This window comes from Pseudomonas sp. 1176_21 (genome assembly GCF_052850635.1).
In genome coordinates, this window is sequence record NZ_VXCV01000005.1 from 281,035 (window position 1) to 454,209 (window position 173,175).

Annotated in this window: 150 protein-coding genes, 2 tRNA genes, 2 pseudogenes and 2 riboswitches (1 of these 156 only partly in view); of the genes and pseudogenes, 84 read left to right on the top strand and 70 right to left on the bottom strand. The window is 65.3% G+C overall.

From position 1 onward, the window contains the following. The 4 genes from FW760_RS14605 to ahcY all read right to left on the bottom strand — a co-directional run. A protein-coding gene (locus tag FW760_RS14605) for a DEAD/DEAH box helicase (RefSeq protein WP_043863616.1) crosses the window boundary here: on the bottom strand, positions 1 to 1,200 show its 5' portion. The gene continues 693 nt to the left of window position 1, outside the view; the window shows 1,200 of its 1,893 coding nt (coding positions 1-1,200); its start codon is at positions 1,198 to 1,200; its stop codon lies beyond the left edge, outside the window. 222 nt (positions 1,201 to 1,422) lie between these two features. Beyond that, positions 1,423 to 2,208, bottom strand: a complete 786-nt coding sequence (locus FW760_RS14610; protein ID WP_043863615.1) for a substrate-binding periplasmic protein — start codon at positions 2,206 to 2,208, stop codon at positions 1,423 to 1,425. Between the two features lie 138 nt (positions 2,209 to 2,346). Further along, a complete protein-coding gene (gene metF, locus FW760_RS14615) occupies positions 2,347 to 3,192 on the bottom strand; it encodes a methylenetetrahydrofolate reductase [NAD(P)H] (protein WP_043863614.1) in 846 nt (281 codons plus the stop codon). A gap of 96 nt (positions 3,193 to 3,288) precedes the next feature. Then, positions 3,289 to 4,698, bottom strand: a complete 1,410-nt coding sequence (gene ahcY, locus FW760_RS14620) for an adenosylhomocysteinase (protein ID WP_054915763.1) — start codon at positions 4,696 to 4,698, stop codon at positions 3,289 to 3,291. A 21-nt stretch (positions 4,699 to 4,719) separates the two neighbouring features. Continuing rightward, a riboswitch (S-adenosyl-L-homocysteine riboswitch) is annotated at positions 4,720 to 4,825 on the bottom strand. 183 nt (positions 4,826 to 5,008) lie between these two features. Here ahcY and FW760_RS14625 point away from each other — a divergent pair. Then, positions 5,009 to 5,407 (top strand): acyl-CoA thioesterase, encoded by a 399-nt coding sequence (locus tag FW760_RS14625; protein WP_043863612.1) that lies wholly within the window; start codon positions 5,009 to 5,011, stop codon positions 5,405 to 5,407. An 18-nt stretch (positions 5,408 to 5,425) separates the two neighbouring features. Here FW760_RS14625 and FW760_RS14630 read toward each other — a convergent pair whose 3' ends face one another. Both FW760_RS14630 and FW760_RS14635 read right to left on the bottom strand, forming a co-directional pair. Then, on the bottom strand, positions 5,426 to 6,721 hold the full coding sequence (locus FW760_RS14630) for a cation:dicarboxylate symporter family transporter (protein WP_178083059.1): 1,296 nt from the start codon (positions 6,719 to 6,721) through the stop codon (positions 5,426 to 5,428). A gap of 45 nt (positions 6,722 to 6,766) precedes the next feature. Further along, the gene (locus tag FW760_RS14635; RefSeq protein WP_116052532.1) at positions 6,767 to 7,180 is read right to left on the bottom strand and encodes a VOC family protein; all 414 of its coding nucleotides are present in this window, start codon (positions 7,178 to 7,180) and stop codon (positions 6,767 to 6,769) included. Between the two features lie 92 nt (positions 7,181 to 7,272). On the opposite strand from FW760_RS14635, the gene FW760_RS14640 reads away from it, so the two are divergent. Next, positions 7,273 to 8,154: a LysR family transcriptional regulator gene (locus tag FW760_RS14640; protein WP_054915762.1), complete on the top strand. Its 882-nt coding sequence runs from the start codon at positions 7,273 to 7,275 to the stop codon at positions 8,152 to 8,154. Here the strand turns inward: FW760_RS14640 and FW760_RS14645 are convergent. Next, the gene (locus FW760_RS14645; protein ID WP_446443841.1) at positions 8,138 to 9,373 is read right to left on the bottom strand and encodes a cation:proton antiporter; all 1,236 of its coding nucleotides are present in this window, start codon (positions 9,371 to 9,373) and stop codon (positions 8,138 to 8,140) included. The genes FW760_RS14640 and FW760_RS14645 overlap by 17 nt on opposite strands. Before the next feature lie 170 nt (positions 9,374 to 9,543). Here FW760_RS14645 and FW760_RS14650 point away from each other — a divergent pair, with 170 nt between their 5' ends. Continuing rightward, positions 9,544 to 10,377, top strand: coding sequence for a DMT family transporter (locus FW760_RS14650; RefSeq protein ID WP_104573011.1), 834 nt, complete (start codon positions 9,544 to 9,546; stop codon positions 10,375 to 10,377). Positions 10,378 to 10,400: 23 nt separating this feature from the next. Next, entirely contained in the window at positions 10,401 to 10,787 is a 387-nt protein-coding gene (locus FW760_RS14655) for an MAPEG family protein (protein WP_054915760.1), read from the top strand. A gap of 1 nt (position 10,788) precedes the next feature. Here the strand turns inward: FW760_RS14655 and mltA are convergent, their stop codons facing one another. Beyond that, a complete protein-coding gene (mltA, locus tag FW760_RS14660; RefSeq protein ID WP_054915759.1) occupies positions 10,789 to 11,946 on the bottom strand; it encodes a murein transglycosylase A in 1,158 nt (385 codons plus the stop codon). A 131-nt stretch (positions 11,947 to 12,077) separates the two neighbouring features. Between mltA and FW760_RS14665 the strand changes: the two genes are divergently transcribed. Next, positions 12,078 to 12,521 (top strand): c-type cytochrome, encoded by a 444-nt coding sequence (locus FW760_RS14665; RefSeq protein WP_173925103.1) that lies wholly within the window; start codon positions 12,078 to 12,080, stop codon positions 12,519 to 12,521. A 98-nt stretch (positions 12,522 to 12,619) separates the two neighbouring features. On the opposite strand, the gene FW760_RS14670 is transcribed toward FW760_RS14665, so the two are convergent. From FW760_RS14670 to FW760_RS14685, 4 genes are all read right to left on the bottom strand, one after another. Continuing rightward, a complete protein-coding gene (locus tag FW760_RS14670) occupies positions 12,620 to 13,015 on the bottom strand; it encodes a DUF1090 domain-containing protein (protein ID WP_043863604.1) in 396 nt (131 codons plus the stop codon). A 59-nt stretch (positions 13,016 to 13,074) separates the two neighbouring features. Next, positions 13,075 to 14,727, bottom strand: a complete 1,653-nt coding sequence (gene ligB, locus FW760_RS14675; RefSeq protein ID WP_116052534.1) for an NAD-dependent DNA ligase LigB — start codon at positions 14,725 to 14,727, stop codon at positions 13,075 to 13,077. A gap of 112 nt (positions 14,728 to 14,839) precedes the next feature. Then, complete coding sequence (gene metK / locus FW760_RS14680) at positions 14,840 to 16,030, bottom strand: methionine adenosyltransferase (protein ID WP_043863602.1); 1,191 nt, start codon at positions 16,028 to 16,030, stop codon at positions 14,840 to 14,842. Between the two features lie 19 nt (positions 16,031 to 16,049). Further along, complete coding sequence (locus FW760_RS14685; protein WP_043863601.1) at positions 16,050 to 17,045, bottom strand: ArsR/SmtB family transcription factor; 996 nt, start codon at positions 17,043 to 17,045, stop codon at positions 16,050 to 16,052. A 257-nt stretch (positions 17,046 to 17,302) separates the two neighbouring features. Here FW760_RS14685 and tkt point away from each other — a divergent pair, with 257 nt between their 5' ends. The 9 genes and pseudogenes from tkt (at position 17,303) to FW760_RS14730 (ending at position 26,737) form a co-directional block, all read left to right on the top strand. Beyond that, positions 17,303 to 19,300, top strand: coding sequence for a transketolase (gene tkt / locus FW760_RS14690; RefSeq protein ID WP_116052537.1), 1,998 nt, complete (start codon positions 17,303 to 17,305; stop codon positions 19,298 to 19,300). 150 nt (positions 19,301 to 19,450) lie between these two features. Next, on the top strand, positions 19,451 to 20,518 hold the full coding sequence (gene epd / locus FW760_RS14695) for an erythrose-4-phosphate dehydrogenase (RefSeq protein WP_043863599.1): 1,068 nt from the start codon (positions 19,451 to 19,453) through the stop codon (positions 20,516 to 20,518). A gap of 12 nt (positions 20,519 to 20,530) precedes the next feature. Next, positions 20,531 to 21,694 (top strand): phosphoglycerate kinase, encoded by a 1,164-nt coding sequence (locus FW760_RS14700; protein ID WP_043863598.1) that lies wholly within the window; start codon positions 20,531 to 20,533, stop codon positions 21,692 to 21,694. A gap of 32 nt (positions 21,695 to 21,726) precedes the next feature. Continuing rightward, on the top strand, positions 21,727 to 21,945 hold the full coding sequence (locus tag FW760_RS14705; RefSeq protein ID WP_043863597.1) for a hypothetical protein: 219 nt from the start codon (positions 21,727 to 21,729) through the stop codon (positions 21,943 to 21,945). 51 nt (positions 21,946 to 21,996) lie between these two features. Continuing rightward, the gene (locus FW760_RS14710) at positions 21,997 to 22,323 is read left to right on the top strand and encodes an MliC family protein (protein WP_043863596.1); all 327 of its coding nucleotides are present in this window, start codon (positions 21,997 to 21,999) and stop codon (positions 22,321 to 22,323) included. 100 nt (positions 22,324 to 22,423) lie between these two features. Then, positions 22,424 to 23,488, top strand: coding sequence for a class II fructose-bisphosphate aldolase (fba, locus tag FW760_RS14715; protein WP_043863595.1), 1,065 nt, complete (start codon positions 22,424 to 22,426; stop codon positions 23,486 to 23,488). A gap of 264 nt (positions 23,489 to 23,752) precedes the next feature. Next, positions 23,753 to 25,861 (top strand): annotated as a pseudogene (locus FW760_RS14720) (putative bifunctional diguanylate cyclase/phosphodiesterase); the annotation flags it as partial. Positions 25,862 to 25,922: 61 nt separating this feature from the next. Then, on the top strand, positions 25,923 to 26,423 hold the full coding sequence (locus tag FW760_RS14725; protein WP_043863594.1) for a YgjP-like metallopeptidase domain-containing protein: 501 nt from the start codon (positions 25,923 to 25,925) through the stop codon (positions 26,421 to 26,423). Positions 26,424 to 26,440: 17 nt separating this feature from the next. Further along, positions 26,441 to 26,737, top strand: a complete 297-nt coding sequence (locus FW760_RS14730; protein WP_043863593.1) for a winged helix-turn-helix domain-containing protein — start codon at positions 26,441 to 26,443, stop codon at positions 26,735 to 26,737. A 67-nt stretch (positions 26,738 to 26,804) separates the two neighbouring features. Here the strand turns inward: FW760_RS14730 and FW760_RS14735 are convergent, their stop codons facing one another. Next, complete coding sequence (locus FW760_RS14735) at positions 26,805 to 27,257, bottom strand: GNAT family N-acetyltransferase (protein ID WP_043863592.1); 453 nt, start codon at positions 27,255 to 27,257, stop codon at positions 26,805 to 26,807. Between the two features lie 242 nt (positions 27,258 to 27,499). On the opposite strand from FW760_RS14735, the gene FW760_RS14740 reads away from it, so the two are divergent. Further along, entirely contained in the window at positions 27,500 to 28,237 is a 738-nt protein-coding gene (locus FW760_RS14740) for a substrate-binding periplasmic protein (protein ID WP_043863591.1), read from the top strand. Here FW760_RS14740 and yccS read toward each other — a convergent pair whose 3' ends face one another. The 8 genes from yccS to putA all read right to left on the bottom strand — a co-directional run bounded on the left by yccS (position 28,238) and on the right by putA (position 43,589). Beyond that, the gene (gene yccS / locus FW760_RS14745; protein ID WP_104573209.1) at positions 28,238 to 30,418 is read right to left on the bottom strand and encodes a YccS family putative transporter; all 2,181 of its coding nucleotides are present in this window, start codon (positions 30,416 to 30,418) and stop codon (positions 28,238 to 28,240) included. Between the two features lie 121 nt (positions 30,419 to 30,539). Next, entirely contained in the window at positions 30,540 to 31,721 is a 1,182-nt protein-coding gene (locus tag FW760_RS14750; protein ID WP_043863590.1) for an NAD(P)/FAD-dependent oxidoreductase, read from the bottom strand. A gap of 121 nt (positions 31,722 to 31,842) precedes the next feature. Continuing rightward, the gene (gene dbpA / locus FW760_RS14755) at positions 31,843 to 33,180 is read right to left on the bottom strand and encodes an ATP-dependent RNA helicase DbpA (RefSeq protein ID WP_229589801.1); all 1,338 of its coding nucleotides are present in this window, start codon (positions 33,178 to 33,180) and stop codon (positions 31,843 to 31,845) included. Positions 33,181 to 33,285: 105 nt separating this feature from the next. Beyond that, positions 33,286 to 34,713 carry a multidrug transporter subunit MdtD gene (mdtD, locus tag FW760_RS14760; protein ID WP_043863589.1) on the bottom strand — a complete coding sequence of 476 codons (1,428 nt, stop codon included), beginning with the start codon at positions 34,711 to 34,713 and terminating at the stop codon, positions 33,286 to 33,288. Positions 34,714 to 34,823: 110 nt separating this feature from the next. Then, the gene (locus FW760_RS14765) at positions 34,824 to 36,155 is read right to left on the bottom strand and encodes a TldD/PmbA family protein (RefSeq protein WP_446443842.1); all 1,332 of its coding nucleotides are present in this window, start codon (positions 36,153 to 36,155) and stop codon (positions 34,824 to 34,826) included. Continuing rightward, positions 36,155 to 37,597, bottom strand: a complete 1,443-nt coding sequence (locus FW760_RS14770) for a TldD/PmbA family protein (RefSeq protein ID WP_116052543.1) — start codon at positions 37,595 to 37,597, stop codon at positions 36,155 to 36,157. Before FW760_RS14770 ends, FW760_RS14765 begins: the two co-directional genes overlap by 1 nt. Before the next feature lie 31 nt (positions 37,598 to 37,628). Beyond that, positions 37,629 to 39,431, bottom strand: a complete 1,803-nt coding sequence (locus FW760_RS14775) for an acyl-CoA dehydrogenase (protein ID WP_116052546.1) — start codon at positions 39,429 to 39,431, stop codon at positions 37,629 to 37,631. 204 nt (positions 39,432 to 39,635) lie between these two features. Beyond that, positions 39,636 to 43,589: a trifunctional transcriptional regulator/proline dehydrogenase/L-glutamate gamma-semialdehyde dehydrogenase gene (gene putA, locus FW760_RS14780; RefSeq protein ID WP_116052549.1), complete on the bottom strand. Its 3,954-nt coding sequence runs from the start codon at positions 43,587 to 43,589 to the stop codon at positions 39,636 to 39,638. A gap of 351 nt (positions 43,590 to 43,940) precedes the next feature. On the opposite strand from putA, the gene putP reads away from it, so the two are divergent. The 9 genes from putP to FW760_RS14825 all read left to right on the top strand — a co-directional run bounded on the left by putP (position 43,941) and on the right by FW760_RS14825 (position 54,785). Then, complete coding sequence (gene putP / locus FW760_RS14785; protein ID WP_116052552.1) at positions 43,941 to 45,425, top strand: sodium/proline symporter PutP; 1,485 nt, start codon at positions 43,941 to 43,943, stop codon at positions 45,423 to 45,425. Positions 45,426 to 45,553: 128 nt separating this feature from the next. Beyond that, positions 45,554 to 46,390: a 23S rRNA (adenine(2030)-N(6))-methyltransferase RlmJ gene (locus FW760_RS14790; protein WP_043863583.1), complete on the top strand. Its 837-nt coding sequence runs from the start codon at positions 45,554 to 45,556 to the stop codon at positions 46,388 to 46,390. Positions 46,391 to 46,601: 211 nt separating this feature from the next. After that, the gene (locus tag FW760_RS14795; RefSeq protein WP_043863582.1) at positions 46,602 to 48,359 is read left to right on the top strand and encodes a carbamoyltransferase family protein; all 1,758 of its coding nucleotides are present in this window, start codon (positions 46,602 to 46,604) and stop codon (positions 48,357 to 48,359) included. Next, the gene (locus tag FW760_RS14800) at positions 48,343 to 49,473 is read left to right on the top strand and encodes a glycosyltransferase (protein WP_116052555.1); all 1,131 of its coding nucleotides are present in this window, start codon (positions 48,343 to 48,345) and stop codon (positions 49,471 to 49,473) included. The genes FW760_RS14795 and FW760_RS14800 overlap by 17 nt, the downstream gene beginning before the upstream one ends. Then, complete coding sequence (locus FW760_RS14805; RefSeq protein ID WP_100632913.1) at positions 49,473 to 50,369, top strand: antimicrobial resistance protein Mig-14; 897 nt, start codon at positions 49,473 to 49,475, stop codon at positions 50,367 to 50,369. Before FW760_RS14800 ends, FW760_RS14805 begins: the two co-directional genes overlap by 1 nt. Beyond that, on the top strand, positions 50,366 to 51,775 hold the full coding sequence (locus FW760_RS14810) for a PIG-L family deacetylase (RefSeq protein ID WP_116052558.1): 1,410 nt from the start codon (positions 50,366 to 50,368) through the stop codon (positions 51,773 to 51,775). The genes FW760_RS14805 and FW760_RS14810 overlap by 4 nt, the downstream gene beginning before the upstream one ends. A 49-nt stretch (positions 51,776 to 51,824) precedes the next feature. Then, on the top strand, positions 51,825 to 52,781 hold the full coding sequence (locus FW760_RS14815; protein ID WP_116052560.1) for a glycosyltransferase: 957 nt from the start codon (positions 51,825 to 51,827) through the stop codon (positions 52,779 to 52,781). 69 nt (positions 52,782 to 52,850) lie between these two features. After that, complete coding sequence (locus FW760_RS14820; protein ID WP_116055278.1) at positions 52,851 to 53,624, top strand: glycosyltransferase family 2 protein; 774 nt, start codon at positions 52,851 to 52,853, stop codon at positions 53,622 to 53,624. 48 nt (positions 53,625 to 53,672) lie between these two features. Then, positions 53,673 to 54,785, top strand: coding sequence for a glycosyltransferase (locus tag FW760_RS14825; protein WP_116052563.1), 1,113 nt, complete (start codon positions 53,673 to 53,675; stop codon positions 54,783 to 54,785). Here the strand turns inward: FW760_RS14825 and FW760_RS14830 are convergent. Beyond that, positions 54,771 to 55,376 (bottom strand): lipopolysaccharide kinase InaA family protein, encoded by a 606-nt coding sequence (locus tag FW760_RS14830; RefSeq protein WP_116052566.1) that lies wholly within the window; start codon positions 55,374 to 55,376, stop codon positions 54,771 to 54,773. The two genes, FW760_RS14825 and FW760_RS14830, sit on opposite strands and share 15 nt — an antisense overlap. Before the next feature lie 100 nt (positions 55,377 to 55,476). Between FW760_RS14830 and FW760_RS14835 the strand changes: the two genes are divergently transcribed. The 3 genes from FW760_RS14835 to hldE all read left to right on the top strand — a co-directional run bounded on the left by FW760_RS14835 (position 55,477) and on the right by hldE (position 60,020). Beyond that, positions 55,477 to 56,652, top strand: a complete 1,176-nt coding sequence (locus FW760_RS14835) for an O-antigen ligase family protein (RefSeq protein WP_178083060.1) — start codon at positions 55,477 to 55,479, stop codon at positions 56,650 to 56,652. Positions 56,653 to 56,667: 15 nt separating this feature from the next. Then, positions 56,668 to 58,476 (top strand): lipid A export permease/ATP-binding protein MsbA, encoded by a 1,809-nt coding sequence (gene msbA, locus FW760_RS14840; protein WP_058541611.1) that lies wholly within the window; start codon positions 56,668 to 56,670, stop codon positions 58,474 to 58,476. 122 nt (positions 58,477 to 58,598) lie between these two features. Beyond that, positions 58,599 to 60,020, top strand: a complete 1,422-nt coding sequence (hldE, locus tag FW760_RS14845; protein WP_058541610.1) for a bifunctional D-glycero-beta-D-manno-heptose-7-phosphate kinase/D-glycero-beta-D-manno-heptose 1-phosphate adenylyltransferase HldE — start codon at positions 58,599 to 58,601, stop codon at positions 60,018 to 60,020. A 36-nt stretch (positions 60,021 to 60,056) separates the two neighbouring features. On the opposite strand, the gene FW760_RS14850 is transcribed toward hldE, so the two are convergent. The 4 genes from FW760_RS14850 to FW760_RS14865 all read right to left on the bottom strand — a co-directional run bounded on the left by FW760_RS14850 (position 60,057) and on the right by FW760_RS14865 (position 63,436). Beyond that, positions 60,057 to 61,010 carry a hypothetical protein gene (locus FW760_RS14850; protein WP_043863572.1) on the bottom strand — a complete coding sequence of 318 codons (954 nt, stop codon included), beginning with the start codon at positions 61,008 to 61,010 and terminating at the stop codon, positions 60,057 to 60,059. 40 nt (positions 61,011 to 61,050) lie between these two features. Next, positions 61,051 to 61,863: an aldo/keto reductase gene (locus FW760_RS14855; RefSeq protein WP_116052569.1), complete on the bottom strand. Its 813-nt coding sequence runs from the start codon at positions 61,861 to 61,863 to the stop codon at positions 61,051 to 61,053. Beyond that, positions 61,860 to 63,035 carry an NAD(P)/FAD-dependent oxidoreductase gene (locus tag FW760_RS14860; RefSeq protein ID WP_078479863.1) on the bottom strand — a complete coding sequence of 392 codons (1,176 nt, stop codon included), beginning with the start codon at positions 63,033 to 63,035 and terminating at the stop codon, positions 61,860 to 61,862. The genes FW760_RS14855 and FW760_RS14860 overlap by 4 nt, the downstream gene beginning before the upstream one ends. Before the next feature lie 68 nt (positions 63,036 to 63,103). Continuing rightward, entirely contained in the window at positions 63,104 to 63,436 is a 333-nt protein-coding gene (locus FW760_RS14865; RefSeq protein ID WP_043863569.1) for a DMT family transporter, read from the bottom strand. An 85-nt stretch (positions 63,437 to 63,521) separates the two neighbouring features. Here FW760_RS14865 and FW760_RS14870 point away from each other — a divergent pair, with 85 nt between their 5' ends. After that, positions 63,522 to 64,412 (top strand): LysR family transcriptional regulator, encoded by an 891-nt coding sequence (locus tag FW760_RS14870; protein ID WP_043863568.1) that lies wholly within the window; start codon positions 63,522 to 63,524, stop codon positions 64,410 to 64,412. A gap of 14 nt (positions 64,413 to 64,426) precedes the next feature. After that, on the top strand, positions 64,427 to 65,701 hold the full coding sequence (waaA, locus tag FW760_RS14875) for a lipid IV(A) 3-deoxy-D-manno-octulosonic acid transferase (protein WP_116052572.1): 1,275 nt from the start codon (positions 64,427 to 64,429) through the stop codon (positions 65,699 to 65,701). A gap of 78 nt (positions 65,702 to 65,779) precedes the next feature. Here waaA and FW760_RS14880 read toward each other — a convergent pair whose 3' ends face one another. Beyond that, a complete protein-coding gene (locus FW760_RS14880) occupies positions 65,780 to 67,210 on the bottom strand; it encodes a TolC family outer membrane protein (protein ID WP_043863566.1) in 1,431 nt (476 codons plus the stop codon). Between the two features lie 142 nt (positions 67,211 to 67,352). Continuing rightward, positions 67,353 to 67,458: riboswitch (TPP riboswitch) on the top strand. A gap of 146 nt (positions 67,459 to 67,604) precedes the next feature. On the opposite strand from FW760_RS14880, the gene thiC reads away from it, so the two are divergent. Both thiC and cytX read left to right on the top strand, forming a co-directional pair. Then, positions 67,605 to 69,485, top strand: a complete 1,881-nt coding sequence (gene thiC / locus FW760_RS14885; protein WP_088514714.1) for a phosphomethylpyrimidine synthase ThiC — start codon at positions 67,605 to 67,607, stop codon at positions 69,483 to 69,485. A gap of 129 nt (positions 69,486 to 69,614) precedes the next feature. Then, complete coding sequence (gene cytX / locus FW760_RS14890; protein ID WP_116052574.1) at positions 69,615 to 70,898, top strand: putative hydroxymethylpyrimidine transporter CytX; 1,284 nt, start codon at positions 69,615 to 69,617, stop codon at positions 70,896 to 70,898. Here the strand turns inward: cytX and FW760_RS14895 are convergent. After that, positions 70,867 to 71,613 (bottom strand): RsiV family protein, encoded by a 747-nt coding sequence (locus FW760_RS14895; RefSeq protein WP_043863563.1) that lies wholly within the window; start codon positions 71,611 to 71,613, stop codon positions 70,867 to 70,869. The genes cytX and FW760_RS14895 overlap by 32 nt on opposite strands. A gap of 182 nt (positions 71,614 to 71,795) precedes the next feature. Here FW760_RS14895 and FW760_RS14900 point away from each other — a divergent pair, with 182 nt between their 5' ends. From FW760_RS14900 to FW760_RS14940, 9 genes are all read left to right on the top strand, one after another. Next, on the top strand, positions 71,796 to 72,413 hold the full coding sequence (locus FW760_RS14900; RefSeq protein WP_043863562.1) for an NUDIX domain-containing protein: 618 nt from the start codon (positions 71,796 to 71,798) through the stop codon (positions 72,411 to 72,413). After that, a complete protein-coding gene (locus FW760_RS14905; protein WP_043863561.1) occupies positions 72,404 to 72,856 on the top strand; it encodes a DUF1249 domain-containing protein in 453 nt (150 codons plus the stop codon). The genes FW760_RS14900 and FW760_RS14905 overlap by 10 nt, the downstream gene beginning before the upstream one ends. Before the next feature lie 85 nt (positions 72,857 to 72,941). Next, positions 72,942 to 73,757, top strand: coding sequence for a 3',5'-cyclic-AMP phosphodiesterase (gene cpdA / locus FW760_RS14910; protein ID WP_043863560.1), 816 nt, complete (start codon positions 72,942 to 72,944; stop codon positions 73,755 to 73,757). Between the two features lie 147 nt (positions 73,758 to 73,904). After that, the gene (locus tag FW760_RS14915) at positions 73,905 to 74,513 is read left to right on the top strand and encodes a YqiA/YcfP family alpha/beta fold hydrolase (RefSeq protein ID WP_043863559.1); all 609 of its coding nucleotides are present in this window, start codon (positions 73,905 to 73,907) and stop codon (positions 74,511 to 74,513) included. 36 nt (positions 74,514 to 74,549) lie between these two features. Beyond that, positions 74,550 to 76,454 (top strand): DNA topoisomerase IV subunit B, encoded by a 1,905-nt coding sequence (gene parE, locus FW760_RS14920; RefSeq protein ID WP_043863558.1) that lies wholly within the window; start codon positions 74,550 to 74,552, stop codon positions 76,452 to 76,454. Then, positions 76,451 to 77,437, top strand: a complete 987-nt coding sequence (locus tag FW760_RS14925) for an esterase-like activity of phytase family protein (RefSeq protein ID WP_116052577.1) — start codon at positions 76,451 to 76,453, stop codon at positions 77,435 to 77,437. Before parE ends, FW760_RS14925 begins: the two co-directional genes overlap by 4 nt. Continuing rightward, positions 77,434 to 77,952, top strand: coding sequence for a retropepsin-like aspartic protease family protein (locus FW760_RS14930; RefSeq protein ID WP_043863556.1), 519 nt, complete (start codon positions 77,434 to 77,436; stop codon positions 77,950 to 77,952). Before FW760_RS14925 ends, FW760_RS14930 begins: the two co-directional genes overlap by 4 nt. 10 nt (positions 77,953 to 77,962) lie before the next feature. Beyond that, the gene (parC, locus tag FW760_RS14935; protein WP_043863555.1) at positions 77,963 to 80,227 is read left to right on the top strand and encodes a DNA topoisomerase IV subunit A; all 2,265 of its coding nucleotides are present in this window, start codon (positions 77,963 to 77,965) and stop codon (positions 80,225 to 80,227) included. Between the two features lie 172 nt (positions 80,228 to 80,399). Beyond that, the gene (locus tag FW760_RS14940) at positions 80,400 to 81,110 is read left to right on the top strand and encodes a PqiC family protein (RefSeq protein ID WP_043863554.1); all 711 of its coding nucleotides are present in this window, start codon (positions 80,400 to 80,402) and stop codon (positions 81,108 to 81,110) included. Between the two features lie 69 nt (positions 81,111 to 81,179). Here FW760_RS14940 and FW760_RS14945 read toward each other — a convergent pair whose 3' ends face one another. Beyond that, complete coding sequence (locus FW760_RS14945) at positions 81,180 to 82,673, bottom strand: HAMP domain-containing protein (protein WP_116052580.1); 1,494 nt, start codon at positions 82,671 to 82,673, stop codon at positions 81,180 to 81,182. Between the two features lie 135 nt (positions 82,674 to 82,808). On the opposite strand from FW760_RS14945, the gene serB reads away from it, so the two are divergent. Next, positions 82,809 to 84,023, top strand: a complete 1,215-nt coding sequence (gene serB / locus FW760_RS14950; RefSeq protein ID WP_043863552.1) for a phosphoserine phosphatase SerB — start codon at positions 82,809 to 82,811, stop codon at positions 84,021 to 84,023. Between the two features lie 153 nt (positions 84,024 to 84,176). Here the strand turns inward: serB and asd are convergent, their stop codons facing one another. The 3 genes from asd to FW760_RS14965 are packed head-to-tail and all read right to left on the bottom strand — an operon-like array spanning position 84,177 to position 87,426. After that, positions 84,177 to 85,043, bottom strand: coding sequence for an archaetidylserine decarboxylase (gene asd, locus FW760_RS14955; protein ID WP_043863551.1), 867 nt, complete (start codon positions 85,041 to 85,043; stop codon positions 84,177 to 84,179). A gap of 9 nt (positions 85,044 to 85,052) precedes the next feature. Next, complete coding sequence (locus FW760_RS14960; protein ID WP_043863550.1) at positions 85,053 to 85,859, bottom strand: rhodanese-like domain-containing protein; 807 nt, start codon at positions 85,857 to 85,859, stop codon at positions 85,053 to 85,055. Between the two features lie 46 nt (positions 85,860 to 85,905). Then, the gene (locus FW760_RS14965; protein WP_315406042.1) at positions 85,906 to 87,426 is read right to left on the bottom strand and encodes an HDOD domain-containing protein; all 1,521 of its coding nucleotides are present in this window, start codon (positions 87,424 to 87,426) and stop codon (positions 85,906 to 85,908) included. Between the two features lie 148 nt (positions 87,427 to 87,574). Between FW760_RS14965 and motA the strand changes: the two genes are divergently transcribed. Continuing rightward, on the top strand, positions 87,575 to 88,426 hold the full coding sequence (gene motA, locus FW760_RS14970) for a flagellar motor stator protein MotA (protein WP_043863548.1): 852 nt from the start codon (positions 87,575 to 87,577) through the stop codon (positions 88,424 to 88,426). Between the two features lie 3 nt (positions 88,427 to 88,429). Then, entirely contained in the window at positions 88,430 to 89,446 is a 1,017-nt protein-coding gene (motB, locus tag FW760_RS14975; RefSeq protein WP_043863547.1) for a flagellar motor protein MotB, read from the top strand. A 67-nt stretch (positions 89,447 to 89,513) separates the two neighbouring features. On the opposite strand, the gene FW760_RS14980 is transcribed toward motB, so the two are convergent. Further along, complete coding sequence (locus tag FW760_RS14980; RefSeq protein ID WP_054916177.1) at positions 89,514 to 89,993, bottom strand: toll/interleukin-1 receptor domain-containing protein; 480 nt, start codon at positions 89,991 to 89,993, stop codon at positions 89,514 to 89,516. A gap of 681 nt (positions 89,994 to 90,674) precedes the next feature. On the opposite strand from FW760_RS14980, the gene FW760_RS14985 reads away from it, so the two are divergent. Beyond that, positions 90,675 to 90,962, top strand: a complete 288-nt coding sequence (locus FW760_RS14985; protein ID WP_058541598.1) for a DUF3077 domain-containing protein — start codon at positions 90,675 to 90,677, stop codon at positions 90,960 to 90,962. Between the two features lie 3 nt (positions 90,963 to 90,965). Here FW760_RS14985 and rsgA read toward each other — a convergent pair whose 3' ends face one another. Next, a complete protein-coding gene (gene rsgA, locus FW760_RS14990) occupies positions 90,966 to 91,997 on the bottom strand; it encodes a small ribosomal subunit biogenesis GTPase RsgA (protein WP_116052582.1) in 1,032 nt (343 codons plus the stop codon). Positions 91,998 to 92,097: 100 nt separating this feature from the next. On the opposite strand from rsgA, the gene orn reads away from it, so the two are divergent. Next, positions 92,098 to 92,640, top strand: coding sequence for an oligoribonuclease (gene orn / locus FW760_RS14995; protein WP_043863543.1), 543 nt, complete (start codon positions 92,098 to 92,100; stop codon positions 92,638 to 92,640). 90 nt (positions 92,641 to 92,730) lie between these two features. Continuing rightward, positions 92,731 to 93,345, top strand: coding sequence for a trimeric intracellular cation channel family protein (locus FW760_RS15000; protein ID WP_173925102.1), 615 nt, complete (start codon positions 92,731 to 92,733; stop codon positions 93,343 to 93,345). Between the two features lie 106 nt (positions 93,346 to 93,451). Here the strand turns inward: FW760_RS15000 and queG are convergent, their stop codons facing one another. Further along, a complete protein-coding gene (gene queG / locus FW760_RS15005) occupies positions 93,452 to 94,519 on the bottom strand; it encodes a tRNA epoxyqueuosine(34) reductase QueG (RefSeq protein WP_043863541.1) in 1,068 nt (355 codons plus the stop codon). A gap of 64 nt (positions 94,520 to 94,583) precedes the next feature. Between queG and FW760_RS15010 the strand changes: the two genes are divergently transcribed. The 12 genes from FW760_RS15010 to FW760_RS15065 all read left to right on the top strand — a co-directional run bounded on the left by FW760_RS15010 (position 94,584) and on the right by FW760_RS15065 (position 108,956). Then, a complete protein-coding gene (locus FW760_RS15010; RefSeq protein WP_116052585.1) occupies positions 94,584 to 95,444 on the top strand; it encodes an NAD(P)H-hydrate dehydratase in 861 nt (286 codons plus the stop codon). After that, positions 95,432 to 95,902, top strand: a complete 471-nt coding sequence (gene tsaE / locus FW760_RS15015) for a tRNA (adenosine(37)-N6)-threonylcarbamoyltransferase complex ATPase subunit type 1 TsaE (protein ID WP_116052588.1) — start codon at positions 95,432 to 95,434, stop codon at positions 95,900 to 95,902. Before FW760_RS15010 ends, tsaE begins: the two co-directional genes overlap by 13 nt. A 3-nt stretch (positions 95,903 to 95,905) precedes the next feature. After that, entirely contained in the window at positions 95,906 to 97,330 is a 1,425-nt protein-coding gene (locus tag FW760_RS15020; RefSeq protein ID WP_196932996.1) for an N-acetylmuramoyl-L-alanine amidase, read from the top strand. Next, entirely contained in the window at positions 97,327 to 99,234 is a 1,908-nt protein-coding gene (gene mutL / locus FW760_RS15025; protein WP_446443843.1) for a DNA mismatch repair endonuclease MutL, read from the top strand. The genes FW760_RS15020 and mutL overlap by 4 nt, the downstream gene beginning before the upstream one ends. A gap of 1 nt (position 99,235) precedes the next feature. After that, positions 99,236 to 100,210 carry a tRNA (adenosine(37)-N6)-dimethylallyltransferase MiaA gene (gene miaA, locus FW760_RS15030; RefSeq protein ID WP_043863536.1) on the top strand — a complete coding sequence of 325 codons (975 nt, stop codon included), beginning with the start codon at positions 99,236 to 99,238 and terminating at the stop codon, positions 100,208 to 100,210. 95 nt (positions 100,211 to 100,305) lie between these two features. Next, positions 100,306 to 100,566, top strand: a complete 261-nt coding sequence (gene hfq, locus FW760_RS15035) for an RNA chaperone Hfq (RefSeq protein WP_043863535.1) — start codon at positions 100,306 to 100,308, stop codon at positions 100,564 to 100,566. A gap of 12 nt (positions 100,567 to 100,578) precedes the next feature. After that, complete coding sequence (gene hflX / locus FW760_RS15040) at positions 100,579 to 101,910, top strand: ribosome rescue GTPase HflX (RefSeq protein WP_043863534.1); 1,332 nt, start codon at positions 100,579 to 100,581, stop codon at positions 101,908 to 101,910. A gap of 66 nt (positions 101,911 to 101,976) precedes the next feature. Continuing rightward, a complete protein-coding gene (gene hflK / locus FW760_RS15045) occupies positions 101,977 to 103,143 on the top strand; it encodes an FtsH protease activity modulator HflK (RefSeq protein ID WP_043863533.1) in 1,167 nt (388 codons plus the stop codon). After that, a complete protein-coding gene (hflC, locus tag FW760_RS15050) occupies positions 103,143 to 104,012 on the top strand; it encodes a protease modulator HflC (protein WP_043863532.1) in 870 nt (289 codons plus the stop codon). The genes hflK and hflC overlap by 1 nt, the downstream gene beginning before the upstream one ends. A gap of 278 nt (positions 104,013 to 104,290) precedes the next feature. Continuing rightward, positions 104,291 to 105,478 carry an ATP phosphoribosyltransferase regulatory subunit gene (locus FW760_RS15055; RefSeq protein ID WP_043863531.1) on the top strand — a complete coding sequence of 396 codons (1,188 nt, stop codon included), beginning with the start codon at positions 104,291 to 104,293 and terminating at the stop codon, positions 105,476 to 105,478. Between the two features lie 54 nt (positions 105,479 to 105,532). Further along, the gene (locus tag FW760_RS15060; protein ID WP_043863530.1) at positions 105,533 to 106,822 is read left to right on the top strand and encodes an adenylosuccinate synthase; all 1,290 of its coding nucleotides are present in this window, start codon (positions 105,533 to 105,535) and stop codon (positions 106,820 to 106,822) included. Positions 106,823 to 107,021: 199 nt separating this feature from the next. Continuing rightward, positions 107,022 to 108,956, top strand: a complete 1,935-nt coding sequence (locus tag FW760_RS15065) for a methyl-accepting chemotaxis protein (protein ID WP_043863529.1) — start codon at positions 107,022 to 107,024, stop codon at positions 108,954 to 108,956. Between the two features lie 87 nt (positions 108,957 to 109,043). Here the strand turns inward: FW760_RS15065 and FW760_RS15070 are convergent, their stop codons facing one another. From FW760_RS15070 to FW760_RS15085, 4 genes are all read right to left on the bottom strand, one after another. Next, positions 109,044 to 110,609 carry an ABC transporter permease gene (locus FW760_RS15070; protein ID WP_116052593.1) on the bottom strand — a complete coding sequence of 522 codons (1,566 nt, stop codon included), beginning with the start codon at positions 110,607 to 110,609 and terminating at the stop codon, positions 109,044 to 109,046. Beyond that, positions 110,609 to 111,622 (bottom strand): extracellular solute-binding protein, encoded by a 1,014-nt coding sequence (locus FW760_RS15075; protein WP_116052596.1) that lies wholly within the window; start codon positions 111,620 to 111,622, stop codon positions 110,609 to 110,611. The genes FW760_RS15070 and FW760_RS15075 overlap by 1 nt, the downstream gene beginning before the upstream one ends. 222 nt (positions 111,623 to 111,844) lie before the next feature. Continuing rightward, positions 111,845 to 111,931: transfer RNA gene (locus FW760_RS15080), tRNA-Leu, on the bottom strand. An 83-nt stretch (positions 111,932 to 112,014) separates the two neighbouring features. Further along, a tRNA-Leu gene (locus tag FW760_RS15085) sits at positions 112,015 to 112,101 on the bottom strand. A gap of 264 nt (positions 112,102 to 112,365) precedes the next feature. On the opposite strand from FW760_RS15085, the gene rnr reads away from it, so the two are divergent. The 11 genes from rnr (at position 112,366) to azu (ending at position 126,308) form a co-directional block, all read left to right on the top strand. Continuing rightward, on the top strand, positions 112,366 to 115,005 hold the full coding sequence (gene rnr / locus FW760_RS15090; protein ID WP_058541588.1) for a ribonuclease R: 2,640 nt from the start codon (positions 112,366 to 112,368) through the stop codon (positions 115,003 to 115,005). After that, positions 115,002 to 115,754, top strand: coding sequence for a 23S rRNA (guanosine(2251)-2'-O)-methyltransferase RlmB (gene rlmB, locus FW760_RS15095; RefSeq protein ID WP_043863525.1), 753 nt, complete (start codon positions 115,002 to 115,004; stop codon positions 115,752 to 115,754). The genes rnr and rlmB overlap by 4 nt, the downstream gene beginning before the upstream one ends. 265 nt (positions 115,755 to 116,019) lie before the next feature. Next, positions 116,020 to 116,445: a 30S ribosomal protein S6 gene (rpsF, locus tag FW760_RS15100; RefSeq protein WP_043863524.1), complete on the top strand. Its 426-nt coding sequence runs from the start codon at positions 116,020 to 116,022 to the stop codon at positions 116,443 to 116,445. A 28-nt stretch (positions 116,446 to 116,473) separates the two neighbouring features. Beyond that, the gene (rpsR, locus tag FW760_RS15105) at positions 116,474 to 116,704 is read left to right on the top strand and encodes a 30S ribosomal protein S18 (RefSeq protein ID WP_003171373.1); all 231 of its coding nucleotides are present in this window, start codon (positions 116,474 to 116,476) and stop codon (positions 116,702 to 116,704) included. A 36-nt stretch (positions 116,705 to 116,740) separates the two neighbouring features. Then, positions 116,741 to 117,631: a hypothetical protein gene (locus tag FW760_RS15110; protein WP_446443844.1), complete on the top strand. Its 891-nt coding sequence runs from the start codon at positions 116,741 to 116,743 to the stop codon at positions 117,629 to 117,631. A 21-nt stretch (positions 117,632 to 117,652) separates the two neighbouring features. Next, positions 117,653 to 118,099 (top strand): 50S ribosomal protein L9, encoded by a 447-nt coding sequence (rplI, locus tag FW760_RS15115; protein WP_043863522.1) that lies wholly within the window; start codon positions 117,653 to 117,655, stop codon positions 118,097 to 118,099. Positions 118,100 to 118,209: 110 nt separating this feature from the next. After that, a complete protein-coding gene (gene dnaB / locus FW760_RS15120; protein ID WP_043863521.1) occupies positions 118,210 to 119,607 on the top strand; it encodes a replicative DNA helicase in 1,398 nt (465 codons plus the stop codon). Positions 119,608 to 119,708: 101 nt separating this feature from the next. After that, positions 119,709 to 122,012 carry a YgiQ family radical SAM protein gene (locus tag FW760_RS15125; RefSeq protein WP_043863520.1) on the top strand — a complete coding sequence of 768 codons (2,304 nt, stop codon included), beginning with the start codon at positions 119,709 to 119,711 and terminating at the stop codon, positions 122,010 to 122,012. Positions 122,013 to 122,192: 180 nt separating this feature from the next. Beyond that, a complete protein-coding gene (locus tag FW760_RS15130) occupies positions 122,193 to 124,664 on the top strand; it encodes a circularly permuted type 2 ATP-grasp protein (RefSeq protein ID WP_196932994.1) in 2,472 nt (823 codons plus the stop codon). Continuing rightward, positions 124,664 to 125,566, top strand: coding sequence for a transglutaminase family protein (locus FW760_RS15135; protein ID WP_058541585.1), 903 nt, complete (start codon positions 124,664 to 124,666; stop codon positions 125,564 to 125,566). Before FW760_RS15130 ends, FW760_RS15135 begins: the two co-directional genes overlap by 1 nt. Before the next feature lie 295 nt (positions 125,567 to 125,861). After that, positions 125,862 to 126,308, top strand: a complete 447-nt coding sequence (gene azu, locus FW760_RS15140; RefSeq protein WP_043863517.1) for an azurin — start codon at positions 125,862 to 125,864, stop codon at positions 126,306 to 126,308. 101 nt (positions 126,309 to 126,409) lie between these two features. Here azu and nadE read toward each other — a convergent pair whose 3' ends face one another. Continuing rightward, the gene (gene nadE / locus FW760_RS15145; RefSeq protein ID WP_043863516.1) at positions 126,410 to 127,237 is read right to left on the bottom strand and encodes an ammonia-dependent NAD(+) synthetase; all 828 of its coding nucleotides are present in this window, start codon (positions 127,235 to 127,237) and stop codon (positions 126,410 to 126,412) included. A 3-nt stretch (positions 127,238 to 127,240) separates the two neighbouring features. After that, positions 127,241 to 128,443 carry a nicotinate phosphoribosyltransferase gene (pncB, locus tag FW760_RS15150; RefSeq protein WP_043863515.1) on the bottom strand — a complete coding sequence of 401 codons (1,203 nt, stop codon included), beginning with the start codon at positions 128,441 to 128,443 and terminating at the stop codon, positions 127,241 to 127,243. Positions 128,444 to 128,901: 458 nt separating this feature from the next. Here pncB and FW760_RS15155 point away from each other — a divergent pair, with 458 nt between their 5' ends. The 6 genes from FW760_RS15155 (at position 128,902) to FW760_RS15180 (ending at position 135,554) form a co-directional block, all read left to right on the top strand. Continuing rightward, positions 128,902 to 130,038, top strand: a complete 1,137-nt coding sequence (locus tag FW760_RS15155) for a branched-chain amino acid ABC transporter substrate-binding protein (RefSeq protein ID WP_043863514.1) — start codon at positions 128,902 to 128,904, stop codon at positions 130,036 to 130,038. A 162-nt stretch (positions 130,039 to 130,200) separates the two neighbouring features. Beyond that, positions 130,201 to 131,115, top strand: a complete 915-nt coding sequence (locus tag FW760_RS15160) for an ABC transporter permease subunit (RefSeq protein WP_043863513.1) — start codon at positions 130,201 to 130,203, stop codon at positions 131,113 to 131,115. 2 nt (positions 131,116 to 131,117) lie between these two features. Continuing rightward, positions 131,118 to 132,401, top strand: a complete 1,284-nt coding sequence (gene livM / locus FW760_RS15165) for a high-affinity branched-chain amino acid ABC transporter permease LivM (protein ID WP_043863512.1) — start codon at positions 131,118 to 131,120, stop codon at positions 132,399 to 132,401. Beyond that, a complete protein-coding gene (locus tag FW760_RS15170; protein WP_446443845.1) occupies positions 132,398 to 133,273 on the top strand; it encodes an ATP-binding cassette domain-containing protein in 876 nt (291 codons plus the stop codon). Before livM ends, FW760_RS15170 begins: the two co-directional genes overlap by 4 nt. Then, positions 133,270 to 133,986: an ABC transporter ATP-binding protein gene (locus FW760_RS15175; protein ID WP_043863511.1), complete on the top strand. Its 717-nt coding sequence runs from the start codon at positions 133,270 to 133,272 to the stop codon at positions 133,984 to 133,986. Before FW760_RS15170 ends, FW760_RS15175 begins: the two co-directional genes overlap by 4 nt. 803 nt (positions 133,987 to 134,789) lie before the next feature. Further along, a complete protein-coding gene (locus tag FW760_RS15180) occupies positions 134,790 to 135,554 on the top strand; it encodes an SDR family oxidoreductase (protein ID WP_043863510.1) in 765 nt (254 codons plus the stop codon). 66 nt (positions 135,555 to 135,620) lie between these two features. Here the strand turns inward: FW760_RS15180 and FW760_RS15185 are convergent, their stop codons facing one another. From FW760_RS15185 to FW760_RS15195, 3 genes and pseudogenes are all read right to left on the bottom strand, one after another. Then, the gene (locus FW760_RS15185; RefSeq protein ID WP_054916168.1) at positions 135,621 to 136,730 is read right to left on the bottom strand and encodes an AGE family epimerase/isomerase; all 1,110 of its coding nucleotides are present in this window, start codon (positions 136,728 to 136,730) and stop codon (positions 135,621 to 135,623) included. 90 nt (positions 136,731 to 136,820) lie between these two features. Beyond that, on the bottom strand, positions 136,821 to 137,453 hold the full coding sequence (locus FW760_RS15190) for a TetR family transcriptional regulator (RefSeq protein ID WP_043863508.1): 633 nt from the start codon (positions 137,451 to 137,453) through the stop codon (positions 136,821 to 136,823). A gap of 112 nt (positions 137,454 to 137,565) precedes the next feature. Continuing rightward, positions 137,566 to 137,841 (bottom strand): annotated as a pseudogene (locus FW760_RS15195) (phage infection protein); the annotation flags it as partial. Positions 137,842 to 138,018: 177 nt separating this feature from the next. On the opposite strand from FW760_RS15195, the gene FW760_RS15200 reads away from it, so the two are divergent. After that, entirely contained in the window at positions 138,019 to 140,091 is a 2,073-nt protein-coding gene (locus FW760_RS15200) for an AsmA family protein (protein WP_058541582.1), read from the top strand. Between the two features lie 85 nt (positions 140,092 to 140,176). Here FW760_RS15200 and FW760_RS15205 read toward each other — a convergent pair whose 3' ends face one another. Together FW760_RS15205 and osmE are read right to left on the bottom strand one after the other, a co-directional pair. Then, positions 140,177 to 140,707: a ferritin-like domain-containing protein gene (locus FW760_RS15205; protein WP_043863506.1), complete on the bottom strand. Its 531-nt coding sequence runs from the start codon at positions 140,705 to 140,707 to the stop codon at positions 140,177 to 140,179. A gap of 85 nt (positions 140,708 to 140,792) precedes the next feature. Next, entirely contained in the window at positions 140,793 to 141,137 is a 345-nt protein-coding gene (gene osmE / locus FW760_RS15210; protein ID WP_043863505.1) for an osmotically-inducible lipoprotein OsmE, read from the bottom strand. Positions 141,138 to 141,271: 134 nt separating this feature from the next. Here osmE and FW760_RS15215 point away from each other — a divergent pair, with 134 nt between their 5' ends. Beyond that, positions 141,272 to 142,162, top strand: a complete 891-nt coding sequence (locus FW760_RS15215; RefSeq protein WP_446443846.1) for an esterase/lipase family protein — start codon at positions 141,272 to 141,274, stop codon at positions 142,160 to 142,162. Here the strand turns inward: FW760_RS15215 and FW760_RS15220 are convergent. After that, complete coding sequence (locus FW760_RS15220) at positions 142,122 to 143,033, bottom strand: DMT family transporter (RefSeq protein ID WP_088514148.1); 912 nt, start codon at positions 143,031 to 143,033, stop codon at positions 142,122 to 142,124. The genes FW760_RS15215 and FW760_RS15220 overlap by 41 nt on opposite strands. 113 nt (positions 143,034 to 143,146) lie before the next feature. Between FW760_RS15220 and FW760_RS15225 the strand changes: the two genes are divergently transcribed. Beyond that, positions 143,147 to 143,932, top strand: a complete 786-nt coding sequence (locus FW760_RS15225; RefSeq protein ID WP_043863502.1) for an AraC family transcriptional regulator — start codon at positions 143,147 to 143,149, stop codon at positions 143,930 to 143,932. A 75-nt stretch (positions 143,933 to 144,007) separates the two neighbouring features. Continuing rightward, the gene (locus tag FW760_RS15230; protein ID WP_043863501.1) at positions 144,008 to 144,292 is read left to right on the top strand and encodes a PsiF family protein; all 285 of its coding nucleotides are present in this window, start codon (positions 144,008 to 144,010) and stop codon (positions 144,290 to 144,292) included. 14 nt (positions 144,293 to 144,306) lie between these two features. Here FW760_RS15230 and FW760_RS15235 read toward each other — a convergent pair whose 3' ends face one another. Together FW760_RS15235 and FW760_RS15240 are read right to left on the bottom strand one after the other, a co-directional pair. After that, positions 144,307 to 145,251, bottom strand: a complete 945-nt coding sequence (locus FW760_RS15235) for a hypothetical protein (protein WP_275730168.1) — start codon at positions 145,249 to 145,251, stop codon at positions 144,307 to 144,309. Next, positions 145,244 to 145,795, bottom strand: coding sequence for a hypothetical protein (locus FW760_RS15240; RefSeq protein ID WP_116052605.1), 552 nt, complete (start codon positions 145,793 to 145,795; stop codon positions 145,244 to 145,246). Before FW760_RS15240 ends, FW760_RS15235 begins: the two co-directional genes overlap by 8 nt. Before the next feature lie 166 nt (positions 145,796 to 145,961). Between FW760_RS15240 and FW760_RS15245 the strand changes: the two genes are divergently transcribed. Further along, positions 145,962 to 146,969 carry an AI-2E family transporter gene (locus tag FW760_RS15245; protein ID WP_054916161.1) on the top strand — a complete coding sequence of 336 codons (1,008 nt, stop codon included), beginning with the start codon at positions 145,962 to 145,964 and terminating at the stop codon, positions 146,967 to 146,969. 44 nt (positions 146,970 to 147,013) lie between these two features. Here FW760_RS15245 and FW760_RS15250 read toward each other — a convergent pair whose 3' ends face one another. The 3 genes from FW760_RS15250 to FW760_RS15260 are packed head-to-tail and all read right to left on the bottom strand — an operon-like array spanning position 147,014 to position 150,156. Then, a complete protein-coding gene (locus FW760_RS15250; RefSeq protein WP_116052608.1) occupies positions 147,014 to 147,952 on the bottom strand; it encodes a hypothetical protein in 939 nt (312 codons plus the stop codon). Continuing rightward, a complete protein-coding gene (locus FW760_RS15255; protein WP_043863496.1) occupies positions 147,949 to 148,863 on the bottom strand; it encodes a hypothetical protein in 915 nt (304 codons plus the stop codon). The genes FW760_RS15250 and FW760_RS15255 overlap by 4 nt, the downstream gene beginning before the upstream one ends. 27 nt (positions 148,864 to 148,890) lie before the next feature. Continuing rightward, complete coding sequence (locus FW760_RS15260) at positions 148,891 to 150,156, bottom strand: Hsp70 family protein (protein ID WP_043863495.1); 1,266 nt, start codon at positions 150,154 to 150,156, stop codon at positions 148,891 to 148,893. Positions 150,157 to 150,322: 166 nt separating this feature from the next. On the opposite strand from FW760_RS15260, the gene cbpA reads away from it, so the two are divergent. Together cbpA and FW760_RS15270 are read left to right on the top strand one after the other, a co-directional pair. Continuing rightward, a complete protein-coding gene (gene cbpA, locus FW760_RS15265; protein WP_043863494.1) occupies positions 150,323 to 151,285 on the top strand; it encodes a curved DNA-binding protein in 963 nt (320 codons plus the stop codon). A 2-nt stretch (positions 151,286 to 151,287) separates the two neighbouring features. After that, positions 151,288 to 151,593, top strand: a complete 306-nt coding sequence (locus FW760_RS15270; RefSeq protein WP_043863493.1) for a chaperone modulator CbpM — start codon at positions 151,288 to 151,290, stop codon at positions 151,591 to 151,593. A 99-nt stretch (positions 151,594 to 151,692) separates the two neighbouring features. On the opposite strand, the gene FW760_RS15275 is transcribed toward FW760_RS15270, so the two are convergent. The 6 genes from FW760_RS15275 to urtA all read right to left on the bottom strand — a co-directional run bounded on the left by FW760_RS15275 (position 151,693) and on the right by urtA (position 157,880). After that, entirely contained in the window at positions 151,693 to 152,214 is a 522-nt protein-coding gene (locus tag FW760_RS15275) for a GNAT family N-acetyltransferase (RefSeq protein ID WP_058541576.1), read from the bottom strand. 32 nt (positions 152,215 to 152,246) lie between these two features. Further along, the gene (gene urtE / locus FW760_RS15280) at positions 152,247 to 152,945 is read right to left on the bottom strand and encodes an urea ABC transporter ATP-binding subunit UrtE (protein WP_043863491.1); all 699 of its coding nucleotides are present in this window, start codon (positions 152,943 to 152,945) and stop codon (positions 152,247 to 152,249) included. A gap of 103 nt (positions 152,946 to 153,048) precedes the next feature. After that, entirely contained in the window at positions 153,049 to 153,909 is an 861-nt protein-coding gene (urtD, locus tag FW760_RS15285; protein ID WP_167400197.1) for an urea ABC transporter ATP-binding protein UrtD, read from the bottom strand. Further along, positions 153,906 to 154,985 carry an urea ABC transporter permease subunit UrtC gene (gene urtC / locus FW760_RS15290; RefSeq protein WP_043863489.1) on the bottom strand — a complete coding sequence of 360 codons (1,080 nt, stop codon included), beginning with the start codon at positions 154,983 to 154,985 and terminating at the stop codon, positions 153,906 to 153,908. Before urtC ends, urtD begins: the two co-directional genes overlap by 4 nt. Continuing rightward, positions 154,985 to 156,487 carry an urea ABC transporter permease subunit UrtB gene (urtB, locus tag FW760_RS15295; protein WP_043863488.1) on the bottom strand — a complete coding sequence of 501 codons (1,503 nt, stop codon included), beginning with the start codon at positions 156,485 to 156,487 and terminating at the stop codon, positions 154,985 to 154,987. Before urtB ends, urtC begins: the two co-directional genes overlap by 1 nt. 127 nt (positions 156,488 to 156,614) lie before the next feature. Then, complete coding sequence (gene urtA, locus FW760_RS15300) at positions 156,615 to 157,880, bottom strand: urea ABC transporter substrate-binding protein (protein ID WP_043863487.1); 1,266 nt, start codon at positions 157,878 to 157,880, stop codon at positions 156,615 to 156,617. Positions 157,881 to 158,127: 247 nt separating this feature from the next. Between urtA and FW760_RS15305 the strand changes: the two genes are divergently transcribed. After that, complete coding sequence (locus FW760_RS15305) at positions 158,128 to 158,658, top strand: hypothetical protein (protein ID WP_043863486.1); 531 nt, start codon at positions 158,128 to 158,130, stop codon at positions 158,656 to 158,658. On the opposite strand, the gene cycA is transcribed toward FW760_RS15305, so the two are convergent. The 12 genes from cycA to FW760_RS15365 form a co-directional block, all read right to left on the bottom strand. Next, complete coding sequence (cycA, locus tag FW760_RS15310) at positions 158,649 to 160,070, bottom strand: D-serine/D-alanine/glycine transporter (protein ID WP_054916158.1); 1,422 nt, start codon at positions 160,068 to 160,070, stop codon at positions 158,649 to 158,651. The two genes, FW760_RS15305 and cycA, sit on opposite strands and share 10 nt — an antisense overlap. Before the next feature lie 178 nt (positions 160,071 to 160,248). Then, positions 160,249 to 161,262: a FecCD family ABC transporter permease gene (locus FW760_RS15315; protein WP_043863484.1), complete on the bottom strand. Its 1,014-nt coding sequence runs from the start codon at positions 161,260 to 161,262 to the stop codon at positions 160,249 to 160,251. Beyond that, a complete protein-coding gene (locus FW760_RS15320; RefSeq protein WP_078479887.1) occupies positions 161,259 to 162,203 on the bottom strand; it encodes an ABC transporter substrate-binding protein in 945 nt (314 codons plus the stop codon). The genes FW760_RS15315 and FW760_RS15320 overlap by 4 nt, the downstream gene beginning before the upstream one ends. After that, entirely contained in the window at positions 162,200 to 162,988 is a 789-nt protein-coding gene (locus tag FW760_RS15325; protein WP_043863482.1) for an ABC transporter ATP-binding protein, read from the bottom strand. The genes FW760_RS15320 and FW760_RS15325 overlap by 4 nt, the downstream gene beginning before the upstream one ends. A 97-nt stretch (positions 162,989 to 163,085) precedes the next feature. Next, positions 163,086 to 165,224: a TonB-dependent receptor gene (locus tag FW760_RS15330; protein ID WP_088514156.1), complete on the bottom strand. Its 2,139-nt coding sequence runs from the start codon at positions 165,222 to 165,224 to the stop codon at positions 163,086 to 163,088. 198 nt (positions 165,225 to 165,422) lie between these two features. After that, a complete protein-coding gene (locus FW760_RS15335; protein WP_043863480.1) occupies positions 165,423 to 167,483 on the bottom strand; it encodes a TonB-dependent copper receptor in 2,061 nt (686 codons plus the stop codon). 82 nt (positions 167,484 to 167,565) lie between these two features. Then, positions 167,566 to 167,982: a DUF2946 domain-containing protein gene (locus FW760_RS15340; RefSeq protein WP_054916154.1), complete on the bottom strand. Its 417-nt coding sequence runs from the start codon at positions 167,980 to 167,982 to the stop codon at positions 167,566 to 167,568. Between the two features lie 20 nt (positions 167,983 to 168,002). Next, a complete protein-coding gene (locus FW760_RS15345) occupies positions 168,003 to 168,473 on the bottom strand; it encodes a copper chaperone PCu(A)C (RefSeq protein WP_043863478.1) in 471 nt (156 codons plus the stop codon). 47 nt (positions 168,474 to 168,520) lie between these two features. Continuing rightward, positions 168,521 to 168,907, bottom strand: a complete 387-nt coding sequence (locus FW760_RS15350; protein WP_116052611.1) for a DUF2946 domain-containing protein — start codon at positions 168,905 to 168,907, stop codon at positions 168,521 to 168,523. Between the two features lie 175 nt (positions 168,908 to 169,082). Further along, complete coding sequence (locus tag FW760_RS15355; protein ID WP_058541570.1) at positions 169,083 to 169,796, bottom strand: cobalt-precorrin-6A reductase; 714 nt, start codon at positions 169,794 to 169,796, stop codon at positions 169,083 to 169,085. Then, positions 169,793 to 170,887: a cobalt-precorrin-5B (C(1))-methyltransferase gene (locus FW760_RS15360; protein WP_116052614.1), complete on the bottom strand. Its 1,095-nt coding sequence runs from the start codon at positions 170,885 to 170,887 to the stop codon at positions 169,793 to 169,795. Before FW760_RS15360 ends, FW760_RS15355 begins: the two co-directional genes overlap by 4 nt. After that, on the bottom strand, positions 170,880 to 172,091 hold the full coding sequence (locus FW760_RS15365; RefSeq protein ID WP_043863474.1) for a bifunctional cobalt-precorrin-7 (C(5))-methyltransferase/cobalt-precorrin-6B (C(15))-methyltransferase: 1,212 nt from the start codon (positions 172,089 to 172,091) through the stop codon (positions 170,880 to 170,882). The genes FW760_RS15360 and FW760_RS15365 overlap by 8 nt, the downstream gene beginning before the upstream one ends. A gap of 101 nt (positions 172,092 to 172,192) precedes the next feature. On the opposite strand from FW760_RS15365, the gene cobG reads away from it, so the two are divergent. After that, positions 172,193 to 173,175 (top strand): precorrin-3B synthase (gene cobG / locus FW760_RS15370; RefSeq protein WP_446443847.1); only part of this gene is annotated, 983 nt, incomplete at its 3' end.

A 173,175-nucleotide genomic window follows, 5' to 3' on the forward strand; every position in this document is an offset into this window, starting at 1 on the left:
CGGGTTCATCTGCGGACGTTCACGGGCTTCGGGTTTTTCGGCTTCGACCGTCGAGGCATCGAAGCCCATCAGGTCGCCGTCCTGGATTTTCTGGCGGGTGACGCGCTCGATGCTCTTGAGCAGCTTCTCTTCGTCCGGCGCCACCAGCGAGATGGCCTCGCCGGAACGGCCCGCACGGCCGGTACGGCCGATACGGTGCACGTAGTCTTCCTCGACGTTGGGCAGCTCGAAGTTGACCACGTGGGGCAACTGGTCGATGTCCAGGCCGCGGGCGGCGATGTCGGTGGCGACCATGATGCGCACGGTGCCGGCCTTGAAGTCGGCCAGGGCCTTGGTGCGCGCGTTCTGGCTCTTGTTGCCGTGAATCGCCGCGGCAGTCAGGCCGTGCTTCTCGAGGTACTCGGCCAGACGGTTGGCGCCGTGCTTGGTACGTGTGAAGACCAGCACCTGCTCCCAGGCACCCTGGGTAATCAGGTGGGCCAGCAGGGCACGCTTGTGGCTGGCGGGCAGGCGGTACACACGCTGCTCGATACGCTCGACCGTGGTGTTGGGCGGCGTGACCTCGATGCGCTCGGGGTTGTGCAGCAGCTTGTCGGCCAGGTTGGTGATGTCTTTTGAGAAGGTCGCCGAGAACAGCAGGTTCTGGCGCTTGGCAGGCAAGCGTGCGAGGACCTTCTTCACGTCATGGATGAAGCCCATGTCGAGCATGCGGTCGGCTTCGTCGAGCACCAGGATCTCAACGTGGCTCAGGTCGACGCTGCCCTGGCCGGCGAGGTCCAGCAGACGGCCGGGGCAGGCCACCAGCACGTCGACGCCGCGGGACATGGCCTGCACCTGCGGGTTCATGCCGACACCGCCGAAGATGCAGGCGCTGACGAACTTGAGGTCGCGGGCGTAGATCTTGAAGCTGTCGTGGACCTGGGCGGCGAGTTCGCGGGTGGGGGTCAGCACCAGTACCCGCGGCTGGCGTGGGCCATGGCGCTGGGACTTGTCGGGGTGGCCACCTGGAAACAGGCGTTCGAGAATCGGCAGTGCAAAGCCACCGGTTTTACCAGTACCTGTCTGCGCCGCGACCATCAGGTCGCGACCTTGCAACACGGCGGGAATGGCCCGCTGTTGCACCGGCGTAGGCTGGGTATAGCCCGCTGCCTCGATAGCGCGGACTAGAGCCTCGGAGAGACCGAGGGAAGCAAAGGACATGAGTAATCCTGTTCTAGTGGGGGCTAAGCCCTATGGGAAGTTCGTGCCTGGCGCGACGGGCATCAGGTGATGCTATCGCGTCCGGTCCTGCTGGGCCTTCAATGCGCATCCGGGGGGCGGCGGGCGGGCTCTGGGCGCGCTGTCCTGCCGATCGGGATGCCTTTTGCAAGGCCGAGCGTCCGGGCGTAAGCCTGGCGGGGTTGGCGGAGTATAACAGAGCAATCAGTGCGTGCTGCGTTCCTGCTGCTCAACGGTTTGCGGAATATTCACCTCGGCGCCTGCGTAGCGTGCGTTCAGCTCGGCATAGGCCGGCTCCTGCTTGAAGCGGCGCAGCTCGGCGGCGAAGCGTTGCGCCAGCAGGTCCATGCCGGCATTGCGACGTACTGCCAGGAACTGGGGCTGGCGGTCGATCACCAGCCCCAGTTCGCTGACCTGTTGCTCCAGGCCCAGGCTCTTGATCACATGCCGGCCAACCCGGCGATCGGTGACCAGCAGGTCGATGCGCCCCAGTTGCAGCTTGCCCAGGTTGGCTTCCAGGGTAGGTGCCGGCTCGCGCTTGAAGTCGGGTGAATCGGCAAACGCCGGGCCGTAGGTATAGCCGGGCGCGGTGCCCACGGTCAGCCCCTTGAGGTCTTCCAGGTGCCTGATGGCGTGGGGCCGGGCGTTGGCCTGGAACAGCACGAACTCCACGTGCGACAGCGGTTCGCTGGGGTAGAACAGCTGGGCGTCGCGCTGCTCGGTCTTGAAGATGTCGAGCACGCCATCGGCCAGCCCCTGTTCGACCATCGCCAGGCAGCGCTTCCATGGCAGGAACTGCCATTGCACCTCGATGCCCAGGCGCTTGAACACCTCGGCGGTGACCTCGTAGTCGATGCCCTTGGCCTCTCCGTTTTCCTGGTACACATAGGGCGGCCAGGGGTCGGTGACGATGCGCAGCCTCTCGCCATGAGCCAGGGTACTCAGGCAGGCGAGGAACAGGGCGGCGAACAGTCGGTAAAGATCGGGCATGGCTGGAGAGTACGATGGCTGCTCGAGAATGGCCAGCCTGGCTCGGCCAGCAGCTCAGCCAGGTGCGCAGGCCTGGAGGCGGGCGTCGACAAAAAAGGGCCTTGGCGTGTGCCAGAGCCCTTGTCGTCGGTGCAGCAGTCAGCGTGGCAGCTTGAGGTTGTTCCACACTGCCAGGCTGGGTTCGGCCTGGTTCAGGGTATAGAAGTGCAGCCCCGGTGCGCCGCCTTGCAGCAGTTTTTCGCACATTTCGGTGATGACCTGTTCGCCAAAGGCCTGGATGCTTTGCACATCGTCGCCATAGGCTTCCAGCTGCTTGCGGACCCAGCGCGGGATCTCGGCGCCGCACGCATCGGAGAAGCGCGCCAGCTTGCTGTAGTTGGTGATCGGCATGATGCCGGGTACCACCGGGATGTCCACGCCCAGCTTCTGCACGCGCTCGACGAAGTGGAAGTAGCAGTCGGCGTTGAAGAAGTACTGGGTGATGGCGCTGTCGGCGCCGGCCTTGGCCTTGCGCACGAAATTGATCAGGTCGTCTTCGAAGTGACGGGCCTGGGGGTGCATTTCCGGGTAGGCGGCCACTTCGATGTGAAAGTGATCACCGCTTTCCTGGCGAATGAATTCGACCAGCTCGTTGGCGTAGCGCAGCTCGCCACTGGCCATGCCCATGCCCGACGGCAGGTCGCCGCGCAGGGCCACGATACGCTTGATGCCGGCGGCCTTGTACTGGGCCAGCAGGCTGCGCAGGTCGTCCTTGCTGTCGCCCACGCACGACAGGTGCGGCGCGGCCGGTACCTTCACTTCGCTTTCCAGCTGCAGCACGGTGTTGAGCGTGCGGTCGCGGGTCGAGCCACCGGCACCATAGGTGCAGGAGAAGAAGTCCGGGTTGTAGCTGGCCAGGGTGCGAGCCGTGGCGAGCAGTTTTTCATGTCCAGCGTCGGTCTTGGTCGGGAAGAACTCGAAGCTGTAACGGCGTTCCTGAGACATGGCGAAATCCTGGTAAACCGATCGTGCTGGCCAGCCGTGAGGCTGGCCACAGAAAAAAGCCGGTGACGCTGTGGCAGCGTCACCGGCTTTGGCCCATCAGTAGCGGTAGGCGTCTGGTTTGAACGGGCCTTCAACAGTCACGCCGATGTAGTCGGCCTGCTGTTTGGTCAGTTGGGTTACCACGCCGCCGAAACCGCGGACCATTTCCAGGGCCACTTCTTCGTCGAGTTTTTTCGGCAGTACTTCAACGGTCAGGCGCTCGGCTTTCTGGGCCGGCGACAGGTCGGCGTACTTCTGGCCGAACAGGAAGATCTGTGCCAGTACCTGGTTGGCGAACGAACCGTCCATGATGCGGCTCGGGTGGCCAGTGGCGTTGCCCAGGTTCACCAGGCGGCCTTCGGCCAGCAGGATCAGGTAGTCGTCGTTCTGCGCGTCGAAATCGCCAGGGCCGGTACGGTGGATCTTGTGAACCTGTGGCTTGACCTCTTCCCATGCCCAGTTCTTGCGCATGAAGGCGGTGTCGATTTCGTTGTCGAAGTGACCGATGTTGCATACCACGGCGCGCTTTTTCAGGGCCTTGAGCATGTTGGCATCGCACACGTTGACGTTACCGGTGGTGGTCACGATCAGGTCGATCTTGCCCAGCAGGGCCTTGTCGACGCTGGCTTCGGTGCCGTTGTTGATACCGTCGATGAACGGCGAAACCAGCTCGAAGCCGTCCATGCAGGCTTGCATGGCGCAGATCGGGTCGACTTCCGAGACCTTGACGATCATGCCTTCCTGACGCAGCGACTGGGCCGAACCCTTGCCCACGTCACCGTAGCCGATCACCAGCGCCTGCTTGCCCGACAGCAGGTGGTCGGTGCCGCGCTTGATGGCGTCGTTGAGGCTGTGACGGCAGCCGTACTTGTTGTCGTTCTTGCTCTTGGTGACCGAGTCGTTGACGTTGATCGCCGGGATCTTCAGCTCGCCCTTGGCCAGCATGTCGAGCAGACGGTGCACACCGGTGGTGGTCTCTTCGGTCACGCCGTGAACGCGGTCCAGTACCTGCGGGTACTTCTTGTGCAGCAGCTCGGTGAGGTCGCCGCCGTCGTCGAGGATCATGTTGGCATCCCATGGCGCGCCATCCTTGAGGATGGTCTGCTCCAGGCACCACTCGTATTCCTGCTCGGTCTCGCCCTTCCAGGCGAACACCGGGATGCCGGCGGCGGCAATGGAGGCAGCGGCCTGATCCTGGGTGGAGAAGATGTTGCACGACGACCAGCGCACTTCGGCACCCAGCGCGACCAGGGTCTCGATCAGCACGGCGGTCTGGATGGTCATGTGGATGCAGCCGAGGATTTTTGCACCCTTGAGCGGCTGTTCAGCGGCGTACTTGCGGCGCAGACCCATCAGGGCCGGCATTTCGGACTCGGCGATGATGGTTTCGCGGCGGCCCCAGGCAGCCAGGGACATGTCGGCGACTTTGTAGTCGGTAAAATCTGCAGGCGTGTTTACAGCGCTCATCAAGAGCCTCCATTCGTAGTGTGCGAATGGGCGCCGTTGTGCGTTTAGTGCCCGTGCGGGGAACCCCGTGCAGGCAACGCCCCATCCGAGCCTGACAGGAGAACCTGCTGCAGCGCCCCTCGGACAGGTGGCGGGAACGGCATCGAGTGGTGATGACCGTCTGTGAAGCGTTGGCGATTATAGCTGCGCCCGCGCATCGGCCCAAGGCTTTCTGTCAATTAATCGAGACGATAGTCGATGTTCAATGGAGGCCGCCGGCAGGCTCTGCCATCATTGTCGGCATCGATTGGCAAGACGGTCAGGAGTACGCATGAACTTTCACACCCGCAAATGGGTAAAACCCGAAGACCTCAACCCCAACGGCACCCTGTTCGGTGGCAGCCTGTTGCGCTGGATCGACGAAGAGGCGGCGATCTACGCGATCGTGCAACTGGGCAACCAGCGTGTGGTGACCAAGTACATCTCGGAGATCAACTTCGTCAGCGCCTCGCGCCAGGGCGACATCATCGAGCTGGGCATCACCGCCACGGAATTCGGCCGCACCTCCATCACCCTCAAATGCGAAGTGCGCAACAAGATCACCCGCAAGAGCATCCTCACCGTCGACAAGATGGTCTTCGTCAACCTGGGTGAGGACGGCTTGCCGGCACCCCATGGGCGTACCGAGATCAAGTTCATCAAGGATCAGTTCGATACCTCGGTGGAATGACGGCGGTAGCTGCACAGTTCAAGCTTCAAGCTTCAAGTCGGGGGCAGCGGGGCTGGCGGGGGCGGTTTGGCCAGGTGCCTTGAGCTGGCCCTCCCAGCGTGCGATCACCAGTGGCGCCAGTGCGTTACCCAGCACGTTGAGTGCAGTGACCGGCATGTCCATCAGCCGATACACCCCGGCGATGATCGCCACGCCCTCGACCGGCAGCCCTGCCGCGGTCAGCGTGGCGGTGAGGATGATGAACATGAAGCCCGGCACCCCCGCCGCACCCTTGGAGGTCAGCACCATGATCAGCACCAGCATCGCCTGGTCAGCCAGGCCCAGGTCGATGCCATAGGCCTGGGCGATGAACAGCGTGCCAAGCGCTGCGAACAGCGACGCGCCATCGAGGTTGAATGAATACCCCAACGGAATGACCATGCTGGTGATCGGGCGTGGCGCGCCGTAGCGCTCCATCTTCTCGATCAGTTGCGGCATCACCGTGGCCGAGGCGGCGCTGCTGTAGGCCAGCAGCAACTCGCTGCGTATCTCGCGCAACAGGTGGAAGAACCGCACCCCCGCCAGCCTGGCCACCGCCCCCAGCACGCACAGCGCAAACAGCAGCACCGCGACGTAGGTAATGCCGATCAGCTTGGCCAGTGGCAGCAGTGCGCTCAGGCCGAAGCTGGCAACGGTGACGCCGATCAGCCCGAAGATGCCGATGGGTGAGTAGTGCATCACCAGGTGGGTGACCTTGAACATGGTGTCCGATACGCCCTGCATCACGCTGATCAACGGTGCCTTCTGCTGCTGGGGCAGCATCGACAGGGCGCAGCCGAACAGGATGGCGAAGAACAGCACCGACAGCAGCTTGCCCTCGGCCATGGCCAGCACGATGTTGTCCGGCACGATGGCCACCAGGGTGCGCCCCAGGTTCTGCGTTTCGGTGCTGGATGCCAGCGTGGTGACCGGTGCCTGCAGCGTGCTGCTGAAGTCCGCGCCGGCGCCGGGCTGGAACACGTTGCCGACCACCAGCCCGAACAGGATCGCGATGCTGGTGATGGTGAAGAAGTACACGAACGTCTTCATCCCGACCCGGCCCAGGGCGCGCGTGCTGCCGGCGCCGGCGATGCCGACGGTCATGCAGGCGAACACCAGCGGTACCACGATCATCTTCATCAGCTTGATGAACAGGTCGCCGGCCGGCTGCAGCAGGTTGTCGATGAACCAGACCTTGTGCTCGGGGAACTGGTTGAGAAGGATGCCGACGATCACGCCGGCGACCAGGCCGATAATGATGCGCGTGACCAGGCTGGAAGGTGTGCGAATGCCCATGGGGTGCCCCTTGTTGTTGTGGTTGTGGGGAGTGCGAAGGGTGCGTTACTGCGCGAACAGGCCGGCGAAATCCTTGAAGCCCTTGACCTCGATCGGATTGCCGCTGGGGTCGAGGAAGAACATCGTGCGTTGTTCGCCCGGCTCGCCCACAAAGCGCACCACCGGTGGGATCTCGAATGCCAGGCCGCGCCGGGTGAGGCGCACGGCCAGGGTCATCCACTCGTCCAGTGGCAGTACCACGCCGATATGCGGCATCAGTACCTTGTGCTCGCCAACCTGCCCGGTACGGGTGGTGGCGAACGGCGTGCCCAGGTGCAACGAGAGCTGGTTGCCGAAGAAGTCGAAGTCGACCCAGGTCGCGGTGCTGCGCCCTTCGGTGCAGCCCAGAACATCTCGATAAAAAGTACGCGCCTGTTCCAGGTCGCAAACGTGGTATGCAGCGTGAAAGGGTCTGTTCATGGCGTATCCCCCGTGTGGTTGAGCGTTGAGGGTAAGTAGGCCGTGTGACGGGGTAAAACGGCTTTGCCTTGCTCTGAGCGAAAGAAAAACTTATGGATGTGCGCTTTCTGAAAAGCCTGGTGGCAGTGGTGGAAACCGGCTCGATTGCCGCGGCCGCGCGTCGCGAGAACCGCACGGCAGCGGCGATCAGCCAGCGCGTGCAGGCGCTGGAACGCACACTGGGCTGCACCTTGCTGCTGCGTACTGCGCATGCCATCCGCCCCTCGGACCAGTGCCTGCTGCTGTTGCCCAGAATCCAGGCGATCATCGAGCAGGCGCGTGAACTGCAGCACGACCTGAGCCAGGACGGATTGACGGGGGACGTCAGGGTGGGCGCGGTGTCGACGGCGTTGACCGGGGTATTGCCGGGGCTTATCGAGCGTCTGGCGCGATCGGCGCCGGGGCTCAAGCTGCAGATCACCCCGGGTGATTCGCGCAGCCTGTACGAGAAGGTGCTCGGCGGCGAACTGGATGCCGCGATTCTGGTGCGCCCGCCCTTCACGCTGCCCAAGGCACTGGCGCTGCAGGTGCTCAAGGTCGAGCCGCTGATTCTGATCGCGCCGGCTGCACAGGCCGCGCTGGCCCCCGATACATTGCTGCGCGAGCACCCGTTCATTCGCTATGACGCACAGTCGTGGGGCGGGCAGATCGCCCAGCGCTACCTGGATGAGCAACTGATCACGCCGCAGTTGCTGTGCGAGCTGGATGCGCTGGAAACCATCGTGATGCTGGTGGCCCAGGGCATGGGGGTATCGTTGGTGCCGCAATGGGCCGGCATGCCCCATGAGGGCATCTGTGCCTGGCCGCTGGGCGATGACCCGCGCCACGCGCGGGCACTGGTGGTGCTGCACGGCTCGACGCCGCGCCGGCCAGTGGCCATGCGGCATCTGCTGGGGCTGCTGGGCAGCCCCTCGCCGGTCAAGGCTGCTCGGTAACCCCGCGCACCACGCGACCGATGCTCAGGCCCTGCAGCAGGATCGACGACAGCACCACGATGTAGGTGATGCTCAGCAGCAGGTCACGTTCGGGGCCCGATGGCAGCGACAGCGCCAGGGCCACGGACACACCGCCGCGCAGGCCGCCCCAGGTGAGCACGCGGATGGTGCCGCGCGGCACCGTTCTCCAGCGGCGCAGCATGACGATCGCCGGCGCCACGGTCAGCAGACGCGACAGCAGGATCGCCACTGCCAGCACCCCGGCCGCAGCCAGGTGCATCCACGAGAACGGCAGCAGCAACAGCTCCAGGCCGATCAGCGCGAACAGCAGCGCGTTGAGCATGTCGTCGATCAGTTCCCAGAAGCCGTCCATGTAGCGCCGGGTCATGTCGTTCATAGCCAGGTTGCGACCCAGGTTGCCGATGATCAGGCCCGCTACCACCATCGCGATGGGCGCCGAGACGTGCAGTTCGTAGGCTGCGGCCGAGCCGCCGATCACCAGCGCCAGGGTCAGCATGACCTCCACCTGGTACTGCTCGATGCTCTTGATCATGCGGTAGGTGACGTAGCCGATCACCGCACCGAACAGCGTGCCGCCGATGGCCTCGCGGGCGAACAGGATCGCGGTGTCGCTCACGCTCGGGGTCTCGCCCAGTTGTGCGATGCCCAGCAGCACGGTGAACACCACGACCGCGGTGCCGTCGTTGAACAGCGACTCGCCGACGATGGTGGTCTTCAGCGGCTTGGACGCATTGGCGGTACGCAGGGCGCCGAGCACCGCAATCGGGTCGGTGGGCGAGATCAGTGCGCCGAACAGCAGGCAGTACAGCAGGTTCACGTGCCAGCCGAACAGGGCGAAGATCCAGTGTGCCAGGTAGCCGATCACCACGGTGGCGATCAGCACGCCGACGGTGGCCAGGAGGCCGATCGGCCAGCGGTAGTCGCGCAGGTCGGCCAGGTTAACGTGCAGCGCCCCGGCGAACAGCAGGAACGCCAGCATCCAGTGCATCAGCAGGTCGTTGAAGTCGATCTGGCTCATCAGGCCCTGCACCCGTTCTTCCAGGCCCGGGTAGCCGATGACGCTCAGGCCCTGGAGGATCAGGGAAAACAGCAGTGCAGTGACCATCACGCCAATGGTCGGCGGCAGGCCGATAAAGCGGTAGTTCACATAGGTGAGGAGGGTGGTGAGGCAAATAAACGCGGCAACTAGCTCAAGCATCCTAGGTCCTGTAATGGCTTCCAAGTCAGTGCCCGAATGGCTCGGGCAGGGCTTGGATGCGCCGGCGCGAGGTTCAGGACACACTTTTTCGATCAACGTTGACCGCAGGCTGGCTGTTTTGTTGCGCCTGGTTGAAACTGCGCAGCCGTGCACTACCCAGGAACTCAACCGTGCTCGCCACTTCGCTGGTGCTGATCGCCGCCCTGCTGCATGCCACCTGGAACACCCTGATCAAGTTCAGCGGCGAGCGTCTGCTGGTGATTGCCAGCATGGACGTGGTGGCGCTGCTGTTCGCCCTGGCGATGGTGGCGTTCGTGCAGGTACCGCCGCCCGAGATCTGGCCGTGGATGCTGGCCTCGGCGGCGTTCGAGCTGTTGTACCGCTACCTGCTGATCAAGGCCTACCGGGTCGGCGACCTGGGCCTGGTCTACCCCCTGATGCGCGGGTTGTCGCCGCTGGTGGTGCTGGCGCTGACCCTGACCTTTGCCGGCGAGACGCTGAGCACCCAGCAGATCTTCGGCATTCTGCTGATCCCGTGCGGCATGGCCTGCCTGCTGTGGCAGGGCGGTGGCGGCGAACGTCTGCCCTGGTCGATGCTGCCGGTGGTGGCGCTGATCGGCCTGTGCATCGGCTGCTACACCTGGCTCGACGGCAGCGCGATCCGGCTGTGGTCGCAGCCGCTGGACTACCTGGTGTGGCTGACGCTGATCAGCGCCTGGCCGTTCCCGTTGCTGGCGACGGTGGCCCGGCGCGCGCCGTTTGTGCAGTTCTGGCGCAGCCAGTGGAAGCTGGGCCTGGCCGTGGGGTTGTGCGTGCTGTCCAGCTACGCGCTGGTACTGTGGGCCATGCAACTGGGCTCGGTGGCCGAGGCTGCGGCGCTGCGCGAGGTGAGCGTGATCCTGGTGGTGCTGATGGGCATGCGCTACCTCAAAGAACCTTTCGGCGGGCCGAGGCTCTTAGCTTGTGCACTGGTACTGATCGGCATGCTGATCATGAAACTCTGACCCCAACAACAAGGACCCCTGCCATGACCGTCGCTTTCTGGTGTGTATTGATCGCGTTGCTGCTGCCGTTCGTGTGCACCAGCATCGCCAAGTTCGGCAGTGGTCGCTTCAGCCTGCGACAGAACCATGACCCGCGCGGTTTTCTGGACAAGCTCGAAGGCCTGCCGCGCCGCGCCCATGCGGCGCAGCTCAACAGTTTCGAGTCGATTCCGGCGTTCGTCGCGGCGGTGGTGATCGCCGACATCGTCGGCAATGCCGAGCAGGTCACCCAGGACGTGCTGGCGGTGCTCTACATCACCAGCCGCCTGCTCTACATCATCTGCTACCTGGCCGACTGGGCCGCGCTGCGCTCGGTGGTGTGGTTCGCGGGCATCGGCCTGATCGTCAGCTTCTTCGTGGTCTCGGCCTGAGCTACTTGCCTTCCACCTGCGGCACCACCGGCAGTGCCGCGCCCTTGGGCCACAGCAGCCAGATCTGACCCTGCTGCTTCATGTCCCCGGCCAGAGCGCCGGCCTCGCTGCCGGTACCCCAGAACAGATCGGCGCGCACTTCGCCGGTGATGGCCCCGCCGGTGTCCTGCGCGGCCACCGGGCGTACCACCGGCGCGCCGTCCGGGCGGGTGGTCGACAGCCACAGCAGGCTGCCCAGCGGGATCACCTTGCGGTCGATAGCCACGCTGTAGCCGGCGGTCAGCGGCACGTTCAGCGAACCGCGCGGGCCTTCGTTGCTGTCCGGGCGAGTACTGAAGAACACGTAGCTGGGGTTGCTGGCCAGCAGCTCGGGCACGCGGCTCGGGTTGGCCTGGGCCCAGGCGTGGATGCTGCCCATGGTCACGTCTTCCTTCTTGAGCTGGCCCTGCTCGACCAGCCAGCGGCCCACCGGGCGATACGGGTGGCCGTTCTGGTCGGCATAGCCCACGCGCAGCTGCTGCCCACTTTCGAGCTGGATGCGCCCGGAGCCCTGGATCTGCAGAAACTGCAGGTCCATCGGGTCGGTCAGCCAGGCCAGCACCGGCGCCTTGACGCCTTGCTGCTGGATCACCCCGGCGGTGTCGTAGGGCTTGAGCACGCGCCCGTCCAGGCGACCGCGCAGGCGCTTGCCCTTGAGTTCGGGGTAGATGCTGTCGAGCGCCACCACCACCAGGTCATCGGGGATGCCATACACCGGCACGTTGGCCGTGGCGGTACGGGTCATGCTGCCGGGGTACACCGGTTCGTAGTAGCCGGTGATCAGGCCGTTGGCGTTGTTTTCGGCCGAGCGCAGGCCGTACACCTCGAGCTGCGTCTGCAAAAAGCCACGCACCTGGGTGGCGTCGTCGGGCACCTGCACCGCAGCAGCGCAGGGGGTGGCCCAGACCGGATCGTTCTTGAGGCGCTCGCACGCGCTGCGCCAGGCATTGAAGCCGGCCAGCAGGTCGCTGTCGGAGACCTTGGGCAGGTCTTTCCAGGTGGCGGGGCTGTAGGTGGCGAGCGGGTGCGGTGCGGATTTATCCGGGGCGCTGCCGTTGCAGCCGACCAGCAGGGCCAGCAACGCGGCGGTCAGGCCAAGGCGGCTCAGGGCGGTTTTCATGCGGGGTAGTCCTCTACGGTGTGCCTGGCGTTCAGGGCGGCCAGGCAACCCTTGTTTTTGGTAGGGGTATTGGTGTTTGCCGGCAAGGCGGGGATACTGGCCGCCTTTTTCCGTGTGCCGAGCCAAGCATGATGTTCAAGCGAATGACTGTGATCCTGGTGGCCTGCCTGGCCCTGAGCGCCTGTGGCGGTGTCGACCCCAACTCGCCGTTGGGCCAGCGCAAGGCGATTTTCAAGCAGATGCTCAAGACCAGCGAAGACCTCGGCGGCATGCTGCGTGGCCGGCTGGCGTTCGACGGGCAGAAATTTGCCGATGGTGCGGTGAAGCTCGACGCGTTGTCGCACCAGCCGTGGCAGCATTTCCCGCAGGTGCGCGAGGAGGACAGCAGCGCCACGCCCGATGTGTGGCAAAAGCAGGCGCGCTTCCAGGAGCTGGCCCGGCAGATGGAGCAGGTGACCGGCGAGCTGGTCGCCCAGACCCGTACCCAGCCATTGGAGCCTGCGGCGGTCGCGGCCCCGATGGGCAAGGTGGAAGCGGCGTGCAAGGCCTGTCATACCGAGTTTCGCAATCATTGATGGGGTGAGCTGGCCGGCCTTTTCGCCGCAGGGCCGGCTCCTACAGGTGGCGCGCTGTACGTAGGAGCCGGCCTTGCCGGCGAAGGGTTCAACGCGGACTACTTCTCCAGCTCATCCAGTGCCTGTTGCAGTTCCTTCTTCGACTCGGCCAGTTTGTCCTTGCGCTTGTTGATCTTGTCGGCGTCGCCTTTCTTCATGGCCTTGTCCAGGTCCTTGGTGCGCTGCGTCACTTCATGACGGGCATCCAGCACCTTCTGTTCACGCTGTTTCTTCAGGCCGGCATCGGTGCAGTGCTCGGTCACTTCGCTCAGGGCCTTCTCGAGGCCGGCCTGCTGGGCGCTGTTGCCGTGGGCGCGGGCCTGTTCGATCTGTTCGCTGATCGCCTGCTTCTTGGCAGCGCAGCCGGTCAGGCCGGGTTGTTCCTCGGCAGCCATCAGCGAAGTGGCGAGCAGCGAGCAGGCGGCGAACAGGGCAAGCGGGGAAAGCAGTTTCATAGTGGCTCCGTGGTCGCGGGCTTGGCAGAAACCCATGATGCTGCCCTGATCCGACAAATTTAGAAACCCTCGATTGTATGTTCACGTAACCGCGCCGCCAGGGCCTGCACCTGCGGGTGAGCGAAAAAGGCCAGCAACTGGCCGGCACGGTGGGCACCCACGCCGGGCTCGGCCTGCCACTGCGCCGCATCGCGGGCAGCCAGCGCGGCCCAGGTGTCCCCCGCTGCCAACGCACGCGGGGCCGGCATACCCAGGGCCCGCGCCCAGGTGGCAAAGGGTCGCTGACGGGCCTGTTCGATGGCGGGGTACAACGGATGTTCGGCGGGCAGTTCCAGCACATCGGCCAGTGTGCGCAACTGGCCGGCGTCGACCAGGCGCTCCCAGCTGGCCGGCCCGGCACCTGGGAGTGCCAGGCCCTGCTTGCCGCCCAGCCACTGCAACCTGGCCAGGAACTGCTGACGACACCCGGCGCTCAGCTCCCAGCAGCTCAACGGATGAAACGCATCGGCTGCCGGTACCTCCATCTCACGCCGTTCGAGGGCGCGGTGCACCACGCCGTCCAGACGGGGAATGGTCAGGCCTGCCAGGCTGATCGCCACCTGATCGCCCGGGCGAATGTCCAGTTGCTGCCAGCGTCTTAGCGAGCCCACGCTGACCTGGCGCACCGTGCGGTCATCCAACTGCACCGGTGCCAGTTGCAGCACCGGGGTGATGCGACCGGTGCGCCCCACGTTGAACTGCACGCGTCGCACCTCTGCCAGCACCTGGGCGAAGGGGTATTTCCATGCCGCTATCCAGTACGGCGCCCGGGCCTGCCAGCGCTCGCCGGGCGGACGCCGGCCCTGGCGCAGCACCACGCCGTCGCTGGCGAATGGCAGTGGCGTGCGGTACCAGTGCTGGCGCCAGTGGGCGGCCTGGTCGAAGGTCTGCACCGGCTGGCTGAACGCCTCGCTGTAGGCAAAGCCCAGGGCGCTCAGGCGTGCCAGGCGCTCGCGCTGGTCCAGGGGGCCCTGCGGCCAAGCCCAGGCGAACAGCTCGACCACCGCGCCCTGCGCGGGGGTGAGCTGCTTGCGCGCCATCAGCCCGGCGACGTTGCCGCGGGCATTCCGGCTGCCCGCTGCGGCCTGCACATGCCCGTCCAGGCGCCAGAACAGCTCGCCTTGCAGTATCAGGTCCAGAGGTTCGGGCAACGTGTGGGGGAGGGCGCCCAGTGCCGGCAGGTGGCGGCTCCAGTCATGCCCGTAGGCGCCGTCGCCGCGGCTGATCAGGCGCACCAGCCGGCCCTTTGCATAGACCAGCGTGGCGGCCACGCCATCCACCTTGGGTTGTACCCAGAGGTCCTGCTTGCCGTGCATCCAGGCGCGCACGGCGGCTTCGTCGGGCAACTTGTTCAGGCCGGTGTGGGGGATGGGGTGGCGCAACGGGCCGGTGGCGGTTCCGAGCGGGTCTGCCGGGGGCGCACCGGTGCCGGGGAAGCACGCTTGCAAGTGTTGCAGGCGCGCCCGGCTCTGGTCGTACAGCTCGTCGCTGATCAACGCGACGCCCAGGCGATGGTAATGATCGTCCCAGTCGGCCAGGCGCTCGCCCAGCTGCTTGAGTTCGCTTTGCGCCACTGCCGGTGGCCAGTCGGGGCAGGACCGGGCGAGGGCGGTGGCTGGGGTACAGACGAGCGTGCTGGCGAACAGCAGGCCGGACAACAGCTTGAAGGGCATGGCGAGCGTCCTTGCTCGGCGGGTGGAACTTCAAGCCTAGGCAAGAAAAAGCCCCTGCCAGTCGCCTGGCAGGGGCTCTTGTTTACCGGGTGTTGCTTGTACCGGGTGTTGCTTACAGCCCGGCGGCCGCGCGCAGCGCGTCGACACGGTCGGTGCGTTCCCAGGTGAACGTGGTGAAGGTGTCGTCGCCCACGGTCTTGACCTGCGGGGTGCGGCCGAAGTGACCGTAGGCCGCGGTTTCCTGGTACATCGGGTGCAGCAGGTCGAGCATGGTGGTGATCGCATACGGACGCAGGTCGAAACACTCGCGCACGATCTGGATGATCTTCTCGTCGGCAACCTTGCCGGTGCCGAAGGTGTTCAGCGAGATCGAGGTCGGCTGGGCCACGCCGATGGCGTACGACACCTGGATTTCGCAGCGCTCGGCCAGGCCAGCGGCAACGATGTTCTTGGCCACGTAGCGACCGGCGTAGGCGGCCGAACGGTCAACCTTGGACGGGTCCTTGCCGGAGAAAGCGCCCCCCCCGTGACGGGCCATGCCGCCGTAGGTGTCGACGATGATCTTGCGGCCGGTCAGGCCGCAGTCGCCCACCGGGCCACCGATGATGAAGTTGCCGGTGGGGTTGATGTGGAACTGGGTGTCCTTGTGCAGCAGCTCGGCCGGCAGCACGTGCTTGACGATCAGCTCCATCACGCCTTCGCGCAGGTCGGCGTAGGACACGTCCGGGTTGTGCTGGGTGGACAGCACGATGGCGTCGATGCCCACCACCTTGCCGCCTTCGTAGCGGCAGGTGACCTGGGACTTGGCGTCCGGGCGCAGCCACGGCAACAGGCCGGACTTGCGCGCTTCGGCCTGACGCTGCACCAGCTGGTGCGAGAAGCTGATCGGGGCTGGCATCAGCTCCGGGGTTTCGTTGCTGGCGTAGCCGAACATCAGGCCCTGGTCGCCCGCGCCCTGGTCTTCAGGCTTGCTGCGGTCAACGCCCTGGGCGATGTCTACCGACTGCTTGCCGATGATGTTCATCACCGCGCAGGTGGCGCCGTCGAAACCGACGTCGGAGCTGTTGTAGCCGATGTCGACGATCACGTTGCGCACGATGTCTTCGAGGTCGACCCAGGCCGAAGTGGTCACTTCGCCGGCGATGATGGCCACACCGGTTTTCACCAGGGTCTCGCACGCCACGCGGGCGAACTTGTCTTCGGCGATGATGGCGTCGAGCACCGCATCCGAAATCTGGTCGGCGATTTTATCCGGATGCCCTTCAGACACGGACTCGGAGGTGAAAAGGGAGTATTCGCTCATCTCGACGGGTTCCTAAAATTTACCGATGGTGAGTGTCGCCAGGTGGTCGCTGAAAGTGGCGAACCTGAATCTGGAAACCATTACGTAAGCCCACATAGAGGCTGTCCTCGGGAACCAGCCCCGCGGCGCTGGCCCAACGGGCCAAATCATCCTGTTCAAAGCCCAGCCAGAGATCGCCGCACGCCTGGCGCGCCCAGCTCTGGTCGTGGCTGCACAGTTCTGTTACCAACAGGCTTCCGCCTGGTCTGACACGCTTGGCCAGGTGCCCGAGGGCCTGGGCAGGCTCGCTGAAATGGTGCAGCACCATGTTCAGCACCACGCAGTCGGCCTGTACATCCGTTGCATGCAGGGCATCGGCCAACAGCAGGGTTACGTTAGCCAGGCGCTCGCGCTGGCACACCTGGCGCGCCAGCTCGAGCATGGTCGGGCTGTTGTCCAGGGCGGTGACGTGGGTGAAGCGCCGCGCCAGTTCGGGCAGAAACTCGCCATCGCCGGGGCCGACCTCCAGGGCGCTGGCCAGCGGGTCGAAGCTGAGCTTGTCGAGCAGCGCCAGCAGGCTTTCGCGGTACTGCGCCAGGCCGGCGATCAGGTCCTGCTGGGCGCGGAACTTCTCTTCCACACGCAGGAAGAAGTCCTGGCTGGTGGCGGCCCGGCGCACCTGCACCTGGCCGATGCGCGCCTGCACCTCGGCCGGCAGTTCCAGCGCGTCGACCTCCTCCAGCAGCGCCCCGTGCAGCTTGCCGCCCAGGCGCTGGCTGTCGGGCAGTGCGCGGCGATAGAAGATCGCGTTGCCTTCGCGCCGGGTGGCCACCAGGTCGGCCTGAGCCAGTACCTTGAGATGGTGGCTCATGCCCGACTGGCCGATGGCGAAGATCTGCGCCAGCTCCAGCACCCCGAACGAATCGCTGGCCAGCGCGCGCAGCACGTTCAGCCGCAGCGGGTCGCCGCCGGCCTTGCACAGGGCAGCCAGCGCGTCGCTTTGCTCGGGGTCGATGGAGGGGGCGTGAAGGTTCATGGGCGGCAGTCTAGTCAGCGTGCAGCGGCCTCGCAAGTTCTATATCAAAAAGTTTTGATATTGCTCGATGGGCGGGCCCGGCCCGGCATGGCAGGCGACAATTTCTGCCGTTTTGTCGGCGCAACACGGGATTAGTCGCTCAATCGCACTAAAAACGTCCCTCATCGACCATCCGTGATTGCCCCCGGGCACGTGCCTGGGCGAAAATGGCCGCCTTTTTCCGTTCGTTAATATTCAAGCCCCCCAGGAGACAAGCGATGCCCAGCCGTCGTGAGCGTGCCAACGCCATTCGTGCCCTCAGCATGGATGCCGTGCAAAAAGCCAACAGCGGCCATCCCGGTGCCCCGATGGGCATGGCGGATATCGCCGAGGTTCTTTGGCGTGACTTCTTGAAGCACAACCCGAGCAACCCGCACTTCGCCGACCGTGACCGCTTCGTGCTGTCCAACGGCCACGGCTCGATGCTGATCTACTCGCTGCTGCACCTGACCGGCTACGACCTGTCGATCGACGACCTCAAGGCGTTCCGTCAACTGCACAGCCGCACCCCGGGCCACCCGGAATTCGGCTACACCCCAGGCGTCGAGACCACCACCGGCCCGCTGGGCCAGGGTCTGGCCAACGCCGTGGGCTTTGCCCTGGCCGAAAAAGTGCTGGGCGCCCAGTTCAACCGTCCAGGCCACGACGTCGTCGACCACCACACCTATGTGTTCCTGGGTGATGGCTGCATGATGGAAGGCATTTCCCACGAAGTCGCTGCACTGGCCGGTACCCTGGGCCTGGGCAAGCTGATCGCCTTCTACGACGACAACGGTATCTCCATCGACGGCGAAGTCGAAGGCTGGTTCACCGACGACACGCCGAAGCGTTTCGAAGCCTACCACTGGCAGGTGATCCGCAATGTCGACGGTCACGACCCAGAAGAGATCAAGACCGCCATCGAGACCGCGCGCAAGAGCGCGCAGCCGACCCTGATCTGCTGCAAGACCACCATCGGCTTCGGTTCGCCGAACAAGGGCGGCAAGGAAGACTGCCACGGCGCGCCACTGGGCGATGCCGAAATCGCCCTGACCCGCCAGGCCCTGAACTGGAACCACGGCCCGTTCGAAATCCCGGCCGACATCTATGCCGAGTGGGATGCCAAGCAGGCCGGCGCCGCCGCCGAAGCCGCCTGGGACCAGCGCTTTGCTGCCTACGCCGCAGCCTTCCCTGAACTGGCCAGCGAACTCAAGCGTCGCCTGAGCGGCGAACTGCCAGCCGACTTCGCCGAGAAGGCTGCCGCCTACATCGCCGAAGTGGACGCCAAGGGCGAAAGCATCGCCAGCCGCAAGGCCAGCCAGAACACCCTGAACGCCTTCGGCCCGCTGCTGCCGGAGTTCCTCGGTGGCTCGGCGGACCTCGCCGGCTCCAACCTGACCCTGTGGAAGGGTTGCAAGGGCGTCAGCGCCGAAGATGCCAGCGGCAACTACATGTACTACGGCGTGCGCGAGTTCGGCATGACCGCCATCATGAACGGCGTTGCCCTGCACGGCGGCCTGGTGCCTTACGGCGCGACCTTCCTGATGTTCATGGAATACGCCCGCAATGCCGTGCGCATGTCGGCCCTGATGAAGCAGCGCGTGATCCACGTCTACACCCACGACTCCATCGGCCTGGGCGAAGACGGCCCGACTCACCAGCCGATCGAGCAGCTGACCAGCCTGCGCACCACGCCGAACCTGGACACCTGGCGTCCGGCCGACGCGGTCGAATCGGCCGTGAGCTGGAAGCACGCCCTGGAGCGCAAGGACGGCCCTTCGGCGCTGATCTTCTCGCGTCAGAACCTGCAGCACCAAACCCGCGACGTCGGCCAGATCGCCGACATCAGCCGTGGTGGCTACGTGCTCAAGGACTGCGCAGGCGAGCCTGAGCTGATCCTGATCGCCACCGGTTCCGAAGTGGGCCTGGCGGTGCAGGCGTTCGACAAGCTGACCGAGCAGGGCCGCAAGGTGCGCGTGGTATCGATGCCATGCACCAGCGTGTTCGATGCCCAGGACGCCAGCTACAAGCAGTCGGTTCTGCCACTGCAGGTGGGCGCGCGGATTGCCATCGAAGCTGCCCACGCCGACTTCTGGTACAAGTACGTGGGCCTGGAAGGCCGCGTCATCGGCATGACCACCTACGGTGAATCGGCGCCGGCTTCGGCACTGTTCGAAGAGTTCGGCTTCACCCTGGAAAACATCCTGGGTACGGCTGAAGAGCTGCTGGAAGACTGATAAAACCAGTTGGAGCGGCGTTGAACCCATCGCGGGTCAAGCCCGCTCCCACAGGGATCACGAGTGTCCTTGTGGGAGCGGGCTTGACCCGCGATTGCCGCGACTCGGTTCCTGCAGGTTGCAGATAACATTCTGTTCCGTGAGCATCCCATGCCCCAACCGCGTCCCTACAAAGTTGCACTCAACGGCTACGGCCGCATCGGTCGTTGCGTCCTGCGCGCACTCTTTGAACGTGGGGCCAGCGCGGGCTTCGAGATCGTTGCACTGAACGACCTGGCCGATCAGGCCAGCCTCGAATACCTGACACGCTTCGACTCCACCCACGGGCGCTTTCCCGGTGAGGTCAGGGTCGACGGCGATTGTCTGCATATCAATGGCGACTGCGTCAAAGTACTGCGCAGCGCCACCCCCGAAGGCATCGACTGGGCCGCGCTCGACGTCGACCTGGTGCTCGAATGCTCCGGGGCCTACAACACCCGCGCCGACGGCCAGCGTTTCCTCGACGCCGGCGCACCACGGGTGCTGTTTTCCCAGCCGATGGCCAGCGAGGCGGATGTCGACGCCACCGTTGTCTACGGCATCAACCAGGATTGCCTTGAAGGCGGCGAACGGCTGGTATCCAACGCCTCCTGCACCACCAACTGCGGCGTGCCGCTGCTGCGTGTGCTCGACCAGGCCTTCGGCATCGAGTACGTGCAGATCACCACCATCCACTCGGCAATGAACGACCAGCCGGTGATCGATGCCTACCACCACGAAGACCTGCGCCGCACCCGTTCGGCGTTCCAGTCGGTGATTCCGGTGTCTACCGGGCTCGCGCGGGGTATCGAACGCCTGCTGCCGGAACTTGCCGGGCGAATCCAGGCCAAAGCGGTACGCGTGCCGACGGTGAACGTGTCGTGCCTGGACATCACCCTGCAGACCGCCCGCGATACCACCGCGGCCGAAGTCAACCAGGTGCTGCGTGAAGCGGCCCTGAGTGGCCCGCTCAAGGGGTTGCTGGCCTACACCGAACTGCCCCACGCCAGCTGTGATTTCAACCATGACCCACATTCGGCCATCGTCGATGCCAGCCAGACCCGCGTTTGCGGCCCCCGCCTGGTGAACCTGCTGGCCTGGTTCGACAACGAATGGGGGTTCGCCAACCGCATGCTCGACGTCGCCGAACATTTTCTGCGCGTCGTGGACTCAACCAGCACCACTCGCAAACAGCCCTGAAGGACTGCATTCATGACCGTTTTGAAGATGACCGACCTCGATCTGCAAGGTAAGCGCGTACTGATCCGCGAAGACCTCAACGTGCCTGTGAAGGACGGTGTGGTCAGCAGCGACGCGCGCATCCTGGCCTCGCTGCCGACCATCAAGCTGGCCCTGGAGAAGGGCGCGGCCGTGATGGTCTGCTCGCACCTGGGGCGCCCGACCGAAGGCGAGTTCTCGGCCGAGAACAGCCTCAAGCCGGTGGCCGACTACCTGAGCAAGGCGCTGGGCCGTGAGGTGCCGCTGGTGGCCGACTACCTGGGCGGCGTGGACGTGAAGGCCGGCGACATCGTGCTGTTCGAGAACGTGCGCTTCAACAAGGGCGAGAAAAAGAACGCCGACGAACTGGCCCAGCAATACGCCGCCCTGTGCGACGTGTTCGTGATGGACGCCTTCGGTACCGCCCACCGTGCCGAGGGCTCGACCCACGGCGTGGCCAAGTTCGCCAAGGTCGCCGCTGCCGGTCCGCTGCTGGCCGCCGAGCTGGATGCACTGGGCAAGGCCCTGAAGGCCCCTGCCAAGCCGATGGCCGCCATCGTCGCCGGTTCCAAGGTATCGACCAAGCTGGACGTGCTCAACAGCCTGAGCCAGGTGTGCGACCTGCTGATCGTCGGTGGCGGCATCGCCAACACCTTCCTGGCCGCTGCCGGCCACCCGGTGGGCAAGTCGCTGTACGAAGCCGACCTGATCGACACCGCCAAGGCCATCGCGGCCAAGGTCAACGTGCCGCTGCCGGTGGACGTGGTGGTGGCCAAGGAATTTGCCGAAAGCGCCACGGCTACCGTCAAGCTGGTGGGCGAGGTGGCCGAGGACGACATGATCCTGGACATCGGCCCGCAGACCGCCGAACAGTTCGCCGAGCTGCTGAAGTCGTCCAAGACCATCCTGTGGAACGGCCCGGTGGGCGTGTTCGAGTTCGACCAGTTCGGCAACGGCACCAGGACCCTGGCCAAGGCCATCGCCGACAGCGCCGCGTTCTCGATTGCCGGCGGTGGCGACACCCTGGCGGCCATCGACAAGTATGGCGTGGCCAGCCAGATCTCCTACATTTCTACCGGTGGCGGTGCATTCCTCGAGTTCGTCGAGGGCAAGGTGCTGCCGGCGGTGGACGTGCTGGAACAACGGGCCAAGGCCTGACTCGCTCAGCCTGGCAAAGGGAGTGTGGCCTGATGGTCAAGCGGTTGCCTGTGTTTATCCTGGCCGGTCTGCTCAGCGCCTGTGCTGGCAGCCCGGAGCCTGCGGCGGATGCCCCCGGCAAGCCGAAGGGCGGTTGCTACCAGTCGCAGTGGCAGGCAGAGACCGTGCCGGTGATCAACAAGAGGCTCGGCCCGGACGGGCTGGAGAAGTATGACGAGGAACACCAGCGCCAGGCCCCGGGTTGCCCTTGATCGGTTCGAGGCAACCTGTTGGCCGGTTCGTGGTCTTCTAGAGGATATTCGATGAAAAGCGTTGTAGCCCTGATGGCCCTGGTTCTGATGGCAGGTTGCGCAAGCCTCAAGCCAACCCCGGCCCCGACCGACAACTGGACCCGCTGGGTCTGTGACAGTCAGGCCGAGGTACTGTGGCGGTTTGCCGATGCCAGCCAGGAAGAGGTGGATGTACGCCTTGGTGGCGGCGATCAGGTCTACCGGCTCAAGCCGGAGCCCGGTGCGTCGGGTGCGCTGTACAGCGATGGCGTGCTGGCCCTGCACACCAAGGGCGATGAAGGCCTGGTGTACTGGGTAGCGACCAACGATTTGATAGGGCGGGGCTGCAAGGCACCGTGACTGGCCGGGCCGACCGCTGTCGGCCCACACTACTTGAATAGCAACCGCCGCTGCGGCAGGCTTGCACGAAAAACGACGTTTGTCGGGAGAGAGATACACAATGGCACTCATTAGCATGCGCCAGATGCTGGACCACGCCGCCGAGTTCGGCTACGGCGTTCCGGCTTTCAACGTCAACAACCTCGAGCAAATGCGCGCCATCATGGAAGCCGCCGACAAGACCGACTCCCCGGTGATTGTCCAGGCCTCGGCCGGTGCCCGCAAATACGCCGGTGCGCCGTTCCTGCGCCACCTGATCCTGGCGGCGATCGAAGAATTCCCGCACATCCCGGTGTGCATGCACCAGGACCACGGCACCAGCCCTGACGTGTGCCAGCGTTCGATCCAGCTGGGCTTCAGCTCGGTGATGATGGACGGCTCGCTGGGCGAAGACGGCAAGACCCCGACCGACTACGACTACAACGTGCGTGTCACCCAGCAGACCGTGGCCATGGCCCACGCCTGCGGCGTTTCGGTAGAGGGCGAGCTGGGCTGCCTGGGTTCGCTGGAAACCGGCATGGCCGGTGAAGAAGACGGCATCGGCGCCGAAGGCGTGCTGGATCACAGCCAGATGCTGACCGACCCTGAAGAAGCTGCCGATTTCGTCAAGCGTACCCAGGTCGATGCCCTGGCCATCGCCATCGGCACCAGCCACGGCGCCTACAAGTTCACCAAGCCGCCTACCGGCGACGTGCTGGCGATCGACCGCATCAAGGAGATCCACAAGCGCATCCCCAACACTCACCTGGTGATGCACGGTTCGTCTTCGGTGCCGCAGGAGTGGCTGGCGATCATCAACCAGTACGGTGGCGACATCAAGGAAACCTACGGCGTACCGGTTGAAGAAATCGTCGAAGGCATCAAGTACGGCGTGCGCAAGGTCAACATCGACACCGACCTGCGCCTGGCGTCCACCGGTGCCATGCGCCGCCTGATGGCCACCAACCCGAGCGAGTTCGACCCGCGCAAGTTCTTCGGTGAAACCGTCAAGGCCATGCGCGACGTGTGCATCGCCCGCTACGAAGCCTTCGGCACCGCCGGCAACGCCTCGAAGATCAAGCCGATCTCCCTCGAAGCGATGTTCCAGCGCTATGCCAAGGGCGAGCTGGCCGCCAAGGTCAACTAAGCCTGGTTGGTTGTACGAAAAACCCGCAGCGATGCGGGTTTTTTTGTGCCCGTGCGGCCTGCTTCACCGGCCGGAACCGGGGGTTTTCGGCTGCGGGGCCGCCACGGACACCGGATCTGGCCCAACGCGACAGACCGTTAGTCGGGCAACACTTTGTTTATACCGATGATGCCAATGTGCTGACTTCAGATTTGTTTCAGCCAGGTCTAGAGTAAAGCCTCAAGTTCCATCCGGAATCTGGCGTCGTTACACAAGAGAAGCAGCATGGATTGCGCGCACCCTCACACTCACGACAGCGGTTCGGTTTTACTGATCGTCGATGACTACCCGGAAAACCTGATCAGCCTGCAAGCCTTGCTTGCGCGTGAGGACTGGCATGTGCTGACCGCAAGCTCCGGTACCGAAGCCCTGAGCACGCTGCTCGAGCATGAGGTGGACCTGGTGCTGCTGGATGTGCAGATGCCCGGTATGGACGGCTTCGAAGTCGCGCGCCTGATGCGCGGCAGCCAGCGCACCTGCCTGACCCCGATCATCTTCCTGACCGCCAACGAACAGTCCCAGGCGGCCGTGCTCAAGGGCTATGCCAGTGGCGCGGTGGACTACCTGTTCAAGCCATTCGACCCGCACATTCTCAAGCCCAAGGTCCAGGCCCTGCTCGACCAGCAGCGCAACCGGCGTGCCTTGCAGCGCCTGAGCCGCGACCTGGAGGCCGAGCGCGCATTCAACGCCTCGGTGCTGGACAACGCCGCCGAAGGCATCCTGGTGGTGGCCGAGGACGGTCGCATCCGCTTTGCCAACCCGGCCATCTCGCGCCTGCTCCAGGCCCCGGTGGAGCAATTGCAGGGCGCAGACCTGCTGGGCTTCGTGCAGTCGCCCGTGCCAACCCGGTGGCGCGACTCGGCGTTCTACCAGGCCTACCAGGAGCGCGATATCTACCGCCTGCACGACGCCGTGCTGCTCACCGCCTCCGGGTTGCCGCTGCCGGTGGCGCTGTCGTGCGCGGCGCTGCCCGGCGAGCAGCGGGCGATGGTGGTGACGGTGCTGGACATGTCGGTGGTGCGCAACCTGCACCAGCAGCTGGAGTTCCAGGCTGTTACCGACCCGCTGACCGGGCTGCTCAACCGCCGCGGGTTCTGCCAGGCCGCCGAAGCTGCGCTGCTGCGCAGCGAGCATTCCGACAAGGCCCAGGCCTTGATGTACATGGACCTTGACGGTTTCAAACGGATCAACGACTCGCTCGGCCATGCGGCCGGCGACCGCGTGCTGCACTGGGTGGGCGAACAGCTCAAGGAATGCCTGGGCGCCTACGCGATCCTCGGGCGTATGGGCGGCGACGAGTTCACGGCCTTGCTCGATACCCTGGAATACCCGGAGCAGGCGGCGCGCTTTGCCGAAAAGCTGATCGAGCGCATGTCCATCTGCCAGCAGATCGATGGCCTGGAGGTGACGCTTGGCGTGAGCATCGGCATCGCCACCTACTCCGACTGCGGGCCGCACCTGGACGGCCTGCTGCGTGCGGCGGACGCGGCCATGTATGCCGCCAAGCAGGCCGGCCGCCAGCAATACCGCTACTACGACCAGGAGCTCAACGGTCGTGCTCGCTCGCGCCTGATGCTCGAAGACAGTGTGCGCGACGCGATCGAGCGGCACGACTTCAGCCTGGTGTATCAGCCGCAGGTGGCGTTTGCCGATGGTCGCCTGCGCGGGTTCGAGGCGTTGTTGCGCTGGCAGCACCCCAGTGTCGGCGATGTGCCGCCGGGGTTGTTCCTGCCGTTGCTGGAGGAGGCCAGGCTGGTCTCGCGGCTGGCCAGCTGGATCTACACCCAGGGTGCGGCGCAGCGGCGCGCCTGGGAGGCTCGGTTCGAGCCGGACCTGGTGCTGAGCATCAGCCTCAGCCGCGTGCAGTTCGCCATGCCCAACCTGGTCGAGGAACTGGGGCGGGTGATCGCCAGCCATGGCCTGCGCCCGGCCCAGCTTGAGGTGGAGGTGGCGGAAACCTCGCTGGCCGCCAACCTCGACATCGCGCTGCGTCAGTTGCGCAGGCTGCGCGAGCTGGGCGTGCGGGTGGCGCTGGACGATTTCGGCGCCGGAGAGTGCTCGCTGCGCCTGCTGCGCGACCTGCCCATCGACACGCTCAAGCTCGACCGGCACCTGGTGGCGCGCCTGCCCGGTTCGGCGGCGGACGCGGCGCTGGTCCGCAGTGTCATCGGCCTGTGCCGCGACTATGGCGTGTGTGTGGTGGCCGAGGGCGTCGAGACGCGGGAGCAGGCGCAGTGGCTGCTGGCAAACGGTTGCGCCTATGCCCAGGGCTTTCTGGTGGCACGGCCCCTGACGGCGCAGCGCGCCGGTGATTTCCCGGCTTTTTTCGACTGGCGCAACGAGGCGGCCGGGGAATTGAGTACACTGACGCCTTTGCCTGCAATGCCCCGTGCCCATGACCGTACTCAAGTACCTGCAAGCCTATCCGCCTGCCCTGCAAGACCAGGTGCGCCAGATGATTGCCCAGAACCGTCTGGGTGACTACCTGCGCCAGCGCTACCCCGAGCGCCATGCGGTACAGAGCGACAAGGCGCTGTATGCCTATGCCCAGGCCCTGAAGCAGGAGCACCTGCGCAATGCGCCGAACCTGGACAAGGTGCTGTTCGACAATCGCCTTGATCTCACCCACCGTGCGCTGGGCCTGCACACTGCGGTATCGCGCGTGCAGGGCGGCAAGCTCAAGGCCAAGAAGGAAATCCGCATCGCCTCGCTGTTCAAGGACGCGGCGCCGCAGTTTCTGAAGATGATCGTGGTGCACGAACTGGCGCACCTCAAGGAGAGCGACCACAACAAGGCGTTCTACCAACTCTGCGAATACATGCAGCCGGGCTACCATCAACTGGAGTTCGACCTGCGCATCTACCTGACCTGGCGCGACCTGTCCGGCGCCCAGTGAGCGAAAGGGAATTGCCAATGGAAGTGAGCAAGACCAAGACCAGTTTCTATCGTCGCCTGTACGTGGCGTGGCTGATCGACAGCCGTACCGCCAGCAGCGTGCCGGCGCTGATGGAGGCCACCGGCATGCCGCGGCGCACGGCGCAGGACACCATCGCGGCGCTGGCCGACCTGGACATCGTGTGCGAGTTCGAGCAGCAGGAAGGCGCGCGCAACCATGCCGGGCATTACCGGATACGTGACTGGGGCGCGATCGACAAGCAGTGGATCACCCAGCATCTGCGCAGTATCCGCCAGGTGCTGGGCTACCCCTGAAGCCCCTCCGCCGGCAAGCCCGGCCCTGCACCTACCCCTGTAGGAGCCGGCCTTGCCGGCGAAGCGTCTAGCCCCGGCGCATGCCGATGTGCGGGATGCCATCCTCCAGATACGCCTCCCCGGCCACCTCGAACCCGTGCCGCGCATAGTAGGCCTGCAGGTGCGCCTGTGCGGACAGGTACACCGGCACCCCTGGCCAGTGCTTCTCGGCCTGCGCCAGCCCCTGCACCATCAGTGCATGCCCCAGCCCCTCGCCCCGCGCCGACGGCGCAATCACCACCCGCCCGATCACCACGTCGCCGCCCTGTGACTCGGGGTCCAGCAGGCGCAGGTACGCCACCAGCTCGCCATCGCGCCAGGCCATCAGGTGGCAGGTGTCGCCCTCTAGGTCCTGGCCATCGATTTCCAGGTACGGGCATTTCTGCTCCACCACGAACACCTCGATGCGCAGCGTCAGCAGCGCGTACAGCTGTTGCTTGCCAAGGTCGGTGTGATGCTTGCAGATCCAGTCGATGCTCATCGCGTTTCTCTCCTGTGTAATGCCCCGATCATAACCACGCCGAGCACCTCAGGGCGAAGGTCGCGAATTGCCATGGATCAAGTCGGCGCGGAATCGGCAAAAATAGAGGCAATTAGCTATCACACGGCACTGCCCGATACCGGAATCTTTGTGTAATCTGGCCGTGCAGCCTAGCTTTGCGCCAACAGAAATCTCATGCCACTCAACAAGAACGCGGACCCGATCCGCTAAGGGATTTGAGCATGCGGCCACTGCTTCGAGCCTTGGGTTTGCTTGGATTGCTGCTCTGTGCCCAGTCGGCCCAGGCCGAAAAACTGCGGCTGGTGGCCGATGCCTGGCCCCCCTTCACCGACGCCCGCCTACCCAGGGGCGGGCTGGCCACCGCCCTTGTCACCACCGCCCTGGAGCGTGCCGGGTTTGCCAGCGAGTTCGAGCAGGCGCCGTGGGCACGCGCGCTGCTGGGCATCGGCGAGGGCCGCTACGATGTGCTGATCAACGCCTGGCAGAGCGATGCGCGTACCCGCATCGGGGCCTTCTCCCAAGGCTACCTGAGCAACCGCGTGCGGCTGCTCAAACGCAAGGGCGACGTGCTGCGTTTCGATACCCTGAGCGATCTCTACCCGCACGCCATCGCGGTGGTGCGCGACTATGCCTATGCGGCCGAATTCGACAATGACGGGCGTCTGCAGAAGGTGCCGGTGCGCGACTTTTCGGTGGCGGTGGGCATGCTGGCTGCCGGGCGGGTGCGCCTGACCCTGGAGGACGAATACGTGGCGCGCTACTACCTGCAGCGTGAAAGCGCGAACGTGCGCAACCGCGTGCAGTTCTTCGGCAAGCCGGTGAGCGAGAACAGCCTGCACATCCTGGTCAGCCTCAGGCATCCGCAGCATGCCCAGATCGTGGCCGGCTTCGACAAGGCCATCGCCGCCATGAAGGCCGATGGCAGCTATGCCCGGTTGCTCAAGGACTACGGCCTGTAGTCAGGCCGGGGTGTCCTTGATCAGGTGCGCGGCCAGGGTGCGCAGCGGGCCCAGCTGGCGGCAGATCAGTGCCAGCTGGGTCTGCACCAGGCGCTGGTTCTCGTCCATTTCCTCGGGCATCTGCTCAAGGCTCGCCGCCAGGGCTTCCTCGGCGTCGCTGTGGATCGCCACCGGGGTCTTGCTGGCAAGGCCAGTGGCGATTTCGTCGAGGCTGGCGGCCAGGCTGGCACCCGCGCCGTCGATCAACTGCTCGTGGGCCTCGGGTGCCAGTGCGCTGTCACGGTGTGCACCCAGCCCGGAGAGGTAACTGAGCAGGGTGTGCGAGAGCACCAGGAAGCGAAAGCCCACGTCGGCCTCTTTGCGAAAATGCCCCGGCTCCATGAGCATGTTGGCCAGCGTGGTCGACAGCGCCGCGTCGGCGTTGTGCGCGTTGCGCCGGGCCAGGCGGTAGGCCAGGTCGTCGCTCTTGCCCTGGGCGTACTGCTGCATGATCTGGCGCAGGTAGGTGCTGTTGCAGCTCAGGGTGTTGGCCAGCACCTTGTTCAACCGACGGCCCTGCCAGTCGGGCAGGAACAGGAACACCGCCAGGATCGCGATCAGGCTGCCCACCAGGGTGTCGAACAGGCGCGGCAGGAACAGACCGTAGCCGTCGCCGATCTGGTTGAAGCAGAACAGCACCATCAGCGTGATCGCCGCCGTGGCCAGGGTGTAGCGGGTGGTGCGGTTGACGAAGAACACCACCCCGGCGGCCACCGCGAACAGCGACTGGATGATCGCGCTGGGGAACAGGTCGAACAGCGCCCAGCCCACGGTCAGGCCGATGGCGGTGCCGATGATCCGCTGCACCAGCTTGCGCCGGGTGGCGCCATAGCTGGGCTGGCACACGAACAACGTGGTGAGGATGATCCAGTAGCCCTGGGTGGGGTGGATCAGGTGCACCATGCCGTAGCCGACCGACAGCGCCAGCGGCAGGCGCAGGGCGTGGCGAAAGATCAGCGAGGTCGGCGTGAGGTGCTGGCGCAGGCGGCTCCACACATCCTTGAGGCTGCGCGGCGAGCGGTCGAGCAGGCTCGAGTCGCTGTTGTCGGCCAGGTTGTCGGGGTTGCTGGCATCGCCGAGCAGGCGGTCGAGGGTTGCCAGGTTCGCCGCCAGCGCCCGCAGCGAGCGCAGCAGGCCACGCCAGGCCGGGTTGCTCTGGATGCGCAGGTGCTCGAGCGAGGCGTGCAGGTCTTCCAGTGCGGCGGCGAAGCTGGTGTCGTAGACGAACGGCTGGCGCAGCTGGATCGACTCGGACAACTGCACGCACGCCTTGCCCTGCTGGCGCAGCAGGCGTTGGCAGCGAAACAGCACGTCGCTGTGGAAGAACGCCTCGGTGAGAGCGTTGTAGGGGTAGTGCGAGGAACTGGCGCGCTCGTGGATGTCCTGGGCCAGAAAGTACAGCTTCAGGTAGCGGCTCACCTTGGAGCCGGGGCGGCCATTGCCCACGCGGTGCAGGATGATTTCCTTGGCGGCGTTGAGGGCGGCCACCACCTTGCCGTTCTGCTGGGCCAGTTCCAGGCGGCGGGCCTCCACGTCCAGCTGGCGGATGGGCTCGAACAGGGTGGCCTTGAGCTTGAGGTAGCGGCCCAGTTCGCGAAACAGCCGCGCCAGGCTCTGCTGCACCGGCTGGTTGGAGAACAGCGCCTGCCACAGCACCGACAGCAATCCGTACCAGGCGGCGCCTGCCACCAGCAGCAAGGGCTCGTGCCAGAAGTCGGTGACCTGGCCGCCGCGCTGGTCCACGCCGATCATGGTGTACACCGACAGGATCAGTGTGGCCGAGGCGATGGCGCCGTAGCGCTCGCCCAGCGCGCCGAGCATGGTCAGCGCGAACGCCGCCAGCGCCAGGGCGCAGCCGAAGAGGATCGGGTAGGGGAACAGCAGCTCCACCGACAGCGCAGCGACGGTGAAGCACACCAGGGTCACGGCCAGGGCGTTGAGCCGGCCCTGCCAGCTGTCGTCGGTCTCGGCCAGGGCGCTGGCGATGATGCCCAGGAACAGCGGGATCAGCAGCCCCATCTCGTCCTGGTACCAGCACAGCGCCATGCTGCCGGTCAGCGCGATCAATACCCGGATGCTGTAGCTGAACTTGTCCAGGGCCCACAAACGACGCAGCGAGTGACGCAAGGAAGACGATGACATGATAGGGCGGCAGGCCTGCTTGGCGATGATCGAAATTGAGCCGGTCACGGTGGCAGCGAACTGTCACCGTGGTCACGTACCAGCAAAATTTGTTCCGTGATGCGCGATTCTAACGCGAAGGTTAGACGAACTGCGCGGCCGCGTAGGCCGATGCCCAGGCCCACTGGAAATTGAACCCGCCCAGGTGCCCGCTGACGTCCAGCACTTCGCCCACGAAATACAGGCCGGGGCTTTTCAGCGACTCCAGGGTCTTGGACGACACTTCGCGGGTGTCGACCCCGCCCAGGGTGACTTCGGCGGTGCGATAGCCCTCGGTGCCGGCCGGCACCACCTGCCAGGCCGCCAGTTTGTCGGCGACCTCGGCCAGTTCGGCCGGGGTGTACTGCTTCATCGGCCGGGACACGAACCAGTGCTCGGCCAGCAGGTTGGCCATCTTCTTGGTGAAGACCTCGCCAAGCAGGGTCTTGAGTTCGCTGTTGGGGCGTTCGGCCTGTTGCTGTTGCAGCCAGGCGAGGGCGTCATGCTCGGGCAGCAGGTTGATCTCGACGCTGTCGCCGCTGTGCCAGAACGACGACACCTGCAGGATCGCCGGGCCGCTGAGGCCACGGTGGGTGAACAGCAGGTTCTCGCGAAAGCTGGTGCCGTTGCAGCTGGCCACGCAGTCCACCGAGGTGCCCGACAGCTCGGTGCACATGGCCTTGAGCTGCGGCTCGGTGATGGTGAAGGGCACCAGCCCGGCGCGGGTCGGCAGCAGGGTGTGGCCGAACTGGCGGGCCACCTGGTAGCCGAAACCGGTGGCACCCAAAGTCGGGATCGACAGGCCGCCGGTGGCGATCACCAGCGACTGGCATTGCAGCGTGCCCATGCTGGTTTCGAGCAGGTAGCCATGCTCGAGCTTTTCGATCTGCTCGATGCGCGTGTCCATGCGCAGCTCGGCGCCGGCGCTCTGGAGCTCGCTGAGCAGCATGTCGAGGATGTCGCTGGACTTGTTGTCGCAGAACAGCTGGCCGAGTTTTTTCTCGTGATAGGGCACGGCGTGCTTGCCGACCATCTCGATGAAGTCCCACTGGGTGTAGCGGGCCAGGGCCGACTTGCAGAAGTGCGGGTTGTGCGAGAGGAAGTTGGCCGGCTCGGTGTACAGGTTGGTGAAGTTGCAGCGCCCGCCACCGGACATCAGGATCTTCTTGCCGGGCTTGTTGGCATGGTCCAGCAGCAGCACCTGGCGGCCGCGGTTGGCGGCGTGGATGGCGCACATCAGGCCGGCGGCGCCAGCGCCGATGATGATCACTTCGGTGGAACGCACTGCAAAATCCTCAAATAGGTGTTGAAGCTATCGCGGGTCAAGCCCGCTCCCACAGGAGGTACGCAAGTCCTTGTGGGAGCGGGCTTGACCCGCGATGAGGCCCTGATAGGCGATAAACGACTCAGACGATGCGAACCCGCAGCGAGCGCCCCTTGATCTTGCCGCTGTTGAGCCGCTGCAGCGCCTGCTTGGCCACGCCGCGTTCCACCGCCACGAAGGCCTGGAAATCGAAGATCGCGATCTTGCCCACCTGGGTGCCCGGGATGCCGGCATCACCGGTCAGCGCACCCAGGATGTCGCCCGGCCGCAGCTTGTCCTTGCGCCCGGCACCGATGCACAGCGTGCTCATGGTCGGCACCAGCGGGCCGCCGGCCTGGGGTTTGAGGCTGTCGATCTGCTCCCAGCGCAGGGGCGCCTTCTGCAGCTGCTCGATGGCCTGGGCGCGGTGCGCTTCGGACGGGGCCACCAGGCTCGCCGCCAGGCCCTTCTCGCCGGCACGCCCGGTACGGCCCACGCGGTGCACGTGAATTTCCGAGTCCCGCGCCAGCTCCACGTTGATGACCATGTCCAGCGCGTCGATATCCAGCCCGCGCGCGGCCACGTCGGTGGCCACCAGCACCGAGGTGCTGCGGTTGGCGAACAGGGTCAGCACCTGGTCACGGTCGCGCTGCTCCAGGTCGCCATGCAGCGACTCGGCGGCGATGCCCTTGGCCTTGAGGTGATCGACCACTTCCTGGCACTGCTGCTTGGTGAAGCAGAACGCCACGCACGACTGCGGACGAAAGTGCGCCAGCAGGGTAGTCACCGCGTCCATGCGCTGCTCGGGCGAGATCTCGTAGAAGCGCTGCTCGATCTGCGTGTCGGCATGCAGCGACTCGGCCTTGACCTGCTGCGGGTTGCGCATGAATGCGGCCGACAGCTGCTTGATGCCGGCCGGGTAGGTGGCCGAGAACAGCAGGGTCTGGCGACGCTCCGGGGTTTGCCCGAGGATGTCGGCGATGGCGTCGTAGAAGCCCATGTCGAGCATGCGGTCGGCTTCGTCGAGCACCAGGGTGTTGAGCCCGTCGAGCACCAGGGTGCCCTTGCGCAGGTGCTGCTGCACGCGGCCCGGGGTGCCGACGATGATGTGCGCGCCGTGTTCCAGCGAGGCGATCTGCGGGCCCAGGGACACGCCGCCGCACAGGGTCAGGATCTTGATGTTGTCTTCGGAGCGGGCCAGACGGCGCAGCTCCTTGGCCACCTGGTCGGCCAGCTCGCGGGTGGGGCACAGCACCAGGGCCTGGCAGCCGAAGTAGCGCGGGTTGATCGGGTTGAGCAGGCCGATGCCGAACGCGGCAGTCTTGCCGCTGCCGGTCTTGGCCTGGGCGATCAGGTCCATGCCCTTGAGGATCACCGGCAGGCTCTGGGCCTGGATCGGGGTCATCTGGGCGTAGCCGAGGGCGTCCAGGTTGGCCAGCATGGCGGCGGACAGCGGCAAGGTGGCGAATTCGGTGGCAATGGTGGTCACGAGGCGGGCCTGCAAAACAAAATGTCGCGCAGTGTACCAGCCTCGTGGCCATTAGCCCTAAGCCTCGATCTCCGGTTCCGGACGACGGGCACGCCTTCCGTCCGCCCTGGACAGCTGCATGAAGATCGCCGCCGCCAGCATCGACATCAGGCCGATGGTCAGGAAGGTCAGCTGGAACGCGCCCAGCGTGGTCTCCACCCCATCGCCGCTGCCGGCGCCGGTAAAGCCGCCCAGCAGTGCGCCGGCGCAGGCCACACCCAGGCTCAGCGAGAGCTGCGCCACCACCGACAGCAGGCTGTTGCCGCTGCTGGCGCTGGCGTCGTCCAGGTCGATCAGGGTCACGGTGTTCATCGCCGTGAACTGCAGCGAGTTCACCGCCCCCAGCAGCCCCAGTTGCACCAGCAGCAGGGCATACGGGGTGTGTTCGTTGACCAGCCCCAGGCTGCACAGCAGCACGCCCAGCAGCAGGGTGTTGCCGGTGAGGATGGTGCGGTAGCCCAGGCGCTCGATCAGCGGCCGGGCGATGGACTTGGCGACCATCGCCGAGGCGGCCAGCGGGATCATGCTCATGCCGGCCTGGGACGGCGAATAGCCCAGCGCCACCTGCAGCAGCAACGGCACCAGAAACGGCAGTGCGCCGCTGCCCAGGCGGGCGAACAGGTTGCCGAGGATGCCCACCGAGAAGGTACGGGTGCGAAACAGCCGGGGCGAGAACAGCGGGTTGTCGATGCTGCCGGCGCGCAGCCAGTAGGCGGCCAGGCACGCCATGCCGGCGAACAGCAGCAGCATCACGCGCAGGTGCGGCAGGTGCAGCTCGCCCAGGCCCTCCATGGCGATGGTGATCAGTACCATCGCGGCGCCGAACAGCACAAAGCCCACGCCGTCGAAGCGTGTGCGCTCGGAGCCGCGCAGGTCGGGGATGAACTTCCACACCGCGTAGCAGCCCAGCGCGCCGACCGGCAGGTTGAGCAGGAAGATCCAGTGCCAGCTCAGGTACTCCACCAGCCAGCCGCCCATGGTCGGGCCCAGCAGCGGGCCGAGCAGGCCGGGGATGGTGATGAAGCTCATGATGCGCACCAGTTCGGTGCGCGGGTAGGCGCGCAGCACCACCAGGCGCCCCACCGGCAGCATCAGCGCGCCGCCCAGGCCCTGGATCACGCGGGCACCGACCAGCATGCCGAGGCTGTTGGACAGTGCACACAGCAGCGAGCCGATGCTGAACAGCAGGATCGCGCTGAAGAAGATGCGCTTGGTGCCGAAGCGGTCGGCGATCCAGCCCGAGGCCGGGATCAGCAGGGCCACGGTGAGCATGTAGGCGATGATCACCGACTGCATGCGCAGCGGGTTTTCCGCCAGGTCGCGGGCCATGGCCGGCAGCGCGGTGTTGAGGATGGTGCCGTCCAGCGACTGCATGAAGAAGGCGATGGCCACCACCCAGGGAATCCAGCGGGCGGTGACGGGGTCCAGCGGGGTGCGGTTGGGCATGCTCTATGTCCTTGAGGGCCCCTTCGCGGGCAAGTCGAAGCGTCGAACCGCAGCTCCCACAGGGGCGGCGGTGATCCCTGTGGGAGCGGGCTTGACCCGCGATGGCGGCATCACAATGTCAGCGTCAGGCGTTTGACCAGCGCCCCCGGCAAATGGCTCGAACTGGTCTGGCGCTGTCCGTAGGTGCTGGTCGACAGGATCAGCTCGCGCTCGGTCGTGAGCGCCTCCAGCTGCGAGCCGAGCAGGCTGCACACGCTGTCGTCGAAGCGCATGGTGCTGACCGGCGCCTGGATCTGACCGTCCTCGACCCAGAATGTCGCAAAGCGCGTCAGCCCGGTCATGCGCGCCGCCGGCAGGTCGGAGTAGTTCAGGTACCACAGGTTGCTGATGTACAGGCCCGTACCCAGCCTGGCGAGCACCTCATCCAGCGCCAGCTCGCCGGCGGCCAGGCTCAAGGCGCTCGGCCACTCGTGGGCCTCGGCGCCATTGGCGACCTGCTCGAACTCGGCGGCGCTGCGCGCATTGGTCAGCTGTTCGCGCGCCTGCCCTGCGTCCACCAGTTGCACGTCGCTGCGTGGGTAGCCTTCGCCGGAGAACGCCGAGCTCAGCGAGCCGCTGACCTGTTCGGTGATGTTCACCAGCGGGCTCAATGCCGCATCGCCGGCATACAGGCGTTGCAGCGGGCTGTCCTTGCTGGCGATGGCCTGCGCCGAAAAACCGCCCCAGCACAGCATGCCCATGATTTCGTCCATCGCTGCCGGTGCCAGGTAGGCGCGGTACTGGCCGGGGGCGAGGGTCTTGAGTGGACGACCCAGGTACTCCAGCTGCTCGCGGGCCTGGGCCAGGCGCCGGGCGAACGCGGCGTTGTCCCACACCTGCCCGGCGTAGTTGGCCTTCACCGCCTGGCCGTTGGCGTGGAACAGGCTGAAGTCGAAATTGAAGCTGTTGGCCTGATGCCAGCCAGAGGCGCCGAACGAACTGGCAAAGCCGCGACTGATCGGCCCGGCGGCATAGATGCCCACCAGGTCCAGCGCGCCGGCGCCGTGTTCGATCTGCTCGAGCACCCGTGCGGTATCCGGCAGCGGGCCGTCCTGTACCTGATGGCTGTGCCAGGCACTGTCGTTGAGCAACAGGTACGGGTCGGCAGGGATCAGCGGCAGGATCTGGCGCAGCTCGGCCAGTGCCTGGTGCAGGCGCTCGCGGTCCAGCGCCGGCTCGCCGCTGAGGGTCAGGTGCAGGTCGGCCTGGCGACCGTCGGCAATCAGCTTCAGACTCGCACCGGCCTGTTGCACGTCGCCGGCCTGGCGCACCCTGGCATGGTTGAATCGGATGAATTGCGACTGCTCGGCGCTGTAGCTCAGGGTGAACTGTTCGGGGGCGCGCACGTTGTCGCGCAGCCATGCGACCAGGTCCTGGAAGTTGTGCAAAGGGCTGGCGGCCATCAGGCGTCTCCTCCGAATACGTCGATCTGGCTGAACACGCAGGCCGGCGAGGCATGGCCCACGCGCACCACCTGGTTGGGTTCGCCCTTGCCGCAGTTGGGCGTGCCGAGCACCTGGAAGGTACTGGCGTCGCCCACGGCGCTGAGGTTGCGCCAGAAACCGGCGGAAATACCGCGGTAGTTGGGGTTCTTGACCACGCCCTTGAGTTCGCCGTGCTCGATCAACTGGCCCCATTCGCAGCCGAACTGGAACTTGTTGCGCGCATCGTCGATGGACCACGAGCGGTTGGTGCGCATCAGGATGCCGTGCTCGATGCCGCCGATCAGTTGCGCCAGGGACTTGTCGCCCGGCTCGATGTTGAGGTTGGCCATGCGGTCGATCGGTGCGCGGTTCCAGCCGCAGGCGCGGCTGTTGGCCACGCCGTCCAGGCCCGAGCGGAACTGTGACAGCGCACCGCCCAGCGGGCGCACCAGTGCACCCTCGCGAATCAGGAACTGCTTGTGGGCCGGGGTGCCGTCGTCATCGTGCGCGTAGCTGGCCAGCTCTTCGGGGATGGCCGGGTCGAAGGTCACGTTGAGCAGTGCCGAGCCGTACTGCAGGTGGCCGAAGTCCTGGGCCTTGATGAAGCTGGTGCCGGCGTAGTTGCGCTCGTCGCCCAGGATGCGGTCCATCTCCAGCGGGTGGCCGATGGACTCGTGGATCTGCAGCATCATCTGGTCGGGCATCAGCAGCAGGTCGCGTACCCCGCTCGGGGTGTTGGGCGCCAGCAGCAGTTGTAGGGCCTGGTCAGCCACCTGGGCCCCGGCACCGAGCAGGCCGCAGCGCTCGATCACATCCACGCCGCCCTGCTGGCCGAAGTTCTCGCGGCCCAGGCTGCGGCTCTGGCTGTCGCTGCCGTCGAAGGCGGTGACGCTCATGCCGGGGAACACGAAGCGTTGCGCCTGGCGCAGTTCGGCGCCGGCACTGTTGAGGTAGATCTGCTCGACCGTGCTCAGGCCCAGGCTGGCCTGCCAGTTCACCAGGCGCGAATCGCCCGGCATGCTGGCCGATTCGCGGGCCAGCAGTTCATAGCAGTCGGCCAGGGCCGGGAAGGTGCTGTTGAGGTTGGGCGAGCAGTAGTCGGCGCGGGCGCTGGACACCGGTTGCTCGCGCAGGTCGAGCAGGGCGTGGCGCGCGATCTGGCGGGCCAGCGCCTCGGCCTGGTCAAGGGCGCGTTGCAGGCCGGCCTGGGACAGGTCGGCGGTGGCCGCGTAGGCCTCCACGCCGTTGACGCGCACGGTGAGCATCGCGCCCTGGTCGCGGGTCAGGCTGGGTGGTTCGGCGATGTTCTTGCGCACCGACAGGTGCTGGTGGGCTTCCTGCACATAGCGCAGGGAGAAAAACTCGGCGCCGCTGTTCAGGCCAGCGAAACGCTGGCGCAGCGGCGCGGTGAAATCGAACATGCGCGAACCTCCGGGTGACGGTGGTTCCCCCTCAGAACCACTCCTCGTGCATGCCCGGGCAGGTGTCGTCGCGGGCCTCGAGCAATGCGAGGTCATTATGGCAGGCCGGTACTTCCCAGGTGAGGAAAAACCGTGCGGCCTGCAACTTGCCCCGATAGAACCCGGTATCGGCCGGGTTGCCGCGGGCCAGGCCCTGTTCGGCGCGAATCGCCTGCTCCAGCCAGCGCCAGCCGATCACGCAGTGACCGAAGGCCTTGAGGTACAGCGCCGAGTTGGCCAGGGCGCTGTTGACCTGGCCTGTGGACAACTCGCCAAGCAGGCCCAGGGTCACGTGCTGCAGGCGGCTGAGCAGTTGTTCCAGCGGTTCGCGCAACGGGTCCAGGCGGGTGTAGGCCTGGGCCTGGGCGCAGGTGCCGGCGATCAGGCGTACCAGTTGCTTGAGGCCGGCGCCACCGTGCTGGGCCAGCTTGCGCCCGAGCAGGTCGAGTGACTGGATGCCGTGGGTGCCTTCGTGGATCGGGTTCAGGCGGTTGTCGCGGTAGTACTGCTCTACCGGGTAATCGCGGGTGTAGCCGTGGCCACCGAGGATCTGGATCGCCAGCTCATTGGCCTTGAGGCAGAACTCGGACGGCCACGACTTGACGATCGGTGTCAGCAGGTCGAGCAGTTGCTGGGCCTGCTGGCGCTCGTCTTCGGTGGCGGCGGTATGGCTGTCGTCGAACAGCCGGGCGGCGTACAGGCCCAGGTCGAAAGCGCCTTCGACGTAGGCCTTCTGGGTCAGCAGCATGCGTTTCACATCGCTGTGCTGGATGATCGGCACGGCGGCGGTGGCGGGGTTCTTGTTGTCGGGCAGGCGGCCTTGCGGGCGCTGGCGGGCGTAGTCCAGCGAGTACAGGTAGCCGGCGTAGCCGAGCATCACCGCGCCCATGCCCACGCCGATGCGCGCCTCGTTCATCATCTGGAACATGCAGGCCAGGCCCTGGTGCGGCTGGCCGATCAGGTAGCCGACGCACTGGTCGTTGTCGCCGAAGTTGAGTGCGGTGGAGGTGGTGCCGCGCCAGCCCATCTTGTGGAACAGGCCGGCCAGCACCACATCGTTGCGCTGGCCCAGGCTGGCGTCCGGGTTGACCAGGAACTTGGGCACGATGAACAGCGAAATGCCCTTTACCCCGGGTGGTGCGTCGGGGAGTTTGGCCAGTACCAGGTGCACGATGTTCTCGGACAGCGTGTGATCGCCCCCGGAGATGAAGATCTTGTTGCCCTTGAGGCGGAAGCTGCCGTCGGCGGCGGGTTCGGCGCGGGTGCGGATATCGGCCAGCGAGCTGCCGGCGTGGGGTTCGGTGAGGGCCATGGTGCCGAAGAAGCGGCCCTCGATCATCGGTTGCAGGAACAGGCGCTTTTGCTCGTCGGTGCCGAAGTTCTCGATCAGGTTGGCGGCGCCCATGGTCAGGAACGGGTAGGCGGTGGTGCCGGCGTTGGCGGCCTGAAAGTGGGCGAAGCAGGCTTGCGAGAGCAGGGTGGGCAACTGCATGCCGCCGGCCTCGAAGTCGCGATTGGCGTTGAGAAATCCGGCGTCGAGGAAGGCGTCGACGGCAGGTTTGACCTCGGGGATCAGGATGGCCTGGCCGTTCTCGAAGCGTGGCTCGTGCTCGTCGCCCTTGCGGTTGTGCGGGGCGAAGTATTTTTCGGCCAGGGTGCGAGCGGTGTGCAGCGCGGCATCGAAGGTTTCGCGGCTGTGCTCGGCGAAGCGTGGGCGTTGGGTGAGGGCCTCGGCGTCAAGCACTTCGTAGAGTTCGAAGGCCAGGTTGCGGGCGCTGAGCAGGGTGTCGGACATGGCGGCCATACCTTGGTGGGGATGGGGCCGAGTCTAGGCATGCGGGCGGGAGGTGGACAGGTTAATAGGTGGGGGTGATGAGGGGTCAGAACCGTTGTCAGGTGTGTGTCCGCAAAAAAAATCGCGGGCCAGGCCGGCCCCCACAAGAATCTGCATCGATCCTGTGGGGGCGGGCTTGACCCGCGATTGGCAACGCGTCGGTGGTTAGCCGATGGTCATCAGGCTGGCATTGCCGCCCGCTGCGGCGGTGTTCACGCTCAACGCACGCTCGATCACCAGGCGCTCCAGCGCAATCGCGGTTTCACCCGACGACAAGCCCTGCACACCCACGATCGCACCGGCACGCTTGGCCACCTGCTCGCACACTGCGCGCAGCTGGTCCGAATGGCCGTGATGCAGCACCGCGTCGAACACCACCTCGTCCTTGGCCCAGTCGCTCACCAGCTTGATGCGCGCCTGCACATCCTTCGGCAAGCGCCCACGCAAGCCCTTGCCCGGCTCGCCGTCGACGAACACTGCCGAGCTGCCCACCGCCAGTACCGCTGCCAGTTGAGTCAGCAGATCAGCCTCCGACTCGGCCAGGCACAGCACGTGCTCGCGCGGCAGGATGGTGTAGCTGTTGCGCTCGCCGGTCGGGCCGTTGAGCAGGCGGGTGACGCCGCTCTGCGACTGCTGCGCGAACTGCTCGCACAGCTGCGCCAGTTCGGCCTGCTGGTTGCTGCCGGCCCACGCCTTGAGCGATTGCAGCGGCTTGAGCAACTGCTCGCGCAGACGCGCGTCCGGGGCAGTACCGGCGTCGCTGCGCTGGAACGACTGCTCGATGGCATCGGCCGGGCGCGTGGACAGCAAACGGTACAGGTACAGCGGGCCACCGGCCTTGGGGCCGGTCCCCGACAGGCCTTCACCGCCGAACGGCTGCACGCCGACCACGGCGCCGACGATGTTGCGGTTGACGTAGACGTTGCCGGCATGGACGTTGTCGATCACCTTGGCGATGGTCTCGTCGATGCGGGTGTGCACGCCCAGGGTCAGGCCGTAGCCGGATGCATTGATCTGCTCGATCAGCTGGTCGAGGTGCTTGCGGTTGTAGCGCACCACGTGCAGTACGGGGCCGAAGATCTCACGCTGCAGTTCATCGAAGCTTTCCAGCTCGATCAGGGTCGGCATCACGAAGGTGCCGCGCTTGATCTCTTCACCGTCGGCAATGGCCACCTGATACACGTTGCGACCCTTGTCGCGCATGCCCTGGATGTGTTTTTCGATGCCAGCCTTGGCCTCGGCGTCGATCACCGGGCCGATGTCCACGCTCAGGCGCTCCGGGTTGCCCAGGCGGCTTTCGGCCATGGCGCCCTTGAGCATCTCGATCACGCGGTCGGCCGAGTCTTCCTGCAGGCACAGCACGCGCAGGGCCGAGCAACGCTGGCCGGCGCTGTCGAAGGCCGAGGAGACCACGTCGATGACCACCTGCTCGGTCAGCGCCGAGGAGTCGACGATCATCGCGTTCTGGCCACCGGTTTCGGCGATCAGCGGGATCGGACGGCCCTGGCTGTCCAGGCGGCCGGCAATGTTGCGTTGCAGCAGGCGCGCCACTTCGGTGGAACCGGTGAACATCACGCCCTTGACCCGGTCATCGCCTACCAGGCGCGCACCGACGGTCTCGCCACGGCCCGGCAGCAGTTGCACCACGCCTTGCGGGATGCCGGCCTCGAGCAGCAGGCGCACGGCCTGGGCGGCCACCAGCGGGGTCTGCTCGGCAGGCTTGGCCAGTACCGGGTTGCCGGCAGCGAGCGCTGCAGCCACCTGGCCACTGAAGATCGCCAGCGGGAAGTTCCACGGGCTGATGCACACCACCGGGCCCAGCGGGCGGTGGGCGTCGTTGCTGAAGTCGTTGCGTGCCTGCACCGCGTAGTAGCGCAGGAAGTCGACCGCTTCGCGCACCTCGGCGATGGCGTTGGCGTAGGTCTTGCCGGCTTCGCGGGCCAGCAGGCCCATCAGCGGCTGGATCTCGCCTTCCATCAGGTCGGCGGCACGTTCCAGGATCGCGGCACGCTCGGCCGGCGGGGTGGCCTGCCAGATCGGTGCGGCGTTGAGTGCGCACTGGATGGCGTTGTCGGCGTCCTCGACGGTGGCTTCCTGCACGTGGCCGACCACGTCACGGTGGTCGGACGGGTTCAGCACCGGTGTGGCAGCTTCGTCGCTGGACGCGCAACCGAGCATCGGCTCGGCCTTCCAGTCGTTGTGCGCGGTGGCCAGCAGGGCGCACGACAGCGAGGCCAGACGGTGTTCGTTGGCCATGTCGATGCCGCTGGAGTTGGCGCGCTCGGCACCGTACAGGTCACGCGGCAACGGGATGCGCGGGTGCGGCAGGCCGAAGCCGCCTTCCTGGGTGGCCATGCGCTCGATGGTCGCGACCGGGTCGGCCACCAGTTCCTGGATCGAGATCGACTGGTCGGCGATGCGGTTGACGAACGAGGTGTTGGCGCCGTTTTCCAGCAGGCGACGCACCAGGTAGGCCAGCAGCGTTTCGTGGGTGCCGACCGGGGCGTACACGCGGCACGGACGGTTCAGCTTGCCGTCGGCCACCTTGCCCACCACCTGTTCGTACAGCGGCTCGCCCATGCCGTGCAGGCACTGGAACTCGTACTGGCCCGGGTAGTAGTTCTGCCCGGCGATATGGTAGATGGCCGACAGGGTGTGGGCGTTGTGCGTGGCGAACTGCGGGTAGATGGCTTCGGGCACCGACAGCAGCTTGCGGGCGCAGGCGATGTAGGAGACGTCGGTGTACACCTTGCGGGTGTACACCGGGTAGCCTTCCAGGCCTTCGACCTGGGCGCGCTTGATCTCGCTGTCCCAGTACGCGCCCTTTACCAGGCGGATCATCAGGCGGTGACGGCTGCGGCGTGCCAGGTCGATGACGTAGTCGATCACGTAAGGGCAGCGCTTCTGGTAGGCCTGGATCACGAAGCCGATGCCGTTCCAGCCGCTCAACTGCGGCTCGAAGCACAGGCGTTCGAGCAGGTCCAGCGACAGCTCCAGGCGGTCGGCCTCTTCGGCGTCGATGTTCAGGCCGATGTCGTACTGCTTGGCCAGCAGGGTCAGCGACAGCAGGCGCGGGTACAGCTCGTCCATCACGCGCTCGTACTGGGCGCGGCTGTAGCGCGGGTGCAGGGCCGAGAGCTTGATCGAGATGCCAGGGCCTTCATAGATGCCGCGGCCATGGGAGGCCTTGCCGATGGCGTGGATGGCCTGCTCGTAGGAGGCCAGGTATTTCTGCGCGTCGTGCTCGGTGAGCGCGGCTTCACCGAGCATGTCGTAGGAGTAGCGGAAACCCTTGGCTTCGAACTTGCTGGCATTGGCCAGGGCTTCGGCAATGGTCTCGCCGGTGACGAACTGCTCGCCCATCAGGCGCATGGCCATGTCGACGCCCTTGCGGATCATCGGCTCGCCGCTCTTGCCGATGATGCGGCTGAGCGAGGAGGTGAGGCCGGATTCGTTGTGCGTGGACACCAGCTTGCCGGTCAGCAGCAGGCCCCAGGTGGCGGCGTTGACGAACAGCGACGGGCTGTTGCCCAGGTGCGGCTGCCAGTTGCCGGTGCTGATCTTGTCGCGGATCAGCGCATCGCGGGTGCCCTTGTCGGGGATGCGCAGCAGGGCTTCGGCCAGGCACATCAGCGCCACGCCTTCCTGGGACGACAGCGAGAACTCCTGCAGCAGGCCCTGGACGATGCCGGCGCGGCCGCTGGCGCTCTTCTGGTTGCGCAGCTTTTCGGCAATGCCGGCGGCCAGCTTGTGGGTGGCCTCGGCCATGGGCGCGGGCAGGCGTGCCTGCTCCAGCAGCATCGGCACCACTTCCGGTTCCGGACGACGGTAGGCGGCGGTGATCGAGGCGCGCAGCACCGACTGCGGCAGGATGCTTTCGGCGAACTCGAGGAAGCACTGGTGCGAGTGGTCGGCCTGCACATCGCCGGCGTCGTCGCCCTGATTGCCGGGCTGACCGCTGAGTTCGGTCAGGGTGGCGCCACCCTCGAGCTTCTCCAGGTAGTTGAAGATCGCCTGCTTGATCAACCAGTGCGGGGTGCGGTCGATGGACTGCGCAGCCGTTTTCAGTCGCTCGCGGGTAGGGTCGTCGAGTTTGACCCCAAGGGTGGTCGTCGCCATTTCTTATCCTCATTATTGCCACTGGGCCGTGGCTAAGCTGGCGCCAAGATTAGCCGGGCGCCTTTGTGGGTGCAACCTAGTGCAACCCAAATAATCGCGTTGAGGAGTGCTACTCGTCCGGTGGCTAAAACCCCACAGCATAAATGGCTGTTCAAGGTGCATTTGCTTATGTAAACGGCGGTTTTTGCTCCCAAATGGAGCAAAAACACGTTGTTATGCGAAATATCCGACCAGGTGCAACTTGACTGAAGAAACTGGTTGCACCTTGTTCGCGTTGTTGCATAGGATTCGCCGCCTGGGTGCAACCGTTAGCGGCTGTCACTACATAAAAACAAACGCCAGGGCGCAACAATGAGTTTTAGCAATCCACTCACGATCACGTTCGTGATCTACATCGCGGCAATGGTGCTGATCGGCTTCATGGCCTATCGCTCCACCAACAACCTTTCCGACTACATCCTCGGTGGCCGCAGCCTCGGCAGCGTGGTGACCGCGCTCTCGGCCGGTGCCTCGGACATGAGCGGCTGGTTGCTGATGGGCCTGCCGGGCGCCATCTACATGTCGGGCCTTTCCGAAGCCTGGATCGCCATCGGCCTGACCGTCGGCGCCTACCTGAACTGGCTGTTCGTGGCCGGCCGCCTGCGCGTGCAGACCGAGCACAACGGCGACGCGCTGACCCTGCCGGACTATTTCGCCAGCCGTTTCGAAGACCGCAGCGGCCTGCTGCGCATCATTTCGGCAATCGTGATCCTGGTGTTCTTCACCATCTATTGCGCCTCCGGCATCGTGGCCGGTGCCCGCCTGTTCGAAAGCACCTTCGGCATGTCGTATGAGACGGCGCTGTGGGCCGGTGCTGCTGCCACCATCGCCTACACCTTCGTCGGTGGCTTCCTGGCGGTGAGCTGGACCGACACCGTGCAGGCCACGCTGATGATCTTCGCGCTGATCCTGACCCCGGTGATCGTGCTGATCGCCACCGGCGGCTTCGACACCACCTTCCTGGCCATCGAAGCCCAGGGCGCGGGCAACTTCGACATGTTCAAGGGCGCCACCTTCATCGGCATCATCTCGCTGATGGGCTGGGGCCTGGGCTACTTCGGCCAGCCGCACATCCTGGCGCGCTTCATGGCGGCAGACTCGGTGAAATCGATCGCCAATGCCCGTCGCATCTCCATGACCTGGATGATCCTGTGCCTGGCCGGTACCGTGGCCGTGGGCTTCTTCGGCATCGCCTACTTCTCGGCGCACCCTGAAGTGGCCGGCCCGGTCACCGAGAACCACGAGCGCGTGTTCATCGAACTGGCCAAGATCCTGTTCAACCCGTGGATTGCCGGTGTGCTGCTGTCGGCCATCCTGGCAGCAGTGATGAGTACCCTGAGCTGCCAACTGCTGGTGTGCTCCAGCGCCCTGACCGAAGACTTCTACAAGACCTTCCTGCGCAAGAACGCCTCGCAGGTCGAGCTGGTATGGGTCGGTCGCCTGATGGTGCTGGCGGTTGCGCTGATCGCCATCGCGCTGGCCGCCAACCCGGACAACCGCGTGCTGGGCCTGGTGGCCTACGCCTGGGCCGGCTTCGGTGCCGCCTTCGGCCCGGTGGTGCTGATTTCGGTACTGTGGAAGGGCATGACCCGCGACGGCGCACTGGCCGGTATCGTGGTGGGCGCGGTGACCGTGATCCTGTGGAAGCAGTTCGACACCATGGGCCTGTACGAAATCATCCCGGGCTTCCTGTTCGCATCGCTGGCGATCTACTTCGTGAGCAAGGCGGGCAGCCCGTCGGCTGCGATGGTCAAGCGTTTCGAAACCGCTGAAGCGGCGTTCCACGCCGACAAGTAACACGGCTGCATCATGCTGCCCGGCAACGGCCCGGCCTCTTCTGGAGGTCGGGCCGTTGTCATTCTGGCGGCTGTCACCTGACGGCGCGGGCCTGACAGGGTAAACTTCCGGGCCTTGCAGGAGTTGCCATGAACTATCGTCACGCCTTTCACGCCGGCAACCACGCCGACGTGTTCAAACACCTCGTACTGACCCGGCTGATTGCGCTGATGTCGCGCAAGGAGCAGCCGTTCGCCTACCTCGACACCCACGCCGGCCTTGGCCTGTATGACCTGCAGGGCGACCAGGCGACCCGCACCGGTGAGTGGCTGGAAGGCATCGGCCGGCTCTGGGGGCGCGACGACCTGCCCGAGGTGACGGCCGATTACCTGCGCATCCTGCGCAAGATGAACCCCGACGGCGAGCTGCGCTACTACCCGGGGTCGCCCGAGCTGGCACGGCGCCTGGCGCGCCAGCAGGACCGCGTGCTGCTCAACGAGAAGCACCCCGAAGACGGGCGCCTGCTCAAGGAAAACATGAAGAAGGACCCACGCGTGGCGGTGCACCTGGGCGAGGGCTGGCACGTGCCGAGGGCCTTGCTGCCGGTGCAGGAGAAGCGCGCGGTGATGCTGATCGACCCGCCCTTCGAGCAGGCCGACGAGCTCAAGCGCTGCACGGTGGCGATGAAGGAGACGATTGGCCGCATGCGCCAGACGGTCGCGGCCATCTGGTACCCGATCAAGGACCAGCGCCAGCTGGTGCGTTTCTATCAGGACCTGACCAGCACCGGTGCGCCGAAGCTGCTGCGGGTGGAGCTGTACGTGCACCCCCAGGACAGCCCGCAGGGCTTGAACGGCTCTGGCCTGGCGATCGCCAACCCGCCATGGGGCCTGGAAGAAGAGCTGCGCGCACTGCTGCCGTGGCTGGCCCAGGTGCTGGGGCAGACCCAGGGCAGCTGGCGCATGGACTGGCTGATTGCCGAGTAGGGTGTTGTGAATGTGTTGGCCTATCGCGGGTCAAGCCCGCTCCCACAGAGGCAATGATGTCCTTGTGGGAGCGGGCTTGACCTGCGATGGGTTCCACGCCAGCAGTGCGCCCTGCACTCCGTACCACGCTTTACGCTATAATCCCGCCCTTTCGCTGCCACCCGCCTATGAGGCCGGGGCGCACATCTACAGATTTGAAGAGGCTAGACCCTTGGCATTGACGATTCTTGGCCTGTCCGGCGCCCTTAGCCATGATCCTTCCGCGGCCCTGTACATCGACGGCAAGCTGATTGCCGCCGCTGAAGAAGAGCGCTTCGTGCGCGACAAACATGCAAAGAACCGCATGCCCTACGAATCGGCGAAGTTCTGCCTCGAACAGGCCGGCATCAAGCCGTCCGATGTCGATGTGGTAGCGATTCCGTTCGCCCCCATCAGCCTGTTCGGCAAGGCCCGCTGGCACTACGCCAAGCGTTACTGGTACGCCCCGGATCGCGCCCTCGACGCGCTGCTGATGGGCAACCGTCGCTACAAGCGCTACCGCAACAAGATCGTCTGGTGCCTGGAGCAACTGGGCTTCGATCCGAAAAAGATCAAGATCGAACCGGTCGAGCACCACCTGGCTCACGCCTCCAGCGCCTACCATTGCTCGGGTTTCAAGGAAAAGACCGCGATCCTGGGCATCGACGGCAAGGGCGAGTACGCCACCACGTTCTTCGGCTACGGCGAAAACGGCAAGATCCACAAGATCAAGGAATTCTTCGACCCGGACTCCCTCGGCGGCCTGTATGGCGCGATCACCGAGTTCCTGGGCTTCGAAATGCTCGACGGCGAGTTCAAGGTCATGGGCATGGCGCCGTACGGCGACGCCAGCAAGTATGACTTCTCGCGCCTGGCCAGCTTCGAAAACGGCGAGCTGGAGATCAACACCGACTACGCCAACGTCATCGGCCTGCGCCGCTATAAAGAGAAGGGCAAGGGTTTCTACTTCTCGCCCAAGCTGATCGAGTGGCTGGGGCCCAAGCGCGAAGGCGACATCGCCGACGAGCCGTACATCCACTACGCGGCCAGCATGCAGGCGCTGTTCGAGAAGCTCGCGCTGCAGATGATCGACTACTACCTGGGTGACGTGCTCAAGGAAACCGGCAAGCTGGCCTTTGCCGGCGGCTGCGCGCTGAACGTCAAGCTGAACCAGAAGATCATCGCCCGCCCCGACGTGAAGGAGCTGTTCGTGCAGCCCGCCTCGGGCGACGCCGGCACCGCAGTCGGTGCTGCCGCCTATGTGTCCCACGCCCGTGGCGTACCGGTCGAGAAGATGGAGCACGTCTACCTCGGCCCGGCGTACAGCAACGAGGACGTAATCGCCGCCTGCGCCCGTCACGAACACAAGCCGACCTGGCGCAAGCTGGACAACATGCCCGAGCAGATCGCCCGGATCATGGTCGACGGCAACCCGGTGGCCTGGTTCCAGGGTCGCATGGAGTTCGGCCCGCGGGCCTTGGGCGGACGTTCGATCATCGGCTGCCCGAGCGTGCCGGGCGTGGCCGACCGCATCAACCACCAGATCAAGTTCCGCGAGCGCTGGAGGCCTTTCTGCCCGTCGATGCTCGACACCGTGGCGCCGCAGATGATCAAGATCGATCACCCGGCCCCGTTCATGACCTTCACCTTCGAAGTGGCTGAAGAGTGGAAGACCCGCGTGCCGGAAGTGGTCCACGAAGATGGCACCTCGCGGGCCCAGGTGCTCAAGCGCGAGTACAACCCGCGCTACTACGACATGATGAAGGCGCTGGAGACCCTGACCGGCAACGGCGTGTCGCTCAATACCTCGCTCAACCGTCGTGGCGAACCGATGATCTGCTCGCCGACCGATGCCCTGAACATGTTCTTCGGCTCGGACCTGCAGTACCTGATCATGGAAGACATCCTGGTGGTCAAGGACGGCGCGAAAGCTTATGACAGCGTTGGCTGAACGGCACGTCCTGCAGTTTTGCCACGGCTATGACGGGCCGTTTCTCGATTGCGCCCGTCAGTACGCCAGCCTGTTCGCGGGCAAGGGCTATCGCGTCACCACGGTGTTTCTCACCGGCGCCGCCGATCCGCAGGTGGCGGCGGGCTGTGCGAGCGATGAAGTGCTGTTTCTCGAGTTCAGCTCCAAGGCCATTCGTGGCTTGAAGCTGGGCGCGATTCGCGAACTGCGCTGCATTGCCGCGTCGCGCCGATTCAGCTTCTGCATCGCCCACCGCTTCAAGCCGATCTACATCGCCCTGCTGGCCACCCGCCTGCCGGTGATCGGCGTGCACCACGCCTTTGGCGACTACCAGCGGCGTACCCGCCAGCTGTTCGCCAACCTGTTCAGCAAACGCCTGAGCCTGCTCGGGGTGTCGGACGCGGTGCGCGACGACATGCGCCAGTGCCTGCCCAAGTGGCCGGCCGAGCGTATCCAGACGCTGTACAACCGCATCGACATCGACGCCCTGCAGGCCAGCCTGGTGCCCGCCGCGCAGGCGCGCCAGGCCCTGGGCCTGGATGCGAAGGCATGGATCGTCGGCAACGTCGGCCGGCTGCACCCGGACAAGGACCAGGCCACCTTGCTGCGCGGGTTTGCCCAGGCGCTGCCGGCACTGCCGGCAGGCGCCCGCCTGGCAGTGCTGGGCACCGGCCGCCTGGAGCACGCGCTCAAGGCGCAGGCCGAGGCGCTGGGGATTTCCGCACAGGTGGACTTTCTCGGCCAGGTGCCGGATGCACGGCGCTATTTCAGTGCCTTCGACGTGTTTGCCCTGAGCTCGGACCACGAGCCTTTCGGCATGGTGCTGCTCGAAGCGATGGTGGCCGGCGTGCCATTGCTGGCCACCGCTTGCGGTGGCGCCAAGGAAGTGGTCGAAGGTGTCGGCATCCTGTTCCCGCTCGGGGATGCCGAGCGTCTGGCGCAAGGCCTGCAACACCTGGCCGAGCTGGACCAGGCGCAACGCCAGGCCTGTGCCGAGCGCATGCTCGAGCGCCTGCGCGAACGCTTCTCCGACACGGCCGTGCGCGAGACTTTCTGGCACCTTCCCCAGGTTGTCGAACTGACGGGGCAGGCCTGATGCTCAATTATGTACAAGGCTGGCGTGAGCGCGGCTGGCGCGTGATCGATGCGCCGGCCTACGCCGACGCCTGGCAGCGCTTTGGCGGCAGTGTGGCGACCCACCCGCTGGTGCTCGCGCAACTGGCCGAGATGGCCGATATTCCGGTGCGTTACCTGGGCTGGTACCAGGGTGACCAACTGAAGGCGGCCATCCCCACCTGGGACCGCTACCTGGCATTGTCCAAGGACGTGCTCAAGCGCCGGGGCAAGAAGGGCCTGTTCGACCTGGGCAATGCCGAGCTGATTCTGCCGGCCGCTGCCGATGCACAGGCGCCGCTGCGCCATGCCGGGCGCTACCTGTCCGAGCTCAACCAGGGCCGTTTCAGCGGCCTCAAGGCGCAGCCCGAAGCCCTGGCCATGGCACGCCAGCCCGAAGAACTGTCGAAGAAGTTTCGCTACAACCAGCGCCGCGAACTGCGCTTGCTGGAAGAGGCGGGCGGGCAGGTGCGGGCCATCACCGAGTTCACCAGTACCGAGATCGCGTCGATGTATTGCGACCTGTTCCAGCGCCGCTGGGGCTTTGCGGCCACCGGTGCCGAGCGCATGGCCGAGATGGTCGAACGCCTGCGCGCGTTGCTGATCGGCTCGGTGCTGTTTCTGGAAGACAAGCCGATCGCGATCCAGCTGGTGTACCGCGTCGAGGCTCCCGAGTGGGTCAGCGTCGAGTACGTCAACGGCGGCGTCGACCCCGAGACGCGTGCCTTCAGCCCGGGCAGCGTGCTGAGCTTTCTCAACACCCAGAGCGCCTGGGAAGCCGCGCGTGCGCTGAACAAGCCGCTGCGGTTCTCCTTCGGCCGCGCCGATCGCGAGTACAAGGACCGATGGTGCAACCCCGTGCCGGTGTTTCAGGTGTGAGCCGCAAGCAGCAGTTGCTCAGGCGCCATCGGCGCAACAAGCGCGTGGGCCTGCTGGTCGCTCTGGTGGTGCTGATCGCCCTGGGCGTGCTGGTGAAATGGTGGCTGGCGCTGGTGCTGTTGCCGCTGCTGTGGGTGGCTCACGAGGCATGGTTTGCCGATCACCTGTTCTATTCGCCAGGTGATGATTATCTGTACGAGTTCCCTGAACCCTGCGAGCGTGTGCCGGTGTCGCTGGACGGCCTGGTGCTGCGTGCGCCGGCATCATTGCGCCTGCCGGGCGATGAGACGCTGGTGCTGCAGGTGCGTGTCAAAAGCTCGCTGCTGGGGCGTTTTCGTGATCCTGGCGTCGAGGTGTTGGGCGAGGGGGTGGCGGACCTGCAGGGCTTGGAGCGCGGGGTCGACGGGCTGCGCTACCTCAATCTGACCGGGCAGGCGCCGGCGCTGCTGGCCGGCACTCTGCGCATCCGCGGGCGTTGCTGCCGGGTGGTCGAGGCTGCGTCGCTGATCGTGGTGCGCGCCAGCGACCTGCGCCAGCGCCGGGTGATGGTGATTGCGCCCCACGCCGACGATGCGGAACTGGCCGCCTACGGGCTGTACAGCCAGGCCGAAGAGGCGTGGGTCGTGACGCTTACGGCCGGCGAGATCGAGGCCGAGCATTACCAGCAGATGGGCCTGGAGCCTGCGCAGGCCGCACGCCTGAAGGGCCGCTTGCGCGCCTGGGACAGTATCGCCGTACCGCGCTGGGCCGGTGTGCCAGAAGCGCAGTGCGTGCAACTGGGCTATTTCTGCCTGCAACTGCCCGCCATGCAGGCCACACCGGATCAGCCCGTCGCCTCACGCGAAGCCGACCTGAGCGATACGCGGCTGTTCCGTCAGCTCAACGCCCTGTCGCTGCCGGGCGACCAGGACGGCGCGCCCACCTGGAACAACCTGCTGGCCGACCTGCGTGCACTGATCATGCAGGCGCGTCCACAGGTGCTGGTGATGCCGCACCCGACCCTGGACCCGCATCCGGACCACGTGTGTGCCCAGGCCGCCGTGCTCGAAGCGTTGCACGGCCTGCAATGGCAGCCCGAGAGCGTGTTGTGCTACGCCAACCACCTGCATGACAACGATCGCTGGCCGATGGGTGACAGCGGTGCCGGCATTGCCTTGCCGCCGCAGGTCGAGCCTGGCCAGGCCTGGGCGCCCTACAGCCTGAGCCTGACGCTGGACACCCAGCGCGACAAGGCCATGGCCCTGGGCATGATGCATGACCTGCAGCCGCGTGCACCCTTCAAGCGTCGCCTGCGTCGCCTGCTGCAACGTTGGCTGGCCGGTCGTCAGCCTTCGCCTTACGGTGAGAACGAGTTCTTCCGCAAGGCGGTACGTCGACACGAATTGTTCTGGCGCCGGGACCTCTGAACCCGGTGCATGACTGCATAGCTGTGGCCCGAGCGCCGCAAGGAAGACAATGAAAGTTCTATTTCTGGTGCAGAAGGAACAGCGGGCCATTCTTGACCGGCTGTACGAAGGGGTTGCGGCCCATTGCGAATGCGACCTGCGCTGGTTGAGCAGTGCCGAACAGCGCGACCTGCGCGGGTATTTTCGCCGCGAGGTGGACGTCACCCGGTACGACCGCATCATCTTCTTCCTGCGCTTCAAGCAGGAGATCCGTCAGGTCGGTTTCATCCGTACCGTGCCCAATCTGGTCATTCTGGAGCACGATGCCTACCAGAACTACATTCCGTGCAAGTACACCGGCAAGTTCAGCGCGCATTACCGCAAGCTGCCCTGGGCCCGGGTGATCAGCTCGGGTTACATGGTCAGCGAGCGTCTGCGCCAGGAAGGCTTCGACGCGGTGTTCGTGCCCAAGGGCTACGACCAGCAGTTGCTGGCCGACCAGGGGCGCGAGCGGGACATGGAACTTGCCTTCGTCGGCAGCACCAACAGTGTGGCCTACAGCGGCCGCAAGGCGTTGCTCGACGAGCTGGGGCAAGTCGAGAACCTGGTGGTGACCCGTACCAATTCGGGTGCCGAGTATTGCGACACGCTCAACCGCATTCGTTTCTTCGTCAGTGCCGACGTCGGCATGGGCGAATACATGATCAAGAACTTCGAGGCCATGGCCTGCGGTTGCGTGCTGCTGGCGTTCGACCAGGGCGAGGCGGAGAATCGTGCGCTGGGTTTGCAGGACATGCACAACGTCGTACTGTATGGCAGCATTGCCCAGCTGCAGGCCAAGTTGAAGGTCCTGCGTGCCGACGAGGCCCTGGTGCAGCGTATCGCCACCAACGGCCGTGATTTGTCGGTTTCACGTTTCAGTTTCGCCCAGGTCGGGCGCAGTATTGTCGAGCAGTTGCAGCCGGCACTCCGTCCTCACCCACCACTGAGCGCTTGGCAGCGTCTGCGTCTGAAACTGGGGGTCTGACTCCCTGGGCTGCCGCCCGAACGGACTGGAGAGGTTGCAACTGCATGGATGTATTTACCGGGGGTTGCTGTGCAATTTAGTGAAAAGAGTGATGTGACGCTGGTAGTGACCAGCTGCGGGCGGTTCAATCTGCTCAAGCTGACGCTGGACAGCTTCGATCAGTTCAACACGGCGCCTGTCCGTGAGGTTTTCATCACCGAAGACAGCGGTGACGAGGCCGTACACGACGCCATTCCGGAGCACTGGAAGCCTTACTGCACGGTGTTCGTGAACAAGCCCAAGCTTGGGCAGCTGGCGTCGATCGACCTGGCCTACGGTCATGTCAAAACCCCGTACATCTTTCATTGCGAGGATGACTGGCGGTTCTATCGCCCGGCCTTCGTCGAAGATTCGCGAGCGATTCTCGAGGCGCGGCCGAAACTGCTGCAGGTATGGCTGCGCAATTTCGTCTACGACCTCAACGTCAACAGCCCCTACATTCATCTGGGCGAGCGCGAGATCATCGCTGGGGTCCCTTGCTACCCACTGCTCTCGGACAAGCCCGAGTGGCAGTCTTTCTCGCTGAACCCAGGGCTGCGGCGCCTGAGTGACTATCATCTATGTGCACCCTTCGCTGCGCATGGCGGTGAAAAGTCGCTGTCAAAGCGGTATGCCGAACTTGAACTGACTGCTGTGACCCTTGAAGGCGATGCGGTACTGCACACCGGATTCGGCCATCACGTCACGATGCCCGAGGAGCGGCTGCGCAAGGCACGTCGCAAGCAGCGCGAGCGTGTTCGGTTGTCGTTGGCGGCAATAGCGGGGTTGGTGGTGGGAGTTGGCCTTGCTCTTCTGTTGTCGTGAGTCGTTTTCTGCCTTTCCAGTGATAGGTGAATCAAGGTGGGCTGGCCAGTGAACGTCATCAATATCATGTGGGCAGGTGGCTCGCCGTTCGTTTCCGTGCACAAGGTCCACCAGCAGATTCTTTCACTGGTGCCTCCTGACATATCTGTGAACAGCTGGTTGCTGCAGGGCCATGGGGCGGCGTGCGCCCCGGGCGCAACGCGGGAATGGAACCTGCCACAGCGCCTGATAAAGGGTCGTCATGTGTGGGGGCTGCTGCAGCCCTGGTTGCGCGCCCGCCTGCGCAAGGCGCTGCTGGAGGCCGATGCCGACGCCTTGCTGCTCGATGGGGTGGGTGTGTCGCGCCTGATCTTGCCTGTGCTCAAGGGCCTGCCTGAGGTAAAGGCGACCGTGGTGTTTCACGGCAAGACCCGTTTGCATCCCAGTGACGTGGCGCTGTTGCGCGGGTTCAAGCCGGCGCAGCTGTCACTGGTGGCGGTGTCGGCCACGCTGGCGGCGTCATTGCAGGCCGAGCTGGGCCTGAAGGTGACGGCCTTGCGTACCGCGTTGGAACCTACCCGTTTTTGCGCCGAGCAACTGACAGCGCAGCAAGCGCGCCAGGTCATGGGGTTGAGGGAGCCTGGTGTGCGGATCATGGGGGCTGTCGGTCGCCTGGTCATGGACAAGGGGTTCGACTACCTGATCGATGCATTTGCCGCCGCCAGCCGGGCGCAACCCGATCTGCGCCTGGTCATTCTCGGCGAAGGCCCCGAGCGCCCATTGCTGCAGCAAAAGATCCAGGCGCTGGGCCTGCAGGGCAAGGTATCGCTGACAGGGCATTGCGACATTCTGGAGTGCCTGTACCTGGCGTTCGACTGGTTGCTCGTGCCTTCCCGGGCCGAGGGCCTGGGCCTGGTACTGCAGGAGGCAGTCATTGCCGGCGTGCCGGTGCTGTGCAGTGACCTGCCGGTGTTCCATGAACAGTTGGGCGATAGCGGTCTTTACGCTCGGGTCGGTGACGTGCAGGAGTGGGCTGCTGCCATCGAGCGTTGCGCCAGCCTGCCGGCAACCGCCGTTGCCCAGGCGCAGTACCGCTCGTTGGCCCCGGAGCAAGCCTGGGAATGCTTCAGTCGAACCCTGCGGGAAATGTGGGCGGTCAAGCCTGACTCAGGGAGCCAGTAGGGCCTGTTCCAGCTCGGCGAGGGGGAAGCTCCCGTCGAGTTTTTCACGTGACAGGTAGCGGGCGAAGTGCTGTATGTTGCGCTTGATCATGCGCCGGCTCAGCGGCCCGCGTAGAAAACGCATGTCCGCCACATCGATCAGCCCCCACTGCTGGTCGGGCGTCACCACGATGTTGCCCAGGTGCAGCGAGCGAAAATATACCCCCGATCGATGCAGGGTCCGTACCAGGCGGACCATGTCCGGCAGTGCCTGCTGCCAGCTGAAGCCTTCCTTGCGGCTGAGCTGGCTCAGCGTCTGGCCTGGCAGGGGGTGGTACAGCACCGCCGTCATGCCGGGCTTTTCCAGGCGGTAATGCGCCAATACACGCAGAGTCGGAATGCCCAACTGCTCCAGCCTGGCGGCGTTGTCGATGAAGCGGCGGGAGTAGGGCCGCAGCAACGCCGACGACAGCAGGCGCTTGCGCCGGAAAAGTTTAAGGATATTGCCGTTCTCTAGCAGGTAGACTTTCGCACCGTAGCTGTCAGCTTCCAGTATCTGGGCACCGACGATCAGTTGGTTGAGGTCGGCCTGAGGGAGCCGGGAGCATTGCATGTAGATGGCCTTGTCGAAATAGCGAGCAGGAATGACAGGGCATAATGCCGAAAACTAAAAGAATGCACCATGTTGGTCGCTTGGATTGAATGGGGAAGGGATGATGTACGCGAGTCGCTGGGCGCAATTGTGGTTGGCTGTAGGGCTGCTCTGGTTTCTGGCAGGTATTGCTCTGGCGCCTAGTAACAAGATTTATCAGCAAGGTCTGATCGCGTTTCTTTGGCTACCGACCCTGGTACTGGGCTGGTCGGCCCGGGAGCAGGTCGGCCGATTGTGGGCACAGCAGCGCGCGCTGTGCATGAGCGTGCTTATGTTGCTGGGCTGGGGCCTGGTGTCGTTGAGCTGGGCCGTAGGTGAAGAGCCGATCCGGGAGGGCAAGCGGCTGTTCTACATCATCCTGTTCCTGTTGGCGTTTCCTTTGCTGGCCAGTGCAGGTACGCAGCGATTTTTACTTTTGATGCAATGGGGCGGTATCGGCCTGGGGCTGGCCGCTGCAATCTCGATCGTCCACTTCTACGGAGTCCTGGGGCGCCCATGGGTGGTTCGGCTGCAAGGCATCGGTGAAATTTCCCATCCTATTCTGGGTGCCTACGTGGTGGGCGCGGCCATTGTCTGGATGTTGCACTGGATGCCGCAACAGCGCTGGATGCAGCTTTTATGGACACTTTCGGTGGTATGTCTGGGGGCCTTCGTGATGCTTGGCCAAAGCCGCGGCGCTGCGCTGGCCCTTCTGCTTACCGTCGTGGCAATGCCGCTTTGGTGCCGTGACCGGCGCAGTCGAGTGCTTGCCGCTGGGGCGCTGATCATTTCGGTACTGGGCTTTCTGATGGTCTACCGGCTGATCGTATTGCGCGGCGTTTCCTATCGTCCCGAGATTTTCAACAGCGCGCTCCAGATGATCGCCGACCATCCCTGGCTGGGGTTGGGCCTCGGTACGCAGTTCAAGGTGGTGGCCAACGGTATCGCCTTCGATCACTCGCACAACATGTTCACCCACATCGGCATCGAGCTGGGTGTGCCTGGCCTGTTGCTGTGGGCTGCAGTGTGGCTGCTTGTGCTCAGGGAGGGGTGGCGTGCCCGCGACACGCTGTTGGGCAAGGGCCTCATTGGTCTGTGGCTGTTCTGCACCCTGGCCATGCAGTTCGACGCTGCGAGCCTGACTGGCACCCCCCGTGCCGAATGGTTCATCAGTTGGTTGCCAGTGGGGCTGGCCAGCGTGCTGGTGTGGGCGCGTGCCCAATCGGCAGGCTGTGATAAAATCGATCGTTCAACCTGAACAGTGAGCTCGAAGATGGCTGAAACACCGCGCACGGCGCAGCAGAGCTCCAGTCTGAAGATCTATTTCCGACTGTTGACCTACGTAAAGCCCTACATTGGCATTTTCCTGCTGAGTATCCTCGGCTTCGTGATATTCGCCTCGACCCAGCCCATGCTGGCGGGCATCCTCAAGTATTTCGTCGATGGGCTGAGCAATCCCGAAGCGGTGTTGTTCCCCAACGTGCCTTACCTGCGTGACCTCCAACTGTTGCAGGCCGTGCCGCTGCTGATCGTGCTGATCGCCGCCTGGCAGGGCCTGGGCTCGTTTCTGGGCAACTTCTTTCTGGCCAAGGTTTCCCTGGGCCTGGTGCACGACCTGCGGGTGGAGTTGTTCAACAAGCTGCTGGTATTGCCCAACCGCTATTTCGACAGCCACAACTCCGGACACCTGATTTCGCGTATCACCTTCAACGTGACCATGGTCACCGGCGCCGCCACCGATGCAATCAAGGTGGTGATCCGCGAAGGCCTGACCGTGGTGTTCCTGTTCGGCTATCTGCTGTGGATGAACTGGAAGCTGACCATCGTGATGCTGGCGATCCTGCCGCTGATCGCGCTGATGGTCAGCAGTTCGAGCAAGAAATTCCGCAAGCAGAGCAAGAAGATCCAGGTGGCCATGGGCGATGTGACGCATGTCGCGTCCGAGACCATCCAGGGCTATCGCGTGGTGCGCAGTTTCGGGGGCGAGAACTACGAGCAGCAGCGCTTCGCCGATGCCAGCCAGAGCAACACCGAGAAGCAGCTGCGCATGACCAAGACCAGCGCGGTGTATACACCGATGCTGCAACTGGTGATCTACTCGGCCATGGCCGTGCTGATGTTCCTGGTGCTGTACCTGCGCGGCGACTCCACCGCCGGCGACCTGGTGGCCTACATTACCGCGGCCGGCCTGCTGCCCAAGCCGATCCGCCAGCTGTCGGAAGTCAGCTCGACCATCCAGAAGGGTGTGTCGGGGGCCGAGAGCATCTTCGAGCAGCTGGATGTGGAGCCGGAAGTCGACCACGGCACCGTCGAGCGCGACCGGGTTACCGGGCGCCTGGATGTACGTCACCTGAGCTTCACCTACCCGGGTAGCGAGCGCCGCGTGCTCGATGACATCAGCTTCACCGCCGAGCCGGGTCAGATGGTGGCGCTGGTTGGGCGTTCGGGCAGCGGCAAGTCGACCCTGGCCAGCCTGATACCGCGTTTCTATCCGCATGCCGAGGGCGAGATCCTGCTCGATGGCGTGGAGGTGGAGCAGTACCGCCTGCGTAACCTGCGTCGGCACATTGCCCAGGTGACCCAGCATGTGACCCTGTTCAACGACACCGTGGCCAACAACATCGCCTACGGTGACCTGGCCGGTGCGCCGCGCGAGCAGATCGAGGCTGCGGCAGCCGATGCCTATGCCAAGGAGTTCATCGATCAGTTGCCCCAAGGGCTGGACACCGAGGTCGGCGAGAACGGCGTGCTGCTGTCCGGCGGCCAGCGCCAGCGTCTGGCGATCGCCAGGGCTCTGCTCAAGAATGCACCGCTGCTGATTCTCGACGAGGCCACCTCGGCCCTCGACACCGAGTCGGAGCGGCACATCCAGGCCGCCCTGGACCAGGTGATGAAAGGCCGTACCACCCTGGTGATCGCGCACCGCCTGTCGACCATCGAGAAGGCCGACCTGATCCTGGTGATGGATCAGGGGCGCATTGTCGAGCGTGGCACGCATGGCCAGTTGCTGGCCGAAAACGGCTATTACGCGCGCCTGCACGCCATGGGCCTGGATGAGCCGGCCAAGGCCGACATCACCTGAGTCACCCTGCCAGGGCGCGTTCTGCGCCCTGGTTGTCACAGCAGGTTACCGGCGCCGAACAGGCCGGTGCCAGGGCTGTGCTAATATCCCGCCCCTGTTCATTTTGTCTATATGGGTTGCCCATGAAGTTGTCCATGCCGCGTTTCGATCAAGCTCCGGTACTGGTGGTCGGGGATGTCATGCTCGACCGCTACTGGCATGGCGGTACCTCTCGCATTTCACCTGAAGCCCCGGTACCGGTGGTCAAGGTCGAGCAGATCGAGGACCGTCCGGGTGGTGCGGCCAACGTTGCGCTGAACATTGCCGCGCTGGGTGCGCCGGCCTCGCTGGTGGGCGTCACCGGCCAGGACGAGGCCGCCGACAGTCTGGCCAACAGCCTGCAGGCAGCGGGGGTTCGTTCGATCTTCCAGCGCATCGCCCATCAGCCGACCATCGTCAAGCTGCGGGTCATGAGCCGTCACCAGCAACTGCTGCGCATCGATTTCGAAGAACCCTTTGCCACCGACCCGCTGTCGCTGGGCGCCGAAGTCGACGCCCTGCTCGAAGGGGTGAAGGTGCTGGTGCTGTCCGACTACGGCAAAGGCGCATTGAAGAACCATCAGAGCCTGATTCAGGCCGCGCGTGCCAAGGGCATTCCGGTGCTGGCCGACCCCAAGGGCAAGGATTTCTCGATCTACCGCGGCGCCAGCGTCATCACGCCGAATCTGGGCGAGTTCGAGGCCATCGTCGGGCATTGCGCCGACGAGACCGAACTGGTCAACAAGGGCGGCGAGCTGATGCGCGAGCTGGAACTGGGCGCCTTGCTGGTGACCCGAGGCGAGCACGGCATGACCTTGCTGCGCCCGGGCCATCCGGCCATGCACCTGCCGGCACGGGCGCGTGAAGTGTTCGATGTGACCGGTGCCGGCGATACCGTGATCTCCACCCTGGCGGCGGCGATCGCCGCCGGTGAGGAGCTGCCCCATGCGGTCGGTCTGGCCAACCTGGCTGCCGGCATCGTGGTCGGCAAGCTGGGTACGGCGGCCATCAGCGCGCCGGAACTGCGTCGCGCCATCCAGCGCGAAGAAGGCTCCGAGCGCGGGGTGCTGAGCCTTGAGCAGTTGCTGCTGGCCATCGACGATGCGCGGGCGCACAACGAGAAGATCGTGTTCACCAATGGCTGCTTCGACATTCTGCATGCCGGGCACGTGACCTACCTGGAGCAGGCGCGTGCGCAGGGCGACCGGTTGATCGTGGCGGTCAATGACGATGCTTCGGTCAGTCGCCTGAAGGGTCCGGGTCGGCCGATCAACAGTGTCGACCGGCGCATGGCGGTGCTGGCGGGGCTGGGGGCAGTGGACTGGGTCATCAGCTTCTCCGAAGGCACCCCGGAAAACCTGCTTGCCGAGGTCAAGCCCGACGTGCTGGTCAAGGGTGGCGACTACGGCATCGATCAGGTGGTGGGCGCCGATATCGTCAAGGCCTATGGCGGTACGGTGAAGGTGCTGGGGCTGGTGGAAAACAGCTCGACCACGGCGATCGTGGAGAAAATCCGCAAGAACTGAGTGGTTTGACCCGCGATTAGGGCCTGCAAAAACGTCCTACTTCTGCAAAGCCAGCCCCAACAGCTGGCGGGCCTTGCCCGTCAGCCTTTTAAGTTTCGAGTCCGGCCTGGGCGCCACCAGCCCCTGCTGCCTCAGCCAGTCCTTCCAGCGAATCCGCTCTTCACGCACCAGCCAGCCATCCTGGCGGGCAAAGCTTTCGGCCAGGTAGATACCACGTGTACTCGCCGGCACCAATCGGTCCTTCTTCAGGGTGTACAGCTCGGCCTGCGGCTGACCGTCTTCCAGCGGCATCAGGTACAAGTCTGGCCGGCTGCGGTTGAGGCGTGCCACCAGTTGGTCGCCCTCAAGGCGCTCGTCCACATGGAACAGGCTCAATGATTTGGCTTCCCTGGGCACTTGAAGGCGCAGGTCATAAATCAGTTGCAGTGACGCCGTGGGCAGGTGGACATAGGCTCGCGGTCGCTCGATCAACGGCTGGTTGCCACAGCGCACCGGTCGCGCGGCCCCCGAGTGAGGGGTCAGCACGAAGGGCATTGCTTCACGGTAATGCAGCGCGTCGGCGTACGGCGCCGGCAACCAGGTGTCGTTGAAACGCCCCCCAAGCCAGCCTTCCGGGGTCTCCAGCAGGCATTCCTCGGCCACTTCCTGCACGGCCGTGTGCAGGGGCAGGTTCAGCTCCTGAGCGGGCACGTAACCGGAGATCAGCTTGAGCACCACATCACCGCGATCCTGGCGGCGCTGGCGCACCAGTACCCAGTAGTCGCGGTTCTGCCACTGCAGGGTGAGGCGCACCGAAACGCCCAGGTTGGCCAGCTCCACGGCGAAACGCTCGGGGTCGGCCACCTGGATCGCCTTGCGCCGCTGCAGGGTCTGGGCAAAGTTCAGCGGCATGCCGATGCTCTGGTAGCTCAGGCCCTCGGGGCCGGCTTCCACATGCAGGGGCAGGGTCTTGAAGTTGCTGGGGTTCTTGCGGATCAGCGTGCGCGGCATCTCGGCTCCTTCTTGCGTTGGGGTCGGCCGCGACGGCGGCTCAGCGCTGGCTCAGGATCTTGGCGACCACGCCCACGTTGTGGGCCAGGTGCACGGGATTGATGGTGCCGACAATAGCACTGCTCACCCCGGGGTGGGCAAACAGCAGCTCGAAGCTGGCCCGCACCGGGTCGACGCCCGGGGCCAGGCAGGCATGACCGCTGGCCAGGGCCTTTTTCACCAGGATGGCCTTGCCGTGTTCGGCAGCATAGTCCAGCACCGGGCGTTCGCCCTGCTCGTCGAGGTTGTAGGTAACCATCGCGCAATCGCCTGTTTGCAGGGCCTGCAGCCCCCCTTCGACGGTTTTGCCGGACAGCCCGAAGCCGCGAATCTTGCCTTCCTGCTTGAGTCGGGCCAGGGTTTCGTACACCGCTCCCTGCTGCAGAATGCGCAGATCGTTGCCGTCGGAATGCACCAGTACAAGATCGATACAATCTGTTTCAAGGCGTTGGAGGCTGCGTTCCACCGAGCGGCGCGTGTGGGCGGCGCTGAAGTCGAAGTGCGAGTGGCCGTCGTCGAACTCTTCGCCGACCTTGCTGACGATCACCCAGTCGTGGCGCTGGCCGCGCAGCAATGGGCCCAGCCGCTCTTCGCTGCGGCCATAGGCCGGTGCGGTGTCGATCAGGTTGATGCCCAGCTCACGGGCCTGGCGCAGCAGCAGGCGGGCCTCGTCGTCGTCGGGGATGGTGAAGCCGTTGGGGTATTTGACGCCCTGGTCGCGGCCCAGCTTGACCGTGCCCAGCCCCAGCGGGGAAACGCTCAGGCCGGTGCTGCCCAGCGGGCGGTGATAGGGGTGCAGGGTCGGCAGGCTCATGGCAGCAGTTGCTCCCATACCGGTTGTGCCAGGGGCGGTTTTGGCAGGGGCGGCAGGGCAGGCAGATTGCCTGGCTTGATATCGTCACGTTCCAGGCTGTTCAGCACGCGGTCAGCGAAGTCCGGTGCCAGGGCCAGCTTGGTCGGCCAGCCCACCAGCAGGCGCTGCTGGTCGGCGAGGAAGGCGTTGTCGGGGCGCACCAGGCCCGATTGCGCGGGTTCAGCGCGGTCGACACGCACGGTGGCCCACTGCACCTGGCTGAGGTCGACCCAGGGCAGCAGCCCCGCGACCTCCTTGCGGGCGGCAGCGATCTGCGCTTCGGGTTCGCGGGCAACGCCCTCGGCTTCGGCCAGGTCGCCGCCCAGGTACCACACCCACTGGCCGTCGGCGGCCGGGTGGGTGGTCACGGTGATGCGCGGCTTGGGCCCACCGCCCAGGCAGTGGGCGTACAGCGGCTTGAGGCTCGGGCCCTTGGCCATGACCATGTGCAGCGGTCGGCGCTGCATGGCCGGCTGGCTCAGGCCCAGGCTTTGCAGCAGCGCGGCATTGCCGGCACCGGCGCTGAGCACCACGCGCTGGGCGCGGATATCGCGGCCATCGACACGCAAGCCGACCAGTTCGTCACCTTCATGCAGCGGTTCGATATGTTCACCGGCCAGCAGGCTGTCGCCGGCCAGCTCTGCCAGGCGCGCGAGCAGGCTCGGCACGTCCACCACCAGTTCGGCCAGGCGGTACACCTTGCCCTTGAAGGCACGGTCCTGCAGGGCAGGGGGCAACTGGTCGCCCTTGACCTGGTCGACCCGGCCGCGTACCGCCTTGCTGGCGAAGAAGCTGGTGAGATTGCCGGCCAGGGTGCCGGGCGACCACAGGTAGTGCGCCTCGGACAGCAGGCGCACGCCGCTCAGGTCCAGTTCGCCGTTGCCGGCCAGGGCCTCGCGCCAGCGCCGCGGCATGTCGGCAATGGCCTCGGAGGCGCCGGTGAGCGCACCGTGCAGGGCGTACTTGGCACCGCCGTGGATGATCCCCTGGGACTTGAGGGTCTGCTCGCCACCGAGGCTGGCGCGTTCCACCAGCACCGTCGAGTAGCCCAGGCGGCGCAGGCGGGCATTGAGCCAGAGGCCTGCGACCCCTGCGCCGACGATCAGCACGTCGGTGGAAATAACGGATGACATGCACGCACCTCACAAGCAAAGACAGGAGCGCAGTATACAGCCTGTGAGGTTTCGTACCCTGTCGCTCATCAATGCCCGGTGGTTTTGGAGAACACCTGGATCACCACCACGCCGCCGACGATCATGGCCATGCCGAGCATGGCCGGCACATCCAGTTTCTGCCCGTAGATCACCAGCGCCGCGATGCTGATCAGCACGATGCCCAGGCCCGACCAGATGGCGTAGGCAATGCCTACCGGAATGCTGCGAACCACCAGGGTCAGCATCCAGAACGCCACGATGTAGCCGCACACCATCAGAAGCAGGGGCAGCGGCGTACTCAGGCCCTTGACCGCCTTCATCGAGGCGGTGGCAATGACTTCGGCGCAGATGGCGATGGCCAGGTAGGTATAGGCGTTCATGGTAGTCCTCTGTTCTGGTCGCGCATTCTAGAGGATGGCGCAATGGGGTAAAGTCATTACCTATCTATTCTGGAGATAGGCTGGCATGCACGGTCAATGGAACCTCGAACAGCTGCGCACCTTCGTGCGGGTCGCCGAACTGCGCTCGTTCTCGGCGGTGGCGCGTGAGCAGCGCAAGGCCCAGTCGGCGGTCAGCAACGCCATCGCGTTGTTCGAGGCCGACCTTGGGGTCACGCTGTTCGAGCGTAGCAGCGGGCGTCAGCCGCGCCTGACCGATGCCGGCCAGGCGTTGCTCGAGGAGGCACGCGAGCTGCTGCGCCAGTGCGAGCGCCTGGATGGCCGGGCGCAGGCGCTGATGCGCGGGCAGGAGGCGCAACTGCGCCTGGCGCAGGACGAGGCCATGCCCTTCCAGCCGGTGCTCGACAGCCTCGACGAGCTGGCCGTGCAGTACCCGCTGCTGGAAATCCAGGTGGCCAGCGGGGCCCAGGGCGATGTGGCGCGCAAGCTGCTGGAGCGCCGTGCCGACCTGGGCCTGATGTTTCACCACGAGCACATGCCTGCAGCGCTGGAGCGCCAGGCGCTGGGCAGCGTGGAGATGGTCACCGTGTGCGCGGTGCATCACCCGCTGGCGCAACTGGCCAGCGTCAATCGCCAGCAGCTGGCGCAGCACCGTCAGTTGCTGATCACGCCCCAGCAGAGCGGCTACCCTGGCGGCGAACCGATCAGCCCGCAGATCTGGCGCGCCGACAGCTTCTACGTGATGGCCGAGATGCTCATGCGCGGGCTGGGCTGGGCCTGGCTGCCGCGCCATGTGGTGCAGTACCCGGCCTACCAGCAGCAGATGGTGGAGCTTGCCAGCGAGTGGCGCCCGCCGGCGCTGGTGGTGGAGTTGGCGTGGCGCCGCGACGAGCCGCTGGGGCCGGCCGCGCGCTGGCTGGCCGAGCGCTTCGCAGTGCATTTGTGCGCCATTGGCTAGTACACTTCGGCGCCATGAACAGAACCCTATATACCCTGCTGTTTCACCTGGGCCTGCCGCTGGTCGCGCTGCGCCTGTACCTGCGCTCGCGCAAGGCGCCGGCCTATGCCCGGCGCATCGCCGAGCGCTTCGGCCTGAAGCTGCCGCCCCTGCAGCCGGGGGGCATCTGGGTGCATGCGGTGTCGGTGGGCGAGAGCATCGCCGCCGCGCCGATGGTGCGTGCCCTGCTGCAACGTTATCCACAGTTGCCGATCACCATCACCTGCATGACGCCCACCGGTTCCGAGCGCATCCAGGCGCTGTTCGCAAACGAGCCACGCATCCAGCACTGCTACCTGCCGTACGACCTGCCGTGGGCGGCGGCGCGGTTTCTGGAGCGTGCACGCCCGCAACTGGCGGTGATCATGGAGACCGAGCTGTGGCCCAACCATATCCATCAGTGCGCCCGACGTGGCATACCGGTGGCGCTGGCCAATGCGCGGTTGTCGGCGCGTTCGGCCAGGGGCTATGCGCGTTTTGCCGGGTTGACCCGGCCGATGCTGGCCGAGATGAGCCTGATCGCGGTGCAGACCGAAACCGAGGCCGAGCGTTTTCGCCAGCTCGGTGCGCGGCCCGAGTGCGTGCAGGTGACCGGCTCGATCAAGTTCGACCTGACCATCGATGCGCAGCTGCCGGTGCGCGCCAGGGCACTGCGTGAAGAGTGGCAGGCGCTGCAACGGCCGGTGTGGATTGCCGCAAGCACCCATGAGGGCGAGGACGAGGTGATCCTGGCAGCGCATCGGCAGTTGCTGGCGCACCATTCGGACGCGCTGCTGATGCTGGTACCGCGTCATCCGGAGCGCTTCAATGCGGTGCATGGGTTGTGCGCAGCGCAGTTTTCCACGGTGCGCCGCTCTGGCGGGGCGCCGGTGATGGCGGATTGCCAGGTACTGCTGGGCGATACCATGGGCGAGCTGCTGTTTCTGTATGCGCTGGCGGACATCGCGTTCGTCGGCGGCAGCCTGGTGCCCAACGGCGGGCACAATCTGCTGGAGCCGGCTGCACTGGCCAGGCCAGTGCTGAGTGGGCCGCATCTGTTCAACTTTCTCGAGATCGCGGCGATGCTGCGCGAGGCGGGGGCGTTGTGCGAAGTGGATGATGCCCAGGGGCTGGCGGCCGAGGTGCGGCGCCTGATCGAGCTGCCCAGCGATGCACTGAAGATGGGCGAGGCGGGGGTCGGGGTGATGCGGGCCAATCAGGGGGCGTTGAAGCGCCTGCTGGATGGGCTGGGGAATCTGCTCAAGGCGTGAGGCCTGTTCGCCGGCAAGGCCGGCTCCTACACGGGGTGCGCAACACCTGTAGGAGCCGGCCTTGCCGGCGAAGCTGTTTCAGGGCCTTTCGAAATTGGCTTGCGCCGCCTTGGCCAGGTCCGGCGGCAGGAAGTCCTTGTCCGGGTTGTAGTCGGGCTTGAGGTAGCGACCCAGGTCATTCAGGTCTTGCGGGCTCAAGGTCCCGGCGGCCTGCTTCAGGCGCAGGTTGTCGAGGATGTAGTCATACCGGGTGTTGTTGTAGTCGCGCACCGAGGTGTACAGCTGGCGCTGTGCATCCAGCACGTCGACGATGTTGCGCGTACCCACCTGGTAACCGATTTCGGTCGCTTCCAGCGCACTCTGGTTGGAAATGATCGACTGCTTGCGCGCCTGCACCTGCTCCACGTCGGTGTTCACCGCGCGGTGCAGGTTGCGGGTGTTTTCCACCACCTGGCGACGCAGGCTCTCGCGCTGCTGTTCGCTCTGGCTCAGGCGCTGGTACGCCTCGCGCACCTGCGAGCTGGTCAGCCCGCCACTGTAGATCGGGATGTTCAGCTGCAGGCCGATGCTGGTCTGCTCCACGTCGCCGCGGTAGTTCTGGCCCGTCAGGTTGGGGTTGCTGAAGCCCAGGCTGTCGTTGTCACCCTTCTGGTAGCGCGCCACCGCGTCCACCGTCGGCGCGTGCCCGGCCTTGCGCTGGCGCAGGGTTTCCTCGGCCGCGTTGACCGCGTAGTTGGTGGCCTGCAGGTTCAGGTTCTGCTTTGCGGCGGTTTCTACCCAGGCCTTGGCGTCATTGGGCGTGGGTACCTGCACCGGCAGGGTGTGCACGATGCCCTGCACCGAGTTGTAGTCGCGGTTGGTCAGGGTCACCAGTGCCTCGAAGGCGTCGTCCACCTGGCGCTGCGCGACGATGCGGTTGGCGCGTGCGGTGTCGTAGCTGGCCTGGGACTGCAGCACGTCGGTCTTGTCCGACAGGCCCACGTCGAAGCGCTCGTTGCTCTGGTCGAGCTGGCGCTTGAACGCGGCTTCTTCGGCCTTGGTCGAGGCCAGGGTGTCCTGGGCGCGCAGCACGGCGAAGTAGTTCTCGGCACTTTGCAGAATCAGGTTCTGTTCGGTGGCCGACAGCTCCAGCGCCGCCTGTTCGTTCACCGCTTCGGCTGCCTGCAACTGGAACCAGCGGTCGGCGCGGAAGATCGGCTGGGCCAGGGTGGCCTGCCAGGAGTTGCCGCTGCGGTTGGCGGTGATCGAGGGGTGGTCGATCTTCGTACGGCTGTTCATCATCTCGGCGCCGGCCGAGAGGTTGGGCAGCAGGCCGGCACGGGCCTGGGGCACCACTTCCTTGCGGGCGCCGTAGTCGGCGCGGGCAGCGGCCAGGTCGGCGTTGTTGTTCACCGCTTCCTGATACACGCTGACCAGATCGGTGCGTACCGACAGGGGCGGTTCTGCTGCCCAGGCCATTCCGTTGGTAGCACACGACACGGCGAGGGCCAGTGAAAGTTTGCGCAGCATAGGGCAGTCCTTGAACGGTTGAGTATTTCTGAACCGATGAGTGTAGTTGCGCAGGCATTTTGCAACAATCCGCTATTTGCGCCTTTTATCATGCTTGTGCTTGGACTGTTGGCGTTTCGCGTCGCACCGGTCTATGCTGGGCGCGTTCTTGTCGGGGTGCCTTGCGTTGAGGCTGAGATCGGATAATTCCGGATCCCGTTGAACCTGATCAGGTTAGCGCCTGCGTAGGGAACAAGATTGCTCGTCTCCCGCGAGCCCTCTTGTGTCGGCTGCGGGATTGTCATTTCAGCTTTTTGGCTGGTGTGGCATCTTCCGTTTTCGGCACAGCACCAGCCCTGGTGCGCCCGTGCCTTTCAGGTTCACTCCGACTGCCAACCCGTCTGGAGAGCCTGTGATGAGCCAAAAACAAAAATACCCCGCGCACCTGAGTGAATCGGCCAAGGTCGACGAGCAGTCCGTGCAGCCGTTCACCCGTTCGCGCAAGATCTACGTGCAGGGCTCGCGCCCCGATATCCAGGTGCCGATGCGCGAAATCAGCCTGGACGACACCCCCACCGATTTCGGCGGCGAAGCCAACGCGCCGGTGCTGGTGTACGACACCTCCGGCCCCTACACCGACCCCACCGTGCAGATCGACGTGCGCAAGGGCCTGGGCGATGTGCGCTCGGCCTGGATCGACGCGCGTGGCGACACCGAGCGCCTGGCCGGGCTGTCCTCCAGTTTCGGCCAGATGCGCCTGAACGACGTGGAACTGACCAAGCTGCGCTTTGCCCACGTGCGCAACCCGCGCCGGGCCAAGGCCGGCGTCAACGTCAGCCAGATGCACTACGCGCGCCAGGGCATCATCACCGCCGAGATGGAGTACGTGGCCATCCGCGAGAACATGAAGCTGCAGGAGGCCCGCGCCGCCGGCCTGCTCGACCAGCAGCACGCCGGGCACAGCTTCGGCGCAAGCATCCCCAAGGAGATCACCGCCGAATTCGTACGCGAGGAAGTCGCTCGCGGCCGCGCGATCATTCCGGCCAACATCAACCATGTGGAGCTGGAGCCGATGATCATCGGCCGCAATTTCCTGGTGAAGGTCAACGGCAACATCGGCAACAGCGCGCTGGGCTCCTCCATCGAGGAAGAAGTGGCCAAGCTGACCTGGGGCATCCGCTGGGGCTCGGACACGGTAATGGACCTGTCCACCGGCAAGCACATCCATGAAACCCGCGAGTGGATCATCCGCAACTCGCCGGTGCCGATCGGTACGGTGCCGATCTACCAGGCACTGGAGAAGGTCAACGGCGTGGCCGAGGATCTGACCTGGGAGCTGTTTCGCGACACGCTGATCGAACAGGCCGAGCAGGGCGTGGACTACTTCACCATCCATGCCGGCGTGCTGCTGCGCTACGTGCCGCTGACCGCCAAGCGCGTGACCGGCATCGTCAGCCGCGGCGGCTCGATCATGGCCAAGTGGTGCCTGGCGCATCACAAGGAAAACTTCCTCTACACCCATTTCGACGAAATCTGCGAAATCATGAAGGCCTACGACGTCAGCTTTTCGCTGGGCGACGGCCTGCGCCCGGGCTCGATCGCCGACGCCAACGACGCGGCGCAGTTCGGCGAGCTGGAGACCCTGGGCGAGCTGACCAAGATCGCCTGGAAGCATGACGTGCAGTGCATGATCGAAGGCCCCGGCCACGTGCCGATGCAGTTGATCAAGGAGAACATGGACAAGCAGCTCGAGTGCTGCGACGAGGCGCCGTTCTACACCCTGGGCCCGCTGACCACCGACATCGCGCCGGGGTACGACCACATCACCTCGGGCATCGGTGCGGCGATGATCGGCTGGTTCGGTTGCGCGATGCTCTGCTACGTGACGCCCAAGGAGCACCTGGGGCTGCCGAACAAGGACGACGTCAAGACCGGCATCATCACCTACAAGATCGCCGCGCACGCGGCGGACCTGGCCAAGGGGCACCCGGGCGCGCAGATCCGCGACAACGCTTTGAGCAAGGCGCGGTTCGAGTTCCGCTGGGAAGACCAGTTCAACCTGGGCCTGGACCCGGACACCGCACGCTCGTTCCACGACGAGACCCTGCCCAAGGATTCGGCCAAGGTCGCGCACTTCTGCTCGATGTGCGGGCCGAAGTTCTGCTCGATGAAGATCACCCAGGAAGTGCGTGAATACGCCGCCAACCAGCCGGTCGAGGTGGCGGTAGAAGAGGGCATGCGCGAGCAGGCCGAGCGGTTCCGCCAGGAAGGCAGCCAGTTGTACCAGAAGGTCTGAAAGCATCGCGGGTCAAGCTCGCTCCCACAGGTATGCCGCTGCCCTAGAGATCAGCGATACCCCGTGGGAGCGGGCTTGACCCGCGAAAGGGCCTTCCATCCAACCCACATTTCCTGCCGAGTCTTCATCGTGAGCACACCCAGCCACTACTCCCCCGATTCCCCCATTCCCGACAGCCAGCGCGTCTTCGGCGCGCGGGACCTGTTCTCCCTGTGGTTCTCCCTCGGCATCGGCCTGATGGTGCTGCAGACCGGCGCCTTGCTCGGCCCCGGCCTGGGCCTGCCCGGCGCGTTGCTGGCCATCACCCTCGGCACGCTGGTCGGCGTTCTGCTGCTGGCCGCCGCCGGCGTCATCGGCAGCGACACCGGCCTGTCGGCCATGGGCACCCTGCGCCTGAGCCTGGGCCGCCACGGCGTGGCGCTGCCGGCCATTCTCAACCTGCTGCAACTGGTTGGCTGGGGCGCGTTCGAAATCATCGTGATGCGCGACGCCGCCAGCCTGCTCGGTGCGCGGGCCTTCGGCGCCGACAGCCTGTGGGTCAGCCCGCTGCTGTGGGCACTGTGCTTCGGCGCCCTGGCCACCGCGCTGGCGGTGGCCGGCCCGCTGACCTTCGTGCGCCGCATTTTGCGCAAATGGGGCATCTGGCTGCTGCTGGGCGCCTGCCTGTGGCTGACCTGGAACCTGTTCGCCAAGGCCGACCTGGCTGCCCTGTGGGCCCGCGCCGGGGATGGCTCGATGTCGCTGGGGGTGGGCTTTGACATCGCCATCGCCATGCCGCTGTCGTGGCTGCCGCTGATTGCCGACTACTCGCGCTTCGGCAGGCATTCGGCGCAGGTGTTCGTGGGTACCGCACTGGGCTACTTCATCGGCAACCTGTGGATGATGAGCCTGGGCGTGGCCTACATCCTGGCCTTCGCCACCGATGGCGAAGCCAGCACCCTGCTGCTGGCGCTGGCCGGCGCAGGCTTTGGCATCCCGCTGTTGCTGGTGCTGCTCGACGAGTCGGAAAAGGCCTTTGCCGACATCCACTCGGCGGCGGTGTCCAGCAGCCTGCTGTCAGGCGTGAAGGTCGAGCACCTGGCACTGGTGATCGGCGTGGTGTGCACCCTGATCGCCTGCTTCGCGCCGCTGGGCCAGTACGAGAACTTCCTGCTGCTGATCGGCTCGGTGTTCGCGCCGCTGTTCGGTGTGGTGCTGAGCGACCACTACGTGCTGCGCCGGCGTCGCCTGCCGGGTGTGGTCGACGGCCTGCACTACGGGGCGCTGGTGGCGTGGGCCTGTGGCGTGGCGACCTACCATGTGCTGGCGCATTACGCCGCGGACGTTGGCGCCACCCTGCCAGCCTTGCTGCTGGCAGGGGCGCTGCATCTGTTGCTGGGCTTCAACCGCGGCCGGGAAACAGCTCGGGCCTGATCACGCCGTTCAGGCGCGGGTAGGGAATCTTGAGCTCGATGTGGCCCATGGAGTACGGGGCGATGGCATACACCTCGTACTTCACCACCACCGCGCCGTAGGTCAGGGCGACGTGCGGTGACTTCTGGAATGGCCAGTTCTTCACGAACTCGGCGTCCTTGTCCATGCCGGTGCTGATCAGCCAGCCCTTGTGGGCCTCTTCGACGGTCTTCCAGAAGGTCGCCTCCTGGCCCGGCACCAGCATGTCCTGCAGGGTCAGCACCTTGTCCTGCTGGCGCGAATAGTTGATGAAGCCGCGCCCCGGCATGCCGTGCGCGCCGCCGGTGTCCAGGTAGCTGGACAACTCGATGATCACCAAGCCGTCATGCTGCTCGCGTACCTTGGCCTGCAGGTAGCTGCTGTTGCGGCTCTGGGCCGATTGCAGGTAGCTGTCCTCGTAGGACTTGAGCGAGGCCGGCAACGGTGCGCCCTCGCCATCGCTGGTGAGCTTGAGCAGGCTGCGCTCGACGATCGCATCGAGCTTGGGGTTGGTGGGGAAGTGCACCGTGTCGATGTTCACCAGCGGGCAGTCGGCTGCGGTGCAGCCCGGCTTGATGTGCTCCCACCTGTCGCGCTTGACCTCGAGCGGCACGCGCATGTTGGGCTGGAACAGGCTCTGGCAGGCGCCCAGGGTCAAGGCCAGGGCGGTCACGCAGGCTAACTTCGCAAGTGACATGATGATCCTTGTAGTGCAACGGTAATCGGGCTTGGACCGTCGGCAATGCCGTCGGTTCGCCACTAAGCTGACAAGAAAGGCTGCGCCTATCCTCGCAGCCCGCACGATTGTTTTAAAGGGGTGAAACCGCGCAGTGTGCAGGTTAGGATGGCGCGACGTGGTAATGGGGTAACGAGGTATCCATGACAGACAAGCCAAAGGCCATGCCGACCGACGTACAGATCGTGCGGCGCGAAAACTGCTTCAAGGGCTTTTACCGGCTCGACCGGCTGCACCTGCGCCACGAGCTGTTTGCCGGCGGCATGGGCCGCGAGATCAGCCGTGAGCTGTTCGTGCGCCACGACGCAGTGTGCGTGCTGCCCTATGATCCGCAGCGTGACGAAGTGGTGCTGATCGAGCAGTTTCGCGTCGGCGCCATGGGCAAGGTCGACAACCCCTGGCTGGTGGAACTGGTCGCCGGTCTGATCGACAAGGACGAACAGCCCGAGGAGGTTGCGCACCGCGAGGCGCAGGAGGAAGCTGGGCTGACATTCAGTGCGCTGTGGCCGATGACCAAGTACTTTCCGTCGCCCGGCGGCAGCGATGAATTCGTGCACCTGTACCTGGGGCGTTGCCACAGCGACGGCGCGGGCGGCCTGCACGGGCTGGAAGAAGAGGGCGAAGACATTCGCGTGAAGGCCTGGGCGTTCGAGGATGCGTTGCAGGCCGTGCGCGATGGGCGCATTGCCAATGCCGCGAGCATCATTGCCCTGCAATGGCTGGCGTTGAACCGTGATGAAGTCAGGGGGCTGTGGTCGTGAATCTGTTGCGCGAGCGCTACCGGGTCGATCTGGTCGGCTTGCAGGCTGCCTGCGAGGCCAACTATGCGCGCCTGATGCGACTGTTGCCCGACATGCGCACCACCCAGAGCTCGCGCCGCATCGGCATGACCCAGGGTGACCAGATGCTCGGCGTGCTGGTGCTTGACGTGGTGCTGGCCTGCCCTTACACCACCACCCTGCGCGTGCGCCAGGAGCACAGCCTGCCGTGGCTGCCGGTGCCGCAACTGGAGGTGCAGGTGTACCACGACGCGCGCATGGCCGAGGTGGTCAGTGCCGAGCATGCGCGGCGCTTTCGCAGTGTCTACCCATACCCCAATGCGGCCATGCACCAGCCGGACGAAAAGGCCCAGCTCAACCTGTTCCTGGGCGAGTGGCTGAGCCATTGCCTGGCCTGCGGCCACGAACTGGAAGCGGTTCGCTGAAAATGTGACCGGTGTCGTGGGCGCGGGGTTTGCCGTTGCCTGCATTCCCACCATAATCGTGCAGAATCCGCCCAAGGAGACGGCCTTGCCGCACTCGATCATCCCTTCCCGTGACGCCTCGGTGCTGCTGGTGCAGCTCTCCGACAGTCATCTGTTCGCCGAAGCCGAAGGCACGCTGCTGGGCATGAACACCCGCGACAGCCTGCGCCGGGTGGTCGAGCGGGTACTCGACGAACAGCCGGTGGTCGACCTGGTGCTGGCCACCGGCGACCTGTCGCAGGATGGCAGCGTCGAATCCTATCTGCAGTTTCTGGCCCTCAGCGGCAGGATCCCGGCCCCGGCCCGCTGGCTGGCCGGCAATCACGACGAGCCGTTCCCCATGGCCCAGGTGGCACGCGGCAGTTCGCTGCTCGAGCCGGTGGTGGATGCCGGTGCCTGGCGGGTGATCATGCTCAACTCGGCCGTGTGCGGCTCGGTGCCGGGGCTGCTGGCAGACGATCAGCTGCAACTGCTCAGGCAGGCCCTGGAGGCCGCACCGCAGCGCCATTGCCTGATCTGCTTCCATCACCAGCCGGTTTCCATCGATTGCGCCTGGATGGCGCCCATCGGGCTGCGTAACGCCGATGCGCTGTTCGACCTGCTCAAGGGTTATCCACAGGTGCGCGCGCTGCTCTGGGGGCATATCCACCAGGAGTGGGACCAGCTGCGTGACGGTGTGCGTCTGCTCGCCTCGCCGTCCACCTGCATTCAGTTCGAGCCGGGCAGTGAAGACTTCAAGGTGGGCGACCAGGCCCCGGGGTATCGCTGGCTGCGCCTGCATGACGACGGCAGGCTCGAGACCGGGGTCTCGCGCGTGACCGACTTTGCCTTCACCGTCGATTACGGCAGCAGTGGGTACTGAGCGCTGCAAGCTGCAAGTGAACGCGAGTATCACCGCCCGGTTGTAACCCGATGTTTGAAAGTTGCCGCTCAAGGCTTCTCGAACAGGCTAAACTGCGCGTCTTTTGTGCTCGTTGCGACGGGCGTTGCATGGGCATCGGGGGCGATCATGTCGGGTTCGATTCTTTATATCCACGGGTTCAACAGTGCGCCCAGTTCGACCAAGGCCAGTCAGCTGAGCAGTGTGATGCAGCAGCTGGGGCTGGCCGGGCAGCTGCGCGTGCCCCTGCTGGACAACCATCCGCGCCAGGCCGTGGCGCAGCTTGAACGTGCCATCGCCGAGCTGGGTTCGCCATTGCTGGTCGGCAGCTCGCTCGGGGGCTACTATGCCACCCACCTGGCCCAGCGCCACGGGCTCAAGGCCTTGCTGATCAACCCGGCCGTCAATCCGCACCAGCTGTTCGACGGCTACCTGGGCCCGCAGCAGAATTTCTACACCGGGGAAACCTGGGAGCTGACACTGGACCACGTGCAGGCCCTGGCCGAGCTGGAAGTGCCCGCACCGAGCGACCCCGAGCGCTTTCAGGTATGGCTGCAGACGGGCGATGAAACCCTGGACTACCGCCGTGCCCAGGCCTTCTATCGGGCCTGTGCGCTACGCATCGAGGCCGGTGGCGACCACAGCTTCCAGGGCTTCGCGCAGCACCTGCCGGCCATGCTGAGCTTTGCCGGCATTGCACCGCAGGTGTACCAGGCGTTCGATTTTTCTGTACTTTGACTGATTATTTTCACCTACGACTGACGACGAGAACCCATGGCCAATCCCAGCGCTAGCGCCTATAACGCAGACGCCATCGAAGTCCTCTCCGGCCTTGACCCGGTGCGCAAGCGCCCGGGCATGTACACCGACACCAGCCGGCCCAATCACCTGGCCCAGGAAGTCATCGACAACAGCGTCGACGAAGCGCTGGCCGGCCACGCCCGCACCGTGCAGGTCATCCTGCATGCAGACCATTCGCTGGAAGTGTCCGACGACGGTCGCGGCATGCCCGTGGACATCCACCCCGAAGAGGGCGTGTCGGGCGTCGAGCTGATCCTCACCAAGCTGCACGCCGGCGGCAAGTTTTCCAACAAGAACTACCAGTTCTCCGGCGGCCTGCACGGGGTGGGCATCTCGGTGGTCAACGCCCTGTCCAACCAGGTACGGGTACGGGTCAAGCGCGACGGCAACGAGTACCAGATGACCTTCGCCGACGGCTTCAAGGCCACCGAGCTCGAAGTGATCGGTACCGTCGGCAAGCGCAACACCGGTACCAGCGTGTACTTCGCGCCCGATCCCAAGTATTTCGACTCGCCCAAGTTTTCCATCAGCCGCCTCAAGCATGTGCTCAAGGCCAAGGCCGTACTGTGCCCGGGGCTGCTGGTCAGCTTCGAGGACAAAGGCACCGGCGAGAAGGTCGAGTGGCATTACGAGGACGGCCTGCGCTCGTACCTCGAAGACTCGGTAAGCGAGTTCCTGCGCCTGCCCGACGCGCCGTTCTGCGGCAGCCTGGCGGGCAACAAGGAGGCCGTGGACTGGGCCTTGCTGTGGTTGCCCGAAGGCGGCGACAGCGTGCAGGAAAGCTACGTCAACCTGATTCCCACCGCCCAGGGCGGCACCCACGTCAACGGCCTGCGCCAGGGCCTGCTCGATGCCATGCGCGAGTTCTGCGAGTTCCGCAACCTGCTGCCGCGCGGGGTCAAGCTGGCCCCCGAGGACGTGTGGGAGCGCATCAGCTTCGTGCTCTCGATGAAGATGCAGGAGCCGCAGTTCTCCGGCCAGACCAAGGAGCGCCTGTCGTCTCGCGAGGCCGCCGCATTCGTTTCCGGCGTGGTCAAGGATGCCTTCAGCCTGTGGCTCAACGCCCACCCCGAAGTGGGCATGCAACTGGCGGAACTGGCGATCAACAACGCCGGGCGCCGGCTCAAGGCCAGCAAGAAGGTCGAGCGCAAGCGCGTGACCCAGGGCCCGGCACTGCCAGGCAAGCTGGCCGACTGCGCCGGGCAGGACCCGATGCGCGCCGAGCTGTTCCTGGTCGAGGGTGACTCGGCCGGTGGTTCGGCCAAGCAGGCGCGCGACAAGGAGTTCCAGGCCATCCTGCCGCTGCGCGGCAAGATCCTCAACACCTGGGAAGTCGACGGCGGCGAAGTGCTGGCCAGTCAGGAAGTGCACAACATCGCGGTGGCCATCGGCGTCGACCCCGGTGCCACCGACATGAGCCAGCTGCGCTACGGCAAGATCTGCATCCTGGCCGACGCCGACTCCGACGGCCTGCACATCGCCACCTTGCTCTGCGCCCTGTTCGTGCAGCACTTCCGCCCGCTGGTGGAGGCCGGCCACGTGTACGTGGCGATGCCGCCGCTGTACCGCATCGACCTGGGCAAGGAGATCTACTACGCCCTGGACGAGGCCGAACGCGACGGCATCCTCGACCGCCTGGTGGCCGAGAAGAAGCGCGGCAAGCCGCAGGTCACCCGATTCAAGGGCCTGGGCGAGATGAACCCGCCGCAGCTGCGTGAAACCACCATGGACCCGAACACCCGGCGCCTGGTGCAGTTGACCCTGGAAGACCTCGAAGGCACCCGCGAGATCATGGACATGCTGCTGGCCAAGAAACGTGCGGGCGACCGCAAGAGCTGGCTGGAGTCCAAAGGCAACCTGGCCGAGGTACTGGCTTGATCGCTCGGTGCCTGGCAGCGCTGTTGTCACTGCTGGGCGTGCCGGCGCTGGCCGAAACCTGGCCGGAGCTGGCGATGCAGAGCGAGCATCCGGTAGAGGGCATGCGTGGCGGCAACCTGTCGGGGCTGGCCCTGTGCAACGGCGAGCTCTGGACCGTCTCGGACCGCGACGACGACCTGCTGTACCGCCTGGACACCACCCAGACGGTGTGGCAGGCCGAAGGTATTCGCCTGGAGGTGCCGCCGGTGCCGGACAGCGGCCTGCCCTGGGGCCTGCGCTCGAGCAACTGGGCAATGTCCTACGTGCGCGGCGGCGAGCTGGATTTCGAAGGCATCAGTTGCGATGCCGCAGGCAATCACTACCTGGTCAGCGAAACCCATGTGGCGGTGCTCAAGGTACCGGTCGCAGGCGACCCCAACTGGCTGAAGATCGACCCGAGCATGGTCCGCCAGGCGCGCGCCAGCGGCATGCTGCTGCACTTCAATGCATTGTTCGAAGGCATCGCCGTGAACCCGGCCGGCGATCGCCTGTGGCTGGCCGCCGAGCGCGAGCGCCGCGGGCTGATTTCGATCAATCGCCAGCAGACCACCTGGCACTGCGGTGATGGCTGCGTGCTGCTCAGCGAGGCCGGCACCGAGATGCAGCCTGCGCAGATGCCCAACGCCCGCGAGCGGCCCCGGGATTTTGCCGACCTGGCGCTGTTCGAAGGCAAGCTGTTCACCCTGGAGCGCAACGCCTACCGTATCTGCCGGCGTGATGTCGACACTGGAAGCGTGGAGCGCTGCTGGTCGTTCGCTGCCGATGCCCTGGTCGAATCGCGGCAGTACTCGCAGCCGTTCGGTCTGGCCGAGGCCCTGGTGATCGATGCCAAGGGTGCCTGGATAGGCCTGGACAACAACGGCGGTCGACGCGCCGATGGTGAAAACCGCCCGATCGTGTGGCGCTTTGCAGCGCCCCAGGGCGGCTGGAGCGCCAAACCGTGAGCCAGGCACCGGGCAAGCGTGCCGGCCGGGTGATGCTGGTGCTGGCGTGGGCGGCCGGGCTGTTCCTGGCCACGCGCTTTTTCGGCGACTGGGAACAGCGCCAGGCCAACCCCAACAGCCAGATCAGCTCGCAGCACGGCGATGGCTATGTCGAGGTGCGGCTGCTGGGCAATGGCCAGGGGCATTTTGTGGCCGACGGTCTGATCAACGGCCAGGCCGTGCATTTTCTGCTGGATACTGGCGCCACCGACGTGGCGATCCCCGAGAGCCTGGCCCGGCAGTTCAGCCTGGAGCGTGGTGCGCCCGTGACCCTGAGTACCGCCAATGGCCGTACCGAGGGCTATCGCACCCGCCTCGACAGCCTGCAACTGGGCGATATTCTGCTGCGCGACGTACGCGCCCTGGTGGTGCCGGGGCTGGACGGCGAGCAGGTACTGCTGGGCATGAGTGCCCTGAAACGACTCGAATTTACCCAGCGCGGCGGCACCTTGCTGCTGCGCCAGACCTTGAAATGATGAGGCCCGCATGAGCGACTCCCTTGATCTCAGCCTCGATGGCGTAGAGCGCCGGTCACTGGCTGACTTCACCGAACAGGCCTACCTCAACTACTCCATGTACGTGATCATGGACCGTGCGCTGCCGCATATCGGCGACGGTTTGAAGCCGGTGCAGCGACGCATCGTCTACGCCATGAGCGAACTGGGCCTGGACGCCGATTCCAAGCACAAGAAATCGGCGCGTACCGTCGGTGACGTGCTCGGCAAGTTCCACCCGCATGGCGATTCGGCCTGCTATGAAGCCATGGTGCTGATGGCGCAGCCCTTCAGCTATCGCTACACCCTGGTCGACGGCCAGGGCAACTGGGGTGCGCCGGACGATCCCAAATCCTTCGCGGCCATGCGCTACACCGAAGCGCGCCTGTCGCGCTATTCCGAGGTGCTGCTCAGCGAGCTGGGCCAGGGCACTGCGGACTGGGGCCCGAACTTCGACGGTACCCTCGACGAGCCCCTGGTGTTGCCGGCACGTTTGCCGAACATCCTGCTCAATGGCACCACCGGTATCGCCGTGGGCATGGCCACCGACGTGCCGCCGCACAACCTGCGCGAAGTGGCCACCGCCTGCGTGCGCCTGCTCGACGAGCCCAAGGCCACGGTCGAACAGCTGTGCGAGCACATCCAGGGCCCGGACTACCCGACCGAAGCAGAGATCATCACCCCGCGCGCCGACCTGCTGAAAATCTACGAAACCGGCCGTGGCTCGGTGCGCATGCGCGCCGTGTACCACATCGAGGACGGCGACATCGTGGTCACCGCGCTGCCGCACCAGGTGTCGGGCGCCAAGGTGCTGGAACAGATCGCCGCGATGATGCAGGCCAAGCCGTCCAAGGCGCCGCAGGTGGCCGACCTGCGTGACGAATCGGACCACGAGAACCCGTGCCGCATCGTGATCATCCCGGTGCACAGCCGCGTCGACCACGAAGCGCTGATGCAGCACCTGTTCGCCAGTACTGACCTTGAGTCCAGCTACCGGGTCAACATCAACATCATCGGCCTGGACGGCAAGCCGCAGTTGAAGAACCTGCGCACGCTGCTGGTCGAGTGGCTGCAGTTCCGCGTGCAGACCGTGCGCCGTCGCCTGCAGTTTCGCCTGGACAAGGTGGAGCGTCGCCTGCACCTGTTGGACGGCTTGCTGATCGCCTACCTCAACCTGGATGAAGTGATCCACATCATCCGTACCGAGGAGCACCCACGGGCCAGGTTGATCGAGCGCTTTGCATTGAGCGAGATCCAGGCCGACTACATCCTCGACACGCGCCTGCGCCAGTTGGCCCGTCTGGAAGAGATGAAGCTGCGCAACGAGCAGGACGAACTGCTCAAGGAACAGGCCAGGCTGCTGGCGCTGCTGGGCAGCGAAGCCAAGCTCAAGAAACTGGTGCGCACCGAACTGCTGCAGGACGCCGAAACCTATGGCGACGACCGTCGCTCGCCGATCGTCGAGCGCGCCGAAGCCCGTGCGATGACCGAGCACGACCTGCTGCCCAACGAAAAGGTCACGGTGGTGCTGTCCGAGAAGGGCTGGGTACGTTCGGCCAAGGGCCACGACATCGATGCCACCGGGCTCTCGTACAAGGCCGGCGACGGCTTCAAGACCGCAGCCGCGGGGCGCTCGAACCAGTATGCGGTGTTCATCGACTCCACCGGCCGCAGCTACTCGGTGCCGGCGCATACCCTGCCGTCGGCACGGGGCCAGGGTGAACCGCTGACCGGTCGCCTGACCCCGCCGCCCGGTGCTTCGTTCGAGTGCGTGCTGATGCCCGAGGATGACGGCCTGTACGTGATTGCCTCCGATGCCGGCTACGGCTTCGTGGTCAAGGGCGAAGACCTGCAGGCCAAGAACAAGGCCGGCAAGGCCCTGTTGAGCCTGCCGAACAACGCCAAGGTGATCCTGCCGCGCCCGGTGGGCAACCGCGAGCAGGACTGGCTGGCGGCGGTGACCACCGAAGGGCGCCTGCTGGTGTTCAAGATCAGTGACCTGCCACAGCTGGGCAAGGGCAAGGGCAACAAGATCATCGGCATTCCGGGCGACCGCGTGGCCAGTCGTGAAGAATTTGTCACCGACCTGGCAGTGATTCCCGAGGGTTCGACCCTTGTATTGCAGGCCGGCAAGCGTACCCTGTCGCTCAAGGGCGATGACCTGGAGCACTACAAGGGCGAGCGTGGGCGGCGTGGCAACAAGCTGCCGCGCGGCTTCCAGCGGGTCGATGCGCTGCTGGTGGAAAACGTCGAATAAGCGACCTGGTGGCCGCAAACGGGTATTTTAGTGACCGTTTGCGGCTTAAACACTGGAGTCGCACGGAACTTTCGCGGATGATAGGCCCCTTGTGGTGCCAGCGTAGCTGTGTGCCCGACGTATTCATGAGTATCACTGCGGCAAGCCGTGTGGCGGCCGCCTGGATGGGATGATGACTTTTCTGCGCCTTCCATTTGTTCTACTGCTCAGTGGCGTGCTGGGCTTGGCCGGGTGCAGCATGCACCAGCCGGTAGCGCTGTATCAGCTCGACAGTGGCGAGCCGGGGCAACCTGGCCAGAGCAACGGCATGGCCGTGGTGCTGGGGCCGGTCTCGGTGGCCGACTACCTGCAACGCGAAACCCTGCTGCAACGCCAGCGTGACGGCAGCCTGACGGCAGCGACCGATGGTCGCTGGGCGGGCAGCCTGTCGGCCGACATCGACCAGTTGCTGGTGCGCCAGCTGGCCTGGCGCCTGGACAGCCAGCGTGTGGTGCTGGCACCGGCCAGCACCGGGTTCAACCCGGATGTGCAGGTGCTGCTGTCGATCACGCGCCTGGACTCGGGCGTCGGCCAGCCGGCGATCCTCGATGCCCAGTGGCGCTTGCTTGATCGTCGTGGCCAGGTGCGTGACAACCGCATCGTGCATTTCGAGCAGCCCCATGAAGGCAGCTCGGCGGCGCAGGTACAGGCGCAGGGGCAACTGCTGCAGCGTCTGGCCGAGCAGTTGAGCGTGGCGTTGAAGCCGTTGGCCAATCAGCCGCCGATCGTGCAGGAACAGCCGAAGAAGGCCACGCCGGTACAGCAGGTGCGCAAGGAACCGGAGAAACCGAAGATTCCGATGGCGACACCGATTCGTACCGAGATGGAAGTGTTCCGGTTTTAACCGGCCACAAAAAAGCCCGCAGCGATGCGGGCTTTTTTGTGGCCGGTTGAAACCGGCTCCTACGGGGCCTCAGGTCTTGATCTGGCGCTCGTGCATCCGTGCCAGCTGGCGCTCCAGCATCGACGGATACGGCTCCATCAGGCGCTCCACACAGCACGCCCCTTCAGGGCTGGCAATCGGGCGGATGCGGGCACGCTGGCGAATCAGCGCATCATCACTGACCTTGCGCTCCACCAGCAGCAGGTTGCGGCTGTGTTGCGACAACGCCAGGGCATCCTGGGCCTTGTCGGTCAGCAGCAGGTCGATCTGGCTCAGGCCGTGCAGGTCTTCACCCAGCGCCAGGCCCAGCTGCAATTGCAGGGTAATCCCGCTGTCGGCCACTTCCACCTGCAACGCATGCCCCAGGGCACGCAGCAGTTCGCCACAGCAGATGGCGTTGGTCAGGTAGTCCTCGCCGCTTTCCGAGCTGTGGAACAACAGCAGCGTGCTGCCATCGTTGAGCGTGTGCACTTCGCTTTCATACAGCGACGCGGCCTGGTCGAGGCAGTCGCGGTAGCGGTCCAGCAGTTCGGTCAGACGTGCCCGAGGCAGGCGGCGCAGTTGCTCCTGGGAGCCCAGTTGCACCGCCAGCACCGCACTGGCCTGCGGCTCGCGTGGCGCAGCGGGTACTACAGCCTGCGGCGCGGCATCGCTGTCGTCGCGCAGGTCGGCAAACGCCTCGTCGTCGTCTTCATCATGCGCTACAGGCCTGGGCAGCGCCGGCTTGGGCTCCAGCGCCGGCTCGCGCAGGTTGCGCACCTGGAAGGCCGGCTGCGCTTCATGTTCGTCGTAGTCGTCTTCTTCCTCGGGCTCTGCTTCAGGCTCCGGCGGTGGCGGGGCAAAGCGCGAATGCAGCTGGCGCGCCAGGTCGCCGATCTCGTCCTGGCGGTCGGTGGCCGGGGTGTAGGCATCCAGGTCGCGCAGCCACACCCGCAGTTGCAGCAGCGGCGTCGAAATGAAGCGCCCCAGGCGCAGGCTCAAGGCCAGGGCCAGGGCCAGCAGGATCGCCGCCAGAATGCCCATGCTCTGCAGGCTGATGGTCAGCGGCTGCTGGAACTGGCTCATGTCCAGGCTGATGCGCAGTTGCCCGGCCGTCACGTCCTGGAAGGTGATCTTGGTCTGATACAGGCCCTCGACCTCGCCCAGCAGGCCGTTTTTCGGGCGCTGGCCGGCTTCGGCGAGGATCCGGTTGTCGACGCTGTAGATGGCGGCATGGGCCACCAGCGGGTTCTTCACCAGGTTGCCGAGCAGCACGTTGAGGCTGAGGATGTCGTTGGACACCAGCAGTTCGGTGGCAGACGTGGCGGTCTGCGTGGTCAGGCTCTGACCCAGGGCGTCGGCCTGCTCGTGCATGGCCTGCTTGAACTGCAGGCCCATGACCCCGGCGTAGATGACCAGCGCCAGCGCTACCAGAAACACGTTGTGGCAGGCGATCCGCAAGGCCAACGGCACACGGCGCTGGCGCAGGGCACGGAAGATCAGTAGGAAGAAATTGTCGGTTTTAACTGGCGTGGGCCGGTTCACAGAGCGCGGCTCTTTATGTCGGAGAAGGTGCTGCGCAGTATAGCGACAGGGCATGGGCCGGCAAAGTATCGACTGCGCCCGATGGTCTGCGAAAGTGGGTAGAATGCGCGTTTTGTCACTGTGTCGGAGCCCGTTTTGCGCGAAATCGTTCTGATTAACATCACCGGCGAGGACCGTCCGGGTCTCACCGCGGCCATTACCGGCGTGCTCGCCCAGGGCGGGGTGAACATCCTCGACATCGGCCAGGCGGTCATCCACGACACGCTGTCGTTCGGCATCCTGGTGGAAATCCCCAGCACCGAGCAGGCCAGCGCCGTGCTCAAGGACATCCTCTTCACCGGGTACAAGCTGGACCAGCAGGTGCGCTTCACCCCGGTTTCCGAGCAGGACTACCAGCAGTGGGTCGACGGCCAGGGCAAGGCCCGCCACATCGTGACCCTGCTGACGCGCAAGGTCACTGCCGAGCAGTTGCAGCGGGTGAGCTCCATCACCGCCCAGTACGGGTTGAACATCGACCATATCGACCGTCTGTCGGGTCGTATCGCGTTGGACACCCCGGCCGACCAGGGCAAGGGCTGCATCGAGTTCTCCGTGCGTGGCGAGCCGGCCGACCCGCAGGCCCTGCGTGCCGAGTTCCTCAGCGTGGCGCAGGAGCTGAACGTCGACATCGCCTTCCAGCAGGACTCGCTGTTCCGCCGCAACCGTCGCCTGGCGGTGTTCGACATGGACTCCACCCTGATCGAGGCCGAGGTCATCGACGAGCTGGCCAAGGCGGCAGGCGTGGGCGAGCAGGTGTCGGAAATCACCGAGCGTGCCATGCGTGGCGAGCTGGATTTTCGTGCCAGCTTCAAGGAGCGCCTGGCGCTGCTCAAGGGCCTGGACGTCAACGTGCTGGACGAGATCGGTGCTTCGCTGCGCCTGACCGAGGGCGCCGAGGTGCTGTTCGCCGAGCTCAAGCGCCTGGGCTACAAGACCGCGATCCTGTCGGGTGGCTTCACCTACTTTGCCAAGCAGCTGCAGGCCAAGCTGGGCATCGACTATGTGTTTGCCAACGAGCTGGAAGTGGTGGACGGCAAGGTGACCGGCGTGGCCGTGGAGCCGATTGTCGACGCGCAGCGCAAGGCTGACCTGTTGACCGAGCTGGCACGCAAGGAAGGCTTGCAGATGGAGCAGACGATTGCCGTGGGCGACGGCGCGAACGACCTGCCGATGCTGGCGATTGCTGGCCTGGGCGTGGCGTTCCGGGCCAAGCCGCTGGTCAAGCAGTCGGCCAAGCAGGCGATCTCGACGCTGGGGCTGGATGGGGTGCTGTATCTGCTGGGCTTCAGGGATCGCGACGGCCGCGACTGAGAAAGCGGGGCCGCTGCGCGGGTCAAGCCCGCTCCCACAGGTTTGCCATCGCTCCAGAAGGCCGTGCAGCCCCTGTGGGAGCGGGCTTGACCCGCGATGAGGCCCGACAGCCAGGCACAAAAAAGCCCGCATCGCTGCGGGCTTTTTGTTGGGTCAGGCGTGCTGCGCCGGCAACCCCAGGCATTCGCCCATGTTCACCACCGACCCCGCACCCAGCGATTCGGCCCACTTCACCTGCTCTGGCCCGAACAGCACCACAGCCGTCGAACCCAGCTTGAAGCGGCCCAGCTCGGCGCCTTTTTCCAGGTGGATCGGTGCACGCGCTGCCTCGTCGTAGCGGAAGGTCTTCAGCTCGCGCTTGGGCGGCGTGACCAGCCCGGCCCATACCGTCTCGACCGACGCCACGATCATCGCGCCCACCAGCACCACGGCCATCGGCCCGCGCTCGGTATCGAACAGGCACACCACGCGCTCGTTGCGCGCAAACAGCTCCGGCACGTTTTCGGCGGTGGTCTGGTTGACCGAGAACAGCCGGCCCGGCACGTAGATCATCTCGCGCAGGGTACCGGCCAGCGGCATGTGCACGCGGTGGTAGTCCTTGGGCGACAGGTAGATGGTGGCGAATTCGCCGCCCATGAACGGCGCAGCATTGGCCGGGTCGCCGCCCAGCAGCTCAAGGGCGCTGAAGCTGTGGCCCTTGGCCTGGAAGATGCGGCCATGCTCGATCGGGCCCAGCTGGCTGACAGCGCCGTCGGCCGGGCACAGGATCGCCCCCGGGGTCTGGTCCAGCGGGCGGGCATCCGGCTTGAGCGCGCGGGTGAAGAATGCGTTGAAGTGCTCGTAGGCGGTCAGGTCTTCGACCTGGGCCTGGGACATGTCGACCTGGTAGCGCTTGGCGAACCAGGCGGTGAAGGCATTCTTGAACCATTTCACGCGGCATTCGGCCACGCAGCCGGCCAGGCGCGACAGCAGGTGGTGGGGCAGCAGGTACTGGCTGATGATGAACAAGCGGGATTTCATTGAATTTCCTTAAACTTCTACAGGCGTGTCGGGGTGGTTGCCCCATTCGCCCCATGAGCCGGCATAGGCCTTGACCCGTGGGTAGCCCAGGTGTTTGGCCACAAGATAGGTGAAGCCGGAGCGGTGGTGGGTCTGGCAGTGGGTGATCACTTCCTTGTCGCGGGTGATGCCCAGCTGCTCGAGGATCTGGGGCATGTCCTTGCGGATGCGCAGGTGATCGTTCTGGTCCATGCCGGCCGTCCACTCGAAGTTGACCGCGCCCGGGACGTGTCCGCCCTTGGCGGCCAGCACTTTCTCGCCCCGGTATTCCTGCGGGCTGCGCGCATCCCAGACCGCCAGGTCGGCAGCGCCCAGGCGGCTTTGCAGGTATTCGCGGGTGGCGGTGGGGGCTTCGTGCAGGGTCAGGCTGACGCTGCCGGCAGCGGGCGCGGGCACATCGGTCGAGAGCTCGCCGGTCCAGCCCAGCGCGCCACCGTCGAGGTAGTGGTAGCGGGTATGGCCGATCACATCCAGCAACCAGATGAAGCGCCCGGCCCAGCCGCCGCCTTCGTCGTCATACACCACATACACGGCGTCCGGGTTGTGCCCCAGCTCGCCGAACAGCTTTTCCAGGTCGCCTTGGCTCGGCAGCAGCCCGGGCGCCGGTGGCTGGCCCAGCTGGGTGCGCTTGGGGTCGACGAAGCGCGCACCGGGAATGTGCCCGCTGCCATAGCGTTTCGTGCTGGTCAGGTCGACCAGGATCAGCCCCGGCGCATCCAGGCGGGCTTGCAGGTCGGCGGGTTCAATCACCAGGGGCAAGCCGGAAAAGTCAGTCATCCAGAGTCTCCAGATCGGAACAGAGTGGGCGATTGTAGCGCATGGGTCAGGTGCTGCGGTTGCTGAAGGCGGTGAGGGCGCGCTCGATGCACTGGGCGGTCTTGCCGAACGCCTGCACGCTGATCTCCGAGAACGGGCCGCCGCCCTGGTCGGCCAGCACCACCATCACCACCTTGCCGTTGCTCGACAGCGAGCGCAGCAGCAGGTGCTGGCCACGGAACAGCACGCGCAGGGTGCCGGGCAGCAGGGCACCGAACTGGGCATAGTTGTCCGGGGTCAGGCGCAGTTGTGCCGACTGGGTCAGCAGGCGTTGCAGCAGCTTGCTCTGGGCGAGCGGCACCACCAGGCCGCCGGCCTCGGCGGGCAGCCCGGCGATCTGGTGCACGCGCAGGTGGGTCATGCCCTTGTCGGCCATCAGCATCATCACCCGCTGCATGCCGCAGGCCACCAGGGCATCGCGGGCGTAGGTGGTCAGGTGCATGGCGTTGGTGAATGCACTGGGCTCCACCAGCAGGTCGGCGCAGTACTTGCGCCAGGCCCCCAGCGATTCGGTCGAGGGCACGTCGGCAGGCCGCAGGCGGCGGTGTACGTAGTGCGAGCCGGTCGGCCAGATCAGCGATTCGGCGGGGTGGTAGAGGTCGTCGTCGGCGTGCAGGCGCGCACTGTTGGCGGCCTGCTGGTGCACCTGTTGCTGCACCTCGCTCAGCGGCACCTGCAGGTACAGGCTGGTCAGGCGTTGCCAGCGCTGGCTGTGCGGGCAGTCCCAGGCGTGCTGCGCCGCCAGGGCCAGGCCGTTGGCCAGCAGTACGGTGTTGGCCGGCTGGTTGAGCCAGCGGCGCAGGGCCGGGTCGGCGTCCAGCAGCTGTTGCTGGCGCAGCGGGTTGTCGTGCAGGCGGGCGATGTGCATGACCTTGACCAGCAGGCGGCGTTCTTCGCTGAGCACGTGGTAGCCCTGGGTGACCCAGTTGGGCAGGCGCCAGTAGTCGGCCAGGGCGCGGCACAGCGCCAGCAGGGGTACACCGAACAGTTCGCGCTCCACGCGCAGGGCCGGCTCGCCGCGGTGCACCACGCGCACTTCCCATTCCTCGATCAGCTTGGGGTGCGCCAGGGCCAGGGTCCACAACGGCGAGAGGAACAGCAGGCTGCCCCAGTGGATCTCCTGCCACAGCCGTGCCAGTTGGCTGGCGAACAGGCCGCTGGCCTGCTGGCTGGCATGCAGGCTGATCATCTGCAGGTGGCGCAGGGCCTTGGGGATCTGCGCCGGCGGCGCGGTGGGCAGGCGCAGCAGCAGTTCTTCGGCGCGCTTGAGGCCAAGCCGGTTGAGGGCGATTTCCAGGCTTTCGGCCGGCTCGGCCATGCTGGCGTGGGTATGCCGGTTGGCTTCGCGCATCACGCTGAGCACCAGCGCGGGGCTGTCCTGCATCAGATCGGCGATGTCACGCAGCGAGCGGCGGCTGTCGCCGATGGCGGCTTTTACCCGCTCGTGACTGTCCAGCGGCACCGGCAGTTGCACGCTGTCGAGCAGTTTGATCCAGGCGTCTAGGGTCTTTGGAATTTGAGTTGGCACGTGAGTTCACTAGGCATGCTGGGAGGTGGCCGAACTGGCTTTTCGCCTTGACTGGCTATAGTCTGGCGCAGAACTGCCGATAAGTAGAAGAAGAGTTTTACGAACTTCCGCCCCCGACCCTGACCACGACAGTAAGTGCTTCCAATCTATGGCTAAAATTATCGGCATCATTGTCGTATTCGCGAGCGTGCTTGGCGGATACGTTCTTTCTCACGGCAAGATCGCGGCCCTGATTCAGCCTTTCGAGGTGCTGATCATCGGCGGTGCCGCCTTTGGTGCGTTCCTGCAGGCCAACCCCGGCTACATGACCATGCACGTGATCAAGAAGTCGCTGAGCATGTTCGGCTCGCGCTTCTCGCACACCTTCTATATAGAAGTGCTGGGCCTGATCTACGAGATCCTCAACAAGAGCCGGCGCGAAGGCATGATGGCGATCGAGGGCGATATCGAAGACGCCGCGGCCAGCCCGATCTTCGCCAAGTACCCGGCGGTACTCAAGGATGAGCGCATGACCGCGTACATCTGCGATTACCTGCGCATCATGTCCACCGGCAACATGGCCCCGCACGAGCTCGAAGGCCTGTTCGACATGGAACTGCTGAGCATGAAGGAAGAGCTCGACCACCCGTCCCATGCCGTGACCGGCATCGCCGACGGCATGCCCGGCTTCGGTATCGTGGCGGCGGTACTGGGTATCGTGGTGACCATGGCCTCGCTGGGCGAGGGCGACCAGAAGTCCATCGGCTTGCACGTGGGTGCGGCGCTGGTGGGTACCTTCTTCGGTATTCTGGCGGCCTACGGCTTCTTCGGCCCGCTGGCCACCTCCCTGGCCCACGACGCCAAGGAAGAGGTCAACGTGTACGAGGCGATCAAGGCCGCACTGGTGGCGTCGGCCTCCGGCATGCCGCCATCGCTGGCGGTGGAGTTCGGTCGCAAGGTGCTGTTCCCCAAGCACCGTCCAAGCTTTGCCGAGCTGGAACAAGCAGTTCGCGGTCGCTGATCCATGGAAAACAATCAGCCGATCATCATCAAGCGCGTAAAGCGCTTCGGCGGCGGCCATCACGGCGGCGCCTGGAAAATCGCGTTCGCCGACTTCGCCACGGCGATGATGGCGTTCTTCCTTGTGCTGTGGCTGCTGTCCACCGCCACGCCCGAGCAGAAGATCGCGATTGCCGGCTACTTCAAGGACCCCATCGGGTTCTCCGAGAGTGGCACCCCGTACATCATCGACCTGGGCGGCTCGCCGGAGCTGGCCCCGGAAAAGACCATCAACCCTGAAGTGCAGTCCGAGCCGACGCCTGACACCAGCATCCAGCTGGACAAGGACGCGGTCGAGAGCATGGCCGAGCAGGTCGAGAAAGACCGCTTGAACCTGGTGCTGCAGGAGCTGCAGAACAAGGTCGAAGAGAACCCGCAACTGCAGAAGTTCAAGGACCAGATCCTGTTCGAGATCACCCAGGACGGCCTGCGCATCCAGATCATGGACGCCGAGAACCGGCCTATGTTCGACCTGGGCAGTGCGCGCCTGCAGCCGTACTTCGAGGACATCCTGCTGGCGATGGCCGACACCATCAAGGCGGTGCCGAACAAGATCAGCATCAGCGGCCACACCGATGCCAAACCCTACGCCGGCACCGGTGATTACGGCAACTGGGAGCTGTCGGCCAACCGTGCCAACGCGGCGCGTCGGGCGCTGGTGGCCGGTGGCTATCCGGATGCCCAGGTGGCGCGGGTGGTGGGGTATGCATCGTCGTCGCTGTTCGACCGCGAGAACCCGCTCAACCCGGTGAACCGTCGTATCGACATCATCGTGCTGACCAAGAAGGCCCAGCGCACCATCGAGGGCGAACAGACCTCGCCGACGCCGCCGGACGCAGCCCAGCCGGGTGCGGCACCTGCGCCGGGCGCTGCGGCACCGACGCCTGAGCCCGAGCCGATGCAGCCGCGTGAACTGCGCGAGAAGCTGAACATCTTCGAGGATGGCGTGTTGAAGATGGACGAGCCCAACAAGCCGCAGTGAGCCGGCAGCCGACAACGCCCGCATGGAGTGATCCGTGCGGGCGTTGTGCTGTGTGGGGTTCGGCATTTCAGTAGCCGCGACCGATGCTGGCCTTGAGCTCGGCCTGGAAGTGCTGGGCATTGCAGCGATTGTCGCCGGGTGCGGCCTGCGTGGGCAGGTTGAGGGCGCGGCCAAGGGTGTGTTCCAGGCGGTAAGCGCTGACGAACAGGTCCAGGTCGGCGGCTTGCGCCATGGCCGGCAGTTCGCCCAGGTAGGTGGGGCTGGCCGGCTCGCCCAGCTGGAACGTGGCGACCCGTCGGTCGGCCAGCGCTGCGGCGCCCAGGGCGAAGGGCACCCACCAGGCGCCGCAGGTGTTGCCCGACACCAGCACGATCAGGTGGGTGCAGCCGTGCAGGCTGCGGCTGATGAGGGTGGTGAGGGTGCAGGCATCGTCGGCCTGGGGGTCGATGGCCTCCAGGCAGGTGGCCAGGCCCTCGAGGCGCAGGTGCTCGCCGATGGCCATGGCGGCGGCCAGGTCGTTGCGGCAGTAGAGGAGTGAGACTGGCATCCGGAGGTCCCTGGTGGGCGCAAATCTGGTGCGGGATACCTTTGATGATTACGACGCGTGGTGCAAGGCGTGGGATTGAATCAGGATGTGGACTACATGCCTGGGTGAAAAGGCCTACAAATGTGTTGCGACAACTGACGCCTTCGCCGGCAAGGCCGGCTCCTACAGGTGTCCGCGTAAGGCGAATCTTCGGAATTTCCCTATTCCCTGTAGGCCCCTTCCCAATCATACTTTTGCCGCTTTCCCGCCATTGCGGTGGTCACGGTAGCGCTCTAGTCTTCGTCGAGTCGTTGGTGTTCAACGACCGGTTTTGACAGGCCGTTACTGATTTCGGACCACATGTGCATCGCTTTATGGCGGCTGTGCGTGGGGCACTTCGTGTGCGCCGAGTTCCGGTATCCTCGGTCTGTCAACCCGCGTACAGCTGCCACCTATTTGTTTGACAGCAAAGCGTGGTAGCTCCACTGATACTGGAGTTGGTCATGTTGAAAATCGTCCCCGATCCACCGCATTACGCCAATCTGCCCCTCGAAGACATCCTCTCGTGCACTGATCGCGAGCGCTGTGCGCTCGTTCGCCGGCAAGGCCGGCTCCTACAAAGGCTCGCAGTACCTGTAGGAGCCGGCCTTGCCGGCGAAGACGCCCGTAGAGCCAATTAAGAAAGTCGTCGGGAGATAACAGATGGAAAACAGCTCAGTCTTCAAGACACTAGGCGTCGGCACTTTCGGCGAAGGCGAGGGTGGCCCGAGCGCCGAGCGTCTGTTTCGCGTGCAAGCCGGGCACAACGCCGACTTCGCCCTGGAACAATCGGCCCTGCTGCTCAGTTGCGCCTACAAGCTCACCTTGCAAGCCGGTATCGAACCGGATGGCACGCTTGTCTGGGCGGCACATTACCTGAGCGGCATGTCCAAGGCCCTGGTCGAGGATGTGGCGCACGCGATGTTCATCGAACAAACGCCTGCGCCATGACCGTCAGTAGCTGTCCTGCGGCAGGCTGGCAATGATCGAGCGATAGCTGTTCATGCGCTGCTGCTGCACGCGCCCGTCTTCCAGCGCCTTGAGCAGCGCACAGCCCGGCTCGCGGTCGTGCTTGCAGTCGCGGAAGCGGCAGGTGCCGATCAGGTCGTTGAACTCGATGAAGCCGGCCTCCACGTTCGCCCGGCTCACGTGCCCCAGGCCGAACTCGCGAATGCCCGGCGAGTCGATCAGCTCACCGCCACCCGGGAAGTGGTACAGCCGCGCGGTGGTGGTGGTGTGCTGGCCCTGGCCCGACCACTCCGACAGCTCGCCCACGCGGGTGTCGACATCGGGCAGCAGGCTGTTGACCAGCGACGACTTGCCCACACCGGACTGGCCGACGAACACGCTGATGTGCCCATCGAGCATGGTCTGCAACTGCTGCATGCCGTCGCCATGGTGCGCCGACACTTCCAGCAGCGGGTAGCCCAGCTGACGGTACACCGCCAGCAGCGCATTCAGCGCCGGAGCGTTCTGCTCGTCGATCAGGTCGGCCTTGTTCAGCAGCAGCAGCGGGCGGATACCGGCATGCTCGGCGGCCACCAGGTAACGGTCGATCAGGTTGGCATGCGGCTCGGGGGCCGGGGCGAACACGATCACGATCAGGTCGACGTTGGCCGCCACCGGCTTGAGCTGGCCACGGCTGTCGGGGCGGCACAGCTCGGTGCTGCGCGGCATCTGCGCCACGATCACGCCGATACCCTGGTTGCCGGCGCGCCATACCACCTTGTCACCAGTGACCAGCGCCGGCAGGTTGGCGCGCAGGTGGCAACGGAACACCTGGCCGGCCACGTCGCCGTCCTGTGCTTCGACTTCTACCTGCACGCCGAAGTGTGCAATCACCAGGCCCAGTTGTTCAGGCCCCAGGTCGCCGCCTTCGAGGGTGTCCAGCGTGTGCTGTTCGCGTTTGGCAGCGCGGGCGGCGCGCTCACCCTGGATTTTTTCGATGCGCCAGTTCTGGCGGCGATTGAGCTGGCGTTTGGCCATGTAGGTCTCGTTTCGTCAAGCAAAGCATGTGAGGGTGCAACGGCGTCGAGTCTAGCACGCTCCACTAGGCTAAACTGCGCGCCTACCGAGGAGCAGAATCATGCAGAACCCACAGAACCTGATCTGGATCGATCTGGAAATGACCGGCCTGGATCCGGACAGCGACGTCATCATCGAGATGGCCACCATCGTCACCGACAGTGACCTGAACACCCTGGCCGAAGGTCCGGTGATCGCCATCCACCACAGTGACGAGGTGCTGGCGCGCATGGACGAGTGGAACACCCGTACCCACGGCAACTCCGGCCTGACCCAGCGCGTGCGCGAGAGCAAGGTGAGCATGGCCGAGGCCGAGGCCGAGACGATCCGCTTCCTGGAGCAGTGGGTGCCCAAGGGCAAGTCGCCGATCTGCGGCAACAGCATCTGCCAGGACCGTCGCTTCCTGTACCGCCACATGCGCGAGCTGGAGAATTTCTTCCACTACCGCAACCTGGATGTGTCCACCCTCAAGGAGCTGGCCGCACGCTGGGCTCCCGAGGTACGCGACAGCTTCAAGAAGGGTGGCACGCACCTGGCGCTGGACGATATTCGCGAATCCATCGCCGAGCTGCGCCACTACCGCGAGCACTTCATCAAGTTCTGACCCGCACTGCGCCAACAATCGTTGGCGCGCCCCCTTTTGGTGCCTGGGGCAACTGGGTAGACTGCGCGCCTCTTTGCACGGACCTGCGCCATCATGCTGTTGATGCTCTATTTGATCGCCATTACCGCCGAAGCCATGACCGGGGCGCTGTCGGCCGGGCGGCGCGGCATGGACTGGTTCGGCGTGGTGCTGATCGCCTGCGTCACGGCCCTGGGCGGAGGCTCGGTGCGCGACGTGCTGCTGGGCCACTACCCGCTGACCTGGGTGAAGCACCCGGAGTACTTGGTGCTGACCAGCGTGGCGGCCTTGATCACCATTTTTATCGCGCCGCTGATGCGCCACCTGCGTTCGCTGTTTCTGGTGCTCGATGCGCTGGGGCTGGTGGCGTTCACCCTGATTGGCTGCATGACGGCGCTGGAAATGGGCCAGGGCATGCTGGTGGCGTCGATCAGCGGGGTGATCACCGGCGTGTTTGGCGGCATCCTGCGGGATATCTTCTGCAACGACATTCCGCTGATCTTCCGGCGTGAGCTGTATGCCAGCGTGTCGTTTCTGGCGGCGTGGTTCTACCTGGGGTGCGTGTACTTCAAGGTGCCGGGGGAGCAGGCGATTCTGCTGACGCTGTTTGGCGGGTTGCTGCTCAGGCTGCTGGCGATACGGTTTCGCTGGGAAATGCCGAAGTTCCAGTACAACGACGAGCATTGAGGGCTTCTTCGCGGGTCAAGCCCGCTCCCACAGGATCACCACAGTTCTTGAAACCGGTGCTGTCCCTGTGGGAGCGGGCTTGACCCGCGATGGTCGCGCTGCAGACCTAAAGCCGTGCCTGATGCTGACGCAGCGCCCACTCCACATGCTCCCTCACCAGCTCCGACGGATACTCCCGCCGCGCCTGGAGCGCCTCCAGCACCGGTATGGTCGAGGGCGCATTGCCCAGCCCCACCGCCAGGTTGCGCAACCAACGCTCATACCCCGCCCGGCGCAGCGGCGAGCCTTCGGTGCTGGCCAGAAACGTCTCTTCATCCCACATGAACAGCTCCGCCAGCCCGGCATTGTCCAGCCCGTGGCGCGGCTTGAAATCCGCTTCGCCGGTGGGCCGGGCAAAGCGGTTCCACGGGCACACGATCTGGCAATCGTCACAGCCGAACACCCGGTTGCCGATCAGCGGCCGCAGCTCTTCGGGGATTGCACTCTTCAGTTCGATGGTCAGGTACGAAATGCAGCGCCGCGCATCCAGCACATACGGCCCCACGAAGGCCTGGGTGGGGCAGATGTCCAGGCATGCACTGCACCGCCCGCAATGCTCGGTGGCCTGCGCCTCGTCCACCGGTAGCGGCAGGTCGACGAACAGTTCGCTGAGGAAGAAGTAGCTGCCAGCCTTGCGGTTGAGCAACAAGGTGTTCTTGCCGATCCAGCCCAGCCCGGCCTGTTCGGCGATGGCCTTTTCCAGCACCGGCGCGCTGTCGACGAAGGCGCGGAAGCCGAACGGCCCGATGTCTTTCTGGATGCGCTCGGCCAGGTGCTGTACGCGCTTGCGGACCAGCTTGTGGTAGTCGCGCCCCAGCGCATAGCGCGAGATGTAGGCCTTTTCGGGCTGGGCGAGCATCTGCGCCATCTGCGTGTCGCCCGGCAGGTAGTCCATGCGCAGCGACACCACGCGCAAGGTGCCCGGCACCAGCTCGTCGGGGTGCGAGCGTTTGCTGCCATGGGCGCCCATGTACTCCATCTCGCCGTGATAGCCCTCGGCCAGCCAGCGTTCCAGGTGTTTTTCGTGTTCGCCCAGCTCCACACCGGCAATGCCGACGTGCGCAAAGCCCAGTTCACGGCCCCAATCCTTGATCGATTGGGCGAGGGCGGGTAGATCGAGGGGGGAAGCAGACATGCGAAATAGGGCAACGATGACTCAGGTGCGTATAATTCTGCCAGACATCGGAGCCGAACGACGCATGCCTCAGACCAAACACCCTGCAAATCAGCCATTGGTGCTTACCAGCGTCACCCTGGCGAGCCTCGCGCCGCGTTCGAATGCCGCGCACAAGGGCGACTTCGGCCATGTGCTGGTGGTCGGTGGCGACCGTGGCACGGGCGGTGCGGTGCTGCTCAGTGCCGAGGCGGCGCTGCGCTGCGGCGCCGGCCTGGTGTCACTGGCCACCCGCAGCGAGCAGCTGCCCGCCGCGCTGGCCCGCCTGCCCGAGGTGATGAGCCTGGGCGTGCATTCGGCCAACCAGTTGATGGCGCCGATTGAACGCGCCACCGTACTGGTGGTCGGACCCGGACTGGGGCAGGCCGCCTGGGGGCGCAGCCTGCTCTCGGCGGTGGTGCCGGCCAGGCACGCCCAGGTGTGGGATGCCGATGCGCTGAACCTGCTGGCGCAAGCACCCTTGCCGCTGGCGGCGGGCAGCATCATTACCCCGCATCCGGGGGAGGCGGCGCGCCTGCTGGGGGTTTCCACCGAAGCGGTGCAGGCCGATCGCTCCTGGGCGGCGCTCAAGCTGGCGCGCAAGTACGCGGCGGTGTGTGTGCTTAAAGGCGCCGGCACGCTGGTGGCCGACCCGGCCGGGCAATTGGCACTGTGCCAGCGCGGTCACCCGGCCATGGCCGGTGCCGGCCTGGGCGATGTGCTCAGCGGCGTGCTGGGTGCGCTGCTGGCCCAGGGCATGCCGGCCTGGGACGCCGCCTGCCTGGGGGTGTGGCTGCACGCCTGTGCCGGCGAGCGCCTGGGCGTACAAGGTCGCGGGCTGGCGGCCAGCGACCTGATACCGGTCATTCGTCAAGTTCTGGAGGAGCATTCAGCGTGTCAGGTGTAACCCTGTTTATGGCCGACGAAGCGGCCATGTGTGAGTTCGGTGCCCGTATCGCCCAGGTGACCAAGGGTCACGGCGTGATTTTCCTCGAGGGTGACCTGGGGGCCGGCAAGACCACCCTGTCACGGGGCATCATCCGTGGTCTGGGACACATCGGCGCGGTGAAAAGTCCTACCTTCACCGTGGTGGAGCCCTACGAGATTGGCGACATTCGTGCCTTCCATTTCGACCTGTATCGCCTGGTCGATCCGGAGGAGCTGGAGTTCATGGGCATTCGCGACTACTTCGAAGACGACGCACTGTGCCTGTTCGAGTGGCCCCAGAAGGGGGCGGGCATTTTGCCAAAGCCCGACCTGACCATTACCATAAGCCCCCAGGCGGACGGGCGTTCGCTGAACCTGTTGCCGCAGGGCTCTCGCGGTGAAGCCTGGTGTGCCGCTCTGGCCTTGGAAATCAATTAGAAAATGGGGATAGGTATGCGCTTTCGCGCACTGTTTGGCGTTGTAGGACTGCTGCTGGCGGCAGTAACCGTCGATGCCTTCGCGATCACGCAAGTCAAGAGTGTCCGTTTATGGCGTGCGCCGGACAACACACGCCTGGTGTTCGACCTGTCCGGCCCGGTGCAGCACAGTGTGTTCACCCTGACGGCCCCGGATCGCCTGGTGATCGACATCAATGGCGCAACCCTGGGTGCGCCTTTGAACGTGTCCACCTCCAATACCCCGATCACCAGCGTGCGCTCGGCGCAGCGCACCCCTACCGACCTTCGCGTGGTCATCGACCTGAAAAAGTCGGTGACGCCCAAGAGCTTCACCCTGGCGCCCAACGCCCAGTACGGCAACCGTCTGGTGGTCGACCTGTTCGATCAGGAATCCGACGCCACGCCACCCACCCCGACCCCGTCGGTGGCCACCACGCCGGCCGTGCCGGTGACTCCGACGCAGCCGGCGATCAAGCTGACCCCGGTGCCCAGCGGCAAGCGTGACATCGTGATCGCCATCGACGCCGGTCACGGCGGCGAAGACCCGGGTGCGTCCGGCTCGCGCGGCCAGCATGAGAAAGACATCGTGCTGGCCATCGCCAAGGAACTGCAGCGCCAGATCAACAGCGAGAAAGGCTTTCGCGCCGAGCTGACGCGTACCGGCGACTACTTCATCCCACTGCGCAAGCGTACCGAGATTGCGCGCAAGAAGGGCGCTGACCTGTTCATCTCGATCCACGCCGACGCCGCGCCGTCCAAGGCGGCCTTCGGTGCCTCGGTGTTCGCCCTGTCCGACCGTGGCGCCACGTCCGAGACGGCGCGCTGGCTGGCCGACAGCGAAAACCGCTCCGACCTGATCGGGGGTGCCGGCAACGTCAGCCTCGACGACAAGGACCGCATGCTTGCTGGCGTGCTGCTCGACCTGTCGATGACCGCCTCGCTCAGCTCCAGCCTCAACGTGGGGCAGAAGGTGCTGGGCAATATCGGCCGGGTCACGCCGCTGCACAAGCGCCGCGTGGAACAGGCCGGGTTCATGGTGCTCAAGTCGCCGGACATCCCGTCGATCCTGGTGGAAACCGGGTTCATCTCCAACGCCAACGAGGCCTCCAAGCTGGCCACTGCCAGCCATCAGCAGGCCCTGGCGCGCTCGATCCACAGTGGCGTGCGCCAGTTCTTCCAGCAGAACCCGCCGCCGGGCACCTACATCGCCTTCCTGCGTGACAGCGGCAAGATCGCCCAGGGCCCGCGCGAGCACACCGTGCGTCCGGGCGAGACCCTGGCCATGATCGCCGTGCGCTACCAGGTCAGCGTGGCCAGCCTGCGCAGCACCAACGGCCTGAAAACCGATGAGCTGAAGGTTGGCCAGAACCTCGACGTACCGGCCACCACGCTGGCTGGCCAGCCATGAGCAGCGGCGCTCGCATCGAGCTGCTCAGCCCGCGGCTTGCCAACCAGATCGCCGCAGGCGAGGTGGTCGAACGCCCGGCCTCGGTGATCAAGGAGCTGCTGGAAAACAGCCTCGACTCCGGCGCCCGGCGCATCGACGTCGAGGTGGAGCAGGGCGGGGTCAAGCTGCTGCGGGTGCGCGATGATGGCAGCGGTATCGCTGCCGACGACCTGCCGTTGTCCCTGGCGCGGCACGCCACCAGCAAGATCCGCGACCTGGAAGACCTCGAGCGGGTAATGAGCCTGGGCTTTCGCGGCGAGGCACTGGCGTCGATCAGCTCGGTCGCGCGCCTGACCCTGACCTCGCGCACCCGCGACGCCGACCAGGCCTGGCAGGTTGAAACCGAAGGCCGCGACATGTCCCCGCGGGTGCAGCCGGCAGCGCATCCGGTGGGTACCTCGGTCGAGGTCCGCGACCTATTCTTCAATACCCCGGCCCGGCGCAAGTTCCTCAAGACCGAAAAAACCGAATTCGACCATCTGCAGGAAGTCATCCGGCGCCTGGCGCTGGCGCGCTTCGACGTGGCCTTCCATTTGCGCCACAACGGCAAGAGCGTCCTCAGCCTGCATGAAGCCCATGACGACACGGCCCGCGCACGGCGCGTGGCCTCGATCTGCGGCCCGGGCTTTCTGGAGCAGGCGCTGCCGATCGAGGTGGAGCGCAACGGCCTGCATCTGTGGGGCTGGGTCGGCCTGCCGACCTTCTCGCGCAGCCAGGCCGACCTGCAATACTTCTTCGTCAACGGCCGTGCCGTGCGCGACAAGCTGGTCGCCCACGCGGTGCGCCAGGCCTACCGCGACGTGCTGTTCAATGGCCGGCACCCGACCTTCGTGCTGTTTCTGGAGGTCGACCCCACCGGCGTGGACGTGAACGTGCACCCCACCAAGCACGAGGTGCGCTTTCGTGACGGGCGCATGGTGCACGACTTCCTGTACGGCACCCTGCACCGGGCGCTGGCCGATGTGCGCCCGCAGGATCACCAGCCGGGTGCAGCCGCTGCCCTCGAGGTGGAGCGCCCCAGTGGCCTGCAGGCCGGCGAGTTCGGCCCTCAGGGCGAGATGCGCCTGGCCGCCAATCTGCTCGAACAGCCCCCGGCGCAGCCGATGCTGAACACGGCGGGCAGCGCCGCGGGCAGTGGCTCGGGCGCCGGCTACCAGTACCAGTACACCCCGCGTCCGGCCCAGGCATTGCCCGCGGCCGAGGCCCAGGGGGTGTATCGCGAATTCTTCGCCCCGCTGCCCGGCAGCGAGCCGGCCAACCTGCCTCAGGGCCAGGGCGATATTCCGCCGCTGGGCTATGCGCTGGCGCAGCTCAAGGGCATCTATATTCTTGCCGAGAACGCCCAGGGCCTGGTGCTGGTGGACATGCATGCGGCCCACGAGCGGATCATGTACGAGCGGCTCAAGGTGGCCATGGCCAGCGAGGGCCTGAGCGGCCAGCCGCTGCTGGTGCCCGAGTCTCTGGCCCTGAGCCAGCGCGAGGCCGATTGCGCCGAAGAACACGCGGCGTGGTTCCAGCGCCTGGGCTTCGAACTGCAGCGCCTGGGCCCGGAAAGCCTGGCGATCCGGCAGATCCCTGCGTTGCTCAAGCAGGCCGAGGCCAATCGCCTGGTGCAGGACGTGCTGGCCGACCTGATGGAATACGGCACCAGCGACCGTATCCAGGCACACCTGAACGAGCTGCTCGGCACCATGGCCTGTCATGGCGCGATTCGCGCCAACCGGCGCCTGGCCCTGCCGGAAATGAACGGCCTGCTGCGCGACATGGAAAACACCGAGCGCAGCGGTCAATGCAACCATGGCCGACCGACCTGGACCCAGATGGGCCTGGACGATCTGGACAAACTGTTCCTGCGCGGTCGCTGATATGGCAGTTCGCAATCCCCCGGCCATCTTCCTGATGGGCCCCACCGCCGCCGGCAAGACCGACCTTGCCATCGAGCTGACCAAGGTGCTGCCGTGCGAGCTGATCAGTGTCGATTCGGCGCTGGTCTACCGCGGCATGGACATCGGCACCGCCAAGCCGTCCAAGGCGTTGCTGGCCGAGCACCCGCACCGGCTGATCGACATCCTCGACCCGGCCCAGAGCTATTCGGCAGCCGATTTTCGCCGCGATGCGCTGCAGGCCATGGCCGAGATCACCGCGCGCGGCAATATCCCGCTGCTGGTGGGCGGCACCATGCTGTATTTCAAGGCGCTGCTCGAAGGCCTGGCCGATATGCCTGCGGCCGATGCGCAGGTGCGTGCCGAGCTTGAAGCCGAGGCTGCACAGCTGGGCTGGCAGGCCTTGCACGCCCAGCTGGCGGCGGTCGACCCCGAATCGGCGGCGCGCATTCACCCCAACGATCCGCAGCGGTTGGTACGGGCGCTGGAGGTGTACCGGGTCAGCGGCATGACGATGACGTCACATCGCGAGCGTCAATCGGCGCAAAGTAGCGTCGCAGGCGCTTCGGGCCAGGAACAATTGCCCTATACTGTCGCCAGCCTGGCAATCGCCCCGCAGGATCGAAAGGTGCTGCACGAGCGAATTGCGCTACGATTTGGGCAAATGCTGGAACAGGGCTTCGTCGACGAGGTCCGATCACTGCGTGCCAGAAGTGACTTGCATGCAGGGCTGCCGTCTATACGGGCAGTCGGTTATCGCCAGGTCTGGGATCACCTTGATGGCAAGTTGAGTGCAGCTGAAATGCAGGAGCGCGGCATCATTGCCACTCGCCAATTGGCGAAGCGGCAGTTTACCTGGTTGCGCAGTTGGGCCGATCTGCACTGGTTGGACAGCCTGGCTTGCGACAATCTGCCACGCACCTTGAAATACCTGGGATCGGTCTCCATATTGGGCTGAGTCCCTGCAATTGCCGTCTACTCTTGGGGGTGGGGCGGCCTGAGCCATCATATTTCTTTGATTTTTTACTATTGATCCTTACAGGAGTGCGGCATATGTCAAAAGGGCATTCGCTACAAGACCCTTACTTGAATACTTTGAGAAAAGAGAAGGTCGGCGTTTCGATCTATCTGGTCAACGGCATCAAGCTGCAGGGCACGATCGAGTCGTTCGACCAGTTCGTGATTCTGCTGAAGAACACCGTCAGCCAGATGGTCTACAAGCACGCGATCTCGACAGTGGTGCCGGTTCGTCCGATTCGTCTGCCAAGCGCAGCCGACGCCGAACAGGGCGACGCTGAGCCAGGTAACGCCTGATAGGAGTCTGCTTTGTTCTTTGAGCGCCACGGTGGTGGTGAACGGGCAATCCTCGTTCACTTGGAAGGTCAGAGCCCTGAGGCGCGCGAAGACCCGCAGGAGTTCCGCGAGCTGGCCCTGTCGGCCGGTGCCGATATTGTCGCGTTCGCCAATGTGGCGCGACACCAGCCTACCGCCAAGTTCCTGATTGGCAGCGGCAAGGTCGAGGAATTTCGCGACCTGGTCAAAGCCGAACAGGCCGATTTGGTCATTTTCAATCACACCCTCACGCCCAGTCAGGAACGTAACCTCGAACGTGTCTTCGAGTGTCGCGTGCTTGACCGCACGGGTCTGATTCTCGACATCTTCGCCCAGCGGGCCCGTACCCACGAAGGCAAGCTGCAGGTCGAACTGGCCCAGCTCGAGCACATGAGCACGCGCCTGGTGCGCGGTTGGACTCACCTCGAGCGGCAGAAGGGCGGTATTGGTCTGCGCGGGCCGGGTGAAACCCAGCTCGAAACCGACCGGCGCCTGCTGCGCATACGCCTGCGCCAGATCAAGGGCCGCCTGGAGAAGGTGCGCAGCCAGCGCGAGCAGGCACGGCGCGGGCGCAAGCGCGCGGATATCCCCTCGGTGTCGCTGGTGGGGTACACCAACGCCGGCAAGTCCACCCTGTTCAATGCGCTGACCCAGTCCGAGGTGTATGCGGCCGACCAGCTGTTCGCCACCCTCGACCCGACCCTGCGTCGGCTCGAGCTGGATGACGTCGGGCCGGTGGTGCTGGCCGACACCGTGGGCTTCATCCGTCACCTGCCGCACAAGCTGGTCGAGGCATTTCGGGCTACGCTCGAAGAGTCGAGCAACTCCGACCTGCTGCTGCACGTGATCGACGCCCATGAGCCGGAGCGCATGGAGCAGATCGAGCAGGTCATGGCGGTGCTCGGCGAGATCGGTGCCGAAGGCTTGCCGATCCTCGAGGTGTATAACAAACTCGACCTGCTCGAAGGGGTCGAGCCGCAGATCCAGCGCGATGCCGACGGCAAGCCGCAGCGGGTATGGGTATCGGCCCGTGACGGTCGTGGCCTGGAGCTGGTGGGGCAGGCGATTGCAGAACTGCTGGGGGATGACCTGTTCATCGGTACCCTGCGCCTGGAACAGCGTTTCGCGCGGTTGCGCGCGCTGTTCTTCGACCTGGGGGCGGTGCAGAGCGAAGACCATGACGAAGACGGCAACACCCTGCTGGCGGTACGCTTGTCCCGGGTCGAGTTCAATCGCCTGGTAAGCCGCGAGGGGATGAAACCGCTGGAGTTCATCGAGCAACACACTTTGCAATACAAGCCCGACCTCGCGGTCGGGCAGCCGTGACAGGCATTCTGTAGCATTGGACGGCGCGCCGTGGGCGCGTCTTTGCTTTATCAGATGGAGAGCGCTATGGCTTGGAATGAGCCGGGTGGCAACTCGAACAATCAGGATCCTTGGGGTGGGCGCCGTGGTGGCGGCGACAAGAAGGGACCACCGGATCTCGACGAGGCCTTCCGCAAGCTGCAGGATAGCCTGAACGGCATGTTCGGCAGTGGCAAGAAACGGGGCGGCGACAGCGGCTCCGGCAAGGGTGCCGGTTTCGGTCTGCTGGGTATCGGCCTGGCCGTACTGGCGGCCATATGGCTGTACAGCGCCGTGTACGTGGTGGACGAACAGGAGCAGGCCGTGGTGCTGCGCTTCGGCAAATACTACGAAACCGTAGGGCCGGGCCTGAACATCTACTTCCCGCCGATCGATCGCAAGTACATGGAGAACGTCACCCGCGAGCGTGCTTATACCAAGCAGGGCCAGATGCTGACCGAAGACGAGAACATCGTCGAAGTGCCGCTGACCGTGCAGTACAAGATCACCAACCTGCAGGATTTCGTGCTGAACGTCGATCAGCCTGAAGTCAGCCTGCAGCACGCGACCGACAGTGCCCTGCGCCACGTGGTGGGTTCCACCTCGATGGACAAGGTGCTGACCGAAGGTCGTGAGCAGATGGCCGTGGAAATCAAGGAGCGTCTGCAACGCTTCCTCGACACCTACCGCACCGGTATCACCGTGACCCAGGTCAACGTGCAGAGCGCGGCAGCCCCGCGTGAAGTGCAGGAAGCCTTCGACGACGTGATCCGTGCCCGTGAAGACGAGCAGCGTGCGCGCAACCAGGCCGAGTCCTACGCCAACGGCGTGGTGCCGGAAGCCCGTGGTCAGGCGCAGCGCATCATCGAGGATGCCAACGGCTACCGCGATGAAGTGGTCTCGCGTGCCAAGGGTGAGGCCGACCGCTTCACCAAGCTGGTGGCCGAGTACCGCAAGGCTCCAGAGGTGACCCGTCAGCGTCTGTACCTGGACACCATGCAGGAAGTGTATAGCAACACCAGCAAGGTCCTGGTATCCGGCAAGGACGGTCAGAGCAACCTGCTCTACCTGCCGCTGGACAAGATGATCGACAGCCGCCGCAGTGGCAGCACCCCGGTCACCAGCGTCACGCCGTCGGCCAATGACGCCGCCAACCGTGCCGCCGCAGACCTGCAACAGCAACAGCGCGAGACGCGCTCCAGGGAGAGCCGCTGATGAGCAATAAATCCCTGATCGCCGTGATCGTCGCCGTGGTGCTGGCGATCGTCGCCTGGAACAGCTTCTACATCGTGGCCCAGACCGAACGCGCCGTGCTGCTGCAATTCGGCCGTGTGGTACAGGCCGATGTGCAGCCTGGCCTGCATGTGAAGGTTCCCTACGTCAACCAGGTGCGCAAGTTCGACGCGCGGCTGATGACCCTTGACGCACCGACCCAGCGGTTCCTGACCCTGGAGAAGAAAGCGGTGATGGTCGATGCCTACGCCAAGTGGCGCGTGCAGGACGCCGAGCGTTTCTACACCGCGACTTCGGGCCTCAAGCAGATCGCCGACGAACGTCTGTCGCGCCGTCTGGAAAGCGGCCTGCGCGACCAGTTCGGCAAGCGCACCCTGCATGAGGTGGTATCCGGTGAACGTGACGCGCTGATGGCTGACATCACCGCTTCGCTGAACCGCATGGCCAGCAAGGAGCTGGGCATCGAAGTGGTCGACGTTCGCGTCAAGGCCATCGACCTGCCCAAGGAAGTGAACCGCAGCGTGTTCGAACGCATGAGCACCGAGCGTGAGCGTGAAGCTCGCGAGCACCGCGCCAAGGGTAACGAGCTGGCCGAAGGCATCCGTGCCGACGCCGATCGTCAACGCCGCGTGTTGCTGGCCGAAGCCTATCGCGAGTCGGAAGAAACCCGTGGTGATGGTGATGCCCAGGCAGCAGCCATCTACGCCAAGGCCTATGGCCAGGACCAGGAGTTCTACGCGTTCTATCGCAGCCTGAAGGCCTACCGCGAGAGCTTCGCCGACAAGAGCGACGTGCTGGTGCTGGACCCGAGCAGCGAGTTCTTCCGCTTCATGGGCAAGACCAAACCGTAAGCATGCACACCCCGCCCGGCGGCTAAAACGTCGGGCGGGGTGCCTCCCGCGAGAAAACGGGTGTATGATGCGGCAGCCGGGAAATTCCCGGCTTTTTTGCGTCTGCAAGATCGATTGGCCTTTATCGGGCCCGGGCTTGTGGCGCACTTCAGGTTTTACGAGGGTATCGGCACTGCGGTTTCGCTGGAATCAGCGCTGCCCGTCATTGTGTGCCGATAGCTGCTTCACTCAAGGCTCGCCCGCGGGCAGGCCGCCCGGACCATAGGGGAAATGGCGTAATGGCAACGGTAGACCGCTGGCTGCTGCCAGATGGCATCGAAGAAGTACTGCCACCTGAGGCGGCGCGCATCGAGATCGCGCGTCGTCAGGTGTTGGACCTGTTCCAGAGCTGGGGTTACGAGTTTGTCGTGACCCCGCATATCGAGTACCTGGAATCGCTGCTCACCGGTGCCGGCCAGGACCTGGATCTGCGCACCTTCAAGGTCATCGACCCGCAATCCGGGCGGCAGATGGGCTTTCGGGCCGACATCACGCCACAGGTGGCGCGCATCGACGCGCACACCCTGCGCCGTGAAGGGCCGAGCCGCCTGTGCTATGCCGGCAGCGTGCTGCACGCCTTGCCACGTGCCCTGTCGACCTCGCGCAGCCCGATTCAGCTGGGCGCCGAGCTGTACGGCGATGCCAGCCCGGTCAGCGACGTCGAGGTCATCAGCCTGATGCTGGCCATGCTGCAACTGGCCGACGTGCCGGATGTGCACATGGACCTCGGGCATGTCGGTATCTACCGCGGCCTGGCCCGTGCGGCCGGCCTGTCGGGCGCGGTCGAGCAGCAGTTGTTCGACGCCCTGCAGCGCAAGGCCATCGACGAAGTGATCGAGCTGACCGCCACGCTGCCGGCTGACCTGGCCGGCATGCTGCGTTCGCTGACCGAGCTGTGCGGTGGGCGCGAAGTGCTCGAGCAGGCACGTGTGCGCCTGGGCCGTGCCCCGGCCGCGGTGCTGGCGGCGCTGGATGACCTGATGGCGATCGCTGAGCGCCTCGCCACGCGTTACCCCGAGCTGCCGCTGTATTTCGACCTGGGCGAGTTGCGCGGCTACCACTACCACACCGGTGTGGTGTTTGCCGCCTTCGTGCCAGGCGTCGGCCAGTCGATCGCCCAGGGCGGTCGCTATGACGACATCGGAGCGGACTTTGGCCGGGCACGCCCGGCTACCGGTTTCTCCACGGATTTGAAGACCCTGGTCACACTGGGGCGAGCCGAGGTGGTGTTGCCGTCTGGCGGGATCTGGATGCCCGACAGCAGCGATGCAGCACTTTGGCAGTTGGTCTGCCAATTGCGCAGTGAGGGCCAGCGGGTGGTTCAGGCCTTGCCTGGGCAGCCGCTGACCGCCGCCGTCGAGGCGGATTGCGATCGGCAATTGATTCAGCAAAACGGGCTTTGGCAGGTTCTGCCGCTGGCCATTTGAGATTCCACGCCGGCACGAGCCGGCGCCAAGTTTGCGCGAATGAGGACAAGTGTTATGGGTAAGAATGTCGTAGTCCTGGGCACCCAGTGGGGTGATGAGGGCAAAGGCAAGATCGTCGATCTGCTGACCGAACATGCTGCCGCCGTAGTGCGCTACCAGGGTGGCCACAACGCCGGCCACACCCTGGTGATCGACGGTGAGAAGACCGTGCTGCACCTGATCCCCTCGGGCGTGCTGCGCGAAGGCGTGCAGTGCCTGATCGGCAACGGTGTGGTGGTTGCTCCCGACGCCCTGCTGCGCGAGATCACCAAGCTGGAAGAGAAGGGCGTGCCGGTGCGCGAGCGCCTGCGCATCAGCCCGTCCTGCCCGCTGATCCTGTCCTTCCACGTGGCCCTGGACCAGGCCCGCGAAAAGGCCCGTGGCGAGCTGAAGATCGGCACCACCGGTCGCGGCATCGGCCCGGCCTACGAAGACAAGGTTGCGCGTCGTGGCCTGCGTGTGGGCGACCTGCTCAACATGCCACGCTTCGAAGACAAGCTGCGCGAGCTGGTGGACTACCACAACTTCATGCTGGTGGGTTACTACAAAGAGCCGGCCATCGAGTTCGAAAAGACCCTGGCCGAGTGCAAGGAATACGCCGAACTGCTCAAGCCGCTGATGCTGGACGTGACTGCCGAGCTGCACGACCTGCGTCGCGCCGGCAAGGACATCATGTTCGAAGGTGCCCAGGGTTCGCTGCTGGACATCGACCACGGTACCTACCCCTACGTGACCAGCTCCAACACCACCGCCGGTGGCGTTGCGACCGGTTCGGGCGTTGGTCCGATGTTCCTGGACTACATCCTGGGCATCACCAAGGCCTACACCACCCGCGTGGGTTCGGGCCCGTTCCCGACCGAGCTGTTTGACGACGTTGGTGCGCACCTGGCCAAGCAGGGCCACGAATTTGGCGCAACCACCGGCCGTGCCCGTCGTTGCGGCTGGTTCGACGCCGTCATCCTGCGTCGCGCCATCGACGTGAACAGCATCTCGGGCATCTGCCTGACCAAGCTGGACGTGCTCGATGGCCTGGAAACCATCAACATCTGCGTCGGCTACAAGGACGCAGCGGGCAAGGACGTTGCCCCTACCGACGCCGACAGCTACGTGGGCCTGCAGCCTGTGTACGAAGAAGTGCCGGGCTGGAGCGAGTCGACCGTGGGCGCCAAGACCCTGGAAGAACTGCCGGCCAACGCCCGTGCCTACATCAAGCGTGTGGAAGAGCTGATCGGTGCGCCGATCGACATCGTCTCCACCGGCCCGGACCGCAACGAGACCATCGTGCTGCGCCATCCGTTTGCCTGATTCGCTGTAGGCAGTAAAGAACGCCGCTGTCCCTCCGGGTCAGCGGCGTTTTTTTTGGCCAGTTGGTGAAAGGGTCATAAAGGTCAGCCCTGGCTATGAATTTGACCGGTATGCCTGCTGCCCGGCACGGCCTTTGCTGTAAGAATCGTCCTATAAGGTGCCATCACTATAATGGCCCCGCGATACGGAGGGTTCTTGTGTGTCGGCCGTTCTCTCATTGTTACGAAGCCGCCTGTTGCGGCCTGTCTTTGTTGCGTTGGGTATCGCTCTTTTGGTGCAGGTGCTGGTTGCGGTCGCGCTGACGCGGAGCACGGTGACTGCGCTGGAGGCCGATCTGGGTAATCGCCTGGGTGCAGACAGCCAGAAACTGTCGGGTGAACTGGAACAAGCCGGGCGTGAGCTCAGCTCGGGCCTGGACAGCCTTTCGGCCAGTACCCGCCAGCGTTTGTCCGCCGGGCTATCCGCACGCCTTCAGGAGGAGCAGGCGCAACTGCGCGTCACCCTCGAAAAAAGCCTCAAGGAGTCGGCCAATCACATGGCCGAACTGCTGGCATCGGTTGCGCCACGGGCCATCTGGGATGACGACATACCGGCACTGTCGGAGTTTTCCCGGCGCGCCCAGCGCAATGCCAACGTGCTCTTCGTGGTCTACGACGATGCCCAGGGCCAGCACCTGACCCGCTACCTGAACCGGCAGAACCCGATCAACCAGGCCCTGATGGAAAAGGGCCAGGGCGAACGGGCGCTCGACAAGGTGCTGGATGCGGCGCGCAACGACCCGGCGGTGTACATGATCGAAGCCTCGATCAACCCCAACGGCACCGAGATCGGCAAGGTGGTGATGGGCGTCTCCACGGCGTCGGTCGACAACGAGCTCAAGGCGCTGGACGCGCGCTTCTCGGCGCTGATCGCCAGCGGCGACCAGTTGGTCGGCGACAGCCTGGTAGGCGCTGCGGCCGACAGCAACAAGGCCCTGAGCGCCCGCCTGCAGGCGGCCCAGGCCAGTGCCGCGGCGATGCAGGCCAACACCTCGCAGACCGTGCAGCAAGCGGCGGCGACCCTGCGCTGGAACATCGGCCTGGGGCTGGTGGCGGTGGGCTTCGGCGTATTGCTGGTGGTGGCCGTGGTACTCGGCCGGCGCGTGCTGAGCAAGCTGCGCCTGCTGATTGCCGCGCTCAACGACCTGGCGGCCGGCGACGGCGACCTGACCAAGCGCGTACCGATCGACAGCCGAGACGAGATCGGCGACATGGCTGCGGCGGTCAACCAGTTCGTCGACAAGCTGCAGCCCATCGTGCGCGAAGCGGGCGAGGTGGCGCAGCGCACCGGGGTCGAGATCGGCACCATGGCGCAGAACAACGCGGGCGCCGATGCGGCGGCCGCTTCGCAGCGCGATGAAGTGGCCGAGAGCCTGCGTGCCCTGTCGAGCATGGCCGATGAAGCCCAGGCCGAGAGCCAGGCCATGCAGGCAGCGTTGCAGCAGGTGGTGGACATTCGCCAGGCCACCGACGAGAACAGCCGTACCTCGGCCCAGGTGGCCAAGCTGATCGAAGCGTTGGCCGGGCAGGTGGGGGCGGGCTCCAAGGTGATCGAGCGGCTGGCCGAGCAGAGCCAGCAGATCGAGGTGGTGCTGGAGGTGATCCACGGGATTGCCGAGCAGACCAACCTGCTGGCGCTCAATGCCGCCATCGAGGCGGCGCGGGCTGGCGAGACCGGGCGCGGGTTTGCCGTGGTGGCCGACGAAGTGCGGGCGCTGGCGAGCAAGACCCAGAGCTCGACCGGCGATATCCAGGCGCACATCGGTGCCTTGCAGCAGGGCGCGCGGGAGGCGGTGGCAGCCATCAGCCAGGCCGGGCGTCAGGCCAGCGAAGGCTTGACCGTGCTCAAGGACAACGCGCGCCTGCAGCAGTCGGTGCAGGTGTCGGTGGAGCAGGTGCATGCGGCGATCGGCCTGGCCACCCGGGCGGCCGAGCAGCAGGCGCAGGGGGCGCAGGCGGTGCGTGGGCGGGTCGAGACGATTCATGCCCAGGCCGAGCGTGCAGCGCAGGTGGTGATGCAGACCACGGCCAGCAGCAAGGTGCTGGATGACCTGGCGGCGCAGTTGAAGGCCAGCCTGGGGCAGTTCAGGGCCTGAGATAGTGTCGTTTGTATCGCGGGTCAAGCCCGCTCCCACAAGGGCCTCATCGATCCTTGTGGGAGCGGGCTTGACCCGCGATGCCTTTCAGGCGCGGTTCAGGTACATCCGCGTCGTCAGCAGGTACACCGGCAACCCCGACACCACAATCAACAGCGCCGCATAGGGCGCCGCCGCCGCGAATTCGACGTTGGCGGTATGCGCCCACACTTCGGTCGCCAGCGTGGTCATGCCGGTGGGGCTGAGCAGCAGGGTGGCGGTCAGCTCCTTCATCGCATCCAGGAACACCAGCGCAAACGCTGCCGCCAGGGCCGGGAAGATGATCGGCAGGGTCACCTTGCAGAACGCCTTGAACGGCGTCGCGCCCAGGGTGCGCGCCGCCTCTTCCAGCTGTGGTGCGGCCTTGGTCAGCGCGGTACGCACCGGCGCCTGCGCCAGCGGCAAGAACAGCAGCGCATAGGCCAGCAACAGCAGGCCGGTGGTCTGGTACAGCGCCGGCACATAGTGCAGGGCGAAATACACCAGGGTCAGCGCAATCACCAGCCCCGGCAGCGCGTGCAGCAAGTAGGGCAGGCGCTCGGCCCAGATCGCCAGGCGGCCCTTGTAGCGCACCACCAGAAAGCTCACCGGTAACGCCAGCAGCAGGCTCACCCCCGCGCCACCCAGTGCCAGCGACAGCGACGAGAACAGCGCCCGGCTGATGTCGGCCACCGGGAAGGCCGCCGACGATCCCACGCTCAGCCAGTAGCCCAGCATGCCCAGCGGGATGCCGCTGCCCAGCACTGCCAGCAGCAGGCAGCTCAACTGCCCCAGTACGCTCCAGCCACCCAGGCGGATCGGCCTGGCGCGGCGTGCCACGCCCTGGCCGATGCGCACGTGCCGCGCCTTGCCGCGTACCCGCAGCTCGAACCACAGCAGCAACAGGCACATGAACAGCAGCACCGCCGAGAGCATCGCCGCATTGGCGTTGCTGAACTCCAGCTCGAACTGCTGGTAGATCGCGGTGGTGAAGGTCTGCAGGCCCAGGATCGACAGCGCGCCGAATTCCACCAGCATGTGCAAGGCAATCAGCAGGCTGCCGCCCAGGATCGACGGCCACAGCAGCGGCAGGGTGACCCGGCGGAACACACCCCAGCGATTGTAGCCCAGGGTGCGGGCCGATTCTTCAAGCGAGGTATCGAGGTTGCGCAGGGTCGCGGCCACCGGCAGGAACACCAGTGGATACTTGGACAGCGCCATCACCAGGATCGCCCCGCCCAGCCCCTCGAAGCGCGGGCTCAGCGAGACCCAGGTGAAGCCGCTGACGAACGCCGGCACGGCAAACGGCAGGCACAGGATCACGCCCCACAAGCGCCGCCCGCGCAGGTCGCTGCGCTCCAGCAGCCAGGCCAGGGCCAGGCCGACCACGGCGCAGGCCACGGTCACCCCGGCCATCAGCAGCAGGGTGTTCTTCATCAGGCCCCAGACGAAGGGCCGCCACAGCAGGTACAACGCCTCGCGCCAGCCGGCCTGCCAGGCCTTGAGGCCCACGTACAGCAACGGCAGCAGGCTCAGGCCCACCAGCAGCAGCACCGGCAGCACCACCCAGATCGAGGGGCGCTTGCGGCGCGGAACATAATGCGCCACAGACGGCGCAGGCAGCACGGCTTCCATCAGAGCAGGCCGACCTCGCGCTCAAGTTCCAGGGCTTCCTCGGCATTGCCCAGGTCGGCCGGGGTGATCTTCGGCGGGTGCAGGTCTTCGAACGGCTTCAGGCCCTGGTCCGAGACCATGCCCTTGTGCAGCGGATACTCGGCGGTGGTCTGGGTGATCACGCGCTGGCCTTCTTCGCTGGCCATCCAGGCGAGCAGGGCCTGGGCTTCCTTGGGGTGCTTGCTGGCCTTGACCGCCGCGGCGCTGGAGATGGTCACCAGGCCACCGACGTCGCCGTCGGCCAGGTAGTAGAGTTTGGAGTCCAGCTGGCCGCGCTCTTTCTTGAGGGCGTACCAGTAGTAGTTGTTCACCAGTACGGCAGCCACTTCGCCGTTTTCCACGGCCTTGAGGGCAACCATGTTGTTGGTGTAGGTCTTGCCGAAGGCCTTGAGGCCGGTCAGCCATTCTTCGGCCGCTTCACGCCCGTGCAGCTTGAGGATGGCCACGGCCTGTTCCTGGAACGCGCCGCTGGTGGGCACGAAGCCGACCTTGCCGTCCCACTCGGGGTCGGCGAAGTCCATCACCGATTGGGGCAGGTCTTTTTCGTCGATCACCTTGGGGTTGAAGGCCACCACGCGGGTGCGAGCGGTCACGCCCATCCAGGTGCCGTTGCTGGCCACGTATTCCTTGGGCAGCACTTGCAGGGTCGAATCGTCGATCTTGGCCAGCAGGCCTTTCTCGCCCAGGTTGTTCAGCGGCGGCGATTCTTCGGTATAGATGACGTCGGCCGGGGAGCGTGCGCCTTCTTCCTCGATCTGGCTGGCCAGCTGGTTGCTGCTGCCCTTGCGGATATTGATGTGAATGCCGGTCTTGGCCTCGTAGGCCTTGGCGATGGCTTCGCCGATTTCCTTGTGCTGGCCGTTGTACAGGGTCAGCGTCACAGGGTCGGCGGCCATGGCGGCGGGTGCTGCGAGCACCAGGCTGAACACGGAAACGGCCAGGCCGCGCAAAATCGGGTTGATGCGGATCGTCATGCGGGTGGTTCCTCGCTTGCGGGCTACAAATCTTGAAACAATGATAAACGATATAGTTTCTCAAGTACGCCCGTGAGGAAAAATTCATGAGCTGACTATCGGTTAACTCACTTGATTTGTTGGGCAGGGCGGGGTGGCAACGCAGCGTCCGAATGGGCGGCAGTGGGGTGAGCTCGAATCGCAGGCACAAAAAAACCCGCTTTCGCGGGTTTCTCTAGAATATGGTGCCCAGAAGAAGACTCGAACTTCCACGACCGTAAGGTCACCAGCACCTGAAGCTGGCGTGTCTACCAATTTCACCATCTGGGCAAAGTTGAAGCATTGAAACATGAAACGGTGTAGCGTGTGTTGCGTAAATTCCAGACAGGCAAGCTAATCTGAAACTTGAAAATTGGTGCCCAGAAGAAGACTCGAACTTCCACGACCGTAAGGTCACCAGCACCTGAAGCTGGCGTGTCTACCAATTTCACCATCTGGGCATATCGTCGAGGCTTCATGATGCTTCACATCGCGCCGCTTCTCAACTATAACGACGCTGTCCGTCGTTGTGGTGCGCACTATACGGATGCCCTCGAAGGCTGTAAAGCCCCGTTCAGAAAAAATCTCAAAAATTTCAAGTCGTTGTTCCTTGGGCTGTTTTGGCATCACTCAAGGGCCCTGACGGGGCTGTCAAAGCCTCGGATTTCCGGTTTCAATACGGCTATGCCAAACTAACCCTATATAGACAAGGTGAACCCCTACTAATGGCCGATTGGCAGACCCTCGATCCCGAGGCCGCTCGTGAAGCGGAAAAATACGAAAACCCCATTCCTAGCCGTGAGCTGATCCTCCAGCGCCTTGACGAGCGCGGCTCTCCCGCCGCCCGCGAGCAACTGGTGGAAGAGTTCGGCCTGCAGACCGAGGACCAGATCGAGGCCTTGCGTCGCCGCCTGCGCGCCATGGAGCGCGACGGCCAGCTGATCTACACCCGGCGCGGCACCTATGCCCCGGTAGACAAGCTGGACCTGATCCTGGGTCGCATCTCGGGCCACCGCGACGGTTTCGGTTTTCTCGTCCCCGACGATGGCAGCGACGACCTGTTCCTGAGCCCGGCGCAGATGCGCCTGGTGTTCGATGGCGACCGAGCGCTGGCGCGCGTGTCCGGGCTTGACCGGCGCGGCCGGCGTGAAGGCGTGGTGGTCGAAGTGATCTCCCGTGCCCACGAAAGCATCGTGGGGCGCTACTTCGAGGAAGGCGGGGTGGGCTTCGTGACCCCCGACAACCCCAAGGTCCAGCAGGAAGTGCTGGTGACCCCGGGCCGCAATGCCGGCGCCAAGGTCGGCCAGTTCGTCGAGGTGAAGATCACCCACTGGCCGACCCAGCGCTTCCAGCCGCAGGGCGATATCGTCGAAGTGATCGGCAACTACATGGCGCCGGGCATGGAAATCGACGTGGCGCTGCGCAGCTACGACATTCCCCATGTATGGCCCGAGGCGGTCATCAAGGAAGCGCGCAAGCTCAAGCCTGAAGTCGAAGAGAAGGACAAGGAACACCGCATCGACCTGCGTCACCTGCCGTTCGTCACCATCGACGGCGAAGACGCACGGGACTTCGACGATGCCGTGTACTGCGAAAGCCTGGGCAAGCTGCGCCTGTTCTCCGGTGGCTGGCGCCTGTTCGTGGCGATTGCCGACGTGTCCAGCTACGTGCGCCTGGGCTCTGCCCTGGACAACGAAGCCCAGGTGCGCGGCAACTCGGTGTACTTCCCCGAGCGGGTGATCCCGATGCTGCCCGAGGAACTTTCCAACGGCCTGTGCTCGCTGAACCCGAACGTCGACCGGCTGGCGATGGTCTGTGAAATGACCATCAACAAGTCCGGCCAGATGGTCGATTACCAGTTCTACGAAGCGGTCATCCACTCCCACGCGCGCCTGACCTACAACAAGGTCAGCAGCATGCTCGAACATGCCCGTACCCGTGAAGGCAAGGCGCTGCGTGAGCAGTACAGCCACGTGGTGCCGGACCTCAAGCAGCTGTATGCGCTGTACAAGGTGTTGCTGGCGGCCCGTCACACCCGTGGCGCGATCGACTTCGAAACCCAGGAAACCCGCATCATCTTCGGTGCCGAGCGCAAGATCGCGGAAATTCGCCCGACCGTGCGCAACGATGCGCACAAGTTGATCGAAGAATGCATGCTCGCGGCCAACGTGGCGACGGCCGAGTTCCTCAAGAAGCACGAGATCCCTGCGTTGTACCGCGTGCACGACGGTCCGCCGCCGGAGCGCCTGGAAAAACTGCGCGCCTTCCTCGGCGAGCTGGGGCTTTCGCTGCACAAGGGCAAGGATGGTCCGTCGCCCAAGGACTACCAGGCGCTGCTGTCGCAGATCGCCGGTCGCCCTGACTTCCACCTGATCCAGACCGTGATGCTGCGCTCGCTGAGCCAGGCGGTGTACAGCGCCGACAACAACGGCCACTTCGGCCTGAACTACGAGGCGTACACCCACTTCACCTCGCCGATCCGGCGTTACCCCGACCTGCTGACCCACCGTGCCATCCGCAGCGTGATCCGTTCGCGCCAGGAAACCCCGCACGTCAAGCGGGCCGGCGCGATGAGCATTCCCAAGGCGCGCATCTACCCGTACGACGAGGCGGCCCTGGAGCAGTTGGGCGAGCAGTGCTCGATGAGCGAGCGACGCGCCGACGAAGCCACCCGCGACGTGACCAACTGGCTCAAGTGCGAGTACATGAAGGATCGCGTGGGCGAAAGCTTCCCGGGTGTGATCACCGCGGTGACCGGTTTCGGCCTGTTCATCGAACTGACCGACATCTACGTCGAAGGCATGGTGCACGTCAGTGCCTTGCCGGGTGACTACTACCACTTCGACCCGGTACACCATCGCCTGGCGGGCGAGCGCACCGGTCGCAGCTTCCGCCTGGGCGACACGGTCGAAGTGCGCGTGATGCGCGTGGACCTCGAACAGCGCAAGATCGATTTCGAGATGGCCGAAAACACCCTGAATGCGCCGATCGGTCGCAAGCAGCGTGGTGCCGAGCCTGCCGCCAAGGGCAAGACGGGCGCTGCCCCGGCCAAGTCCAATGGTGCCGCCAAGCCCTACAGCGCGCCGGCCAAGGCCGCCAAGGTCGAAGCGGCGCCGGCCGAGCCGCCGCGTCGCAGCCGCAAGAACGAAACCTCCGAAGCCTATTTCCCGGCCGATGCCGCAGCCAAGAACGCCGAAGTGCGCAAGAGCCGGGAAATGAAGAAGGCGTTGCTGTCCGATGCCAAGAACGCCGTGGGCAAGCCTGCGGCCAAGGGTTCGAAGACGTCTTCGGAGAAACCGAGCAAGCATCGCAAGGGGCCGCCAAAAGCCGGTTCCGCTTCACGTAAACCCAAGGGCAAGTCATGAGTCAGCTGGAAAAGATCTACGGTGTGCATGCGGTGGAGGCCCTGTTGCGCCACCACCCCAAGCGGGTCAAGCAGATCTGGCTGGCCGACAGCCGCAGCGAACCGCGGGTGCAGGCCCTGCTGGAGCTGGCCGCACAGAACCGAGTGACGGTCGGCCAGGCTGAACGCCGCGAGATGGACGCCTGGGTCGAGGGCGTGCACCAGGGCGTGGTCGCCGAGGTCAGCCCGAGCCAGGTGTGGGGCGAGGCGATGCTCGAAGAGCTGCTGGACCGCACCGAAGGCGCGCCGCTGATTCTGGTGCTGGACGGTGTGACCGACCCGCACAACCTGGGCGCCTGCCTGCGCACCGCCGATGCGGCCGGTGCGCTGGCAGTGGTGGTGCCCAAGGACAAGTCGGCGACCCTGACCCCGGCGGTACGCAAGGTGGCGTGTGGCGCTGCCGAGGTGATCCCGCTGGTGGCCGTGACCAACCTGGCGCGTACCCTGGAGAAGCTCCAGCAGCGCGGCCTGTGGGTGGTGGGAACGGCGGGGGAGGCCGAACAGGAACTGTATCAGCAGGACCTGACCGGCCCGACCATCCTGATCATGGGCGCCGAGGGCAAGGGCATGCGCCGCCTGACCCGCGAGCACTGCGATTTTCTGGTGAAACTGCCGATGGCCGGCAGCGTCAGCAGCCTGAACGTGTCGGTGGCCACGGGCGTGTGCCTGTTCGAGGCGGTGCGTCAGCGTCAGGCCAAGCGCAAGGCCTGATACGGGCGTTGCCACTTTCGCGGGTCAAGCCCGCCCCCACAGGGCTTTCGGTGGCCTGTGTGGGGGCTGGCCTGGCCCGCGATGCTTTCAAGGCTGTTCAAATAATCACCAATTGCCTTGCGTGCGCCCCGGCGCTTCTCTACAATTGCGCCCCTTGCCCCGCTGGCAGGCGCGCATGCGCCCACCGCACAAGGCAAGACAAACAGTGTCATTCACTCCTTGTCTGACCACCCTGGTGGCAGACTACAACCCGTAAGGAGCATTCATGCGTCATTACGAAATCATCTTTCTGGTCCACCCTGACCAGAGCGAGCAAGTCGGCGGCATGGTTGAGCGTTACACCAAGCTGATCGAAGAAGACGGCGGCAAGATCCACCGTCTGGAAGACTGGGGCCGTCGTCAACTGGCCTATGCAATCAACAATGTTCACAAGGCTCACTACGTGATGCTGAACGTTGAGTGCACCGGCAAGGCCCTGGCCGAGCTGGAAGACAACTTCCGCTACAACGATGCCGTGATCCGTAACCTGGTCATCCGTCGCGACGAAGCCGTTACCGGCCAGTCCGAGATGCTCAAGGCTGAAGAAAACCGCAGTGAGCGCCGTGAGCGTCGCGACCGTCCTGAGCACGCTGACAACGCCGAAGGCGATGACAGCGACAACAGCGACAACAGCGATAACGCTGACGAGTAATCCACGGACCTTTTGAGGAGCCTATTACATGGCACGTTTCTTCCGTCGTCGTAAATTCTGCCGCTTCACTGCTGAAGAAGTGAAAGAGATCGATTACAAAGATCTCAACACCCTGAAAGCTTATGTATCCGAAACCGGCAAGATCGTTCCAAGCCGTATCACCGGTACCAAAGCTCGTTATCAGCGTCAGCTGGCTACCGCTATCAAGCGCGCCCGCTTCCTGGCCCTGCTGGCCTACACCGACAGCCACGGCCGCTGAGACCGGGTCGTCGACAGGTAGCAAGGGATAAAGTGCATGCGAGCGTTAGCTGATTTCATCATGCGCGGTCGCGTGCAGGCCACTCTGGTAGTGGTCGGTTGTGCGGCATTGCCGCTGTTGTTCTGGTTGAGTGCCGCCGCCGGGAGCCTGGTGTTCCTGCGGCGCGGTTTCAAGGACGCCTCCGGGATCCTCGCCTGGGCATTGCTGCCCGCGCTGGTCTGGTGGTTCTTCGGTGAACCGCGCACCTTGATGGTGTTGCTGGGAACCTTCGGTCTGGCTGCGTTGCTACGCGCCGGACAGTCCTGGAGCCGGGTGCTGTTGTTCAGCATCGCCTGGGGCCTGGTGTATGGCGTCATCCTGGGTTCGGTGTTCCGCGAACCGATCGAAGCGCTGGCGCAGGTGCTTGAAAAAGCCCTGCCGCAGATGCTCGACGGTCTCTACCAGCAGTTGACGGTAGAAGAGCGGGCCCACCTGGGGAGCGTGATCGCACCGGTGCTTACCGGCCTGATTGCGGCATTGCTGCAGGCAGTCAGTCTGCTGGCCCTGATGTTGGGTCGCTACTGGCAAGCCGCGTTGTACAACCCGGGAGGCTTTGGCAGCGAGTTTCGCGCCATACGGCTCCCGCTGGTACCGGCGCTGTTGCTGCTGGTGTGCATGCTGATAGCGCCGAATTTCGGCAGCGAACTGGCGATGTTGACACCGTTGTGCAGCGTACCGCTGGTGTTCGCCGGGCTGGCCCTGATTCACGGGCTGGTCGCGCAGAAGCGCCTGGCCAGGTTCTGGCTGGTGGGGATGTACGTGACGCTGGTGCTGTTCATGCAGCTGATTTATCCGTTGCTCGTGGTTCTGGCCATTGTCGACAGCCTGATTGATTTTCGCGGTCGTTCTGCATCGAAAGATGCCGGTGACGCGAACGGTGAAGGTTAAAAGTTAAGAGGTTTATACCTAATGGAACTGATCCTGCTGGAAAAAGTCGCCAACCTGGGCAACCTGGGCGACAAGGTAAATGTTAAGGCCGGTTACGGTCGTAACTTCCTGCTGCCATTCGGCAAGGCTACCGCTGCGACCGCTGCCAACCTGGCTGCGTTCGAAGAGCGTCGCGCCGAGCTGGAAAAACTGGCTGCTGACAAGAAAGCTTCGGCTGAAACCCGCGCTGCCCAACTGGCCGAGCTGGAAGTGACCATCACTGCCACCGCCGGTGACGAAGGCAAGCTGTTCGGTTCGATCGGCACCCACGACATCGCTGACGCCCTGACCGCCTCCGGCGTTGAAGTGGCCAAGTCTGAAGTGCGTCTGCCGAACGGCACCATCCGCAACGTTGGCGAATTCGACGTAGCCGTGCACCTGCACAGCGACGTAGAAGCCACCGTTCGCGTGGTTGTCGTCGCAGCCTAAGCTGGACCAATCGACTGGCACCCTGGGTGCCAGCCGGTTAACATCGGGCACGATCCTGCATTGCAGGTCGTGCCCTTTGTCTTTTTCAACACCCTGATTCCCAAGTGGCCATGAACGAGATAACCGCCCCCGAGCAATATGATCTGCAAACCGCTGCCCTGAAGGTGCCGCCGCATTCCATCGAGGCCGAACAGGCCGTACTCGGTGGCCTGATGCTGGACAACAACGCCTGGGAGCGCGTGCTCGATCAAGTCTCCGACGGCGACTTCTACCGGCATGACCATCGCCTGATCTTCCGCGCCATCTACAAGCTCGCCGACCTCAACACCCCGTTCGACGTGGTGACGCTGCACGAGCAGCTCGACAAGGAAGGCCTGAGCTCCCAGGTCGGTGGCCTGGGTTACCTGGGCGAGCTGGCCAAGAACACCCCGTCGGTGGCCAACATCAAGGCCTATGCGCAGATCATTCGCGAGCGCGCCACACTGCGCCAGCTGATCAGTATCAGCAGCGAGATCGCCGACAGCGCGTTCAACCCCCAGGGCCGCAACGCCGCCGAGATCCTCGACGAGGCCGAACGGCAGATCTTCCAGATCGCCGAAGCACGGCCCAAGACCGGTGGCCCGGTAGGGGTCAACGAACTGCTGACCAAGGCCATCGACCGCATCGACACGCTGTTCAACTCCGACAGCGCCATCACCGGTATCTCCACCGGCTACACCGACCTGGACGAGAAGACCAGCGGCCTGCAACCGGCCGACCTGATCATCGTGGCCGGCCGTCCGTCGATGGGTAAGACCACCTTCGCCATGAACCTGGTGGAGAACGCCGTGTTGCGCAGCGACAAGGCGGTGCTGGTGTACTCCCTGGAGATGCCAGGCGAATCGCTGATCATGCGTATGCTCTCCTCGCTGGGGCGCATCGACCAGACCAAGGTGCGTTCCGGCCAGCTGGACGACGACGACTGGCCGCGCCTGACTTCGGCGGTCAACCTGCTCAATGACCGCAAGCTGTTCATCGACGACACCGCCGGCATCAGCCCGTCGGAAATGCGCGCACGTACCCGGCGCCTGGTGCGTGAGCATGGCGAGATCGCCATGATCATGATCGACTACCTGCAACTGATGCAGATCCCGGGCTCCAGCGGTGACAACCGTACCAACGAGATTTCCGAGATCTCGCGCTCGCTCAAGGCCCTGGCCAAGGAATTCAACTGCCCGGTCATCGCCCTGTCGCAGCTCAACCGCTCCCTCGAGCAGCGCCCCAACAAGCGCCCGGTGAACTCCGACTTGCGTGAATCGGGTGCGATCGAGCAGGACGCCGACGTGATCATGTTCGTGTACCGCGACGAGGTGTACCACCCCGAGACCGAGCACAAGGGCATCGCCGAGATCATCATCGGCAAGCAGCGTAACGGCCCCATCGGCTTCGTGCGCCTGGCGTTCATCGGCAAGTACACGCGCTTCGAGAACCTGGCACCGGGCAGCTACAACTTCGACGACGACGAATAAGGTACCGATGGCCAATTCCGACTTCTGACGTCGGAATTGGTCAAAATTTGTGCTATATTCCGCGCCCGCGATTTCCCTGATACCAAGAACCGGTCACTGACATGCAAGCAGCCAAACCACTTTTCGACTATCCCAAGTACTGGGCCGAATGCTTCGGGCCAGCGCCATTCCTGCCGATGAGCAGGGAGGAGATGGATCAGCTCGGCTGGGATTCCTGCGACATCATCATCGTGACCGGTGACGCCTACGTCGACCACCCGTCGTTCGGCATGGCCATCATCGGCCGGCTGCTCGAAGCCCAGGGCTTCCGGGTGGGCATCATTGCCCAGCCGAACTGGCAGAGCAAAGACGACTTCATGAAGCTGGGCGAGCCGAACCTGTTCTTCGGTGTCGCGGCCGGCAACATGGACTCGATGATCAACCGCTACACCGCCGACAAGAAGATCCGCTCGGACGACGCCTACACCCCGGGTGGCCTGGCCGGCAAGCGCCCCGACCGTGCCAGCCTGGTCTACAGCCAGCGCTGCAAGGAAGCCTACAAGCACGTGCCGATCGTGCTGGGTGGCATCGAGGCCTCGTTGCGCCGCATCGCGCACTACGACTACTGGCAGGACAAGGTGCGGCACTCGATCCTGATCGACGCCTGCGCCGACATCCTGCTGTACGGCAACGCCGAACGCGCGATCGTCGAAGTCGCCCAGCGCCTGTCCTACGGCCACAAGATCGAAGACATCACCGACATCCGCGGCACCGCCTTCGTGCGCCGCGACACCCCGCAGGGCTGGTACGAAGTGGACTCCACGCGTATCGACCGGCCGGGCAAGGTCGACAAGATCATCAACCCGTACGTGAACACCCAGGACACCCAGGCCTGCGCCATCGAGCAGGAGAAGGGCCCGGTCGAAGACCCGCAGGAAGCCAAGGTGGTGCAGATTCTGGCCAGCCCGCGCATGACCCGCGACAAGACCGTGATCCGCCTGCCGTCCTACGAGAAGGTGCGCAGCGATGCGGTGCTGTACGCCCACGCCAACCGCGTGCTGCACCTGGAAACCAACCCGGGCAACGCCCGTGCGCTGGTGCAGAAGCACGGCGAGGTGGACGTGTGGTTCAACCCGCCGCCCATCCCGATGACCACCGAAGAGATGGACTACGTGTTCGGCATGCCCTATGCGCGCGTCCCGCACCCGGCGTATGGCAAGGAGAAGATCCCGGCCTACGACATGATCCGCTTCTCGGTGAACATCATGCGTGGCTGCTTCGGTGGCTGCACCTTCTGCTCGATCACCGAGCACGAAGGCCGCATCATCCAGAACCGTTCCCACGACTCGATCATTCGCGAGATCGAAGAAATCCGCGACAAGGTGCCGGGCTTTACCGGGGTCATCTCCGACCTGGGCGGGCCGACCGCCAACATGTACCGCATTGCCTGCAAGAGCCCGGAAATCGAATCTGCGTGCCGCAAGCCGTCGTGCGTGTTCCCCGGCATCTGCCCCAACCTGAACACCGACCACTCGGCGCTGATCCAGCTGTACCGCAGTGCGCGTGACCTGCCGGGGGTGAAGAAGATCCTGATCGCCTCGGGCCTGCGCTACGACCTGGCAGTCGAGTCGCCGGAGTACGTCAAGGAGCTGGTCACCCACCACGTGGGCGGCTACCTCAAGATTGCCCCGGAGCATACCGAGGAAGGCCCGCTGAACCAGATGATGAAGCCTGGTATCGGCAGCTACGATCGCTTCAAGCGCATGTTCGAGAAGTACTCCAAGGAGGCGGGCAAGGAGCAGTACCTGATCCCGTACTTCATCGCGGCGCACCCGGGCACTACCGACGAAGACATGATGAACCTGGCCCTGTGGCTCAAGGGCAATGGCTTTCGCGCCGACCAGGTGCAGGCGTTCTACCCGTCGCCGATGGCCTCGGCCACTGCCATGTACCACTCGGGCAAGAACCCGCTGCGCAAGGTCACTTACAAGAGCGACGCGGTGACCATCGTCAAGAGCGAGGAGCAGCGCCGCCTGCACAAGGCGTTCCTGCGGTATCACGACCCCAAGGGCTGGCCGATGCTGCGCGAAGCCCTGCAGCGCATGGGGCGTGCCGACCTGATCGGGCCGGCCAAACACCAGTTGATCCCGCTGCACCAGCCGGCGACCGACAGCTATCAGAGTGCGCGGCGCAAGAACTCGACGCCGGCGGGCAGCCACAAGGTGGCCAAGGAAACCAAGATCCTGACCCAGCACACCGGCTTGCCGCCGCGTGCCAGCGACGGTGCCAAGCCGTGGGACAAGCGCGAGCAGGCCAAGGCGGCCGCCTTTGCGCGTAACCAGGAAGCGGCCAAGGCACGCAAGGACGCCGCCAAGGGTGGCAAGGGCAAGGGCAAGAAGACCCGCGAGCCGGTGTTGCCACGCTGATACGCGTCGCGGCCATCGCGGGTCAAGCCCGCTCCCACAGGTACAGTGCAGATCCATAGGCCACTGACTATCCTGTGGGAGCGGGCTTGACCCGCGATGAGGCCCGCAAGGCCACATCCATCCTTCTCCCCATCCCCGCCACACGCTACCCTGCATCACCTGCCGTCACCGAGCACGCCCATGGCTGACCCGCTGGCCTCACCAAGCCCTGCCTCCTACCACGAGATGTTCGCGGCGGATGGCAGCGTGCGCCCGCATTGGCAGCGCCTGCACCAGCACCTGCAACGCAGCGGCCCCACCCAGCTGGCCCAGCGCCAGGCCCAACTGGCGCGTCATCTGCAGGAAAACGGCGTCACCTACAACATCTACGCCGACCCCGACGGCACCGATCGCCCGTGGGAGCTGGACCTGCTGCCGCAGCTGATCCCCGCGCAGGAGTGGCAGGCGCTGGCGGCGGGCATCGCCCAGCGCGCGCACCTGCTCAACGCGGTACTGGCCGACATCTATGGCCCGCAGCGCCTGATCGGCGAAGGCCTGCTGCCGTCCGAGCTGGTGTTCGGCCACAACAATTTTCTCTGGCCGTGCCAGGGCATCACGCCGCCCGGCTCGACCTTCCTGCATGTGTACGCTGCCGACCTTGCCCGCGGCCCCGATGGGCGCTGGTGGGTCACCGCCGACCGCACCCAGGCGCCCTCCGGGGCCGGCTTCGCGCTGGAGAACCGCACGCTGGTCACGCGCACCCTGCCGGACCTGTACCGCGACCTGCACGTGCAGCACCTGGCCGGGTTCTTTCGCAACCTGCAACAGAGCCTGCTGCGCCTGGCACCCAGCGGCCAGGAACCGCCACTGGTGGTATTGCTGACCCCGGGGCGCTTCAACGAAAGCTATTTCGAGCACCTGTTCCTCGCCCGCCAGCTGGGTTACCCACTGGTCGAAGGCAGCGACCTGACCGTGCGCGATGCCACGGTTTACCTCAAGACCCTGGGCGGGCTGCGCCGGGTACACGCGATCATGCGCCGCCTGGACGACGATTTCTGCGACCCGCTGGAACTGCGTACCGACTCGGCCCTCGGCGTGCCCGGCCTGCTCGACGCAGTACGCCAGGGCCGCGTGCTGGTGGCCAATGCGCTGGGCAGCGGGGTGCTCGAATCTCCCGGCCTGCTCGGCTTTCTGCCGGCCATCAACCAGCACCTGTTCGGCGAGGCCCTGAGCCTGCCGTCGATCGCCACCTGGTGGTGCGGCGAGCCGCCTGCGCTGGAGCAGGCCCTGGCCAGGCTGCCGGAGCTGCTGATCAAGCCGGCGTTCCCCTCGCAGAGTTTCGCTGCGCTGTTCGGGCGCGACCTGGACGAGGCGGCGCGCGATGCCTTGGCCGGGCGCATCCGTGCACGCCCGTATGCCTACGTGGCACAGGAACTGGCGCAGTTGTCCCAGGCGCCGGTATGGCAGGGCACGCTGCAGGCGCGGCCGATCGGCATGCGGGTGTATGCGGTGGCCACCGCCGATGGCTACCGGGTGCTGCCCGGCGGCTTGACCCGGGTGGCCGCCCTGGCCGATGCCGAGGTGGTGTCGATGCAGCGCGGCGGGGCCAGCAAGGACACCTGGGTACTCGGCGAGGCGGCCCCGGTCGGCGAACAGTGGCAGGCCAGCCGCACCCTTGGCGTGGCCGATCTGATCCGCCAGGACCCGTACCTGCCGTCGCGGGTCGTGGAAAACCTGTTCTGGTTCGGCCGCTATTGCGAGCGCTGCGACACCAGCGCGCGCCTGCTGCGCATCCTGCTCAGCCGCTACCTGGATGGCGAACATCCGTCCACCTGGCAGGCGGCGGTGGCCCTGGCCGAAGAGCTTGAGCTGCTGCCCCCCGAGGGCACCCTGGCCGAGCGCCTGCGCGCCGCCTTGCTCGATGCCGACTGGGCGTTCAGCCTGCGCGCCAACCTGCAGCGCCTGCAGTGGACCGCCGCCCAGGTGCGCGGCAAGCTCTCGCGGGAGAACTGGCAGGCGCTGGTGGAGTTGCAGCACGAAGCCCAGGCGCTGGGTGGGCAGACGGCGGACTTCGGCGAGCTGCTGGATTTTCTCAACCGCCTGGTGATGTCGCTGGCGGCGCTGTCCGGCTTTGCCCTGGACGACATGACCCGCGATGAAGGCTGGCGCTTTCTGATGATCGGGCGGCGCATCGAGCGCCTGCAGGGCTTGAGCCTGAGCCTGGCCAGTTTTCTGCGCGGCCCCGGCGCCTTCGACCAGGCGGGTTTGGAATGGCTGCTTGAACTGGGCAACAGCAGCATCACCTACCGCTCGCGCTACCTGGCGGTGGCGCAGTTGATCCCGGTGCTGGACCTGCTCCTGCTCGACCAGCAGAACCCCCATGCGGTGCTGTTCCAGCTCAAGCTGCTGGTGCGTGCCCTGGAGCGATCCAGCGATGAGTTCGGCAGCCCGCCAGACCCGACCCTGGCCCTGCTGGCCGAGCGCCTGTATCACTTCGACCTGGGCAGCCTGGAGCACGCGCTGTTCGGCAAGGCCAGCGTACGCGCGGTGCTCGATGGCCTGGCCGAGTTGCTGGGCGAGATCGCCAAGGCCAGCCTGCAGGCCTCCGAGCGACTGGCGCTGCGCCACTTCGTGCATGTCGATGACATCAGCCAGCAGACGGTGTCGGCCTGATGAGCGCGCGCTACCAGGTACTGCACGACACCCATTACCGCTATGACAGCCCGGTGTCCCTGGCCCAGCAACTGGTGCATCTGTGGCCACGGGCCTGTGCCTGGCAGCAGTGCGAAGACCGGCAATTGCAGGTCGACCCACTGCCGACCCGGCGGCGCGACGAGCTCGACGGCTTCGGCAACCCGCTGACCCGGCTGGCGCTGGAGCGCCAGCATGATCAACTGCGCGTGGTGACGCGGGTGCAGGTGAACGTGCTGTCGCGCGCCGCGCCGGTGCTGGCTGCCTCGCCGCCGTGGGAACAGGTGTGCCAGGCGCTGGCGTATTCGGGGCAGGCGCTGACTGCGGCCACGCTGGAGGCGTGCCGCTTTCGTTTCGAATCGCCGTATGTGCGGCTGAAGCAGCGTTTCGTCGTGTTTGCCGAGCCGTGTTTCGCCCCGGGCCAGCCGTTGCTGCTGTGCGTGCAGGCCCTGATGCAGCAGATTTTCAGCCAGTTCACCTTCGATGCCGGTGCCACCCAGGTGGCCACCCCGCTGGTTGAGGTGCTGCAGCGTCGCCGCGGCGTGTGCCAGGACTTCGCCCACCTGATGCTCGCGTGCCTGCGCTCGCGCGGGCTGGCGGCGCGCTATGTCAGCGGCTACCTGCTGACGCGCCCGCCGCCCGGGCAGGCCCGGCTGATCGGGGCCGATGCCTCGCATGCGTGGGTGTCGGTGTACTGCCCGGTCAACGGCTGGGTGGATTTCGACCCCACCAACAACCTGCTGCCGGCGCTGGAGCACATCACCCTGGCCTGGGGCCGGGATTTTTCCGATGTGTCACCGCTGCGTGGGGTGATTCTGGGCGGGGGCAGCCATGACCCGCAGGTGCAGGTGACGGTGTTGCCGCTGGATGAAGGCCCGGCGTGACGGCCCATTACTCCGGCCGCGCGAATTCGACGTTGCTGCCAGTGGCACCGCAGGCATAGGCAGCCAGCAGGCTGCGCATCAGACTACCAAGGGACATGTCCTGTACTCCTAATTGAGAGGTTGTCTCATCGTCCCTGAATGGCGCATGATGGTCCCGCGGATTTTGTGTATACAATCCATAGCGAAAATTTACTACCAGCGCGCCTAACCTGCCCCTTGACTCATATCAGGCCGGTGGGGGACGCTCTGGGGCAGTATAGAAACGGATAAAAAACCCCTGCCAAGGAGATTCACGATGTTTGCCAAAGCTGTTGCGGTATCCCTGCTGACCCTCGCCAGTGCCCAGGTCTTCGCTGCCGATTGCAAGGTCACGGTCGATTCCACCGACCAGATGTCCTTCAACACCAAGGCCATTGAGATCGACAAGAGCTGCAAGACTTTCACCGTCGAATTGACCCACTCGGGCAACCTGCCGAAGAACGTCATGGGCCACAACCTGGTGATCAGCAAAGAAGCTGACATGCAGCCAATCGCCACCGACGGCCTGAGCGCCGGTATCGACAAGGATTACCTGAAGGAAGGTGATGACCGCGTGATCGCCCACACCAAGGTGATCGGTGCTGGTGAGAAGGACTCGGTGACCTTCGATGTTTCCAAGCTCAAGGCTGACGAGAAGTACGGCTTCTTCTGCTCGTTCCCTGGCCACATCTCGATGATGAAAGGCACTGTTACCCTGAAGTAACGCGGCGTTGCCAATCGCGGGTCAAGCCCGCTCCCACAGGTACAACACTGGTCTTGAAGGCAGTGATGTACCTGTGGGAGCGGGCTTGACCCGCGATGCTTTTACGGGGCGAATGGCATCTCGCGCTTGTGATGCGTCTTCTCGTACGTGCGCCTGATGATCTCGAACGCTTCCTCGCTCACTGCCTCGCCGTGCAGAAACGCATCGATCTGCGCATAGGTCACCCCATGCGATGCCTCGTCCGGCTTGCCCGGCGCCAGGTCTTCCAGGTCGGCGGTCGGCACCTTCTCCACCAGTGATTCCGGCGCGCCAAAGCTGCGTGCAATGTCGCGCACCTGATGTTTCACCAGCCCGCTCAACGGCGCCAGGTCGCAGGCCCCGTCACCGAACTTGGTAAAGAACCCCATCACCGCCTCGGCCGCGTGATCCGTGCCGATCACCAGCCCGCCACGTGCCCCGGCAATGGTGTACTGCGCCACCATGCGCATGCGCGCCTTGGTGTTGCCCACCACGAAATCCACCAGCGCCGGCTTGCCGTCCCTGAGCGCCTCGACCTCGGCCGCCAGCGCCTGCACCGCCGGCGCGATGTTCACCGTATGGCATTCGTCGGGCTGGATGAAATCGATGCACGCCTGGGCGTCATGCTCGTCATGCTGCACCTGGTACGGCAGGCGTACGGCGATGAAGCGGTAATGCACATCGCCCGTCTGTTCGCGCAGCTCGTTGATCGCGCGCTGGGCGAGCAGGGCGCCGGTCAGCGAGTCGACACCACCGCTGATGCCCAGCACCAGGGTCTTGAGCCCGGCGTTCTTCAGGCATTGCTGGATGAAGGCCACGCGCCGGGCCTTCTCGGCCTCGAGCGCGGCCGCGTCGGCGAACGGCGGCTGAACCTTGAGCTGCTGCGCAATCTCTCGCTGGACGGCTTGCATGGGTTACTCCTTGGGCACTTTGAATACGTGGCGCAGGTAGGCGACGAAGTTGGCGTCGCGGCATTGGGTCTTGGCCGCTTCATCGGAAATCTTCGCCACGGGCTGGCCGTTGCAGTCGGTCATTTTAAGTACGATGCTCATCGGCGCCACCCCGGGAATGTCACAGGTGAGGTTGGTGCCGATGCCGAAGCTGACATTGATGCGCCCGCGCAAGGCGCGGAATATCTCCAGGGTCTTGGTCAGGTTCAGCCCGTCCGAGAACACCAGCGTCTTGGTCATCGGGTCGATCCCCAGCTTGCGGTAATGCGCGATGGCCTTCTCTGCCCATTGCACCGGATCGCCGGAGTCATGGCGCAGGCCGTCGAAGAGCTTGGCGAAGTACAGGTCGAAGTCGCCGAGGAATGCATCCATGGTGATGCAGTCGGTCAGTGCTATTCCCAACAGCCCGCGGTACTCGCGCACCCAGCAGTCCAGGGCGGCGATCTGGCTGTCGATCAGCCGCGGGCCGAGCTGCTGGTGGGCCATGATCCACTCGTGGGCCATGGTGCCCAGCGGTTTGATATCCAGTTTGCGTGCCAGATGCACGTTGCTGGTGCCCACGAAGCGCGCCGGGAACTCCGCCGTCAGCACCTTCACCACCTGTTCCTGGACCTTGTAGGAGAAGCGTCGGCGGGTGCCGAAGTCGGCCACCTGCAGTTCGGCCAGCTCCTCGCTGCTGGCATTGGCGCGCAGCCAGTCGAACTTGCGGTACAGCTGGTCGCGTGCATCCACCAGCTTGATCTGTGGATAACGGTGCTGGTTGCGCACCTCGCTGATGATCGCCAGCAGCGGCACCTCGAACAGGATCACGTGCAGCCACGGACCGTGCAGGCGCAGTACCAGTTCGTCGTGCTCGATGGCCAGGTGCAGGTAGCGCAGGTTGAAGCGAAACAGCCCCAGAAAGCGCAGGAAGTCCGGCTTCATGAAGCTGATCTGCTCCAGGAAGCCCAACTGCTCGGCACTGATGCTCAGCTCGCTGAGGCGCTCGATCTGTGCGCGGATCTGCGCCAGATAGGGGCGCAGGTCTTCGCCGTTGCGGCAGCGGAACTCCCACTCCACATCTACGTTGGGGTAGTTGTGCAGCACCGCCTGCATCATCGTCAGCTTGTAGAAATCGGTATCGAGCAGGCTCTGCACGATGCGGTTGGCGAAGGCACTTTCGCTCATAAAGGACTCCAGGTCGGGCGTGCGCCCATCCGGGGCCGCCAATGCAGCCCATTGTGCCAGTCTTTTTGCCGCTGAGGCCGGCGCCGACGGGGTAATTCGGTAGCAGGCTATGGGTAGCGGCGGTTTTCGCATTGGCCAGCTAGCCTCTTATGGTGCCCGCTGTAGCAGATGCGCACCAAGGATGTGCAGTTCGGTTACGTATCTTGTTACAGGCTGGTTGCACGTAAACACAGGTCGGGGTTGCAATGATGGCACTCAAGGGTTGCGCTTCAAGCGGTTCGTGGGTGGCGCCAGGTGCAGGGCAGGAGGTTGCACGGCCCGTGGAAAAGGCGCGAAAGCAGCGCCTGCCGAACCTGATCGCGAGTTTTTACAGAATAAAAATCCAATGGCACGGCCCTTGCTCATCGCAATTGCTGAACGTTGTAGTGCCAACCAAAAAAACTCAGGAGCACCACCTCATGTCGCAGACGTTTTACAAGAAAGGCTTTCTGGCCCTCGCCGTTGCCACGGCGATGGGCGTGTCTTCGTATGTACAGGCCGACGTCAAGATCGGTGTAGCGGGCCCGATGACCGGTGCCAACGCGGCGTTTGGCGAGCAATACATGAAAGGTGCGCAGGCGGCCACCGACAAGATCAATGCCGCGGGCGGCATCAACGGCGAGAAGATCGTGCTGGTCAAGGGCGACGATGCTTGCGAGCCCAAGCAGGCGGTGGCCGTGGCCAACCGCCTGGTCGACCAGGACAAGGTCATCGGCGTGGTCGGGCACTTCTGCTCGTCCAACACCATCCCGGCGTCGGAGGTGTACGACGAGGCCGGGGTCATCGCCATCACCCCCGGCTCGACCAACCCGCAGGTCACCGAACGTGGCCTGAGCGCCATGTTCCGCATGTGCGGGCGCGACGATCAGCAGGGCATCGTGGCCGGCGACTACATCGTCGATGTGCTCAAGGGCAAGAAGGTTGCCGTGCTGCACGACAAGGACACCTATGGCCAGGGCCTGGCCGACGCCACCAAGGCGCAGTTGACCAAGCGCGGCGTCACCCCGGTGCTGTACGAGGGCCTGACCCGTGGCGAGAAGGACTTCAGCGCCGTGGTCACCAAGATCCGCTCCACCGGTGCCGACGTGGTCTACTTCGGCGGCCTGCACCCCGAAGCCGGCCCGCTGGTACGCCAGTTGCGCGAGCAGGGGCTCAAGGACGTCAAGTTCATGTCCGACGACGGCATCGTCACCGACGAACTGGTGTCGACCGCCGGCGGCAAGCAGTACGTCGATGGCGTGTACATGACCTTTGGCGCCGACCCGCGCCTGCTGCCCGACAGCAAGGCGGTGGTGGACGAGTTCCGCAAGGCCGGTACCGAGCCCGAAGGCTACACCCTGTACGCCTACGCCTCGATCCAGGCCCTGGCCGCCGCGTTCAACGGTTCCAAGTCGAACAAGGGTGAAGACGCTGCCAAGTGGCTCAAGGCCAACCCGGTGCAGACCGTGATGGGCGAGAAGAAGTGGGACGCCAAGGGTGACCTGACCGTGTCCGACTACGTGGTCTACCAGTGGGACAAGGACGGCAAGTATCACCAACTGGAAAAACAAAAATAACAACGGCCGGCACCCCGGGCACTCGCTGCCCGGGGCGCGCCCCGGTTTTTGCCGTACCTGTCTTTTCTCGTAGATCTGCACAACCCGGCGCCGCTTGTACCGCCTCAACGGCGGTGCAACGTGGTCGGCGCTTGTGCAATCTCAAATACGTGAGATTGCGTTATGGATGGTATTTTCCTGCAGCAACTGATCAATGGTCTGACCCTGGGGTCGGTCTATGGTCTGATCGCCATCGGCTACACAATGGTCTATGGCATCATCGGCATGATCAACTTCGCGCACGGCGAGGTGTACATGATTTCCGCCTACCTGGCGGCTATCAGCCTGGCATTGCTGGCGTATTTCGGTATCGAGTCCTTTCCCCTGCTGATGCTCGGGACGCTGATCTTCACGGTGGTGGTCACCGGCGTGTATGGCTGGACCATCGAACGCATCGCCTACAAACCCCTGCGCAACTCCACCCGGCTGGCACCGCTGATCAGTGCCATCGGCATTTCGCTGATCCTGCAGAACTACGCGCAGATCAGCCAGGGCGCCCGCCAACAGGGCGTGCCGACCCTGCTCGAAGGCGCCTGGCGCCTTGAAGTGGGCACCGGCTTCGTGCAACTGACCTACACCAAGATCTTCATCCTGGTGGCAGCCTTCGTCGGCATGGCCGCGCTCACCTACATCATCAAGTTCACCAAGCTGGGGCGCATGTGCCGGGCCACCCAGCAGGACCGCAAGATGGCCTCGATCCTGGGCATCAACACCGACCGGGTGATCTCCTACGTGTTCGTCATCGGCGCGGTGATGGCCGCGCTGGCCGGCGTGCTGATCACCATGAACTACGGCACCTTCGACTTCTATGCCGGCTTCATCATCGGCATCAAGGCCTTCACCGCGGCGGTGCTGGGCGGTATCGGCTCGCTGCCGGGCGCGATGCTCGGGGGCATCATCCTGGGGATTTCCGAGTCGCTGTTCTCCGGGCTGATCAACTCCGACTACAAGGACGTGTTCAGCTTCTCGCTGCTGGTACTGATCCTGATCTTCCGTCCCCAAGGCCTGCTGGGTCGCCCACTCGTGGCCAAGGTGTAAGTATGTCTGCTGCCAAAAACGCTTCCATCGATATCAAGCGCAGCCTGGTCGATATGGTTCTCGCCGGGCTGATTTCCCTGATCGTGTTCGGCCCCATCGTCGGCGTGGTGCTCGACGGCTACAGCTTCAACATGCAGCCCGCGCGTGTCGCCTGGCTGGTGGCGGGGGTGATGCTGGGACGCTTCGTGCTCAGCCTGTTCCTGCAGACCAGCAAGGGCCAGGCCATCCTGCAGGGCTTCGAGAGCAGTGGCTCGGGTGTGCATGTACTGGCGCCGGACTACAAGTCGCGCCTGCGCTGGATCATCCCGGCACTGATCGTGATTGCCATCGTGTTCCCGTTCTTCGCCAACAAGTACCTGCTTACCGTGGTCATCCTCGGGCTGATCTACGTGCTGCTGGGCCTGGGGCTGAACATCGTGGTGGGCCTGGCCGGGCTGCTCGACCTGGGCTACGTGGCGTTCTACGCCATCGGTGCCTATGGCCTGGCGCTGGGCTACCAGTACCTGGGGCTGGGCTTCTGGACGGTGCTGCCGCTGGCGGCGATCGCCGCGGCACTGGCCGGCTGCATACTGGGCTTTCCGGTGCTGAGGATGCACGGGGACTACCTGGCCATCGTGACCCTGGGCTTTGGCGAGATCATCCGCCTGGTGCTCAACAACTGGCTGTCGTTCACCGGCGGGCCCAACGGCATGCCGGTACCGTCGCCGACCTTCATGGGCCTGGAATTCGGGCGCCGAGCCAAGGACGGCGGGGTACCGTTCCACGAGTTCTTCGGCATCGACTACAACCCCAACGTGAAATTCCTGTTCATCTACATCGTGCTGTTCCTGGTGGTGCTGGCGGTGCTGTACATCAAGCACCGGCTCACCCGCATGCCGGTGGGGCGCGCCTGGGAAGCGCTGCGCGAGGACGAGATCGCCTGCCGCTCGATGGGCCTGAACCACGTGCTGGTCAAGCTCTCGGCGTTCACCCTGGGTGCGTCCACCGCAGGCCTGGCCGGGGTGTTCTTCGCCAGCTACCAGGGCTTCGTCAACCCGTCCTCGTTCACCTTCTTCGAGTCGGCGCTGATCCTGGCCATCGTGGTGCTCGGCGGCATGGGCTCGACGGTCGGGGTGGTGATCGCCGCCTTCGTGCTCACCGTGGCGCCGGAGCTGCTGCGCAGCTTCTCCGAGTACCGCGTGCTGCTGTTCGGCGTGCTGATGGTGTTGATGATGATCTGGCGACCGCGTGGGCTGATCCGCATCAGCCGCACCGGTGTGGTCCCGCGTAAAGGAGTGGCGCCATGAGCGACGAAGTGATTCTTTCGGTCAACAACCTGATGATGCAGTTCGGCGGCATCAAGGCGCTCAGCGACGTGAGCCTGAAGGTCCGGCGCAACGCCATCTTCGCGCTTATCGGCCCCAACGGCGCGGGCAAGACCACCGTGTTCAACTGCCTTACCGGGTTCTACAAGGCCAGCGGCGGCAAGATCGAGCTGAACCTGCGCGGCACCCGCACCAATGTCATCCAGCTGCTGGGCGAACGCTTCCAGGCGGCCGACTTCGTGTCGCCCAGAAGCTTTGCCAGCCGCCTGTACTACAAGATGTTCGGCGGCACCCACCTGGTCAACCGGGCGGGGCTGGCGCGTACTTTCCAGAACATTCGCCTGTTCAAGGAAATGTCGGTGGTGGAGAACCTGCTGGTGGCCCAGCACATGTGGGTGAACCGCAACCTGCTGGCCGGGGTGCTCAACACCAAGGCCTACCGTCAGGCCGAGAGCGACGCCCTGGACCATGCCTTCTACTGGCTGGAGGTGGTCGACCTGGTGGACTGCGCCAACCGCCTGGCCGGCGAGCTCTCGTATGGCCAGCAGCGCCGCCTGGAAATTGCCCGGGCCATGTGCACGCGCCCGCAGATCATCTGCCTGGACGAACCCGCCGCCGGCCTCAACCCGCAGGAAACCGAAGCGCTCAGCCGCATGATCCGCGTGCTGCGCGACGAGCATGACCTGACGGTGGTACTGATCGAACATGACATGGGCATGGTAATGAGCATTTCCGACCATATCGTGGTGCTGGACCACGGCAACGTGATCGCCGAGGGCGCGCCGCAGGAGATCCGCAACAACCCGACGGTGATCGCGGCCTACCTGGGCGCCGATGAAGAGGAGCTGGCATGAGCGTACCGATCCTCGAACTGAAGGACCTGGACGTGTTCTACGGCCCGATCCAGGCGCTGAAAAAGGTCTCGATGCACATCGACGAAGGCGAGACGGTAAGCCTGATCGGCTCCAACGGCGCGGGCAAGTCCACGCTGCTGATGTCGATCTTCGGCCAGCCGCGCGCGGCGTCGGGGCAGATCCTCTACCGGGGCACCGATATCACCCACAAGTCGTCCCACTACATCGCCTCCAACGGCATCGCGCAGTCGCCGGAGGGGCGCCGGGTGTTCCCGGACATGTCGGTGGAAGAGAACCTGATGATGGGCACCATCCCGATTGGCGACAAGTTCGCCGGCGAGGACATGCAGCGCATGTTCGAGCTTTTTCCGCGGCTCAAGGAACGGCGCAACCAGCGGGCGATGACCATGTCCGGTGGCGAGCAGCAGATGCTGGCGATTGCCCGGGCGCTGATGAGCCGGCCCAAGTTGCTGTTGCTGGATGAACCGTCGCTGGGGCTGGCGCCGATCGTGGTCAAGCAGATCTTCTCGACCTTGCGCGAGCTGGCCAAGACCGGCATGACCATCTTCCTGGTGGAACAGAACGCCAACCATGCGCTCAAGCTGTCGGACCGCGCCTACGTGATGGTCAACGGGCAGATCCGCATGACCGGCACCGGCCAGGAACTGCTGGTCAACGAGGAGGTGCGCAACGCGTATCTGGGTGGGCACTGACACTGCCCAACCACACAGACCCCGGCTTGCCGGGGTTTTTTTGTGCGTATTGCGGCCCAATCGCGGGTCGAGCCCGCTCCCACAGGGGCAGCGGTGAACCTCGTGGGAGTGGGCTTGAATCGCGATCGGGCCGCAGATCGGCCTTGCGGCAGATTGTGGAAAAGTTATTTGAAGGTGTGCAGGTAACGCGACACAACGTCGCTCCAGGCACTTGTTTTCAAAGGCATTGAAGTTGTCCCCGATTCGTGTGGAACCGACTGTGGGTAACTTGGTAGTACATGGCTGAAGACCATGTAATACAAGGCTTACAGAGGTGTGGTTGTTTTTTGAGCAGCGGTTTTTCTGACGCTGCAGCGGGGATTTGTCAAGGCTTTTATGGCGAGGTCGATTGCCCCTCATTTCACCTGTGCAGCCTGTGGATAACTCTGTGGGCAAGCACTGGAAAGACTGGCGCAGGCAGCGAGATCAAAGGCCTCGGGCCATCACTGCAGTTATCCTTTTGCATCTCTGGCTGTCGCGTTGTTCAAGGGGCGGCCGCCAGGTCAAGCGAAATACTTCCCACGCCAGGCCGCAGCCCGCTCAAACCGTGGGCCGCAGCCTGTGCAGTTGCCCCCAGTCTGTGTGGAAGGGCCTGTGGATAACGTGCGTACAGCTCGCGCCGGGCCTTGCGGGGCAAGGCTTTCAGGGTTTTGATCGTTTTTTGTACAGTTGATTTTCGGCTTGCTGCGCAGCGCGGTGGCGGGGCATGCTGCACGCCCTGTCGATCAGTTGCCCGTGGGCACGTTTTCCCGAGGAGATTTTTCATGACTTCCACCGTATTCATCACGGGCGCCACCTCCGGTTTTGGCGAAGCCTGCGCACGTCGCTTCGCCGAGGCGGGCTGGTCGCTGGTGCTGACCGGTCGGCGCCAGGAGCGCCTGGAGGCGCTGTGTGCGGAGCTGTCCAAGCAGACCGAAGTGCATGGCCTGGTACTCGATGTGCGTGACCGCAAGGCCATGGAAGCGGCCATCGAAGGCTTGCCGCCGACCTTTGCCAAGCTGCGCGGGCTGATCAACAACGCCGGCCTGGCCCTGGGTGCCGACCCGGCGCCCAAGTGCGACCTGGACGACTGGGAGACCATGGTCGACACCAACATCAAGGGCCTGATGTACAGCACCCGCCTGCTGCTGCCGCGCCTGATCGCCCACGGGCGTGGCGCGACAATCCTCAACGTCGGGTCGGTGGCGGGCAACTATCCGTACCCGGGCAGCCATGTGTATGGCGGTACCAAGGCGTTCGTCGGGCAGTTCTCGCTGAGCCTGCGCTGCGACCTGCAGGGCACGGGCGTGCGGGTCAGCAACATCGAGCCGGGGCTGTGCGAGAGCGAGTTCTCGCTGGTGCGCTTCGGGGGTGACAAGGCGCGCTACGACGCCACCTATGCCGGTGCCGAGCCGATCCAGCCGCAGGACATTGCCGAGACCATCTTCTGGATTCTCAACCAGCCGGCGCACATCAACATCAACAGCCTAGAGCTGATGCCGGTGAGCCAGGCGTGGGCGGGGTTCTCGATCGATCGTTCGAAGGCCTGAGTGCACTTTCGCCGGCAAGGCCGGCTCCTGCAACTCATGTAGGAGCCAGCGTTGCTGGCGAAGGCATCAGAGGGCGCGCTGCAACCCTTCCAGGCAGGTCGCCAGGTGGTACGGCGTGGTCGACGGCATATCGTGCCGGCTCACCGCGCCACTGGCGTCGCGGCATTCATGCCAGCCGCCGTCATGCAGAAAGTTCTGCTGCAATGCCTGCAGTTGCGCAAGCACCTTGCCCGCGCTGTCGGGCCGCAGCGCCAACGCACGCAGGTATTCGGCCTGGGCCCAGATGCGCTGGGTGGCGTCACGCACGCTGCCGTCGACATTGAGCATCGCCAGCACCGCACCGTTCTTTACCCCCTGTTGCTCGGCATAGCCGAATGCGCGGCTCAACGAGCCATGCAGCGCGCCGCCGCGCAGCAGCGGTGAGGATTCGAGCAGATAGAACCACTCGAACTGGTGCCCCGGTTCGAACCAGTTATCCACAGCCCCGCGCGGTTTTTCCAGCATCACCCCATGTGCCGGGTCGATGAAGTGCGCCTGCATGGCCTCGGTGAGGTTCACCAGCGCGTCCTGTACCACCGCGTCGTGACGCACCGACAGGGTGGCGAGAAAGGCTTCGGCCAGGTGCATCAGCGGGTTCTGCAACGGCCCGCTGCCCAGCGTCGACCAGTCTTCGGCCAGGCTCGCCTCGTACAGGCCGTGCTCGGTGGCAAAGCGCTCCAGCACCACTTCAAGGGCTGCATTCAAGGTCGACTCGGCCATTGCTTCGTTCACCTTGCCCCAGTAATGCGCGCAGGCGAACACGATGAAGGCGTGGGTGTAGAGGTCCTTGGTGCGGTCCAGCGGGTTGCCCTGGGCGTCGATGCTGTAGAACCAGCCGCCGTGCTCGGCGTCGTGAAAGTGGCGTTGCAGGGTGCGCAGCAGGGCGGCGGCACGTTCCGCGGCGCCAGGCTGCTCGATGCGGCTGCTGAACAGGTACAGCTGGCGCGCGCAGGCCATGGCACGGTAGCGCTGTACCGGCAGGGGCCGGTGCTGCGGGTCGAGGGCTTCGAATGGCAGGGCCATGTCCGCGTTCCAGCCTGGGCCTTGCCACAGCGGCACGATGCGCTGGGCGAAGTGCTGCTGGACGCTGTCGAGCAGGGCAGGGAGTTCAGGCTGGGCGGTACGAAGGTCGGGCATGGAGAGGCGTCGTCGCGGTGGGCGTTTGTGGCGCATGGTAGCAGGAATTGCGGTTCGGCTTGAGCACCCCTTCGCTGGCAAGCCAAGGGCTCAGCGCAGATCGCCGAGCCCTTGCCAGTACTTGGCCCCGACAAAGATGAAGCGCAACTGCTGGGTGATCTTCGCCTGCGCGCTCAACTGCCCCGGTACCGGCTCGGCCGGCGAGTCGATCAGCTCGGGCAGGGTGGCGAACACGGTCTTGACCACCAGGTCGGCCATCACCCCCAGGGCCGCGTCGTCCAGATGCCGCCAGCGCGGCATGCGTTTGAGGTCCGCCGCCAGGTCCGAGCTGATCCCTTCGCGCAGCTTGGCGATGGCCTGGCGCACCGGCTGCGAGCCACCGTACTGCTCGCGGGCCAGGAACAGGAACTGCGCCCGGTTGGCCGCCACCACATCGAGAAAGATGCGCACCGAAGCATCGGTGATGCCGCCCAGTTCGAATTCGTTGTGGCGCACCAGGCGGATGGTCTGGCGGAAGGTTTCGTCCACCTCGTTGACCAGTGCCAGCCCCAGCTGGTCCAGGTCGCAGAAGTGGCGGTAGAAGCCGGTGGGCACGATGCCGGCGGTCTTGGCTACCTCGCGCAGGCTGATGCTGCCGAAGCCTCGGCCGCTCTCCATCAGGTGGCGGGCGGCATCCAGCAGGGCCTGTCGGGTCTGTAGCTTTTGTTCGGCGCGCGGCAGCATGGCGAGTATCGGTTCACAGTCATACAGCCCTGCACTCTAGGGCCTGGGCCGCAAAAAACAAAGCCCGGTCGATGGACCGGGCTGTGGGCGCGGGCACTGGCGCATGGGCTCAGCTCGCGCGGCTGTTGCGTTCGATCAGACGGTCCGAGCCGCCTTCGGCGATGCGAGTGCTGCGTTCGACAAGGCGGTCGGAACCACCTTCGGCAACGCGGTTGCTGCGCTCGATCAGGCGGTCAGAACCGCCTTCGGCCAGGGTCTTGAGGGGCTGTGCAATGACGCTGGCGCTGTCGCGGGCTTCGGCCGAGAGGTTCTGTTCGGTGGCGGGTACGGCGAAGGCGTTGGCAGCCAGCAGGCTGAGGGCAAAACTGAGCAGCAATGGGCGTTTCATGATCTGGCGCTCCTTGGGAGGGCTGGTAAGTGGGTACGGCGCCAATGCTACGCTTGGGGGTCAGATAAAGAAGTTCATAAAGATAATGGTAACAATCGACGGCATTGATAGTCGGAAGTGTTAAGTGCCCTCAACGGGCATGGCTGTTCGCCATGCTGTCATCAGGAGATTCGTGCAATGACGCGCCCTGCCAAAATTCTCACCTGGACCTTCGCCACTGTGCTGTTGTTGCTGGCGGTCCTGATCATCGTCATCGCCACCTTCGACTGGAACCGCATCAAGCCCACCCTCAACGAAAAGGTCTCCGAGGCCTTGCACCGACCCTTTGCGATCAATGGCGACCTGGCCGTGCGCTGGCAGCGCGATCGCGACGAGGGCGGCTGGCGCGCCTGGGTGCCATGGCCGCGCTTCATCGCCCAGGACCTGACCCTGGGCAACCCCGAGTGGCTCAAGGCGCCGCAGATGGTCGGCCTGCAGCGCGTGGAGTTTCGCCTCTCGCCGCTGCCGCTGCTGGCCCAGCGCATCGTGATCCCGCGTATCGACCTGACCCTGCCGGTGGCCAGCCTCAAGCGCCTGGCCGATGGCCGCGCCAACTGGACCTTCGATTTCGGGCCCAAGGACGAGAACGCCGAGCCGTCCAAATGGGTGCTGGATATCGGCGCCATCGGCTTCGACAAAGGCGAGGTGGCCTTCGACGACCAGACCCTCAAGACCGTGGTGAAGGTGCAGGTCGACCCGCTGGGCAAGCCCATTCCGTTCACCGACATCGTCGGCAAGGCCAGCGCCGACAAGGCGGCGAGCCAGGGTTCGGCGCCCCAGGACTACGCCTTCGGCTTCAAGGTCGACGGCCGCTACAAGGGCCAGCCGTTGAATGGCAGCGGCAAGATCGGCGGGCTGCTGGCACTGCAGGACGCCACGCAGCCGTTTCCGCTGCAGGCTGACGTGCGCATCGCCGACACGCGCGTCGCGGTGGCCGGCACCCTGACCGACCCGCGCAACCTTGGCGCGCTCGACCTGCGCCTGCGCCTGTCGGGCGCAAGCCTGGGCAATCTGTACCCACTGACCGGCGTGACCCTGCCCGACTCGCCGGCCTATTCCACCGACGGCCACCTGATCGCCAAGCTGCACGAGCCGGGCGGGGCGGTGTTCCGCTACGAGGGCTTCAACGGCAAGATCGGCGACAGCGATATCCATGGCGACATGGCTTTCGTCGCCAGCCAGCCGCGGCCAAAGCTCACCGGCAAGCTGGTGTCCAACCAACTGCTGTTCAAGGATCTTGGCCCGCTGATCGGCGCCGACTCCAACGCCGAACAGAAGGCCCGTGGTGGCGCGAGCAAGCAGCCGGCCGGCAAGGTGCTGCCGGTGGAGGAGTTTCGCACCGAGCGCTGGCGCACCATGGACGCCGACGTGAGCTTCAGCGGCAAGCGCATCGTGCACAGCGAAGAACTGCCCTTCAAGGACCTGGCCGCGCACTTCGTGCTCGATGACGGCGTGCTGCGCCTGGAGCCGCTGAGTTTCGGCGTGGCCGGCGGCAAGCTGGATGCACAGATCCGCCTGGATGGCCGCGCGGTGCCGATGCAGGGGCGTGCGCGCCTGAGTGCGCGCAACTTCAAGCTCAAGCAGCTGTTCCCCACCTTCGAACCGATGAAGACCAGCTTCGGTGCGCTCAATGGCGATGCCGACATCAGTGGCCGCGGCAACTCGGTGGCGGCCTTGCTCGGCACCTCCAATGGCGACCTGCGGCTGCTGATCAACGATGGCGCGATCAGCCGTGGCCTGATGGAGATCGCCGGGCTCAACGTGGGCAACTACGTGGTGGGCAAGCTGTTTGGCGACAACGAGGTGAAGATCAACTGCGCGGCGGCGGACTTCGGCATCAAGGACGGCCTGGCCAGTACGCGCCTGTTCGTGTTCGACACCGAGAACGCGATCATCTACATCGATGGCACGGCCAACTTCGCCACCGAGCAACTGGACCTGAAGATCAACCCCGAGTCCAAGGGCCTGCGCCTGTTCTCGCTGCGCTCGCCGTTGTACGTGCGCGGGCCGTTTGCCAAGCCGAGTGCGGGCGTGCAGGCGATTCCGCTGGCGTTGCGCGGGGCGGGGATGGTGGCGTTGGGGGTGGCGGTAGCGCCGGCGGCGGCGTTGCTGGCGCTGGTGGCGCCCAGCGGCGGGGACGAGAACCAGTGCACGCCGTTGCTGGAGCAGATGCGTTCGGGCAAGGCGCCCAAGACCGTCAAGGCTGGCTAAACGCATCGCGGGTCAAGCCCGCTCCCACAAGGATCACCACGGACCCTGTGGGAGCGGGCTTGACCCGCGATGAAGTCGCTGCGGTTTACAGCCCTTTGAGCAGATCCGCCATATCGTCCGCGTGCTCTTCTTCCTGGGCCAGGATGTCTTCGAAGATGCGCCGGGTGGTCGGGTCGCTGTCACCGATGTACTGGATGATCTCGCGGTAGCTGTCGATGGCGATGCGCTCGGCGACCAGGTCTTCGAGCACCATTTCCTTGAGGGTCTTGCCTGCCACGTACTGCGCGTGGGAGTTCTTGCTCAGGTTGTCGGGGTTGAAGTCCGGTTCGCCGCCCAGTTGCACGATGCGCTCGGCCAGCTTGTCGGCGTGTTCCATCTCCTGGTTGGCGTGCTCCAGGAACTCTTCGGCGGCCACGTTGGCCTTGATCCCCTCGGCCATGAAGTAGTGGCGTTTGTAGCGCAGTACGCACACCCACTCGGTGGCCAGCGACTCGTTCAGCAGGCGCAGGATCTTTTCGCGGTCGGCGGTGTAGCCTTCGGTCACCGCACCGTCTTCCACGTGCTGGCGGGCGCGGTGGCGCAGGGTTTGTACATCGGTCAGTTCAACGTTGCTCATCATGTTCTCCAAGCTGAAAACGGGGTTTCACGCTCTGACGGCGCGTCGGGTGCACAGTGTGTGATTGATTGGCGCGCTAAAAGTTTTACGCGCCGGGAAGGGCCTGTTCGTCCTTCTGGCGTTGCTCGCACGTCTTGAAGCCCTTGGCATCCACATGCCCGGTGGCATCGAAACGCACGTAGTAAGCCTGTTGCTTGCCTTCATGGTTTAGCACGTAGTTGTTGCATGTGCCGCCGTGGGGCAGGTCGATGACGGAGGAAGGGCTGCCGCCGATGGCGATCACCTGCTGCATGGTCATGCCGTTGCCCACCTGCTTGACCAGCGGCTGTTCGCGGTAGGTCACGTAGTCCACAGGGTTTTCAGGGCGGTTGCTGCCGCAGCCTACCAGGGTGGCGCTTGCCAGCAGGGCTGCCAGGGCGTGCTTGTACATGGTCTCGCTCCCTTGTGAAGGCCGTCATGGCCTGATAAGGGTTGGAACCGCAGCGCACGCCGGGAGTTCGATTGCAGTTGCCATTGTTGTGCCTGTAGGGTGGTGCGCACTGCCACGGATCGGGAGGGGCCGCCATGTCGCAAGCGCTTGCAACGCGTTATCCACTGGTACTGGTGCCGGGCATGCTCGGCTTCGTGCGCCTGGTGCTGTACCCGTACTGGTTCGGCATTGTCGCGGCCCTGCGCCGGGGCGGGGCCACGGTGTTCCCGGTGCAGGTCTCGCCGATCCACGGCAACGAGGTGCGCGGTGAACAGCTGTTGCGCATCATCGACGACCTGCGCCGCCGCACCGGCGCCGACAAGGTTCACCTGCTGGGCCACAGCCAGGGTGCGCTGACCGCCCGTTATGCGGCGGCCAGGCGCCCGGAATGGGTGGCCTCGGTCACCTCCATCGCGGGCCCCAACCACGGCTCCGAACTGGCCGACTACCTGGACAAACACTACCCCGGCGATTCCGCCCGCGGGCGCCTTCTCAAACTGGTGCTGCACGGGCTGGCACGGCTGATGGGCTGGCTGGAAACCGGCTGGCGCGGGGCAGGCCTGCCCATCGACGTGCACGCCTCGCACCAGTCGCTGACATTCGAGGGCGTGGCCCTGTTCAACCAGCGTTATCCACAGGGCCTGCCGCTGACCTGGGGTGGCCAGGGGCCGGCCGAGGTCGACGGGGTGCGCTACTACTCGTGGTCGGGCACCTTGCAGCCGGGCATCACCGACAGCGGGCGCAACCGCTTCGATGGCAGCAACCGCTTCTGCCGCCTGTTCGCGCGCACCTTCGTGCGTGAACCGGGCCAGTGCGACGGCATGGTCGGGCGGTTCAGCTCGCACCTGGGCCAGGTGATCGGCGACGACTACCCGCTGGATCACCTGGATATCGTCAACCAGTCACTCGGCGCGGTGGGCAAGGGCGCCGACCCGGTACGGCTGTTTACCGAGCACGCGGCGCGTCTGAAGGCGGCGGGGCTTTGAGGCGGCGCAGCGGGGTGGTCCAGCGTTCGGCCAGAATCACCCCGGCCAGGGTCAGCACGCCGCCCACCAGGTGATACGGCGCCAGGCGCTCGTCGAGCACCAGTGCCGCGATCACCGCGGTCAGCGCCGGCAGCAGGTTGAAGAACAGCGTGGTGCGGCTGGGCCCCAGGCGCACCACCGCCTGCATCCACACCAGTGGCGCCACGATCGAGGCCAGCACGCAGGCATAGAGCACCAGGCCGATGTTGTCCACGCTCAGCCCGGCCTTGGGCGAGAACAGGTACAGCGGCAACAGCACCACGATCGCCACCAGCACCTGCAGGTACAGCAGTTGCAGCGGCGGCAGGCGCAGCTGCCACTTTTTCAGCAGGGTGCTGTACACCGCATAGGCCAGGGTGGCGATCAGCATCATCGCGTCTCCCAGGTTCAGGCCGTGGGCCAGCAGCGCGGCCGGGTCGCCGCCGGACACCACCACCAGCACCCCGGCGAACGACACCAGTGCACCCAGCAGCGCGCCGGCGCTCAGGCGCTGGCCCAGGGTGGCGATGGCCAGGGCCAGCGACATCAGCGGCATCAGCGACAGGATGATGCCCATGTTGGTGGCGCTGGTGATGGCGGCGGCAAAGTACGCCAGGCTCTGGTACACCGCCATGCCCAGCACCCCGAGGATGATGATCTTGCCCAGGTGCGGACGGATCGCCGCGCGGTTGCGCAGCACTGCCCGCAGCAGGAACGGGCTGAGCAGCAGGCCGGCGAGCACCCAGCGGTAGAAGCCGATCTCGGCAGGGAAGATGGCGCCGACGGCCAGCTTGTTGACCACGGTGTTGCCGGCCCAGATCAGAATGGCCAGCAGGGGGAACGCATAATTCATGCAACAGGGACTCTTTGAAGATGACGGCGGTCATTATCCGCCTGTCTGTCTGGATGTTTATACTGCGATCCAGACAACCCGCCCATTGATCCAGACAGCATTCGACCGACAGCATGGCACGCAAATACCTCGACATCCCGCAGCTGGACGCGCTACCGGCACCGGTGTACTTCCGCTATGACGAGTTCGGCGCCGATACCCACAGCGCCGCGCACCGTCACGCCTGGGGCCAGCTCAACTACACCGCCCACGGGGTGATGCAGCTGGAGATCGACGGTCGGCGCTTTTTCTCGCCGCCCAACTACGCGGTATGGGTGCCGCCGGACACCGAGCATGGTTGCTACAACCCCCAGGCCGTGGTGTACCGCTCGGTGTACATCACCCGCGAGCTGAGCCAGAGCCTGCCTGCGCAGCCGTGCAGCCTGGTGATCAGCGACATCCTCAAGGCCATCCTCGGCGATTTTGCCCGGCGCGACGTCAAGGTACCGCGCACCGATGCCGACCAGCGCCTGGCCCAGGTGCTGGTGGACCAGTTGCACTGCGCGCCGGTGCACACCGGCTACCTGCCGTATGCCCAGGGCCCGGGCCTGCGCAGCGTGCTGCAGGCCCTGCAACGCAACCCTGGGGACAACCGTCCGCTGGGCGACTGGGCCGCCAGCGTGCATGTGAGCGAGCGCACCCTGGCCCGCCAGTTCATCCGCGAGCTGGGTATCAGCTTTGGCGAATGGCGCCAGCGCCTGCGGTTTCTGCGGGCCATCGAGGCCCTGGAGGGCGAGCAGAGCATCCAGCAGATCGCCTTCGACCTGGGCTACGGCAGCCCATCGGCTTTTATCGCGATGTTCCAGCGCCAGGCCCAGTGCACCCCGGAGCAGTACCGACGCCAGGCGCGCCGCGGCTGACAGGGGTTTGTAAAAATTCTTGTCTACACTGGTGTCGAGGCTGCGCGGATGGCGTGGCGACCAGGAGAATGCCCCATGAAAATGTTGCGTGTGCCGTTGCTGCTGCTTGGCGTCCTGATGTGTTCGCAGGGGTTCGCCGCCACCGCGCAGCAGGAGAAGATGAAGACCTGCAATGCCGACGCTACCTCCCAGGCGCTCAAGGGTGACGCGCGCAAGGCGTTCATGAGCACCTGCCTGAAAAAGGCCGAGCCCGCGACCCAGCAGGAGAAGATGAAGACCTGCAATGCCGACGCCACCACCCAGGCGCTCAAGGGCGACGAGCGCAAGGCGTTCATGAGTACCTGCCTGAAGAAGAAATGAGCCCCTGCTGAGGCTCAGTCGCGTGCCGGCAGGCCCACATACACCAGCCGGTCCACGCCCTCGCCAAAGAAGAACGAGAACGGCCGCCCCAGTGCGTCCATGCGCTGGTTGCACTCGGTGTGCAGTTCCCGGGCACGCGCATGGGTCATCTCGGCCATCGGCGCCGATACCAGTGGCGGGCCGATCACGAAGTGCAGGTGAATGTTGTCGGGGTTCAGGTAGTCGAGCCAGTTGCGGGTGCTGAACGCCACCTGCAGGGTGCCGTTATCGACCAGTCGACGCAGCGCCGCGTCTTCGAACTGCAGGTGCACTGGCACCTGGGCGGCCTGGAAGTCGCGGTTGCGCACGTGCAGCAGGCCCTGACGGCCCGAGCCGAGCTCGCCTGGCCCGGTGGCGAGCATGTAGAACGGCAGTGTCGGAGTCATGCCGGCCTCCAGGGTGCAGAGCATCTGGTCATCGGCCTGCGGCAGCACCTTGAGGTAGGGGTTGCTGTGCGGCGGGGTACCGATGCCCTGGCCAAGGGCAATGTGCAGGTTCTGCGGGGTCAACACGGTGGTGTCGAAGTGACGCGGCGGCGCGCCGGTGCCCTGGCGCTGGCCGGTCAGCCCCTGGGCCTGGTCGGCGTCGAACCGCAGCTTCATGTTCAGGGTCACCGCATTGCGTGCCGGGATGATGGCTTCGAACACCTCGCGAATCTCGTCCAGCTGCTGTGGGCTCAGTGAGTCGTCCGTCAGGCGCAGGTGCACCACCTTGTCGTTGTACTCGTCCATCTCCATCACCAGGCTGTCGGTGGGGATGTGGTGCGCGGCCAGCAGCGCGAAGATCGATTCGCGGTAGCTGTAATGCACGTCCCGGCTGTAGTACAGGTCGCCCACCGGCGCCTGGAAGTGCAGCAACAGAAAGTCCTTGTCACAGCCTGCGAGCAACAGCGCGAGCGCGCACAGCAGTACCTTACGCATGGGGTTCCTTGGCCGTGTCGGCGTGTTCCTGCAGCGGCAGCAGGCGAGGCTGCCACAGGCGCAGGGTTTCGATGAGGGTGGGCCGACCATTGACGCTAAGAATGATGGCCACGCCCCGGCTGAACATCACCTCCACCTCGTTGTGCGGGTCGGTCTTTTCCTCGATGTCCTCCAGCGGCATGTGCACCGCGATGCCCTGGATGCGGTGGTGTGTTTCGCCGAAGTGCTGCAGCGAGTAGCCCCAGGTGTCCAGCGGGCCTTGCAGGCGGTACACCGCAGCGCGCTTGCCGGTGACGTGGGCCAGTTTCTTCCAGGGCAGGTCGGTGGTGCCGACCAGCTTGCGCAGCATGTAGGCCGGGCCGCCGAGAAACGCCAGGGCCTCGCGCTCGCCGTCGTTCAGCTGGCGTATCGGGGTGGCGCGGCGCAGGTACCTGACGCGGTTGAGCCAGGTCATGAAGAACGTCCAGAAGATCGGCGTGATGCGCCAGACAATCAGCACGCAGAGAATCGGCACCAGTATTTCGAGGATATCTTTTTCGCGCATGCACGCTCCTGCGATTGCGCATGGGCGCGCGGTCATTCCGTGAGGGCGGGCATCATAGAAAGATTGCCCTGGCAACGCCAGCGCGCCGCGCCCCGCGTGCCCCTATGCCTGCTCGTAGAAGGCTGGCAGACTGCCGTCTTTGTGGTCTTTCTGCCTCCGAGGTTGTATGACATTTACCCAGCGCCAGATCGTCCTGGCGAGTTGGCTCATCGTGTTCACCGGGTTGCTGCTGGCGCTGCCGCTCAAGCTGCTGCCCAGCCTGCTGGCCGGCCTGCTGGTGTTCGAGCTGGTCAACATGCTCACGCCCAAGCTGCAGCACCTGATTGCCGGGCAGCGTGCGCGCTGGGTGGCGGTGGCGTTGCTGGGCACGCTGATCGTGAGCGTGCTGAGCCTGCTGTTTGCCGGGGCCATCAGCTTTCTGCTGCACGAGGCGGAGAATCCCGGCGCGTCGCTGGACAAGTTCATGCTGCTGGTGGACCAGGCGCGCGGGCAGTTGCCGCCGTTCATCGATGCCTACCTGCCGGCCAGTGCGGCGGAGTTCAAGGTGGCCATCGGCGAATGGTTGCGCACCCACCTGGCCGACCTGCAACTGGTGGGCAAGGGCGCGGCGCACATGTTCGTGACCTTGCTGATCGGCATGATCCTGGGCGCCATCGTGGCCTTGCAGCGCATCCCCGACCTGACCCAGCGCAAACCGCTGGCCGCGGCCTTGTTCGAGCGCCTGTCGCTGCTGGTGCAGGCGTTTCGCAACATCGTGTTCGCGCAGATCAAGATCTCGCTGCTCAACACCGCCTTTACCGGGGTATTCCTGGCGGTGGTGCTGCCGCTGTTCGGGGTGCACCTGCCGCTGACCAAGACGCTGATCGTGCTGACCTTCCTGCTGGGGCTGCTGCCGGTGATCGGCAACCTGATGTCCAACACGCTGATCACCATCGTCGGCCTGTCGCTGTCGATCTGGGTGGCGGTGGCGGCGCTGGGCTACCTGATCGTGATCCACAAGGTCGAGTACTTTCTCAATGCGCGCATCGTGGGCGGGCAGATTCGCGCCAAGTCGTGGGAGCTGCTGCTGGCGATGCTGGTGTTCGAGGCGGCGTTCGGCTTGCCGGGCGTGGTCGCGGGGCCGATCTACTATGCGTACCTGAAGAGCGAGTTGCGCCGGGCCGAGCTGGTGTAAGGCCGACGGGCCTCTTCGCCAGCCTTGCTGGCGAAGAGGCCAACTCATTTCTGTGGATAAGTGACCGCTTCCACCCGATCCAGCCCCGCACCCATGAAGAAGGTGTACGGCCGCCCGAGCTTCATCTGCTCGGCGTAGCACTGGCTGTTCAGCGCCTTGACCCGATAGTCGATCTGGTAGGCACGCATCAGCTCGTGCTCGCCCAGGTCCGCCAGCTTGAACGCGATGCTCAGGCTCTTGCGGTTCTGCTCGTCAGCCGGCAGCAGCGCGAGTTCACCCTTGTCGACCTGCTGCTGCAGGCTGGCCTGCTTGAAGCGGTAGCGGGCACTCACCTTCCACAGGCTGAAGGCATTCGCTTCGCCTGTTTCGGCAAACTCCAGCACCACCCGCTGCGGGTCATCGCCCTTGGCCGCGTAGACGTCGGTCATGCCCGGGTAATACTGGCGCGGGCTGATGTACAGCAGGCAACTGACCTCGGCCTGCACCTGTTCGTTGACATCCATCGTGGTGCCCGGCCATTGCTCCGGCATCGCGGCCACCGTGCTCACTTCGTCGCCCGGTTCGGCGGGCAGGGTGAACGAGGCGGGCATCGCCTCCAGGGCCTGCAGCTGGCTTGGGGTCAGGCGCTGGCGCTCGGCGGCGGTGGGTTGCAGGGTGACTTCGATAGCGAAGGTGACAGCGTTGCGCGCCTGCACGATGTCCTCGAACAGCCCGCGCAAGGCGGCCTGCTGCTGTTCATCCAGCGGTTGCAGCAGCACCACATGCACCAGGCGCTTGTCCTCGGCATCCACGTCGAAACGCAGGCGCTTGGGGTCGACCTGGCGCTGTTCGAGGGCCTCGCCGATCATCTGCAGGTTGATCGGGTCCAGCCCCCAGCGGGCGGTGCCGACGTCGGTCTGAAAGCGCACGCTCATGAGTGTTTCATCGCCGCAGCCGCCCAGCAGCAGCGCGCTCGACAGTGCCAGGGTTCTGGCCAGGTTCATTGGGTTTCTTCCTTGTAGGTCACCGATTCGAGCCGGTCCAGGCCGTCCCCGACCCGAAAGCTCAGGGGGCGTGGCAAGTGGTTGGCAGCGCTTTCGCACGAATGGATCAGCTGCGAAGCATTGGGTTGCAACGGAAAACTGCGGTACAGCCGCTGTTGCCCCAGGTCCGAAAAGCCCAGCATCACCACCAGTGGGTCCACCGACAGGTAGTTCGGCTCGACGAGCCACAGTTCGCCTTTGTCGATCCTGCCTTGCAGGCCGGCGTCGGTCAGCCGGTAATGCGCCGGGTAGTGCGCTTCGCCCAGCTCGACGCTGACCTGATTGGCCGTGTCCAGCGTCATCTGCCACAGGCCGGTGATGCCTTCCGGCAACGGCTTTACCGGCAGCGCCTGCAGTTGGCAGGTGACCTTGGAGTTGATGCGTTCGGTCACGTCCCGCGGCACGTTGTCGTCGTCCCTGGGCATCAGCGCCATGGTCAGCACCGTTGGGCTGAGCTCCAGCGGGATCAACAGCGGTTGCGGCAGCGCGTCGATCCGCTGGCGCTCTGCCGCGCTCAGGGCCTGGCGTTGCTCGGGGGTGATGTCCAGGGTGAGTTCGATCTGCAGCGTGTTCGCCGCGCGTGCCTGCAGGATCTCGTCGAACGGTTCGCGCAACGCCTTGCGCTGCGCCTCGCTCAGCGGCTGCAGTTCCCTCACGTACACCAGGTGTTGGTCTTCGAGGTCGACCCGCCAGCGCAGGCTTTTCGGGTCGATCTGGCGTTGCACCAGGGCCTCGTCGATCATCTGCTGCTTGCGCGCGTCCAGGCCGGTGCCCGACGAGCCGGCCGAGTCCTCGAAGCGCAGGGTCATCAGGTCGTCGTTGCAACCGGCCAGCAGCAGGGCGCTGATCAGCGCCAGGGGTTTGAAACTCATCTGTTCACGTCCTTGTGGGGCGGCGGGCTAGCCGTAACGCTTGCGGGCTTCGATCGCCAGGCCGCTACCGATGCTGCCGAAGATGTTGCCCTCGACGTGGCGCGCGTTGGGCAGCATGGCCGCCACGCTCTGGCGCAGGGCGGGGATGCCGCTGGAGCCGCCGGTGAAGAATACCGTGTCGACCTGCGCCACACCGACGCCGGCCTTGTTCAGCAGCTCGCCGACGCTGCCACGCACACGTTCGAGCAGGCTGTCGATGGACGCCTCGAACAGCGCACGGGTCAACTCCACACTCAGCTCGGGCTGCACGCGCTTGAGGTCGACCAGGCGGCTGTCGCTGTGGGTCAGCTCGATCTTGGTGGCTTCCACTTCCATCGCCAGCCAGTGCCCGGCGCGCTGTTCGATCAGCTTGAACAGGCGGTCGATGCCGTCGGTGTCCTCGATGTCGTAGCGCATGCTGCCCAGCGCCAGCTGGGATTTCTGCGAGTACACCGAGTTGATGGTGTGCCAGGTGGCCAGGTTCATGTGGTGGCTGGTGGGCATGAAGGCACCGCTTTTCATGCGGCTGCCATAGCCGAACAGCGGCATCACGCCCTGCAGGCTCAGCTGCTTGTCGAAGTCGGTACCGCCGATGTGCACGCCACCGGTGGCCAGAATGTCGGCGTGGCGGTCATCGAGCATGTGGCGCTCGGGGGCCAGGCGTACCAGCGAGAAGTCCGAGGTACCACCGCCGATGTCGACGATCAGCACCAGCTCTTCGCCCTGGATGCTCGACTCGTAGTCGAAGGCTGCGGCGATGGGTTCGTACTGGAACGACACGTCCTTGAAGCCGATCTTCTTCGCCACCTCGGCCAGGGTGTCTTCGGCCTCCTGGTCGGCGGCCTGGTCGTCGTCGACGAAATGCACCGGGCGGCCCAGCACCACCTCGTCGAAGTCGCGCCCGGCATTGGCCTCGGCACGCTTCTTCAGCTCGCCGATGAACATGCCCAGCAGGTCCTTGAACGGCAGCGCGGTGCCCAGCACGCTGGTGTCGTGCTTGATCAGCTTGGAGCCCAGCAGGCTCTTGAGCGAGCGCATCAGGCGGCCTTCGTAGCCCTCCAGGTACTCGTGCAGGGCCAGCCGGCCATAGACCGGGCGCCGCTCCTCAATATTGAAGAACACCACCGAGGGCAAGGTGATCTTGCCGTCTTCCAGGGCAATCAGCGAATCCACGCCGGGACGGTGCCAGCCGACGGTGGAATTGGAGGTGCCGAAGTCGATACCGCAGGCGCGGGCCGGGGATGCGTGACTCATGGGTGTGCTTCCGGGGGAAAAACGGCCGCGCAGTTTATGCCAGCCATCGGCAGAATCAAGACCGAATATCTGCTCGACAGCAATCCTTTGTCCGACTTGAAAGGCTATGCTTGACCCCAATCTTCACAGCAGTGATGCATTCGATAACCGATGGTGAATCGTAAAGATGGACTTCAAAGACTATTACAAGATCCTTGGCGTAGAGCCCACGGCGGATGAAAAGGCGATCAAGACCGCCTACCGCAAGCTTGCGCGCAAGTATCACCCGGACGTCAGCAAAGAGCGCGACGCCGAAAACCACTTCAAGGAAGTGAACGAGGCCTATGAGGCCCTGAGCAGCCCTGAAAAGCGCGCCGAATACGACGAGCTGCGCAAGTACGGCCAGCACGGCCGGCCCTTCCAGGGCCCGCCGGGCTGGGAAAGCCGTGGCGGTGGCGGTGGCGGTGCCGACTTTGGCGGCGGCGACTTCTCGGACTTCTTCAGTTCCATTTTCGGCTCGGCCGGACGTGGCAACGGCAACCCCTTTGGCCGTGGCCAGCAACGCAGTGCCGGTCGGCGAGGGCAGGACGTGGAAATGGAACTGGCGATTTTCCTCGAGGAAACCCTGGCCAACGAGTCGAAGAAGATCAGCTTCCAGGTGCCGCAGTACAACGCGGCCGGGCAGCGCACGGGCGACACCACCAAGACCCTCAACGTCAAGATCCCTGCCGGGGTGACCGACGGCGAGCGCATCCGCCTCAAGGGCCAGGGTGCACCGGGCGTGGGCGGCGGCGCCAATGGCGACCTGTACCTGATCATTCGCCTGGCACCCCACCCGCTGTTCGATGTCGAAGGTCATGACCTGATCATCACCGTGCCGCTGGCACCGTGGGAGGCTGCGCTGGGCACCAAGGTCGAGATGCCGACCCTGACCGGCAAGGTCAACCTGACCATCCGCCCCGACAGCCAGAGCGGCCAGCGCCTGCGCATCAAGGGCATGGGCCTGAGCAACAAGCAGGGCCAGCGTGGCGACCTGTATGCGCAGCTGAAAGTGGTGATGCCGACGCAATCGAGCGCCGAAGCCCGCGAACTGTGGACCAAACTGTCGGAGAAGGCCGGGTTCAACCCGCGAACTCAATGGAGTAAGTGACCATGAGCAGTACCCTGATCGTTCAACTGGACATGCGAACCCTTTGTCAGGAGGCCGATGTACCGGCAGCCTACGTGATCGAGATCGTCGAGCACGGCATCGTTGAACCTTCGGGGCGAACGCCGGAGGAATGGGTGTTCGACGACCGTGCCCCGGTGCTGGCCAAGCGCGCGGCCAAGCTGCACCAGGAGCTGGAACTGGAGTGGGAAGGGGTGGCGCTGGCGCTGGAGCTGCTGGAGGAAGTGAAGCAGTTGCGCAGTGAGAATTCGATGTTGAAGCAGCGCCTGGGAAGGTTTGTGCAAGGCTGACCGGCCCAATCGCGGGTCAAGCCCGCTCCCACCGATACGCCGTTGGCCTCCAAGCCAGCGCTGTACCTGTGGGAGCGGGCTTGACCCGCGATGAGGCCCTCAGCCCTGTGGGGGCTGCGCCCCCGGTGCCAGCATCAGTTGCATGAAGGTCAGGTCCAGCCACTTGCCGAACTTCACCCCCACCTGCGGCATCTGTCCGTTCAGGGTGAAGCCCAGCCGCTCGTGCAGGCGGATCGACGCCGTATTGCCGCTCTCGATCGCCGCCACCATCACATGCTTGCCACAGCCCCTGGCACGCTCGATCAGCGCCTGCATCAGCAACGGCCCCAGGCCCTGGCCGCGCTGGTCGCTGCGGATGTACACCGAATGCTCCACGGTGTGGCGAAACCCCTCGAACGGGCGCCAGTCGCCGAACGAGGCATAGCCCAGCACGTCCCCTGCCTCATTCACCGCCACCAGAATCGGATAACCCTGCGCCTGGCGCGCCGCGAACCACGCCTGGCGATTGCCCAGGTCGACCGTCTGCTCGTTCCAGATCGCCAGGGTGTTGAGCACCGCATCGTTGTAGATATCACGGATGGCCGGCAGGTCGGCGTGCACGGCGTCGCGGATGTGATTCATGACAGGCTCTCGAAACGGGACAGGCGCACAGATTAAATCGTAACCAGGCCGCGTACACCTTCGGCCTCCATGTTTTCCCCGCGGCCCTGCTGCACGATCTCGCCGCGGGACATCACCAGGTACTGGTCGGCCAGTTCGGCGGCAAAGTCGTAGAACTGCTCCACCAGCAGAATCGCCATGTCGCCACGCGCGGCCAGTTGGCGGATCACCGCACCGATCTCCTTGATCACCGATGGCTGGATGCCTTCGGTGGGCTCGTCGAGAATCAGCAGGCGCGGGCGGCTGGCCAGGGCGCGGCCGATGGCCAGTTGCTGTTGCTGGCCACCGGACAGGTCGCCGCCGCGGCGGTGTTTCATCTGCAGCAGTACCGGGAACAGTTCGTAGATGAAGGCCGGCACCTCCCGCGCCTGGCTGGCGCCGAAGCGTGACAGGCCCATCAGCAGGTTCTCCTCCACCGTCAGGCGCGGGAAAATCTCGCGGCCCTGGGGCACGTAGGCGATTCCGGCGTGCACGCGCTGGTGCGGCTTGAGCGTGGTGATGGCCTGGCCCTCCCAGTGCACGCTGCCTTCGCGGGCGGGCAGCAGGCCCATCAGGCAGCGCAGCAGGGTGGTCTTGCCCACGCCGTTGCGGCCCAGCAGGCAGGTGACCTCACCGACCTTGGCCTGGAACGACAGGCCGCGCAGGATGTGGCTGCCGCCGTAGTACTGGTGCAGGGTGTCGATTTTCAGCATGTGCCTTGTCCTTTTTTGTCTTTACCGGCCTCTTCGCCGGCAAGGCCGGCGCCTACAAGAGCCGCGGTGTCTCTGTAGGAGCCGGCGTTGCCGGCGAAGCTTTTCAGCGCCCCAGATAAACCTCGATCACCCGATCATCGGCCTGCACCTGTTCCAGCGAACCCTCTGCCAGCACGCTGCCCTGGTGCAGCACCGTCACATGGTCGGCAATGCTGCCGACAAACCCCATGTCGTGCTCCACCACCATCAGCGAATGCCGGCCGGCCAGGCTTTTGAACAGCTCGGCGGTGAATTCGGTCTCGGCGTCGGTCATGCCTGCCACCGGTTCGTCCAGCAGCAGCAACTGCGGGTCCTGCATCAGCAGCATGCCGATCTCCAGAAACTGCTTCTGCCCATGGGACAGCAACCCCGCCGGGCGCTGCGCCGACCCGGTCAGGCGAATGGTCTGCAGCACCTGGTCGATACGGTCGCGCTGTTCGCCGCCGAGTCTCGCGCACAGGCTGGCCCACACCGACTTGTCGGCCTTCTGCGCCAGTTCCAGGTTTTCGTACACGCTCAAGGCCTCGAACACCGTCGGCTTCTGGAACTTGCGCCCGATGCCGGCCTGGGCGATCTGCACCTCGCTCATGCGCGTCAGGTCCAGGGTTTCGCCGAACCAGGCCTTGCCGGTGGTGGGGCGGGTCTTGCCGGTGATCACGTCCATCAGCGTGGTCTTGCCCGCCCCGTTGGGCCCGATGATGCAGCGCAACTCGCCCACGCCGATGTACAGGTTCAGCGCATTCAGCGCCTTGAAGCCGTCGAAGCTCACGCTGATGTCCTCCAGCGTCAGCACCGTGCCGTGGCGCACGTCCAGCCCCGGCTGGCGTGCCTGGCCCAGGCCGATGGCATCGCGACCGCTGCCGGCGTCGATGATCGGTTCGAGCATGAACTCGGGGTGTACGGCAGGCAGCGGTACGCTTCTCATTGTTCACCCCTTTTCTTCAGCAGGCCGACCACGCCTCTGGGCAGGTAAAGCGTTACCAGAATGAACAGCGCACCGAGAAAGAACAGCCAGAACTCGGGGAACGCCACGGTGAACCAGCTCTTCATGCCATTGACCACGCCGGCGCCCAGCAGCGGCCCGATCAGCGTGCCGCGCCCGCCCAGGGCTACCCACACGGCGGCCTCGATGGAATTGGTGGGCGACATCTCGCTGGGGTTGATGATGCCCACCTGCGGCACGTACAGCGCACCCGCCAGGCCGCACAGCACGGCGCTCAGCACCCACACGAACAGCTTGAAGCCGCGCGGGTCGTAGCCGCAGAACATCAGGCGGTTCTCGGCGTCGCGCAGCGCCGTGAGCACGCGCCCGAACTTGCTGCGCGCCAGGCGCCAGCCCAGGTACAGGCTGCCCGCCAGCAAGGCCACGGTGAGCAGGAACAGCACCGCGCGGGTGCCCTGGGCGGTGATCTCGAAACCCAGGATGCTGCGAAAGTTGGTGAAGCCGTTGTTGCCGCCAAAGCCGGTCTCGTTGCGAAAGAACAGCAGCATGCCGGCAAAGGTCAGGGCCTGGGTCATGATCGAGAAGTACACGCCCTTGATCCGCGAACGGAACGCGAAGTAGCCGAACACCAGCGCCAAAAGCCCCGGCGCCAGCACCACCAGGCACAGTGCCCAGGCAAAGTGCTGGGTGCCGGCCCAGTACCACGGCAGCTCGCTCCACGACAGAAAGGTCATGAACGCCGGCAGGCCGTCGCCGGCCGCTTCGCGCATCAGGTACATGCCCATGGCGTAGCCGCCCAGGGCGAAGAACAGGCCATGGCCCAGCGACAGCAACCCGGCGTAGCCCCACACCAGGTCCAGCGCCAGGGCAACGATGGCGTAGCACAGGATCTTGCCCACCAGGGTCAGGGTGTAGGCCGACACCTGCAGGCTGTGGCCGGCTGGCAGCAACGACAGCAGTGGCAGGGCGATCAGCACCAGCAGCACCAGGGCGCCGACGGCCAGGGTCAGGCGCGGGCCGGCTTTTTGCGTAGCAGTGACAAGCAGTGGCTGGTTCATCAGTCGATTACCCGTCCCTTGAGGGCGAACAGGCCTTGCGGACGCTTCTGGATGAACAGAATGATCAGCGCAAGGATGAGGATCTTGCCGAGCACCGCACCGATCTGCGGTTCCAGCAACTTGTTGGCTATGCCCAGGCCGAACGCGGCCCACAGGCTGCCGGCCAGTTGCCCGACGCCACCGAGCACCACCACCAGGAACGAGTCGATGATGTAGCTCTGGCCCAGGTCCGGGCCGACGTTGCCGATCTGGCTCAGGGCCACGCCGCCCAGGCCGGCGATACCCGAACCCAGGCCGAAGGCGAGCATGTCCACGCGCCCGGTGGGCACGCCGCAGCAGGCGGCCATGTTGCGGTTCTGGGTGACGGCGCGCACGTTCAGGCCCAGGCGGGTGCGGTTGAGCAGCAGCCAGGTGAGCAGCACCACGCACAGGGCGAAACCGATGATCACCAGGCGGCTGTAGGGCAGCACCAGGTTGGGCAGTACCTGCAGGCCGCCGGAGAGCCAGGCCGGGTTGGCCACCTCGACGTTCTGCGCGCCGAACAGCAGGCGGATGGCCTGGATCAGGATCAGGCTGATGCCCCAGGTGGCCAGCAGGGTTTCCAGCGGGCGCCCGTACAGGTGGCGGATCACCGTGCGTTCGAGCAGCATGCCGACCCCGGCACTCACACCGAAGGCCACCGGCAGTGCCAGCAGCGGGTAGAAGTCCAGCGCGCCGGGGGCGTAGCGCTGCACCAGCACTTGCACCACGTAGGTGCTGTAGGCGCCGAGCATCAGCATTTCGCCGTGGGCCATGTTGATCACCCCCAGCAGGCCGAAGGTGATCGCCAGGCCCAGGGCTGCCAGTAGCAGGATCGAACCCAGCGACAGCCCGCTGAAGGCCTGGCCGAGCAGCTCGCCGATCAGCAGCTTGCGCTTGACCTGGGCCAGGCTGGTTTCGGCGGCGGTGCGCACCGTGGGGTCGGTTTCCACACTGGGATCGAGCAGGCTTTCGAGGCGGGTGCGGGCCATCGGGTCGCCGGTTTCGCCCAGCAGGCGCACGGCGGCCAGGCGTACGGCGGGGTCTGTCGCGACCAGTTGCAGGTTGGCCAGGGCCAGGCCCAGGGCTGCGTGCACGGCGGCGTCGGGCTCGCTGGCAAAGCGCCGGTCGAGGAAGGCGACCTGAGCGGGCTGCGCGCTTTTCTGCAGTTGCTGGGCGGCGGCCAGGCGGACCCTGGCGTCATCGCTGAGCAGTCGATGGCTGGCCAGGGCGTTGTCCACCAGGCCGCGCAGGCGGTTGTTCAGGCGCAGCTTGCGGCTGTCGTCCGGGCCCAGGCGGCCTTGCTGCAGCGAACTCAGCAGTTCGAGGCGCGCGGGGTCGGGTTGCGCCGCCCAGCCCTGCAGCAGGCTGGCCTGTTCGTTGGGCTTGGCGGCGATGAAGTAGTCGGCGTCGCCAGCGGCCCGGGCTGCCAGAGGCAGCAGCAGGAGCAGGGCGAGCAACAGCGAGTGGAGTGCCTTGGGCATGGCGGCTTCCTCGAAAGGTTAGGTGACTGTCAGGGCCTCTTCGCGGGTCAAGCCCGCTCCTACAGAGTTCGGTGATCCCTGTGGGAGCGGGCTTGACCCGCGATGGGCCGCACGGCGGCCCCCTGCCTCAGTTGCCTTTCACGGCATAATCCGGCCGCTTGTCGTTGCCCGGAATGAACGGGCTCCACGGCTGCGCGCGCAGCGGCTGCTCGGTCTGCCACACCACGCTGAACTGCCCGTCATCCTGGATCTCGCCGATCATCACCGGCTTGTGCAGGTGGTGGTTGGTCTTGTCCATGGTCAGGGTGAAGCCCGATGGCGCCTTGAACGTCTGCCCCGCCAGCGCCTCGCGCACCTTGTCCACATCGGTGCTCTTGGCCTTTTCCACCGCCTGGGCCCACATATGGATGCCCACATAGGTGGCCTCCATCGGGTCGTTGGTCACCGCCTTGTCGGCGCCCGGCAGGTTCTTCGCCTTGGCATAGGCCTTCCAATCGGCCACGAACTGCGTGTTGACCGGGTTGTCCACCGACTCGAAGTAGTTCCACGCCGCCAGGTGCCCCACCAGCGGCTTGGTGTCGATGCCGCGAAGCTCCTCTTCACCCACCGAGAACGCCACCACCGGCACGTCGGTGGCCTTCAGGCCCTGGTTGGCCAGTTCCTTGTAGAACGGCACGTTGGAGTCGCCGTTGACGGTGGAGATCACCGCCGTCTTGCCCCCGGCCGAGAACTTCTTGATGTTGGCCACGATGGTCTGGTAATCGCTGTGGCCGAACGGGGTGTACACCTCCTCGATGTCCTTGTCGGCCACGCCCTTGCTGTGCAGGAACGCACGCAGAATCTTGTTGGTGGTGCGTGGGTACACGTAGTCGGTGCCCAGCAGGAAGAAGCGCTTGGCCGCGCCTCCGTCCTCGCTCATCAGGTATTCCACCGCCGGTATCGCCTGCTGGTTGGGCGCTGCCCCGGTGTAGAACACGTTGGGCGACATCTCTTCACCTTCGTACTGCACCGGGTAGAACAGCAGCCCGTTGAGTTCCTCGAACACCGGCAGCACCGACTTGCGCGACACCGAGGTCCAGCAGCCGAACACCACCGCGACCTTGTCCTGGGTCAGCAACTGGCGGCTCTTCTCGGCGAACAGCGGCCAGTTGGAGGCCGGGTCGACCACCACCGGCTCCAGCAGCTTGCCGTTGACCCCGCCCTTGGCGTTGATCTGCTCGATGGTCATCAGGGCCATGTCCTTGAGCGAGGTCTCGGAGATCGCCATGGTGCCCGACAGCGAATGCAGGATGCCGACCTTGATGGTCTCGGCGGCCTGGACCGTCCAGCTCAGGCCCATCGCGGCAATCGACGCGCTGAGGGTGAATGCCTTGATCAGACTGCGACGCTTCATAGTGCTCTCTCCATGGGATCGAATGGTTCTGCTCGGCAGACGGCGACTTTGTGCAGAGAGCTTTAGCAAGGGCTGTGCCGATGTCGTACACAGGCTTGCCAGCGGCGTGTTCACGAGGTGCAGGGCAGGGTGGGTGCACCGGGATGGCGCTTGCCGTGGTGCAGTACGCGCAAGACTGCACAGCAATAGTTCACGGCGATGCCTTATGCTTGCGCCCTCACTTCAACTCGGCTCAAGGATTTTCGCCATGGAAGCGTCATCGCTGTACTTTCGCTGCAACATCACCCCGGCCCAGTACCAGGCCGCGGTGACCTCACCTGCGGCGGGCGCTGGCGAGTTCGATGACTGGCAGCAATGGCTGGACGCCGCCGAGGTGCACGGGGTACGTGATCTTGACCAGAAGGCGCCTGAAAATGCGGTGGCGCTGGGCGATTTGCTTCAGGGCTGGGTCGACTGCATGTACGGCAGCCTGATGCAGTACGACGAGGCGTCGCAGGTCTGGCAGTTCGCGTTGGTGGAGTTCACCAACAATTACGGCGAGATGATCCAGCTGCTGGCCCCTCTGCGTCAGATGGCGAAGTACGCCAAGCCGGAGTCGGACAGCTTCCTGCTGGTCTATTCGTATATCTGGGGTGATGGCGACAATGCGTTCCTCACCCTGGGCCAGCAGCGCAGCCAGTTTGCCAGCGGCCCTTCGCCCGAACAGCGGGCCGAGGCCGATGGCGTGCTGGAAGGGCTTGCCCAAGCCCTCCAGCAGCAGGAGTACGACTACGACTGACGCGGCGTGGTAGCGGGCACCGGCACACGCGCCTGGCGCTTGCGGCGCACGGTCTGGTAGGTCACGGCCAGCAGCACGAACCACAGCGGCGTCACCAGCAGGGCCTGGCGGGTATCGCTCTCCAGGCACAGCAACACCAGGATGAAGGCGAAGAACGTCAGGCATACCCAGCACATGAAGCGCCCGCCCGGCATCTTGTACTTCGAGGCCTGGTGCAGCGGCGCACGCTCCTTGCGGTAGGTGAGGTACGACAGCAGGATCAGCGTCCACACGAACATGAACAGGATCGCCGACACCGTGGTCACCAGGGTGAAGGCTTCGATCAGGTCGGGGATCACGTACATCAGGGCCGCGCCCAGCAACAGGCAGGTGCACGAGAAGTACAGGCCGTTGGCCGGCACCTTGCGGCTGGACAGGGTCTCGAAGCTTTTTGGCGCATCGCCCTGCTGGGCCAGGCCGAACAGCATGCGGCTGGTGGAAAACACCCCGCTGTTGGCCGAGGAGGCCGCCGAGGTCAGCACCACGAAGTTGATGATGCTCGCCGCCGCCGGCAGCCCGGCCAGCACGAACAGCTCGACGAACGGGCTCTTGCCCGGCACCACGTCGCGCCACGGGGTGACGGCCATGATCGCGATCAGCGCCAGCACGTAGAACATGATGATGCGGATCGGGATCGAGTTGATCGCCCGCGGCAGGGTGCGCTCGGGGTTCTTCGCCTCGGCGGCGGTGGTGCCCACCAGTTCGATGCCGACGAAGGCGAACACGGCAATCTGGAAGCCCGCGAAAAAACCCATCAGGCCATGGGGGAACATGCCCGCGTCATTCCACAGGTTGCTCAGCTGTGCACTGGTGCCGGTGGGTGACTGGAAGCCGACGAACACCATGTACAGGCCGGTGCACACCAGCGCCATGATCGCGATGATCTTGATCAGGGCGAACCAGAACTCGATTTCGCCGAACAGCTTCACCGTGATCAGGTTCAGCGACAGCAGCACGCCGACGCAGGCCAGGGCCGGCGCCCATTGCGGCAGGTCAGGGAACCAGAACTGCGAGTAGGCGGCGATTGCGATCACGTCGGCAATGCCGGTGATGATCCAGCAGAACCAGTAGGTCCAGCCGGTGAAGTAGCCGGCCCAGGGGCCGAGCAGGTCGGCGGAGAAATCGATGAACGACTTGTAGTTGAGGTTCGACAGCAGCAGTTCGCCCATGGCACGCATGACGAAGAACAGCATGAAACCGATGATCATGTAGACGAAGATGATCGACGGGCCAGCCAGGCTGATGGTCTTGCCCGAGCCCATGAACAGGCCGGTGCCGATGGCCCCGCCAATCGCGATGAGCTGGATATGGCGGTTGGTGAGGTTGCGTTGCAGGTCGTGGGCCGGGGTGTCCGGCGGTTGCTGGTTGGTCATGGGTGGCATTCCATTGAGGAGTCAGTCTTCTTGTGCGTGAAGCGCTCGCTAGGCTATCACGGGCTTTTGCCCTGGCGAGGTGGCAATACGTCTCAAGTTGGTACGTTCGCACCGCTTTGTTGATCGCGGTCAAGGCAGGATTTCCGGGCCAGGCAAGGGCTCAGCGCCAGGCAGCAGTTCAGCGCCGGCGCATCATGCCGATGAAGAACAGCCCGCCGATGGCCGCCGTGGCGATGCCGATGGGCAGGTCTTCAGGGGCGATCAGGGTGCGTGCGGCCACATCCACCCAGATCAGGAACAGGCTGCCCAGCAGCAGCGACACCGGCAGCAGCCGGCGGTGCTCGGCGCCCACCAGGCGCCGCGCAATGTGCGGCACCATCAGGCCGACAAAGCCGATGGAACCGCTGATCGCCACCAGCACGCCGGTCAGCAGCGAGCAGATCAGAAACGCCAGCAGGCGCACCGAGCGTGCGTTCAGGCCCAGGGTCACGGCGGTCTGCTCGCCGGCCATCAGCGCATTGAGCGCGCGTGCCATGCCCAGCAGCAGGCCCAGCCCCAGCAGCACGCTGGCTGCCGGCACCGCCAGCAGCTCCCAGCGCGCCAGGCCCAGGCCGCCGAGCATCCAGAACATCACCGCCGAGCTTGCACGATGATCGCCCATGAACAGCAGCAGGTTGGCCAGCGCCATCATCACGAAGGCCACGGCCACCCCGCACAGCAACAGGCGGTCGCTGTCCAGGCGGCCATGCCGGCTGGCAATCGCCAGCACCAGCAGCATGCTGCACAGCGCGCCGACAAAGGCTGCCAGCGGCAGGGTCAGCACGCCGATCAGTTCACCCACATGCAGCACCACCAGCACCGCACCCAGCGTGGCGCCGGAGGTCACGCCGAGCAGGTGCGGGTCGGCCAGCGGGTTGCGCGTGACCGCCTGCAGCACCGCGCCGATCATCGCCAGGCCGCCGCCCACCAGCGCGCCCAGGAGCATGCGCGGCACCCGGATCAGCCACACGATATGTTCCTGGCCGGCGGTCCAGGCGGGCACCTCGGGGGCAATACCGAACACCTTGAACAGCAGCACCCGGGCGACCACCTCGACCGGCACCGGGGCCGAACCGAACCCCAGCGAGAGCACGCACGACACCAGCAGCAGGCCGCTCAGCGCCAGCAGCATCAGGCGATAGCGAGTGTTCATGCGCCGTGCAGGCCCTTGGCGATGGCCTCGATCGCCTCGACGTTTTCCAGGCTCGGCGTGGCGGCCACATAGGGGATGACCACGAAGCGCCGGTTACGCACCGCGTCGACCGATTGCAGGGCCGGGTGCTGTTCCAGAAACTGCTGCTTCTGCGCGGCGGTGATCTCGCCATAGTCGACGATCACGATCACCTCGGGGTTGCGTTCGACCACGCTTTCCCAGTTCACGCGGGTCCAGCTGGCCTCGATGTCATCGAGGATGTTGCGCCCGCCGGCGGCGTTGATCAGCGCCTCGGGCATGCCCAGGCGCCCGGAGGTCATGGCGCGGTCTTCGCCGCTGTCATACAGGAACACCCGCGGGCGCTGCGCCGGCAGGTGCTGCTGCACGCTGGCCACGCGCTGCTGCATCTGCTCGATCAGCTGGCTGGCGCGGGCCTGCACGTCGAAGATCCGGCCCAGGTTGCGCAGGTCGGTGTAGGTGTCGTCCAGGCTCGCCGGCGGGCGCTTCATCACGAACGCGCACGACTCGGTCAGCTCGTATACCGCGATGCCCAGCGGTGCCAGGCTCTGCGGGGTGAGGTCGCCGCCCACGCGCATGCCGTAGTCCCAGCCGGCGAAGAAGAAGTCGACGTTGGCGTTGAGCAGGGTTTCCACCGAAGGGTACTTGCTGGCCAGCTCCGGCAGGCCGTCGAGTTCCTTGCGCAGCGCCGGGGTCACTGCCTTCCAGCCGCTGACGCCGCTGTAGCCGACCATCTTCGTGCGCAGGCCCAGGGCGAGCATCATCTGGGTCATGTTGATGTCGTGGCTCAGGGCGCGTTCGGGGGCCTTGGCGAAGGTCACCTCGCGGTTGCAGCTGTGCACCGTGAGCGGGTAGTGCGTGACCTCGGCCAGGGCCGGGCCGGCGACCAGCAGCAGCGCGGCAAGCAGGGCGGATCGAATCATTGGGGGGCTATCCAGGTGATGCGTGGATGGTCGGCCAGCGGGTGGCGGTCGATCAGCGCCTGAACGCCGAACACCTCGCGCAGCAGCTCGGCGGTGAGGACCTGGTGCGGCGTGCCGCTGGCCACGATGCGGCCGTGGTCGAGCACGTACAGGCGGTCGCAGAAGGCCGCGGCCAGGTTCAGGTCGTGGATGCTGGCCAGGGTGGCGATGCGCAGCTGGCGCACCTGGTGCAGCAGGGCCAGTTGGTAACGCGGGTCGAGGTGGTTGGTCGGCTCGTCGAGGATCAGTACGCGCGGTTGCTGCACCAGGGCGCGGGCCAGGATCACGCGCTGCTTTTCACCGCCCGAGAGGGTGGCGAAAGCGTGGTCGTCGAAGCCGTGCAGGCCGACATCGAGCAGCGCCTGCTGCACACGCTGGCGGTCTTGGCGGCTGTCGCCGTCGAACAGGCCCTGGTGCGGAATGCGCCCCATGGCGACCACTTCGGCCACGCTCAGGCCAAACGCGTCGGGAAACTCCTGCAGCACCACCGCGATGCGCTGGGCACACCAGCGCGGCGATTGTTGCCAGAGGTTGTGGTCGTCGAGGGTGATGTGCCCGCGTTCGGGGGCGTTGAAGCGGTAGGCGCACCGCAGCAGGCTGGTCTTGCCGCTGCCGTTGGGGCCAATGAGGCCGACGAATTCGCCGGGGCGCACCTGCAGGTCGACGCCACGCAGCTGGAACTGGTGGTGGCAGTGGCCGTGGCCTTTGGGGGACCAGTGCAGGTTGTGGATATTCAGGGTGGTCATGTGTCGTCTATTCGGGCCTCTTCGCCGGCAAGGCCGGCTCCTGCAGGACCGGTGTGGTGTGTAGGAGCCGGCCTTGCCGGCGAATGGGGCGACGCGGTCAGAAGGTGTAGTCGGCCGTCACGAAGAACGAGCGCGGCTCACCCAGGATCCATTGCTGGCCGTCATTGTACTGACTTTGCGCGTACCGACGGTCGAACAGGTTGTTCAACTGCAGGCCCAGCGTGGTATCGCTGAGCACCTGCCACGCCACCGAGGCATCCACCACCGTGTAGCTCGGCAGCCGGGTAGTGTTGCCCATGTCGGCATAGCGCCCGTCCACATAGCGCACCCCGGCGCCGGCGCGCAGGCTGTCGGTCAGGCCCTTGCTCAGCCACAGGTTGGCGGTGCGCCCCGGTACGTCGGTGGGGCGGTTGCCGGCCCGCGATACCATCACGCCGTTCACCTCCTGCTCGAATTCGTCATAGCGTGCACGCACGAACGCGGCGTTGGCCTGTACCTGCCAGTCGTGCGGCAGCTGCAGGTCCAGGCTGGCCTCGATGCCGTCGGACGACTGCTTGCCCACCTGCAGTTGCCGGCCGGTGCCGATCTGCGACGGGTCGTCGGTGAGCAGGTCCTTCTTGACGATGTGGTATGCCGCCAGGGTCCATTCGCCACGCTGCTGCCAGAACTGCTGCTTGACCCCGACCTCGGTCTGGCGCGCCTTGGCCAGGCCGTACTGCTGCTGGTCGGGGCTCAGCGAGATCAAGCCGCCAACGCCATCGGTGCTGGTGGCGTGCTGGGCATACAGTGACGTTTCGGGGGTGAGGGCGAACACCAGCCCGGCCTTCCAGTTGTTGCCGTCCAGGCTGGTGTCGCTGCGTGTGTTGCCGGTCACTTCGCTGCGCAGGTCGTTGCGGTCCAGGTGCACCACGTCGCGGCGCACGCCCGTCACCAGCGACAGGCGCTCGGTGAGCTGCAGGCGGTTTTCGGCGAACAGCGCGAACTGGTGGGTCAGGCTGTCGAACTGGGGACGGTAGGCCGAATCGCTGGCAAAGCCGCTGCGCTGCGGGTGGCGCAGGTCGATCGGCTCGCCGCCGACGATGCTGTCGTTGAACGGCGCGTTGCTGTTGAGCTGGAAGCGGATGCGGTTGTAGTCGGCGCCCACCAGGGTCTGGCTGTCGAGGCCGAACAGGCTGTGCCTGAAGGTGAAGGTCTGGCGATCACCCACCTGCTCCTGCTGGTGCTTGATGCCGAAGTTCCCACTACGCAGCAGTTGCTGGCTGGCCGCATCCCAGGTGTAGTTCTCGGCGTTCTGCCAGCGGCGGTTGGCCTTGAGGTAGTACAGCTCGTTGGTGGAGCTGACGCTGTCGCTGATCTGCCACTCGGTGGTCAGGCGCGTCCACTGGTCGTTGTAGTGCTGCTTGTCGTTGCTGATGTTGTAGTTCTTGTCGCGCAGGCTCTCGCGCAGGTGGCCGTTGATCAGCGGCGTGCCGAAGTAGTTCATCGGCTTCTGGTCGCCATAGTCGTGCGCCAGGGTGAAGGCCAGGTCGTCATTGGCCTGCCAGCGCAGCGCCGCGCTGATGGCGGTGCTGCTGGAGTCGCCGTGGTCGATCCAGCCGTTGCTGCGCAGCTGGTTGATGTTCAGGCGGTAGCTCAGGCTGTCGGTGAGCGAGCCGCCGCTGTCGAGGGCGGTCTGCTGGCTGTCGTGACTGCCGTAGCCCAGGCGCAGGTGGTTGACGATCTCGCCCTCGAAGGGCTTTTTCGGCACCACGTTGACCACCGCACCGGTGGCGCCTTCGCCATACAGCACCGAGGCCGGGCCGCGCAGAACGTCGATGCGTTCCACCGACCAGGTGTCCACCGGGAAGGTCACGGTGCCCATGCCGGTGTACATGCGGTTGCCGTCGAACAGCTGCATCACCGAGCTCTGCCCGGTGAAGCCGCGGGCCTGCAGCGAGGTGCCGCCATCGCCCGGGGTGCCGGTGCGGCTGATGCCGGTACTGCGCGACACGCCGTCCTGTACGCTGCGATCGCCACGTGCACGTACCTGCTCGCCGCTCAGGCTCTCGACGCTGCCCGGGGTTTGCAGGGCGTTCAGGTTCAGGCGCGAACCGGCGCTGGTCGGGGTATCGAGGCTGACCCGCTGTTCGGCGTCGGCCGTGGCGGTGATGGTGCCGGCAGGCAGGGTCAGGGTGTTGGCCAGGGCGCAATCGCACGCGGCCAGCAGGCTCAGGGAGCCGATCAGGTACTTGTTCATCGGAAGGGAAATCGCTTGTCCATAAGGCCCGGGCGCGTCGGTGCGCCGGGTTCGAGGCGGGTTTCTTTCGGGGCGTATAATGTAACATTTTGCCGATTGGCGGTAGCGCAGCGTGCTCATGTGCTGCATGAGCAAGGCTCAGGTTGGCGCCGCCGGTCTGACAGAGGGCGCGGCCAGTGGCCGCGCCCGGGTGGTGCATCAGAAGCTCAGGTCGACCTTGGTCCAGAGGGTACGCCCTGGCTCGTTGATCGCCTGCGGATCACTGGCCGGGTAGCCGAAGCCGGCATTGCCCGCCAGGTTCAGGTGCTCGGCGTAGGCCTTGTCGAACAGGTTGTCGACGCCGGCACTGAGCTTGATGTTCTTGCTCACGCGGTAGGCGCCGTTGAGCGAGAACACGCCGAAGCCTGCGCTTTTCTCGTAGTCCTTGCCCACCACGTTGCCGGAACCCTCGGCGATGCGGTTCTGCGCCGAGACCAGGCGCCACAGCGCACCGGCGCTCCAGGCGTCGCGGCTGTAGGTCAGGCCCAGGCGGCTTTCCAGCGGCGGCATCTGCGGCAGCGCCTTGCCATCGCTGCTGTTCTTGCCCCAGGCGTAGGCCAGGGTGGCGTCGGCTTTCCAGTTGGGCGCGAACTGATAGGCCGCGCCCAGCTCGCCGCCCATGATACGGGCATCGATGTTCTGCGCCTGGGAACTGAGCATGCCCATCATGCCGGGACGGTAGTCGAACAGGATGTAGTCGCGCACCTGGCCGACATAGCCCGAGGCCCAGGCTTCGAGCTGCTCGGTCTTGTACTGGATGCCCACGTCGAGCTGGGTGGTCTTCTCCGGCTTGATCGAGTCGAACGCATTGAGCGAGCCGGCCGGGCCCGACTTGGGCGAGAACAGCTCCCAGTAGTCGGGGAAGCGCTGGGCATGGCCCAGGCCCACATAGGTGGTGGCCGGGAGGTCGAGCAGGTCGTGCTCGTAGCGCACGAACCCGCTGGGCAGGGTGTCGGCGCGGGTGTTGCCGCGGGTGGCGCTGGCTTCACGAAAATCCTTGGCCGAGGCGCGGTCCAGGCGCGCGCCGCTGACCAGGCGGTCCTGGCTGGAGGTTTCCCAGGTCAGCTCGCCGAACACGCCGTAGTTGTGAAAGTCCGCGTCCTTGGTCCAGGGCTCGGCCTTGTGCGCATCCACGCCCATGCCGCCGCGCTGGCGATGTTCGTTGGTCTGCGCATCGACACCGCTGACCAGGGTCACGTCCTCCCAGCGCCAGGTGGCCTTGAGCCGCCCGCCGAGGGTGCGGCGGTCGACGTTGCTGACCATCGGCCCGGCCATCATGCCGCTGGTGGGCGAGGTGCGCAGGCTGTAGTTGTCCATCACGTGGTCGGCGTAGTTGTAGTAGACCTGGGCTTCGAGCTTGTCGAGCACCCCGCCCAGGTTGGATTTCTCAAAGCGCAGGCCCAGGCTTTCGCGCTTGAACTGCGAACCGTCCATGCCGCGCCCGGCATAGCGCGCCTCGCCATCGCCCTTGCCGGCAGTGAGTTCGAGCAGGGTGTCGGCATCCGGGGTCCAGCCCAGGGCCACGTCACCGTTCCACTTGTCCCAGCGCGAGGGCACGGTGTCGCCGTTGCCGTCCTTGTAGTCGTCGGAGCGCGACTGGTTGCCGACAAAGCGTGCATAGCCCTGTGCGTTGCCTGCCGCAGCATCCAGCACCTTGTCGAAGCGCCCGTTGGAGCCGGCCAGCAGGCTTGCGTTGACGCGGCTGCCGAGCTCGCCGAACTGTTCGGGCTCGCGGTCGAAGAGGATGGTGCCGGCCGAGGCGCCGGGGCCCCACTGCACGCTCTGCGGGCCCTTGATCACGGTGAGGCGGTCGTAGGTTTCCGGCGAGATGTACGAGGTGGGTGCGTCCATGCGGTTGGGGCAGGCGCCGAGCATCACGCCGCCGTTGGTAAGGATGTTCAGGCGCGAGCCGAACATGCCGCGCAGCACCGGGTCGCCGTTGGTGCCACCGGCGCGGATGGCCGAGAAGCCCGGGATGGTCTTGAGGTAGTCGGCGCCGTCGCTGGCCGGTACCGGCTGGCGTGGGTCCTTGGGGTTGGTGACGATGGTCAGCGGCGAGCTGGGCGCCACGGCAGTGATCACCGTGGGGCTCAGTTCGGCGTGGTCGTGGCCTTCGTGGCCGCTGTCGGCGGCCAGGGCCACGTGGCTGAACAGGGTGCCGCACAGCAGGGCGATGGTGCCTTGCAGCGACAGGCGCAGGGTAACGGTAGAGCCGGACATAGTATTTCCAACATCGTGTGGTCGTGAGGTTGCGCAAGAGCCTCGGCAGCAAGCCGGGCCCTGGGGCGCATGCAAAGTGGGTTCAGACGACGATGTGGGCAGGTGGCGCGCGGCTGCGGGCGCCGGGGAAGATGGCCTGGCGCGCATGGCCCTGGCGCGGCTGGGCGCGCAGGGTGGTGTGGGGCGAGACGGCCTCGGTGTCGAGCAGGCTGAGCGTCTGCGGCAGCGCCGGGCAGTGGAAGAACAGGCTGCAGTAGCCGCACTTTTCCCAGATGACGTGCAGCGCTGCCGGGTTGTCGGCCGGGCTGCTGGCGTGGCTGCCTGAGTGGCAGTCCATGGCCATGTCCATGCCGGGCATGGAGGCACGGTGATCCATCGGCATCGACTGGGAGACCAGTGGGCCGATGAAGATCATCAACATGGCGAACAGGCTCAGCCAGCTGCCGCGTGCTCGTTGGAGGTCAGCGGGGCGGGCGAGCCTGCCGCGGGGCAGGCGCATGGCGTGCAGCCGTCAGCGAATCAATGGCTGTGGGCGGTGCCCTCGGGGGCCTGTTTCTGCACGGCCACTTCGACCGTGATGTTGCCGGCCTTCTGGAAATGCAGGGTCAGCGGGAAGCGCTTGCCGTCGCTGAGCAGGCTGCGGTCCTTGGGCTGCATCAGCATCACGTGGTAGGCGCCGGGGGCGAACACCAGGTCGGCACCGGCGGGGATGTCGACACCCTGCACCTGCTGCATCTTCATCAGGCCGTCCTTGTGCACATGCTCGTGCAGTTCGGCGTTGTCGGTGATCGGGCTGTCGACGCCGAGCAGGCGGTCGGCGCTCTTGCCGTTGTTGTGCACGATGAAATAGGCGGCCACGTTGGGGGCGTTGGGCGGCAGCTCCTGCGACCACGGGTGGGCGATATGCAGGTCGCCCACGGTGTATTCATGGGCGTTGGCAAAGGTGGCGGGCAGCAGCAGGGCGGCCAGCAGCAGGGCGTTCTTGAGCATGGTCAATCTCCGTTCGGGTCAGGTTCGCAACTGGTAGCGTAGTGAACTCAGGCCTGGGGGGAGGCACGGGGATTGAGCGCGGGCCATTGCTGGCGTGGCGTGGGGTGGTAGCTGGCGAGTAGCGGTGACGGGGTGTTGAGGGTGGGCTCGGACGTCACCAGCCGTGGCGGGTGGCCGGGCAGGGCCAGCAGCGGGGCCGTGCCGGAGCAGCACCAGCAGTGCTGCATGGTGGAGTGGTCGTCGTTCTGCTGTTGGCCGTCGGGGGCATTCAGCGAGATGGCGATCATCTTGGTCACGCCGCTGGAGCAGAAAGTGCCCCACAGCAGTTGTTCGGGTTGGGCTTTTGCAGCGGCGGCGGACAACGGCATGGCCAGCAGATTGAACAGCACTGCGAAGCAGGCGATCCAGGCGTAGGCGAGCCGGTGTGCGGGCATGGGGAGATCCGGTCAGGAATCGAGTGGGGCTATTTAGCCAGATGTCGAAGTATATGTAAAAAAGCCGGGGTGTGATGGAGTGTCGCAGGTGGGGTAACTGCGTCGACAGCGCATCTATCCTTCCCCTGACCTTGTGTCAGCCTTTTTTGATCGACTCTGGAGCTGTGTGCACCCGTCAAAGCGCCGCCAGCACATCGGCGACGCCCACGAACTCCCGATCCACCCCCGCCAGCGCCGGCCGCTTCAGGATCAGTACCGGCACACCCCGCTCGCGCGCCACTTCGAGCTTGGGTTCGGTCGCGGCGCTGCCACTGTTCTTGCTGATCAGCACATCCACCCGGCAACGCTCGAACAACGCCCGTTCATCCTCCAGGCGAAACGGCCCCCGCGCGCCGATCACTTCGCATCGCGCATTCCCCTCGCACACCTCCAGCGCGCGCAAGGTCCAGAACTGCTGCGCGGGTATCTCGTGCAGGTGCTGCAACGGCTCGCGCCCCAGGGTGAACAAGGGCCGGCGAAACGGTTTCAATGCCTCGATCAACTGCGTCCAGTCTGCCACTTCCCGCCAGTCGTCACCGGCCTGCGCCTGCCACGCCGGGCGCCGCAACGCCCAGCATTCAACCCCGGCCAGGCGCGCTGCCTGCGCCGCATTGCGGCTGATCTGCGCCGCATACGGGTGGGTCGCGTCGATCACCAGACCGATGCCTTCGGCCCGCAGGTAAGCGGCCAGGCCCTCGGCCCCACCATAGCCGCCCACCCGCACCTGGCACGCCAGGTCGCTGGGCACCCGGCCGATACCGGCCAGGCTGTAGACGTGCTGCGGGCCCAGCTGGCGGGCTATCAACAGCGCCTCGGTCACGCCGCCCAGCAACAGGATGCGCCGGCTCATCGAACACCCGCCCGGCCGACGATGCCGCCCTGGCGGTCGATGGCGAACACCTCCACCTGTACCTGCGCCGGCACCACGCTGCGGGCGAAAGCCAGCGCGTGCTCGCACACCGCATCCCCCAGCCCGACCCCCGCCGCACTGGCCAGGGCCAACGCCTGCTGGCTGGTGTTGGCGCCGATGATCGCCGCCTGCAACGCGGCGTCGGCACCCACCGCCGCCGCCCAGCCAGCCAGTTGCGGCAGGTCGATGCTCGAATGCCGGCTGTGCAGGTCCATGTGCCCGGCCGCCAGTTTGCTGATCTTGCCGAAGCCGCCGCAGATGCTCAGCTTGCCAACCGGCACCTTGCGCAGGTGCTTGAGCACCGCGCCGACAAAATCGCCCATCTCGATCAGGGCGATGTCGGGAATGCCGTAGACCCGGCGCATGGTGTCTTCGCTGGCATTGCCGGTACACGCGGCAATGTGTTCGTAGCCATTGGTCTTGGCCACGTCGATGCCCTGGTGGATCGAGGCAATGTAGGCCGCGCAGGAAAACGGCCGCACGATGCCACTGGTGCCCAGAATCGACAGCCCGCCGAGGATGCCCAGGCGCGGGTTCATGGTCTTGAGGGCCAGGCTGTCGCCGTCCTGCACGTTCACGGTGACCTCGAAGCCCCCCGCGTAATCGCACTCCAGCGCCAGACACTGCAGGTGCTCGGTCATCATGCGCCGCGGCACCGGGTTGATCGCCGGCTCGCCCACCCCCAGCACCAGCCCGGGGCGGGTCACGGTGCCCACGCCGATGCCGGCGACAAAGCGCACGCCCGGCTCGGCCAGCAGCCGCACCTGGCTGTAGAGCAGCGCGCCATGGGTCACGTCGGGGTCGTCGCCGGCATCCTTGAGGGTGCCGGCTTCGGCGCCTGGCCCGGCCAGCCGGCAGAACTCCAGGCGCATCTGCACCTGTCTGCCCTTGGGCAGGGTGATCTGCACCGCGTCGTCGCATTGCCCGCTCAACAGCAGGCGCGCCGCCGCCAGGCTGGTGGCAGTGGCGCAGCTGCCCGTGGTCAGGCCGCTGCGCAGCGGCGCCGGCTGTTCTGCGGTTTCGTCACGCATCGAGGGGCTTTACCACATCAAGCAGGGTGATCGGCAGCGCCTGGCGCCAGGTGTCGAACTCGCCCAGCGGCTGCGCCTGGGCCACATGGATACGGGTGAGCTCGCCGCCATGACGTTCGCGCCAGCTCATCAGCAGGGTCTCGCTCTGCAGGGTCACGGCATTGGCCACCAGCCGGCCACCGGGGCGCAGGTGCGCCCAGCATTCGTCCAGCACGCCCTCGCGGGTCACGCCGCCACCGATGAAGATCGCGTGGGGCCGCTCCAGGCCCTGCAACGCCTGCGGGGCGCGCCCGCGCACCAGTTGCAGGCCAGGCACGCCCAGGGCGTCGCGGTTGTGTTCGATCAGTTGCTGGCGGCCGGCGTCGGCCTCGATGGCCAGTGCCCGGCAACTGGGGTGGGCGCGCATCCATTCGATGCCGATCGAGCCGCTGCCGGCGCCCACGTCCCACAGCAGCTCGCCCGGCTGCGGGGCCAGGCGGGCGAGGGTGATGGCGCGCACGTCGCGCTTGGTGATCTGCCCGTCGTGCGCGAAGGCCGAATCGGGCAGGCCGGCCAGCGGCGACAGGCGCGGTGCATCGGCGCCGGCCCGGCAGTCGATGGCCACCAGGTTGAGGTCGGCGAAGTCGGCGTCCTGCCAGCCATCGGCACGGGCATCGATGCGCCGTTCGTCGGCGCCGCCCAGGTGCTCCAGCACGCTCAGGTGGCTGGGGCCGAAGCCGCGCTCGCGCAACAGGGCGGCCAGGGCGGCGGGGCTGCTGCGGTCATTGCTCAGCACCAGCAGGCGCTGGCCGCTGTACAGGTGGGCGGCCACGGCGGCGACCGGGCGCGCTACCACCGACAGCGTGACCACATCCTGCAGGGGCCAGCCCAGACGGGCGGCGGCCAGCGAGTAGGAGGACGGTGCAGGCAGCACCCGCATGGCCTCGGCCGGCAGCTGGCGCGCCAGGCTGGCGCCTACGCCGTAGAGCATCGGGTCGCCGCTGGCCAGCACGCACACCGGCTCGCCACGTTCGGCCAGCAGCGGCGCCAGGGAAAACGGGCTGGGCCAGGCAACCCGTTCGGCGCGCGAGCAGTGGGGCAGCAGGGCCAGCTGGCGCGGGCTGCCGAACACCTTGGTGGCTCGCAGCAGGGCATGCCGAGCCTGTTTGCCCAGGCCCGTGAAGCCGTCTTCGCCAATACCTACTACCGTCAACCAGGGCGCCATGCCGTTCCTCTTCGCTTGCCTATCCGACCGGCTGGCTTAGCCTGCCGACGGACAAAGCAGGCATAATACCGCGCCTTTGTGCTACCAGCGCCTTTTGACGATTGCCGGGTGATCCCTTGCCGCAACCCCTGCCCACTCCAGCTCTTCGCCCCTCGGCCTGCCCGGGGTTGTGGCGTATCGTGCAGGCGCTGGACGGCGGCATTTCACGCATCAAGCTCGACGCCGGCACCCTGAGCGCGGCCCAGGCACACGCAGTGGCCGACGCCGCCGAGCGCTTTGCCGGCGGCGTGATCGAGGTAACCAACCGCAGCAACCTGCAGATTCGCGGCATCGGTGCCGACCACGCCGGGCTGGTGGCATGCCTGCTCGACGCCGGCCTGGGCCCGCGCCAGGCGGCGGGCGACGATGTGCGCAACCTGATGCTCAGCCCGGCGGCCGGTCTCGACCCGGCCATGCTGTTCGACAGCCGGGCGCTGGCGGGGCAGATCCTCGAATCGCTGCAGACCTGCGAGCGCTTTCATCAGTTGTCTGCCAAGTTCGCCGTGCAACTGGACGCTGGCGAAGACCTGGCCATGCTCACCCACCCCCACGACCTGTGGCTGTCGGCACTGCGCCTTGACGGCGAGGTGTGGCTGGCCTTCGGCCTGGCCGGCTGCCCGGCCGAGGAGGGTGCGCTGGGCGCGGTGCCGCTGGCCGATGGGCACGCGCTGGTGCTGGCGGTGTTGCAGCGGTTTCTCGACCTGGCCAGTGCGCAGCAGGCGCGCATGCGCCAGTTGCTGGCCGAATGCGGCAGGGAGGCGTTCGTGCAGGGCCTTGGCGTGGCGCTGCGCCGCGACCACGCGGTGCTGGGCTGGCGCCGGCCGCGACGTGACCAGGCCCGCCATCTGGGTGTCTACCCACAGCGCCAGACGGGCAGGGTCGCGGTGGGCGCCGCCGCACCGCTGGGGCGCCTGAGCGCCGCGCAGTTGCGTGGCGCCGCGCACCTGGCCAGCAGCCTGGGCGACGCCAGCCTGCGCATGACGCCCTGGCAAAGCCGGCTGCTGCCCAATCTTGCCGCCACCGACGCCGAGCAGGCGCTGGCCGG

Excerpts from the sequence above, each read along its gene's own strand:
- hflK (WP_043863533.1), top strand. The coding sequence starts at position 101,977 with ATGGCTTGGAATGAGCCGGGTGGCAACTCGAACAATCAGGATCCTTGG.
- parC (WP_043863555.1), top strand. The coding sequence starts at position 77,963 with ATGAGCGACTCCCTTGATCTCAGCCTCGATGGCGTAGAGCGCCGGTCA.
- FW760_RS15235 (WP_275730168.1), bottom strand. The coding sequence starts at position 145,251 with ATGCGTAAGGTACTGCTGTGCGCGCTCGCGCTGTTGCTCGCAGGCTGT.
- FW760_RS15200 (WP_058541582.1), top strand. The coding sequence starts at position 138,019 with ATGACGCGCCCTGCCAAAATTCTCACCTGGACCTTCGCCACTGTGCTG.
- FW760_RS15170 (WP_446443845.1), top strand. The coding sequence starts at position 132,398 with ATGAGCGACGAAGTGATTCTTTCGGTCAACAACCTGATGATGCAGTTC.
- FW760_RS14870 (WP_043863568.1), top strand. The coding sequence starts at position 63,522 with ATGCACGGTCAATGGAACCTCGAACAGCTGCGCACCTTCGTGCGGGTC.
- FW760_RS14830 (WP_116052566.1), bottom strand. The coding sequence starts at position 55,376 with ATGCAATGCTCCCGGCTCCCTCAGGCCGACCTCAACCAACTGATCGTC.
- FW760_RS15250 (WP_116052608.1), bottom strand. The coding sequence starts at position 147,952 with ATGAACCTGGCCAGAACCCTGGCACTGTCGAGCGCGCTGCTGCTGGGC.
- FW760_RS15330 (WP_088514156.1), bottom strand. The coding sequence starts at position 165,224 with ATGAACAAGTACCTGATCGGCTCCCTGAGCCTGCTGGCCGCGTGCGAT.
- FW760_RS15335 (WP_043863480.1), bottom strand. The coding sequence starts at position 167,483 with ATGTCCGGCTCTACCGTTACCCTGCGCCTGTCGCTGCAAGGCACCATC.
- FW760_RS14860 (WP_078479863.1), bottom strand. The coding sequence starts at position 63,035 with ATGTCATCCGTTATTTCCACCGACGTGCTGATCGTCGGCGCAGGGGTC.
- metF (WP_043863614.1), bottom strand. The coding sequence starts at position 3,192 with ATGTCTCAGGAACGCCGTTACAGCTTCGAGTTCTTCCCGACCAAGACC.
- miaA (WP_043863536.1), top strand. The coding sequence starts at position 99,236 with ATGGCAGTTCGCAATCCCCCGGCCATCTTCCTGATGGGCCCCACCGCC.
- waaA (WP_116052572.1), top strand. The coding sequence starts at position 64,427 with ATGAACAGAACCCTATATACCCTGCTGTTTCACCTGGGCCTGCCGCTG.
- FW760_RS14645 (WP_446443841.1), bottom strand. The coding sequence starts at position 9,373 with ATGCTTGAGCTAGTTGCCGCGTTTATTTGCCTCACCACCCTCCTCACC.
- FW760_RS14765 (WP_446443842.1), bottom strand. The coding sequence starts at position 36,155 with ATGGCCGCCAGCCCTTTGCACAACTTCCAGGACCTGGTCGCATGGCTG.
- FW760_RS14865 (WP_043863569.1), bottom strand. The coding sequence starts at position 63,436 with ATGAACGCCTATACCTACCTGGCCATCGCCATCTGCGCCGAAGTCATT.
- FW760_RS14655 (WP_054915760.1), top strand. The coding sequence starts at position 10,401 with ATGACCGTCGCTTTCTGGTGTGTATTGATCGCGTTGCTGCTGCCGTTC.
- rplI (WP_043863522.1), top strand. The coding sequence starts at position 117,653 with ATGGAACTGATCCTGCTGGAAAAAGTCGCCAACCTGGGCAACCTGGGC.
- rlmB (WP_043863525.1), top strand. The coding sequence starts at position 115,002 with ATGAGTCAGCTGGAAAAGATCTACGGTGTGCATGCGGTGGAGGCCCTG.
- FW760_RS14710 (WP_043863596.1), top strand. The coding sequence starts at position 21,997 with ATGAAAAGCGTTGTAGCCCTGATGGCCCTGGTTCTGATGGCAGGTTGC.
- FW760_RS15175 (WP_043863511.1), top strand. The coding sequence starts at position 133,270 with ATGAGCGTACCGATCCTCGAACTGAAGGACCTGGACGTGTTCTACGGC.
- pncB (WP_043863515.1), bottom strand. The coding sequence starts at position 128,443 with ATGAGCGAAAGTGCCTTCGCCAACCGCATCGTGCAGAGCCTGCTCGAT.
- FW760_RS14800 (WP_116052555.1), top strand. The coding sequence starts at position 48,343 with ATGACAGCGTTGGCTGAACGGCACGTCCTGCAGTTTTGCCACGGCTAT.
- rnr (WP_058541588.1), top strand. The coding sequence starts at position 112,366 with ATGGCCGATTGGCAGACCCTCGATCCCGAGGCCGCTCGTGAAGCGGAA.
- FW760_RS14685 (WP_043863601.1), bottom strand. The coding sequence starts at position 17,045 with ATGAACCTTCACGCCCCCTCCATCGACCCCGAGCAAAGCGACGCGCTG.
- FW760_RS15185 (WP_054916168.1), bottom strand. The coding sequence starts at position 136,730 with ATGCCCGACCTTCGTACCGCCCAGCCTGAACTCCCTGCCCTGCTCGAC.
- FW760_RS15020 (WP_196932996.1), top strand. The coding sequence starts at position 95,906 with ATGGGGATAGGTATGCGCTTTCGCGCACTGTTTGGCGTTGTAGGACTG.
- FW760_RS15075 (WP_116052596.1), bottom strand. The coding sequence starts at position 111,622 with ATGACGATCCGCATCAACCCGATTTTGCGCGGCCTGGCCGTTTCCGTG.
- FW760_RS15275 (WP_058541576.1), bottom strand. The coding sequence starts at position 152,214 with ATGAATCACATCCGCGACGCCGTGCACGCCGACCTGCCGGCCATCCGT.
- FW760_RS14915 (WP_043863559.1), top strand. The coding sequence starts at position 73,905 with ATGTCGGGTTCGATTCTTTATATCCACGGGTTCAACAGTGCGCCCAGT.
- azu (WP_043863517.1), top strand. The coding sequence starts at position 125,862 with ATGTTTGCCAAAGCTGTTGCGGTATCCCTGCTGACCCTCGCCAGTGCC.
- rsgA (WP_116052582.1), bottom strand. The coding sequence starts at position 91,997 with ATGGCCAAACGCCAGCTCAATCGCCGCCAGAACTGGCGCATCGAAAAA.
- putP (WP_116052552.1), top strand. The coding sequence starts at position 43,941 with ATGAGTTTTAGCAATCCACTCACGATCACGTTCGTGATCTACATCGCG.
- FW760_RS15055 (WP_043863531.1), top strand. The coding sequence starts at position 104,291 with ATGGCAACGGTAGACCGCTGGCTGCTGCCAGATGGCATCGAAGAAGTA.
- FW760_RS14665 (WP_173925103.1), top strand. The coding sequence starts at position 12,078 with ATGTTCAAGCGAATGACTGTGATCCTGGTGGCCTGCCTGGCCCTGAGC.
- FW760_RS15110 (WP_446443844.1), top strand. The coding sequence starts at position 116,741 with ATGCGAGCGTTAGCTGATTTCATCATGCGCGGTCGCGTGCAGGCCACT.
- FW760_RS15340 (WP_054916154.1), bottom strand. The coding sequence starts at position 167,982 with ATGCGCCTGCCCCGCGGCAGGCTCGCCCGCCCCGCTGACCTCCAACGA.
- FW760_RS14815 (WP_116052560.1), top strand. The coding sequence starts at position 51,825 with ATGAAAGTTCTATTTCTGGTGCAGAAGGAACAGCGGGCCATTCTTGAC.
- FW760_RS15070 (WP_116052593.1), bottom strand. The coding sequence starts at position 110,609 with ATGGAAGCCGTGCTGCCTGCGCCGTCTGTGGCGCATTATGTTCCGCGC.
- FW760_RS14835 (WP_178083060.1), top strand. The coding sequence starts at position 55,477 with ATGATGTACGCGAGTCGCTGGGCGCAATTGTGGTTGGCTGTAGGGCTG.
- FW760_RS15190 (WP_043863508.1), bottom strand. The coding sequence starts at position 137,453 with ATGCTGCCGCGCGCCGAACAAAAGCTACAGACCCGACAGGCCCTGCTG.
- FW760_RS15180 (WP_043863510.1), top strand. The coding sequence starts at position 134,790 with ATGACTTCCACCGTATTCATCACGGGCGCCACCTCCGGTTTTGGCGAA.
- mltA (WP_054915759.1), bottom strand. The coding sequence starts at position 11,946 with ATGAAAACCGCCCTGAGCCGCCTTGGCCTGACCGCCGCGTTGCTGGCC.
- FW760_RS15135 (WP_058541585.1), top strand. The coding sequence starts at position 124,664 with ATGAGCGCGCGCTACCAGGTACTGCACGACACCCATTACCGCTATGAC.
- parE (WP_043863558.1), top strand. The coding sequence starts at position 74,550 with ATGGCCAATCCCAGCGCTAGCGCCTATAACGCAGACGCCATCGAAGTC.
- motB (WP_043863547.1), top strand. The coding sequence starts at position 88,430 with ATGGAAAACAATCAGCCGATCATCATCAAGCGCGTAAAGCGCTTCGGC.
- FW760_RS15355 (WP_058541570.1), bottom strand. The coding sequence starts at position 169,796 with ATGAGCCGGCGCATCCTGTTGCTGGGCGGCGTGACCGAGGCGCTGTTG.
- orn (WP_043863543.1), top strand. The coding sequence starts at position 92,098 with ATGCAGAACCCACAGAACCTGATCTGGATCGATCTGGAAATGACCGGC.
- FW760_RS14630 (WP_178083059.1), bottom strand. The coding sequence starts at position 6,721 with ATGGGCATTCGCACACCTTCCAGCCTGGTCACGCGCATCATTATCGGC.
- motA (WP_043863548.1), top strand. The coding sequence starts at position 87,575 with ATGGCTAAAATTATCGGCATCATTGTCGTATTCGCGAGCGTGCTTGGC.
- FW760_RS14610 (WP_043863615.1), bottom strand. The coding sequence starts at position 2,208 with ATGCCCGATCTTTACCGACTGTTCGCCGCCCTGTTCCTCGCCTGCCTG.
- FW760_RS15225 (WP_043863502.1), top strand. The coding sequence starts at position 143,147 with ATGGCACGCAAATACCTCGACATCCCGCAGCTGGACGCGCTACCGGCA.
- FW760_RS14640 (WP_054915762.1), top strand. The coding sequence starts at position 7,273 with ATGGATGTGCGCTTTCTGAAAAGCCTGGTGGCAGTGGTGGAAACCGGC.
- asd (WP_043863551.1), bottom strand. The coding sequence starts at position 85,043 with ATGAAATCCCGCTTGTTCATCATCAGCCAGTACCTGCTGCCCCACCAC.
- metK (WP_043863602.1), bottom strand. The coding sequence starts at position 16,030 with ATGAGCGAATACTCCCTTTTCACCTCCGAGTCCGTGTCTGAAGGGCAT.
- FW760_RS14670 (WP_043863604.1), bottom strand. The coding sequence starts at position 13,015 with ATGAAACTGCTTTCCCCGCTTGCCCTGTTCGCCGCCTGCTCGCTGCTC.
- FW760_RS15325 (WP_043863482.1), bottom strand. The coding sequence starts at position 162,988 with ATGACCACCCTGAATATCCACAACCTGCACTGGTCCCCCAAAGGCCAC.
- FW760_RS14625 (WP_043863612.1), top strand. The coding sequence starts at position 5,009 with ATGAACTTTCACACCCGCAAATGGGTAAAACCCGAAGACCTCAACCCC.
- FW760_RS15260 (WP_043863495.1), bottom strand. The coding sequence starts at position 150,156 with ATGAGTCACGCATCCCCGGCCCGCGCCTGCGGTATCGACTTCGGCACC.
- FW760_RS15350 (WP_116052611.1), bottom strand. The coding sequence starts at position 168,907 with ATGCCCGCACACCGGCTCGCCTACGCCTGGATCGCCTGCTTCGCAGTG.
- FW760_RS15215 (WP_446443846.1), top strand. The coding sequence starts at position 141,272 with ATGTCGCAAGCGCTTGCAACGCGTTATCCACTGGTACTGGTGCCGGGC.
- hflC (WP_043863532.1), top strand. The coding sequence starts at position 103,143 with ATGAGCAATAAATCCCTGATCGCCGTGATCGTCGCCGTGGTGCTGGCG.
- FW760_RS15360 (WP_116052614.1), bottom strand. The coding sequence starts at position 170,887 with ATGCGTGACGAAACCGCAGAACAGCCGGCGCCGCTGCGCAGCGGCCTG.
- FW760_RS14705 (WP_043863597.1), top strand. The coding sequence starts at position 21,727 with ATGGTCAAGCGGTTGCCTGTGTTTATCCTGGCCGGTCTGCTCAGCGCC.
- rpsR (WP_003171373.1), top strand. The coding sequence starts at position 116,474 with ATGGCACGTTTCTTCCGTCGTCGTAAATTCTGCCGCTTCACTGCTGAA.
- FW760_RS14895 (WP_043863563.1), bottom strand. The coding sequence starts at position 71,613 with ATGTCACTTGCGAAGTTAGCCTGCGTGACCGCCCTGGCCTTGACCCTG.
- rpsF (WP_043863524.1), top strand. The coding sequence starts at position 116,020 with ATGCGTCATTACGAAATCATCTTTCTGGTCCACCCTGACCAGAGCGAG.
- putA (WP_116052549.1), bottom strand. The coding sequence starts at position 43,589 with ATGGCGACGACCACCCTTGGGGTCAAACTCGACGACCCTACCCGCGAG.
- cycA (WP_054916158.1), bottom strand. The coding sequence starts at position 160,070 with ATGACCAACCAGCAACCGCCGGACACCCCGGCCCACGACCTGCAACGC.
- FW760_RS15220 (WP_088514148.1), bottom strand. The coding sequence starts at position 143,033 with ATGAATTATGCGTTCCCCCTGCTGGCCATTCTGATCTGGGCCGGCAAC.
- dbpA (WP_229589801.1), bottom strand. The coding sequence starts at position 33,180 with ATGCTGGCCAACCTGGACGCCCTCGGCTACGCCCAGATGACCCCGATC.
- FW760_RS15245 (WP_054916161.1), top strand. The coding sequence starts at position 145,962 with ATGACATTTACCCAGCGCCAGATCGTCCTGGCGAGTTGGCTCATCGTG.
- mutL (WP_446443843.1), top strand. The coding sequence starts at position 97,327 with ATGAGCAGCGGCGCTCGCATCGAGCTGCTCAGCCCGCGGCTTGCCAAC.
- urtE (WP_043863491.1), bottom strand. The coding sequence starts at position 152,945 with ATGCTGAAAATCGACACCCTGCACCAGTACTACGGCGGCAGCCACATC.
- thiC (WP_088514714.1), top strand. The coding sequence starts at position 67,605 with ATGAGCCAAAAACAAAAATACCCCGCGCACCTGAGTGAATCGGCCAAG.
- FW760_RS14725 (WP_043863594.1), top strand. The coding sequence starts at position 25,923 with ATGACCGTACTCAAGTACCTGCAAGCCTATCCGCCTGCCCTGCAAGAC.
- FW760_RS15230 (WP_043863501.1), top strand. The coding sequence starts at position 144,008 with ATGAAAATGTTGCGTGTGCCGTTGCTGCTGCTTGGCGTCCTGATGTGT.
- ahcY (WP_054915763.1), bottom strand. The coding sequence starts at position 4,698 with ATGAGCGCTGTAAACACGCCTGCAGATTTTACCGACTACAAAGTCGCC.
- dnaB (WP_043863521.1), top strand. The coding sequence starts at position 118,210 with ATGAACGAGATAACCGCCCCCGAGCAATATGATCTGCAAACCGCTGCC.
- FW760_RS14735 (WP_043863592.1), bottom strand. The coding sequence starts at position 27,257 with ATGAGCATCGACTGGATCTGCAAGCATCACACCGACCTTGGCAAGCAA.
- urtA (WP_043863487.1), bottom strand. The coding sequence starts at position 157,880 with ATGAAGCGTCGCAGTCTGATCAAGGCATTCACCCTCAGCGCGTCGATT.
- livM (WP_043863512.1), top strand. The coding sequence starts at position 131,118 with ATGTCTGCTGCCAAAAACGCTTCCATCGATATCAAGCGCAGCCTGGTC.
- FW760_RS14770 (WP_116052543.1), bottom strand. The coding sequence starts at position 37,597 with ATGTTCGATTTCACCGCGCCGCTGCGCCAGCGTTTCGCTGGCCTGAAC.
- FW760_RS14855 (WP_116052569.1), bottom strand. The coding sequence starts at position 61,863 with ATGAGCCTGCCGACCCTGCACCCCTATCACCGCCCGCTGGGCAGCACC.
- tkt (WP_116052537.1), top strand. The coding sequence starts at position 17,303 with ATGCCCAGCCGTCGTGAGCGTGCCAACGCCATTCGTGCCCTCAGCATG.
- FW760_RS15060 (WP_043863530.1), top strand. The coding sequence starts at position 105,533 with ATGGGTAAGAATGTCGTAGTCCTGGGCACCCAGTGGGGTGATGAGGGC.
- urtB (WP_043863488.1), bottom strand. The coding sequence starts at position 156,487 with ATGCCCAAGGCACTCCACTCGCTGTTGCTCGCCCTGCTCCTGCTGCTG.
- mdtD (WP_043863589.1), bottom strand. The coding sequence starts at position 34,713 with ATGCCCAACCGCACCCCGCTGGACCCCGTCACCGCCCGCTGGATTCCC.
- urtC (WP_043863489.1), bottom strand. The coding sequence starts at position 154,985 with ATGAACCAGCCACTGCTTGTCACTGCTACGCAAAAAGCCGGCCCGCGC.
- urtD (WP_167400197.1), bottom strand. The coding sequence starts at position 153,909 with ATGAGAAGCGTACCGCTGCCTGCCGTACACCCCGAGTTCATGCTCGAA.
- FW760_RS15270 (WP_043863493.1), top strand. The coding sequence starts at position 151,288 with ATGAGCAGTACCCTGATCGTTCAACTGGACATGCGAACCCTTTGTCAG.
- FW760_RS15240 (WP_116052605.1), bottom strand. The coding sequence starts at position 145,795 with ATGCGCGAAAAAGATATCCTCGAAATACTGGTGCCGATTCTCTGCGTG.
- FW760_RS14960 (WP_043863550.1), bottom strand. The coding sequence starts at position 85,859 with ATGACTGACTTTTCCGGCTTGCCCCTGGTGATTGAACCCGCCGACCTG.
- FW760_RS15160 (WP_043863513.1), top strand. The coding sequence starts at position 130,201 with ATGGATGGTATTTTCCTGCAGCAACTGATCAATGGTCTGACCCTGGGG.
- FW760_RS14740 (WP_043863591.1), top strand. The coding sequence starts at position 27,500 with ATGCGGCCACTGCTTCGAGCCTTGGGTTTGCTTGGATTGCTGCTCTGT.
- fba (WP_043863595.1), top strand. The coding sequence starts at position 22,424 with ATGGCACTCATTAGCATGCGCCAGATGCTGGACCACGCCGCCGAGTTC.
- ligB (WP_116052534.1), bottom strand. The coding sequence starts at position 14,727 with ATGCCCTTCAAGCTGTTGTCCGGCCTGCTGTTCGCCAGCACGCTCGTC.
- FW760_RS14790 (WP_043863583.1), top strand. The coding sequence starts at position 45,554 with ATGAACTATCGTCACGCCTTTCACGCCGGCAACCACGCCGACGTGTTC.
- msbA (WP_058541611.1), top strand. The coding sequence starts at position 56,668 with ATGGCTGAAACACCGCGCACGGCGCAGCAGAGCTCCAGTCTGAAGATC.
- FW760_RS15205 (WP_043863506.1), bottom strand. The coding sequence starts at position 140,707 with ATGAGCAACGTTGAACTGACCGATGTACAAACCCTGCGCCACCGCGCC.
- FW760_RS14700 (WP_043863598.1), top strand. The coding sequence starts at position 20,531 with ATGACCGTTTTGAAGATGACCGACCTCGATCTGCAAGGTAAGCGCGTA.
- FW760_RS15155 (WP_043863514.1), top strand. The coding sequence starts at position 128,902 with ATGTCGCAGACGTTTTACAAGAAAGGCTTTCTGGCCCTCGCCGTTGCC.
- FW760_RS14940 (WP_043863554.1), top strand. The coding sequence starts at position 80,400 with ATGACTTTTCTGCGCCTTCCATTTGTTCTACTGCTCAGTGGCGTGCTG.
- FW760_RS15305 (WP_043863486.1), top strand. The coding sequence starts at position 158,128 with ATGGAAGCGTCATCGCTGTACTTTCGCTGCAACATCACCCCGGCCCAG.
- FW760_RS15010 (WP_116052585.1), top strand. The coding sequence starts at position 94,584 with ATGCCTCAGACCAAACACCCTGCAAATCAGCCATTGGTGCTTACCAGC.
- nadE (WP_043863516.1), bottom strand. The coding sequence starts at position 127,237 with ATGCAAGCCGTCCAGCGAGAGATTGCGCAGCAGCTCAAGGTTCAGCCG.
- FW760_RS15130 (WP_196932994.1), top strand. The coding sequence starts at position 122,193 with ATGGCTGACCCGCTGGCCTCACCAAGCCCTGCCTCCTACCACGAGATG.
- epd (WP_043863599.1), top strand. The coding sequence starts at position 19,451 with ATGCCCCAACCGCGTCCCTACAAAGTTGCACTCAACGGCTACGGCCGC.
- FW760_RS14635 (WP_116052532.1), bottom strand. The coding sequence starts at position 7,180 with ATGAACAGACCCTTTCACGCTGCATACCACGTTTGCGACCTGGAACAG.
- osmE (WP_043863505.1), bottom strand. The coding sequence starts at position 141,137 with ATGTACAAGCACGCCCTGGCAGCCCTGCTGGCAAGCGCCACCCTGGTA.
- FW760_RS14805 (WP_100632913.1), top strand. The coding sequence starts at position 49,473 with ATGCTCAATTATGTACAAGGCTGGCGTGAGCGCGGCTGGCGCGTGATC.
- FW760_RS15125 (WP_043863520.1), top strand. The coding sequence starts at position 119,709 with ATGCAAGCAGCCAAACCACTTTTCGACTATCCCAAGTACTGGGCCGAA.
- hldE (WP_058541610.1), top strand. The coding sequence starts at position 58,599 with ATGAAGTTGTCCATGCCGCGTTTCGATCAAGCTCCGGTACTGGTGGTC.
- cbpA (WP_043863494.1), top strand. The coding sequence starts at position 150,323 with ATGGACTTCAAAGACTATTACAAGATCCTTGGCGTAGAGCCCACGGCG.
- FW760_RS15255 (WP_043863496.1), bottom strand. The coding sequence starts at position 148,863 with ATGAGTTTCAAACCCCTGGCGCTGATCAGCGCCCTGCTGCTGGCCGGT.
- yccS (WP_104573209.1), bottom strand. The coding sequence starts at position 30,418 with ATGTCATCGTCTTCCTTGCGTCACTCGCTGCGTCGTTTGTGGGCCCTG.
- FW760_RS15345 (WP_043863478.1), bottom strand. The coding sequence starts at position 168,473 with ATGCTCAAGAACGCCCTGCTGCTGGCCGCCCTGCTGCTGCCCGCCACC.
- hfq (WP_043863535.1), top strand. The coding sequence starts at position 100,306 with ATGTCAAAAGGGCATTCGCTACAAGACCCTTACTTGAATACTTTGAGA.
- FW760_RS14775 (WP_116052546.1), bottom strand. The coding sequence starts at position 39,431 with ATGTCCGACACCCTGCTCAGCGCCCGCAACCTGGCCTTCGAACTCTAC.
- FW760_RS15365 (WP_043863474.1), bottom strand. The coding sequence starts at position 172,091 with ATGGCGCCCTGGTTGACGGTAGTAGGTATTGGCGAAGACGGCTTCACG.
- FW760_RS14980 (WP_054916177.1), bottom strand. The coding sequence starts at position 89,993 with ATGCCAGTCTCACTCCTCTACTGCCGCAACGACCTGGCCGCCGCCATG.
- FW760_RS15315 (WP_043863484.1), bottom strand. The coding sequence starts at position 161,262 with ATGAACACTCGCTATCGCCTGATGCTGCTGGCGCTGAGCGGCCTGCTG.
- FW760_RS14900 (WP_043863562.1), top strand. The coding sequence starts at position 71,796 with ATGACAGACAAGCCAAAGGCCATGCCGACCGACGTACAGATCGTGCGG.
- FW760_RS14850 (WP_043863572.1), bottom strand. The coding sequence starts at position 61,010 with ATGCCGCGCACGCTGATCCGCAAGAACCCCAGCAACTTCAAGACCCTG.
- FW760_RS14880 (WP_043863566.1), bottom strand. The coding sequence starts at position 67,210 with ATGCTGCGCAAACTTTCACTGGCCCTCGCCGTGTCGTGTGCTACCAAC.
- FW760_RS15320 (WP_078479887.1), bottom strand. The coding sequence starts at position 162,203 with ATGATTCGATCCGCCCTGCTTGCCGCGCTGCTGCTGGTCGCCGGCCCG.
- FW760_RS14730 (WP_043863593.1), top strand. The coding sequence starts at position 26,441 with ATGGAAGTGAGCAAGACCAAGACCAGTTTCTATCGTCGCCTGTACGTG.
- FW760_RS14985 (WP_058541598.1), top strand. The coding sequence starts at position 90,675 with ATGGAAAACAGCTCAGTCTTCAAGACACTAGGCGTCGGCACTTTCGGC.
- queG (WP_043863541.1), bottom strand. The coding sequence starts at position 94,519 with ATGTCTGCTTCCCCCCTCGATCTACCCGCCCTCGCCCAATCGATCAAG.